This is a genomic window from Enterobacter sp. UPMP2061, assembly GCF_053709615.1.
The window spans coordinates 1-229,884 of sequence record NZ_JBSKJP010000004.1 but is presented as its reverse complement, the minus strand read 5'-3'; the positions used below and the strand labels follow the sequence as shown (position 1 = coordinate 229,884).

General features: G+C 55.7%; 217 protein-coding genes, 4 tRNA genes, 1 rRNA gene, 1 other RNA gene and 4 pseudogenes. 116 read left to right on the top strand and 111 right to left on the bottom strand.

All coding sequences use genetic code 11. The annotated features are described in order from the left end of the window. Positions 1–4 precede the first annotated feature (4 nt). Genes ACWKXX_RS11715 through ureG form a run of 8 tightly spaced genes read left to right on the top strand, consistent with a single transcriptional unit; the run spans position 5 to position 5,490 of the window. Positions 5–832 carry an urease accessory protein UreD gene (locus tag ACWKXX_RS11715; RefSeq protein WP_032619000.1) on the top strand — a complete coding sequence of 276 codons (828 nt, stop codon included), beginning with the start codon at positions 5–7 and terminating at the stop codon, positions 830–832. A gap of 10 nt (positions 833–842) precedes the next feature. After that, on the top strand, positions 843–1,145 hold the full coding sequence (locus ACWKXX_RS11710) for an urease subunit gamma (protein ID WP_003862556.1): 303 nt from the start codon (positions 843–845) through the stop codon (positions 1,143–1,145). Between the two features lie 10 nt (positions 1,146–1,155). Beyond that, positions 1,156–1,470 (top strand): urease subunit beta, encoded by a 315-nt coding sequence (locus ACWKXX_RS11705; RefSeq protein ID WP_015571906.1) that lies wholly within the window; start codon positions 1,156–1,158, stop codon positions 1,468–1,470. Next, complete coding sequence (gene ureC / locus ACWKXX_RS11700) at positions 1,463–3,166, top strand: urease subunit alpha (protein ID WP_261665984.1); 1,704 nt, start codon at positions 1,463–1,465, stop codon at positions 3,164–3,166. The genes ACWKXX_RS11705 and ureC overlap by 8 nt, the downstream gene beginning before the upstream one ends. A gap of 9 nt (positions 3,167–3,175) precedes the next feature. Next, positions 3,176–3,640, top strand: a complete 465-nt coding sequence (gene ureE, locus ACWKXX_RS11695; protein ID WP_017384028.1) for an urease accessory protein UreE — start codon at positions 3,176–3,178, stop codon at positions 3,638–3,640. 9 nt (positions 3,641–3,649) lie between these two features. Then, entirely contained in the window at positions 3,650–4,189 is a 540-nt protein-coding gene (locus tag ACWKXX_RS11690) for a HupE/UreJ family protein (RefSeq protein ID WP_015571909.1), read from the top strand. Continuing rightward, positions 4,189–4,863 carry an urease accessory protein UreF gene (locus ACWKXX_RS11685; protein WP_063150860.1) on the top strand — a complete coding sequence of 225 codons (675 nt, stop codon included), beginning with the start codon at positions 4,189–4,191 and terminating at the stop codon, positions 4,861–4,863. The genes ACWKXX_RS11690 and ACWKXX_RS11685 overlap by 1 nt, the downstream gene beginning before the upstream one ends. A gap of 9 nt (positions 4,864–4,872) precedes the next feature. Next, on the top strand, positions 4,873–5,490 hold the full coding sequence (ureG, locus tag ACWKXX_RS11680) for an urease accessory protein UreG (RefSeq protein WP_014071813.1): 618 nt from the start codon (positions 4,873–4,875) through the stop codon (positions 5,488–5,490). A 43-nt stretch (positions 5,491–5,533) separates the two neighbouring features. Here ureG and tsaD read toward each other — a convergent pair whose 3' ends face one another. Continuing rightward, a complete protein-coding gene (gene tsaD, locus ACWKXX_RS11675; protein WP_015571911.1) occupies positions 5,534–6,547 on the bottom strand; it encodes a tRNA (adenosine(37)-N6)-threonylcarbamoyltransferase complex transferase subunit TsaD in 1,014 nt (337 codons plus the stop codon). 236 nt (positions 6,548–6,783) lie between these two features. On the opposite strand from tsaD, the gene rpsU reads away from it, so the two are divergent. The 3 genes from rpsU (at position 6,784) to rpoD (ending at position 10,857) form a co-directional block, all read left to right on the top strand. Beyond that, on the top strand, positions 6,784–6,999 hold the full coding sequence (rpsU, locus tag ACWKXX_RS11670; RefSeq protein WP_001144069.1) for a 30S ribosomal protein S21: 216 nt from the start codon (positions 6,784–6,786) through the stop codon (positions 6,997–6,999). A 115-nt stretch (positions 7,000–7,114) separates the two neighbouring features. Then, positions 7,115–8,860, top strand: a complete 1,746-nt coding sequence (dnaG, locus tag ACWKXX_RS11665) for a DNA primase (RefSeq protein WP_003862574.1) — start codon at positions 7,115–7,117, stop codon at positions 8,858–8,860. 152 nt (positions 8,861–9,012) lie between these two features. Further along, positions 9,013–10,857: an RNA polymerase sigma factor RpoD gene (gene rpoD / locus ACWKXX_RS11660; RefSeq protein ID WP_015571912.1), complete on the top strand. Its 1,845-nt coding sequence runs from the start codon at positions 9,013–9,015 to the stop codon at positions 10,855–10,857. A 102-nt stretch (positions 10,858–10,959) separates the two neighbouring features. On the opposite strand, the gene mug is transcribed toward rpoD, so the two are convergent. Beyond that, positions 10,960–11,466, bottom strand: a complete 507-nt coding sequence (gene mug, locus ACWKXX_RS11655) for a G/U mismatch-specific DNA glycosylase (protein ID WP_017384024.1) — start codon at positions 11,464–11,466, stop codon at positions 10,960–10,962. 124 nt (positions 11,467–11,590) lie between these two features. On the opposite strand from mug, the gene ACWKXX_RS11650 reads away from it, so the two are divergent. Then, positions 11,591–11,666 (top strand) — tRNA-Ile (locus tag ACWKXX_RS11650). Positions 11,667–11,878: 212 nt separating this feature from the next. On the opposite strand, the pseudogene ACWKXX_RS11645 reads toward ACWKXX_RS11650, so the two are convergent. The 10 genes and pseudogenes from ACWKXX_RS11645 to ACWKXX_RS11600 form a co-directional block, all read right to left on the bottom strand. After that, positions 11,879–12,235: pseudogene (locus ACWKXX_RS11645) on the bottom strand (baseplate assembly protein); the annotation flags it as partial. A 5-nt stretch (positions 12,236–12,240) separates the two neighbouring features. Then, a complete protein-coding gene (locus ACWKXX_RS11640) occupies positions 12,241–12,591 on the bottom strand; it encodes a GPW/gp25 family protein (RefSeq protein ID WP_048246862.1) in 351 nt (116 codons plus the stop codon). Beyond that, a complete protein-coding gene (locus tag ACWKXX_RS11635; protein WP_261666497.1) occupies positions 12,588–13,196 on the bottom strand; it encodes a phage baseplate assembly protein V in 609 nt (202 codons plus the stop codon). Before ACWKXX_RS11635 ends, ACWKXX_RS11640 begins: the two co-directional genes overlap by 4 nt. A 96-nt stretch (positions 13,197–13,292) precedes the next feature. Next, complete coding sequence (locus tag ACWKXX_RS11630; protein WP_039269721.1) at positions 13,293–14,063, bottom strand: hypothetical protein; 771 nt, start codon at positions 14,061–14,063, stop codon at positions 13,293–13,295. A 148-nt stretch (positions 14,064–14,211) separates the two neighbouring features. After that, complete coding sequence (locus ACWKXX_RS11625; RefSeq protein WP_261665983.1) at positions 14,212–14,661, bottom strand: phage virion morphogenesis protein; 450 nt, start codon at positions 14,659–14,661, stop codon at positions 14,212–14,214. Beyond that, positions 14,654–15,121 carry a phage tail protein gene (locus ACWKXX_RS11620; RefSeq protein WP_032673296.1) on the bottom strand — a complete coding sequence of 156 codons (468 nt, stop codon included), beginning with the start codon at positions 15,119–15,121 and terminating at the stop codon, positions 14,654–14,656. Before ACWKXX_RS11620 ends, ACWKXX_RS11625 begins: the two co-directional genes overlap by 8 nt. After that, positions 15,084–15,329: an Rz1-like lysis system protein LysC gene (gene lysC, locus ACWKXX_RS11615; protein ID WP_261665982.1), complete on the bottom strand. Its 246-nt coding sequence runs from the start codon at positions 15,327–15,329 to the stop codon at positions 15,084–15,086. Before lysC ends, ACWKXX_RS11620 begins: the two co-directional genes overlap by 38 nt. A 14-nt stretch (positions 15,330–15,343) precedes the next feature. After that, a pseudogene (locus tag ACWKXX_RS11610) lies at positions 15,344–15,637 on the bottom strand (hypothetical protein); the annotation flags it as partial. A gap of 176 nt (positions 15,638–15,813) precedes the next feature. After that, the gene (locus ACWKXX_RS11605; protein ID WP_048246854.1) at positions 15,814–16,278 is read right to left on the bottom strand and encodes a hypothetical protein; all 465 of its coding nucleotides are present in this window, start codon (positions 16,276–16,278) and stop codon (positions 15,814–15,816) included. Beyond that, positions 16,256–16,648 (bottom strand): polymorphic toxin type 44 domain-containing protein, encoded by a 393-nt coding sequence (locus ACWKXX_RS11600; protein ID WP_017692645.1) that lies wholly within the window; start codon positions 16,646–16,648, stop codon positions 16,256–16,258. The genes ACWKXX_RS11605 and ACWKXX_RS11600 overlap by 23 nt, the downstream gene beginning before the upstream one ends. A 206-nt stretch (positions 16,649–16,854) precedes the next feature. Between ACWKXX_RS11600 and ACWKXX_RS11595 the strand changes: the two are divergent. After that, positions 16,855–17,034, top strand: a pseudogene (locus ACWKXX_RS11595) (type VI secretion system tube protein Hcp); the annotation flags it as partial. A 321-nt stretch (positions 17,035–17,355) separates the two neighbouring features. Next, positions 17,356–18,525: a DNA repair protein gene (locus tag ACWKXX_RS11590; RefSeq protein WP_284329638.1), complete on the top strand. Its 1,170-nt coding sequence runs from the start codon at positions 17,356–17,358 to the stop codon at positions 18,523–18,525. On the opposite strand, the gene ACWKXX_RS11585 is transcribed toward ACWKXX_RS11590, so the two are convergent. Then, on the bottom strand, positions 18,526–19,290 hold the full coding sequence (locus tag ACWKXX_RS11585; protein ID WP_261665981.1) for a siderophore-interacting protein: 765 nt from the start codon (positions 19,288–19,290) through the stop codon (positions 18,526–18,528). It abuts the gene before it with no gap. A 145-nt stretch (positions 19,291–19,435) separates the two neighbouring features. On the opposite strand from ACWKXX_RS11585, the gene ACWKXX_RS11580 reads away from it, so the two are divergent. Next, on the top strand, positions 19,436–19,930 hold the full coding sequence (locus ACWKXX_RS11580; protein WP_015571917.1) for a PadR family transcriptional regulator: 495 nt from the start codon (positions 19,436–19,438) through the stop codon (positions 19,928–19,930). On the opposite strand, the gene ACWKXX_RS11575 is transcribed toward ACWKXX_RS11580, so the two are convergent. After that, a complete protein-coding gene (locus ACWKXX_RS11575; protein ID WP_261665980.1) occupies positions 19,927–21,486 on the bottom strand; it encodes a methyl-accepting chemotaxis protein in 1,560 nt (519 codons plus the stop codon). The genes ACWKXX_RS11580 and ACWKXX_RS11575 overlap by 4 nt on opposite strands. Positions 21,487–21,725: 239 nt before the next feature. After that, the gene (locus tag ACWKXX_RS11570) at positions 21,726–23,246 is read right to left on the bottom strand and encodes a methyl-accepting chemotaxis protein (protein ID WP_047365709.1); all 1,521 of its coding nucleotides are present in this window, start codon (positions 23,244–23,246) and stop codon (positions 21,726–21,728) included. A gap of 422 nt (positions 23,247–23,668) precedes the next feature. Between ACWKXX_RS11570 and ygjG the strand changes: the two genes are divergently transcribed. The 9 genes from ygjG to ACWKXX_RS11525 all read left to right on the top strand — a co-directional run bounded on the left by ygjG (position 23,669) and on the right by ACWKXX_RS11525 (position 33,043). Continuing rightward, the gene (ygjG, locus tag ACWKXX_RS11565) at positions 23,669–25,048 is read left to right on the top strand and encodes a putrescine aminotransferase (protein WP_045327446.1); all 1,380 of its coding nucleotides are present in this window, start codon (positions 23,669–23,671) and stop codon (positions 25,046–25,048) included. A gap of 602 nt (positions 25,049–25,650) precedes the next feature. Beyond that, positions 25,651–26,193, top strand: coding sequence for a fimbrial protein BcfA (locus tag ACWKXX_RS11560; RefSeq protein WP_045327444.1), 543 nt, complete (start codon positions 25,651–25,653; stop codon positions 26,191–26,193). Positions 26,194–26,264: 71 nt separating this feature from the next. Then, the gene (locus ACWKXX_RS11555) at positions 26,265–26,798 is read left to right on the top strand and encodes a fimbrial protein (RefSeq protein ID WP_017382406.1); all 534 of its coding nucleotides are present in this window, start codon (positions 26,265–26,267) and stop codon (positions 26,796–26,798) included. A gap of 46 nt (positions 26,799–26,844) precedes the next feature. Continuing rightward, entirely contained in the window at positions 26,845–27,555 is a 711-nt protein-coding gene (locus tag ACWKXX_RS11550) for a fimbria/pilus periplasmic chaperone (RefSeq protein WP_045336403.1), read from the top strand. A 60-nt stretch (positions 27,556–27,615) separates the two neighbouring features. After that, positions 27,616–30,240, top strand: coding sequence for a fimbrial biogenesis usher protein (locus tag ACWKXX_RS11545; protein ID WP_096205553.1), 2,625 nt, complete (start codon positions 27,616–27,618; stop codon positions 30,238–30,240). After that, entirely contained in the window at positions 30,241–31,248 is a 1,008-nt protein-coding gene (locus tag ACWKXX_RS11540; RefSeq protein WP_023295472.1) for a fimbrial protein, read from the top strand. A gap of 9 nt (positions 31,249–31,257) precedes the next feature. After that, a complete protein-coding gene (locus ACWKXX_RS11535; RefSeq protein WP_032649605.1) occupies positions 31,258–31,803 on the top strand; it encodes a fimbrial protein in 546 nt (181 codons plus the stop codon). Between the two features lie 9 nt (positions 31,804–31,812). Then, positions 31,813–32,334: a fimbrial protein gene (locus tag ACWKXX_RS11530; RefSeq protein ID WP_017692635.1), complete on the top strand. Its 522-nt coding sequence runs from the start codon at positions 31,813–31,815 to the stop codon at positions 32,332–32,334. Then, the gene (locus tag ACWKXX_RS11525) at positions 32,327–33,043 is read left to right on the top strand and encodes a fimbria/pilus periplasmic chaperone (protein WP_261665978.1); all 717 of its coding nucleotides are present in this window, start codon (positions 32,327–32,329) and stop codon (positions 33,041–33,043) included. The genes ACWKXX_RS11530 and ACWKXX_RS11525 overlap by 8 nt, the downstream gene beginning before the upstream one ends. 34 nt (positions 33,044–33,077) lie before the next feature. Here the strand turns inward: ACWKXX_RS11525 and ACWKXX_RS11520 are convergent, their stop codons facing one another. Further along, a complete protein-coding gene (locus tag ACWKXX_RS11520) occupies positions 33,078–33,680 on the bottom strand; it encodes a helix-turn-helix domain-containing protein (protein ID WP_023295474.1) in 603 nt (200 codons plus the stop codon). Positions 33,681–33,722: 42 nt separating this feature from the next. Here ACWKXX_RS11520 and ACWKXX_RS11515 point away from each other — a divergent pair, with 42 nt between their 5' ends. Next, positions 33,723–34,412: a B3/B4 domain-containing protein gene (locus ACWKXX_RS11515; protein WP_032649612.1), complete on the top strand. Its 690-nt coding sequence runs from the start codon at positions 33,723–33,725 to the stop codon at positions 34,410–34,412. Between the two features lie 138 nt (positions 34,413–34,550). Here the strand turns inward: ACWKXX_RS11515 and lsrG are convergent, their stop codons facing one another. From lsrG to lsrA, 6 genes are read right to left on the bottom strand one after another with little or no spacing between them, the layout of a single operon-like run. Next, a complete protein-coding gene (lsrG, locus tag ACWKXX_RS11510; protein ID WP_023295476.1) occupies positions 34,551–34,844 on the bottom strand; it encodes a (4S)-4-hydroxy-5-phosphonooxypentane-2,3-dione isomerase in 294 nt (97 codons plus the stop codon). Next, positions 34,841–35,728 carry a 3-hydroxy-5-phosphonooxypentane-2,4-dione thiolase gene (gene lsrF, locus ACWKXX_RS11505; protein WP_022649459.1) on the bottom strand — a complete coding sequence of 296 codons (888 nt, stop codon included), beginning with the start codon at positions 35,726–35,728 and terminating at the stop codon, positions 34,841–34,843. The genes lsrG and lsrF overlap by 4 nt, the downstream gene beginning before the upstream one ends. 11 nt (positions 35,729–35,739) lie before the next feature. Beyond that, entirely contained in the window at positions 35,740–36,741 is a 1,002-nt protein-coding gene (lsrB, locus tag ACWKXX_RS11500) for an autoinducer 2 ABC transporter substrate-binding protein LsrB (protein WP_015571929.1), read from the bottom strand. A 1-nt stretch (position 36,742) separates the two neighbouring features. Beyond that, positions 36,743–37,720: an autoinducer 2 ABC transporter permease LsrD gene (gene lsrD, locus ACWKXX_RS11495; protein ID WP_032655179.1), complete on the bottom strand. Its 978-nt coding sequence runs from the start codon at positions 37,718–37,720 to the stop codon at positions 36,743–36,745. Continuing rightward, positions 37,721–38,752: an autoinducer 2 ABC transporter permease LsrC gene (lsrC, locus tag ACWKXX_RS11490; RefSeq protein ID WP_032655182.1), complete on the bottom strand. Its 1,032-nt coding sequence runs from the start codon at positions 38,750–38,752 to the stop codon at positions 37,721–37,723. Next, entirely contained in the window at positions 38,749–40,236 is a 1,488-nt protein-coding gene (lsrA, locus tag ACWKXX_RS11485) for an autoinducer 2 ABC transporter ATP-binding protein LsrA (protein WP_032655185.1), read from the bottom strand. Before lsrA ends, lsrC begins: the two co-directional genes overlap by 4 nt. Positions 40,237–40,451: 215 nt before the next feature. Between lsrA and lsrR the strand changes: the two genes are divergently transcribed. The 3 genes from lsrR (at position 40,452) to ACWKXX_RS11470 (ending at position 45,242) form a co-directional block, all read left to right on the top strand. Then, positions 40,452–41,423 (top strand): transcriptional regulator LsrR, encoded by a 972-nt coding sequence (gene lsrR, locus ACWKXX_RS11480; RefSeq protein ID WP_015571933.1) that lies wholly within the window; start codon positions 40,452–40,454, stop codon positions 41,421–41,423. A 32-nt stretch (positions 41,424–41,455) separates the two neighbouring features. Beyond that, complete coding sequence (lsrK, locus tag ACWKXX_RS11475) at positions 41,456–43,036, top strand: autoinducer-2 kinase (RefSeq protein WP_261665977.1); 1,581 nt, start codon at positions 41,456–41,458, stop codon at positions 43,034–43,036. A gap of 184 nt (positions 43,037–43,220) precedes the next feature. Next, entirely contained in the window at positions 43,221–45,242 is a 2,022-nt protein-coding gene (locus ACWKXX_RS11470; RefSeq protein ID WP_015571935.1) for an NADPH-dependent 2,4-dienoyl-CoA reductase, read from the top strand. 103 nt (positions 45,243–45,345) lie between these two features. Here the strand turns inward: ACWKXX_RS11470 and rlmG are convergent, their stop codons facing one another. Beyond that, the gene (gene rlmG / locus ACWKXX_RS11465) at positions 45,346–46,482 is read right to left on the bottom strand and encodes a 23S rRNA (guanine(1835)-N(2))-methyltransferase RlmG (RefSeq protein ID WP_015571936.1); all 1,137 of its coding nucleotides are present in this window, start codon (positions 46,480–46,482) and stop codon (positions 45,346–45,348) included. An 83-nt stretch (positions 46,483–46,565) separates the two neighbouring features. Here rlmG and ACWKXX_RS11460 point away from each other — a divergent pair, with 83 nt between their 5' ends. From ACWKXX_RS11460 to sstT, 4 genes are all read left to right on the top strand, one after another. Beyond that, on the top strand, positions 46,566–47,069 hold the full coding sequence (locus ACWKXX_RS11460) for a M48 metallopeptidase family protein (RefSeq protein WP_150390893.1): 504 nt from the start codon (positions 46,566–46,568) through the stop codon (positions 47,067–47,069). A gap of 70 nt (positions 47,070–47,139) precedes the next feature. Continuing rightward, positions 47,140–48,138, top strand: coding sequence for a Gfo/Idh/MocA family protein (locus ACWKXX_RS11455; RefSeq protein WP_003862623.1), 999 nt, complete (start codon positions 47,140–47,142; stop codon positions 48,136–48,138). 251 nt (positions 48,139–48,389) lie between these two features. Then, on the top strand, positions 48,390–49,355 hold the full coding sequence (locus ACWKXX_RS11450; protein ID WP_017382424.1) for a TerC family protein: 966 nt from the start codon (positions 48,390–48,392) through the stop codon (positions 49,353–49,355). A 256-nt stretch (positions 49,356–49,611) separates the two neighbouring features. Next, complete coding sequence (sstT, locus tag ACWKXX_RS11445; RefSeq protein ID WP_017382425.1) at positions 49,612–50,853, top strand: serine/threonine transporter SstT; 1,242 nt, start codon at positions 49,612–49,614, stop codon at positions 50,851–50,853. An 86-nt stretch (positions 50,854–50,939) separates the two neighbouring features. On the opposite strand, the gene ACWKXX_RS11440 is transcribed toward sstT, so the two are convergent. Together ACWKXX_RS11440 and uxaC are read right to left on the bottom strand one after the other, a co-directional pair. Continuing rightward, positions 50,940–52,427, bottom strand: coding sequence for a UxaA family hydrolase (locus ACWKXX_RS11440; protein WP_261665975.1), 1,488 nt, complete (start codon positions 52,425–52,427; stop codon positions 50,940–50,942). 17 nt (positions 52,428–52,444) lie between these two features. Further along, the gene (gene uxaC / locus ACWKXX_RS11435) at positions 52,445–53,857 is read right to left on the bottom strand and encodes a glucuronate isomerase (RefSeq protein ID WP_017694288.1); all 1,413 of its coding nucleotides are present in this window, start codon (positions 53,855–53,857) and stop codon (positions 52,445–52,447) included. 475 nt (positions 53,858–54,332) lie between these two features. On the opposite strand from uxaC, the gene ACWKXX_RS11430 reads away from it, so the two are divergent. The 11 genes from ACWKXX_RS11430 to ACWKXX_RS11380 all read left to right on the top strand — a co-directional run bounded on the left by ACWKXX_RS11430 (position 54,333) and on the right by ACWKXX_RS11380 (position 61,707). Continuing rightward, positions 54,333–55,631, top strand: a complete 1,299-nt coding sequence (locus ACWKXX_RS11430) for an MFS transporter (protein ID WP_261665974.1) — start codon at positions 54,333–54,335, stop codon at positions 55,629–55,631. Between the two features lie 197 nt (positions 55,632–55,828). After that, positions 55,829–56,605, top strand: coding sequence for a transcriptional regulator ExuR (exuR, locus tag ACWKXX_RS11425; RefSeq protein ID WP_003862635.1), 777 nt, complete (start codon positions 55,829–55,831; stop codon positions 56,603–56,605). A 341-nt stretch (positions 56,606–56,946) separates the two neighbouring features. Next, positions 56,947–57,609 (top strand): DedA family general envelope maintenance protein YqjA, encoded by a 663-nt coding sequence (gene yqjA, locus ACWKXX_RS11420; protein WP_003862638.1) that lies wholly within the window; start codon positions 56,947–56,949, stop codon positions 57,607–57,609. 2 nt (positions 57,610–57,611) lie between these two features. Next, positions 57,612–57,995, top strand: coding sequence for an EnvZ/OmpR regulon moderator MzrA (gene mzrA / locus ACWKXX_RS11415; protein WP_003862640.1), 384 nt, complete (start codon positions 57,612–57,614; stop codon positions 57,993–57,995). A gap of 143 nt (positions 57,996–58,138) precedes the next feature. Continuing rightward, positions 58,139–58,507 (top strand): DUF1090 domain-containing protein, encoded by a 369-nt coding sequence (locus ACWKXX_RS11410; RefSeq protein WP_284329639.1) that lies wholly within the window; start codon positions 58,139–58,141, stop codon positions 58,505–58,507. Between the two features lie 29 nt (positions 58,508–58,536). Next, positions 58,537–58,842 carry a DUF883 family protein gene (locus ACWKXX_RS11405; RefSeq protein WP_003862645.1) on the top strand — a complete coding sequence of 102 codons (306 nt, stop codon included), beginning with the start codon at positions 58,537–58,539 and terminating at the stop codon, positions 58,840–58,842. Between the two features lie 2 nt (positions 58,843–58,844). Continuing rightward, on the top strand, positions 58,845–59,243 hold the full coding sequence (locus ACWKXX_RS11400; RefSeq protein WP_003862647.1) for a phage holin family protein: 399 nt from the start codon (positions 58,845–58,847) through the stop codon (positions 59,241–59,243). Then, positions 59,240–59,536, top strand: coding sequence for a YqjK-like family protein (locus ACWKXX_RS11395; protein ID WP_261665973.1), 297 nt, complete (start codon positions 59,240–59,242; stop codon positions 59,534–59,536). The genes ACWKXX_RS11400 and ACWKXX_RS11395 overlap by 4 nt, the downstream gene beginning before the upstream one ends. Positions 59,537–59,783: 247 nt before the next feature. Further along, positions 59,784–60,176: a DoxX family protein gene (locus ACWKXX_RS11390; protein ID WP_454540824.1), complete on the top strand. Its 393-nt coding sequence runs from the start codon at positions 59,784–59,786 to the stop codon at positions 60,174–60,176. 72 nt (positions 60,177–60,248) lie between these two features. After that, positions 60,249–61,235, top strand: a complete 987-nt coding sequence (locus tag ACWKXX_RS11385; protein ID WP_261665972.1) for a glutathione S-transferase family protein — start codon at positions 60,249–60,251, stop codon at positions 61,233–61,235. 106 nt (positions 61,236–61,341) lie between these two features. Continuing rightward, positions 61,342–61,707: a DUF805 domain-containing protein gene (locus tag ACWKXX_RS11380; protein WP_015571946.1), complete on the top strand. Its 366-nt coding sequence runs from the start codon at positions 61,342–61,344 to the stop codon at positions 61,705–61,707. A 38-nt stretch (positions 61,708–61,745) separates the two neighbouring features. On the opposite strand, the gene yhaJ is transcribed toward ACWKXX_RS11380, so the two are convergent. Beyond that, a complete protein-coding gene (gene yhaJ / locus ACWKXX_RS11375; RefSeq protein ID WP_045911536.1) occupies positions 61,746–62,648 on the bottom strand; it encodes a DNA-binding transcriptional regulator YhaJ in 903 nt (300 codons plus the stop codon). 104 nt (positions 62,649–62,752) lie between these two features. Here yhaJ and ACWKXX_RS11370 point away from each other — a divergent pair, with 104 nt between their 5' ends. Continuing rightward, positions 62,753–63,454, top strand: coding sequence for a pirin family protein (locus tag ACWKXX_RS11370; RefSeq protein ID WP_017382430.1), 702 nt, complete (start codon positions 62,753–62,755; stop codon positions 63,452–63,454). A gap of 80 nt (positions 63,455–63,534) precedes the next feature. On the opposite strand, the gene ACWKXX_RS11365 is transcribed toward ACWKXX_RS11370, so the two are convergent. The 11 genes from ACWKXX_RS11365 to garL form a co-directional block, all read right to left on the bottom strand. After that, complete coding sequence (locus tag ACWKXX_RS11365) at positions 63,535–64,839, bottom strand: L-cysteine desulfidase family protein (protein ID WP_163358953.1); 1,305 nt, start codon at positions 64,837–64,839, stop codon at positions 63,535–63,537. A gap of 20 nt (positions 64,840–64,859) precedes the next feature. Next, positions 64,860–66,191 carry an SLC5/6 family protein gene (locus ACWKXX_RS11360; RefSeq protein WP_163358954.1) on the bottom strand — a complete coding sequence of 444 codons (1,332 nt, stop codon included), beginning with the start codon at positions 66,189–66,191 and terminating at the stop codon, positions 64,860–64,862. Between the two features lie 274 nt (positions 66,192–66,465). Next, positions 66,466–68,760: a formate C-acetyltransferase gene (pflB, locus tag ACWKXX_RS11355; RefSeq protein ID WP_033487675.1), complete on the bottom strand. Its 2,295-nt coding sequence runs from the start codon at positions 68,758–68,760 to the stop codon at positions 66,466–66,468. Between the two features lie 15 nt (positions 68,761–68,775). Further along, the gene (tdcD, locus tag ACWKXX_RS11350; RefSeq protein ID WP_045344033.1) at positions 68,776–69,984 is read right to left on the bottom strand and encodes a propionate kinase; all 1,209 of its coding nucleotides are present in this window, start codon (positions 69,982–69,984) and stop codon (positions 68,776–68,778) included. Between the two features lie 30 nt (positions 69,985–70,014). After that, a complete protein-coding gene (gene tdcC, locus ACWKXX_RS11345; protein WP_006812083.1) occupies positions 70,015–71,346 on the bottom strand; it encodes a threonine/serine transporter TdcC in 1,332 nt (443 codons plus the stop codon). Positions 71,347–71,356: 10 nt separating this feature from the next. Continuing rightward, positions 71,357–72,346: a bifunctional threonine ammonia-lyase/L-serine ammonia-lyase TdcB gene (gene tdcB, locus ACWKXX_RS11340; RefSeq protein ID WP_023304478.1), complete on the bottom strand. Its 990-nt coding sequence runs from the start codon at positions 72,344–72,346 to the stop codon at positions 71,357–71,359. A gap of 96 nt (positions 72,347–72,442) precedes the next feature. Continuing rightward, positions 72,443–73,363 carry a transcriptional regulator TdcA gene (gene tdcA / locus ACWKXX_RS11335; protein WP_006812085.1) on the bottom strand — a complete coding sequence of 307 codons (921 nt, stop codon included), beginning with the start codon at positions 73,361–73,363 and terminating at the stop codon, positions 72,443–72,445. A 672-nt stretch (positions 73,364–74,035) separates the two neighbouring features. Further along, positions 74,036–74,412, bottom strand: an RNA gene (gene rnpB / locus ACWKXX_RS11330) — RNase P RNA component class A. A gap of 32 nt (positions 74,413–74,444) precedes the next feature. After that, entirely contained in the window at positions 74,445–75,590 is a 1,146-nt protein-coding gene (garK, locus tag ACWKXX_RS11325; RefSeq protein ID WP_032672038.1) for a glycerate 2-kinase, read from the bottom strand. 56 nt (positions 75,591–75,646) lie between these two features. Further along, positions 75,647–76,537 carry a 2-hydroxy-3-oxopropionate reductase gene (gene garR / locus ACWKXX_RS11320; RefSeq protein ID WP_015571956.1) on the bottom strand — a complete coding sequence of 297 codons (891 nt, stop codon included), beginning with the start codon at positions 76,535–76,537 and terminating at the stop codon, positions 75,647–75,649. A gap of 21 nt (positions 76,538–76,558) precedes the next feature. After that, positions 76,559–77,329: a 2-dehydro-3-deoxyglucarate aldolase gene (garL, locus tag ACWKXX_RS11315; protein ID WP_003862676.1), complete on the bottom strand. Its 771-nt coding sequence runs from the start codon at positions 77,327–77,329 to the stop codon at positions 76,559–76,561. Between the two features lie 367 nt (positions 77,330–77,696). Here garL and garD point away from each other — a divergent pair, with 367 nt between their 5' ends. After that, positions 77,697–79,268, top strand: coding sequence for a galactarate dehydratase (garD, locus tag ACWKXX_RS11310; protein WP_015571957.1), 1,572 nt, complete (start codon positions 77,697–77,699; stop codon positions 79,266–79,268). Positions 79,269–79,808: 540 nt separating this feature from the next. Here the strand turns inward: garD and ACWKXX_RS11305 are convergent. Further along, entirely contained in the window at positions 79,809–80,612 is an 804-nt protein-coding gene (locus tag ACWKXX_RS11305; protein WP_017693937.1) for a DeoR family transcriptional regulator, read from the bottom strand. A gap of 239 nt (positions 80,613–80,851) precedes the next feature. On the opposite strand from ACWKXX_RS11305, the gene kbaZ reads away from it, so the two are divergent. The 11 genes from kbaZ to ACWKXX_RS11250 all read left to right on the top strand — a co-directional run bounded on the left by kbaZ (position 80,852) and on the right by ACWKXX_RS11250 (position 92,949). After that, positions 80,852–82,159, top strand: coding sequence for a tagatose-bisphosphate aldolase subunit KbaZ (gene kbaZ / locus ACWKXX_RS11300; protein ID WP_261665971.1), 1,308 nt, complete (start codon positions 80,852–80,854; stop codon positions 82,157–82,159). 19 nt (positions 82,160–82,178) lie between these two features. Then, positions 82,179–82,652 carry a PTS N-acetylgalactosamine transporter subunit IIB gene (agaV, locus tag ACWKXX_RS11295; protein WP_003861728.1) on the top strand — a complete coding sequence of 158 codons (474 nt, stop codon included), beginning with the start codon at positions 82,179–82,181 and terminating at the stop codon, positions 82,650–82,652. Between the two features lie 10 nt (positions 82,653–82,662). After that, positions 82,663–83,442 carry a PTS N-acetylgalactosamine transporter subunit IIC gene (agaW, locus tag ACWKXX_RS11290; protein ID WP_003861730.1) on the top strand — a complete coding sequence of 260 codons (780 nt, stop codon included), beginning with the start codon at positions 82,663–82,665 and terminating at the stop codon, positions 83,440–83,442. Further along, positions 83,432–84,310, top strand: coding sequence for a PTS N-acetylgalactosamine transporter subunit IID (gene agaE, locus ACWKXX_RS11285; RefSeq protein ID WP_017382440.1), 879 nt, complete (start codon positions 83,432–83,434; stop codon positions 84,308–84,310). Before agaW ends, agaE begins: the two co-directional genes overlap by 11 nt. 17 nt (positions 84,311–84,327) lie before the next feature. Next, positions 84,328–84,762 (top strand): PTS galactosamine/N-acetylgalactosamine transporter subunit IIA, encoded by a 435-nt coding sequence (gene agaF, locus ACWKXX_RS11280; RefSeq protein WP_017382441.1) that lies wholly within the window; start codon positions 84,328–84,330, stop codon positions 84,760–84,762. Continuing rightward, on the top strand, positions 84,759–85,892 hold the full coding sequence (gene nagA / locus ACWKXX_RS11275; RefSeq protein ID WP_017382442.1) for an N-acetylglucosamine-6-phosphate deacetylase: 1,134 nt from the start codon (positions 84,759–84,761) through the stop codon (positions 85,890–85,892). The genes agaF and nagA overlap by 4 nt, the downstream gene beginning before the upstream one ends. Positions 85,893–86,138: 246 nt before the next feature. Continuing rightward, the gene (locus ACWKXX_RS11270) at positions 86,139–87,284 is read left to right on the top strand and encodes an SIS domain-containing protein (protein ID WP_015571960.1); all 1,146 of its coding nucleotides are present in this window, start codon (positions 86,139–86,141) and stop codon (positions 87,282–87,284) included. A 12-nt stretch (positions 87,285–87,296) separates the two neighbouring features. Beyond that, entirely contained in the window at positions 87,297–88,169 is an 873-nt protein-coding gene (gene kbaY, locus ACWKXX_RS11265) for a tagatose-bisphosphate aldolase subunit KbaY (RefSeq protein WP_261665970.1), read from the top strand. Positions 88,170–88,286: 117 nt separating this feature from the next. Further along, a complete protein-coding gene (malX, locus tag ACWKXX_RS11260; RefSeq protein ID WP_017693930.1) occupies positions 88,287–89,858 on the top strand; it encodes a maltose/glucose-specific PTS transporter subunit IIBC in 1,572 nt (523 codons plus the stop codon). A 12-nt stretch (positions 89,859–89,870) separates the two neighbouring features. Beyond that, complete coding sequence (locus tag ACWKXX_RS11255; RefSeq protein WP_032104417.1) at positions 89,871–91,043, top strand: MalY/PatB family protein; 1,173 nt, start codon at positions 89,871–89,873, stop codon at positions 91,041–91,043. Between the two features lie 16 nt (positions 91,044–91,059). Next, positions 91,060–92,949, top strand: coding sequence for an alpha-galactosidase (locus ACWKXX_RS11250; RefSeq protein ID WP_023304487.1), 1,890 nt, complete (start codon positions 91,060–91,062; stop codon positions 92,947–92,949). A gap of 19 nt (positions 92,950–92,968) precedes the next feature. On the opposite strand, the gene ACWKXX_RS11245 is transcribed toward ACWKXX_RS11250, so the two are convergent. Beyond that, positions 92,969–93,949 carry a Fic family protein gene (locus ACWKXX_RS11245; RefSeq protein ID WP_017693927.1) on the bottom strand — a complete coding sequence of 327 codons (981 nt, stop codon included), beginning with the start codon at positions 93,947–93,949 and terminating at the stop codon, positions 92,969–92,971. Positions 93,950–93,954: 5 nt separating this feature from the next. Continuing rightward, positions 93,955–94,818 carry a 16S rRNA (cytidine(1402)-2'-O)-methyltransferase gene (gene rsmI / locus ACWKXX_RS11240; RefSeq protein ID WP_029739643.1) on the bottom strand — a complete coding sequence of 288 codons (864 nt, stop codon included), beginning with the start codon at positions 94,816–94,818 and terminating at the stop codon, positions 93,955–93,957. Between the two features lie 61 nt (positions 94,819–94,879). On the opposite strand from rsmI, the gene ACWKXX_RS11235 reads away from it, so the two are divergent. Genes ACWKXX_RS11235 through dolP form a run of 4 tightly spaced genes read left to right on the top strand, consistent with a single transcriptional unit; the run spans position 94,880 to position 98,568 of the window. After that, a complete protein-coding gene (locus ACWKXX_RS11235; protein ID WP_023295491.1) occupies positions 94,880–97,018 on the top strand; it encodes a penicillin-binding protein activator in 2,139 nt (712 codons plus the stop codon). Further along, positions 96,976–97,371 carry a YraN family protein gene (locus ACWKXX_RS11230; RefSeq protein WP_003861751.1) on the top strand — a complete coding sequence of 132 codons (396 nt, stop codon included), beginning with the start codon at positions 96,976–96,978 and terminating at the stop codon, positions 97,369–97,371. The genes ACWKXX_RS11235 and ACWKXX_RS11230 overlap by 43 nt, the downstream gene beginning before the upstream one ends. A 21-nt stretch (positions 97,372–97,392) precedes the next feature. Continuing rightward, positions 97,393–97,983: a DnaA initiator-associating protein DiaA gene (gene diaA / locus ACWKXX_RS11225; RefSeq protein WP_003861754.1), complete on the top strand. Its 591-nt coding sequence runs from the start codon at positions 97,393–97,395 to the stop codon at positions 97,981–97,983. Positions 97,984–97,992: 9 nt separating this feature from the next. After that, positions 97,993–98,568, top strand: a complete 576-nt coding sequence (dolP, locus tag ACWKXX_RS11220) for a division/outer membrane stress-associated lipid-binding lipoprotein (protein ID WP_006812102.1) — start codon at positions 97,993–97,995, stop codon at positions 98,566–98,568. Between the two features lie 49 nt (positions 98,569–98,617). Here dolP and ACWKXX_RS11215 read toward each other — a convergent pair whose 3' ends face one another. After that, positions 98,618–99,655, bottom strand: coding sequence for a permease (locus tag ACWKXX_RS11215; protein WP_017693924.1), 1,038 nt, complete (start codon positions 99,653–99,655; stop codon positions 98,618–98,620). A gap of 40 nt (positions 99,656–99,695) precedes the next feature. Then, positions 99,696–100,340 (bottom strand): NAD(P)H-binding protein, encoded by a 645-nt coding sequence (locus tag ACWKXX_RS11210; protein ID WP_023304489.1) that lies wholly within the window; start codon positions 100,338–100,340, stop codon positions 99,696–99,698. A gap of 128 nt (positions 100,341–100,468) precedes the next feature. On the opposite strand from ACWKXX_RS11210, the gene ACWKXX_RS11205 reads away from it, so the two are divergent. Then, positions 100,469–100,987, top strand: coding sequence for a type 1 glutamine amidotransferase domain-containing protein (locus tag ACWKXX_RS11205; protein ID WP_015571965.1), 519 nt, complete (start codon positions 100,469–100,471; stop codon positions 100,985–100,987). Here ACWKXX_RS11205 and ACWKXX_RS11200 read toward each other — a convergent pair. After that, on the bottom strand, positions 100,967–101,401 hold the full coding sequence (locus ACWKXX_RS11200) for a YhbP family protein (protein ID WP_015571966.1): 435 nt from the start codon (positions 101,399–101,401) through the stop codon (positions 100,967–100,969). The genes ACWKXX_RS11205 and ACWKXX_RS11200 overlap by 21 nt on opposite strands. Before the next feature lie 14 nt (positions 101,402–101,415). Here ACWKXX_RS11200 and ACWKXX_RS11195 point away from each other — a divergent pair, with 14 nt between their 5' ends. Next, positions 101,416–101,745, top strand: coding sequence for a GIY-YIG nuclease family protein (locus ACWKXX_RS11195; protein WP_003861768.1), 330 nt, complete (start codon positions 101,416–101,418; stop codon positions 101,743–101,745). Here ACWKXX_RS11195 and ACWKXX_RS11190 read toward each other — a convergent pair. Then, positions 101,732–102,235 carry a GNAT family N-acetyltransferase gene (locus ACWKXX_RS11190; protein WP_015571968.1) on the bottom strand — a complete coding sequence of 168 codons (504 nt, stop codon included), beginning with the start codon at positions 102,233–102,235 and terminating at the stop codon, positions 101,732–101,734. The two genes, ACWKXX_RS11195 and ACWKXX_RS11190, sit on opposite strands and share 14 nt — an antisense overlap. Beyond that, positions 102,229–102,753, bottom strand: a complete 525-nt coding sequence (gene ubiT / locus ACWKXX_RS11185; RefSeq protein WP_063405147.1) for a ubiquinone anaerobic biosynthesis accessory factor UbiT — start codon at positions 102,751–102,753, stop codon at positions 102,229–102,231. The genes ACWKXX_RS11190 and ubiT overlap by 7 nt, the downstream gene beginning before the upstream one ends. A gap of 221 nt (positions 102,754–102,974) precedes the next feature. Here ubiT and ubiU point away from each other — a divergent pair, with 221 nt between their 5' ends. The 3 genes from ubiU (at position 102,975) to ACWKXX_RS11170 (ending at position 105,942) form a co-directional block, all read left to right on the top strand. Beyond that, positions 102,975–103,970, top strand: coding sequence for a ubiquinone anaerobic biosynthesis protein UbiU (gene ubiU, locus ACWKXX_RS11180; protein WP_003861773.1), 996 nt, complete (start codon positions 102,975–102,977; stop codon positions 103,968–103,970). A 7-nt stretch (positions 103,971–103,977) separates the two neighbouring features. Further along, positions 103,978–104,856, top strand: a complete 879-nt coding sequence (locus tag ACWKXX_RS11175; RefSeq protein ID WP_023295495.1) for a U32 family peptidase — start codon at positions 103,978–103,980, stop codon at positions 104,854–104,856. A gap of 78 nt (positions 104,857–104,934) precedes the next feature. Continuing rightward, positions 104,935–105,942, top strand: a complete 1,008-nt coding sequence (locus ACWKXX_RS11170) for a luciferase-like monooxygenase (protein WP_006812112.1) — start codon at positions 104,935–104,937, stop codon at positions 105,940–105,942. Positions 105,943–106,042: 100 nt separating this feature from the next. Here ACWKXX_RS11170 and mtr read toward each other — a convergent pair whose 3' ends face one another. The 12 genes from mtr to ACWKXX_RS11110 form a co-directional block, all read right to left on the bottom strand. Continuing rightward, on the bottom strand, positions 106,043–107,287 hold the full coding sequence (gene mtr, locus ACWKXX_RS11165; RefSeq protein WP_006812114.1) for a tryptophan permease: 1,245 nt from the start codon (positions 107,285–107,287) through the stop codon (positions 106,043–106,045). A gap of 142 nt (positions 107,288–107,429) precedes the next feature. After that, positions 107,430–109,325: a DEAD/DEAH family ATP-dependent RNA helicase gene (locus ACWKXX_RS11160; protein WP_003861780.1), complete on the bottom strand. Its 1,896-nt coding sequence runs from the start codon at positions 109,323–109,325 to the stop codon at positions 107,430–107,432. Beyond that, the gene (yrbN, locus tag ACWKXX_RS11155) at positions 109,318–109,398 is read right to left on the bottom strand and encodes a protein YrbN (RefSeq protein WP_097397692.1); all 81 of its coding nucleotides are present in this window, start codon (positions 109,396–109,398) and stop codon (positions 109,318–109,320) included. Before yrbN ends, ACWKXX_RS11160 begins: the two co-directional genes overlap by 8 nt. A gap of 107 nt (positions 109,399–109,505) precedes the next feature. Further along, the gene (nlpI, locus tag ACWKXX_RS11150; protein ID WP_003861782.1) at positions 109,506–110,390 is read right to left on the bottom strand and encodes a lipoprotein NlpI; all 885 of its coding nucleotides are present in this window, start codon (positions 110,388–110,390) and stop codon (positions 109,506–109,508) included. 109 nt (positions 110,391–110,499) lie between these two features. After that, positions 110,500–112,638, bottom strand: coding sequence for a polyribonucleotide nucleotidyltransferase (gene pnp, locus ACWKXX_RS11145; RefSeq protein WP_261665969.1), 2,139 nt, complete (start codon positions 112,636–112,638; stop codon positions 110,500–110,502). 242 nt (positions 112,639–112,880) lie between these two features. Then, the gene (gene rpsO, locus ACWKXX_RS11140) at positions 112,881–113,150 is read right to left on the bottom strand and encodes a 30S ribosomal protein S15 (RefSeq protein WP_003861789.1); all 270 of its coding nucleotides are present in this window, start codon (positions 113,148–113,150) and stop codon (positions 112,881–112,883) included. 154 nt (positions 113,151–113,304) lie between these two features. Beyond that, positions 113,305–114,255 (bottom strand): tRNA pseudouridine(55) synthase TruB, encoded by a 951-nt coding sequence (gene truB / locus ACWKXX_RS11135; protein ID WP_047726737.1) that lies wholly within the window; start codon positions 114,253–114,255, stop codon positions 113,305–113,307. Then, entirely contained in the window at positions 114,255–114,659 is a 405-nt protein-coding gene (gene rbfA / locus ACWKXX_RS11130) for a 30S ribosome-binding factor RbfA (protein ID WP_003861793.1), read from the bottom strand. Before rbfA ends, truB begins: the two co-directional genes overlap by 1 nt. Positions 114,660–114,765: 106 nt before the next feature. Then, positions 114,766–117,453, bottom strand: a complete 2,688-nt coding sequence (gene infB, locus ACWKXX_RS11125; protein ID WP_032649657.1) for a translation initiation factor IF-2 — start codon at positions 117,451–117,453, stop codon at positions 114,766–114,768. Between the two features lie 24 nt (positions 117,454–117,477). After that, entirely contained in the window at positions 117,478–118,980 is a 1,503-nt protein-coding gene (gene nusA, locus ACWKXX_RS11120; protein ID WP_003861798.1) for a transcription termination factor NusA, read from the bottom strand. Between the two features lie 28 nt (positions 118,981–119,008). Then, positions 119,009–119,461 carry a ribosome maturation factor RimP gene (gene rimP, locus ACWKXX_RS11115; protein WP_014833432.1) on the bottom strand — a complete coding sequence of 151 codons (453 nt, stop codon included), beginning with the start codon at positions 119,459–119,461 and terminating at the stop codon, positions 119,009–119,011. 207 nt (positions 119,462–119,668) lie between these two features. After that, positions 119,669–119,745 (bottom strand) — tRNA-Met (locus tag ACWKXX_RS11110). 286 nt (positions 119,746–120,031) lie between these two features. On the opposite strand from ACWKXX_RS11110, the gene argG reads away from it, so the two are divergent. After that, positions 120,032–121,378, top strand: coding sequence for an argininosuccinate synthase (argG, locus tag ACWKXX_RS11105; protein WP_015571974.1), 1,347 nt, complete (start codon positions 120,032–120,034; stop codon positions 121,376–121,378). 187 nt (positions 121,379–121,565) lie between these two features. Here argG and ACWKXX_RS11100 read toward each other — a convergent pair. The 6 genes from ACWKXX_RS11100 to rlmE all read right to left on the bottom strand — a co-directional run bounded on the left by ACWKXX_RS11100 (position 121,566) and on the right by rlmE (position 127,157). Further along, positions 121,566–121,652 (bottom strand) — tRNA-Leu (locus ACWKXX_RS11100). 9 nt (positions 121,653–121,661) lie between these two features. Beyond that, complete coding sequence (gene secG / locus ACWKXX_RS11095; protein WP_003861803.1) at positions 121,662–121,994, bottom strand: preprotein translocase subunit SecG; 333 nt, start codon at positions 121,992–121,994, stop codon at positions 121,662–121,664. Positions 121,995–122,216: 222 nt separating this feature from the next. Further along, positions 122,217–123,554, bottom strand: coding sequence for a phosphoglucosamine mutase (gene glmM / locus ACWKXX_RS11090; protein ID WP_017693917.1), 1,338 nt, complete (start codon positions 123,552–123,554; stop codon positions 122,217–122,219). After that, positions 123,547–124,395 carry a dihydropteroate synthase gene (folP, locus tag ACWKXX_RS11085; protein ID WP_261665968.1) on the bottom strand — a complete coding sequence of 283 codons (849 nt, stop codon included), beginning with the start codon at positions 124,393–124,395 and terminating at the stop codon, positions 123,547–123,549. The genes glmM and folP overlap by 8 nt, the downstream gene beginning before the upstream one ends. A gap of 98 nt (positions 124,396–124,493) precedes the next feature. After that, on the bottom strand, positions 124,494–126,428 hold the full coding sequence (gene ftsH / locus ACWKXX_RS11080) for an ATP-dependent zinc metalloprotease FtsH (RefSeq protein WP_003861810.1): 1,935 nt from the start codon (positions 126,426–126,428) through the stop codon (positions 124,494–124,496). A gap of 102 nt (positions 126,429–126,530) precedes the next feature. After that, positions 126,531–127,157, bottom strand: coding sequence for a 23S rRNA (uridine(2552)-2'-O)-methyltransferase RlmE (rlmE, locus tag ACWKXX_RS11075; RefSeq protein ID WP_003861812.1), 627 nt, complete (start codon positions 127,155–127,157; stop codon positions 126,531–126,533). A 127-nt stretch (positions 127,158–127,284) separates the two neighbouring features. Between rlmE and yhbY the strand changes: the two genes are divergently transcribed. After that, positions 127,285–127,578 (top strand): ribosome assembly RNA-binding protein YhbY, encoded by a 294-nt coding sequence (yhbY, locus tag ACWKXX_RS11070; protein ID WP_003861814.1) that lies wholly within the window; start codon positions 127,285–127,287, stop codon positions 127,576–127,578. Between the two features lie 151 nt (positions 127,579–127,729). On the opposite strand, the gene greA is transcribed toward yhbY, so the two are convergent. Further along, a complete protein-coding gene (gene greA, locus ACWKXX_RS11065) occupies positions 127,730–128,206 on the bottom strand; it encodes a transcription elongation factor GreA (RefSeq protein WP_006812122.1) in 477 nt (158 codons plus the stop codon). Positions 128,207–128,434: 228 nt separating this feature from the next. On the opposite strand from greA, the gene dacB reads away from it, so the two are divergent. The 3 genes from dacB to pmrB are packed head-to-tail and all read left to right on the top strand — an operon-like array spanning position 128,435 to position 131,573. Beyond that, complete coding sequence (dacB, locus tag ACWKXX_RS11060; protein ID WP_015571976.1) at positions 128,435–129,868, top strand: serine-type D-Ala-D-Ala carboxypeptidase; 1,434 nt, start codon at positions 128,435–128,437, stop codon at positions 129,866–129,868. Positions 129,869–129,870: 2 nt separating this feature from the next. Next, on the top strand, positions 129,871–130,533 hold the full coding sequence (pmrA, locus tag ACWKXX_RS11055; RefSeq protein WP_015571977.1) for a two-component system response regulator PmrA: 663 nt from the start codon (positions 129,871–129,873) through the stop codon (positions 130,531–130,533). Further along, a complete protein-coding gene (gene pmrB, locus ACWKXX_RS11050) occupies positions 130,530–131,573 on the top strand; it encodes a two-component system sensor histidine kinase PmrB (protein WP_017382733.1) in 1,044 nt (347 codons plus the stop codon). The genes pmrA and pmrB overlap by 4 nt, the downstream gene beginning before the upstream one ends. Before the next feature lie 33 nt (positions 131,574–131,606). Here pmrB and cgtA read toward each other — a convergent pair whose 3' ends face one another. The 4 genes from cgtA to rplU all read right to left on the bottom strand — a co-directional run bounded on the left by cgtA (position 131,607) and on the right by rplU (position 134,447). Beyond that, entirely contained in the window at positions 131,607–132,782 is a 1,176-nt protein-coding gene (cgtA, locus tag ACWKXX_RS11045; RefSeq protein ID WP_006812124.1) for an Obg family GTPase CgtA, read from the bottom strand. A 15-nt stretch (positions 132,783–132,797) separates the two neighbouring features. Beyond that, positions 132,798–133,763, bottom strand: coding sequence for a DMT family transporter (locus tag ACWKXX_RS11040; protein ID WP_015571979.1), 966 nt, complete (start codon positions 133,761–133,763; stop codon positions 132,798–132,800). Between the two features lie 95 nt (positions 133,764–133,858). Then, positions 133,859–134,116 carry a 50S ribosomal protein L27 gene (rpmA, locus tag ACWKXX_RS11035; RefSeq protein ID WP_003861831.1) on the bottom strand — a complete coding sequence of 86 codons (258 nt, stop codon included), beginning with the start codon at positions 134,114–134,116 and terminating at the stop codon, positions 133,859–133,861. A 19-nt stretch (positions 134,117–134,135) separates the two neighbouring features. Further along, positions 134,136–134,447 carry a 50S ribosomal protein L21 gene (rplU, locus tag ACWKXX_RS11030; RefSeq protein ID WP_003025032.1) on the bottom strand — a complete coding sequence of 104 codons (312 nt, stop codon included), beginning with the start codon at positions 134,445–134,447 and terminating at the stop codon, positions 134,136–134,138. Between the two features lie 257 nt (positions 134,448–134,704). Here rplU and ispB point away from each other — a divergent pair, with 257 nt between their 5' ends. Next, positions 134,705–135,676 (top strand): octaprenyl diphosphate synthase, encoded by a 972-nt coding sequence (gene ispB, locus ACWKXX_RS11025; RefSeq protein WP_006812126.1) that lies wholly within the window; start codon positions 134,705–134,707, stop codon positions 135,674–135,676. A gap of 229 nt (positions 135,677–135,905) precedes the next feature. Then, positions 135,906–136,193 (top strand): DNA-binding transcriptional regulator SfsB, encoded by a 288-nt coding sequence (gene sfsB, locus ACWKXX_RS11020; protein ID WP_020480545.1) that lies wholly within the window; start codon positions 135,906–135,908, stop codon positions 136,191–136,193. Between the two features lie 63 nt (positions 136,194–136,256). Here sfsB and murA read toward each other — a convergent pair whose 3' ends face one another. From murA to mlaF, 7 genes are all read right to left on the bottom strand, one after another. Beyond that, positions 136,257–137,516 carry a UDP-N-acetylglucosamine 1-carboxyvinyltransferase gene (gene murA / locus ACWKXX_RS11015; RefSeq protein ID WP_006812128.1) on the bottom strand — a complete coding sequence of 420 codons (1,260 nt, stop codon included), beginning with the start codon at positions 137,514–137,516 and terminating at the stop codon, positions 136,257–136,259. Positions 137,517–137,566: 50 nt separating this feature from the next. Beyond that, a complete protein-coding gene (gene ibaG / locus ACWKXX_RS11010; protein WP_003861840.1) occupies positions 137,567–137,821 on the bottom strand; it encodes a BolA family iron metabolism protein IbaG in 255 nt (84 codons plus the stop codon). Between the two features lie 126 nt (positions 137,822–137,947). Further along, a complete protein-coding gene (mlaB, locus tag ACWKXX_RS11005) occupies positions 137,948–138,241 on the bottom strand; it encodes a lipid asymmetry maintenance protein MlaB (RefSeq protein WP_032649664.1) in 294 nt (97 codons plus the stop codon). Continuing rightward, the gene (gene mlaC / locus ACWKXX_RS11000; RefSeq protein WP_006812130.1) at positions 138,241–138,876 is read right to left on the bottom strand and encodes a phospholipid-binding protein MlaC; all 636 of its coding nucleotides are present in this window, start codon (positions 138,874–138,876) and stop codon (positions 138,241–138,243) included. Before mlaC ends, mlaB begins: the two co-directional genes overlap by 1 nt. An 18-nt stretch (positions 138,877–138,894) precedes the next feature. Beyond that, positions 138,895–139,443 carry an outer membrane lipid asymmetry maintenance protein MlaD gene (mlaD, locus tag ACWKXX_RS10995; protein ID WP_006812131.1) on the bottom strand — a complete coding sequence of 183 codons (549 nt, stop codon included), beginning with the start codon at positions 139,441–139,443 and terminating at the stop codon, positions 138,895–138,897. A gap of 4 nt (positions 139,444–139,447) precedes the next feature. After that, entirely contained in the window at positions 139,448–140,230 is a 783-nt protein-coding gene (gene mlaE / locus ACWKXX_RS10990; RefSeq protein ID WP_261665967.1) for a lipid asymmetry maintenance ABC transporter permease subunit MlaE, read from the bottom strand. A gap of 7 nt (positions 140,231–140,237) precedes the next feature. Further along, a complete protein-coding gene (gene mlaF, locus ACWKXX_RS10985) occupies positions 140,238–141,050 on the bottom strand; it encodes a phospholipid ABC transporter ATP-binding protein MlaF (protein ID WP_017382730.1) in 813 nt (270 codons plus the stop codon). Positions 141,051–141,277: 227 nt separating this feature from the next. Here mlaF and ACWKXX_RS10980 point away from each other — a divergent pair, with 227 nt between their 5' ends. The 11 genes from ACWKXX_RS10980 (at position 141,278) to npr (ending at position 149,197) form a co-directional block, all read left to right on the top strand. Further along, on the top strand, positions 141,278–142,255 hold the full coding sequence (locus ACWKXX_RS10980) for a calcium/sodium antiporter (protein WP_003861852.1): 978 nt from the start codon (positions 141,278–141,280) through the stop codon (positions 142,253–142,255). 13 nt (positions 142,256–142,268) lie between these two features. After that, positions 142,269–143,255: an arabinose-5-phosphate isomerase KdsD gene (gene kdsD / locus ACWKXX_RS10975; RefSeq protein WP_003861853.1), complete on the top strand. Its 987-nt coding sequence runs from the start codon at positions 142,269–142,271 to the stop codon at positions 143,253–143,255. 14 nt (positions 143,256–143,269) lie between these two features. Next, positions 143,270–143,836, top strand: coding sequence for a 3-deoxy-manno-octulosonate-8-phosphatase KdsC (kdsC, locus tag ACWKXX_RS10970; protein ID WP_017693909.1), 567 nt, complete (start codon positions 143,270–143,272; stop codon positions 143,834–143,836). Continuing rightward, positions 143,833–144,408 carry an LPS export ABC transporter periplasmic protein LptC gene (gene lptC, locus ACWKXX_RS10965; protein ID WP_015571983.1) on the top strand — a complete coding sequence of 192 codons (576 nt, stop codon included), beginning with the start codon at positions 143,833–143,835 and terminating at the stop codon, positions 144,406–144,408. The genes kdsC and lptC overlap by 4 nt, the downstream gene beginning before the upstream one ends. Further along, complete coding sequence (gene lptA, locus ACWKXX_RS10960; protein WP_006812136.1) at positions 144,377–144,931, top strand: lipopolysaccharide ABC transporter substrate-binding protein LptA; 555 nt, start codon at positions 144,377–144,379, stop codon at positions 144,929–144,931. The genes lptC and lptA overlap by 32 nt, the downstream gene beginning before the upstream one ends. Before the next feature lie 6 nt (positions 144,932–144,937). Next, entirely contained in the window at positions 144,938–145,663 is a 726-nt protein-coding gene (gene lptB / locus ACWKXX_RS10955; protein ID WP_023304493.1) for an LPS export ABC transporter ATP-binding protein, read from the top strand. 47 nt (positions 145,664–145,710) lie between these two features. After that, positions 145,711–147,144, top strand: coding sequence for an RNA polymerase factor sigma-54 (gene rpoN, locus ACWKXX_RS10950; RefSeq protein ID WP_003861864.1), 1,434 nt, complete (start codon positions 145,711–145,713; stop codon positions 147,142–147,144). Positions 147,145–147,166: 22 nt separating this feature from the next. Further along, on the top strand, positions 147,167–147,454 hold the full coding sequence (gene hpf / locus ACWKXX_RS10945; protein ID WP_003861866.1) for a ribosome hibernation promoting factor: 288 nt from the start codon (positions 147,167–147,169) through the stop codon (positions 147,452–147,454). A gap of 82 nt (positions 147,455–147,536) precedes the next feature. Next, positions 147,537–148,028 carry a PTS IIA-like nitrogen regulatory protein PtsN gene (gene ptsN / locus ACWKXX_RS10940; RefSeq protein WP_003861869.1) on the top strand — a complete coding sequence of 164 codons (492 nt, stop codon included), beginning with the start codon at positions 147,537–147,539 and terminating at the stop codon, positions 148,026–148,028. A gap of 45 nt (positions 148,029–148,073) precedes the next feature. Next, entirely contained in the window at positions 148,074–148,928 is an 855-nt protein-coding gene (gene rapZ / locus ACWKXX_RS10935) for an RNase adapter RapZ (RefSeq protein ID WP_003861870.1), read from the top strand. Then, positions 148,925–149,197: a PTS phosphocarrier protein NPr gene (gene npr, locus ACWKXX_RS10930; protein WP_003861872.1), complete on the top strand. Its 273-nt coding sequence runs from the start codon at positions 148,925–148,927 to the stop codon at positions 149,195–149,197. Before rapZ ends, npr begins: the two co-directional genes overlap by 4 nt. A 39-nt stretch (positions 149,198–149,236) precedes the next feature. On the opposite strand, the gene mtgA is transcribed toward npr, so the two are convergent. The 5 genes from mtgA to lptF all read right to left on the bottom strand — a co-directional run bounded on the left by mtgA (position 149,237) and on the right by lptF (position 155,498). Further along, positions 149,237–149,962, bottom strand: a complete 726-nt coding sequence (gene mtgA / locus ACWKXX_RS10925) for a monofunctional biosynthetic peptidoglycan transglycosylase (RefSeq protein WP_261665964.1) — start codon at positions 149,960–149,962, stop codon at positions 149,237–149,239. Beyond that, complete coding sequence (gene elbB, locus ACWKXX_RS10920; RefSeq protein WP_047365700.1) at positions 149,959–150,612, bottom strand: isoprenoid biosynthesis glyoxalase ElbB; 654 nt, start codon at positions 150,610–150,612, stop codon at positions 149,959–149,961. The genes mtgA and elbB overlap by 4 nt, the downstream gene beginning before the upstream one ends. Before the next feature lie 232 nt (positions 150,613–150,844). After that, positions 150,845–153,178, bottom strand: coding sequence for an aerobic respiration two-component sensor histidine kinase ArcB (gene arcB, locus ACWKXX_RS10915; protein ID WP_047726735.1), 2,334 nt, complete (start codon positions 153,176–153,178; stop codon positions 150,845–150,847). A gap of 137 nt (positions 153,179–153,315) precedes the next feature. Further along, positions 153,316–154,398 (bottom strand): LPS export ABC transporter permease LptG, encoded by a 1,083-nt coding sequence (gene lptG, locus ACWKXX_RS10910; protein ID WP_001147540.1) that lies wholly within the window; start codon positions 154,396–154,398, stop codon positions 153,316–153,318. Beyond that, positions 154,398–155,498 carry an LPS export ABC transporter permease LptF gene (gene lptF / locus ACWKXX_RS10905; RefSeq protein WP_003861881.1) on the bottom strand — a complete coding sequence of 367 codons (1,101 nt, stop codon included), beginning with the start codon at positions 155,496–155,498 and terminating at the stop codon, positions 154,398–154,400. The genes lptG and lptF overlap by 1 nt, the downstream gene beginning before the upstream one ends. A gap of 265 nt (positions 155,499–155,763) precedes the next feature. On the opposite strand from lptF, the gene pepA reads away from it, so the two are divergent. From pepA to ACWKXX_RS10890, 3 genes are all read left to right on the top strand, one after another. Then, positions 155,764–157,275 (top strand): leucyl aminopeptidase, encoded by a 1,512-nt coding sequence (gene pepA, locus ACWKXX_RS10900; RefSeq protein WP_003861882.1) that lies wholly within the window; start codon positions 155,764–155,766, stop codon positions 157,273–157,275. Between the two features lie 117 nt (positions 157,276–157,392). Then, complete coding sequence (gene holC, locus ACWKXX_RS10895) at positions 157,393–157,836, top strand: DNA polymerase III subunit chi (RefSeq protein WP_003861884.1); 444 nt, start codon at positions 157,393–157,395, stop codon at positions 157,834–157,836. Continuing rightward, positions 157,836–160,691, top strand: a complete 2,856-nt coding sequence (locus tag ACWKXX_RS10890; protein WP_454540823.1) for a valine--tRNA ligase — start codon at positions 157,836–157,838, stop codon at positions 160,689–160,691. The genes holC and ACWKXX_RS10890 overlap by 1 nt, the downstream gene beginning before the upstream one ends. Positions 160,692–160,730: 39 nt before the next feature. Here the strand turns inward: ACWKXX_RS10890 and ACWKXX_RS10885 are convergent, their stop codons facing one another. Continuing rightward, entirely contained in the window at positions 160,731–161,255 is a 525-nt protein-coding gene (locus ACWKXX_RS10885; protein WP_045141583.1) for a DUF943 family protein, read from the bottom strand. Continuing rightward, a complete protein-coding gene (locus tag ACWKXX_RS10880) occupies positions 161,255–162,109 on the bottom strand; it encodes a DUF3289 family protein (protein ID WP_193547439.1) in 855 nt (284 codons plus the stop codon). The genes ACWKXX_RS10885 and ACWKXX_RS10880 overlap by 1 nt, the downstream gene beginning before the upstream one ends. A gap of 204 nt (positions 162,110–162,313) precedes the next feature. Between ACWKXX_RS10880 and ACWKXX_RS10875 the strand changes: the two genes are divergently transcribed. Continuing rightward, entirely contained in the window at positions 162,314–162,814 is a 501-nt protein-coding gene (locus tag ACWKXX_RS10875; protein WP_045141585.1) for a GNAT family N-acetyltransferase, read from the top strand. A gap of 83 nt (positions 162,815–162,897) precedes the next feature. Beyond that, a complete protein-coding gene (gene ahr, locus ACWKXX_RS10870; protein WP_015571992.1) occupies positions 162,898–163,917 on the top strand; it encodes an NADPH-dependent aldehyde reductase Ahr in 1,020 nt (339 codons plus the stop codon). Positions 163,918–164,009: 92 nt separating this feature from the next. On the opposite strand, the gene ACWKXX_RS10865 is transcribed toward ahr, so the two are convergent. Next, positions 164,010–165,656, bottom strand: coding sequence for a dihydroxyacetone kinase subunit DhaK (locus tag ACWKXX_RS10865; RefSeq protein ID WP_232960669.1), 1,647 nt, complete (start codon positions 165,654–165,656; stop codon positions 164,010–164,012). 137 nt (positions 165,657–165,793) lie between these two features. Between ACWKXX_RS10865 and ACWKXX_RS10860 the strand changes: the two genes are divergently transcribed. Further along, the gene (locus tag ACWKXX_RS10860) at positions 165,794–167,296 is read left to right on the top strand and encodes a helicase HerA-like C-terminal domain-containing protein (protein ID WP_063624330.1); all 1,503 of its coding nucleotides are present in this window, start codon (positions 165,794–165,796) and stop codon (positions 167,294–167,296) included. Here the strand turns inward: ACWKXX_RS10860 and ACWKXX_RS10855 are convergent. Continuing rightward, positions 167,276–168,217, bottom strand: a complete 942-nt coding sequence (locus ACWKXX_RS10855; protein WP_096152317.1) for a TIGR01212 family radical SAM protein — start codon at positions 168,215–168,217, stop codon at positions 167,276–167,278. The two genes, ACWKXX_RS10860 and ACWKXX_RS10855, sit on opposite strands and share 21 nt — an antisense overlap. 687 nt (positions 168,218–168,904) lie before the next feature. On the opposite strand from ACWKXX_RS10855, the gene gltB reads away from it, so the two are divergent. From gltB to ACWKXX_RS10835, 4 genes are all read left to right on the top strand, one after another. After that, positions 168,905–173,365 (top strand): glutamate synthase large subunit, encoded by a 4,461-nt coding sequence (gltB, locus tag ACWKXX_RS10850; RefSeq protein WP_261665962.1) that lies wholly within the window; start codon positions 168,905–168,907, stop codon positions 173,363–173,365. A 9-nt stretch (positions 173,366–173,374) separates the two neighbouring features. Beyond that, complete coding sequence (gene gltD, locus ACWKXX_RS10845; RefSeq protein ID WP_154123137.1) at positions 173,375–174,793, top strand: glutamate synthase subunit GltD; 1,419 nt, start codon at positions 173,375–173,377, stop codon at positions 174,791–174,793. A gap of 187 nt (positions 174,794–174,980) precedes the next feature. After that, on the top strand, positions 174,981–176,231 hold the full coding sequence (codB, locus tag ACWKXX_RS10840) for a cytosine permease (RefSeq protein WP_017693905.1): 1,251 nt from the start codon (positions 174,981–174,983) through the stop codon (positions 176,229–176,231). Then, a complete protein-coding gene (locus ACWKXX_RS10835; RefSeq protein ID WP_454540822.1) occupies positions 176,221–177,513 on the top strand; it encodes a cytosine deaminase in 1,293 nt (430 codons plus the stop codon). Before codB ends, ACWKXX_RS10835 begins: the two co-directional genes overlap by 11 nt. Before the next feature lie 89 nt (positions 177,514–177,602). Here the strand turns inward: ACWKXX_RS10835 and nanQ are convergent, their stop codons facing one another. From nanQ to zapE, 10 genes are all read right to left on the bottom strand, one after another. Further along, positions 177,603–178,070: an N-acetylneuraminate anomerase gene (nanQ, locus tag ACWKXX_RS10830; protein ID WP_023295505.1), complete on the bottom strand. Its 468-nt coding sequence runs from the start codon at positions 178,068–178,070 to the stop codon at positions 177,603–177,605. Further along, complete coding sequence (gene nanK / locus ACWKXX_RS10825) at positions 178,070–178,942, bottom strand: N-acetylmannosamine kinase (protein WP_015571999.1); 873 nt, start codon at positions 178,940–178,942, stop codon at positions 178,070–178,072. The genes nanQ and nanK overlap by 1 nt, the downstream gene beginning before the upstream one ends. Positions 178,943–179,030: 88 nt before the next feature. After that, positions 179,031–180,521: an MFS transporter gene (locus ACWKXX_RS10820; protein WP_015572000.1), complete on the bottom strand. Its 1,491-nt coding sequence runs from the start codon at positions 180,519–180,521 to the stop codon at positions 179,031–179,033. A 62-nt stretch (positions 180,522–180,583) separates the two neighbouring features. After that, the gene (gene nanA / locus ACWKXX_RS10815; protein ID WP_045338301.1) at positions 180,584–181,477 is read right to left on the bottom strand and encodes an N-acetylneuraminate lyase; all 894 of its coding nucleotides are present in this window, start codon (positions 181,475–181,477) and stop codon (positions 180,584–180,586) included. Positions 181,478–181,599: 122 nt separating this feature from the next. Then, positions 181,600–182,382: a transcriptional regulator NanR gene (gene nanR / locus ACWKXX_RS10810; RefSeq protein WP_261665961.1), complete on the bottom strand. Its 783-nt coding sequence runs from the start codon at positions 182,380–182,382 to the stop codon at positions 181,600–181,602. A 102-nt stretch (positions 182,383–182,484) separates the two neighbouring features. Then, complete coding sequence (gene sspB / locus ACWKXX_RS10805; protein ID WP_026080566.1) at positions 182,485–182,982, bottom strand: ClpXP protease specificity-enhancing factor; 498 nt, start codon at positions 182,980–182,982, stop codon at positions 182,485–182,487. A gap of 5 nt (positions 182,983–182,987) precedes the next feature. Beyond that, positions 182,988–183,626 carry a stringent starvation protein SspA gene (gene sspA / locus ACWKXX_RS10800; protein WP_003860438.1) on the bottom strand — a complete coding sequence of 213 codons (639 nt, stop codon included), beginning with the start codon at positions 183,624–183,626 and terminating at the stop codon, positions 182,988–182,990. A gap of 307 nt (positions 183,627–183,933) precedes the next feature. Further along, positions 183,934–184,326: a 30S ribosomal protein S9 gene (rpsI, locus tag ACWKXX_RS10795; RefSeq protein ID WP_003860436.1), complete on the bottom strand. Its 393-nt coding sequence runs from the start codon at positions 184,324–184,326 to the stop codon at positions 183,934–183,936. Positions 184,327–184,341: 15 nt separating this feature from the next. Continuing rightward, positions 184,342–184,770 carry a 50S ribosomal protein L13 gene (gene rplM, locus ACWKXX_RS10790; protein ID WP_003860434.1) on the bottom strand — a complete coding sequence of 143 codons (429 nt, stop codon included), beginning with the start codon at positions 184,768–184,770 and terminating at the stop codon, positions 184,342–184,344. Positions 184,771–185,062: 292 nt separating this feature from the next. Next, the gene (gene zapE / locus ACWKXX_RS10785; protein ID WP_017693899.1) at positions 185,063–186,187 is read right to left on the bottom strand and encodes a cell division protein ZapE; all 1,125 of its coding nucleotides are present in this window, start codon (positions 186,185–186,187) and stop codon (positions 185,063–185,065) included. Positions 186,188–186,376: 189 nt separating this feature from the next. Between zapE and zapG the strand changes: the two genes are divergently transcribed. The 3 genes from zapG (at position 186,377) to degS (ending at position 189,473) form a co-directional block, all read left to right on the top strand. Beyond that, positions 186,377–186,775, top strand: a complete 399-nt coding sequence (gene zapG, locus ACWKXX_RS10780; protein WP_003860432.1) for a Z-ring associated protein ZapG — start codon at positions 186,377–186,379, stop codon at positions 186,773–186,775. Positions 186,776–186,945: 170 nt separating this feature from the next. After that, on the top strand, positions 186,946–188,313 hold the full coding sequence (gene degQ, locus ACWKXX_RS10775; protein WP_015572006.1) for a serine endoprotease DegQ: 1,368 nt from the start codon (positions 186,946–186,948) through the stop codon (positions 188,311–188,313). A 92-nt stretch (positions 188,314–188,405) separates the two neighbouring features. Next, positions 188,406–189,473 carry an outer membrane-stress sensor serine endopeptidase DegS gene (gene degS, locus ACWKXX_RS10770; RefSeq protein ID WP_003860430.1) on the top strand — a complete coding sequence of 356 codons (1,068 nt, stop codon included), beginning with the start codon at positions 188,406–188,408 and terminating at the stop codon, positions 189,471–189,473. Positions 189,474–189,524: 51 nt separating this feature from the next. On the opposite strand, the gene mdh is transcribed toward degS, so the two are convergent. After that, positions 189,525–190,463 carry a malate dehydrogenase gene (gene mdh, locus ACWKXX_RS10765; protein WP_003860429.1) on the bottom strand — a complete coding sequence of 313 codons (939 nt, stop codon included), beginning with the start codon at positions 190,461–190,463 and terminating at the stop codon, positions 189,525–189,527. Positions 190,464–190,860: 397 nt separating this feature from the next. Here mdh and argR point away from each other — a divergent pair, with 397 nt between their 5' ends. Continuing rightward, positions 190,861–191,331: a transcriptional regulator ArgR gene (argR, locus tag ACWKXX_RS10760; RefSeq protein ID WP_003860428.1), complete on the top strand. Its 471-nt coding sequence runs from the start codon at positions 190,861–190,863 to the stop codon at positions 191,329–191,331. Between the two features lie 378 nt (positions 191,332–191,709). Further along, positions 191,710–191,973, top strand: a complete 264-nt coding sequence (gene yhcN, locus ACWKXX_RS10755) for a peroxide/acid stress response protein YhcN (RefSeq protein ID WP_006812160.1) — start codon at positions 191,710–191,712, stop codon at positions 191,971–191,973. Positions 191,974–192,032: 59 nt separating this feature from the next. Here the strand turns inward: yhcN and ACWKXX_RS10750 are convergent, their stop codons facing one another. The 5 genes from ACWKXX_RS10750 to aaeX form a co-directional block, all read right to left on the bottom strand. Further along, positions 192,033–192,305: a barstar family protein gene (locus ACWKXX_RS10750; RefSeq protein WP_003860424.1), complete on the bottom strand. Its 273-nt coding sequence runs from the start codon at positions 192,303–192,305 to the stop codon at positions 192,033–192,035. Positions 192,306–192,350: 45 nt separating this feature from the next. Further along, on the bottom strand, positions 192,351–193,805 hold the full coding sequence (locus ACWKXX_RS10745; RefSeq protein WP_017382714.1) for an NAD-dependent succinate-semialdehyde dehydrogenase: 1,455 nt from the start codon (positions 193,803–193,805) through the stop codon (positions 192,351–192,353). Between the two features lie 86 nt (positions 193,806–193,891). After that, positions 193,892–195,859, bottom strand: a complete 1,968-nt coding sequence (aaeB, locus tag ACWKXX_RS10740; RefSeq protein WP_015572008.1) for a p-hydroxybenzoic acid efflux pump subunit AaeB — start codon at positions 195,857–195,859, stop codon at positions 193,892–193,894. Positions 195,860–195,864: 5 nt separating this feature from the next. Beyond that, a complete protein-coding gene (gene aaeA / locus ACWKXX_RS10735; protein ID WP_017382713.1) occupies positions 195,865–196,797 on the bottom strand; it encodes a p-hydroxybenzoic acid efflux pump subunit AaeA in 933 nt (310 codons plus the stop codon). Between the two features lie 7 nt (positions 196,798–196,804). Beyond that, the gene (gene aaeX / locus ACWKXX_RS10730; protein WP_003860416.1) at positions 196,805–197,008 is read right to left on the bottom strand and encodes a p-hydroxybenzoic acid efflux pump operon protein AaeX; all 204 of its coding nucleotides are present in this window, start codon (positions 197,006–197,008) and stop codon (positions 196,805–196,807) included. Positions 197,009–197,187: 179 nt separating this feature from the next. Here aaeX and aaeR point away from each other — a divergent pair, with 179 nt between their 5' ends. Next, the gene (gene aaeR, locus ACWKXX_RS10725; RefSeq protein ID WP_003860415.1) at positions 197,188–198,114 is read left to right on the top strand and encodes an HTH-type transcriptional activator AaeR; all 927 of its coding nucleotides are present in this window, start codon (positions 197,188–197,190) and stop codon (positions 198,112–198,114) included. 49 nt (positions 198,115–198,163) lie between these two features. Here aaeR and tldD read toward each other — a convergent pair whose 3' ends face one another. The 8 genes from tldD to csrD form a co-directional block, all read right to left on the bottom strand. After that, complete coding sequence (gene tldD, locus ACWKXX_RS10720) at positions 198,164–199,609, bottom strand: metalloprotease TldD (protein WP_045340029.1); 1,446 nt, start codon at positions 199,607–199,609, stop codon at positions 198,164–198,166. 83 nt (positions 199,610–199,692) lie between these two features. Next, entirely contained in the window at positions 199,693–203,499 is a 3,807-nt protein-coding gene (gene yhdP, locus ACWKXX_RS10715; protein ID WP_261665959.1) for an AsmA2 domain-containing protein YhdP, read from the bottom strand. 42 nt (positions 203,500–203,541) lie between these two features. Next, on the bottom strand, positions 203,542–205,011 hold the full coding sequence (gene rng, locus ACWKXX_RS10710; RefSeq protein ID WP_003860405.1) for a ribonuclease G: 1,470 nt from the start codon (positions 205,009–205,011) through the stop codon (positions 203,542–203,544). Beyond that, a complete protein-coding gene (locus ACWKXX_RS10705; protein WP_003860403.1) occupies positions 205,001–205,594 on the bottom strand; it encodes a Maf family protein in 594 nt (197 codons plus the stop codon). Before ACWKXX_RS10705 ends, rng begins: the two co-directional genes overlap by 11 nt. A gap of 9 nt (positions 205,595–205,603) precedes the next feature. After that, positions 205,604–206,092, bottom strand: coding sequence for a rod shape-determining protein MreD (gene mreD, locus ACWKXX_RS10700; protein ID WP_003860402.1), 489 nt, complete (start codon positions 206,090–206,092; stop codon positions 205,604–205,606). Continuing rightward, a complete protein-coding gene (mreC, locus tag ACWKXX_RS10695; RefSeq protein WP_003860400.1) occupies positions 206,092–207,108 on the bottom strand; it encodes a rod shape-determining protein MreC in 1,017 nt (338 codons plus the stop codon). Before mreC ends, mreD begins: the two co-directional genes overlap by 1 nt. A gap of 62 nt (positions 207,109–207,170) precedes the next feature. Further along, entirely contained in the window at positions 207,171–208,214 is a 1,044-nt protein-coding gene (mreB, locus tag ACWKXX_RS10690) for a rod shape-determining protein MreB (protein WP_000913396.1), read from the bottom strand. Between the two features lie 282 nt (positions 208,215–208,496). Beyond that, entirely contained in the window at positions 208,497–210,437 is a 1,941-nt protein-coding gene (gene csrD / locus ACWKXX_RS10685; protein WP_032669091.1) for an RNase E specificity factor CsrD, read from the bottom strand. 184 nt (positions 210,438–210,621) lie between these two features. Here csrD and acuI point away from each other — a divergent pair, with 184 nt between their 5' ends. The 14 genes from acuI (at position 210,622) to ACWKXX_RS10615 (ending at position 223,554) form a co-directional block, all read left to right on the top strand. Beyond that, positions 210,622–211,596, top strand: coding sequence for an acrylyl-CoA reductase (NADPH) (acuI, locus tag ACWKXX_RS10680; protein WP_015572015.1), 975 nt, complete (start codon positions 210,622–210,624; stop codon positions 211,594–211,596). Between the two features lie 77 nt (positions 211,597–211,673). Further along, positions 211,674–212,675 carry a protein-methionine-sulfoxide reductase catalytic subunit MsrP gene (gene msrP / locus ACWKXX_RS10675; protein ID WP_015572016.1) on the top strand — a complete coding sequence of 334 codons (1,002 nt, stop codon included), beginning with the start codon at positions 211,674–211,676 and terminating at the stop codon, positions 212,673–212,675. After that, positions 212,676–213,275, top strand: a complete 600-nt coding sequence (gene msrQ / locus ACWKXX_RS10670; RefSeq protein ID WP_003860393.1) for a protein-methionine-sulfoxide reductase heme-binding subunit MsrQ — start codon at positions 212,676–212,678, stop codon at positions 213,273–213,275. A gap of 234 nt (positions 213,276–213,509) precedes the next feature. Further along, positions 213,510–213,962: a type II 3-dehydroquinate dehydratase gene (gene aroQ / locus ACWKXX_RS10665; protein WP_003860391.1), complete on the top strand. Its 453-nt coding sequence runs from the start codon at positions 213,510–213,512 to the stop codon at positions 213,960–213,962. A gap of 21 nt (positions 213,963–213,983) precedes the next feature. Beyond that, complete coding sequence (gene accB / locus ACWKXX_RS10660) at positions 213,984–214,448, top strand: acetyl-CoA carboxylase biotin carboxyl carrier protein (RefSeq protein WP_015572018.1); 465 nt, start codon at positions 213,984–213,986, stop codon at positions 214,446–214,448. Between the two features lie 10 nt (positions 214,449–214,458). Further along, a complete protein-coding gene (gene accC / locus ACWKXX_RS10655; protein ID WP_003860388.1) occupies positions 214,459–215,808 on the top strand; it encodes an acetyl-CoA carboxylase biotin carboxylase subunit in 1,350 nt (449 codons plus the stop codon). A gap of 108 nt (positions 215,809–215,916) precedes the next feature. Then, positions 215,917–216,159, top strand: coding sequence for a YhdT family protein (locus tag ACWKXX_RS10650; RefSeq protein WP_003860385.1), 243 nt, complete (start codon positions 215,917–215,919; stop codon positions 216,157–216,159). Beyond that, complete coding sequence (gene panF / locus ACWKXX_RS10645) at positions 216,149–217,600, top strand: sodium/pantothenate symporter (protein WP_045348089.1); 1,452 nt, start codon at positions 216,149–216,151, stop codon at positions 217,598–217,600. The genes ACWKXX_RS10650 and panF overlap by 11 nt, the downstream gene beginning before the upstream one ends. An 11-nt stretch (positions 217,601–217,611) precedes the next feature. Then, the gene (gene prmA, locus ACWKXX_RS10640) at positions 217,612–218,493 is read left to right on the top strand and encodes a 50S ribosomal protein L11 methyltransferase (RefSeq protein ID WP_015572021.1); all 882 of its coding nucleotides are present in this window, start codon (positions 217,612–217,614) and stop codon (positions 218,491–218,493) included. Between the two features lie 137 nt (positions 218,494–218,630). Next, a complete protein-coding gene (locus ACWKXX_RS10635; protein ID WP_017382702.1) occupies positions 218,631–219,371 on the top strand; it encodes a carbonic anhydrase in 741 nt (246 codons plus the stop codon). Positions 219,372–219,701: 330 nt separating this feature from the next. Continuing rightward, positions 219,702–220,667 carry a tRNA dihydrouridine synthase DusB gene (gene dusB, locus ACWKXX_RS10630; protein ID WP_015572023.1) on the top strand — a complete coding sequence of 322 codons (966 nt, stop codon included), beginning with the start codon at positions 219,702–219,704 and terminating at the stop codon, positions 220,665–220,667. A gap of 23 nt (positions 220,668–220,690) precedes the next feature. Further along, positions 220,691–220,987, top strand: a complete 297-nt coding sequence (fis, locus tag ACWKXX_RS10625) for a DNA-binding transcriptional regulator Fis (RefSeq protein WP_000462905.1) — start codon at positions 220,691–220,693, stop codon at positions 220,985–220,987. 178 nt (positions 220,988–221,165) lie between these two features. Next, positions 221,166–221,330 (top strand): DUF2556 family protein, encoded by a 165-nt coding sequence (locus tag ACWKXX_RS10620; RefSeq protein ID WP_261665958.1) that lies wholly within the window; start codon positions 221,166–221,168, stop codon positions 221,328–221,330. Between the two features lie 139 nt (positions 221,331–221,469). Continuing rightward, positions 221,470–223,554 (top strand): putative bifunctional diguanylate cyclase/phosphodiesterase, encoded by a 2,085-nt coding sequence (locus tag ACWKXX_RS10615; RefSeq protein WP_047726729.1) that lies wholly within the window; start codon positions 221,470–221,472, stop codon positions 223,552–223,554. Here ACWKXX_RS10615 and envR read toward each other — a convergent pair. Beyond that, positions 223,549–224,197: pseudogene (envR, locus tag ACWKXX_RS10610) on the bottom strand (acrEF/envCD operon transcriptional regulator). The gene ACWKXX_RS10615 and the pseudogene envR overlap by 6 nt on opposite strands. Positions 224,198–224,593: 396 nt before the next feature. On the opposite strand from envR, the gene ACWKXX_RS10605 reads away from it, so the two are divergent. The 3 genes from ACWKXX_RS10605 to ACWKXX_RS10595 all read left to right on the top strand — a co-directional run bounded on the left by ACWKXX_RS10605 (position 224,594) and on the right by ACWKXX_RS10595 (position 229,328). Further along, positions 224,594–225,733 carry an efflux RND transporter periplasmic adaptor subunit gene (locus ACWKXX_RS10605; RefSeq protein WP_015572026.1) on the top strand — a complete coding sequence of 380 codons (1,140 nt, stop codon included), beginning with the start codon at positions 224,594–224,596 and terminating at the stop codon, positions 225,731–225,733. 11 nt (positions 225,734–225,744) lie between these two features. After that, entirely contained in the window at positions 225,745–228,858 is a 3,114-nt protein-coding gene (locus tag ACWKXX_RS10600) for an efflux RND transporter permease subunit (protein WP_032649687.1), read from the top strand. Between the two features lie 248 nt (positions 228,859–229,106). Then, the gene (locus tag ACWKXX_RS10595; RefSeq protein WP_003860364.1) at positions 229,107–229,328 is read left to right on the top strand and encodes a lipoprotein; all 222 of its coding nucleotides are present in this window, start codon (positions 229,107–229,109) and stop codon (positions 229,326–229,328) included. A gap of 316 nt (positions 229,329–229,644) precedes the next feature. Here ACWKXX_RS10595 and rrf read toward each other — a convergent pair. Both rrf and ACWKXX_RS10585 read right to left on the bottom strand, forming a co-directional pair. Next, positions 229,645–229,760 (bottom strand): 5S ribosomal RNA (gene rrf / locus ACWKXX_RS10590). Positions 229,761–229,803: 43 nt separating this feature from the next. Further along, positions 229,804–229,879, bottom strand: a tRNA-Thr gene (locus tag ACWKXX_RS10585). Between the last annotated feature and the right edge of the window lie 5 nt (positions 229,880–229,884).

The following is a 229,884-nucleotide window of genomic DNA, read 5'->3' as shown; positions in this document are numbered from 1 at the left end:
CACCATGTTAGCAACTCAGGTCACTGATAATTCATACAAAGGCTGGCAGGCCTCGCTTGCCCTCCAGTTTTGTCATACCCCTGAGAAAACCCTCCTCCATTCCGCGCGTCACAGCGGGCCGCTCACCGTTCAGCGTCCGTTTTATCCCGAAGGGGAAACCTGCCACCTTTACCTGCTGCACCCGCCAGGCGGAATTGTGGGCGGAGATACGCTGGATATTTCCGTGCGGCTCGACGCCAAAAGCCATGCCCTCATCACCATGCCCGGCGCCAGTAAGTTCTATCGCAGCAACGGCCCGCTGGCCTGCCTCAGTCAGCATTTTTACCTCGACGAAGAGGCCACGCTGGAGTGGCTGCCGCAGGACACCATTATTTTCCCCGGCGCTAACGCCGCGCTGCGTTCCGTCTTTCACCTGCACGCCACCAGCACGCTGCTGGCGTGGGAGCTGTACTGTCTGGGCCGTCCGGTGATAAACGAAACCTTCAGCCACGGCACGCTGGAGAACCGCCTTGAGGTGTGGGTGGATGGCGAGCCGCGTCTGATTGAGCGACTGCATCTCAGCGGTGGCGATCTGACGCCCGTCGCGGACCATCCGTGGGTCGGCACGCTGCTGTTCTATCCGGCCCGGGAAGCACTTCTCGACGCGGTGCGTGCGCTTCTCGCCCCGCTGGAAAACGTTGGCGGGGCGACGCTCACCGACGATCTGCTGTCGGTGCGTTTTCTCTCCCACGACAACCTGATTTGTCAGCGGGTGATGCGCGATATCTGGCAGTCGCTTCGCCCGCTTTTAACTCCCAAAACCGCCTGTTCGCCGCGCATCTGGCAGACATAAGAGAAACGCTATGGAACTGACTCCCAGAGAAAAAGACAAGCTGTTGCTGTTCACCGCCGCGCTGGTTGCCGAACGCCGCCTCGCGCGCGGGGTAAAGCTCAACTACCCGGAATCGGTCGCGCTGATCAGCGCCTTTATTATGGAAGGCGCGCGCGATGGCGAAACCGTCGCCTCGCTGATGGAAGCCGGCCGCCACGTCCTGACGCGCGATCAGGTGATGGAAGGCGTGCCGGAGATGATCCCGGATATCCAGGTGGAAGCCACCTTTCCGGACGGATCCAAGCTCGTCACCGTCCACAACCCGATCGTGTAAGGAGCGCGTGATGATCCCAGGCGAATACCGGATCCAGTCCGGAAACATTGCTCTCAACGTCGGGCGCGAAACCCGAAGTGTGATCGTGGAAAACCACGGCGACAGGCCGATCCAGGTCGGATCGCACTACCACTTTTACGAGGTCAACCCGGCGCTGAAGTTCGATCGCGAAGCCACCCGAGGTTACCGGCTGAACATCCCGGCCGGCACTGCCGTGCGCTTCGAGCCCGGCCAGAAGCGGGAAGTGACGCTGGTGCAGGTGACGGGCGCACAGCGCATTTTCGGCTTTCGCGGCGAGGTCATGGGCGAGGTGAAACATGGCTGAGATTTCACGCCAGGCGTATGCCGATATGTTCGGCCCCACTACCGGGGATAAAGTGCGGCTGGCCGACAGCGAGCTGTGGATCGAAGTGGAAGACGATCTCACGATCTACGGCGAAGAGGTTAAATTCGGCGGCGGAAAAGTGATCCGCGACGGTATGGGACAGGGGCAGATGACCGCCGACGACTGCGTGGATCTGGTGCTCACCAACGCGCTAATCGTCGATCACTGGGGGATCGTGAAAGCGGATATCGGCGTAAAAGATGGGCGGATCTTCGCCATCGGCAAAGCCGGAAACCCGGACATTCAGCCCGGCGTGACGATCCCGATTGGCGCGGCAACGGAGGTGATCGCCGCCGAAGGGAGGATTGTCACCGCCGGCGGGATCGACACCCACATCCACTGGATCTGTCCGCAGCAGGCGGAAGAGGCGCTGGTGTCTGGCGTCACCACCATGATCGGCGGCGGCACCGGGCCTGCGGCAGGCACAAACGCCACCACCTGCACATCGGGGCCGTGGTATATCGCCCGCATGTTGCAGGCAGCCGATACGCTACCGGTGAATATTGGCCTGCTGGGTAAAGGGAACGGCTCCAACCCGGACGCGCTGCGCGAGCAGATCGCGGCAGGTGCCATCGGGCTTAAGATCCACGAAGACTGGGGCGCGACGCCTGCGGCCATCAACTGTTCGCTGGAGGTCGCTGAAGAGATGGATATTCAGGTGGCGCTGCACAGCGACACGCTGAACGAGTCCGGTTTTGTCGAAGACACGCTGGCCGCCATCGCCGGGCGCACCATCCACACCTTCCACACCGAAGGGGCGGGCGGCGGCCATGCGCCGGATATCATCACCGCCTGCGCGCACCCGAATATTCTGCCCTCCTCCACCAACCCGACGCTGCCCTACACGGTCAACACCATCGACGAGCACCTGGACATGCTGATGGTTTGCCATCACCTCGACCCGGATATCGCCGAGGACGTGGCGTTTGCCGAATCCCGCATTCGCCGGGAGACCATCGCCGCCGAAGACGTGCTGCACGATATCGGCGCGTTCTCGCTCACCTCGTCAGATTCACAGGCAATGGGCCGCGTGGGGGAAGTGATTATCCGCACCTGGCAGGTGGCGCACCGCATGAAGGTGCAGCGCGGCGCACTGCCGGAAGAGACCGGCGATAACGATAACTTCCGCGTGAAGCGCTATGTCGCCAAATACACCATCAACCCGGCGCTGACCCACGGCATCGCCCATGAGGTCGGTTCTATTGAGGCGGGCAAGCTGGCGGATCTGGTGGTCTGGTCCCCCGCCTTCTTTGGCGTCAAACCCGCCACCATCGTCAAAGGCGGGATGATCGCCTGCGCGCCGATGGGCGACATCAACGCCTCGATCCCCACGCCGCAGCCGGTACATTACCGCCCGATGTTTGGTGCCCTTGGTGCCGCACGCCACGCCACGCGGCTGACGTTTGTCTCTCAGGCTGCTGATGCCAGCGGCATTCCGCAACGGCTCGGACTGCAAAGCGCCACCGCGGTGGTGAGAGGCTGCCGGTCGGTGAAAAAGGCCGACATGATCCACAACGATTTACAGCCGAATATCACCGTTGACGCGCAAACCTATGAGGTACGCGTCGACGGCGAATTGATCACCAGCGAACCGGCAGAGGTTTTGCCGATGGCGCAACGCTATTTTCTGTTTTGAGGAGTCATGATGATCTATTTAACCCAACGCCTGGACCATGCGCATCCGATTACCGCCAGCGTCACGCTACCGATTGATGTGCGGGTAAAAAGCCGCGCCCGCGTGGCGCTGAACGACGGCCGCGAAGCCGGGCTAATGCTGCCGCGCGGCCTGCTGCTGCGCGGGGGCGACCTGCTGACTACCGACGATGGCAGCGAGGTGATCGAAGTGATCGCCGCCCCGGAGTCGGTTTCCGTGGTGCGCTGCGCCGACCCGTTCCTGCTCGCCCGCGCCTGTTATCACCTGGGCAATCGTCACGTACCGCTGCAAATAATGCCTGGCGAACTGCGCTACCACCACGACCACGTCCTCGACGATATGCTGCGTCAGTTCGGGCTGGAGGTGACCTTCGCCAGCCTGCCATTTGAACCGGAAGCGGGCGCTTACACCAGCGATGCCCACAGCCATAGCCACTCTCACGCTCATTCACATTAAGGACTCATCATGCGCAAGTACTTACCGCTGTTACTGCTGGCTTTTTCCGTTCCCGCGCTCGCCCATCCCGGCCACGGGACCGACAGCTTCCAGGCCGGATTTCTCCATCCGCTGACCGGGCTGGATCACCTGCTGATGCTGACGGGGGCTGGCGTGCTCTCCGCCCTGAGCGGCCGCAAGCTGCTGTTGCCGTTAGCGACGCTCGGCATGATGCTTGCTGGTGCCGTTGCGGGCAGCCTGCTCGGCGGCTTTAGCGGCATGGAGATGCTGATTATCGCCTCGCTGGCGGTCTGCGGCGTGATGATGTTTAAGACTGAAAATCGCCTGCTGCTGGCGGTGCCAGCCCTGGCGATGTTCCACGGCTGGGCGCACGGCGTGGAGATGTCCGGCCACAGCTTCTGGCTCTTCACCAGCGGGTTTATGTTAGCCAGCGCCACGGTGCTGTGTGCCAGCTTCGCGGCAGGGCTGCTGCTGCGCCGTCACGACGGCCTGCGTAAAACCTTCGGTGGCGGGCTGATCGTCTCCGCCCTGCTGGCGCTGATGAGCTGATGGAGCACGCCCGCCAGCGGCTGCGCCTGATGCAGCTCTCCAGCAGTAGCCTGCCGGTCGGATCGTTTACCTGGTCGCAGGGGCTGGAGTGGGCTGTCGAGGCCGGGTGGGTCACGGACGCTGAGGCCTTCAGGCGCTGGCAGATCCAGCAGATGGAGCAGAGCTTTTTCTGCGTCGACCTGCCGCTGTTTATCCGCCTGTATTGTGCCTGCGAGAAGCAGGACGTCGCGGCAGTAAAACGCTGGACGGCATACCTGCTCGCCTGTCGGGAAACGCGCGAGCTGCGCGATGAAGAACGCAACCGTGGGGCGGCCTTTACGCGCCTGATTAAAAGCTGGGAACCCGCCTGCCCGCCAGAATGGCTGCCGCTGTTGATGCGAAGCCAGCTCGGCGGCATGGCGTGGCTCGGCGTGCGCTGGGGCATTAGCGCGCGCGAGCTGGCGCTGAGCCTCGGCTACAGCTGGATTGAGAGCGCGGTGATGGCGGGCGTCAAGCTGGTACCGTTTGGGCAGCAGGCCGCACAACAGCTGATTATCGACCTGAGCGACCATTTTGCCGCCGGGTTTGAACAGGCATTTTTACGTGGCGACGACGCGCTGGGGGCCGCTACGCCGCTGTCGGCCATCGCCTCCGCGCGCCATGAAACCCAATATTCACGACTATTCCGTTCCTGAGGAGTCAACATGGCTGATTACAAACATCCCCTGCGCGTTGGCGTGGGCGGCCCGGTAGGGTCGGGCAAAACCGCCCTGCTGGAAGCGCTCTGCAAGGCGATGCGCGACACCTATCACCTGGCGGTGGTGACCAACGATATCTACACCAAAGAGGATCAGCGCATCCTGACCGAGGCGGGTGCGCTGGAGCCAGAGCGCATCGTGGGGGTGGAAACGGGCGGCTGCCCGCATACCGCCATCCGCGAAGATGCCTCAATGAACCTGGCGGCGGTGGAAGCGTTGAGCGAGAAGTTCGGCAATCTGGATCTGATCTTCGTGGAAAGCGGCGGGGATAACCTGAGCGCGACCTTCAGCCCGGAGCTGGCGGACCTCACCATCTACGTCATCGACGTGGCCGAAGGGGAAAAAATCCCGCGCAAGGGCGGGCCGGGGATCACTAAATCCGATTTTCTGGTGATCAACAAAACCGACCTCGCGCCGTACGTGGGAGCGTCGCTGGAGGTCATGGAACGCGACACTAACCGCATGCGCGGCGAGCGTCCGTGGACCTTTACCAACCTGAAAGCGGGTGACGGTTTAGCGACGATTATTGCGTTTCTGGAAGAGAAAGGAATGTTGCGGGTGTAGAGCCATGATCCCCTCTCCCTGTGGGAGAGGGTTAGGGTGAGGGTTACGCCTCCGGCAGCTCCGCCAGCGGCCAGCGCGGACGCACAGACACGCTCAGGTCAGCCGTTGCGCCGGCGTTCAGACGCACCATCCCGGCGTAGGCGATCATCGCCCCGTTATCGGTACAGAACTCCGGACGCGCATAGAACACTTCCCCGCGACGCTTTTGCATCATCTCAGCAAGCTTCGCGCGCAGCGTGCGGTTAGCGCTGACGCCACCGGCCATCACCAGGCGCTTAAAGCCGGTCTGATCCAGCGCGCGCTTGCACTTGATCATCAGCGTATCCACCACCGCGTCTTCGAACGCACGGGCGATATCGGCACGGGTCTGCTCACTGTCGTCATTATTGCGGATAGTATTGGCCGCAAAAGTTTTCAGGCCAGAGAAGCTGAAATCCAGCCCCGGACGGTCGGTCATCGGCCGCGGGAAGACAAAGCGCCCTTCCGTTCCCTGCGACGCCATTTTCGACAGCATCGGGCCACCCGGGTAATCCAGCCCCAGCAGCTTGGCGGTTTTATCGAAGGCTTCACCGGCAGCATCGTCGATCGACTCGCCCAGCAGCGCGTACTTGCCAATGCCCGTTACGCTAATCAGCTGGGTATGCCCACCGGAAACCAGCAGCGCCACAAACGGGAACTCTGGCGGATTGTCTTCCAGCATCGGCGCCAGAAGGTGCCCTTCCATATGGTGAACCGGAATGGCCGGAACATCCCACGCGAAGGCCAGCGAACGCCCTACCGTTGCGCCGACCAGCAGCGCGCCGACCAGGCCCGGCCCTGCGGTATAGGCCACGGCATCAATATCTTTTGCACTCAACCCGGCCTCTTTAAGCGCCGCCTGAATCAGGGGAACCGTTTTACGCACGTGGTCACGAGAGGCCAGTTCAGGCACGACGCCGCCGTAGTCAGCGTGCAATTTCACCTGACTATACAGCTGGTTGGCCAGAAGCCCTTTTTCGTCGTCGTAAATCGCGATGCCGGTTTCATCGCAGGATGTTTCAATACCCAGTACACGCATGACTTGTTTTACCTCGTTTCAATACCGCGCAGTGTAGAGCCTGGGCGGATTGTTGTAAAACTTTGTTCGCCCCAGGAAGAAGCCTCGTGTATACTCCTCACCCTTATTAAAGTCCCTTTCAAAATCGCATCGGTGCTTTACAAAGCAGCAGCATTTGCAGTAAAATTCCGCACCATTTTGAAATAAGCTGGCGTTGATGCCAGCGGCAAACCGAATTTATTAAAGGTGAGAGTTACATGCCGGTAATTAAAGTACGTGAAAACGAGCCGTTCGACGTAGCACTGCGTCGCTTCAAACGTTCATGCGAGAAAGCAGGTGTTCTGGCTGAAGTTCGTCGTCGTGAGTTTTATGAAAAACCAACGACCGAACGTAAGCGCGCTAAAGCTTCCGCTGTGAAACGTCACGCGAAGAAACTGGCTCGCGAAAACGCACGCCGTACTCGTCTGTACTAATCTGTTGAGGGCCACAGCCCTCAATTGACAGACAGAGTTGTAGTCGTAAGGCCGTGCTTCCGGAAGGAATGCGCGGCTTGTTTTCGTTTATAAGTCGCTTAAATTTTTGGGGCATATGGCCGGAAGAATCCCACGCGTTTTCATCAATGACCTGCTTGCCAGAACCGACATCGTCGATCTCATCGACGCGCGGGTGAAGCTAAAAAAGCAGGGCAAGAACTACCATGCGTGCTGTCCGTTCCATAACGAAAAAACCCCCTCTTTCACCGTAAACGGTGAAAAACAGTTCTACCATTGCTTCGGCTGTGGCGCACACGGTAATGCCGTCGATTTTTTGATGAACTACGACAAGCTCGAGTTCGTTGAAACCGTCGAAGAGCTGGCGGCGATGCATAACCTTGAAGTGCCGTATGAAGCAGGCAGTGGGCCAAGTCAGATCGAGCGCCATCAGCGGCAAACGCTGTACCAACTGATGGATGGCCTGAATTCGTTTTACCAACAGTCTCTTAAGCACTCTGCGGCTGAGCCTGCGCGTCAGTATCTGAACAAGCGCGGACTGAGTGACGATGTGATTGCGCGTTTCGCTATTGGTTACGCCCCGCCCGGCTGGGACAACGTGTTAAAGCGTTTTGGCGGCAATAGCGAAGATCGTAAATCCCTCATCGACGCAGGCATGCTGGTCACCAACGACCAGGGACGAAGCTACGACCGCTTCCGTGAACGGGTGATGTTCCCGATCCGCGACAAGCGTGGCCGGGTGATAGGTTTTGGTGGTCGCGTGCTGGGTGATGCCCTGCCGAAATACCTTAACTCCCCGGAAACCGATATTTTCCATAAGGGCCGCCAGCTTTACGGTCTTTATGAGGCACAGCAGGATAATGCGGAACCTCCGCGTCTTCTGGTCGTCGAAGGCTATATGGATGTTGTTGCGCTGGCGCAGTACGACATTAACTATGCCGTTGCGTCGCTGGGAACGTCCACCACGGCGGACCATATCCAGCTGCTGTTCCGCGTCACCAACAACGTGATTTGCTGTTACGACGGTGACCGCGCAGGACGCGACGCCGCCTGGCGAGCGCTGGAAACCGCGTTGCCGTATATGACCGACGGGCGTCAGCTACGCTTTATGTTCCTGCCCGACGGTGAAGACCCGGATACGCTGGTGCGTAAAGAGGGCAAAGCGGCGTTTGAAGCGCGGATGGAGCAGGCTCAGCCGCTCTCCACGTTTCTGTTTAACAGCCTGATGCCGCAGGTTGATTTGAGTACCCCTGACGGGCGCGCGCAGCTCAGCACGCTGGCGCTGCCGTTAATCAGCCAGGTGCCCGGCGAAACGCTGCGCATCTATCTGCGTCAGGAGTTAGGCAACAAGCTCGGCATTCTGGATGACAGCCAGCTTGAACGTTTAATGCCGAAACAGGCTGAAAACGGCACGGTACGCCCCGCGCCTCAGCTAAAACGCACAACCATGCGTATACTGATAGGGTTGCTGGTGCAAAACCCCGAACTTGCTCCGCAAGTGCCGTCGCTGGCGGGTTTGAACCACGAAAAATTGCCCGGGCTTGGCTTATTTTCAGAATTGGTCAACACTTGTTTGTCTCAGCCAGGTCTGACCACCGGACAACTTTTAGAGCATTATCGCGGCACAAAAGAGGCCGCTACCCTTGAAAAACTGTCGATGTGGGACGATATAGCAGATAAGGATATCGCAGAAAAAACGTTCACCGACTCGCTCAACCATATGTTTGATTCGATGCTTGAGTTGCGCCAGGAAGAGTTGATAGCTCGCGAGCGCACCCATGGCCTGAGCAGCGAAGAACGCCGGGAGCTCTGGATGATTAACCAGGAACTGGCGAAGAAATAAAAAATTTAACGGCTTAAGTGCCGAATATCGATCGGGAAGCCCCCGGCAGCCGCACTGAGAGGCAGCGGCAAAAATATAAGTACGCCCTCGCTTTAAAGGTTGGCAGCCCATCGCCGACACCAATCAAACGAATTAAGTGTGGATACCGTCTTATGGAGCAAAACCCGCAGTCACAGCTGAAACTTCTTGTCCAACGCGGTAAGGAGCAAGGCTATCTGACCTATGCCGAGGTCAATGACCATCTGCCGGAAGATATCGTCGATTCAGATCAGATCGAAGATATCATCCAAATGATCAATGACATGGGCATTCAGGTGATGGAAGAAGCACCGGATGCCGATGATCTGTTGCTGGCTGAAACCTCCAACAACACTGACGAAGATGCGGAAGAAGCTGCTGCACAGGTCCTGTCCAGCGTGGAATCTGAAATCGGGCGTACCACTGACCCGGTCCGTATGTACATGCGCGAAATGGGTACCGTTGAACTGTTGACCCGCGAAGGCGAAATTGACATCGCAAAACGCATCGAAGACGGGATCAACCAGGTTCAGTGCTCTGTTGCCGAATACCCGGAAGCGATTACCTATCTGCTGGAGCAGTACGATCGCGTTGAAGCGGAAGAAGCGCGTCTGTCCGATCTGATCACTGGCTTTGTCGACCCGAACGCTGAAGAAGATATGGCGCCAACCGCCACTCACGTCGGTTCTGAGCTGTCTCAGGAAGAGATGGATGACGACGAAGACGAAGATGAAGAAGAAGAGGACGACAGCAGCGACGATGACAACAGCATCGACCCTGAACTGGCGCGTGAGAAGTTTGCCGAGCTGCGTACCCAGTACGAAGTGACGCGTGACACCATCAAAGCGAAAGGCCGCAGCCATGCCGCCGCTCAGGAAGAGATCCTGAAGCTGTCTGAAGTGTTCAAACAGTTCCGCCTGGTGCCAAAACAGTTCGACTACCTGGTGAACAGCATGCGCGTGATGATGGATCGCGTACGTACCCAGGAACGTATCATCATGAAGCTGTGCGTTGAACAGTGCAAAATGCCGAAGAAGAACTTCATTACCCTCTTCACCGGCAATGAAACCAGCGAAACCTGGTTCAACGCCGCTATCGCGATGAACAAGCCGTGGTCTGAAAAGCTGCACGACGTGAAAGAAGACGTACAGCGCGGCCTGCAAAAACTGCATCAGATTGAAGAAGAGACCGGCCTGACCATCGAGCAGGTGAAAGACATCAACCGTCGTATGTCCATCGGTGAAGCGAAAGCCCGCCGTGCGAAGAAAGAGATGGTTGAAGCGAACTTACGTCTGGTTATCTCTATCGCCAAGAAATACACCAACCGTGGCCTGCAATTCCTGGATCTGATTCAGGAAGGCAACATCGGTCTGATGAAAGCGGTAGATAAGTTTGAATACCGTCGTGGTTACAAGTTCTCCACCTATGCTACCTGGTGGATCCGTCAGGCGATCACCCGCTCTATCGCAGACCAGGCGCGCACCATCCGTATTCCGGTGCATATGATTGAGACCATCAACAAACTCAACCGTATCTCTCGCCAGATGTTGCAGGAGATGGGCCGCGAGCCGACGCCGGAAGAGCTGGCTGAACGCATGCTGATGCCGGAAGACAAGATCCGTAAAGTGCTGAAAATCGCTAAAGAGCCAATCTCCATGGAAACGCCAATCGGTGATGATGAAGATTCGCATCTGGGTGATTTCATCGAGGATACCACCCTCGAGCTGCCGCTGGACTCTGCCACCACCGAGAGCCTGCGTGCCGCTACGCACGACGTGCTGGCTGGCCTGACCGCCCGTGAAGCCAAAGTGCTGCGTATGCGTTTCGGTATCGACATGAACACCGACCACACGCTGGAAGAAGTGGGTAAACAGTTTGACGTTACCCGCGAACGTATCCGTCAGATCGAAGCGAAGGCGCTGCGTAAGCTGCGCCATCCGAGCCGCTCTGAAGTGCTGCGTAGCTTCCTGGACGATTAATCGGTCCTGAAATGAAAAAGCTCCCAATCGGGAGCTTTTTTTTTGTTTATTCCCTCTCCCTGTGGGAGAGGGTCAGGATGAGGGCATCAAGCCGCAGAGGAGCTAAAGCCCCCTCACCACCAGCGCCTCATCCAGTTCCCGATACGCCTCCACCAGCTTGTCCAGCGTCGCCCTGTTCAGCCCGCTCGGGTTTGGCAGCACCCACACCTGCGTTACGCCAATGGTAATGTTCTGCTTACCCCAGCTGGCGCCGCGCTGGCTGAACGCCTGCTCGTAGGCCTGCTTGCCGAGGATCGCCAGCGCCGCGGGCTGATAGTCTTCAATTTTCGCGATCAGCTCACGCCCGCCAGCGCGCAGCTCATGCAGATTCACTTCGCTTGCCTGTACCGTGGGTCGCTCGACCAGCATGGTGATGCCACAGCGCGTATCCAGCAGCTGCTGCTCTTCTTCCGGCTTAAGCTGTTTGTCGGTAAAACCGGCCTGGTGGATCACCTTCCAGAAGCGATTTCCCGGATGAGCAAAGTGAAAACCGGTGTGCGCCGATGACTTACCCGGATTGATACCGCAGAACACCACCCGCAGGCCAGGGGCCAGAATATCGTTGATCATCTCTACTCCTGTCTATGCATCTTAAGGTAAGTATAAAGGATTGATTATGCGTTGTTTATAAAAACAGCAGGCAGGTGTGAATGGCTGGATTGCTGAGGGGAGTTACTTTATAATTCACCGCCACGGCCCCTTAGCTCAGTGGTTAGAGCAGGCGACTCATAATCGCTTGGTCGCTGGTTCAAGTCCAGCAGGGGCCACCAAATTTTAGCTTTAGAATCATCCAGTTAAGCCACTCGATTGAGTGGCTTTTTTGTTGTCTGAATTTTAAGTGGCGATGAAATGGCGGTAAATTTTTAACACGACTTTCCTCGGCGCATAAAAAAACCCGCACAGGGCGGGCACTTAGCAGGAATTTATCACAGCCATAATGGCCGCTGACCACCCACAGTCGGGTGAGGTGGAGCGGGAGTTAGTCAGTGTCAGACTCCATCACCGCTGGCGTGGGCGGAAATGTCGTGTCGTCTGACGGGGTGATGACGAGTCGCGGGACATTGTAATTCGCCCCAATCTGGTCGAGATCGCTTCCGGCAGCGTAAGCCAGCATGACCGCACGCGCGGCCTCGTTGACGCGCTGTCGCCAGATAACTCCCCGGTAGGCGTTTTCCTCCAGCAGCTTAACAATCGGCTCTGATTCGAGGATCAGCGTGCGCGCGACTGCCCCCTGTTGTTCCTCCGGGTATAACGAGACGAGGGTCGCCTTTCGCTCTGCGAGGATGGTCTCATAGTCCAGCACTTCCACGACATCAGGCGTAAGGTCAACAATTGCCATAGCGTTTAACTCAGTGGAATGGTGAGGGAAAAGGGCTGGCCGTTAGCCGATCGCGTGCCGGTGATATCGACATACAGCCCGCCGTCGGTCTCCGACCGCTCAAAGGTGATGGTTGTCAGACTGACACGCGGCTCCCACTTCAGGATCGCGGAATAGCACGCGGCCATAATCTGCAATCGCAGTGCCGGTGTCTGCGGCTGGTCAATCAGTGCCGACAGAAGCGAGCCGTATTCACGGCGCATGACGCGCGAGCCAACCGGTGTGACGAGAATGTCGCGCACGCTCTGCCTGATATGCTCAACCTCAGAGATACTGAGGCCGGTCTGGCTGTTCATTCCGAGATAACGCAATGTCATATCGGTGCCCCCGTTGTTCCGCCACTATCGCCCGGGTGTTTATGAAGGTGCAGCACTTTGCCATTAGACGACAGTGACCCGCCAGTGTGCTCGATATTCCCGGACATCGTCCCGCCTTTCCGCACTTCGAGCGTGCCGGTCGTCAGTTTGTTGGTACACACCACCTCGGGTGTATTGAGAGTGATACGGGTCGAGGCTCTAACCAGCACCACCGGCACGGTGGCTGTAATGGAATCCGACACGGTGACATTGGCGGTTTTGATACCTGACACGGTGAGCGCGCCGCTTTCGGGTTCGAACTCAATGACAGCGCCATCGGGAAATGCCACATGTAACGCATCAGGTGAGGCTGATGGCGCAGGATGGTCGTCTGAGAAAATGCCTGGTAGCACAAAGGCCGTATCGAGTTCACCGCCGATGGCCAGCAATAACACCTGCTCGCCGATGGACGAAGCCCACCACACGCGAGAGCGACCGGCACGACAGGTGAGCCAGTTAAGCCAGGTGGTTTGCATGCCGCCGGTCTGGACACGACACAGCCCCTCGTCGTGGTCGACGTTGGTCACGATGCCGGTGCGGATGAGGTTGCGGATCGCGCGTGCGATTTATTGTAGAGAATTTAAATTATTCATACGGGAAGGATGCCGCTGGGAAAGGCCAGCGGCAATTAGGGCTGGATGTATGACTTACAGCACAACGATTTAAAAAGTAAAAAGGTCTCTGAGAGTAAATACGGGGTAAAGCAGGACATTCACAAAATTATCGACATTACCCTGAGAAGCAGAAAACATCACACCCGATAAGAAAACATAAGCAAGATACCCTCCACCTATCGACCTGACACAATATCTGAATATATCGTTGCCATCCCTTGCAACTGTGCAACCAAAGGCCAGATAAAAACCAAGGACAATTAAAGCAGGGCATGCAATGCTCGACACAATAATCAGCAGAAAACTCCACTGTTGTGTCGATGAGGTAGATATCAACCTAAAACCACTACCAAAGACAGACTCAAAAATCGAGTACAACTGAGGATAAAGGTGACTGTAATGAGCTATAGCTATTGATGAGCAATAAAAAATCACACTTAAAATGATGGATGCCAGAAGGTACATGACATCCCATCCCCTGTAAAAGCCATTAGCCCTAATCGTATAAAACACGCCAACAAGGCTTAGCAATGGAAGAATGAATACCAGTGAGCTGAGGAGGTTGACGTAAAACGGAGGAAACATATGAAATGTAATCGCCATTAAGAACGCGCTCAACTTCACAGAGAATGCCATCTCCTTTCTGACGCCTGTCATTGCTTGAGTGAAGATAACAGTATTGTTATCTCCATGGATGTCAGGGCTTTGGTTCCTGACATCGTTGCGCAGATTCAGATTAACCCTGGCAATTTTAAAACTGAATATTGCACCAACTGAAAGTGCAACCAGCGATCCAACACTAAACAAACTTTCAAACATTCCCTTTGCCTCTGCGTAATTATTAACGCATCAAGAATAATAAGCTCCGTATTTACCAGTCAAGATGAGGCTGACCACATAAATAACAGCTCCTCATGGCTTTGAGATATTTAACTTGACCTTAAAAACCAGTAATCATCAGGCTTTGCTAACTTTTTAAATATTCGACAATAAGACTCTCAATACGTTGTTTATCCGTCTGACTAAATCCGAGTAACTGGCGCTCTGCATACTGAACATCCTGAGCGTGCGCGTTTGGCCGGTCTTTGAGGCCGTACTGATGGACACGCGCGATACGCTGCACTTTTCCGGTAAATTCCACCACAGCACCGTTTTCGCGGCCACTGGCTTTCATGTACCGGTTAGTGCGCAGTTTTTGAAACATCGCCCGTTTAATTCGACCTTGTTTGGCTCTCAGTGGCTGGCGCTTTCGCGCCTGATACGGTGAGCCATCCGGGGCTTTTTGCTGTTTAATACGTTGCTGTTGCGCCGTTCTGAGTTGCTTCGCAATCTCACCGGCAAGCTTCCGGCGCCCTGCGGGTGACAGGGCGGCAAGCAGCCCGGCGAGCTTGTTATCAAAGGGTTTAAAGTCACTCATCCCACTTGCTCACCAGTTCGCCGTTGATATAGAGCTCTTTTGGACGCGTGACGGGTTCAGGCGGTGGCGGCTCCGGGGCATAGCTCACATGCAGCGCGCCGTTTTCCTCCCTGATGATGGTGCGCTCGGTGAGCTGGAGGCTAATGCTGATATCAACCGTATCACCGTCGTTTAAATCCATCTGGAAGCGGTAGCCCTTTTTATGCCCCTCATCGAGCGTGCAGATATCCGGCTGGTTTTCCCTGAGCCACGCGGCTACCGGCACGAAAATCAAATCAGGGTCGCCTACGAAATCGCACACGATCACATTCAGGGTGTAAATTTTCTCGTGGGACAGGGAGGCCGCGAGCCGTGCATCGATATTCCCCTCGTCGGCAAAAATGCGCATCATCTCGGGATTGGTTTTAAGCTGCGGGACGGCGTCAGTTAGCGCTTTTCGCAGGCTGATTGCTTTCTTCATCGAGTTTATCCTGACAGTCTTTGACGGTTTCAATCTGTAACGCGCAGGCGGCGAGCGCGTGCTCAAGCCTGCGAATATCTGCACTCAGGTCGCCATTAGTGGCCGGGTCGTTTCCCGGCATCGGGCAATAGCTCACTTTCGGGCAGGCGCTGTAAACAATGACCGGCGGAGGCGCAACCGGCGCGGGTGTGCAGCCTGCGCACAACATCAGGCAGCTCAGCGCTGTATGCCGAAGGTCTTTCCGAGATTATCCAGTAGCTGATACCCCGTTCCGCTGTGGGTGAAATGTGGGATCGGACGGTCTAAATAATCTGCATCCGGCACGCTGAAGGTCAGGCCGCTGTGCTCTGTCAGCCAGCTGGCCACTTCGCGCAGCGTGGGGGGCTGGAAGGAACATGGCCAGAGGCGTTCGAATACGCCGACCAGTTTACGAACAAACAGACGCTGAAAGCCGTTTTCAGCAGGTTGCGAGCGTTCCACGTACCCGGTAAACCAGCGCAACACCAGATCGGTGTATCGCCGCCGCTGTCTGGCTGGATATCCGCTGCTGAATCGCCTGGCTGATATGGGGCAGACCTTTGCCCGGTGGATGCAGCTGTTTCCCAAAAATCGCACGGGTACGCCGTGAAAACTTACACGCGGCTCATCGGATCATTGACCCGACCGCAAGGGATTTTTAAATAAATATTTATCTATCGACTAAATTTCCCCTTGTCCCAGCTCTCGCCACGGGCCGTTAAGTCAATTGACGGCGCGGCCGCTATTCCCTCAGCATCATAAAAAAATGCGGACGTTGTAAAGCTGTACACAGTGCCGTGAACAGTAAATGAGATATTGTTGCCTATGCCTTCAACTTTTGCGCGGGCGGTATTCGCTGTAAGCGTGGGCGCGATATGTTGTTTTTCGAGAGCCACCAGCGGATCACCGTCAATCTTACTCGCTAAAAAATAACGATACACTTCCCCGGTGGTCATGTTCGAGCCGTCATGCTCAGTAATGTATAACCAGGTCCGGGGCGTGAGCTGGCGAACTTGATATAGCCGATCACTAACAGTTAAACGCTGTATATGTTGGAAATAACAGTACCCCGCGACCGCCAGGGCCATAAGAATAGTGGCGATCCAGTGCAGCGTCCTAAAAGTGATGCTGTTTAACATAGTCGATGCCTTGCTTTATCCAAAATTGGTCAATCGGATCATCACCAAACGGCGGGGTCCCCGTGAAATTACCCCATTCGGGTCTTGATGTGCCGGCTTTCCACTGCGCCGCGCCGGCAGCAATAAGCAAAATCTTTGCAGGGATGCACGCTGCATAACCCACAGCGCCGTAATGGAAATTCCCGAAGTCAGCATAAGCCCGTTTATGTTGTTTGTAATCCCACGGCCCGCCGTTTCTTACTCGCTCATAAAACCACGTATACGTAAGCGGGGCGGCCATATTCTGGACTTCGTGACGCGCCCGCGCGAGCCTTATGTGTTCGCGCAATATCTCCAGCCCGCGGGGTGGATAAATCGGTATACATGCCATCGTTCTTCCTTTCTGCCAGGCAAAAAGGGCAACATAAGAGCAATAACGGTAATGCGTACTGCTGAAGATCAATTTATTAATTTTATTTGCAACATCAATAAGTAACGAAATTAAATAACACGAACCTATAACACAATTTGTATCACCTGCGATCCGTATTTAGTCATTAATGAGGGTTTACCCTCAATGGAAATGGAGTTTTAAAAATGGCTATTCCTGCTTATCTATGGCTTAAGGATGATGGCGGCAACCCGATTAAGGGTTCTGTGGATGTTCAAAATAGAGAAGGTAGTATAGAGATCCTCTCTTTTAGTCACGGCTTGTTAGTTCCGACCGATAACAACACCGGCAAGATAACCCGGTTCCAGCTCTCCGCACTTCTTATACATTTGGGGTATTTTAATCATGCTTAATGCTGTTAAGCATTCTCTGGCAGTTATTGCGGCGTACCGCTGCCGCTGCACGCCTCCAGAACGCCAAATTTTCGAGTTTCTCGGCTCCCGCATTCAAAAGTGAACTCTAAGGTCACATTTAACCTCGCGCACCCCGTTCCAGAAGGAAGATTCAATAACTCTCACTCTTTCACAAACCCTAAAAACTAAAGAAATCCCCCATCGCGCCGATCATCATCCGTGTGTATTATTTCCTGTAGCTTTTACAACAACTAACCTTAACTCAAATACTTAAGCGCCAGAGCGAAAGGCATCATGAGCACACCGATCAAACGGCTAGAAATCATTAAAAATGCCATTGAGCTGGAAGATGACGACATCATCCGGAGCCAGCTGAAACGTCTCAAAGAGGAAGCCTTTGACGATGATCTCCTGTCCATCGTCGCGGCGCTTGAGCAGAAAAACTACACCGCAGCCCTTCGCGCTATCACCGCCTGGCTGCAAAGCCAGCGCGCCGTTACCCCGTGGCGTGACCCACAGCTGGCGGCCAGCAAGCTGGAGCTGAAAGCCCTGGAAGAGCGTCTGCGCGATCTGATTGATCGCCGTAACGCCCGGGTACAGCAGCTTGATGAGTTCAACGATCTCTATTTCTCCCGCCTCGGGCCGTTGATGCAGCAGATCCTCGCCCTGCGTAAAACGCTGGCGGAGCTTAACCTGCGTCGTCAGCAGGCGGAGACGCGTCGTCGGGAAGAGGATTACCGCCGCTGCCAGGACTATATGGCGCAGGCCGTAGAGGTTCTGACAACGCTCACCCGGCGCTGGCGAGATCTGCCTGCGGATTCCGTTCAGGCGGCAGAGGTGCGCAAGCATCTTCAGCAGCAAAGCAATCTGATTGCCAACCTGCTGGCCGAAGCGATGGAGCTGGAGACCGGTTTAACGCGTGAAGAAGAGCCGGCACGTCAGGCGCGCGATGAGGCCAATGAAGAGTACAGGAAGTATCGCGAACAGCATCATGATGCCGAAGTTCGCCTGCGTAAAGGCAAGGATCTCTCTGAAGAGGATCGGAACGAGCTGAAGCGGCTCTGGCGTCAGGCGAGCAAGCTATGCCACCCGGATCTGGTTGCCGATGATTTAAAAGAGGAAGCCAACAGGATGATGGTGCAACTCAACCAGGCCAAACAGCGCGGCGACGTGAAGGCCATTCGCTCGCTGGTCGCCCGTCTGCAACAAGGATTCGAACCGATGATGGCGAGCGACAGGCTGAACGACCTGGAACGTATTCGTAAAAAGATGGCGCAGGTGCGTGAGCAAATCGATACCCTGGTGAACGAGCTGGCAGAGCTGGAGAAAGAAGAGTCCTGGCTGCTCGTCTCGTCGCTCAGCAATATGGAAGCCTACTTTGCCCAGCAGGAGAAAGCGCTGAAAGAGGTATGCGCCTCGCTCGAACATCAGGTGAGCGAAGCGCAGCTGGATCCCGCTGCCTGATTATTTGGCGTGCCAGTACGCGCTGGCACGCACCAGCTGTGGGTCAATTGCGTCGCTTTCAAACTGACGGCTCAGGCGTTTCACCACCTTCCCCTCCCCGGTCAGCCAGATAAAGTAATCCTCTTCCGGCACGTCCAGCGCTGCAAGATGGTCGGCCACCGCCTGCTCGTTGTGGCCGATAACCCAGGTGATGTTGAACCCGCTCAGGTGCGCCAGATAGTCCTGATACGCCGCATCGCCCACGGTGACAATGGCGTGGATCGCCGGGCGAACAGGCAGTTTTGCGATGCCTTCTAAGCGCCGGCGCAGCGCGGGCATCCCCGACTCGTCGCACACGTACAGCTGCCAGGCGTAATCTTCCGGCACCACCAGCGAACCGCGCGGCCCGCCGATGGTCAGCTTGTCGCCCACCTTAGCCTCTACCGCCCAGTTGCTGGCAATGCCGCCATCATGAACGAAGAAATCGAGCGCCAGCTCATGTTTTTCGTCATCGTACAGCGGGGTATAGTCACGTGCCTGCGGACGCGCGCCGTCGCCCCAGTCGATGCCTTCATCGGTCACCACAGGCGGCACGAAAGTGGTGCCCGGTGCCGGGAAAAAGACTTTGGTATGGTCGTCAAAGCCGCGAGAGCTAAAGCCCTCCAGCGCCTCGCCGCCTAGCACAATGCGCTGAAATCCTGCGCTGACTCGCTCAGTGCGCAGCACGTTCAGCTCACGAAAACGCAGGTCATTGCGGACACGTTGAGGGTAACGGGTAGATGCCATGTTGATGCCCTTCTCAGGTGAATACGATATATCGGAATGAATTTTTAATGATAATGATTGCTATTAACTAAGAAATCAAGATTTTTTAGATTACATCTGAATATATCTTAGATATAGTTTAGATATATCAAATTGAGGGAAAAACATGCGACACGAACACGACGGCGGCGGACGCCGGCCACGATTTTTTGGTCATGGCGATTTGCGGCTGGTGATCCTGGATATCCTGACCCGCAACGCGAGCCATGGTTACGAGCTGATCAAAGAGATCGAAAACCTGACGCAGGGACATTACACGCCTAGCCCTGGCGTGATCTATCCGACGCTGGATTACTTGCAGGATCAGGCGCTTATCACCATTACCGAAGAAGAGAACGGCCGTAAGCGGATTGCGATTAACGCCGCCGGAGAACAGTGGCTGGATGACAACCGGGAACAGCTGGAGCAGATCCAGACGCGTATCAAGGCGCGCTCCGTCGGTTTCCAGCTGCGCAAAAACCCGCAGATGAAGCGGGCGCTGGATAACTTCAAAGCGGTTCTGGATCTGAAGGTTAATCAGGGAGAGCTCAGCGACGCGCAGTTGAAACAGATTATCGGCGTGATTGACCGCGCGGCGCTGGAGATCTCCCAGCTGGATTAAGCCAGCACGCCGTCGCTCACGCGGAACACGCGAACCAGCTCTTTCAGGTGCATCGCCTGTTCGTTAAGGGATGCCGCCGCCGCAACGGACTCCTCCACCAGCGCGGAGTTCTGCTGGGTGGTGGCGTCTATCAGGCCAATCGCGCTGTTGATCTGCGAGATGCCTTCCGTCTGTTCGTGGCTGGCCTGGCGAATCTCACGCAGGATTACGTCCATCTCCTCTACGTTGCCGACCATGCCGTTGATAAGCCCGCTGGCCTTCTCCACAAGGTTCATGCCGTCCTGCGTCTGGCTTGTGGAGCTTTCAATCAGCTGGCGGATCTCACTCGCAGATGTTGCACTTTTCTGCGCGAGCTGGCGTACCTCGCCCGCCACCACCGCAAAGCCACGACCATGCTCACCCGCGCGCGCTGCTTCGACCGCCGCATTCAGCGCCAGAATATTAGTCTGGAAGGCAATGGCGTCGATCAGGTCGATAATGTCGGACATCCTGTTCGATGTTTCGTTAATCAGGCGCATCTTGCTGGTGACCTGCTTCATCATCTCGCCGTTGTTTTTGACCACAGCAGCCGCATCGGCAGACAGGTTCGTCGCTTCTCCGGTGTGGGACGCGGTGTTCTTCACCGTAGCGGTGATCTGCTCCATCGACGCGGCCGTTTGTTCAACGGAACTGGCCTGCTCCTCCGTGCGGGCAGCCAGATCCTGGTTTCCCGCGACAATCTGCGCGGCGGCACTGGAGATGTTTTCCGATCCGGTTTGCACCTGCTGCACAATCTCCAGCAGGCGCGTTTTCATCTCCATCAGTGCGGTGAGTAGCAGTCCGGTTTCATCTTTACCGTGCGAGGTAATGCTGCCGGTGAGATCGCCATCGGCAATGGCCTCCGCAAAATTCACCGCGTCGTTCAGCGGTCGGGTAATGGATCGCACAATGAACCAGCCAGTCAGGCTGGCTGCCGCGACGCTGAAAAGCGTAATCAGGACCAGCAGGAGACGATTGGTGCGGAAATCGCCTTCCACCTGCTCGCCCGCACTCTGCATTTCATGGTCCTGGATCGCAATCAGCGCCTGCACTTTCGCTTTATAGGACTGTTGCAGATTCAGGGTGTTGGTCATCATTTCGTTTATCGCGCCCGCATGGTCGTTATTCTGCACGGCCTGCAAAATGCGGTAGCGCGAGTCAAGATATTGCTGGCGTACGCCGTGGATATCGGCCAGCACCTGTTGGGATTTTTTATCCTTGAGAGCGTTGTCCAGCTCGCTCAGGATTGCGGAGATGCGGTCGCTGATCGCCTTCAGACGCTGCTCTGATTGCGCCGTGTACGTCCCCTGTTCGTCCAGCAGCATGAGCTGCTGCGTGCTTATAAATTCCTGGAAGTTGTCGATTAACTGGTTCGCTTTTACCGTCGTTGGATAGTCGCTGGTAAGGATGGTTTGCATTCCATTGTTTGCCCGATTCAGGCTCATCAGAGACAAGCTTGCGCTGACGACCATCAGGACAATAAATAATCCAAACGCCAGAAATAATTTCGTGCCGATCTTTACGTCATGTATGAACATATTTACCCCATCGATGTGATTATTTCTCAGACGATCGCTGTTATCGACAGGAAACACGCTAACTTTATGACTTTGATCGTTTTTTTATTTTTCACTCTCAATGAATCTGGATTGTAACAATTAAAAACCGGGCGCTTTTTTTAGTTACTTAATATTTCATTAACAACATAACTTATTCTGAAAAACAAAAAAGCCGTTTACCCAGGAGGAATAAACGGCTTTATCGAAGCATGTATTTCTTAATGCAGCACGGTAACCGCATCTTCAAGGCGTCCGGCCCGGTGCTTAACCATCGCGGAAATCTGCGCGCTCTCTTCGACCAGGTCAGCATTTTTCTGCGTAATGCTGTCCAGCTCTGCCACGGCACGGGTCAGCTCTGTCAGGCCTGTCGCCTGCTCTGAGGTGGCGTGACTGATCTGCGCGATAAGCTGCGTGACGTTTTTCACCTGCTCGACAATATCATCCATGGTACGTCCCGCGGCGTGGACCTGATCGGCGCCCGACTGCACTTTGCTGGCGCTGGCGTCGATCAGCTTGCGAATATCGTTAGCCGCGTTCGCGCTGCGGCTGGCAAGATGACGCACTTCGCCCGCCACCACCGCAAAACCTTTCCCCTGCTCGCCTGCGCGTGCCGCCTCAACCGCGGCGTTCAGCGCCAGAATATTGGTCTGGAAGGCGATGTCATTGATAAGCGAGGTAATAGAGCCAATGCGCTGGGTACTGTCGGCAATGTCATCCATGGTTTTCACCACGGTCTGCATCACGGTGCCCCCCTGCGTGGCCGCGCTGCTGGCGGCCATCGATAGCTTGTCGACTTCGGCTGCGGTCTCAGAGTTACTCTGCACCGACGCCGCCATCTGGTTCATTGTTGCCACGGTCTGCTGCACGTTAGCCACGGTCTGGCGCGTGCGGTCGTTGAGATCTTCATTGCCCTGCGCCAGCCTGTCGCTGCCGTCGCGCACGCTCACCACCTGGCTGGAGACGTCGTTGATCAGCCAGCGGCACATCAGCCCCAGCTGTCCGACGGCCCGCAGCGTCAGCCCCAGTTCATCGCTGCGGTTAAGATGCTGCACGCTGTTACGCTCTCCGGTAGCGACCCTGAGCGCCTGCCGTGCGACGTTTTCCACCGGGCGGACAATCTGTTGCTCAAACACCAGGGTGCCAAGCAGCATCACCACGGCTGCCGCCGCCAGCGAAGCCCAGCCCGCGGCACTGGCAACCAGCGTTGCGGCCATCACCGCGAAAAGTACCGCCATTACGCTACGCACGCGCCAGCGCAGCGGCATCGCCGGTAGTTTGCCGAGCCAGCCTTTGCGCACCACCAGCCCTTTATGAATGCGTTTTTTGCAGCGTCCTTCGTTGAGCGCCTTATAAAGCGGCTCCACCGCGGCGACCTCGTCCTCGGTGGCGCGGGTACGAATGGACATATAGCCCGTCATCTGGCCGTTACGCACCATTGGTACCGCATTGGCGCGTACCCAATAGTGATCGCCATTTTTACGTCGGTTTTTGACAATCCCGCTCCAGGGTTCGCCCTTTTGCAGCGTGTACCACATGTCGGCAAAAGCCGCTTTCGGCATATCCGGATGACGCACAATGTTGTGCGGTTGCCCGAGCAGCTCCTGGAGCGTAAAGCCGCTCACTTGCACAAAGGTGTCGTTAGTGTGGGTCATGTAGCTGTGGAGGTCGGTGGTCGACATAAGCGTGGTGTCATCGTCCAGCGGATATTCATTCTGGGTGACATAGTCAGGAGAGGACATAGTGAGCATCCCTTGCAGGTTATTTGAATGTTAATTTTGTGGCTTATGTTTTTTCGGCGATAAAAAATTTATCTTTAGTTGTTAAATATGATTGAGATCGCAAATCTCGGTTAAACCGCACTTTTCGTACGTTTTTCTAATTAATTGATTTAAAATACTTTCGGCATGAAACTACCTACAAAGCATGATACCCCGGTGCACACTTAAGGCGCATTCCCTGCCCTGGAGCAGTGCAATTGACGACACCCCATCCCCGGCTCGTTATCCCTTATCCCGTGCGGCGCGCGATGGCATGATTAAATATTGTGCAACTTTGATTTCACCTGGCGTTTATCCCGATTTTTGTTAAGGCATCTGAGGTGGCGTAATCCCTGCAATACTTAACTCAGTATCATGTGATACGCGATCCCCGGGAGCATATTTTGAACAGGTTACCTTCCAGCGCCTCGGCTCTTGCCTGTACCGCGCACGCACTGAATCTCATTGAGAAGCGAACGCTTGATCATGAGGAGATGAAACAACTTAACCGTGAGGTCATTGATTACTTTAAGGAGCATGTGAATCCAGGTTTTCTGGAGTATCGCAAATCTGTTACCGCCGGCGGGGATTACGGAGCCGTAGAGTGGCAAGCGGGCAGTCTGAATACGCTTGTCGACACCCAGGGACAGGAGTTTATCGATTGCCTGGGGGGTTTTGGTATTTTCAACGTGGGGCACCGTAATCCAGTTGTGGTTTCCGCCGTACAGAATCAACTTGCGAAACAACCTCTCCATAGCCAGGAACTGCTCGATCCGCTTCGCGCCATGCTCGCGAAAACGCTGGCAGCCTTAACGCCCGGTAAGCTGAAATACAGCTTCTTCAGCAACAGCGGCACCGAATCGGTCGAAGCGGCGATTAAACTCGCCAAAGCGTACCAGTCGCCGCGCGGGAAATTTACCTTTATCGCCACCAGCGGCGCGTTCCACGGGAAATCCCTGGGCGCTCTGTCGGCGACCGCTAAATCTACCTTCCGCAAGCCGTTTATGCCGCTGCTGCCGGGCTTCCGCCACGTGCCGTTTGGCGACATCAACGCCATGCGCATCGTGCTGAGTGAATGCCGTAAAACCGGCGACGACGTGGCGGCGGTGATCCTGGAGCCGATTCAGGGTGAAGGCGGCGTGATCCTCCCGCCGCAGGGCTATCTGCCCGCCGTGCGTCAGCTGTGCGATGAGTTTGGCGCGCTGCTGATCTTCGACGAAGTGCAGACCGGGATGGGGCGCACCGGCAAGATGTTCGCCTGCGAGCACGAGAACGTTCAGCCGGACATTCTGTGCCTGGCGAAAGCGCTCGGTGGCGGCGTGATGCCGATTGGCGCAACGGTCGCCACTGAGGAGGTCTTCTCGGTGCTGTTCGATAACCCGTTCTTACATACCACCACCTTTGGCGGTAACCCGCTGGCCTGTGCGGCGGCGCTGGCCACCATCAACGTGCTGCTGGAGCAAAACCTGCCCGCGCAAGCGGAGCAGAAAGGCGACATGCTGCTGGACGGCTTCCGTCAGCTGGGCCGGGAATATCCGGATCTGGTACAGGATGCGCGCGGGAAAGGGATGCTGATGGCGATTGAGTTCGTTGATAACGAAACCGGTTATAGCTTCGCAAGCGAGATGTTCCGCCAGCGGGTACTGGTGGCGGGAACGCTTAACAACTCGAAAACCATCCGCATTGAGCCACCGTTGACGCTTACCATTGAGCAGTGTGAGCAGGTGCTGAAGGCGGCGCGTAAGGCGCTGGCGGCATTACATATTGCCGTAACATCCGCCTGAGCATTTATTTTTCCTGCCCTTTTAGCAGTATCAGGGCGATATGCAAAGAAATCCCTGGGATACGCCAGGGATTTCTTTATGCAGTCAGACTGAGGAATAATGTGCATAAGTGCAAACACGGTTCATCATATAAATTTAAAATATTTCTTTATGTAATATCAGATTGTAAAAGCAGCCGGATAATAACACCACCGCATTCCCAACGCATGTCCGAATAATGACAGCCGTAACGTCTTGCATTATTAACAAAACCACGATGACATTCATCGCAGACATTAATAAAACCGACCAGCGAATAGAAATGCGGTTCTGACGGCGTGCAATATCATTCAAACAAATAAATTATGAGTTAATTTTATATTTAGTAAAACTAATAAAACATCAACCCATTATCACATTGATATAATATTATTTAATCCGTAGAATCCCCTCATTCATCAGCGCAGTGGCGGATGATATAAAACCAGTAACAACGCCCTGGGTAAAAATAATATATTAATCTAAAAACATATCCTATACCACTGCCTCGAAAAAAGATTCACATGACATTGTGAATATATTATTTCAATTGACAGCATGATGTTTATCTAAAAAGGATTTGTATGAAAAAGCAAGTTATAGCAATGGCTGTTGCCGGCGCGCTGGCTGGTGGCATGGCAATTAATGCGCAGGCCGATACCGTTACCGTTTCCGGCGGGACCGTCAACTTTGTCGGCCAGGTGGTAAACGCCGCCTGTTCCGTCGCGGCTGACTCCGTAGACCAGACCGTTACCCTGAGCCAGGTGCGTACCGTCAAGCTGACAACGGTCGGCATGCAGGCCAACCAGAAAGAAGATTTTAAAATCGTTCTGGAAGATTGCGACGCCACCGTTAGCCAGAATGCCGCCGTGATCTTTAACGGCCAGCAGGACCCTGCTGTAAAAGGCAGCCTGGCGAACACCGCTGGCGCTGGCTCGGCCAAAAACGTTGCGCTGCAACTGTTCGGGCCGGACGGCCAGGCGCTGAACATTGGCGATACCTCCTCCAACGTTAAGCTGATCAACGGCGAAAACATCATCCCGCTGAGCGTGGATTACGTGGCCACAGGCGCGGCCGAGCCGGGCAACGTCTCCTCCGTCGCAACGTTCCAGATGGTTTATTCCTGATTCGTTAGCCGATCTCGCTTCTTCGCCTGCGGGCGGAGAAGCGTTGTCCGGCAAGCGTTAGAGAGTTCGCAATGCAGCAATCCATAAATCGGGCGCTGCTGATAGCCGGCACTGCGCTTTTTGCCGTATTGCCAGCCGCAGCAAAGGACGATGGAAGCGTGACCTTTCAGGGTCAGGTCGTCAATGCGGCCTGTTCCGTCAGCATGGATTCCCAGGATCAAATCGTGCATATGGGACAGGTACGCAATAGCCAGTTCATCGCCGCCGGTGACTGGGCCAAACCGGTACCCTTCTTCATCACGCTGGAAGCATGCGACACCAGCGTAAGCCAGCGCGCCGGGGTGCTGTTTAGCGGCGAGTCTGACGGCAACGATCCCCAGGTTTTTCGCGCGGGCTATGGGCCTGGCGCCGCCACCGGGATTGGTATCGGTCTATTCGATGCGATGGGGAACCTGGTAAAGCCAGACACCGCGCCCCCCTGGTACAGACCTTTGCAGGACGGTGAAAACCGGCTGAGCTATATCGCCAGGTATCGCGCTACCGAAGATAGCGTCAACGCTGGTACCGCGAACGCGCAGGTCTGGTTCATCGTTTTTTACCAATAACTGACTCACAGGCAAGAAGCCTGACACATGAGAAACTGAGGGAACAATGCGTATCATTACATCACGCTGTAAACTGACTCGTCTGATAGCTGGCGCGCTAACGGCTCTGTTCGCGATGGGGATGGCCGGTTCTGCCAGCGCAGGCGGTATCGCGCTCGGGGGAACCCGGGTGATTTATCCCCAGGGTGATAAGCAGGCTTCATTAGCCATTATTAACTCTTCAACGAATACCACTTTTTTAATTCAGAGCTGGGTGTCCAACGCCGAAGGGGCAAAATCAGCGGATTTTGTCATTACGCCGCCGCTGTTTGTTATCCATCCTAAAAAAGAGAATACCCTGCGTATTATGTACGTGGGCCCCGATCTGCCTGTCGATCGTGAAAGCGTTTTCTATCTGAACAGCAAAGCCATTCCTTCCGTCGAGAAAAATAAGCTTTCCGGTAATACGCTACAAATTGCCACCCAGAGCGTTATTAAACTTTTTATCCGGCCGAAAAAATTGCCGTCGCTCTCTATTGATGCGCCCAAAACATTAACCTGCTCAGTCACCAATGGAAAAGTCACTATTACCAATCCATCGCCTTATTACGTTTCGTTGGTTCAGTTTTTCGTCGGCAGCACGCATCTGGCAAATAACATGGTAGCGCCCAAAAATAACCTGGTGGTGGAGATCCCCGGTGGCGGCACTGGCAGCGTGAGGTTTCAGACCGTTAATGACTTTGGTGCCAACACGCCCGTTCAGTCATGCGCGAAATAAGTCGTATACGGCGTTACGTATGACGTTTTGTCATTAAAAGCCTCGCAGGTAAGGGAAGACATGAAGCGTGTTCAGCCACGAAGATTTAACGCGCTCGTCAGAGCGTCGCTAACGCCGCTGGCGTTGACGATTGCGGGACTCCTTTCGTCCATCACCGTGCGCGCGGAGTATTTTTTTAACCCGGCATTTTTGTCGAGCGATCCTTCCGCCGTGGCGGATCTCTCCCGTTTTTCAACAAATGGCCAGGCGCCGGGCGTCTATCGCGTGGATCTCTGGCTGAATGGGACATTTGTCACCACCCGCGATATCAACTTTATCGCCAGAACCGTAACGGACGGAGCCGTACAGGGCGACGACACGGGGCTAATGGCCTGCCTGACGCCCAAAGCGTATGAAAACCTGGGCGTCAACGTTCAGGCATTCCCGGCGCTGGCCGCCGCGAAAGCCGACAGCTGCGTGGACATTGCCGCCATTATTCCGGCCGCTGCCACTCTCTTTAATTTCGAACAGCAGCGTCTGGAAATCAGCATTCCGCAGGCCGCATTACGCAACAACGCGCGCGGCTATATCCCGCCAGAGCAGTGGGATGAAGGTATTAACGCTCTGCTGCTGAACTATAACTTTAGCGGCTCATACAGCCGCGATCGCAGCGAAAACGGCACAACCCACAAAAGCTATTTCCTCGGCCTGAACAGCGGGGTGAATCTTGGTGCGTGGCGTCTGCGGGACTACTCGACGTGGAACTACTATAACAGCGACGAGAACCGCCATAGCGAATGGGAACATATCAACACCTATCTTGAGCGGACGGTGATTCCGCTAAAGGGCAGACTGACGGTGGGCGATAGCTATACCTCGTCGGAAATTTTCGACAGCCTTCCCTTTCGCGGCGCGCAGATCGCCTCGGACGACAACATGCTGCCAGACAGCATGAAAGGCTTTGCGCCCACCATTCGCGGAATTGCCAAAAGCAACGCGCAGGTCACCATCAAGCAGAACGGCTATAGTCTTTACCAGAGCTACGTTCCGCCCGGCGCCTTCGCCATTAACGATCTCTTCCCAACCTCCTCCAGCGGCGACCTCACGGTAGAAGTGAAGGAGACGGACGGCAGTATCTCCCGCTATTCCGTTCCTTACTCCGCCGTACCGCTCCTCCAGCGCGAAGGGCGGGTGAAGTATGCCCTGACGGCGGCACAGTACCGCAGCAATAACGGTCAGCAGGACGAGGTGAATTTTGCCCAGGGCACGCTGATTTGGGGGCTACCGCAGGGCGTAACCGTCTATGGCGGCTCACAGCTTTCCGGCGATTATCACGCGCTGGCTCTTGGCGCTGGCCTCAATATGGGCAACTTTGGCGCCGTCTCTTTCGACGTTACCCACGCGCGCAGTACGCTGGCCGACGACACCAGCCATACGGGGCAGTCTCTTCGTTTCCTGTATGCCAAATCCCTCAACAAGATGGGTACGAACTTCCAGCTGCTGGGCTACCGCTACTCCACGTCCGGGTTCTATAACCTGGATGAGACAACCTACACCCATATGCAGGGCTATACGGGCGATGCGGAGCAGGATGACGCGAATGAGGCCACGAACTGGCTGGACTACTACAACCTCAACTGGACTAAACGCGGCAAGCTTCAATTCAATATTTCGCAGCAGCTAGGCGGGCTCGGCTCGCTGTTCGTGACCGGAAGCCAGCAGAGCTACTGGCACACGGACGACAAAAACACGCTCGTCCAGGTGGGATACAGCGGTACCTGGGCCGGGATCTCATACAGCCTGACCTACAACTACAACAAATCGCCGGGCATGTCGGATAGCGATGAGATTTATGCGATTAACCTTTCCTTCCCGCTTAGCCAGTGGCTTTCACCTGCCAATGACGTCAGCCAGAAGCGGAACTACGCCTATGCCACCTACGGCATGAGCGCCAATAAACATGGAGAAACATCTCAGAACGCGGGGATTAACGGCACGCTGCTGGCGGAGAACAACCTTAACTACAGCGTGCAGGAAGGTTATGCCAGCCAGGGGGCTGGCTCGCAAGGTTCCGCCAGTCTGGAATACGATGCCGCCTACGGCAACGCCAGCCTGGGCTACAACTACAGCGATAACGGCGATTATCGGGAAGTGACCTACGGCCTGAGCGGAGGCGTGGTAGCCCACCGCAACGGCATCACCTTAAGCCAGCCACTGGGTGATACCAACGTGCTGATTGCCGTACCGGGCGCAGCGGACGTCAGCGTCGAGAATGAACCCGGTATCCATACCGACGGACGCGGCTATGCGGTGGTGCCTTACGCCTCGGCCTACCATCTGAACAGGATGGCGCTGGACATTAACTCCCTCTCAGACGCCATGGATATCGATGATGCCGTCACCAGCGTGGTGCCGACCCACGGCGCCATCGTGCGCGCCACGTTTAACGCCCGTCTGGGCGCACGCGCGCTGGTAACGCTGCGCTACCACGGCAAGCCGGTGCCGTTTGGCGCCATGGTTTCCCGCGACGATAACGGCAGCGACACCATCGTAGGCGAAGAAGGCGAAACCTACCTCTCCGGCCTGAGCCAAAAGGGAGTGTTGAAGGCGCAATGGGGAGAAGGGGCGGATAAGCGCTGTACGGCCAACTACCACTTACCTGAAAGCAAACAGCCGCTGCTGCGGATCATCATGGAGTGTTCATAAATGAAATTAAGGATGATGCTTCTCTCTGCCGCTGGGCTACTTTTTTCGCTGAGCAGCCTGGCCGCAACGTGCAAAAACGCTAACGGCGGAATTTCCATGGTGAATTACGATCTGACCACCACGCTCACCACGGATCAAAACATCAAGGGCAACGGTACAGAGCTGAACCGAACCCAGGATATCCACGTCAACGCCACCTGTCCCCCAGGCAACTGGGAGAAGCGCACCTATCGTACCTATATCTCACCTTTCCCCGTGGTCAAAACGGAAGGCGAGTGGAAATATTTACAGCTTGATCCGGATTATATTATCGGTGCGATGAAAATCCATGATGCCACCATCGGCGATTTTTATCCGCCGGTGGAGTATGTCCACATGGGGGGGCACGAAGAGGTGGATACGGGCGGCGTCTTCCCGGTGAACGACAGCAATCTGACCTTCAAAATACAGATTGTCAGGCCGTTCATCGGCTCGGTCGTGATCCCGCCGAAACTGATGTTTAACGTCTATGTCACCACGACGGAAAATGACCGGCCCACCGTAATCGTTTATCAGATCACCTACAGCGGCGTAATAACCGTCCCGCAAAACTGCGTGATTAACGCCGGGCAAACCGTCACCGTCGATTTTGGGGCACTCTACCACGGCGATTTCACCCAGGCCGGACAGCGACCCGACAGCGTAGCGCCAAAAACCTTTACCGTGCCGATCGAATGCAACGCTGATGTCAACTCACCGGCGCAGCTCACCCTACGGGTACAGGGGACGGCAGACGCTCGTTTCGCCAACGCGCTGGCGACGGATAACCCGGACGTGGCCGTCGTCGTGACCAGCCCGCAGGGCGAGATCCTGCGGCCAAACGTGTTCTCAAGCAGCGTCCCCTTTACCACGGATATGTCAGGACGCGCGGACGTGACGCTGCAAGCCTACCCCATCAGCACCACCGGGCAGTCGCCAGAGCTGGGCGTCTTCAGGGCGCTGGCGCTGTTACGCATTGATTTCGCCTGAGGAAGCGTAATGACCATTTCATGGAAAAACACCGTATGGCTGAGCGTGGCCCTGTTAAACCCGCCGCTGGTGAAGGCTGACGACACAAGCTTTAACGTGCAGTTTATCGGCACCATCGTTGGGGAATCCTGTAACGTCGATACTAACAGCGCAGAGCAAACGATCGACCTGGGTGAATTTACGACAGAGGAATTTCCGCGCGTGGGCGCCACGACACCGGAAAAGCAGTTTGCCATCACGCTCAAAAACTGCACCCGCGCAATCGGCGGCACGACCGTCTGGTTTACCGGCGACGCGGACGCCAACGATCCCAAGCTGCTTGCCTTATCAGATACGGGAAAAGGGACGCAGCACATGATGGCGACCGGACTGGCAGTCGAGCTGCTCGACAGCGCGCGGGCGTCTGTCCCGATCAATAATACCGAGTCGCCGCTATATCCCCTGCTGCCGGGCGATAACACGCTGACCTTCTTCCTGCGCTATAAATCTACGCTGCCGACGGTCACCACCGGCAACGCCACCGCCGTGATGTATTTCGATCTGCTTTACCAGTAAGGAGACAGAATGACGATCCTGAACAGGTTATTTATCTGTTGCGCGCTGCTGTTGTCAGGCAAGACGCTCGCCCATGACGGCACGGTCTATATTACCGGCGTGGTGAAAGGCAAAACCTGTATTGTCTCCCCCGGCTCGGAACAGCTGGTAGTGGAGATGCATGATGTGGCGGCCCGCCAGCTGGCCGGGCAAAAAAACGAAACGCCCTATGAGCCGTTCACTATTAACCTTGAAGCCTGCGGCGCCGGGTTATCCGCCGTCAGCACCCATTTTGAAGGCACGCCGGACGGTAACAATAGCGATCTGCTGGCCCTGACCGGCGGGCCGGACTATGCAACCGGCGTGGCTATCGGCCTCTATAATCCTGATAAATCGCTGATCGCCATGGGGGATGAAAGCCTGCCGTTCGCGCTAAGCAATGACCAGACCACCCTGGCGCTGCATTTTTACGCCCGCTACCTCGCCGTGACGAACGCCGTTACGCCGGGGGTGGCTAACGCTGCCGCCACCTTTGTGCTGACCTATGCGTGAGGCCAGCCTGCTGAAAAAAGCGGAGATAGCCCTGCTGACCGCCGCGTCTTTCTGGCTCTTGCCCACTCAGGCCGGGGTGGTGATTGGCGGCACGCGGTTTGTTTATCCTCAGGATCAGCGCGCTATCAGCGTCACCGTGCGCAATAAGTCCTCGCTGCCGTATCTGATTGGCACAAAAATTTATCGCGGCGGCCGATGGCCGGGGGCGCAGCAGCCCCCCGAAGCGGCCACCGCGTGGTTTACCGCGACGCCGCCACTTTTTGCACTCCAGCCCGGACGTGAGAATAAGATCCGTCTGTTTCGCGCCGATGCGCCGCTTCCTGCCGATCGCGAAACGCTTTTCACGCTAAGCATTGCCTCCATTCCGGCCAGCCAGCGTCACAGCGATAACGTTCAGATGGCGGTACGTTCCAGCATGAAGTTTATCTATCGCCCGGAGGGGCTTCAGGGCGAACCGGCGCTGGCCTATCGTCAGCTACGCTGGCAGCTGACCGCCGACGGGCTGACGGTTGAAAACCCGTCGCCTTATTACGTCACGCTGTATCAGCTTTCCGTTAACGGAACGCGGGTGGATAACGCCGGCGTTATCGCCCCTCTGAGCCAGCGACAAACGGACTGGTGTAAAGGGACTGCCAGGTGCCAGCTCACCTGGCAGTCGCTGAGCGACGAGGGGCGGATATTGCCCTCGATCGCCCGCACGGTGAAATAATTGCTCGCGGGGGTATCCTGGCAGCGGACCGACACTAGCGGTGAAACTCCGCTACCGTCATGGTAAAGCGCAGCACTTTTTCTCCCTCATTGGCATAGCCGTGCGCCGCTTCCGTTTTCGCTACCGCCGACGCGCCAGCATTAACCTGTACCACCGTCTCGTCCACCGTCAGGGTTAATACGCCTTCGTTCACGTGCAGCAGCTCAAACGTTCCCGCCGGATGTCCCGGAGAGGTGAAAGTCTCTCCCGGATGCATCTCCCACTGCCACAGCTCAATCATGTCGGGGCCTGCGGTGCCTGCCAGCAATCTGGCATAACCGCCCTGTGCGCCCTGCCACAGAACCGGGATCGCCTCTTCCTGAATAATGTGTATCTGCGGCTCGCTGGAGACGTTAACGATGTCTGCCACCGAGACGCCAAGCGCGGCGGCCAGTTTGCACAGAATGGCAATGCTGGGGTTGGCAGCCCCTTTTTCGATCTCCACCAGCATGCCTTTGCTGACGCTGGCGCGGCGGGAAAGCTCGTCCAGCGACAGCTTTTTCTCTTTCCGCCAGCTGCGGATACGGTTCGCCACGGCCAGGCTTACCTGGGCAACATCGGCGCCCGCATCGGTCATTATATTGACTTTATCAGTCATTGGTCACTACCATGGTATAAAACAGTCAATACAGGATTATTTATGTCTCTTCTAACACCGTCAATAGATTCGCGACTTGTCGGGATCGCGCCCGGCTTTCGGGCGCTGAGCATTCTGGTTGAAGCTGCCCCGATTACCCAACCGGAGGTTGCGCCCGCTGCGCTGGCGCAGGCCTGCCAGCAGATGCTCAATGATGATGTGCCCTGGGCAGAAAATCATCTCGCCGCCTGGGATGAGGTGTTTAAAGCCTTTGGTGCAAAACCCAAACGTACGCCCTGCTCGGCCTCGGCCCTGCGCAAGCGCGTGATGAGAGACGGTTCGCTGCCGCCGCTCGACCCGGTGGTGGATATCTATAATGCCATCAGTATCCGCTACGCTATTCCGGTAGGGGGAGAAAATCTGGCGGCTTACTCGGGAGCGCCGCGCCTGACGCTGGCCGACGGCAGCGAGCCGTTTGATACCTTTAAAGAAGGTGAGCCGGTTGTAGAAAATCCGGAGCCAGGCGAAGTTATCTGGCGTGACGATCTCGGCGTCACCTGCCGCCGCTGGAACTGGCGACAGGGGGTACGCACGCGTCTGGACAGCCAGGCGCAATCCATGTGGTTTATTCTCGAAAGCCTGCCGTCGATGCCGCTGGCGGCATTACAGGAAGCTGGCGATGAGCTGGTGAGCAATCTGCAAAAGCTGATGCCGGGCGCGACGGCGCGTATTCAGTTGCTGGAGCTGGCGTGAACAACGCCGGGTGGCGCTTCGCTTACCCGGCCTACAAATACTGCATATGTAGGCCCGGTAAGCGCAGCGCCACCGGGCAAATACCGCACCATCTCGCCCCCGTAGGCCCGGTAAGCGCAGCGCCACCGGGCAAAGCCGCTACTCCGGCAACAACCCCACAAAACAGCGTTTTTTGCGCGGCTCTGACATCAGCTCTTCAAGCTTATCCACGCACGCCAGATAGTGTGGCGTTTGCTTATGCGCCAGCACCGCCGCTTCGTCTTTATAGGCTTCGTAGATAAAGAAGCGGGTTTTCACCCGCGGGTCCTGCAAGACATCAAAGCGCAGGTTGCCCGGCTCCTTGATCGCCCCCTCGTGGTTGGCGCGAAATACCTCCAGAAACTCGTCCACCCGCTCGGGCTTGATGTTGATCTCCACTAACGTCACGTTCATTTTGCTTCTCCCTGTTTCTCTTCCTGCCAGAACTGAAACGCCTCCCGGGCGCTCATGTTCTCGTGAACCACTTTCTTCACCGCTTTCAGCATGGCGAGTGGCGCGCTGGACTGGAAGATATTCCGCCCCATGTCCACGCCGGACGCCCCCTGGTCAATCGCCCGCCAGCACATCTCCAGCGCCTCGTGCTCGGGCAGCTTTTTGCCCCCGGCGATCACAATCGGCACCGGGCAGCTGGCGGTCACTTTTTCAAAGCCCTCGTCCACGTAGTAGGTTTTGACGAACTGCGCCCCCATTTCGGCCGCGATGCGGCTGGCCAGCGAGAAATAGCGCGCGTCGCGCGCCATCTCCTTGCCGACGCCCGTCACCGCCAGCGTCGGCATGCCGTAGCGCGCCCCCGCGTCCACCAGCTTGATGATGTTGTTGATCGACTGATGTTCAAACGGGCTTCCGATATACACCTGCGCCGCCACCGCGCAGACGTTCAGGCGCAGGGCGTCCTCCATCGCCACCGCCACGCACTCGTTGGACAGCTCGCCCAGAATCGAGTTACCGCCGGAGGCGCGCAGCACCACCGGTTTGTTCGTCGCGGCAGGTACCTGGCTCCTGAGGATGCCGCGGGTACACATCAGCACGTCGGTCTCACCAAACAGCGGCGCGATGGAGAGGTCGATACGCTCAAGACCGGTGGTCGGCCCCTGAAAGTAGCCGTGGTCAAAGGCCAGCATCACCGTGCGGTTGCTCTGCGGATTGAAGATGCGCGAAAGCCTCGACTGCATTCCCCAGTCCAGCGAGCCGCAGCCCTTCAGGGTGTACGGCACATTTTGCTGCGGCGTGCCGATGCCAAAATCCTTGCCGTCTTTGATGTCGTCTAAATCAGCCATTTGCTCCCCCGTCAGAAATCGTATTTGTTGATGTTCTCTTTGGTGAACACCACCCGCTCCGGCAGCAGCACAATGCCATTGCCCTTCGCCTCATACTGGTAGCCCTGCACGCTGTTCGGCTCGACCTTCAGCGTTCCGATATCTTTCACGTCGACGCTGTCGCCAGGGTTAAGATCGCCTTTTTTCAGTAAACGATCGGCGACATTGACCGCAATTTTGCCCTGTTGCACCACGTCCCACAGGCCGAAGGCTTTCACCGTGCCGCGCTCAACATATGGACGCATCACGTTCGGCGTGCTGAAGCCGACAATCGCCACCCCTTCCCGCTTCAGGTTTTCCGCCGCCTGTGCCGCGGCTGGCAGGGCGTTGGCGTCCGGGGCGATAATCGCATCCAGATCCGGATACGCTTTTAAGATCCCCTCGGCGGTTTGCAGGGATTTGGTGGCGTCGTTATAACCAAACTGGGTGGTGACGATCTGCCATTGGGGATGATCTTTCTCGATTTTTGCCTTCGCCTCTTTCACCCACTGGTTCTGGTCGGTAACGGTCGGGCTGGAGTAGAAGAACGCCACTTTCGCGTTCGGTTTGGTGACCTGCTTGCCTGCCATCTCCACCAGCAGGCCGCCGAGCTGTTCCGGCGTGCCCTGGTTGATATAGATGCTGCGGCATTCCGGTTTGGTGTCGGAGTCCCAGGTCAGGACCTTCACGCCACGCTGCATCGCGCGCTTCAGCGCCGGGCAGAGACCGTCCGGCGACACGGCAGAGACGATGATGGCGTTATAACCCTGGTTGACGAAGTTATTGATGAGCTGCACCTGGCCGGAGACGCTCGGCTCGGTCGGGCCGTCGTAGGTGACGTCCACGCCAAGATCTTTCCCCGCCTCTTTCGCGCCGTTGCCGCCGCTGGTGAAGAATCCCACGCCTACCAGTTTCGGGATAAAGGCAATGCGGTCCGCCGCCTGCGCCGAAGCGAAGCTGAGGGCCATTGCCAGGACGAATAGTTTTGTTTTCATCTTACGCTCCGGATAGTTTTCTGAAGAGAGAACGCACCCATTCGCGGTGCAGACTCAGCGAACGTCCCATCACCACCACAACCAGCAGCGCCCCTGACAGCGCGCTCGACACCTGGTTGGGGATGCCGACCATCTGTAAACCCTGTTGCAGGTACCCCACCAGCAACGCCGCCAGCGCCGTACCGACAACCGAACCTGACCCGCCGTAGATATTGGCCCCGCCGAGTACGGCGGCGGTGAGCGCGGGCATGAGTAAATCGCGCCCCAGATCCGAGCGCGCGGAACCGAAATAGGAAACCATCACCAGGGCGGCAACCGCCGAGGCTACCCCCACCAGGCCGTACAGCGCATACGGCATGCCGTTCACCGACAGCGCCGCATAGCGCGCCGCGCGCGGGTTCTGCCCAATCAAAAACAGATGCCGACCAAAGCGCCCGCGGTGGGTAATCAGCCAGAAGAAAGCGGTAATCACCGCGAACAGCACCAGCGGGATCGGCAGGCCCACCACCGTGAGGTTAGCGAACGCCGTGAAGCCATCCGGGAAGCCGCCGATCCCCTCGTAGCCCGTCGCCCCCGCCATGCCGGAGAGCAGCAGCGCCCCGCCGCCGTAGAGGTAGAGCGTGCCGAGGGTAATGACCAACGGGCTGATGCCGGTGTAGTGGATCAGCGCCGCATTCACCAGCCCGCACAGCAGGCCGAGCAGCAGCGTCAGAGGGATGGCAACCGCCATCGGCCACCCTGCCTGCATCATCACCCCCAGCGCGATGGCGCACAGGCCGATGGTTGAGCCGAGGGAAATATCGATCCCGCCGCTGATAATCACAAGCGTAAGCGGCAGCGCCACGATGCCAATGCAGATAAAGTCGCTGGTGCTGAACAGCAGCATGTTGATATCAAGCATGCGCGGGTTGATGGCGCCGAAGAGCAGGATCTCCAGCACCAGTAAAATCAGCAGCGCGCTTTCCCAGTTAAGCCTCATTTACGCCACCTCTTTTTTGCGTTTCGGAAACGGGGTAACGTGCTTTCCCCCTTTGTTACCCGGCTGGAAACGGCTGTATTTCAGCGCCCGCTGATGCCGTGAGAGCGCCTGACGCAGCCGCCCGTCGAGCACCAGCACACCCAGCAGCACCAGCCCGGCGATAAAGTCGTTCCACCACGCCGGGAGCCTGAACAGCACCAGCACGGTATCGATTTGGGTGAGGAAGAACGCGCCGAGTAAGGCGCCGACCAGCGTGCCGGTGCCGCCCAGCAGCGAGATGCCACCGAGCACGCAGGCGGCGATGGCCTTCATCTCCAGCCCGCTGCCGGTCTGGTTGGGCACAAAGCCAATCTGTGAGGCAAACACAATCCCGGCGCAGGCCGCCAGCATGCCGTTGAGGGTAAAGGCGATCATGCGGGTGCGGTTCACCGCCACGCCCAGCTGGCGCGCGGCGGCGAGGTTATCCCCCACGGCGTAAAAATCACGTCCAAAGGCGGTGCGCGACAGCGTCCACGCGCCGATGGCCGCGATAATCAACACCAGTATGCCGAGCGGCGAAATGCCGACGGCGGCGGGCTCAGAGAGAGATTTCAGCCCCGGCGGCAGCCCTTCTATCCACTTCCCGCCGGTCCACAGCAGCATCGCCCCACGATACAGCCCCAGCGTGCCGAGGGTGGCGACAATCGCCGGAATGCGCAGGCCCACCACCAGAAAACCGTTGAACGCCCCCGCCAGCGCGCCGAGCGACAGCGCGAAGAGAATGGAAACGGGCAGGCTGTAGCCGCCGTTCAGCGCCACGCCGACGGCAATAGCGGAAAGCCCGACGGTGGAGCCGACGGAGACGTCAATATTGCGGGTCAGCATCACCAGCGCCGCGCCGATAGCCAGCAGGATCAAGATCTGCGAGCTGGCGAATATCATCCCCAGCGTCTGTAAGCTCAGGTAGGACGGGTTCAGCGCCACCAGCACGGCAAAGAGCGCCAGAATGGCGAGAAATGCGCTCAGCTCGCGGTTTTTCAGTAAGATCTTCATGATTGCCCTCCAAACGCCAGCGCCATCATCCGGTCGAGGCTGACGGCCTGGCGCGGCAGCTCGCCGCTGAGTACGCCCTGGTGCATTACCAGCACCCGATCCGCGAGGCCGGGAAACTCATCGAGATCGCTTGAGATCATCAGCACCGCCACGTTCTGCGCCGCCACGCTTTTCAGCAGCTGATAAATATCAGCGCGCGCCGATACGTCCACGCCGCGCGTCGGTTCATCGACGATCAGCAGCAGCGGATTGGCCTCAAGACAGCGCGCCAGCAGCACCTTCTGCTGATTACCACCGGAGAGCGTGCGCACGGTTTGATCCGCATGGTTGAGCTTGATCCCCAGCGCCCGGTGATAGCGTTCCACTACCGCAGACTCCCGCTTTCGCTGCTGCCAGAGCGACGGCTCGTTTAGCGCCACGGTGTTCCAGCGGATCGGCGCGTCGAGAAACAGGCCGGACACCTGCCTGTCTTCCGGCAGATAGACCAGCCCTTTTTGCAGGCGTGAACTGACCGGATCGGCGGTGATCTCCTGGCTCTCCAGCCACACCCGCCCGCCGCGAACCGGACGCAGGCCGTAGAGCGTTTCGGCAAACTCGGTGCGCCCGGACCCCACCAGCCCGGCCAGACCGACAATCTCCCCGGCGTAAATCTCAAGGCTGAGATCGATAAAGCCCTCCCCGGTGAGCGCTTCCACGCGCAGCACGGGAAAATCCTGCGCCTGGGTGCGGCGGTTGCCCGGCAGCGCCAGCCACAGCTTTTGCGTATCGCTCAGGGATGCTTCCCGGCTTACAGGCGTCATGGCGGCGATCAGGGCGTTATCGTCAAAATGCGCAGTTTCGCCGCTGAGCACCACCGCGCCGTCGCGCATCACTGAGACGTGACTCGCCAGCTGTCGAATCTCCGGCAGCTTATGCGAGATAAAAACAATCCCGACGCCAAGATCCTGCAAGGCGCGGATCTGGCGAAACAGCCGTTCGGTTTCACCGGGCGTCAGCGAGGCCGTGGGTTCATCAAGGATCAGAATTCTGGCGTTGCGCATCAGCCCGCGCAGGATCTCCACCATCTGCTGGTCCGCCACCTCGAGGGTGCTGGCGGTAGCGTCGAGGTTAAGCTGGCATTGCAGCTGCCGGAGTTTTTCCGCCAGGCGTTTTTCCCGATCGCGCTCTCGCGGCAGACGAAACAGGATGTTTTCCCGCACCGTCAGGTTGGGAAATAGCAGCGGCTCCTGCGGCACCAGATAAATGCCTAACCTGTGCGCCTGCGCCGGGGTAAGCCGTGCAAAAGACTCACCCGCCACCGAAAGTTCACCGCTATCCGGGGTTTCTACCCCGGCGATGATCTTCATCAGCGTCGATTTTCCCGCGCCGTTACCGCCCATCAGCGCATGCACCTGCCCCGCAAGCAGCGTGAAATCAATGCCTTTTAAGACCGGTACGCCTGAAAACTGCTTGCTGATATCACGCGCGTCGAGAAGTGGTGTCATCATCGCTCCGCTATTGAACAAATGATTTTTAGATTTAATAATGTTCAAAAGCGTAGACGGTGAACTATATTTACAACCGTGCAGGGATCACAGTTTTATCGATTGAGATTCAGATAAAGCGGAAACGATCGAAAAGATCCGTTTTGTCGCGTGGCTCACATTTTCACGTCGCACCATCACGAACATATGATCTAAATTTTTATAAGAGTTCAATTATGAGCGATAAACGCACTGCGGAAGAAGGACGGTTTGCCGGGCTGGCACTGGCGGAAGAGGAGCTGGTGGCGCGCGTGGCCTGGTGCTACTACCACGACGGGCTGACCCAGAACGACATCGGCGAACGGCTCGGGCTGCCGCGCCTGAAGATCTCCCGCCTGCTGGAGAAAGGCCGTCAGTCCGGGGTGATCCGCGTGCAGATCAACTCCCGCTACGAGGGCTGTCTGGCGCTGGAAACCGAGCTGCAACAACGATTTGGCCTGAAGCTGGTGCGCGTGATGCCCGCCCTGAATACGCCGCCGATGAACGTGCGGCTGGGCATTGGCGCGGCACAGTCGCTGATGGGCGTACTGCAACCCGGCCAGCTGTTAGCGGTGGGCTTCGGTGAAACCACCATGAGCAGTCTGCAACACTTAAGCGGCTTTATCAGCTCGCAGCAGATCCGCCTGGTGACGCTCTCCGGCGGCGTCGGGCCGTATATGACCGGTATCGGCCAGCTGGATGCAGCCTGTAGCGTCAGCATGATCCCCGCCCCGCTTCGCGTGTCATCCGCTGAAGTCGCCGGGATCTTAAAGCGCGAAACCAGCGTGCGGGACGTGATCCTCGCCGCCACCGCGGCTGACGTGGCGGTGGTCGGGATTGGCTCGGTAAACCAGCGCCGTGACGCGACGATACTGCGCTCCGGCTATATCAGCGAAGGTGAACAGCTGATGTACGCCCGTAAAGGCGCGGTGGGCGATATCCTTGGCTATTTCCTTAATGCCGAAGGGGAATGCGTTGAGGAGCTGGAGATCCACAAAGAATTACTGGGCGTCACGCTCGATGAACTGGCGCAGCTGCCCACCATCGTAGGCGTGGCCGGAGGGGAAGAGAAAGCCGATGCGATTTATGCCGCACTGAAAGGTCGCCGTATTAATGGCCTGGTGACGGAAGAGACGACAGCCCGCGCGGTGCTGGCTCTGGCCGGATAAGAGCAGCCCTGCGCCTGACACGAGGCAAGCTCATGAGTTACCTTTTAGCGTTAGATGCAGGGACAGGCAGCGTTCGCGCCGTGATTTTTGATTTACGGGGCAACCAGATTGCCGTTGGCCAGGCCGAGTGGAAGCACCTGAGCGTGGAGAACGTGCCGGGCTCGATGGAGTTCGACCTCGACACCAACTGGCGGCTGGCCTGCCGGTGTATTCATCAGGCGCTGGAGCGCGCACGCCTGAGCGCGGCGGATATTCAGTCCGTCGCCTGCTGCTCGATGCGCGAAGGGATTGTGCTGTACGACCGCAACGGCGAGGCTATCTGGGCCTGCGCCAACGTCGACGCCCGCGCCAGCCGCGAGGTGGCTGAACTCAAAGAGATCCACAACTACCGGTTTGAATCCGAAGTGTATGATGTTTCCGGCCAGACGCTTGCCCTCAGCGCCATGCCGCGCCTGCTGTGGCTGGCGCACCATCGTCCGGATATTTATCGTAAAGCCGCCACCATCACCATGATCAGCGACTGGCTGGCGGCGAAGCTCTCCGGTGAGCTGGCGGTCGATCCGTCCAATGCGGGCACCACCGGCATGCTGGATCTCTTCTCCCGCGACTGGCGTCCGGCGCTGCTCGACATGGCCGGGCTGCGCGCCGATATCCTCTCCCCGGTGAAAGAGACCGGCACCGTGCTGGGCGCTGTCACCAAAGAGGCCGCGCAGCAGAGCGGCCTGCGCGAAGGCACACCGGTGGTGATGGGCGGCGGCGACGTGCAGCTGGGCTGTCTGGGGCTGGGCGTGGTCCGCGCCGGACAAACGGCGGTTCTCGGCGGCACCTTCTGGCAGCAGGTGGTGAATCTGCCGCAGGTGCGCACCGACCCTGAGATGAACATCCGCGTAAACCCGCACGTCATCCCCGGCATGGCGCAGGCGGAGTCGATCAGCTTCTTTACCGGGCTAACCATGCGCTGGTTCCGCGACGCCTTCTGCGCCGAAGAGAAGCTGATTGCCGAACGAATGGGAATGGACACCTACTCCCTGCTCGAAGAGATGGCGAGCCGCGTCCCGGCGGGCTCCCACGGCGTAATGCCGATCTTCTCCGACGCGATGCATTTTAAGCAGTGGTATCACGCAGCGCCGTCGTTTATTAACCTCTCCATCGACCCGGAAAAGTGCAACAAAGCGACGCTGTTCCGCGCGCTGGAAGAGAACGCGGCCATCGTCTCGGCCTGCAACCTGGCGCAGATTTCGCGCTTCTCCGGCGTGACGTTTGAGAGCCTGGTGTTTGCGGGCGGCGGGGCCAAAGGCGCCCTGTGGAGCCAGATTTTAAGCGACGTTACCGGGCTGCCGGTGCGCGTGCCGGAAGTGAAGGAAGCGACGGCGCTGGGTTGCGCGATTGCGGCAGGTGCTGGCGCGGGGTTGTTTGCGGATATGGCTTCGACGGGCGAGCGGCTGGTGAAGTGGAGCCGCGAGTTCACGCCGAACCCGCAGCACCGCAAGCTGTACGACGGCATGATGCAGAAATGGCAGGCGGTGTATGCCGACCAGCTTGGGCTGGTGGACAGCGGGCTGACGACGTCGATGTGGCAGGCGCCGGGGCTGGTGCGGGCAGCGGCGCCGTAAAATACGCCGGATGGCGCTGCGCTTATCCGGCCTACGGTTTGTAGCCCCGGTAAGCGCAGCGCAACCGGGGAAGTTCTTTGAGATCTATCACAATCATTCGATCCCGCTTTTACCTTTCCGCTGCCGCTGGCTAAATTAGTAACTCATCCGACCACATAACAATAATTTTACACTGGAAGAGACTATGAGCCGCTACCCGTCGTTATTCGCCCCTCTCGATCTGGGGTTCACCACCCTCAAAAACCGCGTGCTGATGGGCTCGATGCACACCGGGCTGGAGGAGCGTCCGGACGGGGCTGAACGTCTGGCAGCCTTCTATGCCGAGCGCGCGCGCCACGGGGTGGCGCTGATTGTCACCGGCGGCGTAGCCCCTGCCCCTTCCGGGGTGACGATGGAGGGCGGCGCAGTGTTGAACGATGCGTCACAGCTGCCGCATCACCGCATTGTGACCGACGCGGTCCACCGCGAGGGCGGCAAAATCGCCCTGCAAATTCTGCATACTGGACGCTACAGCTATCAGCCGAACCTGGTTGCCCCCTCGGCTATTCAGGCGCCGATTAACCGCTTTACTCCCCATGCCCTCAGCCACGACGAGATCCTGGCGCTGATAGACGATTTTGCCCGCTGCGCGGCGCTGGCGCGGGAAGCGGGCTACGACGGCGTTGAGGTGATGGGCTCGGAAGGCTATCTGATCAACGAATTCCTCGCCGCACGCACCAACCAGCGCGACGACGAATGGGGTGGCGACTATGCCCGCCGGATGCGTTTTGCCGTGGAGGTGGTGCGCGCGGTGCGTGAACGTGCGGGTGCGGATTTTATTATCATCTTCCGCCTGTCGATGCTTGACCTGGTGGAAGGCGGCGGCACATTCGACGAAACCGTACAGCTGGCGCAGGCGATCGAAGCCGCAGGCGCCACGATTATCAACACCGGAATTGGCTGGCACGAAGCGCGCATCCCGACCATCGCCACGCCGGTGCCGCGCGCGGCGTTCAGCTGGGTAACGCGCAAGCTGAAAGGCATAGTCTCCGTTCCACTGGTCACCACCAACCGCATTAACGATCCGCAGGTGGCGGAGGATGTGATCTCACGCGGCGATGCCGATATGGTATCGATGGCGCGCCCGTTCCTCGCGGATGCCGAACTGCTCTCCAAAGCGCAAAGCGGCCGTGCGGACGAGATTAATACCTGCATTGGCTGCAACCAGGCGTGTCTGGATCAGATCTTCGTCGGCAAGGTCACCTCCTGCCTCGTTAACCCCCGCGCCTGCCATGAAACCAAAATGCCGATCGTTCCTGCGGTCAACAAGAAGCGTCTGGCCGTGGTGGGTGCAGGGCCGGCGGGCCTGGCGTTTGCAGTCAATGCCGCCTCGCGCGGGCACAGCGTGACGCTGTTTGATGCGCTGGCGGAAATCGGCGGGCAGTTTACTATCGCCAGACAGATCCCCGGCAAAGAGGAGTTCTACGAAACGCTGCGCTATTACCGCCGGATGATCGAGGTGACGGGCGTCGATCTGCGGCTTAAACAGTTTGTCAGCGCGGCGGATCTGATCGGTTTCGACGAGGTGATCCTCGCGAGTGGGATCGCCCCGCGCACGCCTGCGATCGAAGGCATCGATCATCCGAAGGTATTGAGCTATCTGGATGTATTAAGGGACAAAGCGCCGGTTGGCGAGAAGGTGGCGATCATCGGCTGCGGCGGGATCGGTTTTGATACCGCGATGTATTTAAGCCAGCCGGGCGAAGCCACCAGCCAGAACATCGCTGAGTTCTGCGTGGAATGGGGCATTGATACCAGCCTCAGTCAGTCCGGTGGTTTACGCCCGGAAGGTCCGCAGCTGCCGAAAAGCCCGCGTCAGATTGTGATGCTCCAGCGTAAAGCCAGCAAGCCGGGTGAAGGTCTGGGAAAAACCACGGGCTGGATCCACCGCGCCACCCTGCTCTCACGCGGGGTGAAGATGATCCCGGGGGTGAGCTACCAGAAGATCGACGACGACGGGCTGCACGTGCTGATCGGCGGCGAACCGCAACTGCTGCGCGTGGATCATGTGATTTTGTGCGCCGGGCAGGAGCCGAAGCGGGATCTGGCGGATCCGCTGCGTGAGGCGGGAAAAACGGTGCATTTGATCGGCGGGTGCGATGTGGCGATGGAGCTGGATGCGCGGCGGGCAATTGCGCAGGGGACGAAGTTAGCTCTGGCGATCTAGGGCATTGCCGGGCGGCGCTTCGCTTGCCCGGCCTACGGGTTCGAGGCCATTGTAGGCCCGGTAAGCGAAGCGCCACCGGGCATCAGGCCGCACATACCCAATCTTACCGACGACGCCCCAGCTTCACCGATTTCAGCACCACGAATTTGTTATTGGTGGCAATGGTGACGCAGTTGCCGAAAATCTTCTTCAGCTTGTGGAAGTAGTCCAGGTGGCGGTTGGCCACGATATACAGCTCGCCGTTGATTTTCAGGCAGCGGCGCGCGTGGTGGAACATCTCCCACGCGACGTTATCCGTCAGGGCGTGCTTCTGGTGGAACGGCGGGTTACAGAATACCGCGTTGAAGCGGAAAGGCTCTACGCCCGACAGCGCGTTATTGATCATAAACTCGCAGCGATCCAGTGCCTCCGGCAGGTTGGTTTCCACGTTCAGACGGCTGGACGCCACCGCCATTGGCGATTCGTCGCTGAACACCACGCTGGCCTCCGGGTTCTTCGCCAGCAGCGTCAGGCCAATCACGCCATTACCGCAGCCGAGATCAACGATTTCCCCTTCCAGGTTTTCCGGCAGATGTTCCATAAAGAAGCGTGCGCCGATATCCAGACCGGTACGGGAGAAAACGTTCGCGTGGTTGTGGATGGTCCAGTCGGTGCCTTCCAGCTTCCAGCTCAGCGTCTCCGGCGCGTCGGCCAGCGCCGGTGCGCTGAAGGTACAGTTGATCAGGCGCGCTTTTTTCCAGGCAAGCGTCGTGGTGGTCGGGCCGAGCACTTTCTCGAACAATTCCAGCGTCGAGGTGTGAATATCGCGCGCTTTGGCACCCGCGATAATACGCGTATCCGGCGTCACGACCTTACGCAGCGCGCGAAGCTGCTGCTCCAGCAGCGCCATGGTTTTGGGCACTTTAATCAGCACCACGCCCGGCGCCTGCGGGTAGTCCGCGGTGCTGTCGAGGAACTTCACGCTGGATTCTTCGATATCGTTGTGACGCAGGTTTTCACGCGTCGCCAGCTCGCTTAAGTAAGAATCGCCGATACTGTAAGGCGCATGTTCCGCCAGCGCGCAGGCCAGCGCGCCAAACGCGTCATTCAGGATCAGAACCGGGCCGCTGATTTCAGTCCCATCCAACTGTTGCAGCAGATATTCATCCGCCGCTTCCCACGCCTGAAGCGGGTTAACGTCGTCCGTTTCCGGGAAACGTTTAAGGTTGAGTGAACGGAAACCGTTGTCTAAGTGGCTCATCGGCCCTCCTGAATGGTAAAATTTGGCGTATCCCTGAAAAGGGTGCGTGAGTATACCCGTTTTCACACTATTTTGGGGTTTTGATGAACCAGCTGACTTATCTCCAGGGCTATCCGGAGCATTTACTTTCCCAGGTTCGTGACCTGATTGCCGCGGGAAAGCTCGGCGCGGTGCTGGAAAAACGCTACCCGGGCACGCATGATTTCGCGACTGACAAAGCCCTCTGGCAGTATACGCAGGATCTGAAAAACCAGTATCTTAAGAGCGCCCCGCCGATCAACAAGGTGATGTACGACAATAAGATCCACGTGCTGAAAAACGCGCTCGGCCTGCATACCGCCATCTCCCGCGTACAGGGCGGCAAGCTGAAGGCCAAAGCGGAGATCCGCGTCGCGACCGTCTTTCGCAATGCGCCGGAAGCCTTTCTGCGGATGATCGTGGTGCACGAGCTGGCGCACCTGAAAGAGAAAGAGCACGACAAAGCGTTCTACTCCCTGTGCCGCCATATGGAGCCGCAGTACCACCAGCTGGAGTTTGATACCCGTTTGTGGCTGACGCATTTATCGTTAAAGAGTAATGCGCAGTAGCGCACGCGAAATGTCATGATGACGTGCTACAGTGGCTTTAGGTTCCCTGCTACGGAGTACGTAAACGTTTATGATACGTTTCGCAGTCATCGGTACGAACTGGATCACGCGCCAGTTCGTCGACGCCGCCCACGAAACCGGCAAATATAAGCTCACCGCAGTCTATTCCCGCAGCCTTGAGCAGGCGCAGAGTTTTGCGAATGACTACCTGGTTGAACATCTGTTCACCTCGCTTGATGAGATGGCGCAAAGCGACGCCATTGACGCGGTCTATATCGCCAGCCCGAATTCTCTGCACTTCCCGCAAACTAAGCTGTTCCTCAGCCACAAAAAGCATGTGATCTGCGAGAAGCCGCTCGCCTCGAATATTGAGGAAGTGGAAGCCGCCATTGCGCTTGCCCGCGAAAACCAGGTGGTACTGTTTGAAGCGTTCAAAACCGCCAGCCTGCCGAACTTCCTGCTGTTGCAGCAATCGCTGCCGAAAATTGGCAAAGTGCGTAAAGCCTTTATCAACTACTGCCAGTATTCCTCGCGCTACCAGCGCTACCTGGACGGCGAAAACCCGAACACCTTTAACCCGGCCTTCTCGAATGGCTCGATTATGGATATCGGTTTTTACTGCCTGGCCTCTGCGGTCGCCCTGTGGGGTGAACCGCACGGCGTAACCGCCACCGCCAGCCTGCTGGAGAGCGGCGTGGATGCACACGGCGTTGTGGTGCTGGACTACGGTGATTTTAGCGTGACGTTGCAGCACTCGAAGGTCAGTGACTCCGTACTGCCAAGCGAAATTCAGGGCGAAGACGGCTCGCTGGTGATCGAAAAAATCTCCGAATGCCAGAAGCTAAGCATCGTTCCCCGCGGCGGCAAAGCGCAGGAGCTGACGCAGCCTCAGCATATTAACACTATGCTCTATGAGGCAGAGGTCTTCGCCCGTCTGGTAGAAGACAACGAAGTGAACCACCCGGGGCTGGCGATCAGCCGCACCACGGCGAAGCTGCAAACGGAGATCCGCCGACAGACTGGCGTGATCTTCCCCGCAGACGGCGTGAATGTGGAAGCCGTCGCGTAAAACTGTGTAATGAAATCGTGCAGACCATTGACGAAACCGATGGTCTGACATAATTTGTTACCTGCAAAGGGGAGTAACTTCTTCGCCGGTGGATCGTCATTACGATGCGTGCAAAACCGCATCCGGTCGCCGGGCAACCTTCGTGGTTGTAAGTGAGACCTTGCCGGAAGGCGAGGTCTATGCATAAAAAGCTAACGGCTATCGTCTTCTGACCATGGCCGTTTTTGTTTTTTATGTGTAAGGAAAATAGTATGCATTCTGTCGGCACTCCAATGCTGTGGGGCGGATTCGCGGTTGTCGTGCTCATCATGCTGGCAATCGACCTCTTTTTGCAGGGTCGTCGCGGCGAGCACGGCATGAGCGTCAAGCAAGCCGCCGTCTGGTCGCTGGTATGGGTTACCCTCTCACTCCTCTTCTGCGCCGCCTTCTGGTGGTATCTGGCCTCAACCGAAGGCCGCGCGGTGGCCGATCCTCAGGCACTCGCCTTCCTCACCGGCTATCTGATTGAAAAAGCGCTGGCGGTTGATAACGTCTTCGTCTGGCTGATGCTGTTCAGCTACTTCGCCGTACCTGCGGCTCTGCAACGTCGCGTGCTGGTGTACGGCGTGCTGGGCGCTATTGTCCTGCGTACCATCATGATCTTCGCCGGTAGCTGGCTGATTACCCAGTTCGAATGGCTGCTGTATGTGTTTGGCGCGTTCCTGCTGTTCACCGGGGTAAAAATGGCGCTGGCGAAAGAAGACGATACCGGTATCGGTGATAAGCCGCTGGTGAAGTGGATCCGGGGTCATCTGCGCATGACGGACAAGATCGAGAGCGAGCATTTCTTCGTGCGTAAGAACGGCCTGCTGTTCGCCACCCCGCTGCTGCTGGTGCTGATTCTGGTCGAACTGAGCGACGTGATTTTCGCGGTGGACAGTATCCCGGCTATCTTCGCGGTCACTACCGACCCGTTCATCGTGCTGACCTCTAACCTGTTCGCCATCCTCGGCCTGCGTGCGATGTACTTCCTGCTGGCGGGTGCGGCAGAGCGCTTCTCAATGCTGAAGTACGGTCTGTCGGTGATTCTGGTGTTTATCGGTATCAAGATGCTGATCGTCGATTTCTACCATATTCCGATCGCCATTTCGCTCGGCGTGGTGTTTGGCATTCTGCTGGTGACGCTGATTATCAATACCTGGGTTAACCGCCAGCACGATAAGAAGCAGCAGGCTTAGTGCGTTTTGCCCGGTGGCGCTACGCTTACCGGGCCTACAACGTCACCCCGTAGGCCGGGTAAGCGCAGCGCCACCCGGCACTTTCGTTAAGCAATAGTTAAAAAACATGACGCAACACGTAAAATCCAGCATTTTACGCTTCCGCCTTTCGCTGCTTTCCCTGATACTCAACCAGGCAAACAAATACTTACATCCGGACACAAATGTGACTTAGAGCACATCCAGGATGGAACGCAATTTCACTCAGGAATAACGTATGAGCACACAATCACGCGGTCTGTTCGCGCGCCTGGCGCAGGGCAGTCTTGTAAAACAAATTCTGGTCGGGTTGGTACTGGGTATTCTGCTGGCGATGGTGTCAAAACCTGCCGCGGAAGCGACGGGGCTGCTCGGCACCCTTTTCGTTGGCGCACTGAAGGCCGTCGCCCCGGTACTGGTGCTGATGCTGGTGATGGCGTCGATTGCCAACCACCAGCACGGACAAAAAACCAACATTCGCCCTATTCTGTTCCTGTATCTGCTGGGAACCTTCTCTGCTGCCTTAACGGCCGTGGTGTTTAGCTTCCTGTTCCCGTCCACGCTGCACCTGACCAGCGCGGCCGGTGATATCACCCCGCCGTCCGGGATTGTGGAAGTGCTTCGCGGTCTGCTGATGAGCATGGTCTCTAACCCCGTCACCGCGCTGATGAACGCGAACTACATCGGCATCCTGGTCTGGGCGATCGGTCTGGGCTTCGCGCTGCGTCATGGTAACGAGACCACGAAAAACCTGGTGAACGATATGTCCAACGCTGTCACCTTTATGGTGAAGCTGGTGATTCGCTTTGCGCCAGTCGGGATCTTTGGTCTGGTTTCTTCGACGCTGGCCACCACCGGTTTCGATGCACTGTGGGGCTACGCGCAGCTGCTGGTCGTCCTGGTCGGCTGTATGCTGCTGGTGGCGCTGGTGATCAACCCGCTGCTGGTGTTCTGGCAGATCCGCCGCAACCCGTATCCGCTGGTGCTGACCTGCCTGCGTGAAAGCGGCGTGTATGCCTTCTTCACCCGCAGCTCGGCGGCAAACATTCCGGTCAACATGGCGCTGGCGGAGAAGCTGAATCTGGATCGCGATACCTATTCGGTGTCGATTCCTCTGGGTGCAACCGTGAACATGGCAGGTGCGGCGATCACCATCACCGTGCTGACGCTGGCGGCGGTGCATACGCTGGGCATTCCGGTGGATCTGCCAACCGCGCTGCTGCTGAGCGTCGTTGCATCACTGTGTGCCTGTGGCGCATCCGGCGTGGCGGGCGGCTCGCTGCTGCTGATCCCGCTGGCCTGTAACATGTTCGGTATTCCGAACGAGATTGCCATGCAGGTTGTCGCGGTCGGCTTCATTATCGGCGTATTGCAGGATTCCTGCGAAACCGCGCTGAACTCCTCTACCGACGTGCTGTTTACCGCGGCGGCCTGTCAGGCGGAAGATGCGCGTTTAGCGAAGAACGCCCTGCGCAGTTAAAAAGAAAAGCCCGGTGGCGGCTACGCCTTACCGGGCCTACAGGGTTCAGTAGGTCGGGTAAGCGCTAGCGCCACCCGACAAAGCACTTATAGCGTCACACCACTCTTAAAGATCGCCAGCTCGCGGAAGTCGTTCTTCTCGTTGCAGGTCTGCCTGCCGCTGGCAAATTCCACAATCGTGTCCACGAATTCGCTCAGCAGCTGCGGCATCGCTTTGCCGTGAATCAGCTGGCCGGCATCAAAGTCGATCCAGTGTTTTTTCTTCGCCGCCAGCTCGCTGTTAGTGGCGATTTTCACCGTTGGCACAAATCCGCCGTACGGCGTGCCGCGCCCGGTACTGAACAGCACCATGTGACAGCCCGCTCCCGCCAGCGCACTGGTGGCGACCGCATCGTTGCCCGGTGCGCTCAGCAGGTTCAGACCGTGCGTTTTCAGCCGTTCACCGTAACGCAGCACGTCCACTACCTGGCTGGCGCCCGCTTTCTGGGTGCAGCCCAGGGATTTCTCTTCCAGCGTGGTGATCCCACCCGCCTTGTTACCCGGCGACGGGTTCTCATAAATCGGCTGGTTATGGGCGATGAAGTACTGTTTGAAATCGTTGACCATGGTGACGGTCTTCTCAAAGGTCTCTTCGTCGCGGCAGTGGCTCATCAGAATGCGCTCTGCGCCGAACATCTCCGGCACTTCGGTCAGCACCGTGGTGCCGCCGTTGGCAATCACGTAATCTGAGAAGCGGCCCAGCATCGGGTTAGCGGTAATGCCGGAAAGCCCGTCAGATCCGCCGCACTCCAGGCCAAACTTCAGTTCACTCAGCTTGCCCGGCTCGCGCTTGTCGTGACGCATCACCTCATACAGCTGGTGCAGCTGTTCAACGCCCGCTTCCACTTCGTCGTCCTGGTGCTGACACACCATAAAGTGCACGCGCTCAGGATCGAACTCGCCCAGCGTGTCGCGGAAGGCGTCGACCTGATTGTTTTCACAGCCGAGGCCAATCACCAGCACCGCCCCCGCGTTCGGGTGGCGCACCATATTTTGCAGCATGGTGCGGGTATTGATGTGGTCGTCGCCCAGCTGGGAACAACCGTAGGTATGGCTGAACAGATGCACGCCGTCGGTGCCTTCAGCATTGTTGGTCTCTTTCAGGAAACGCGTCTGAATTTGACGCGCGATCCCGTTCACGCAGCCGACGGTCGGGAGGATCCACAGTTCATTGCGGATCCCCACCTCCCCGCTGGCGCGGCGGTAGATCTGCACCTCACGATCGGCCGCCTGTCCTTCTTCTGCCTGGAAGTCAGGTTGATAGCTGTACTCGTCCAGATCGCTGAGATTGGTGCGGGTATTGTGGGAATGAATGTATTCACCCGGCGCAATATCCGCCAGCGCATGACCGATGGGCAAACCGTACTTCACCACGTTCTCCCCTTTCGCGATGGGGATCAGGGCAAACTTATGTCCACATCCAATGGCCTGGCGTAACGTCACCGACTGGTTGTCGAAGGTCACTTCCGTCCCTTCGGCTAAATCGGCCAGCGCGACGGCAACGTTATCCAGCGAATGGATTTTGATGTATTGCATATCAACCTCAAACGGCCTTAGTTCAGTTCAATGGCGAAGTAGTCACGCGCATTGTTAAAGCAGATGTTTCTCACCATTTCGCCCAGCAGCTGGATATCCGCTGGCGCTTCGCCCGCGTGCACCCAGCGGCCAATCATCTGGCACAGAATGCGGCGGAAATATTCATGGCGGGTATAGGAGAGGAAACTGCGGCTATCGGTCAGCATGCCAACGAAGCGGCTCAGCAGGCCGAGCTGCGCCAGCTGCGTCATCTGACGCTCCATGCCGTCTTTCTGATCGTTAAACCACCAGCCGGAACCGAACTGCATCTTGCCCGGCATCCCTTCGCCCTGGAAGTTGCCGATCATAGTGCCCAGCACTTCGTTATCGCGCGGGTTCAGGCAGTACAGAATGGTTTTTGGCAGCAGGTTTTGCTCGTTCTGTTTGCTCAGCAGTTTTGACAGCTCTTCCGCCATCGGACGGTCGTTGATGGAGTCAAAGCCTACGTCCGCGCCCAGCAGTTTGAACTGACGCTGGTTGTTATTACGCAGCGCGCCGATGTGATACTGCTGAACCCAGCCGCGGCGGGCATATTCCGCACCGAGGAACACCAGCACCGCGGTTTTAAACTGCGCCACTTCGTGCTCGCTCAGGGCTTCGCCGGAGAGACGACGCGCCAGAATACTGTCCAGCTCAGCTTCACTGGATTCCGCGAACAGCACTACGTCCAGCGCGTGGTCAGACACTTTACAGCCGTGTGCGGCAAAGTGATCCAGACGTTTGGTCAGCGCGGTTTGCAGATCGTCAAAGCGACGAATGTCGGTATCCGAAACTTCCGCCAGCTTCGCCATGTAGTCGTTAAAGGTCGGCAGCTCGATGTTGAAGGCTTTATCCGGGCGCCAGCTTGGCAGCACTTTGATGTCAAACGTGCTGTCCTTGGCGACAACAGCGTGGTGCTCCAGAGAGTCGACCGGATCGTCGGTGGTGCCCACCATCTTCACGTTCATCTGCTGCATGATGCCGCGCGCCGAGAAGCTATCCTGCGCCAGCAGTTCGTTGCACTGATCCCAGATTTCATCCGCCGTGGCGGGAGAGAGCAGCTTGCCGGTGATACCAAACGGACGACGCAGTTCGAGGTGCGTCCAGTGGTATAACGGGTTACCGATGGTGTGAGGAACGGTAGCGGCCCAGGCGTCAAACTTCTCGCGATCGGTCGCGTCGCCGGTACACAGGCGCTCGGCCACGCCGTTGGTGCGCATTGCGCGCCACTTATAGTGGTCACCCTTCAGCCAGATATCATACAGGTTTTTGAAACGGTAATTTTCGGCAACCTGCTGCGGCGGTAAATGGCAGTGGTAGTCGAAAATTGGCTGGTCTTTTGCGTAGTCGTGGTACAGGCGGCGAGCAAATTCGGTATCTAGCAGAAAATCGTCGGTCATAAACGGTGTCATTATCGTCTTCCTCATTACGGGAGCGTCAGAAAGCTTATGTTCAGATGCTGCAAAGTTATCACACCAATTTCCAGAGTCCGACGTTTTTTTCGTGAGTTAGATCAATAAACGTCGACAAATAAATTACCCTCAAAGGGGTAAACCCTCTCGCAGGCCGCGCCATTTCTGGCTTTACGCGCGCCGCATAATGTCCCTACAAAGATTCACACTTTTGTGATGTCACTCACCTTTTAAAGTTGTATGACAAGTTATCTTTTCGCCGTCGCAAACTATAAGCCGACGGAATGCATTACCGGTGTTTGATACATCGGATTTAACGGTACGGAAGCCGACTTAGCACGATTACTTATGGCAAGGTTCGGGCCGTTCCGGGACAGGTTCCCGGTTACGCCCCTCCCGTTACAGAACAGCTCCCGGCAACGGTTGAGTTGTTGCCGTGTCCCGACACGGAAATAACATAACGATGAGGTTTTACATGCGTAAAATTAAAGGGTTACGTTGGTACATGATCGCACTGGTGACGCTCGGCACCGTGCTGGGCTACCTGACACGTAACACCGTGGCAGCAGCGGCGCCAACGTTGATGGAAGAGTTACATATCTCCACGCAGCAATACTCTTACATCATTGCGGCTTACTCTGCCGCTTACACCGTAATGCAGCCTGTTGCAGGTTATGTTCTTGATATTCTGGGTACAAAAATTGGTTATGCCTTCTTCGCTGTAGCCTGGGCCGTCTTCTGTGGGACGACCGCGCTGGCCGGCAGCTGGGGCGGACTGGCGCTGGCGCGTGGTGCGGTAGGTGCTGCCGAAGCAGCGATGATCCCCGCGGGTCTGAAAGCCAGCTCTGAATGGTTCCCGGCAAAAGAGCGTTCAATCGCTGTCGGTTACTTCAACGTGGGCTCCTCCATCGGGGCGATGATTGCTCCGCCACTGGTGGTGTGGGCGATTGTGATGCACAGCTGGCAGATGGCGTTCATCATCTCCGGTGTGCTGAGCTTTGCCTGGGCCATGGCGTGGCTGATCTTCTATAAACACCCGCGCGATCAGAAAAAGCTGTCTGACGAAGAACGTGACTACATTATTAATGGTCAGGAATCTCAGCATCAGACCGACAACGGCAAAAAGATGTCCGTCTGGCAGATCCTGGGCACCCGTCAGTTCTGGGGTATCGCCCTGCCACGCTTCCTGGCAGAACCGGCCTGGGGGACATTTAACGCCTGGATCCCGCTGTTCATGTTTAAAGTTTACGGCTTTAACCTGAAAGAGATCGCGATGTTCGCCTGGATGCCAATGCTGTTTGCAGACCTGGGCTGTATCGTCGGCGGCTACCTGCCACCGCTGTTCCAGCGCTGGTTTGGCGTGAACCTGATTGTGTCCCGTAAGATGGTGGTCACCATGGGTGCCCTGCTGATGATCGGCCCGGGCATGATCGGCCTGTTCACCAGCCCTTACGTGGCTATCGCCCTGCTGTGTATCGGGGGCTTTGCTCACCAGTCTCTTTCCGGTGCGCTTATTACGCTCTCGTCCGACGTGTTTGGTCGTAACGAAGTCGCTACCGCCAACGGCCTGACCGGGATGGCCGCCTGGACCGCAAGTACCCTGTTTGCGCTGGTGGTCGGCGCGCTGGCAGATACCATTGGCTTTAGCCCGCTGTTCGCGGTACTGGCTATCTTCGATCTGATGGGTGCGGTGGTTATCTGGACGGTGCTGAAGAGCAAATCCGCCGATGAACTGGCGAAAGAGTCCCTTGGGGGACCGGCGACGCAGAGTTAGCGTTGTTGTGCCGGGTGGCGCTGCGCTTACCCGGCCTACGATTTTATTGGGTTTTGTAGGCCGGGTAAGGCGGAGCCGCCACCCGGCAAAATCTTCTCAAAAGCCGCCTACGGGCGGCTTTTTTCATGGTGAAATCTGGAGAGTGGCACGCAAAAGTGGTATAACAAATCATTCGCCGTACCCTGCCTGGAGCGCATATGGAAATCACCGAATCACGTCGTTTATATCAACAACTTGCCGCCGAGCTGAAAGATCGCATCGAGCAAGGGGTCTATCTTGTCGGTGATAAACTTCCCGCTGAGCGTTTCATTGCGGATGAAAAAAGCGTCAGCCGTACGGTGGTCCGCGAAGCCATCATCATGCTGGAAGTGGAAGGGTATGTTGAGGTACGCAAAGGTTCCGGCATTCATGTGATTTCCAGCCAGGCGAAACACTCCCCCACCCCGGACGAAAGTCTGGAGTTTGCCAGCTACGGTCCGTTTGAGCTTCTCCAGGCTCGCCAGCTGATTGAAAGCAACATTGCGGAATTTGCTGCGACGCAGGTGACCAAGCAGGACATCATGAAGCTGATGGAAATCCAGGATCATGCGCGTAAAGAAAAATGTTTCCGCGATTCCGAATGGGACCTGCAATTCCACGTCCAGGTCGCCCTTGCGACTCAGAACACGGCGCTGGCGGCAATCGTTGAAAAAATGTGGACTCAGCGCGTTCACAACCCGTACTGGAAGAAATTGCACGATCACATTGATTCCCGTACGGTAGATAACTGGTGTGACGACCACGACCAGATTCTTAAGGCTCTGATTCGTAAAGATCCGCATGCGGCGAAACTGGCAATGTGGCAGCACCTGGAGAACACCAAACAGATGCTGTTTAATGAAACAAGTGATGACTTTGAATTTAACGCTGACCGCTATCTTTTTGCCGATAATCCGGTCGTTCACCTCGATACCGCGACCAATCTCGCAAAATAACTCCCCGAACTGCTGGCAGGCGCACCGCCGCGCCTTCCGGCCAGACAGGGTAAGAAAACCTCTATAGTGTCAGCCTTTGTAAAATTTCTCGCTCCCCTCCGTGGCTTACGCCAAAATCGTGTTTCCCCTCAAATTCTGTGACGCAGAACGTCGGGCTTTGTTACAATTGGATTCACTTCGTTATTTTGTAAGTTAGTGCTTGCTAACCAGCCAATTAACAGGGAACAGTGTTGGCCACACATCAATGTGTCCGCGAGCGACCATAATGAAATCATAACAATGTCGCCGTGCTGTTTTCCCGAATGACAGGCGTGACGTTAACCGATTTCCAGGAACACTGAATGGAACTTTTGACCCAACTACTGAACGCCCTCTGGGCTCAGGATTTCGAAACGCTGGCCAACCCGTCCATGATTGGCATGCTCTACTTTGTGTTATTTATGATCCTGTTCCTTGAGAACGGTCTGCTGCCTGCTGCCTTTTTACCCGGCGACAGCCTGCTGGTGCTGGTCGGGGTGCTCTGTGCAAAAGGGGCGATGGCTTTCCCGCAAACGGTCCTGCTTTTGACCATTGCCGCCAGCCTGGGCTGCTGGGTGAGTTACATTCAGGGGCGATGGCTGGGTAACACGCGAATCGTTCAGAACTGGCTTTCGCACCTTCCGGCCCATTACCACCAGCGAGCGCACCACCTTTTCCATAAGCATGGGCTTTCCGCCTTACTGATCGGCCGCTTTATTGCATTCGTACGCACCCTGCTGCCCACCATTGCGGGCTTGTCCGGCCTGAGCAGTACGCGCTTCCAATTCTTTAACTGGATGAGCGGCTTGCTGTGGGTGCTGATCCTGACCACGCTCGGCTACGCGCTGGGTAAAACGCCGGTCTTTATGAAATATGAAGATCAGCTGATGTCTTGCCTGATGCTGCTGCCCGTCGTTCTGCTGGTGTTTGGCCTGGTCGGGTCCCTGGTCGTACTGTGGAAGAAGAAATACGGAGCCAGGGGTTAACGATGGTTATCTCCCCGCTCGCGCTGCGCCGCTTCTCTTACGCTATCGTCGCGCTGATGATGTTCAGCGCTCTTATCCTGCTGTGGTCTGCGCTACAGCATCAGGAGTCGACGCTGGCTATCCGTCCTGTGAGCCAGGGAACCAGCGTGCCGGATGGTTTTTCCATCTGGCATCATCTGGACGCAAACGGGATCCGCTTTAAGAGCATCACGCCGCAAGACGATGTGCTGCTGATAAAATTTGACTCCAGTGCGCAAAGCGCCGCGGCGAAAGCCGTGCTGGACCGCACGCTGCCGCAGGGTTACATCATTGCGCAACAGGATGATGACAGCCACGTAGCCTCCTGGATGTCACGGTTACGCGACACGTCGCATCGATTTGGTTAACGACTAAGATTCCGAATATTTTCACCTACTTTGGTGAAACTCCCGTTTACTTACTATGCTTAAGTACGCGGAGCACCCATCAGATGTTCTCCGCATAGTTCTGGAACACGGCTTACGCCGTAACACAATGGAAGGTTTCTATAATGAAATACCGCATCACTCTGGCTCTGGCCCTTTTTCCTTTAAGCACAGCTTCCTTCGCTATGTCTCTTTGTCAGGAGAAAGAACAGGATATCCAACGCGAAATCAGTTATGCCGAAAAGCATAACAATCAGCACCGGATCGACGGGCTGAAAAAAGCGTTGAGCGAAGTGAAAGACAACTGTACGGACAGCAAGCTGCGTGCCGATCATCAGAAAAAAATCGCTGAACAGAAGGACGAGATAGCCGAGCGCCGTCAAGACCTACAGGAAGCGAAAGAGAAAGGTGATGCGGAAAAAATTGCCAAGCGCGAGAGGAAGTTGCAAGAGGCGCAGGACGAACTGAAAGCGCTGGAAGCTCGCGATTATTGAGTTAACGGAAATCTCAACAGGAGAGAATCATGTCAAAAGATACAACTTCAGAAAATCTGCGCGCTGAACTGAAATCCCTGGCGGACACCCTGGAAGAGGTGCTGAACTCTTCTGCGGATAAATCGAAAGAAGAAGTAAGTAAACTGCGCAGCAAAGCGGAGCAGGCACTGAAAGAGAGCCGTTACCGTCTGGGCGAAACCGGTGATGCGCTGGCGAAACAAACCCGCGAAGCGGCAGCGCGCGCAGACGAATATGTACGTGATAATCCATGGACGGGTGTAGGTATTGGCGCCGCAGTGGGTGTGGTGCTGGGTGTCCTGCTGACGCGTCGTTGATTATGGAAGATCCACGTCACGCACAAGGGCCTGCTAAAAACGTCCTCGGCATCGGCCAGCGTATTCTTACGACGCTGGTCGGGATTGCCGAAACGCGCGTCCGGCTTGCGGTAGTGGAGCTGGAAGAGGAGAAAGCCAACCTCTTCCAGATGCTGCTCATGCTTGGGCTTACGATGCTCTTTGCCGCGTTTGGTCTGATGAGCCTGATGGTGTTAATCATCTGGGCTATCGATCCACAGTATCGTCTGAACGCGATGATTGCGACTACCGTGGTTCTGCTGGTGGCGGCGCTGATAGGCGGTATCTGGACCCTGCATAAAGCGCGCACGTCGACCTTCCTGCGCCATACGCGCCAGGAGCTGGCCAACGACCGCGCCCTGCTGGAGGATGATAAGTCGTGAGCGACAAAGCCGAACGTCAAAAGCGGAAAGCGTATCTGTTGAGCCAAATCCAGCAGCAGCGGCTGGATTTGTCTGCCAGCCGTCGAGATTGGGTTGAAGCCACGCATCGGTTTGACCGCGGCTGGAACACGGTCCTGAGCCTGCGCTCATGGGCGCTGGTCGGCAGCAGCGTGATGGCGATCTGGTCGGTTCGGCATCCTAACGTGCTGATCCGCTGGGCACGCCGCGGCTTTGGCGCCTGGAGCGCCTGGCGTCTGGTGAAAACCACGCTGCGACAACAGCAGTTGCGCTAGCCTTCTTGCCGGGTGACGCTGCGCTTACCCGGCCTACGATTGCGTGTAGGCCGGGTAAGGCGTAGCCGCCACCCGGCAAAACCCCCTCCCTTACTCAATATCTTTGAAGAAGATTAACAGTTTTCCTTGCTAACATTTGCCATCCGCCCCGTTTACACTCCTCTCCATCGACAGCAAAGACGCGGTATCTACCCGAATTTGCACGCAAATAACGTTTAGCCGCTGATGTGGTTTCCTGGAGAGTAAAATGAAAAAATTAGAAGATGTTGGTGTACTGGTAGCGCGTATTCTGATGCCTGTTCTGTTCATCACCGCAGGCTGGGGCAAAATTACCGGCTATGCGGGTACTCAGCAGTATATGGAAGCGATGGGCGTGCCGGGGTTCCTGCTGCCACTGACCATTCTGCTTGAGTTCGGCGGCGGCCTGGCAGTGCTGTTCGGTTTCCTGACCCGCACTACGGCGCTGTTCACCGCAGGCTTTACCCTGCTGACCGCGTTCATCTTCCACAGCAACTTTGCGGAAGGCGTGAACTCCCTGATGTTCATGAAAAACCTGATCATCGCGGGCGGCTTCCTGCTGCTGGCTATCACGGGTCCGGGCGCCTACAGCATCGACCGTCTTCTGAATAAGAAGTGGTAAGCAGGCTATACTGATTACATTCAAAGCGAGGAGACATCTCCTCGCTTTTGCTATCTGACGGAGGAGTAAAAAATGGGACAACTCGTAGACGGCGTCTGGCAGGATGTCTGGTATGACACCAAATCCACCGGTGGACGCTTTAAGCGCTCTGTTTCGGCCTTCCGTAACTGGCTGACCGCCGACGGCGCACCCGGCCCGAGTGGCGAAGGGGGCTTTGCGGCGGAAAAAGATCGTTATCATCTGTATGTTTCTCTCGCCTGTCCGTGGGCGCACCGCACGCTGATTGTGCGCAAACTTAAAGGTCTCGAATCGTTAATTCCGGTTTCGGTGGTCAACCCGCTGATGCTGGAAAACGGCTGGACGTTCGACAGTGGCTTCCCGGCCGCGACGGGTGATGAGCTTTATCATCACGATTTCCTGTATCAGCTCTATCTGCGCGCCGATCCGCACTACACCGGACGCGTAACGGTGCCTGTGCTGTGGGACAAGAAAAACCAGACGATCGTCAGCAATGAATCCGCTGAAATCATTCGCATGTTCAATACCGCGTTTGACGCGCACGGTGCCCGCGCCGGGGATTACTACCCGGTTGAGCTGCGCGATAAAATTGACGAGCTGAACGGCTGGATCTACGACAACGTCAACAACGGCGTCTACAAAGCGGGCTTTGCCACCAGTCAGGAAGCGTACGACGAAGCGGTCGGCAACGTGTTTGGATCCCTGGAGCGCCTGGAGCAGATCCTCGGCCAGCATCGTTATTTAACGGGAGATCGCCTCACCGAAGCAGACATCCGCCTGTGGACGACGCTGATCCGCTTTGATCCGGTATATGTCACCCACTTCAAGTGCGACAAGCATCGCATCAGTGATTACCTGAACCTGCACGGTTTCCTGCGCGACATCTATCAGATGCCGGGGATTGCGGAGACGGTCAATTTTGACCATATTCGCACCCACTATTTCCGCAGTCATAAGACCATCAACCCAACGGGCATTATCTCCATTGGCCCGTGGCAGGACCTGGATGAACCGCACGGGCGCGACGTGCGTTTCGGATAATTATTTAGGGAATCAATTGATTCCCTTTTTTAATTCACAGCATACATCTATCCTTACCTCGATCGCTTAGAAAACAAGTGATTGACTGATTAAGAGGCAAGGAAAAATGGACTGGTATTTAAAAGTACTGCGCAACTACGTTGGATTTGGTGGCCGTGCCCGCCGTAAAGAGTACTGGATGTTCGTTCTGGTGAACTTCGTCCTGATTATGGTGCTGGGCATTGTGGACAAGATCCTCGGCTGGGAACGCGAGGGGGGTGAAGGCATTCTCACCACCATTTATGGTGTGTTAGTTCTGCTGCCATCATGGGCCGTACTGTTTCGTCGTCTTCACGACACCGATCGTTCGGCGTGGTGGCTGCTGTTGCTGTTGATCCCGCTTATCGGCTGGATCGTGATTTTGATTTTCAACTGTCAGAGCGGAACGCCGGGCGAAAACCGCTTTGGTCCGGATCCTAAGGCAAGCGCGTAAATTCTGCCCGGTGGCGCATACGCTTACCGGGCCTACGCTTATTTGTTGTGGTGGGCAAAGAGCCTGGGAATTTCACGCAAACACCACGATTTGGCTTCGCCCATGCTGTCGCGACGCCACGCCATAATGATATCCACTTCGCTGGTGTATTCCGGGCTGACGACGCGCAGCCGCCCTTCTGCAATGTCCTTTTCGACAAACGGATACGGCATAGTCGCCACGCCCAGCCCCGCCAGGAGTGCCTGTCGCTTATCTTCCAGCGACGTTACCGTCAGTCGCGGCTGTTTATCCAGCAACTGTACCGTTAACACCGGGCGCTCTCGGGCGGTATCCGCGACCGCCACGCCGCGGTATTTCACGCGCGTGACCTCAGAGAGCGGCTCCGGCTCCTGATGGATCGGGTGATCCGGGGCGGCGACGTAGACGTTCATCACGCTGTACAGTTTGCGCGAATTGATTTCTGACGATGAGCGGAAATGCATGTCCGGCGCAATCACGATATCCGCCCTGCCCGTCTCAAGACGCTCCCACGCCCCGGCCAGCACCTCAGTGATGATCGACAGCTGGGTATTGGCTTTCGCGGCCAGTCTGTCCACCAGCGGGAACAGCGCCTCGGTGGGCACCAGCGCTTCGGTCACCAGCGTCAGATGGGTTTCCCAGCCGCGGGCCAGCGCTTCGGCATCCGTCGTCAGCTTATCCGCCGCTTCCAGCAATACGCGGCCGCGCTCCAGCAGCATCCGCCCAACGTTGGTGAATTTTGTTCGATGACCGGAACGGTCAAAGAGCACAACATCCAGCTCCTCTTCCAGCTTTTGCATGGTATAGCTCAGGGCAGACGGAACGCGCCCCAGTTCATCTGCCGCCGCGGCAAAACTGCCGCGCCTGTCAATCGCGTCCATGACGCGAAGCGCCTCAAGCGTCAATGCTCTCTCTTTAGCCATCTCGTTCTCATTCAGGAAATTTGAACATACCAGGCAGAATATCTGGCTAACAATGCAGCGTCCATACCTTTACCATTGATTTAGTGTAAAGAGAGGTCAAGTTTATGATTACGACAAGAACAGCGAAACAGTGCGGACAAGCCGATTTCGGTTGGTTGCAGGCCCGCTACACCTTTTCCTTTGGACACTACTTTGACCCTAAACTCCTCGGTTACGCTTCACTGCGCGTATTGAATCAGGAAGTGCTCGCCCCGGGCGCGTCCTTCCAGCCGCGCACGTACCCTAAAGTCGATATCCTGAACCTGATCCTGGAAGGCGAGGCAGAATACCGCGATAGCGAGGGCAATCATGTCCAGGCGAAGGCTGGCGAGGCGCTGTTAATTTCCACGCAGCCAGGTATTAGCTACAGCGAGCATAACCTCAGCAAAGATAAAACGCTGACCCGCATGCAGCTGTGGCTGGATGCCTGTCCGGAGCGGGAAAATCCGCTGGTGCAAAAAATCGATCTGAAGGGCGGTAAACAGCAGCTGATTGCCTCGCCAGACGGCAGCAAAGGCAGCTTGCAGTTGCGCCAGCAGGTGTGGTTGCACCATATCGAACTGAAAAAAGGTGAACAGGCGAGCTTCCAGCTTCATGGCCCGCGTGCCTATTTGCAGTCCATTCACGGAACGGTGCATGCGGTCACGCATACTGAAGAGAAAGAAGCGCTCACCTGCGGTGACGGGGCGTTTATTCGTGACGAAGCGAATATCACCCTGGTTGCCGATACGCCGCTGCGCGCGCTGCTGATTGATTTGCCGGTTTAAGATCAACACGCCCCCTCGCTCGATCGGTTCCCTCTCCCTATGGGAGAGGGTTAGGGTGAGGGGTAACGGGTTGGATTAAATCACAACACCTTACTCGCCATAATTTCAATGATCTGCCGGTCCGTCGCCTGCATTGAGCGGCACGCCAGGGCGCACAGGTTAGAGATAGACTGTTCCACGTCGTGCGCCACAATCCCCTCGTTACCCGTCACGGCAGTATCATCCAGCGCCATCATCACGGCTTTCCAGGCGCTGGTGACGCTGGTCGAGACCTTCATTGCGCAGCTGTTAGAGGCCCCATCGCAGATCATCCCGCTCACGTCGCCGATCATACTGCCGATCGCCATGGCAATGGTCTGGTAAGATCCGCCCATCAGCCACGCCATCCCCGCCGCTGCCCCCATTCCGGCCGTTGTCGCCGCGCATAACGCGGACAAGCGCGGAAGCTGGTAGTGTATATAGATAGCCGACAGATGCGAGAGCATCAGCGCCCGCGCCAGCCGTTCGTCATCGGCCTGAACGTGCTCAGCCACCACCACTACCGGCATGGTGGCGGTGATGCCCTGATTCCCGGAACCCGAGTTGCTCATCGCCGGCAGCGTCGCGCCTCCCATGCGGGCATCCGAGGCTGCGCTGGTGCGGATAATAATGTCTGAACCCAGATCCTGCGCCATCCAGCCGCGTGCGCGCTGTTTATTGAGCGTCGCGCCAATATGCAGCCCCCAGTTGCCACGCAAACCTTCGCTGGAGAGCGCATCGTTCAGCCGCCCCGCATCGAGGATAAAGCGGATCGCGTCGAACGGCACCTGCTCTACAAACTCAAGGATCTGCGACAGCGTGGTGGTCGAGAGTACCGCCAGCGGATCGTCGTTGTTCTGGCTCTGACGATCGTCAAGCCTGAAGCGCGTTTCGCCCTGACAAACTACCTCCACCACGCGAGTGTGCCCGCCAGCGATGGTCACCGTCGCCGAGGATTCACCGACGTAAACGCAGGCGCGTGAATAAAGGATCTCCTCGCACGGCTCCTGCAATTTCACCTGCACCAGACCCGCGTTCAGCAGTGCTTTGGCGCGCGTTAGCGCCTCGGCCGACGCGTCTTTCAACACCTCCAGCCCGGCGTGTGCATTACCGCCTGTCGCCCCCAGCGCGGCCGCGATGGGTAAACCGACCATACCGGTGCCGGGCACCGTTACGCCAAGCCCGTTTTTCATCAGGTTCGGCGATACCCACGCCTCGATACGCGTCACCTCACCGTCAAGCTGTCCGGCAGCCATCGCGCACGCCAGCGCCAGCGAGACGGGTTCGGTACAGCCCAGCGCAGGCTTTACCTCTTCCTGCACAGCGCGAATAAAATGGTTCCATAAAGGATTAATTTGCTCAGACATCGTTACGACCTTATTTAACCTCATGAGAAGGCGAGGAAAGGAGAAACACAAAGCAGCAGCCCGGTAATCACAATAATCACCAGCGATACGCCTTTATATTTATGAAGTGCGGGCACTTTGTAGACCAGCCACGCCGGAATTAAGCAGCCCACCATCCCGAAAATAGGGCTACAGATGGAGGTGAAGCTCAGCACCGGCGCGTTTAACACAATCGCGCTCCAGGCCAGCAGGATAGCGAACAGCATAATCCCGCGCTGGACGGTGCTTTCATTGATTTTCTCCGCCGGCATTTTGCGGCGCAGGATGTTCATCACGATGCCCTGCGTCGCCTCACGAAAGCCGAGATAGACGCCAAAGAACGCGGTCATCACGGCAAAAATGTTGAGGATCACGCTGACGATTTTGACCCAGCCCGCACCGTCACCGCTGATGAACTGTGCTGCGATTGCCAGGGCGGAAATATTCTGCTCGTAGGCTTTTACCGCCTCGTCGTGCCCCATCGCCAGCGTAAAGGAGACCGCGTAGAAAAAGACCGTCACAAACAGCACGCCAAAAGCGATATTCATTGCCCGCAGCGCCTTATGACGCGCCACCTCTACGGATTTTTCCCGTGAACGATAGGAAATCACCATCGGGCTTAATGTCTGAATAAACAGAATGGAGGTTAAGGTGAAAGGCAGCGTAATAATGGCGTTTTTAATCAGCAGGCCCATCGACGGCAGCATACCGACGTTGGCTAAATGCCAGAGGCCAATCATCGAAAGCCCCAGCGCCGCCACCACAAATAATTTGGTCAGCACCATCAGGCTGGAGACTTTAAACAGCAATTTTTCACCGCGCGACGAAATGGCGACCAGAATGCAGATCAGGAATAAGCCGTAGAACGGATTTTCCGACAGCAAACCGTCGGTTACGCCGAAGGTGTGTAGGTAGGATGCGCTGTCGTTGGTGATAGCCGTGGAATAGACAAACATCCAGATCACCAGCATCACGAAATAAAGCGCACCCAATAAGATGCCCCAGTTTTTACCTAAATAACCGCTAATGACGCTCGGGTAATCTTTGCATTCCGGTGATTCCGCCAGCGTATTAATAAACAGGCGCTGGAACAGGTACATAGCCGGATAACCAATTATCGACGAGAGTAAAAACACCCACAGCCCCATTAACCCGACCTGCACAGGAAGAAAAACGATGCCCGCGCCGATAGCCATCCCGATACTCATGATGACCCAGCCCGTATCGGTGCTGTCGAATTTGATCGCCTCTCGCCATTCGCTTTCGCTCATTCCCGCCCGCCTTGCCGCAGGGGAATCACTCACAATCACACTGCTGTTTGTTGCCATATTCATTGGGCACTCGCTTATTTTGTAGGGTAACTGGTTGTTTTTATAAGGTTCCGATCGCCAGCGATTGCGAGTCAGAGGGTGCAGGTGTGAGTTATTGATATGGGAAGATCATATCCGGAGCGCGGGAGAAAAAAGTCACAACTTTTATAGGGATTTTCTAAAGCGAGAGAATAATATTACTTCGGGATAGCAGAAAGGAGAGTAAGTTTTCTAAAATTGACGACGTTCACAAAATTAAAAGCCTCCCCATTTGAGGAGGCTGAAGATGAAGCCTGTATTACATCGCCTGCGTAAACGTCCTCGAAATCACGTCCTGCTGCTGCTCGCGCGTCAGGGCGTTAAACCGCACCGCATAACCAGAAACGCGGATCGTCAGGTTCGGATAGTTCTCCGGATGGGCGACGGCATCCAGCAGCATCTCCCGGTTCATCACGTTGACGTTCAGGTGTTGCCCGCCCTCAATGGTCGCTTCGTGGTGGAAGTATCCGTCCAGCAGCCCGACAAGGTTGGTTTTGCGCACCGGCTCGTCCTTGCCCAGTGCCTGCGGCACGATGGAGAAGGTGTAGGAGATCCCGTCTTTGGCATAGGTGAACGGCAGCTTGGCGACCGAGGTTAACGACGCCACCGCCCCTTTTCTGTCGCGCCCGTGCATCGGGTTGGCGCCAGGCGCAAACGGCGTGCCGCCGCGACGTCCGTCCGGCGTGTTGCCGGTCTTCTGCCCGTAAACCACGTTGGAGGTGATGGTCAGGATCGACTGCGTCGGTACCGCGTTGCGGTACGTCGGCAGCGCCTGGATTTTCTTCATAAAGCGCTCAACCAGATCGCAGGCGATACTGTCCACGCGATCGTCGTTGTTGCCGTACTGCGGATAGTCGCCTTCGATGACGAAATCGACCGCCAGGCCAGTGTGGTCGCGCACCGGTTTTACCGTGGCGTACTTGATGGCCGACAGGGAATCCGCCGCCACCGACAGCCCGGCAATGCCGCAGGCCATGGTGCGGTAGACGTCCCGATCGTGCAGCGCCATCAGCGAGGCTTCGTAGCTGTATTTATCATGCATGTAGTGAATGAGATTCAGCGCGCTGATGTACTGCACCGCCAGCCAGTCCATGAAGTGATCGAGGCTCGCCATCACGGTGTCGTAATCCAGTACCTCATTCAGCAGCGGCTCGGTTTTAGGCCCCACCTGGATCTTGAGCTTCTCATCCACCCCGCCGTTGATTGCGTACAGCAGCGTTTTGGCGAGGTTGGCGCGTGCGCCGAAGAACTGCATCTGCTTGCCGATCACCATCGGGCTGACGCAGCAGGCAATGGCGTAGTCGTCGCTGTTGAAGTCGGCGCGCATCAGATCGTCGTTCTCGTATTGCAGCGAGGAGGTGACGATCGACACCTGCGCGGCGTATTTCTTGAACGCGATCGGCAGTTGTTCGGACCAGAGGATCGTCAGGTTTGGCTCCGGCGCAGGCCCCATGGTGTGCAGGGTATGCAGGTAGCGGAAGCTGTTTTTGGTCACCAGCGTACGGCCATCCAGCCCCATGCCGCCAATCACTTCCGTGGCCCAGATCGGATCGCCGGAGAAGAGCGTGTCGAACTCCGGCGTGCGCAGGAAGCGTACCATGCGGATCTTCATGATGAAGTGGTCGATCAGCTCCTGGGCCTGCACCTCATTCAGCCTTCCTGCCTGCATGTCGCGTTCAATGTAGATATCGAGGAACGAGGCCGTGCGCCCCAGCGACATCGCCCCGCCGTTCTGGGATTTCACTGCGGCAAGGTAGGCAAAGTAGACCCACTGCACCGCTTCCTGCGCATTCATCGCCGGACGTGAAATATCAAAGCCATAGTTCGCCGCCATCTGCTGGATCTGGAGCAACGCACGTTTATGCTCCGCCAGCTCCTCGCGCAGGCGGATCGTGGCCTCCAGATCTTCTCCGCGCTCCAGTTTCCCCTGGAGATCGGCGAACTGAAGTTCACGCTCGCGCACCAGATAGCTGATGCCGTACAGCGCCACGCGACGGTAGTCGCCGATGATGCGTCCGCGCCCGTAGCCGTCCGGCAGACCGGTCAGCACCCCCGATTTGCGGCAGCGCATCATCTCCGGGGAGTAAACGTCAAACACGCCCTGGTTGTGGGTTTTGCGCAGGTCTGTGAAGAGATATTCAAACTGCGGATCCATCTCGCGACCGTAGGCTTCGAACGAGCTGCGGATCATGTTGATCCCGCCGTACGGATGCAGGGCGCGCTTGAGCGGCTTGTCGGTTTGCAGGCCAACGATCGTCTCCAGCTCCTGATCAATATAGCCCGGCCCGTGCGCGGTAATAGTAGTGGCGATGTTGGTGTCAAAATCCACCGGAGCGTGAGTAGCATTCTCCTGACGAATGCCGACCATCACCTTCTGCCACAGCGCCGTCGTTGCTGGCGTCGCCTGCGCGAGGAAAGCTTCATCGCCTTCATAAGGGGTGTAGTTATGCTGAATAAAATCGCGCACGTTAATGGCGTTTTTCCATTCTTCACCGCGAAACCCGGCCCATGCGTCGCTGTAAGGCGCGACGCCCGTATCGATTGTTACTTTCATCAGATTCTCGCTTTATCAGGCGTAAGCCGCAGCCGGAGTAACCTTCCCAAGACGGAGGGCGTCCAGTGCGATCATTTTTTCTTCATTGGTAGGGATCACCGCGCAGGCCGCGCGGGACGACTCGGTGGAGATCACGCGCTCGCCCGCGCTGCCCGGCAGGGCATTTTTGGACTCGTCGAGGATGATGCCAAACACCTTAAGATGCTCCACCACCAGCGCGCGGATAAGCACGGAGTTCTCACCGATCCCGCCGGTAAACACCACGCCATCCAGACGGTGCAGGGACGCGGCATGACCGGCGATATGTCGCGCAATCCGGTGGACAAAGGTCTTTATTGCCAGCCGCGCCCGCTCGTTGCCGTCATGCCAGGCTTTCTCCAGCGCGCGCAAATCGGAGGAGATGCCAGAGATCCCCAGCAGCCCGGACTCTTTGTTGACCACGCGCTCCAGATCCTCGAACGACTGGCCGGTCTGCCGGGCAATCCACGCCATCGCGCCAAAATCCACGTCGCCGCAGCGCGTGCCCATCACCAGTCCTTCAAGCGGCGTCATCCCCATGGACGTGTCCACGCTTACGCCGTTACGCACCGCGCAGATGGACGCCCCGTTGCCGAGATGGGCAATCACCAGGCCGCTGTCATCGGGAGAGAGCCCGAGCAGCGCGTGCGCCTGCGCCGACACGTAGCGGTGAGAGGTGCCGTGGAAACCGTAGCGGCGCACGCCCAGCTCTTCAAAATAGCGGTACGGCAAGCCGTACAAATACGCCTGCGGCGCCATGGTCTGGTGGAAGCTGGTATCAAATACCGCCACCTGCTGCACGCCGGGGAACAGGCGCCCGGCGGCTTCCACGCCGCTCAGGTTGGCGTAGTTATGCAGCGGCGCCAGCGGGGAGACCTCGCGGATCTGCGCCATCACCTCTTCCGTGATCAGGGTCGACTCGCTGAAGAGGTCGCCGCCGTGGGCAATGCGATGACCAATCAAGGCCACGCTGCCCATCAGGTTGCGTTTCTCCAGCTCAAGGGCGATGGCGGCCAGCGCCCCTTCGTAGTCCTGGTGAGCCAGTCTGACCGGCTCACCCCCATTCACGGAAATAAAGGCTTTTTCTGTGTTGATGCCGTCCGCAATGCCCGTCATCAGGGCATCGCAGCCTGCGGCGTCCAGCACCGAGAACTTAACAGAGGACGATCCGCAGTTAATGACCAGTACTACCGGAAACTCAATCATGGTATGGCTCCGCTCTTCCTGAGCTTTGGTTTAAAACAGTTTGTACACGATGTTCAGAATGGTCAGCAGGCCGACCACGGTTACGAAGATGTTCTCGGTCCGGCCTTTGTATTTCGCCAGCGCAGGCGCCTTGCGGATGGCGTACATCGGCAGCAGGCACAGCAGAGAGGCGATAATTGGCGCACCCATGGCTTCAATAAGGTCCAGGATGTTCGGGTTGGCGTAGGCCACAATCCAGGTGGAGCCCATGATGAAGACCATGCTGATGGTGTTCAGCTTGCCCACGGAGACTTTCTTCTTGTCGCCCTTGTAACCGAACTTGAGGATCAGACCGTTCAGCCCCTCCAGCGTGCCCAGATAGTGGCCGAAGAAGGATTTAAAGATAGCGACCAGCGCGATGATGGAGGCGCCGTATTCCAGCACCGTGGCGAACGTGGATTTACTGCCTGACATCGACGCGAAGTGGTTCGCCAGGTAAGAGAGCACCGGAATGTTCTGCGCTTTGGCGTCCGCCATGTTCTGCGGAGAGAGCGTAAACAGGCAGCTAAAGGCGAAGAACATCACCACCGCCACCATCAGCAGGCTGGCGCGACCAATGATTTTGGAACATTTCTGCTCGGTAAACTCTTTCCCGAACTCTGGTTCGTACTCTTCGCGTTTGGAGACCACAAACGAGGAGACGATAGGCGAGAAGTTGAAGGAGAAGACCATGATGGAGATCCCCAGCCATACCGTGACCAGAATGCCGTCATGACCGGTGAAGGCGATATCGCTCAGGTTAACCTGGTCGATCACCGCCGAGTTCCAGTACGGGATCAGCGAGAGAGAAATTAACACCAGGCTGGCGATGAACGGGAACACCAGGTAGCTCATCACTTTCACCATCAGGTCTTTACCGAACCAGATAACAAAGGCCATCAGCAGCAGCAGGAACAGCGCCACCACGCCGCGGTTCAGGGCGGGCATCTGGAGCTGGTTTTCCCAGAAGGTCATAAAGGTGTTGGTAATGGTGACGCCGTAAATCCACAGCAGCGGGCAAATGGCAAAGAAGTAGAGGAAGGTGATCACCACCCCGCCGGTCTTACCAAAATGCTCCTCCACCGTTTCGGTGATGTTGCCGGAGACGTTACTGCCGGACAAACACAGACGCGCCAGTGCGCGGTGGCAGTAAAACGCAATCGGAAACGCGAGTACCAGCATCAGCAGGATAGGGATCAGGCCGCCAAAGCCTGCACGGATAGGGAAGAACAGCACGCCTGCGCCAATGGCGGTACCAAACAGGCCGAGCGTCCAGGTGGTATCCGATTTACGCCAGGTGGACGTTTTTGTCTGGCCAACGATAATGCTTTCTGTGTTGCTCATAAGTCATCCTTTATGCGTCAACGAAGCCGGTAATTTGGGAAACACGGGAGAGATCGATATTGCCGCCGGAAATAATGCAGACGGTTTTTCGGCCCTGAATATAGTGGTCCAGCTTGCCGCTTAATAACGCCGCGCACGCCAGCGCACCGGCACCTTCCGTGACCACCTTATTTCGCTGAATAAGCGCGATCATGCTGTTGCGAATCTCGTCTTCGCTGACCAGCACAATGTCATCGACTAATTCACGAACAATTTCGAAGGTTAAATTACCTGGGCGAGACACGTCGCAGCCGTCAGCTAATGTGCCGGTAACACGATGACTGGTTATTTCTCCGGCCTGATACGATGCCGCCATTCCGTGCACATTTTCAGACTGCACGCCGATAATATTGATAGTTGGGTTGATGGATTTAATTGCTGTCGCAATACCGGCAATTAAACCGCCGCCGCCGATGGGGACAATCACGTTATCCACGTCATATAAATCTTCGAGGATTTCCAGGCCGATGGTGCCCTGCCCGGCAATGACTTTCGGATCGTCGTAAGGCGGGATAAAAATGCGCCCTTCCATCTCGACGATTTCGCTCACTTTGGCGATGGTGTCGTTAAAGTTTTCGCCGTGCAGCACCACTTCGGCGGAGTAGTCGCGCGTGGCGGCAACCTTGGATTTCGGCGCGCCCATCGGCATGACCACTTTGCCGTCGATGCCGAGCATGGCGCAGGAGAGAGAGACCCCCTGCGCGTGGTTCCCTGCGGAACAGGCCACCACGCCCTTGCGTTTTTCCGCATCGGTCAGCGAGCTTAATTTATTAAACGCCCCACGTATTTTAAACGAACCGGTACGCTGCATATTTTCAAATTTCAGGAATATCTCACCCTTACACCGTTCGCTCAGATAATTCGAGCGCGGCATACCGGTTTTATAGATCTTTCCCGCCAGTCTTTTTCTGGCGTCCTGAATATCTTCAATGGTCACCGGGAGATCGTAAGTAATGTGCATAATATCCTCGTTATAATAATTCATTGTTTTCAGGCAAAGTCAGGGTATCAGAGCGTTAAAAAGCGTCGCTCCGGGTGTTTTAAATCATCATTATTTCTATCGTCGTTTTTCGATATTCATCGAAGAATATTGTTTTGCCAGTTCAACTAATACTGACGCCGATTTTTTAATACTGTAATTTTTTGACCACACGGCGGCATAACGCGCCACGGGTAATTCATCTTCCACCGGCAGAACAATAAACTGGTCCGAGCCGAATGGCGCAATCATGTCACGGGGGATCACCGTAAGGTAATCGGCATTGAGGACAAGGTTATAGATGGTGACGACGGAATCGGTCTGGACGATGTTTTCAATGCTGATGTGGTTGTCTTGCAGGGTGGTCAGGAGTTCGTTGTAGTAGCCCATATCGGTTTGCGGCATCACCCACTGCTCGTGCGTGAGCGATGCCAGTCTGGTCGGGCCGGTGCACGTTCGTGATTTACTCGCCACCAGCACAAACTCGGATTCAAACAGTGGCTCAACGTGAAGATCCTGAAGCTGCATCCCGTCGCTCAGCGTGCCGATGGCGAAATCCAGCCGGCCATCGCGAATGGCGGGCAGGAATGAAGAGAGCTGCGCTTCATACATTGAGACGCGCGCTTTCGGGAACACTTCCTTGAATTTTTTGATCATCCCGGACAGGAAGGTGAAGCCAATCAGCGACGGATAGCCAAAAGAGACGTCCATGACGGTACTGAAACTGAGGCTGTTAATCTCGCTCACCATGTTTTTCATTTCGCGGGTGATCGACTCAGCGTAGGACAGCAGCACCTGACCGGCGGCAGTGAGTTTTACGCCGGTGTTCTTACGCACCATCACTTCCACCCCAAAGTAGGATTCGATGTCGCTGATGATTTTGCTGACGGCAGGTTGCGTCAGCCCCAGTTGTCTTGCAGCAGAACCTATGGAGCCACTTTTGATGACTTCCTGAAATACCACGAGGTGCTGTGTTTTCGGTAGAATAATAGTATTCATAATATTCTGCGCTTATTTCCCTATGACGCAGCGGATTCTACCCAATATTGTTTCAGGGGGTATGTGCTGTTACTCACAATTTGCCAGGACGCTCTGTTTTCAACCGCACCCGAAATCTATTTATGTCTTTATAAATCAAATACTTATTACAATAAAAATACGCATTTACGCTGATATTGATCAATAAAAAACGCGGTAATAAATTTATTTTATGGCAATAACCAGCGTGAATTTTTTTGCCTTAAAAATATTAATAAAGGCTATCTTTCAGGCAATTAAAGGTTAATAAAACACCATTGTTCCTTTAAAACATTTTTGTGGTTTATCAACTTTACCAGGAATATTTATTCAATTTCCGGTTAAAGAGTGGGATATATCACACATTCACCAGAAGAATGTTTTTAGATTCAATATTAAATTATCAAATGAATAACATTCGGCATCACTGACTAAACATTTACAACATCTGCTCAACACTAAAATTTTCTAATTTTATAGCGTTAAATTTTGTGATTACGATCATGCGCAGCAGATGAGAGGAACACACAGTCAGGCAAATAGTGAAATGTGCTTAGCATCGCAAAATTGAGAATTAATGTCGTTTGGCGCTTCGCTTACCCGGCCTGCAACCTTTAGAAAACAAAAACCCCGCCGAAGCGGGGTTTCGTAAGAAGTTGAAGCTGACCGATAAGCCGGGTTCTGTCGTGGACAGTCATTCATCTAGGCCAGCAATCGCTCACTGGCTCAAGCAGCCTACCCGGGTTCAGTACGGGCCGTACCATGTGAACCCCTATTTGGCCTTGCTCCGGGTGGAGTTTACCGTGCCACGGACTGTTACCAGCCGCGCGGTGCGCTCTTACCGCACCCTTTCACCCTTACCTGATCCCGCTTGCGCGGGCCATCGGCGGTTTGCTCTCTGTTGCACTGGTCGTGGGTTTCCCCCCCAGGCGTTACCTGGCACCCTGCCCTGTGGAGCCCGGACTTTCCTCCCCTCCGCCCGTCTCCCCCGAAAGGGACGACGACGAAGCGGCGACTGTCTGGTCAGCTTCGGCGCGCAGTATAGAGGGTTTGCGCGCCGCTGTCACCCCTGGCTACGCATGCCTACCTGCAATGTGGCCGCGATATTCCGCGAGGCGCGGTAAATGTTGTCATATGCTCCCTGGAACGCCTCTTCCAGTGAACCGATACTGGTCAGTACGCTGAACACCGCGTCGATGCCGTACTGATGCACCACACCCACATCCTGCGTCAGACTTCCGGCAATCCCGATCACCGGCTTATGGTATTTTTTGGCGACGCTCGCCACGCCGACGGGCACTTTGCCATTAATGCTCTGGCTGTCGATGCGCCCTTCCCCGGTCAGCACCCACGTGCAATCGTGAATATGTTCTTCAAGATTGAGCGCCTGAGTGACAATCTCGATGCCGCTTTTCAGCTCAGCGCCCAGGAAGGCCATCAGCGCCGCGCCCATGCCGCCCGCGGCGCCAGCCCCCGGAACCCGGTTGACGTCAATGCGCAGCGATTTTTTGATCACCCCGGCGTAGTGGCTAAGATTGGCGTCGAGTTCGAGGATCATCTCCTCCGTGGCGCCTTTTTGCGGGCCAAAGATACGCGACGCGCCGCTTTCACCGACCAGCGGATTCGTCACGTCACAGGCGACGCGGATTGCGCATCCCTGAAGACGCGGATCGAGATCGGAAATATCAATCCGGTTAAGCGCCATCAGGCTGCCGCCGCCGTAGCCGATCTCCGTCCCGTTCGCATCCGTAAACTTCGCGCCCAGCGCCTGCATCATACCCGCGCCCCCATCGTTGGTTGCGCTCCCGCCGATACCGATAATGATGTTGCGCGCGCCTTTATCCAGCGCGCTGAGGATCAGCTCCCCCGTCCCGCGCGACGTCGTGACCAGCGGGTTACGCTGCGCGGGAGGAACAAGCACCAGGCCGCTGGCGGCGGCCATCTCGATAAACGCGGTGGTACCGTCGCCCGAGATCCCCCAACTGGCCTTCACCTTTTCCCCTAACGGGCCGGTGACGACAGCCTGCTGCCAGGTGCCCTGCGTCGCAGCGATCATCGCTTCAACCGTACCTTCTCCGCCGTCAGCAACGGGAACAGACACGTAATGAGCGTCGGGGAAAATTTCCCGAAATCCTTTTTCTATCGCCTGCGCCACCTCGGTGGCAGACAGGCTTTCTTTATAAGAGTCTGGCGCGATTACGATTTTCATAGTTGTATGCCTGAGCCGTAGGCCCGGTAAGCGTAACGCCACCGGGCAGGACGTCATTAGCGAGCAATTTCAACCTTCGCCAGTTTTTCGTAATAGCACGCTAACGCGCTGTGATCGGCGGTGCCCAGACCGTCCGCACGCAGCGCCTGCATCATCTCCATGACGGCGGCAGTCAGCGGCAGCTGCGCGCCCACGCCGTGGGAGGTATCCAGCGCATTCGCCAGATCCTTAATGTGCAGATCGATGCGGAAGCCCGGCCTGAAGTTACGATCCATCACCATCGGCGCCTTGGCATCCAGCACGGTGCTGCCCGCCAGACCACCGCGAATGGCCTGATAGACCAGATCCGGATTAACGCCCGCTTTGGTGGCCAGCGTCAGCGCTTCGGACATGGCCGCGATGTTCAACGCCACAATCACCTGGTTTGCCAGCTTGGTGACGTTGCCTGCACCAATTTCACCGGTGTGCACCACGGAGCCAGCCATGGCTTTCATCAGGTCGTAGTATTTGTCGAACACAGCTTTATCGCCCCCCACCATCACCGACAGGGTGCCGTCGATGGCTTTCGGTTCGCCGCCGCTGACCGGCGCATCCAGCATTTCCACGCCTTTCACTTTCAGCGCCTCGCTGATTTCGCGGCTTGCCAGCGGTGCGATAGAACTCATGTCGATCACCACCAGACCCGGCTTCGCGCCGTCGATAATGCCGTTCTCACCCAGCGCCACCTCTTTCACGTGCGGGGAGTTTGGCAGCATGGTGATAATCACGTCGCACTGCTCAGCAATCGCTTTTGCGGTTGTCGCCGTTTCTGCGCCAGCCGCAATCACCTCTGCCACCGCGTCTGAATTACGATCTAAAACCACCAGTGAGTAACCTGCTTTGATGAGGTTTTTGCTCATTGGTTTGCCCATGATACCCAGGCCAATAAAACCCACTTTCAGCGTCATAATCTGTTTCCTCAATGATGGTTATTTTTTAAAAGCGTCCGCTAATTTCTGCGTGGCGGCGCGGAATACGCCGAGATCGCTGCCCACGGCGACAAACGTTGCGCCCCACTCCAGGTAGCGGCGGGCATCGGCTTCCACTGGCGCCAGAATGCCGCACGGTTTACCGTGCGCTTTGGCACGGGCAAAAATGTGCTGAATTGCGCGCTGCACGTCCGGATGGCTGGCGTTGCCCAGATGACCAAAGGCGGCCGCCAGATCGCTCGGGCCGACGAAAATGCCGTCTACCCCCTCCGTCGCGGCAATAGCGTCGACGTTATCGACCCCCTGCTGGCTCTCGATCTGAACCAGAATGGTGATGTTCTTGTTGGACTGAGCGAAATAGTCCGGCACGGTGCCAAACATGTTGGCGCGGTGCGAGACGGACACGCCGCGGATCCCTTCCGGTGGATAGCGGGTCGCCGCCACGGCCAGCACCGCTTCTTCTTCCGTTTCAACAAACGGGATCAGGAAGTTGTAGAAGCCGATATCCAGCAGACGCTTGATGATCACCGGCTCGTTGGTGGGCACACGCACCACCGGCGCGCTGTGGCTGCCTTTCAGCGCCATCAGCTGCGGAATAAACGTGTTGATATCGTTTGGCGCATGTTCGCCGTCCAGCACCAGCCAGTCGAACCCGGCCAGGCCCAGCACTTCGGTGCTGATGGGGTTGGCCAGCGCAGACCAGCAGCCAATCTGAATCTGGTGCGCCGCGAGGGCCGCTTTAAATTTATTCGGGAAGATGTCGTTACTCATTACTTATACCTTTTTTAATTCCGCAGTTTTAGCCAGTAGCTTTTCTTATTTATTCCGACTCAGCGTCAGCGTTATATTTATTTTCCTGACTGAATTTTGGCGTTATAAAATCGTCATTCAGTATAATCGTCACCACCCGGCAGCACATTGTCTCAATGCTCAATTATCCAACGGGAGTGGCACGCTATTTTGAGCATATGCCCAACACAGTGGGCGCTGATGCACAGAATCAACGATTAGTGGTTCGGGAGCGATCGCGATCACATTCTCACCTTTCCTCTCCTGGCATTCTTTATTTCCTCAATAAGAAACAATTAACCATCTGGCTATATTTAGTATCAGATATTTTGCTGGAGAAGAGTGAACAATGGCCGATATTGAAATTCGACAGGCGTCGCCGACGGCGTTCTATATAAAAGTGCACGATACCGATAACGTGGCGATTATTGTCAACGACAATGGCTTAAAAGCTGGCACCCGCTTTCCGGATGGCCTGGAGCTGATTGAGCACATTCCGCAGGGGCATAAAGTCGCACTGGTCGATATCCCGGCGCAGGGCGAAATCGTGCGCTACGGCGAAGTCATCGGCTATGCGGTGCGCGCTATCCCGCAGGGTAGCTGGATTGAGGAGTCGCTGGTTGAGCTGCCCACCGCCCCGCCGCTGGAGTCGTTGCCGCTGGCTACCCGCGTCCCTGAGCCGTTGCCTCCGCTGGAGGGTTATACCTTCGAGGGTTACCGCAACGCGGATGGCAGCGTGGGAACCAAAAACCTGCTTGGCATCACCACCAGCGTGCATTGCGTGGCGGGCGTAGTGGATTATGTGGTGAAAATTATTGAGCGCGATCTGTTGCCGAAATACCCCAACGTTGACGGCGTGGTGGGTCTTAACCACCTGTACGGCTGCGGCGTGGCGATCAACGCGCCCGCAGCGGTCGTGCCGATCCGCACGATTCACAATATCGCCCTTAACCCAAACTTTGGCGGTGAGGTCATGGTGATTGGTCTCGGCTGTGAAAAATTGCAGCCAGAACGCCTGTTGCAGGGTACTGAGGATGTGAAAGCCATTCCGGTTGACGATGCCAGTGTTGTGCGACTTCAGGATGAACACCATGTCGGCTTCAGATCGATGGTCGACGACATTTTACAGGTGGCAGAGCACCATCTGGAGAAGCTGAACAAACGCCAGCGTGAAACCTGCCCGGCCTCTGAACTGGTCGTTGGGACACAGTGTGGCGGCAGCGATGCGTTTTCCGGCGTCACCGCCAACCCGGCAGTCGGTTATGCCTCCGATCTGTTCGTGCGCTGCGGCGCCACGGTGATGTTCTCCGAAGTCACCGAAGTACGTGATGCTATCCACCTGCTCACGCCGCGCGCCGTCAACGAAGAGGTGGGCAAACGCCTGCTGGAGGAGATGGCCTGGTACGATAACTATCTCGACATGGGCAAAACCGACCGCAGCGCCAACCCGTCTCCGGGTAACAAGAAAGGCGGTCTGGCCAACGTGGTGGAAAAGGCCCTCGGGTCGATTGCCAAATCCGGCCAGAGCGCGATTGTGGAAGTGCTCTCCCCTGGCCAGCGACCAACCAAACGCGGTCTGATCTACGCGGCAACGCCTGCCAGTGATTTCGTGTGCGGTACCCAGCAGGTAGCATCCGGCATTACGGTACAGGTCTTTACCACCGGGCGCGGCACGCCGTACGGCCTGATGGCGGTACCGGTGATCAAAATGGCGACCCGCACCGAGCTGGCAAACCGCTGGTATGACTTAATGGATATCAACGCGGGCACCATCGCCACCGGGGAAGAGAGTATTGAAGAGGTGGGCTGGAAGCTGTTCCACTTCATTCTGGATGTGGCAAGCGGGCGGAAGAAAACCTTCTCCGATCAATGGGGATTGCATAACTCGCTGGCGGTGTTTAACCCGGCGCCGGTGACGTGATGGCCCCTCACCCTGTCCTCTCCCCACCAGGGAGAGGGTAAAAAACCGCACCGGGCAGTCCCCTCTCCCCTATGGAGCTGAGGGTTCCCCACAAAATAATGCCTGCACAGACGGCCCCCTCTCCCTTGAGGGAGAGGGCTGGGGTGAGGGGGAACATACGGCTCTGGTGGTCATTCCGTTCACTTTATGTTCCTTGCTACTCTGTCACGACATGACCGGTGAACGTGCCAGGGTGGCTCAGTCGCCACCACCCTGGCGACCCGGGCTTCCGGCGGTAAATCGCCGCTTCGCGGTGCCTTCGGCTTATTCCTTCCGGCTTATCGGGGACGGGCGGAGGTAACATCCCTGTAAAGCCCGCCCTCTCGGCGCATCCCTGCGCCTCGCCCCGGCCTACAGGAAACGCCTCAGCGATTTACAGCCGGACCGAGGCATCGCTGAAAGCCCTCAGTTATTCTGAGGCAACGTTATCGCTTTTGCTTTCAAATTACTGGGGAACCCTCTCCCTATGGGGAGAGGGTTAGGGAGAGGGGAAAAGCCTCTTTAGACCAGCACCACATCGATCCCGCTTTTGCGTAAACCTTCCAGGCTTTCCGCCGGAATGCCTTCATCAACGATAATCATGTCGATCCGCTGGGTATCAATAATTTTATGCAGGCTTGAACGATTAAACTTGCTGGAGTCCGTGACAACGATAATACGCTCCGCCACCTCGCACATTTTGCGGTTCAGACGGGCTTCATCCTCGTTGTGCGTACTCACCCCCCGGTCGAGATCGATGGCATCGACGCCCAGGAACAGCAGGTCAAAATGGTAATTCTGTAAGGACTGCTCCGCCTGGTCGCCGTAGAAGGACTGCGACTGACGGCGCAAGTGCCCGCCGGTCATCAGCAGCTCTACGCCCTCCGCTTCCAGTAGTGCATTTGCCACGTTCATCCCGTTGGTCATGGCAATGACATCGGTGTGCTGGCGCAGCATGCGGGCAATTTCAAAGGTTGTGGTGCCGGAGTCCAGAATAATGCGGTGACCCGGCTTCACCAGTTCAGCCGCCGCCTGCGCGATGCTGCGCTTCACTGCCGTATTAAGGGAACTTTTGTCCTCAACGGACGGCTCCACGCCGGGGGCATTGCCTTCGCAAATCAGCGCGCCGCCGTAAGCGCGAACGGCAATCCCCTGCTTTTCCAGAAAGGCCAGATCGTTACGGATCGTCACCGTCGACACGCCGAATAAAAGAGAAAGATCGTTAACCTGCACGCTTCCCTGCGCCCGCAACCGCTGAATGATCTGCTCTCGCCTTTCACTGGTGCCGGTGATGCGCTTCTCTGCGGATGAATCGGTGCTGCTCATACGAGCTCCTTAGTAAATACACTTTCGTTTCATTTCGTTTTGCTTATTAACGCCTTTCTTTTGAGGGAATGCAAGCCCTGTATGGTGGGCGGACGCAAGCTTAACCGCCGCTGAAACCTTTCATTATGTTTCTTTTGTGAAACAGATCGGAAAACTATTATCTTTCGTTTTATTTTTACCTCACCATAATGCAGTATCAAATGAAACAAAACGAAAGATGAATACCAACACCATCCGAAATGGAGAGGAAAGTGAAACATCTGACAGAAATGGTGGAACAACATAAACGGGGGAATACAAACGGGATTTATGCCGTCTGTTCCGCACATCCACTGGTACTTGAAGCTGCACTACGTTACGCCCATTCACAACAGACGCCCCTGCTGATAGAAGCCACCTCAAACCAGGTGGATCAGTTTGGCGGTTATACCGGTATGACGCCCGCCGATTTTTATGGGTTTGTCTGCAAGCTGGCGGGATCTCTTGGTTTCCCCACCTCGCAGCTGATCCTTGGCGGCGATCATTTAGGTCCAAACCGCTGGCAAAACCTGCCGGCTTCGCAGGCGATGGCGAACGCCGACGATCTGATCAGAAGCTACGTGGCGGCCGGATTTAAAAAAATTCACCTCGATTGCAGCATGTCCTGCGAAGACGACCCGGTTCCGTTAACCGATGCAATCGTTGCCGGGCGTGCCGCTCGGCTGGCTAAAATTGCCGAAACCACCTGTCTCGAGCAATTTGGCGTAGCCGATCTGGTCTACGTTATCGGCACGGAAGTTCCGGTTCCCGGTGGGGCACACGAGACGCTGACCGAGCTTGAGGTCACCACGCCAGAGGCGGCACGCGCCACGCTTGAGGCACACCGCCACGCATTCGAGAAGGAAGGGTTAAGCGACATCTGGCCGCGCATTATTGGCCTGGTGGTTCAGCCTGGCGTTGAGTTCGACCATGCGCAGGTTTGTGACTATCAACCGCATAAAGCCGTCGCGCTGAGCGAGATGGTTGAAGCCTACGACACGCTTGTATTTGAAGCACACTCTACCGATTACCAGACGCCGCAGGCGCTGCGCCAGTTGGTGAAAGATCACTTCGCCATTCTGAAAGTCGGCCCTGCGCTAACCTTCGCGCTGCGCGAAGCGCTGTTCTCACTGGCAGCACTTGAAGAAGAGCTGCTGCCGGCAAAAGCCTGCTCAGGGCTGCGTCACGTCCTGGAAAACGTGATGCTCGATCGCCCGGAATACTGGCAAAGCCACTATCACGGCGACGGCAATGCCCGTCGCCTGGCGCGCGGTTACAGCTATTCCGACCGCGTGCGCTATTACTGGCCAGACAGCCAGATTGACGACGCCTTTGAGCGGCTGGTACGCAACCTGGCGGATGAACCGATCCCGCTGCCGCTGATCAGCCAGTATCTGCCGTTGCAGTACAGCAAAGTTCGCGATGGCGCTCTCAGGTCCACACCACGGGAACTCATCCTCGACCACATTCAGGACATACTCCAGCAGTACCATGCCGCCTGCGAAGGCGTAACGACTCAACACGCATAATTAAAAAGAGGAAAACGCTATGCCAAACATTGTCTTATGCCGCATTGATGAACGCCTGATCCACGGTCAGGTGGGCGTACAGTGGGTGGGGTTTGCGGGGGCGAACCTGGTGCTGGTGGCAAATGACGAGGTTGCAGACGATCCGGTTCAGCAAAACCTGATGGAGATGGTGCTGGCGGAAGGCATCGCCGTGCGTTTCTGGTCCCTGCAAAAAGTGATCGACAACATTCATCGCGCCGCCGACCGGCAGAAAATTCTGCTGGTCTGTAAAACACCGGCTGATTTTTTAACGCTGGTCGAGGGCGGCGTGCCCATCACCCGTATTAACGTCGGAAATATGCATTACGCCAGTGGCAAACAGCAAATTGCCAAAACGGTATCTGTAGACGCGAACGATATCGCCGCGTTTAACGGCCTGAAGGCGGCCGGAGTGGAATGCTTCGTTCAGGGCGTTCCAACAGAGACTGCTTTGGATCTCTTTAAACTGCTCTGAGGGATTCACAATGGAAATCAGTCTGTTGCAGGCTTTCGCGCTGGGGCTTCTCGCCTTTATAGCGGGCCTGGATATGTTTAACGGCTTAACACACATGCACCGTCCGGTGGTGCTCGGGCCACTGGTTGGCCTGATTCTGGGCGATTTGCACACCGGAATTCTGACCGGCGGTACGTTAGAACTGGTCTGGATGGGACTCGCGCCGCTGGCGGGCGCGCAGCCGCCAAACGTGATTATCGGCACCATCGTTGGCACCACATTTGCCATTACTACAGGCGTGAAGCCGGATGTCGCCGTTGGGGTCGCCGTGCCGTTTGCCGTGGCGGTTCAGATGGGGATCACTTTCCTCTTCTCGGTGATGTCCGGCGTGATGTCCCGCTGCGATCGCATGGCGGCTAACGCAGACACCCGTGGTATTGAACGGGTCAACTATCTGGCACTGCTGGCGCTCGGCGTCTTCTACTTCCTGTGCGCGTTTCTGCCCATCTACTTCGGGGCTGAACATGCGAAAACCGCCATTGACGTGCTGCCGGAACGTCTGATCGACGGTCTCGGCGTCGCGGGCGGCATTATGCCAGCGATCGGCTTCGCCGTGCTGCTGAAGATCATGATGAAAAACGTTTACATCCCTTACTTCATTATCGGCTTTGTCGCCGCGGCCTGGCTGAAACTCCCGGTGCTGGCGATTGCCGCGGCTGCGCTGGCGATGGCGCTGATCGACCTGCTGCGCAAATCGCCTGAACCCACGGCGCCTGCGGCCCAGAAAGAGGAATTTGAAGATGGCATCTAATCACACCACCCTGCCGGGCGTGTCTGAAAGTGAAGAGACACTGCTGACCGGCGTGAATGAAAACGTCTACGAAGACCAGCGTATTGGCGCTGAACTAACGAAAAAGGATATTAACCGTGTCGCCTGGCGTTCCATGCTGCTACAGGCCTCGTTTAACTACGAGCGTATGCAGGCCTCCGGCTGGCTGTATGGGCTACTGCCCGCGCTGAAAAAGATCCACACCAATAAGCGGGACCTGGCGCGCGCCATGAAAGGTCATATGGGTTTCTTTAACACCCACCCGTTCCTGGTGACCTTCGTCATCGGCATTATTCTGGCAATGGAGCGTTCCAAACAGGATGTGAACAGCATCCAGAGCACTAAAATTGCCGTCGGCGCACCGCTCGGTGGCATTGGTGACGCCATGTTCTGGCTGACCCTGCTGCCCATCTGCGGGGGGATTGGCGCCAGCCTTGCGCTACAGGGCTCCATTCTTGGCGCGGTGGTCTTTATCGTGCTGTTTAACGTGGTGCATCTCGGCCTGCGTTTTGGTCTGGCGCACTATGCGTACCGAATGGGTGTCGCCGCGATCCCTCTGATCAAGGCCAACACCAAAAAGGTTGGTCATGCTGCGTCCATTGTCGGGATGACAGTGATCGGCGCGCTGGTCGCTACCTACGTGCGCCTGAATACCACACTCGAGATTAAAGCCGGGGATGCAGTCGTCAAACTGCAAACCGATGTGATCGACAAACTGATGCCCGCCTTTCTGCCGCTGGTCTATACCCTGACCATGTTCTGGCTGGTACGCCGTGGCTGGAGCCCGCTGCGCCTGATTGGTATCACCGTGGTGCTGGGCGTTGTCGGTAAATTCTGTCACTTCCTGTAATAAGCAAAGAGGTTGCGATGTTAGGCATTATTTTGACGGGTCACGGCGGTTTTGCCAGCGGGCTGGAACAGGCGATGAAGCAAATCCTCGGCGAACAGCCGCAGTTTATCGCCATCGATTTTCCGGAAAGCTCCACCACTGCGCGGCTGACCGCGCAGCTTGAGCAGGCAGTGAATGAACTGGATGCAGAGCACGATATCGTGTTTCTCACCGATCTTCTCGGCGGTACGCCGTTTCGTGTGGCCTCTACCCTCGCGATGCAGCGCCCCGGCAGCGAAGTGATCACCGGCACCAATCTCCAGCTTTTGCTGGAGATGGTTCTGGAGCGCGACGGATTAAGCAGTGAAGCCTTTCGTTTGCAGGCGCTGGAGTGCGGCCATCGCGGCCTGACCAGCCTGGTGGATGAACTTGCACGCTGTCGCGAGGAAGCGCCCGCCGAGGAAGGGATATGAGCCAGCTGCTGCGCGCGCGTCGTCTGCTTACCGGGCAGGGCTGGCTGGATGACCATCAGCTGCGTATGGATAGAGGCGTCATCACCGCCATCGAGCCGATTCCGGCAGGGGTTAATACCCGCGAGGCAGACCTGCTTTGCCCGGCATACATTGATATCCACGTCCACGGCGGCGCGGGTGTGGATGTGATGGATGATGCGCCCGACGTGCTGGACCGGTTAGCCATGCACAAAGCGCGTGAAGGCGTGGGGGCGTTTCTGCCTACCACCGTCACCGCTCCGCTGGAGGCGATCCATGGCGCGTTACGGCGCATTGCCCGGCGCTGTCATGCCGGTGGCCCCGGTGCGCAGATCCTGGGCAGCTATCTGGAAGGCCCGTACTTTACACCGCAGAACAAAGGGGCGCACCCGCCAGAACTGTTTCGCGAACTGGATCTCGCGGAACTTGATGAGCTGATTGCGGTTTCGCAGAACACGCTGCGGGTGGTGGCGCTTGCTCCGGAAAAAGTGGATGCCCTGAAGGCGATCCATCACCTCAAGCAAAAAGGGATACGCGTCATGCTGGGCCACAGTGCCGCTACATACGCGCAAACCCTCGCCGCATTTGATGCAGGCGCAGCCGGGCTGGTGCACTGCTACAACGGCATGACGGGGTTACACCACCGGGAGCCCGGCATGGTTGGCGCCGGGCTTACGGACCCACGCGCGTGGCTGGAGCTTATTGCCGACGGGCATCACGTTCATCCTGGAGCCATGCGGTTATGTTGTTGCTGCGCGAAGGATCGTACGGTGCTGATTACCGATGCCATGCAGGCGGCGGGTATGCCTGATGGGCGCTATACGTTGTGTGGTGAAAATGTCGAGATGCAGGGCGGCGTTGTCCGCACGGCCTCAGGCGGGCTGGCGGGCAGCACGCTCGCGCTGGATGCCGCCGTGCGAAATATGGTGGAGCATACGGGGATCGCCCCAGAAAACGCAATCCATATGGCCTCGCTGCATCCTGCTCGTCTGCTCGGTATGGATCACCTGCTGGGAACGTTAGCGCCAGGCAAACGCGCCAATGTTCTTGCGCTGGATGCGGGTTTACACCTCCGGCAGATCTGGATCCAGGGTCAGGCTCTTTCCCTGTAGCCCCTTCACAGTGTGCCCTGTTGGCCTTACGGAAGACGATCGTAAGGCCTTTCTTTTCCTTTCCTTGATTTTCGCCTTTCCTTTCGCGATCACACTTTTCGTTTTATTTCTTTTTCGCCATTGAACTTTCGATTTCTTTTCTATAAATTTTATTTAACTGCTAAAGTGAACAAGTGAAACGAAACGAAAGATAGCGACACATTTGCCAGCGTCTGATGTGGAATTCACACGACTAAGGACTGAGTTATGCCACAAACCACTATCGCCACCACCGGCACCTGGACCGAAAAAGAGATCCGCCAGCAGCCAGCCAGCTGGCTTCGCTCGCTCAACAATATTGATAATCTGCGCGCGTCGATCGACAGTTTTCTGACGCCACTGTTGCGCAAGCCCGATCTGCGGATCGTTCTGACCGGCGCGGGCACGTCCGCTTTTATTGGCGACATCATTGCGCCATGGCTTGCCAGCCACACGGGGAAAAACATCACCGCGATACCTACGACCGATCTGGTCACCAACCCGATGGATTATTTCAGCCCTTCGCACCCGCTGCTGCTGGTCTCTTTCGCCCGTTCTGGCAATAGCCCGGAGAGCGTCGCCGCCGTTGAGCTGGCGAATCAGTTTGTACCGGAGTGCTACCACCTGTCGATCACCTGTAATGAAGCAGGCAGCCTGTACCAGAATGCCGTCGACAGCGATAACGCCTGCGCTCTGCTCATGCCAGCCGAAACGCACGATCGCGGGTTCGCGATGACAAGCAGCATCACCACCATGATGGCGAGCTGCCTGGCGGTATTCGCACCGGAAACGATCAACAGCAAAACGTTCCGCGACGTGTCCGATCGCTGTCAGGCGATCCTCACATCGCTTGGCGATTTCAGTCCCGGCGTCTTTGGTAACGAACCGTGGAAACGCATTGTTTATCTGGGCAGCGGTGGATTACAGGGCGCCGCACGGGAGTCTGCGCTGAAGGTGCTGGAGCTGACCGCCGGCAAGCTGGCGGCATTCTACGATTCGCCCACGGGTTTCCGTCACGGGCCTAAGTCGCTGGTGGACAACGAAACGCTGGTCGTCGTGTTTGTCTCCAGCCATCCGTATACGCGTCAGTACGATCGGGATCTGCTCGCCGAGCTGCGACGCGATCGTCAGGCTATGCGCGTGGTAGCCATTGCAGCCGAAACGGATCCGGTCATTGAAGCTGGCCCGCATATCCTGCTGCCGCCTTCCCGTTCATTTAACGATATGGAGCAGGCGTTCTGCTTCCTGATGTACGCCCAGGTCTTCGCACTGACCCAGTCTCTGCACGTTGGCAATACGCCGGATACGCCATCCGCTAGCGGTACGGTTAACCGTGTGGTCCAGGGCGTCGTTATTCATCCGTGGCAGGCTTAAGAGGACAGGCTCATGAGTATTATTTCTACCAAATATCTTTTGCAGGACGCACAGGCGAAGGGCTATGCCGTTCCGGCCTTTAACATCCATAACGCCGAGACGATCCAGGCGATCCTCGAAGTCTGTAGCGAAATGCGATCGCCGGTGATCCTCGCGGGTACGCCGGGGACGTTTAAACATATTGCGCTGGAAGAGATCTACGCCTTGTGCAACGCGTATTCCCTTACTTATGACATGCCGCTGGCGCTACACCTCGATCACCACGAATCGCTGGACGACATTCGCCGCAAAGTCCATGCCGGCGTACGTAGCGCAATGATCGACGGTAGCCATTACCCCTTCGAACAAAACGTCAAGCTGGTGAAATCGGTCGTCGATTTCTGCCACCTCAACGACTGTAGCGTCGAGGCCGAACTGGGCCGACTGGGCGGAGTGGAAGATGACATGAGCGTCGACGCCGAAAGCGCATTCCTGACCGACCCGCAGGAAGCAAAACGCTTTGTCGAACTGACAGGCGTGGACAGCCTCGCCGTTGCCATCGGTACCGCGCACGGTCTTTATACCAAACGCCCAAAAATCGACTTCCAGCGGCTGGCCGAGATCCGTGAGGTAGTGACAGTGCCGCTGGTGCTGCACGGTGCGAGTGATGTGCCGGATGAGGATGTGCGCCGCACCATTGAGCTGGGCGTCTGCAAAGTTAACGTCGCAACAGAGCTGAAAATCGCCTTCTCTCACGCTGTCAAAGCCTGGTTTGCCGAGAACCCACAGGGCAACGATCCGCGCTTCTACATGCGCGTCGGCATGGATGCCATGAAAGAGGTGGTCAGAAGCAAAATCACCGTTTGCGGCTCGGCGAACCGGCTGCTGCTTGCGACTGAAGCCTGAACCCATCGCGCATAACGTTAGTACCTAAAAAAATAACTATAAGCCTCGCAAATATGAAGGCGCGTCCTTAAGCCGGACAGCGCCTTCCATTATCCTAAAAAACCGAGGAGTCCCTACATGACACAGGAAAAGTCGTTTAAATCGAAAGCGTGGGAGTTTTTCCAGAGCCTGGGAAAGACGTTTATGTTCCCGGTCTCACTGTTGGCCTTTATGGGGTTGTTGTTAGGTATCGGTAGTTCTGTCACCAGCCCTTCCACCATCAAAAGTTTTCCCTTTCTGGGCGGCGAGTTAACGCAGCTCACCTTTGGTTTTATCGCCATGGTCGGCGGCTTTGCTTTTACCTATCTGCCGCTGATGTTTGCCATGGCGATCCCGATGGGCCTTGCCAGACGTAATAAAGCGGTGGGCGCTTTTGCCGGATTCGTTGGCTACATGCTGATGAACATGAGCATCAACTACTACCTGACCGCCACCCACCAGCTTGCGGATGCCGCCACCATGAGACAGGTGGGACAATCCATTGTGCTTGGCATTCAAACGCTGGAGATGGGCGTGCTCGGCGGCATTGTGGTAGGGGTGATCACCTACTTCCTGCACGAGCGTTTCCAGGACACGGTGCTGCACGACGCGTTTGCCTTCTTTAGCGGCATTCGTTTTGTACCGATTGTTACTGCCCTCACCCTGTCGCTGGTCGGCTTGTTCATCCCCCTGCTGTGGGAATATGTGGCAATGGGCATTGCCGGGATTGGTCATATCATCCAGAGCACCAGCGTCTTTGGGCCATTCCTGTATGGCGTGGGCGTACTGCTGCTCAAACCTTTTGGCCTGCACCACATCCTGCTGGCGATGGTGCGCTTCACCCCGGCGGGCGGCATTGAGATGGTTAACGGCCAGGAAGTGGCCGGTGCGCTGAACATTTTCTACGCCGAGCTGAAAGCTGGCCTGCCGTTTAGCCCGCACGTTACGGCATTTTTATCGCAAGGGTTTATGCCGACCTTTATCTTCGGCCTGCCTGCCGTGGCTTACGCTATCTACCGCACCGCGCGCCCGGAAAACCGTCCGGTGATCAAAGGGCTGCTGCTTTCAGGCGTGCTGGTTTCAGTTGTCACGGGTATTTCAGAGCCGATTGAGTTCCTGTTCCTGTTTATTGCCCCTGTACTTTACGCGTTTCATATCGTTATGTCTGGCCTGGCGCTGATGGTGATGGCGCTGCTCGGCGTCACCATCGGCAACACCGACGGCGGCATTCTGGATCTGCTGATCTTCGGCGTCATGCAGGGGATGTCGACCAAATGGTATCTGCTGTTCCCGGTGGGTATTGCCTGGTTTGCTATCTACTTCTTCGTCTTCCGCTGGTACATCCTCAGGCACGATATTAAAACGCCGGGCCGTGAGGTTGACGCGCAGGGTGCGCTCCAGGCGGTGGAGGCCAATACCCGGGCACGTGGAAAATCGAAATACGATCATGGGCTTATTCTTCGCGCGCTTGGCGGTAAAGAGAATATTGAGTCGCTCGACAACTGCATCACCCGCTTACGTCTGGTGGTAAAAGATATGGGGCTTATCGACCAGCAGGCGCTGAAGGCCGCGGGCGCCTTGTCAGTAGTGGTGCTTGATGCCCACAGCGTTCAGGTGATCATCGGCCCGCAGGTGCAGAGCGTCAAATCCGGCATTGAAGCCTTAATTTAACAGGGGGTCGTTGTGTTTGATTTCGACAGAATCATTGAGCGTAAAAGCGATAAATGCCGTAAATGGGATCATACGTTTGTGTGCTCGCGTTTCGGTGATGTCCCGGAGGGATTTATCCCGCTGTGGATAGCAGATATGGATTTCACCTCGCCACCCGCCGTGATTGAAGGCTTCCAGCGCATCGTGGAGCATGGCACCTTCGGTTACACCTGGTGCTTCGACGAATTCTACGATGCGGTCATCGCCTTCCAGCGTAGCCGTCATCAGGTTGAGGTGCATAAGTCATGGATCACCCTGACCTACGGCACCGTTTCCACGCTGCACTATACGGTTCAGGCGTTCTGCAAACCCGGCGACTGCGTGATGATGAATACCCCGGTGTATGACCCGTTTGCGATGGCGACACAGCGACAGGGCGTGCGGGTGCTTGCAAATCCGCTGAGCGTGAAGGAAAACCGCTATCAGCTGGATTTTAATCTGATTGAAGTTCAGCTCAAAACTCACCGTCCAAAACTGTGGTTCTTCTGCTCGCCGCATAACCCCTCGGGCCGAATCTGGCGCGCGGATGAGATACGTCAGGTGTCCGATCTCTGTAAGCGCTACGGCACGATTCTGGTGGTTGATGAGGTTCACGCCGAGCACATTCTGGACGGTACATTCGTCAGTTGTCTGACTTCGGGCTGTGCCGCCCAGGACAACCTGATTGTGCTGACCTCCCCCAATAAAGCCTTCAACCTTGGCGGGCTAAAAACATCCTACTCAATGATTCCAGACGATTCGCTGCGCCAGCGTTTCCGCCAGCAGTTGGAGAAGAACTCCATTACCTCGCCCAATATCTTCGGCGTGTGGGGAATTATTCTGGCTTATCAGCAAGGTCTGCCATGGCTCGACGCGCTGAATGGTTATCTGCGCGGCAATGCCCGCTACCTTGCGGATGCCATCCAGACCCATTTCCCTGCATGGAAGATGATGAACCCGGAGTCGTCGTATCTCGCCTGGATAGACGTCAGTGCGGACGATCGCAGTGCGACGGCGCTAACTCAACATTTCGCAAAACAGGCTGGCGTGGTCATTGAAGATGGCAGCCACTACGTACAAAACGGCGAAAACTACCTGCGTATTAACTTCGGCACCCAGCGCTACTGGCTGGAACAGTCCATCAACCGAATGCTGAAGCATTACTGATAAGGATCTTACCCCGATGAAAAAAATGCTCACTCTCTCGCTGCTGACTCTCTGTGTTTCTCATGGTGCGGCAGCAGCAAACTACGCGCTCAGTAACGACAATATTGCCCTTTCGTTTGATGATGCAAACGCAACGGTAGTGGTAACGGACAGCAAAGCTAACCATCCGCTCACGCCCCAGGAGTTGTTCTTTCTGACGCTACCGGATGAAACAAAAATCCACACCGCTGATTTCAAAATCAAGCACGTCGAAAAGCAGGACAATGCGATAGTCATCGACTTTACGCATCCGGATTTTATCGTAACGGTGAAACTGAACCTGGTGAAGGGAAAATACGCCAGCATTGGCTACACCATCGCCGCCGTCGGGCAGCCGCGGGACGTAGCGAAAATTACCTTCTTCCCGACGAAGAAGCAGTCTCAGGCACCTTACGTTGACGGGGCGATTAACAGCTCGCCAATCGTGGCCGACTCGTTCTTCATCCTGCCAGACAAACCGATTGTGAATACTTACGCTTATGAAGCCACCACGAACCTCAACGTGGAGCTGAAAACGCCAATTCTGCCTGAGACACCGGTTAGTTTTACCACCTGGTTCGGCACTTTCCCGGAAACTAATCAGCTGCGCCGCAGCGTAAACCAGTTTATCGATGCCGTGCGTCCGCGGCCTTATAAGCCTTACCTGCACTACAACAGCTGGATGGACATCGGCTTCTTTACCCCTTACTCCGAGCAGGATGTCATTGGGCGGATGGACGAATGGAATAAAGAATTTATTGCCGGACGCGGGGTGGCGCTGGACGCGTTCCTGCTGGACGATGGCTGGGACGATCGCACCGGACGCTGGCTGTTTGGCCCGGCATTCAGCAACGGTTTTGGCAAAGTCAGGGAAAAAGCCGACAGCCTGCATAGCTCGGTTGGGCTGTGGCTTTCACCGTGGGGCGGTTACAACAAGCCGCGCGATATTCGCGTCTCGCATGCAAAAGAGTATGGTTTCGAAACCGTAGACGGCAAGCTGGCGCTGTCGGGGCCGAACTATTTTAAAAACTTTAACGATCAGATCATCAAGCTGATCAAAAACGAGCATATTACCTCGTTCAAGCTCGACGGAATGGGTAACGCCAATTCGCATATCAAGGGCAGCCCATTTGCATCGGATTTTGACGCGTCCATTGCCCTGCTGCACAACATGCGCAGCGCAAATCCGAACCTGTTTATCAACCTGACCACCGGCACCGACGCCAGCCCGTCCTGGCTGTTCTATGCTGATTCAATCTGGCGTCAGGGCGATGATATCAACCTGTACGGCCCCGGCACGCCAGTGCAGCAGTGGATGACCTACCGCGATGCCGAAACCTGGCGATCCATCGTGCGTAAAGGTCCGCTGTTCCCGCTGAACTCACTGATGTACCACGGGATCGTCAGCGCAGAGAACGCTTACTATGGACTCGAGAAAGTGCAAACAGACAGCGATTTTGCCGATCAGGTCTGGAGCTACTTTGCAACCGGAACTCAGCTTCAGGAGCTGTACATTACGCCGTCCATGCTGAATAAGGCGAAGTGGGATACCCTGGCGCAGGCCGCGAAATGGTCGCGTGAGAATGCCAGCGTGCTGGTGGATACTCACTGGATTGGCGGTGACCCAACTTCGCTTGAGGTTTACGGCTGGGCCTCATGGAGTAAAGACAAAGCGATTTTTGGCTTACGAAACCCGTCGGATAAACCGCAACGTTACTTCCTGGATTTAACCAAAGATTTTGAGATCCCGGCAGGAGAGCGTTCCCAGTTTACCCTGAAAGCCGTGTACGGCAGTAATTCGACCGTACCAGAGGAGTATAAAAACGCTGTGGTGATTACGCTGCAACCGCTGGAAACGCTGGTGTTTGAGGCGATGCCGGGGAAATAAAAAGTGTTCAGCTGGCAGGTTAAGCCATGACCTGCCAGCTTCCCCCTTTCCTTGCCCCAAGGCGTTTTAATTTACCTTTTGTTTGCAAAGAACGAAGATAACGTTCCGCGGTGCGGGAAGTCACGCCCAATACAGAGGCCAACATCACCGCAGTCATTTGCGGTTGAACGGTAAGCAATTCAAGGATAGTGTGTTCCTTTTCCGACAATTCTTCCGACATTTTTTCCGACATGGCGGATGTCATATCGATGCCTTCCCGCAAAGCTTCGGCCAAATTTTGCAACATAAACGCCACGAATGCCGTGCAGTCACTGGCCCGATCGCATTGTCCTAAAATCTGATAATAGCGCGCTTGCTGGAAGTGAATGAGTGTTTCAACGGGCAGCCATGCAAGTTCTGCACGCCACTGGCTTAAGATCAACGTTTGCCACAGCCGCCCCATGCGGCCATTTCCATCCGAAAAGGGATGAATAAATTCAAACTCGTAGTGAAATACCGAACTGGCAATCAGCGGGTGAAGATCGGTTTGCTTAAGCCAGGAAAGAAGATCGTCGATAAGGCGGTTCATCTGTGAGGCTGGCGGAGCCATGTGGACTAACTGGTTTCCACGGTACACCCCTACGTCCCCATTTCTGAGCTTTCCGGGATGATCGACCAGACCCATCATTAATAATCGGTGTGCACTGAGTAAGTCGTTGAGCTTCCAGGGCTTCCATTCGGGCAGTTTCTCATATGCCAGGATAGCATTGCGTACTTCCTGAATATCTTTTTCAGGTGCAAGCACGCGTTTGCCATCCATGATTGCCGTCACCTGCCCTGTCGTCAGCGAGTTGTGCTCAATGGCTAGCGATGCCTGAATAGTTCGAATACGGTTCTCTTTACGCAGGAGTGGCGAAGTTCTGCCTGAATGTGCCGCCCAATGCCCCAATAGTTCACCAATCTCAACCACCTGATTGAGGATAAAGGGTGTGATGGTGAAGGGAGGCTGATAGCGGCTCATTTGGCTTACTCCCCCTGCTGCTCCAGCGCATATTTATACAGCGCATTTTTCTTCACGCCGTGGATCTCCGCCGCCAGCGCCGCTGCTTTTTTCAGGGGGAGTTCAGCCTGTAGCAAAGCCAGCGTACGCAGCGCATCGGCAGGCAGAGCGTCTTCCTGCGCTTTGTGGCCTTCAACAATCAGCACCATTTCGCCCTTGCGGCGGTTTTCATCCTCTTTCACCCACGCCAGCAGTTCGCCAACCGGCGCACCGTGAATGGTTTCCCACGTTTTGGTCAGCTCGCGCGCCAGCACCACATAGCGGGCTTCGCCCCAGACGGTCACCATATCTTCCAGGCTTTCCAGCAGACGGTGGGTTGATTCGTAGAAGATCAACGTACGCGGTTCAGCTTCCAGATCCTTTAACACATCGCGACGGCCTTTGGATTTAGCAGGCAGGAAACCTTCGTAGCAGAAACGATCGGACGGCAGACCCGCAGCGCTTAACGCCGCAATCGCCGCGCACGGCCCCGGCAGCGGCACAACGCGGATGCCAGCTTCCCGGCAGGTGCGTACCAGATGGTAGCCCGGATCGTTGATCAGCGGCGTTCCCGCATCGGAGACCAGCGCGATGTTCTGCCCTTCTTTAAGCTTCGCCACCAGCGTTTCGGCTTTTTGTTGCTCATTGTGATCGTGCAGGGCAAACAAACGGGCGTTGATGGCAAAGTGTTGTAGCAGTAAACCGGTATGACGGGTGTCTTCAGCCGCAATTAAATCAACAGCTTGCAATACGGTGAGCGCACGTTGGGTAATATCAGACAAATTCCCGATAGGAGTAGGTACAATATAAAGCTGGCCTTGAGAATTATCTGCCGTTTCGTGTTGTTTCATTGTTTCGTCCGTATTGCCGATTTAATATTGAGCATTGCGTAAAAAAATCACTGGATACAGTATGGTACCGTTAACGTTTCTTCGAAAAAAAGCCGCGCACAGCGTGCCCCTCCTGCTGGCAGCCCTGATCTTTACCGGCTGCGGCACCCAGGCACCTGACCAGAGCACTGCTCATATGCAGGGATCCGCTCAGGCTGATTCTGGCTTTTATCTGCAACAAATGTCGCAGAGTACAAATGATACCAGGATCAACTGGCAATTACTCGCCATTCGTGCACTGCTGAAAGAAGGGAAAACCCAGCAGGCCGCCGAGCTGTTCAGCCAGCTGCCGCAGGATCTTAACGACACTCAGCGCCATGAGCAGACGCTGCTGTCGGCAGAACTGAAGGTCGCGCAAAAAGATTACGACGGCGCGAAGAAGATCCTCGGCACCATCGATCTCAGCACGCTGGATAAAAACCAGCAGGCCCGTTTCTGGCAGGCCGGTATCACCGCTGAGCAGGGTCGCCCTTCCCTGACGCTACTCCGCGCGCTGATTGCCCAGGAGCCTCTGCTCGCGGGTGCAGACAAGCAAAAAAATATTGACGCAACCTGGCAGGCGCTCGCCTCCATGACCCAGGATCAGGCCAAGGCGCTGGTAATCAACGCCGATGAAAATGTCCTGCAAGGCTGGCTGGATCTGCAACAGATGTGGTTCAACAACCGAAGCGATCCGAACATGCTGAAAGCCGGCATTACCGACTGGCAAAAGCGTTACCCGCAAAACCCGGGAGCGAAAATGCTGCCAACGCAGCTGGTGAACGTGCAAAACTTTAAGCCCGCCTCCACCAGCAAAATCGCCCTGCTGCTGCCGTTAAACGGTCAGGCTGCGGTGTTTGGTCGCGCCATTCAGCAAGGTTTTGAAGCCGCGAAAAACGGCACCACCGCCGTCAGCGGCAGCGCGGTTCCGGCGCAGGCTGCACAGGCGGCGAATGTGAATGACGTTGTCAGCCCGTCCGCCGCCGAAACCAGCGACCTGACCACCGCGCAAACCCCTGCGCAGGGCACCATGCAGAATCCGGTTACCGCCCCAACGACGCAGCCTGCTACCCCAGCGCCTGCGGCAACACAGGCCCCGGCTGAAACACCGGCGCCCGCGACGGCAGAACAACCTCAGCCGCAAACCGCGCAGCCGGAACAGCAGCCAGCAACCCAGCCGCAGGCTGTGGCCACCACCAGCGCTAATCCTGGTGCAGAGTTGAAAATCTACGACACCAGCGCCCAGCCGCTTGACCAGGTGCTGGCGCAGGTTCAGCAGGACGGGGCCAGCATCGTTGTCGGCCCGCTGTTGAAAAACAACGTGGAAGCGCTGATGAAGAGCAACACCACGCTGAACGTGCTGGCGCTTAACCAGCCTGAGCAGGTTCAGAACCGCGCCAATATCTGTTACTTCGCCCTCTCTCCGGAGGATGAAGCCCGCGATGCGGCCCGCCATATTCACGAGCAGGGCAAGCAGGCGCCGCTGCTGCTGATCCCACGCAGCACGCTGGGCGATCGCGTTGCCAACGCGTTTGCGCAAGAGTGGCAGACCCTTGGCGGTGGCGTGGTGTTGCAGCAGAAATTTGGCTCAGCTTCCGAACTGAGAGCGGGCGTGAACGGCGGGGCAGGTATTGCCCTCAACGGTAGCCCGGTATCCGCCAGCCTGCCGCAGCAGCAGAGCGTCACCATCGGCGGTCTGACGATCCCGGCACCACCTACCGACGCGCAAATCAGCGGCGGCGGTAAAGTGGATTCGGCGTACATCGTCGCTACGCCGGAAGAGATCGCCTTTATCAAACCGATGATCGCCATGCGTAACGGCAGCCAGAGCGGTGCAACGCTCTACGCCAGCTCACGCAGCGCACAGGGTACCGCAGGCCCGGATTTCCGTCTGGAAATGGAAGGACTGCAATACAGCGAGATCCCCATGCTGGCAGGCAGCAACCCGCAGTTGATGCAGCAGGCGCTGGGCGCGGTGCGCAATGACTATTCCCTGGCGCGTCTGTACGCGATGGGCGTCGATGCCTGGGCGCTGGCAAACCACTTCACCCAGATGCGTCAGGTACCGGGCTTCGAGCTTAACGGGAATACCGGCGATCTGACCGCCGATCAGGATTGTGTGATTAACAGGAAGTTATCATGGCTCAAATACCAGCAGGGGCAGATTGTCCCGGCCAGTTAAGCCGTAAACAGACCGGCGACGCGTGGGAGTTAAAGGCGCGTCGCTGGCTTGAAGGCAAAGGACTGCGCTTTGTCGCCGCCAACGTTCGCGGGCGCGGCGGCGAGATTGACCTGATCATGAAAGACGGTCAGACCATCGTGTTTGTTGAAGTTCGCTACCGACAGTCGTCCCGTTTTGGCGGTGCTGCCGCCAGCGTGACGCTCGCCAAACAACAAAAATTATTACAGACTGCCCACTTGTGGCTTGCCCGCCATAATGGGAGTTTTGATACTGTGGATTGCCGTTTCGATGTGGTAGCCTTCACCGGAAATGCGATCGACTGGCTTAAAAACGCGTTTGGCGAAGACGCATAAATAAGATTTTAAAGGGATACCGTGCTCGAACGAATTAAAGTGTGCTTCACAGAAAGCATTCAAACGCAGATTGCCGCGGCGGAAGCCCTTCCGGACGCGATCTCGCGTGCAGCGATGACGCTGGTTCAGTCGCTGCTCAACGGCAACAAAATCCTCTGTTGTGGCAATGGCACGTCCGCCGCCAACGCACAGCATTTTGCTGCCAGCATGATCAATCGCTTCGAAACCGAGCGCCCGAGTTTACCTGCCATTGCACTAAACACCGATAACGTGGTCTTAACTGCGATTGCCAACGATCGTCTGCATGACGAAATCTACGCCAAGCAGGTGCGCGCCTTAGGCCATGCCGGAGACGTGCTGCTGGCGATCTCCACGCGCGGTAACAGCCGGGATATCGTTAAAGCGGTTGAAGCGGCAGTGACCCGGGATATGACGATTGTCGCCCTGACCGGTTACGACGGCGGAGAGCTGGCTGGCCTGCTGGGGCCGCAGGATGTGGAGATCCGCATTCCTTCGCACCGTAGCGCCCGCATCCAGGAGATGCATATGCTCACGGTGAACTGCTTATGCGATCTGATCGATAACACGCTTTTCCCTCACCAGGATGATTAAGGAGTTCTCATGAAGGTTTTATCGGCCCTTGCAGTCGTGATGTCTGCATTACTGCTTCAGGGATGCATCGCTGCCGCTGTAGTCGGCACCGCAGCGGTCGGCACCAAAGCAGCGACCGATCCGCGCACCGTTGGGACGCAGGTGGATGACGGTACGCTTGAGCTGCGCGTAAACAGTGCGCTGTCGAAAGACGAGCAGATCAAGAAGGAAGCACGCATCAACGTGACGGCTTATCAGGGCAAAGTGCTGCTGGCAGGCCAGGCGCCAAATCCTGAACTCGCCTCGCGCGCCAAACAGATCGCGATGGGTGTGGAAGGCACGGCGGAAGTGTTTAACGAGATCCGCCAGGGCCAGCCGATTGGTCTCGGCACCGCGTCATCTGATACCTGGATCACCACCAAAGTGCGTTCCCAGCTGCTGGGTACCGACCAGGTGAAATCCTCAAACGTGAAAGTGACCACGGAGAACGGCGAAGTGTTCCTGCTGGGTCTGGTGACGGAACGTGAAGGGAAAGCGGCGGCGGATATCGCCAGCCGGGTGAGCGGCGTGAAACACGTCACCACCGCCTTTACTTACATTAAGTAATTACCACCTGACTACAGGCCCGGTAAGCGCTAGCGCCACCGGGCTTTTTTCACACAAGCGCCATACTCCCCACAATCACTCCGCTCAACGCCACCAGCCCCGCAGTCAGCCACAGCGCTTTCGCCGGGAATGACTTACGCAGCATGATAAGCGACGGCAGGCTCACCGCCGGCAGCGTGATGAGCAGCGCCAGCGCCGGTGCGGTCCCCATACCAGCCATCATCATGGTCTGAATAATCGGGATCTCCGCCGCGGTTGGGATCACAAACAGGCACCCGGCCACCGCCATCGCAATCACCCACATCAGCGTGTTGTCGATAGCGCCATCCGCATGCGGGAACAGCCAGACGCGCGCCGCCCCCAGCACCAGTACGGCCAGGATATAGACCGGAATGGTGCTCCAGAAAAGCTGCCACAGCGCTTTGCCCCAGCGAGCAAAGAAATTGCCCTGCGGCTCGCTGACGTCCAGCTCAACGGAGGCAGGCCCGGCCTCGTTGTCTTTCACCAGGTGCTGCACCAGCGTAGCGACAAGCACCACCGTCAGCAGGCCAGCCGCCAGACGGATAAACGCGAAATGCCAGCCGAGAACGAAGCCCATAAATACCAGCGTTGCCGGGTTCAGCAGGGGGTTACCCATCCAGAAGGCAAGCGCGCCGCCCATCGACACGCGCTGTCGGCGCATACCCGCCGCCACCGGTGCGGCGCAGCAGGAGCACATCATGCCCGGCAGGGAGAAAATCGTCCCCAGCAGCGTGCCCTGCAAGCGCGGCTGTCCCAGGGTTTTCACCAGCCAGTTACGCGGGATAAGTACCTGAATCAGCGAGCCCAGCAATACGCCCAATACCGCCGCTTTCCAGACGGCAAGAAAATAGACCATGGCGTAATCCCACGCCGCGCGTAGCGGGCTGGAATCGGCCTGCGCGAGAATCGATTTACCGATGCTGTGGGTGTCGGCGGCGGTGAAGGCTTTACCGTAGTAAGGCTGCCATTTCACATACCAGAGGCCAATGATGACCACGAGAAAGAAGAGTGCGGGCTTCCACCACTGAACAGGTGTTGCCGCCTGAGATGAAGACTGACCAGTCATACCATTCCCCGGAAGGTGTTATTTAATAAGCCGGGGAAGTTTACGCCTCGCCCTGCGCGATTTCACGCAGTTTTGCCGAAGGGATAATATTAACCCCCTCCTGCGACGGAGCCAGCGCCTCTTTTAGCATCGCCAGCGCGACATCCCGCGCCTCGATGGACTTCCAGTTACCCGGCAGGATGCGAAACAGCGGAGCGAAAAAAGACTCGTTAAAACGACGTTCGTCACGGTGCCCCATCAGCATGGAAGGCCGCGCGATGGTCAGGCGCTCCCATTTCTGCGCGATTAACGCCTCTTCCATTTTGCCCTTCACCTGGTTGTAAAAAAACGGCGAGCCTGCGTTCGCGCCGTGCGCGCTGACCACCAGGAAATGTTTTGCGCCCAGCTTTTTCGCCGTCAGGGCGGTATCCACCACCAGTGTGTAATCCGCATGGACAAAAGCTTCTTTACTGCCCGCTTCCCGTCGGGTGGTGCCAAGGCAGCAAAAGGCGATATCAATGGGATCCTGCACCTGCGCCAGCGCGTCGGTGAGCTGTGGATCGTGCGGGTTATAGACGCCGGTGATATCCAACAGCGGGCGACGCGTCGGGGCGGCGATATAATTGATATGCCGATCCTGGATCAGCAGCCGCAGCAGATGTCCACCCACCAGCCCGGTTGCGCCGGTAATCAGTACCTGACTCATCTTATCCCCTTTACAGAATTGTCCGTTTGCGTTCTGGGCCTGCTCTACCACACTTAAAAGTCTGTTACCGGTAAGTATTTACCACAAACGGGAAAAAAACAGTCTGAAGCGAAAACAACGGAGGAAGCATGGGTAAAAAAATCGCAGTCTTGATTACCGACGAGTTTGAAGATTCAGAATTTACGTCGCCAGCAGAGGCATTCCGCAAGGCGGGCCACGAGGTGGTCACCATCGAGAAAGAAGCGGGTAAAACCGTGAAGGGCCATAAGGGCGAAGCCAGCGTGACCATTGACGAATCCATTGATAACGTCAGCCCGTCGGATTTCGACGCCCTGCTGTTACCGGGCGGTCATTCACCGGATTCCCTGCGCGGAGACGAGCGTTTCGTCACCTTTACCCGTGACTTCGTCGGCACCGGTAAACCGGTATTTGCCATTTGCCACGGTCCGCAGCTGCTGATCAGCGCCGAGGTGGTACGCGGGCGTAAGCTCACCGCGGTGAAGCCGATCGTTATCGATCTGAAAAACGCGGGAGCCGAGTTCTACGATCAGGAAGTGGTGAACGATAACGATCAGCTGATCACCAGCCGTACACCGGACGATCTGCCAGCGTTTAACCGTGAAGCGCTACGCCTGCTCGGCGCGTAACCAGTGCAGCTTCTTGCCAAAGCCCAGGGTGTTGTCGGTAAATTTCAGCTCATCAAGGCGGATTTCCCACACCGGGGCTTTTAGCGCCGCGGCCACCGGGAAGCGGCGCGTATAGCGTTTACGTTGCGCGTCGCTCTCCTCACCTTCCAGGCGACGAATTTCGCCTTTAAACTGGACCCCGCGGATCAGCGCAACGGTTTTAGGCTGACCGTTTACCGTGCCCGCCACTTTTGCCCGCTGGCCCGTCATCTGCGCATGCCGCGTTTTATCTTCGCTCATCACGTAAAAGGCCACGCGCTCGGGATCGTAGTAATAAAAGGCATTTGCGCACCACATCTCCTCGTCTTTACAGACGCACCAGGTCACGACATGCTGCTTTGCCAGCCAGCGGTTAATGGCGGCCAGTGTTTCCATTTTCGCTCTCTCTCATGCTATGGTGCGTTCACCTTAACATACTGAATCTGTTTACCGTGTGCTGGTTTCTCTATCTTGTCCGAACCGCTGATAACGCACTCTACACCGGGATCACTACCGATGTGGCACGGCGTTTTTTACAACATCAAACGGGGAAAGGGGCGAAGGCGCTGCGGGGGAAAGGTGAACTTCAGTTAGCGTTTTCAGCCGCCGTGGGCGACAGATCCCTGGCGCTCAGGCTGGAATACCGCATCAAGCAGCTGACGAAGCGCCAGAAAGAGCGTCTCGTCAACGGGGACGGCTCTTTCGAGGCGCTACGCGAAAGCCTGCTTAAAAACGATTGAAATGATCGTGGTACTCCACCAGACCGGTAACGCCGTCGAGCGCATCATCCGCCAGAGGATGCACCAGGAAAGATGTTTCCGTGCCCGGCCAGTGGCAGCGCAGATCGTATCTGGACGCTGGCTTAAAACCTAAACGTTCGTAGAACGCCGGATCGCCCAGAACGACGACAGCGGCATAGCCAAATTCATTCAGTGAATCCAGCCCTTCATAGACCAGCTGGCGAGCCAGGCCCTGGCCACGGTAGTTTTCATCCACAGCCAGCGGCGCCATGCCGACCCACTGTAACTCTTCACCCTGCACAATCACCGGGCTGAAGGCCACGTAGCCGACCACCTGCCCTTCATCGTCGGTGGCAACCAGGCCCAGCGTAATCAGGCCATCTTCGCGAAGATCGTGAACCAGTTGGGCTTCGGCGTCGCCTGCAAAAGAGCGGCGTAACAACGCATCGATACCCGGCGCATCAATCCCAATTTCGACTCGAATCAGCATGGCTCACCTACTGAAGTGTGTTTACTGTCCGGCGGGGTTTTTAGCCCGGCCTCAACGAAATCTGCCATTTGCATCAACATCATACGCAGCGCTTTCGGCATCTGCTCCAGCTCAATGGCATCCATTAAATTTTTGACGTACAGACCGAGCTCCGTGTCGCCTTCAATCACCAGACGACGCTGGAAGAAGAGCGTGTCCGGATCCTGTTTGCGCGCGGCAATCATCAGCAGATCGCTGGCATCCGCGCTAAAGCTGACATCCACCTCGGCGGTTTCACGGACGATCAGCCGATCGTTCTCAACGGAAGTAAACCAGCGCAACCCGATATCGCGCACTTCAATCTTTAACCAGCGGCCTTCCAGAAACTCCAGCTCACCGTCCTGTAGCGCCTGGCGGAACTGCCAGCTCAGTACCTGTTCCAGCACCTGGCGTTTAAGCGCGAACGGCGCCAGTTTTACCGGCACGCTCAGCATTGATGGACCAAATTGTACGAGACGTGAACGCAGTTTATCCAGCACGAGCTTTACTCCCTGATAGCTATAGTCCTGCTATTTTGCCATATCCCGACAAGAAGATAGCGGCGTAAATCAACAAACCGTTGTCCGGTATACCTCATTATTGGTGCCATCAATACGCCATTAGCTGCCTTAAATCAAAAATTGTCGCGTATGGGTTAATTAAAATCCCAGCTCGTTAACATTTTTTACGATCCCTGCGATCGACAACATCGGGATAAATTATGGAGCTGCTCTGCCCTGCCGGAAACCTTCCGGCGCTTAAGGCGGCCATCGAAAATGGGGCCGATGCGGTCTATATCGGGCTGAAAGATGATACCAACGCCCGCCATTTTGCGGGTCTTAACTTTACGGAGAAAAAGCTTCAGGAAGCCGTTAACTTCGTTCACCAGCACCGGCGCAAACTGCACATCGCCATCAATACCTTTGCCCATCCTGATGGCTATGCCCGCTGGCAGCGCGCCGTGGATATGGCGGCCCAGCTGGGCGCAGATGCGCTGATCCTGGCTGACCTCGCCATGCTTGAGTATGCGGCAGAACGTTATCCGCATATTGAGCGCCACGTCTCTGTTCAGGCATCGGCCACCAATGAAGAGGCCGTGCGTTTTTATCATCGACACTTTGACGTAGCCCGCGTGGTGCTGCCGCGCGTGCTCTCTATTCATCAGGTTAAGCAACTGGCGCGCGTCACGCCAGTGCCGCTGGAGGTTTTTGCCTTCGGCAGCCTGTGCATCATGGCCGAAGGCCGCTGCTATCTTTCTTCCTATCTCACCGGGGAATCGCCAAATACCGTCGGCGCCTGCTCGCCTGCCCGCTTCGTTCGCTGGCAGCAAACGCCGCAGGGACTAGAGTCACGCCTGAATGACGTGTTAATTGACCGCTATCAGGACGGTGAAAACGCGGGGTATCCGACACTGTGTAAGGGCCGCTATCTGGTGGACGGCGAGCGCTACCACGCGCTGGAGGAGCCCACAAGCCTCAACACGCTGGAATTGCTGCCGGAACTGCTGGCCGCCAATATTGCCTCGGTGAAAATCGAAGGCCGCCAGCGCAGCCCGGCCTACGTGAGCCAGGTGGCGAAGGTGTGGCGTCAGGCCATCGACCGCTGCATGGCGGACCCGCAAAACTATGCTCCACAAGCGGCCTGGATGGAGACGCTCGGCGCGATGTCTGAAGGCACCCAAACTACGCTCGGCGCGTACCACCGTAAATGGCAGTGAGATAATCATGAAATATTCATTAGGGCCGGTGCTTTACTACTGGCCAAAAGAGACGCTGGAAGATTTTTACCAGCAGGCGGCTAACAGCAGCGCCGATGTGATTTACCTCGGCGAAGCGGTGTGCAGCAAGCGCCGCGCCACCAAAGTGGGCGACTGGCTGGATATGGCGAAAAACCTGGCCGGCAGCGGCAAGCAGGTGGTGCTCTCGACGCTGGCGCTGGTGCAGGCGTCCTCTGAACTGGGCGAGCTGAAGCGCTACGTCGAAAACGGTGAGTTCCTGCTGGAGGCGAGCGACCTGGGCGTGGTAAACCTGTGTGCCGAGCGTAAGCTGCCGTTTGTCGCCGGACATGCGCTGAACTGCTATAACGCGGTGACCCTGCGCCTGTTGCTCAAACAGGGGATGACCCGCTGGTGCATGCCAGTAGAGCTCTCCCGCGACTGGCTGGCCAACCTGCTCACACAGTGCGAAGAGCTGGGCATTCGCAACAAGTTTGAAGTGGAAGTCCTGAGCTATGGGCATCTGCCGCTGGCCTACTCTGCCCGCTGCTTCACCGCACGTTCCGAAGATCGCCCGAAAGACGAGTGCGAAACCTGCTGCATTAAGTACCCGAACGGCCGCAGTATGCTGTCGCAGGAGAACCAGCAGGTGTTTGTCCTCAACGGCATTCAGACCATGAGCGGTTACGTCTATAACCTCGGCAACGAACTGGCGTCAATGCACGGGCTGGTGGATATGGTGCGTCTTTCGCCGCTTGATACCGGTGTTTTCGCGATGCTGGACGCCTTCCGCGCCAACGAAAACGGCGCCTCGCCGCTACCGTTGACCGCAAACAGCGACTGCAACGGTTACTGGCGACGTCTCGCCGGGCTGGAATTGCAGGCGTAAAAAAGGCTCACTTTGTTAACAACGGTTATCATTTTTTAATGCAGTATTAAAGATTGACCGTCGACAAAGTGAGCTGTTATGACTGACAAAACCATTCCGTTTTCGGTGCTGGATCTGGCGCCGATCCCACAAGGCTCCTCGGCCAGAGAAGCCTTCACGCACTCTCTCGATCTTGCTCAGCTTGCCGAAAAGCGCGGCTATCACCGCTACTGGCTGGCGGAGCACCACAATATGGTGGGCATCGCCAGCGCCGCCACCTCGGTGCTGATTGGCTATCTGGCGGCGAATACCACCACTCTGCACCTGGGCTCCGGCGGTGTGATGCTGCCGAACCACGCCCCGCTGGTGATTGCCGAGCAGTTCGGGACGCTGAATACCCTTTATCCGGGCCGTATTGATCTAGGGCTTGGCCGCGCGCCGGGCAGCGACCAGCCGACCATGCGCGCCCTGCGTCGCCATATGAGCGGCGATATCGATAACTTCCCGCGCGATGTGGCCGAGCTGGTGGACTGGTTTGACGCGCGGGATCCGAACCCGCACGTGCGTCCTGTGCCGGGGTACGGGGAAAAGATCCCGGTATGGCTGTTAGGCTCAAGCCTGTACAGCGCGCAGCTCGCCGCTCAGCTGGGGCTGCCGTTCGCGTTCGCTTCCCACTTCGCACCGGATATGCTGCATCAGGCACTGCATCTTTATCGTACGCACTTCAAACCGTCTGAACGTCTGGAGAAGCCGTATGCGATGGTGTGTATCAATATCATTGCTGCCGACAGCAACCGCGACGCGGAATTCCTGTTTACCTCTATGCAGCAGGCGTTTGTGAAGCTGCGTCGCGGTGAGACGGGCCAGCTTCCACCGCCGGTAGAGAATATGCATCAGCTGTGGTCGGCCTCCGAGCAGTATGGCGTGCAGCAGGCTCTGAGTATGTCGCTGGTGGGTGATAAGGCGAAAGTGCGTCACGGGCTGGAGGCGGTGCTGCGTGAAACCCAGGCGGATGAGATTATGGTTAACGGCCAGATTTTCGATCACCAGGCGCGTCTGCATTCGTTTGATTTGGCGATGCAGGTGAAAGAGGAGTTGGTGGGGTAGTTTTTTGCTTTGCCCGGTGGCGCTTCGCTTACCGGGCCTACATTCTTTTCTCCCTCTCCCATGGGGAGAGGGCCGGGGTGAGGGGTTCAGACCGCACGTTTTACTGATATACCGGCAACAGATTAAAACTCGACAGCACGTGCACCACCGCGTTGCCGATACCAAATACCAGAATCAGCGCAATCATCGGTTTTCCGCCCCAGACGCGGAATTTCGGGCTGCCGAAGCGCTTACGTGATTTGCGCGCCAGCAGCGCCGGTACAATCGCCGCCCAGATGGTGGCCGCCAGTCCCGCATAGCCGATGGCGTACAGGAAACCGTTCGGCCACAGCAGGCCGCCCACAATCGGCGGCAGGAAGGTCAACAGCGCTGTTTTGAAGCGCCCCATAGCAGAGTCATCAAAACCAAACAGATCCGCCAGGTAGTCAAACAGGCCCAGCGTCACGCCGAGGAATGAGCTCGCCACCGCAAAGTTCGAGAAGACCACCAGAAGCAGATCCAGGCTGCGGCTGTTCAGCACGCCGCTCAGCGCCTGTACCAGCACATCAATGTTACCGCCCTTCTGCGCAATGCCGATAAATTCCGGACGCGGGATGTTACCCATCGTCCCCAGCAGCCAGATCACATACAGCCCTAGTGCCAGCAGCGTGCCGTAAACCAGGCATTTCACGATGGTGCGCGGATCCTTGCCGTAGTATTTCATCAGGCTCGGTACGTTGCCGTGGTAGCCGAACGACGCCAGACAGAATGGCAGCGTCATCAGCAGGTACGGCGTGTAGGAGGTGTTCACTTCCGCAACGTTAAACAGCGTGGCCGGCGTGACGTGCCCCAGCAGGCTGCCGAAGGTCAGAAAGAAGGTGATGACCTTTGCGCCCAGCACGATCGCCGTCATGCGGCTGACCGCTTTGGTGCTCATCCAGACGATAAACGCCACGCCCAGCGCGAAGCAGAGACCCGCCAGACGCGCCGGAACGTTCAGCGACATCTCTGAGAAGGTGTGATGCAGAATCGACCCGCTCGCTGAAATGTACGCGTAGGTCAGGATATAGAGTACAAACGCGATGGACAGCCCGTTCACCAGGTTCCAGCCTTTGCCCAACAGATCCCGGGTGATGGTGTCGAAGCTGGAGCCAATGCGGTAGTTCAGGTTTGCTTCAAGGATCATCAGCCCGGAATGGAGCATGCAGAACCAGGTGAAAACCAGCGCCGCCAGCGACCAGAAGAACCACGCACCGGACATGACCACAGGCAGGGAAAACATCCCGGCACCAATGATGGTTCCGCCGATGATCACCACGCCGCCAAGCAGCGAAGGTGACGTTTGGGTGGTGGTTAGTGTTGCCATGCGGCCTTATCTCCAGTGAAAAATGTGGTTCTGCATTTTAGTGTGTTGCACTGTACCAGTACAAGAGTACAAAAGGAATAAAAAAAGCCCCGATAGCAACTATCGGGGCTGTATATTTTACTTTACGTCAGAAGCGAAAGGCTTACGCGTCACCGAAACGACGACGGCTGGCGCCTTCTTCACGGCGTGGACCACGGTTTTCGCGGCGCTCACCGGAGAAACGACGGCCTTCACCACCGCGACCTTCGCTGCGACCGCCTTCACGACGCTCGCCACCGAAACCGCGACCACCGCCACGACGTTCGCCGCCACGGTCAGGACGTGGCTGTGCATCGCCCAGCAGCTGCATGTTCATCGGCTTGTTCAGGATACGGGTGCGAGTAAAGTGTTGCAGTACTTCGCCCGGCATGCCTTTTGGCAGCTCGATGGTGGAGTGGGAACCGAACAGCTTGATGTTACCGATGTAACGGCTGCTGATGTCGCCTTCGTTAGCGATCGCGCCAACGATGTGACGAACTTCAACACCATCATCACGGCCCACTTCAATGCGATACAGTTCCATTTCGCCAGCGTCACGACGCTCGCGACGTGGACGGTCTTCACCACCACGCTCTGGACGGTCACCGCGTGGACCACGGTCGTTACGGTCGCCACGACGTTCGAAACGATCGTCACGGTCACGGAACTCACGCTTAGGACGCATCGGCGCATCAGGTGGCACGATCAGGCTACGTTCGCCCTGCGCCATTTTCAGCAGTGCTGCGGCCAGGGTTTCCATGTCCAGCTCTTCGCCTTCAGCGACAGGCTGGATCTGGGACAGCAGCGCACGGTACTGATCCAGATCGCTGCTTTCCAGCTGCTGCTGTACTTTCGCGGCGAATTTTTCCAGACGGCGTTTGCCCAGCAGTTCTGCGTTTGGCAGCTCGGCTTCTGGAATGGTCAGCTTCATGGTGCGTTCAATGTTACGCAGCAGACGACGCTCGCGGTTCTCAACGAACAGCAGCGCACGGCCTGCACGACCCGCACGACCGGTACGGCCGATACGGTGAACGTAAGACTCGGAGTCCATTGGGATATCGTAGTTTACAACCAGGCTGATACGCTCAACGTCCAGGCCACGTGCTGCCACGTCGGTTGCAATCAGGATATCCAGACGACCGTCTTTCAGACGCTCCAGAGTCTGCTCACGCAGGGCCTGGTTCATGTCGCCGTTCAGCGCTGCGCTGTTGTAGCCGCTACGCTCCAGGGCTTCAGCCACTTCCAGGGTCGCGTTTTTGGTACGAACGAAGATAATCGCCGCATCAAAATCTTCTGCTTCCAGGAAACGCACCAGCGCTTCGTTTTTGCGCATGCCGTATACAGACCAGTAGCTCTGGCTGATGTCCGGGCGAGTGGTCACGCTGGACTGAATGCGCACTTCCTGCGGCTCTTTCATGAAGCGGCGGGTAATGCGACGGATCGCTTCTGGCATAGTTGCAGAGAACAGAGCGGTCTGATGACCTTCCGGGATCTGCGCCATGATGGTTTCTACGTCTTCGATGAAGCCCATACGCAGCATTTCATCGGCTTCGTCCAGTACCAGACCGCTCAGTTTAGAGAGGTCCAGGGTACCGCGCTTCAGGTGATCCAGCAGACGGCCCGGCGTACCGACAACAATCTGTGGACCCTGGCGCAGGGCGCGTAACTGCACGTCATAACGCTGGCCGCCGTACAGGGCTACCACGTTTACGCCGCGCATATGTTTAGAGAATTCCGTCATAGCTTCAGCAACCTGAACAGCCAGTTCACGGGTTGGAGCCAGGACGAGGATCTGCGGCGCGCGCAGGTCCGGATCAATGTTGTTCAGCAGCGGCAGCGAGAATGCTGCGGTTTTACCGCTACCAGTCTGGGCCATGCCCAGCACGTCACGACCAGAAAGCAGGTGTGGGATACACTCAGCCTGGATCGGAGATGGTTTTTCGTAACCCAGATCGTTAAGGGCTTCAAGGATAGGAGCCTTCAGGCCCAGATCTGCAAAAGTGGTTTCGAATTCAGCCATGTAGTACAAGTGCCTCGATATTAATGGCGGCCAGTCTACTTAGCTCATCGTGAAAATGATTAGCAATTTTCATTGAAAAGTGTGAACCGGCTCAAATTAGGTGTATTGACGAACAACAACGCCCTCACCAGTGAAGGTGATGGCAATCAAAAGATTACGGGCTGATGTTTATGTCGTCAGCTATTGCTGGTCCGATTCTGCCAGGTCGTCTTGCTCCTGGCCCAAGAGCGATAATTCCAACAATGCATAACGGTGCTCAACGAAGTTATGTACGTTGTTAGCAACCGCTAATTTGAACAGTGCCGTAGCGCTGTCCATATCCCCCAGACTTAGGTAGTACTTACCTAAATAGAAGTTGGTTTCACTGAGATGCTCAGCGAGCGAGGTGTTATCCGTTGCGTCCGCCTTGAGGCGTTCCATCAGCGTTGCTTCGCTAATGTTGCCCAGGTAGAACTCGACAATGTTCCATCCCCACTGTTCCTTGTCCGATTTCTCGAAGCGCTGTTTCAGTGCTTCTTTGGCCTGCTTCTCATCGAGCTTCTGCTCAACGATGTAAAGCCACAGGCTGCGGAAAGGATCATTAGGATCGTCTTGATAAAACGCCAGCAGATCATCTTGCGCTAACTTATCACGACCGCCGTAATACAATGCGATACCGCGATTCAAGTGCGCGTAGTTGTAAGTTGGATCAAGCTCAAGTACAGAATCAAACGCTTCATAGGCAGCATCAAAATTGCCTGCCTGCGTTAAATAAATGCCTAAGTAATTGAATACTTCAGGCATATCAGGTCGAATCGCCAGCGCTTGTGAAAAATCATTTCGCGCCAGTGCCCTCAGACCGAGACTATCATACAACACTCCGCGCTCATATAAAAGCTGTGCGCGTTCGTCATCGGTTAAAGCCCGACTGGCAAGTATTTGTTCCATGCGTGCCAGAATGACTTCCTGCTGCAAAGTCGGTTGCAATGGCACTGCGAGGACTTCGCTCTTACGCCAGGCAGAGTTGCTGCATCCTGCCAGCGTTAAAGCTGTCGCAACGAAACACCAGCGCAAAAAAGGCTTCATTTCCCACTCCCGAAGACAACTATTGATGAACGTCCTGTCCCCCGGCGGCTTAACAAGGCGTCCTGCCTGATAATAAGCCCTCCGCCTGCGCGGAGGGCAAATGGCAACCTTACTCGCCTTGCTGTTCAGCAGCCGGGGCTTCCGGTGCCGCAGCAGGCTGAGACTGCTCGGTTGCTTCTTTAATGCTCAGACGGATACGGCCCTGACGGTCAACTTCCAGAACTTTCACCGGTACTTCCTGACCCATTTGCAGGTAATCGGTCACTTTCTCAACGCGCTTGTCAGCGATCTGAGAGATGTGTACCAGACCTTCTTTACCGCCACCGATGGCAACGAATGCGCCAAAGTCAACGATACGGGTCACTTTACCATTGTAGATACGGCCCACTTCGATTTCTGCCGTGATCTCTTCGATACGACGGATAGCGTATTTCGCTTTCTCGCCGTCGGTTGCTGCGATTTTCACAGTACCGTCATCTTCGATTTCGATGGTGGTGCCCGTTTCTTCGGTCAGTGCACGGATAACAGAACCGCCCTTACCGATAACATCTTTGATCTTGTCTGGATTGATCTTGATGGTGTGGATACGTGGAGCGAACTGAGAAATATCACCACGCGGCGCATTAATCGCCTGTTCCATCACGCCCAGGATGTGCAGACGCGCACCTTTAGCCTGGTTCAGAGCAACCTGCATGATCTCTTTGGTGATACCTTCAATTTTGATATCCATCTGCAAGGCAGAGATACCGTCACGGGAACCCGCTACTTTGAAGTCCATATCGCCCAGGTGGTCTTCGTCGCCCAGAATGTCAGACAGAACAACGTAGTTGTCGCCCTCTTTCACCAGACCCATTGCGATACCTGCAACGGCGGCTTTAATTGGCACGCCTGCATCCATCAGCGCCAGAGAGGCACCACACACGGAAGCCATAGAAGAGGAACCGTTGGATTCGGTGATTTCAGACACCACACGTACGGTGTACGGGAATTTGTCTGCTTCTGGCATCACTGCCAGCACGCCGCGCTTCGCCAGACGGCCGTGACCAATTTCACGACGCTTCGGTGAGCCAACCATACCGGTTTCGCCCACAGAGTACGGAGGGAAGTTGTAGTGGAACAGGAAGCTGTCAGTACGCTCGCCCATCAGTTCGTCGATGATCTGTGCGTCACGTGCGGTACCCAGGGTCGCGGTTACCAGCGCCTGCGTTTCACCACGGGTGAACAGCGCAGAACCGTGAGTACGTGGCAGTACGCCAGTACGCACGTCCAGACCACGGATCATGTCTTTTTCACGGCCATCGATACGCGGCTCGCCTGCCAGGACGCGGCTACGAACAACGTTTTTCTCGATGGCGTGCAGGATTTCGCCAATCTCGTTAGCGTCCAGCGTTTCGTCTTCGGCAACCAGGGTCGCGGTCACTTCAGATTTGATCACATCAACCTGAGCATAGCGCTCCTGTTTGTCGGTGATGCGGTATGCGTCGCTCAGACGAGATTCTGCCAGTGCAGCAACGCGTGCGTTCAGCGCCTCGTTCACCACTTCTGGCTGCCAGTCCCAACGTGGTTTACCGGCTTCTTTCACCAGGTCGTTGATGTTCTGAATAACGATCTGCTGCTGCTCGTGGCCAAATACCACAGCGCCCAGCATCTGATCTTCGCTCAGCAGTTCAGCTTCGGATTCAACCATCAGAACCGCTGCTTCAGTACCGGCAACAACCAGGTCCAGCTTACTCTCTTTCAGCTCTTCCTGAGTTGGGTTCAGTACGTACTGGTCGTTGATGTAGCCAACGCGCGCGGAACCGATTGGGCCATTGAATGGAATACCAGACAGTGACAGGGCCGCAGATGCGCCGATCATAGCAACGATGTCCGGGTTAACCTGTGGGTTAACGGAAACAACGGTCGCAATAACCTGAACTTCGTTTACGAAGCCTTCCGGGAACAGCGGACGAACCGGGCGGTCAATCAGACGCGCGATCAGGGTTTCGCCTTCGCTTGGACGGCCTTCACGACGGAAGAAGCCACCCGGGATTTTACCGGCAGCGTAGGTACGCTCCTGGTAGTTAACGGTCAGTGGGAAGAAGTCCTGACCTGGTTTAGCTTTTTTCTGGCCAACTACGGTAACGAATACAGCAGTGTCATCCATGCTTACCATAACGGCAGCAGTAGCCTGACGCGCCATCATGCCGGTTTCCAGCGTGACGGTATGCTGACCATACTGGAATTTACGAACGATCGGATTCAGCAAAATTCTGTCCTTTCTTAAATGTTTGAAAGCACACCTCAGGTGTGCTGACGATTTAACCCGACCTTCTTCGCATCCTCGCGACTAATGACAACCGACACCCCCATGGGTGAAGCCTCTCATTAGCCGCGCGAACCTCTGCAATGAAGATCATTTATAGCAACAATACAATAGTTTCCATTGAATTGCTGCCGTCTGGTTGAAAAAAGGGGCCATCAGGCCCCCTTTTCTGAAACTCGCAAGAATTAGCGACGCAGGCCCAGACGCTCGATCAGCGCGGTGTAGCGTGCAACATCTTTACGCTTCAGGTAGTCGAGCAGTTTACGACGCTGAGAAACCATACGCAGCAGACCACGACGGCTGTGGTGATCTTTTTTGTGCTCTGCAAAGTGACCTTGCAGGTGGTTAATCTGTGCAGTCAGCAGTGCAACCTGAACTTCGGTAGAACCGCTGTCGTTAGTACCACGACCAAACTCAGAAACGATTTTAGCTTTAGCTTCAACGCTTAGAGACATTTTCAAACTCCAAAGTATAAAGAATGTAAGGATGCCGATCTCTAATTCAGCTATCCCATGTACGCCCCGCAGATTGTTAAACAATTTACCAGGCGTTAAGCGGCGATATTCTACTCGTCTCCCCTGCTTATCGCAAGGTGAGGCGTTATCACCGTCACGCTTCGACCGGATATTCGACGACCAGACGACGCGGCGCCACACGCCCTTCGCCGTCCATTTCGCCCATACCGATGAATTTCCCTTCGTCACCTTCCGTCACGCGTACCAGGCCCTCAAGCGGCGCCACCGATGTGCGAACCGGGTTTCCGTTCTTAAAGTAAACGGACGATGTTAAAGGAAGATTAACAACCGGGAAGTCCACTGCCGGACTGTCCATTGGCATCAGCAGCGGGTCCAGCAGATCGGCTGGCGCAACGCCCTGCGCTTGCGCCTGCTCAACCAGGGCGTGCAGATGCTCAAGCGTCACCATGCGTTCGACCGGATATTTGCTGACCGCCAGACGACGCAGATAAATCACATGCGCGCCGCAGCCCAGCTTTTCACCGAGGTCATCAATGATGGTGCGGATATAGGTCCCTTTCGAACAGTGTACTTCCAGCTCGAGTTCATCACCTTCGTGGCGAATGAACAGCAGCTCATACACGGTAATCGGACGAGCTTCACGCGGAACCTCAATGCCCTGACGCGCATATTCGTAGAGCTTTTTGCCCTGATATTTCAGCGCCGAATACATCGACGGCACCTGTAGCGTATCACCACGGAAGCTGTCCAGCGCCGCATCAAGTTGCTCCGCGCTGAAGGTCACCGGGCGCTCTTCCACCACCAGGCCATCTGCATCGGAGGTATCCGTGCGCTGGCCCAGTTTGGCAATCACGCGGTAGCGCTTATCCGAATCCAGCAGGTACTGGGAAAACTTTGTCGCTTCCCCCAGGCAGATCGGCAGCATGCCAGTTGCCAGCGGATCCAGCGCGCCAGTGTGCCCTGCACGGTTGGCGTTATAAATACGCTTCACTTTTTGCAGCACGTCGTTGCTGGATGCGCCCTGTGGTTTATCCAGCAACAGCACGCCATGCACGTCACGACCGCGACGACGAGGACGACTCATCAGTCCTCCTTGCTGTCGTCCGCCGGGTTAACACGACGCTCATCGTCATGTTTCACCACGCTGGTCACCAGGTTGGACATACGCATACCTTCAACCAGCGAGTTGTCGTAGAAGAAGGTCAGCTCTGGCACGATACGCAGGCGCATTGCTTTGCCAAGCAGAGAGCGGATGAAACCAGAGGCTTCCTGCAACGCTTTAATGCCGTTCTTCACGGCGTCTTCATCCTGGTCATTCAGGAAAGTAACAAACACTTTGGCGTACGCCAGGTCGCGGGACATTTCCACGCCAGACACGGTGGTCATCATACCCACGCGTGGATCTTTGATTTCACGTTGCAGAATGAGAGCGATCTCTTTCTGCATCTCCTGCGCGACGCGCTGTGGGCGACCAAATTCTTTCGCCATAATAAATTCTCCAGACAAAAAAGGGGCTTAAGCCCCTTTTTAAAATTACTGCCGGGTGGCGCTTCGCTTACCCGGCCTACGCTAATTAATCTTCAGTTGACGAAGATTACGCGATGGTACGCTGAATTTCGATGATCTCGAACACTTCGATCATATCGCCAACGCGAACGTCGTTGTAGTTCTTCACGCCGATACCACATTCCATGCCGTTACGGACTTCGTTAACGTCATCTTTGAAGCGGCGCAGGGATTCCAGCTCACCTTCGTAGATAACCACGTTGTCACGCAGTACGCGGATTGGGTTGTGACGCTTGATGATCCCTTCGGTAACCATACAGCCCGCGATCGCACCGAATTTCGGTGATTTGAACACGTCACGTACTTCAGCCAGACCGATGATCTGCTGTTTCAGCTCAGGAGACAGCATGCCGCTCATCGCTGCTTTCACTTCGTCAATCAGGTTATAGATGACGGAGTAGTAACGCAGATCCAGGCTTTCAGCATCAATCACTTTACGCGCAGATGCGTCAGCACGAACGTTGAAGCCAACCAGGATCGCGTTGGACGCTGCTGCCAGGGTTGCGTCAGTTTCGGTGATACCACCTACGCCAGAACCGATGATCTTCACTTTCACTTCGTCGGTAGACAGTTTCAGCAAGGAGTCGGAGATCGCTTCCACAGAACCCTGAACGTCCGCTTTCAGAACGATGTTCACTTCGTGAACTTCGCCTTCGGTCATGTTGGCAAACATGTTCTCGAGTTTAGATTTCTGCTGACGAGCCAGCTTCACTTCACGGAATTTACCCTGACGATACAGAGCGACTTCACGCGCTTTCTTCTCGTCACGTACCACGGTGACTTCGTCACCGGCAGCCGGAACACCGGACAGGCCGAGAATTTCCACTGGAATGGACGGACCCGCTTCCAGCACTTCCTGACCCAGTTCGTTACGCATCGCACGAACGCGACCGTATTCGAAACCACACAGAACGATGTCGCCCTTGTGCAGAGTACCTTCGCGAACCAGAACGGTTGCAACCGGACCACGACCTTTATCCAGGAAGGATTCGATTACCGCGCCGCTCGCCATACCTTTACGAACCGCTTTCAGCTCCAGAACTTCAGCCTGAAGCAGGATAGCGTTCAGCAGGTCGTCGATACCGGTACCTGCTTTTGCAGATACAGGGATGAACTGCGCTTCACCGCCCCACTCTTCCGGCATAACGCCGTACTGGGACAGTTCGTTCTTCACGCGATCCATATCGGCTTCTGGCTTATCGATTTTGTTAACTGCGACAACCAGAGGCACCTGCGCCGCTTTCGCGTGCTGGATAGCTTCAATGGTCTGTGGCATCACGCCATCGTCGGCAGCAACGACCAGAACAACGATATCCGTTGCCTGAGCACCACGAGCACGCATTGAGGTAAACGCTGCGTGGCCTGGGGTATCCAGGAAGGTGATCATGCCGTTTTCGGTTTCTACGTGGTAAGCACCGATGTGCTGGGTAATACCACCCGCTTCGCCGGAGGCAACCTTAGTAGAACGAATGTAGTCAAGCAGAGAGGTTTTACCGTGGTCAACGTGACCCATGATGGTCACGACCGGTGCGCGCGGTTCAGCCGCTGCGCCCGTATCACGGTCGCTCATTACTGCTTCTTCCAGCTCGTTTTCACGACGCAGGATAACTTTGTGGCCCATCTCTTCGGCAACCAGCTGTGCGGTTTCCTGGTCGATGACCTGGTTAATGGTGGCCATTGCGCCCAGTTTCATCATCGCTTTGATGACCTGAGAGCCTTTCACCGCCATCTTGTTAGCCAGTTCGCCAACGGTGATGGTTTCGCCGATCACAACGTCACGGTTAACGGCCTGAGCAGGCTTCTGGAAGCCCTGCTGGAGAGCGGAACCTTTACGCTTGCCGCCTTTACCGCCGCGAACCGCTGCACGCGCTTCTTCACGGTCAGCTTTTGATTCGGCGTGTTTGTTACCTTTTTTCGCAGGACGCGCAGCTTTTGCACTGCGAGTACGGCCACGACCACCTTCAACTTCGCGGTCGTTGTCGTCTTCTGCCTGACGCGCATGCTGAGACGTGGTGACGTGATAATCGCTGGTATCTTCAGTTGGTTCAGCGGTATTCACACCGTTCTTCTCGTTTTCTTCTGCCATGCGACGCGCTTCTTCGGCGACGCGGCGAGCTTCTTCTTCAAGCTTGCGGCGGGCTTCTTCTTCCGCTTTACGCTTCAGCTCGGCAGCTTCATTTTCACGGCGGGCTTTTTCAGCCTGGGCAGTTTTGGTCATTTCGTCGGTCTGTTGATTGCTCACTTTGTCTTTTTCCGCAGCGTCACGCTTCGCTTTTTCACCGGCGTCGCGTTTCGCTTTTTCTGCGGCCTCACGTTCAGCTTTTAATTCTGCTTCACGTTTGGCAGTGGCTTCTGCCTCACGCTGAGCTTGTTCTTCCGCTTCACGCTGTGCCTGCTCTTCCGCGGCAAGGCGTTCTGCCTCTTGCGGATCACGTTTTACAAAGGTGCGCGTCTTGCGGACTTCAATTTGTACCGACTTGCTTTTGCCACCGGTACCAGGGATGTTCAACGTGCTACGCGTTTTACGCTGTAGCGTTAACTTGTCAGGCGTAGAGCCGTGTTCACGGTTCAGGTGCGCTAACAAGGTTTGTTTTTCTTGCGCGGTCACCGAGTCATCAGCGGACTTCGGGATCCCTGCATCAGCAAATTGCTGTACCAGGCGGTCCACGGAGGTCTGAATCTCAGCAGCCAGCGATTTTACAGTTACATCAGTCATGCTGTTCCTTCCTGCTACAGTTTATTACGCTTCGTCGCCGAACCAGCAAATATTACGTGCGGCCATGATGAGTTCGCCGGCTTTCTCGTCGGTTAAACCTTCGATATCGGCCAGGTCATCAACGCCTTGCTCAGCGAGATCTTCCAGCGTACAAACACCACGGGCAGCCAGCTTGAACGCAATCGCACGATCAAGACCTTCCAGATTCAGCAGGTCATCAGCCGGCTTCTTATCGCCAAGGCTTTCTTCCTGAGCCAGCGCCAGGGTGGTCAGTGCGTTTTTAGCGCGTTCACGCAGGGCTTCAACGGTTGGTTCATCCAGACCGTCAATTTCCAGCAGCTCTTTCATTGGCACGTAGGCCAGTTCTTCCAGCGTAGAGAAACCTTCTTCAACCAGCACAGTGGCGAAGTCTTCGTCAATGTCCAGGTATTTGGTGAAGGTATCGATCGCCGCGTGGGCTTCAGCCTGATGCTTGGCCTGAAGGTCATCAACGGTCATCACGTTGAGTTCCCAGCCGCTCAGCTGTGACGCCAGACGTACGTTCTGACCGTTACGGCCAATCGCCTGCGCCAGGTTGCCCGCTTCTACAGCGATATCCATGGTGTGTTTGTCTTCGTCAACAACGATAGACGCCACATCAGCCGGTGCCATTGCGTTGATCACGAACTGCGCCGGGTTATCGTCCCACAGAACGATATCAATGCGCTCGCCGCCCAGTTCGGTAGAAACCGCCTGAACACGTGCGCCACGCATACCGACGCAAGCACCGACCGGGTCGATACGCTTGTCGTTGGTTTTCACCGCAATTTTCGCACGGGAACCCGGATCGCGGGCCGCCGCTTTGATCTCGATAACTTCTTCGCCGATTTCCGGCACTTCGATACGGAACAGTTCAACCAGCATTTCTGGTTTAGAACGCGTCACGAACAGCTGTGCACCACGCGCTTCAGGACGTACGGCATACAGCACACCACGAATACGGTCGCCTGGGCGGAAGTTTTCACGCGGCAGCATGTCTTCACGCAGGATCACGGCTTCAGCGTTACCCGGCAGCCCTTCGGATTTGATCTCCAGAGAGATGTTGTCGCGGTTCACTTTCTTCACCACGCCAGTGATAATTTCGCCTTCCTGATCGCGGAACTGATCGACAACCAGCGCGCGCTCGGCTTCGCGAACTTTCTGCACGATAACCTGCTTCGCGGTCTGGGTGGTGATACGGTCGAAGGTAACAGATTCAATCTGATCTTCAACGTAGTCACCCACGTTCAGACTTTCGTCTTCAAAACGTGCCGCTTCCAGGGTGATCTCTTTGGTCGGTTGGGTCACTTCTTCAACGATTACCCAACGACGGAATGTATCGAAGTCACCGCTTTTACGATCGATTTCTACGCGAACATCGATCTCTTGTTCGTATTTTTTCTTGGTTGCTGTAGCCAGTGCACTTTCCAGCGCTTCGAAAATCTTCTCACGCGGCAGTGATTTCTCGTTGGAGACGGCTTCAACAACAGCCAAAATTTCTTTGTTCATCGCGGGCTTTTCACCTCAATCCAGACTGTTAAAAGTGGGGAACCAGGTTCGCCTTCTGGATATTACTCAGCGCGAACACTTCATCTTTGCCTTCGACTGTCACCGTGATCATTTCACCATCAACGGCTTTGATAATTCCCTGCCATTTACGGCGGTTCTGTACGGCCATACGCAGAACGAGAGCCACTTCTTCACCGGTAAAGCGCACGTAGTGCTCGGCCGTGAACATCGGACGATCGAGGCCAGGTGAGGAAACTTCCAGGTTGTACGCAACGGTAATCGGATCTTCAACATCAAGAACCGCACTCACCTGGTGGCTGACATCAGCACAATCATCAACATTGATGCCATCTTCACTATCAATATAGATGCGCAGTGTGGATGTACGGCCGCGAACGAATTCGATGCCGACCAGTTCGTAGCCCAGTGCTTCGACCGGCGCAGTAATCATCTCTGTTAATTTTTGCTCTAATGTGGACAAGCCCACCCCCAAGACATAAAAAAAGGGCGTAAAGCCCAGTTATTCTGTAGTCAGATAACAAAAAACCCCGATAAATCGGGGCTTTAGATAACTGAACCCTATAGCCACAACTGTGGCCTGGAGCACTCTCCGAAAGCATTTTTTCAAATCCAGCTACGAAGGCTCTAAGTCTTCACAGTATATTTGAAAAAGAACTTTATAGGAAAGTGGTTGCGGGGGCCGGATTTGAACCGACGACCTTCGGGTTATGAGCCCGACGAGCTACCAGGCTGCTCCACCCCGCGCCTGAAACGTGGCAAATTCTACGCGTTTTGGACAGAATTTGCAAATAATGCTGGGATTTGGTACCGAAGACGGGACGTAAAATCGGCGTTCAGTATATTGATAGTTGACCCCACCTGTCAACCCAACTTCAGCCAGGGCAATAAAAGGGAAATTTTTACAAAAAACGCACACGTCTCTTTCGGTCGTCGATAAAAGATGATTAAATGAATACTCACTTATTTTGCATAAACATGCATCGAGAGCGAAAACGGTCTCTAATCAGTCAATCAAGCAGGGTTTTATTATATGACGACGATTCTCAAGCATCTCCCGGTAGGACAACGTATTGGCATCGCTTTTTCTGGCGGCCTGGATACCAGCGCTGCGCTGCTGTGGATGCGCCAGAAGGGAGCGGTTCCTTATGCATATACTGCGAACCTGGGTCAGCCGGACGAGGAAGATTATGACGCGATCCCTCGTCGTGCCATGGAATATGGCGCAGAGAACGCACGTCTGATCGACTGCCGTAAGCAGCTGGTTGCCGAAGGGATTGCCGCAATCCAGTGCGGTGCTTTCCATAATACGACCGGCGGCCTGACCTATTTCAATACCACCCCGCTGGGTCGTGCCGTCACCGGCACTATGCTGGTTGCCGCCATGAAAGAAGATGGCGTGAACATCTGGGGGGACGGTAGCACCTATAAAGGCAACGATATTGAACGTTTCTATCGTTATGGCCTGCTGACCAACGCCGAGTTGCAGATCTACAAACCGTGGCTGGATACCGACTTCATCGACGAGCTGGGTGGCCGTCATGAAATGTCTGAGTTTATGATTGCCTGCGGCTTTGACTACAAGATGTCCGTTGAGAAAGCCTACTCAACCGACTCCAACATGCTGGGTGCGACGCATGAAGCGAAAGACCTGGAATTCCTGAACTCCAGCGTAAAAATTGTTAACCCGATCATGGGTGTGAAGTTCTGGGATGAGAACGTGAAGATCCCGGCGGAAGAAGTGACCGTGCGTTTCGAACGTGGTCATCCGGTTGCCCTGAACGGTAAAACCTTCTCCGACGATGTTGAACTGATGCTGGAAGCAAACCGCATCGGCGGTCGTCACGGGCTGGGTATGAGCGATCAGATCGAAAACCGTATCATCGAAGCGAAAAGCCGCGGCATTTACGAAGCTCCGGGGATGGCGCTGCTGCACATCGCTTACGAGCGTCTGCTGACCGGTATTCACAACGAAGACACCATTGAGCAGTATCACTCTCATGGCCGTCAGCTGGGCAAACTGCTGTATCAGGGTCGCTGGTTTGATCCACAGGCGCTGATGCTGCGTGACGCCCTGCAACGTTGGGTGGCAAGCGCAATCACTGGCGAAGTGACCCTGGAACTGCGTCGCGGCAATGATTACTCCATCCTCAATACCGTGTCTGACAACCTGACCTATAAAGCAGAGCGTCTGACCATGGAGAAAGGTGAGTCAGTGTTCTCTCCGGACGATCGTATTGGCCAGCTGACCATGCGTAACCTGGACATCACCGATACCCGTGAGAAGCTGTTCAACTATGTTGAGAATGGCCTGCTCTCCGCCAGTTCCGGTAATGGCCTCCCTCAGGTTGAGAACCTGGAACACAGCGATAAGAAATAATCGACAGCAAGTCATGCAAAAGGCGCCCATTGGGCGCCTTTTTTATGCTCTTCGTAGGCCCGGTAAGCGCAGCGCCACCGGGCAAAACGGCGGGTGGCGCTGCGCTTACCCGCCCTACAAAAGATCGGATAGACAGAATGTACAGACGAAAAAAAAGACGTCTTGCGACGTCTTTCTTCTGGAATATTGGTACCGAGGATGGGACTCGAACCCACAAGCCCGTTAGGGCACTACCACCTCAAGGTAGCGTGTCTACCAATTCCACCACCTCGGTACGGAATACTTACTGCGGGATATCGCTGGTTGGCTTAGCCGGTGCAGCTGGCTGAGTTTGCTCAGTTTTTGCTGGCGCGCTCAGATTTTCCCACTCGCTTCCTTTACTGGTCTTGTTGCTGTTGATATTGCCCAGCACCAGACTGATGATGAAGAACAGCGTAGCCAGAATCGCCGTCGTACGGGTCATGAAGTTCGCAGAACCACTTGAACCGAACAGCGTACCGGAAGCGCCTGCTCCGAAGGAGGCTCCCATATCAGCGCCTTTACCTTGCTGTAGCATAATCAGCGCTACGAGAGCGATGGCTACAATAAGGAAAATAACTAAAAGAGCTTCGTACATAATCAACCTGTTCCTTGCGGATTTGCCGCATACCAATGCTTCGACCAATTAGCAGGATTTTGTTTCCCACTGAAGCGGGTGTGAATACTAACCAAAGCGAATCACCTTCGCAAGGGCATTTTCGAGGCATTGTATCAACTGCGGAAAAAAACAGCAAAAAGCCATTCATTGCTTAAAACAAAGGCGGCAAACGCCGCCTTTTTAAACACTTATTCTGAAAGATTATGCAGCTTTGACTGCATCCGCAATGCGGTGCGCAAATTCGGTTACCTGCGCTTCGTCTTCGCCTTCCACCATCACGCGGATCAGCGGCTCGGTACCCGACTTACGCAGCAGGACGCGCCCACGGCTGCCAAGAGTCGCTTCCACGTCTGCCATCACCGCTTTCACGTTATCATTTTCCAGCGGGTCGCCTTTACCCGCGGTGAAACGCACATTGACCAGAATCTGCGGGAACATTTTCATGCCGCTGCACAGATCGTGCAGGCTCATATGGTTACGCGCCATCGCGGCAACAACCTGAAGCGCCGCCACAATACCGTCACCGGTGGTGGTTTTATCGAGCAGGATCACGTGGCCGGAGTTTTCCGCGCCAATACGCCAGCCTTTCTCCTGGAGTTTTTCCAGCACGTAGCGGTCACCCACTTTCGCACGAACAAACGGGATGCCCAGCTGTTTCAACGCCAGTTCCAGGCCCATATTGCTCATCAGCGTACCCACCGCGCCACCGCGCAATTGCCCCTGACGCAGGCCTTCACGGGCAATGATGTAGAGGATCTGATCGCCATCGACCTTGTTACCTTCGTGGTCAACCATGATCACACGGTCACCATCGCCATCCAGGGCAATACCCAGATCGGCCTTTTCAGCCAGCACACGCGCCTGCAAGGCACGCACGTCTGTCGCGCCGACTTCTTCGTTGATGTTCAGACCATCCGGCTCGCAGCCGATAGTGATCACTTTGGCACCCAGCTCGCGGAACACATTCGGCGCAATGTGGTAAGTCGCACCGTTGGCACAGTCCACCACAATTTTGAGGTGTGCCAGGCTCAGCTCATTCGGGAAAGTGCCTTTGCAGAATTCAATGTAGCGGCCTGCGGCATCGACAATACGGTTTGCTTTACCCAGCTCAGCGGAGTCAACACAGGTGATCTCTTTTTCCATTTCCGCTTCAATCGCCTCTTCCACGTCATCCGGCAGTTTGGTGCCGTCGATGGAGAAGAATTTGATACCGTTGTCATAGAACGGATTATGGGAAGCTGAAATGACGATGCCCGCTTCCGCACGGAAGGTGCGGGTCAGATAGGCAACAGCAGGGGTCGGCATTGGCCCCGTAAAGGAAGCTGAAAGCCCCGCCGCCGCCAGCCCGGCTTCCAGCGCGGACTCCAGCATATAACCCGAAATACGGGTATCTTTCCCAATAATGATCTTACGGGAGCCATGACGCGCCAGCACTTTCCCCGCTGCCCAGCCCAGCTTCAGGACAAAGTCAGGGGTAATTGGCGCATCGCCTACGCGCCCACGGATGCCATCGGTACCAAAATATTTACGATTACTCATAGCGTTTGTTTTCCTTCGCTGCCAGTGTGGCTTCCACCACACGCATGGCTTCTACTGTTTCTTTTACGTCATGGACGCGAATGATGTGTGCACCTTGCATCGCGGCAATCACCGCGCAGGCCAGACTGCCGCTCAGACGTTCGCTCGGCCCGACATTTAACAACTGACCAATCATCGATTTTCTCGACATTCCCACCAGCAGTGGCAGGCCGAACTGATGAAACTCTGATAAGCGCGCAAGCAACGCGTAATTGTGTGAGAGATTTTTACCGAAACCGAAGCCCGGGTCGAGCAGCAATTTCTCTTTTGCGATACCCGCACGTTCACAGCGTTCGATATGCTCAATAAAGAAGCGGGTGACGTCGGCAAACACATCTTCATATTTTGGCGCCTCCTGCATTGTCTTAGGCTGACCCTGCATATGCATCAGACACACCGGTAGCCCGGTTTCTGCGGCGGCTTCAATCGCGCCCGGCTCGGTCAGCGAGCGGATATCATTGATAATGTGAGCGCCCACTCTCGCCACTTCATGGATCACTTCGGGTTTGGAGGTATCAACGGAGATCCACACTTCAAAGCGCCGGGCGATAGCCTCCACCACCGGCACCACGCGCGCCAGCTCTTCATCCACTGAAACCTCCGCCGCGCCAGGCCGCGTTGACTCCCCTCCAACGTCAATGATAGTGGCACCCGCGTTAATCATTAAATTCGCGTGTTTAACCGCGTCGATAAGCGAATTATGCGTGCCGCCGTCAGAGAAGGAATCAGGCGTGACATTCAGGATCCCCATCACATGGGGATGTGAAAGGTCGAGATGCGAGTCCTGGGCGAATAGTTTCATGGTGAAGTCCCTGGGATTAATGTGGTTAAACAGATAAGAAAAACCCCGGAGCAAGCTCCAGGGTTTGAGATACAGACAAACGCTTCAACAGCAGTGACTTACTTGTCGCCCAACTGCTCTGACATGGTGTTGCCCGGGTTTGGCGTACGCGGTTCATCGACCGGACGCGGCGCACGCGGGGTGCCATTGTTGTCAGAATTGTTAGACGCGCCTGGGTCTTCCCAGCCTGCCGGCGGACGCACTTCGCGGCGCGCCATCAGGTCGTCAATCTGCGGTGCATCGATGGTCTCATATTTCATGAGCGCATCTTTCATCGAATGCAGGATGTCCATATTGTCGTTCAGGATCTGACGGGCGCGAGCGTAGTTACGTTCAATCAGCGCTTTCACTTCCTGGTCGATGATACGTGCCGTTTCATCGGACATATGTTTCGCTTTTGCCACAGAGCGGCCCAGGAATACTTCGCCCTCTTCCTCTGCATACAGCAGCGGACCGAGTTTGTCGGAGAAGCCCCACTGAGTCACCATGTTACGCGCCAGGTTTGTCGCCACTTTAATATCGTTCGACGCACCGGTGGAAACATGTTCCGCACCGTAGATAATCTCTTCAGCCAGACGACCGCCGTACAGGGTTGAAATCTGGCTTTCCAGCTTCTGACGGCTGGCGCTGATCGCGTCGCCTTCAGGCAGGAAGAAGGTCACACCCAGCGCACGACCGCGCGGAATAATCGTCACCTTGTGTACGGGATCGTGTTCCGGCACCAGACGACCGATAATCGCGTGACCCGCTTCGTGATATGCCGTGGACTCTTTCTGCGCTTCCGTCATCACCATGGAGCGACGTTCCGCACCCATCATGATTTTGTCTTTCGCTTTCTCGAATTCCACCATGGACACCACGCGCTTGTTACCGCGAGCGGCAAACAGTGCTGCTTCGTTGACCAGGTTAGCCAGATCCGCACCGGAGAAGCCTGGAGTACCACGAGCAATGATTGCCGCGTCGATATCTGGCGCCAGCGGTACGCGTCGCATATGCACTTTCAGAATCTGTTCACGACCGCGAACATCCGGCAGACCGACCACAACCTGACGGTCAAAACGGCCTGGACGCAGCAGCGCAGGGTCGAGTACGTCCGGACGGTTAGTTGCCGCGATAACGATGATACCTTCGTTACCTTCGAAGCCGTCCATCTCAACCAGCATCTGGTTCAGGGTCTGCTCACGTTCATCGTGACCACCACCCAGGCCTGCGCCACGCTGGCGGCCTACGGCGTCGATTTCATCGATGAAGATGATGCACGGTGCTGCCTTCTTAGCCTGCTCGAACATGTCACGCACACGAGATGCACCGACACCCACGAACATTTCAACGAAGTCAGAACCTGAAATAGTAAAGAACGGCACCTTCGCTTCACCCGCGATGGCTTTTGCCAGCAGGGTTTTACCGGTACCCGGAGGGCCGACCATCAGGACGCCTTTCGGGATCTTACCGCCCAGTTTCTGGAAACGGCTCGGCTCGCGCAGGTATTCAACCAGTTCACCCACCTCTTCTTTTGCTTCGTCACAACCTGCTACGTCAGCAAACGTGGTCTTGATCTGGTCTTCCGTCAGCATACGCGCCTTGCTCTTACCGAACGACATGGCACCTTTGCCACCACCGCCCTGCATCTGGCGCATAAAGAAGATCCAGACGCCGATAAGAAGCAGCATCGGGAACCAGGAAATGAAGATAGAAGCCAGCAGGCTTGGTTCTTCCGGCGGCTCGCCTACCACTTTGACGTTTTTGGTCAGAAGGTTATCAAGCAGCTTAGGATCGTTCACCGGGATGTAAGTCGTGTAACGGTTACTATCTTTCTTGGTAACGTTGATCTCACGTCCGTTGATACGCGCTTCGCGAACCTGGTCCTGATTGACCTCTTGCAGGAAGGTAGAATAATCCACCTTGCGGCCATTCGACTCGCTGGGCCCAAAGCTCTGGAATACTGACATCAGCACAACGGCAATGACCAGCCAGAGTATTAGGTTTTTCGCCATGTCACTCAAGGGATTAACCTCATATTACAACTGTGTTAAAAACAGCGTCAGGATACTCTATATCCAGTTTCATTCAAACTTTCGCCTGAAATCTACCGGTTATCATTTTCGCCCGGTCGCTACAATATACACTTCACGGGAACGGGCCCGGGAAGAGTCCGGCTTACGAACTTTGACCTTCGCAAACAGGGAGCGAATTTCCTTAAGATACTCCTCGAAACCTTCGCCCTGAAACACCTTCACAACAAAACTACCACCAGGCGCTAGTACATCACGACACATTTCTAACGCTAGTTCCACCAGATACATGGCGCGGGGGATATCCACCGCCGGTGTTCCACACATATTTGGCGCCATATCCGACATGACAACCTGGACCTTACTGTCACCTACACGATCAAGTAGTGCTTTAAGCACTAATTCATCACGAAAGTCGCCCTGAAGGAAGTCGACACCGACGATGGGATCCATTGGTAAAAGATCGCATGCGATGATTCGGCCCGTTCCGCCGATCTGCGTAACCGCATACTGGGACCATCCGCCAGGTGCCGCACCGAGGTCGACCACCGTCATTCCCGGTTTAAAAAGTTTGTCACTTTGCTGTATTTCATCAAGTTTAAACCAGGCGCGGGAACGCAACCCCTTTTTCTGCGCCTGTTGAACATATTTATCGCTAAAGTGTTCCTGAAGCCAGCGGCTGGAGCTGGCAGAACGCTTTTTACCTGTCATTTAACATTTCCGTCCTGGTTCATCGTTGCTTGCCTGTGACGTAAATTTCTACGCAGCTATTTGGCGATATTAGGGAGATGGCGGTAGAATGAACCGTTTTCAATCCCAACGTAAGCAAAAATATACGATGAATCTGAGTACTAAACAAAAACAGCACCTTAAAGGTCTGGCACATCCGCTCAAGCCTGTAGTGATGCTTGGCAACAATGGTTTGACCGAAGGGGTGCTTGCCGAGATTGAACAAGCGCTGGAACACCACGAGCTGATCAAGGTGAAAATCGCCTCTGAAGACAGAGACACTAAAAACCTGATCGTGGAAGCCATCGTGCGCGAAACCGGCGCCTGTAATGTACAGGTCATCGGTAAAACGCTGGTGCTCTATCGCCCATCAAAAGAGCGCAAAATCTCGCTGCCACGTTAAGGATATCCTGAATCGAACACATTTTGTGTGTGAAACGAGGGATTTCTTTCAGCAGGCGAGCAAAATGCCATGCTCCTTGAGTTGATAAAAGGCCGCTATGCGGCCTTTTTCTTTTCTTTACAATGTATCAACATCTTAGTAGAGAAGCGAATTACAGGTATTCAACCTTAATAATTTCGTATTCCACTTCACCACCAGGGGTGCGGATGGTGACCACATCGTCCTGCTCTTTGCCAATCAGGCCACGAGCAATCGGCGAGTTCACCGAAATAAGGTTCTGTTTGAAGTCCGCTTCATCATCACCCACGATGCGATAGGTCTGCTCTTCGTCGTTGTCCAGATTCAGGACGCTGACGGTAGAGCCGAAGATCACACGGCCATTATTTGGCATTTTGGTGATATCGATAACCTGCGCGTTAGACAGTTTCGCCTCGATATCTTTAATGCGCCCCTCACAGAAACCCTGCTGCTCACGCGCCGCGTGGTATTCAGCATTCTCTTTCAGGTCGCCATGCTCACGCGCTTCCGCGATAGCGGCGATGATTTCAGGGCGACGCACGGATTTGAGAAAATCCAGCTCTTCGCGCAGTTTTTCGGCACCACGTAAGGTCATCGGAATAGCTTGCATTTGTTATACCTCTTAAACATTCCTGTTGGGAGCAGTGTTCCCTGCTCCAGCCCACCTGAACAGGCCAGAAGCAAAAAGAAAACCGACCCGGGAGCAACGCCCCAGGTCAGCAGCAATTTTTCAATTTGATACGCATTTTACCGCGAAGTTCACTATGGGTCATCGTTTACTTTACAGTGCCATGCACCGTAGTATGACGGTTTGTTTTCGGGTTGTTAGCGCGAGATTATGCGATTTTCCAGTTTTATCATCGGATTGACTACCAGTATAACGTTCACCGTTCAGGCCGCGAATGTTGATGAGTACATTAATCAACTGCCCGCCGGCGCGAACCTTGCCCTGATGGTGCAGAAGGTTGGCGCGCAGGCTCCCGAGATTGACTATCACAGTCAACAGATGGCGCTGCCTGCCAGTACCCAGAAGGTGATCACTGCCCTCGCCGCCCTGCTCCAGCTCGGGCCTGACTTCCGTTTTACTACCACCCTTGAAACCAGAGGTAACGTTGAGGGTGGCGAATTGAAAGGCGATCTTATCGCCCGTTTTGGTGGCGATCCCACCTTTAAGCGCCAGGATGTCCGCAATATGGTGGCGGTACTGAAAAAATCCGGCGTAACAAAAATTGATGGCAACGTGCTGATCGACACCTCCATTTTCGCCAGCCACGATAAAGCGCCTGGCTGGCCGTGGAACGACATGACGCAGTGCTTTAGCGCCCCGCCAGCCGCCGCCATCGTTGACCGTAACTGCTTCTCCGTATCGCTTTACAGCGCGCCAAAACCAAATGACTTAGCTTTTATCCGCGTGGCCTCATACTACCCGGTCACGATGTTCAGCCAGGTGCGGACGCTGGCGAAAGGCTCCCCGGAGGCGCAGTATTGCGAGCTGGACGTGGTACCGGGCGATCTCAATCGCTATACGCTCACCGGCTGCCTGACCCAGCGGTCCGATCCCCTCCCGCTGGCCTTCGCCATTCAGGATGGCGCGGGCTATGCCGGTGCCATTTTTAAAGATGAACTGAAGCAGGCGGGCATAACCTACACCGGAACGCTGCTGCGCCAGACGCAGGTGAATGAGCCAGGCACGGTGATCGCCAGCAAACAGTCCGCGCCACTGCATGATTTGCTTAAGATTATGCTGAAAAAGTCGGATAACATGATTGCCGACACGGTGTTCCGCATGATTGGGCACGCGCGATTTGGTGTGCCGGGCACCTGGCGGGCCGGTTCTGATGCCGTACGTCAGATCCTGCGCCAGCAGGCGGGTATCGATCTGGGCAATACGATCGCCGTTGATGGTTCCGGTTTATCGCGTCATAACCTGATCTCGCCGGCCACCATGATGCAGGTGTTGCAGTACATTGCTCAGCATGACGCTGAGCTAAACTTTATTACGATGCTGCCGCTTGCCGGACACGACGGCTCTCTTCAGTACCGCGCGGGCCTTCACGCTGCGGGCGTGGATGGCAAAGTGTCAGCCAAAACGGGTTCCCTGCAAGGCGTTTACAACCTTGCCGGTTTTATCACTACCGCCAGCGGACAACGCATGGCATTTGTGCAATATCTTTCCGGCTATGCCGTCGAACCGGCTGACCAGCGCAATCGCCGTATTCCACTGGTGCGTTTCGAAAGCAGGCTCTATAAGGACATCTACCAGAATAACTAGCGATGAAACTACTGATAGTTGAAGACGATCTGTTATTGCAGGAAGGGTTAGCGCTGGCGCTGGGGAATGAAGGCTACGCCCTGGATTGTGCCACCACGGCCGCTGAAGCAGATGCCCTGATCCAGAGCGGTGAATACAGCCTCGTGATCCTGGATTTAGGGCTGCCGGATAAAGACGGCGCGACGCTGCTCTGCCAGTGGCGTCGTCGCGGGGTTGAGAATCCCGTCTTGATTCTCACCGCCCGCGATGCCATTGAAGACAGAATTAACGGGCTGGATTCTGGCGCTGACGATTATCTGGTAAAACCCTTCGCCCTTGCCGAGCTACAGGCTCGCGTACGGGCGTTGATCCGCCGCTATCAGGGCCACAGCGACAACCTGCTGACGGACGGAGATATCACCCTCAATCTGCAAACTCAGCAGGTGCTGCGCCAGTCTCAGCCTGTGGAAGTGACGCCAAAAGAGTTCGCTCTGCTGACGCGCCTGATCATGCGCAGCGGGCAGACCGTGCACCGTGAAACGCTGCAACAGGACATCTACTCCTGGCAGGACGATCCAGGATCAAACACGCTTGAAGTTCACATTCATAATCTGCGGCGCAAGCTCGGTAAAGATCGCATCAAAACCGTACGCGGCGTGGGTTACCGTCTGGAGAGCCAGAAATGAACAGTATGCGCCGGCGATTAATGGTGTTGCTGGCGGTTATTCTGCTATTTTTTCAACTCATTAGCGTTGTCTGGCTGTGGCATGAGAGCCGCGAGCAGATCGGTTTTCTGGTGAACGAAACGTTGTCCGCCAAAGCGCGCAACAACCATGTCGAAAAAGAGATCCGCGAAGCCATTGCCTCCCTGCTGGTCCCTTCTCTGGTGATGGTCGGTTTTACCTTGCTCTTCTCATTCTGGGCAGTCACCTGGATCACCCGACCACTCAACAAACTTCGCGCCAGCCTTGCGAACCGTTCGGCGGATAATCTGACTCCCCTGCCGATGTATTCCGATATGGAAGAGATAGGCGCTGTGACCACCTCGCTCAATCAACTCCTCGCCCGGCTGGACCACACTATTCAACAGGAACGCCTGTTTACCGCCGATGCGGCACACGAGTTACGTACGCCGCTTGCGGGGATCAGGCTCCATCTGGAACTGATGGCTCAGTCCGGTTCCCCGCAGGCCACGCCACTGATAAGCCGTATCGATCAGTTGATGCACACGGTGGAACAGCTGCTGATGCTGGCGCGTGCCGGACAGGCGATGGCCAGCGGCCATTACGATACCGTGAACTGGACAGAGACGATCATTGCTCCGCTCAGCCTGGAGCATGAAGCCAAAGAGCATACGGTAATATGGCCGGCCCACAGCGCGCTGACGGTACAGGGGGACGCCGTCCTGTTACGTCTGATGCTAAGGAACCTTCTGGAGAATGCCGCCCGCTACAGCCCGGCAGGCACAACCATTGAAGTGGCATTAACAGCGACGGAGGGCGGTACCCGGGTGAGCGTTACCGATCAGGGGCCGGGTATTGATGAGGCGCACCGCCAGTCGATCACCGAACCTTTCCGACGTCTCGACCAGCGCTACGGCGGCAGCGGCCTTGGGCTGAGCATCGTACAGCGTATCGTACAGCTCCATCATGGCCATTTAACGCTGGAGAACGGCGCTGAGGGCGGCCTCATCGCCAGCTGTTGGTTACCGGCGAAAATAGGATAAAAAAAAGCCCCGTTAAGGGGCTTTATACAGGGGTTAGTGCTTGTAGATGAACTCGACGCCTTCTTCGTCGTCTTCATCCCAGTCATCGTCCCAGTCTTCATCATCTTCTTCCGCTTCCAGCTCTTCGAGCTGCTGGCGGTGGTAGTCATCCCACATGAATTCGACTTTTTCAGGCTGTTTCGCCTCTTCTGCCTGAACAACCGGATTCTCGATGATAAAGGTCATCACATCCCAGCAGAGATCTTTCACGCCAACCTGGCTGGCGGCAGAGATCAGATAGTACTTATCTTCCCAACCCATCGCGTCGGCAATCGCTTTAGCTTTCGCTTCAGCTTCCGCTTTATCCATCAGGTCGATCTTGTTAAATACCAGCCAGCGCGGTTTTTGCGCCAGTTTTTCACTGTATTTCTCCAGCTCGCCGATAATAATACGGGCGTTTTCAACCGGATCGGAACCGTCGATTGGATCGATGTCGATGAGGTGCAACAGTACGCGACAACGCTCAAGGTGCTTCAGGAAGCGAATCCCCAGACCGGCGCCTTCTGCTGCCCCTTCAATCAGACCCGGGATGTCAGCGACCACAAAGCTCTTCTCGTTATCCATACGGACAACGCCCAGGCTCGGCACCAGCGTCGTAAACGGATAATCCGCTACTTTGGGTTTCGCCGCAGAGACCGCACGGATAAACGTCGATTTACCGGCGTTTGGCATACCCAGCATCCCCACATCCGCCAGCAGCATCAGTTCCAGTTGCAGGTCGCGCTTATCACCCGGGGTACCCATGGTTTTCTGACGCGGGGTACGGTTAACGGAAGATTTGAAACGGCTGTTACCCAGACCATGCCAGCCGCCTTTCGCCACCATCAGGCGCTGACCGTGTTTGGTCATATCACCCATGGTTTCGCCCGTGCCCTGATCGATGACACGCGTACCCACCGGCACTTTGATCGTCACGTCTTTACCGCGTTTACCGGTACAGTCGCGGCTCTGGCCGTTCTGGCCACGCTCGGCGCGGAAAGATTTTTCGAAACGGTAGTCGATCAGCGTGTTGAGGTTTTCATCCGCCTCCAGCCACACGTCGCCACCGTCCCCACCGTCACCGCCGTCAGGACCGCCACGAGGAATATATTTTTCACGGCGGAAGCTTACACAACCGTTACCGCCATCACCTGCCACGACCAGAATCGTCGCTTCATCAACAAACTTCATTTTACTCTCCGTAACTCATTCGCCTGAGCGGGGGACTATTACAACCGCTTCATTTTTGCGCCAACGCCCCCAGAGACGATGACCAATGGCGGAATACATCGCGCCCGCAACCACGACAAACGCACCGAGATAACCCAACAGGTTGAGCATCGGCTTGACGAAGACATCGGGCCAGGCCATTGATAACAAATCTGAAAATAACAGCGTAAACAGCGGGGTAAGCGTGATTAAGGCGCTCACCTGTGCTGCCTGCCAGCGCGCCATGGCTTCAGCCAGAGCGCCATAACCGACCAGCGTATTCAGCCCACAAAAAATGAGGCACGCCAGTTGCCAGTCGCTGAGCTGGGTAATTACACCCGGCTTCGCTAAAGGCAATAATGCCAGTGTACACAAAGTGTACAGCAAAAAGAGGATCTGCTGTGAGGCAAGACGGCGCAATAACACCTTTTGCGCGACGCCATAACTCACCCAGACCGTTGCTGCGCCCACCCCAAAAATGACACCCCAGGTGTAATCCGTCAGGCGGGTAAAAATCTCAATCAGGCTGGTGTTAAAGAACATCACCAGCCCGCAAAGCAGCATGCTTGCCCCGATGATCTGCGTGCCGCGCATCTTCTCCTTGAGGATGAATACGCTGGCGACCATCATGCCGACCGGTGAAAGCTGACCAATCACCTGCGACGCTGTAGGGCTAAGATATTGCAGGGAAGAGCTGAACAGAATGAAGTTACCGAACAGACCGCCCGTCGCGATAGCCAGTAACACCAGCCAACGCGGTTTTCGGAAGATGCGCAGCGGTGGCAGCTTACCTTTGACGGCCAGAATGGCGCCCAGGCCTATGCTTGCCATCAGGAAGCGATAAAACACCACCGTCGGTGGCTCCATGACTTCCAGTACCTGCTTCATTGCAATTGGCAGCGCACCCCAGCACATTGCGGTAGTGAGCGCCAAAAGAATACCCATGCCGGCCTGCTGCTTCATGCCCGTTTTCCCTACAGAAAATTTTCCGGGTTTCCAATGTAAAAAGCCCCGCAACACGTTGCGGGGCTTTAATCCGTTACCGGACCGAGAAAACCTTACTCAGCAACGATGCTGATGTATTTACGGTTGTTCGGGCCTTTAACTTCAAATTTCACTTTACCGTCTGCTTTAGCAAACAGAGTGTGGTCACGACCGCAACCTACGTTGGTACCCGCGTGGAACTTGGTGCCACGCTGACGAACGATGATGCTACCCGCCAGAACGGATTCGCCACCGAAACGCTTAACGCCCAGGCGTTTAGCTTCTGAATCGCGACCGTTACGTGTGGAGCCGCCAGCCTTTTTATGTGCCATTTAAATCTCTCCTCAGGTCTTAGGCGCTGATGCCAGTAATTTTCACATCAGTGAACCACTGACGGTGGCCCTGCTGCTTACGATAGTGTTTACGACGACGAAACTTAACGATTTTAACTTTCTCGCCACGACCGTGAGCAACAACTTCAGCTTTGATAACGCCGCCATCAACGAAAGGAACGCCGATTTTGACTTCTTCACCGTTTGCGATCATCAGAACTTCAGCGAACTCAACAGATTCGCCAGTTGCGATGTCCAGCTTTTCCAGGCGAACGGTCTGACCTTCGCTTACTCGGTGTTGTTTACCACCACTTTGGAAAACCGCGTACATATAAACTCCGCTTCCGCGCACATCCTCGTATGATTCAGAGTGCGCTATAAATATTCACAATAGGGCGCGAATATTACGCAAAACGCGAGCCTTTGACAAGTGCTACCATCAATACATGAAGAAAAAAAACACAACACGTACGGTAACGTTTATCTGAGCCGTTTTTTCAGTACAATCAGCAATACTATTTATAAACCGAAACCCTTTGTGTACCCATCTCGTGTGGGATAAACAGGATAAAAAGCCCGGCTTTTGCGATGAATTTAGAAAAAATCAATGAGTTAACCGCGCAAGATATGGCGGGTGTGAATGCAGCAATCCTGGAGCAACTCAACTCTGACGTTCAGCTGATCAATCAGTTGGGCTATTACATCGTCAGCGGCGGCGGTAAACGTATTCGTCCGATGATTGCCATTCTGGCCGCACGCGCGGTTGGCTATCAGGGAAATGCCCACGTCACGATCGCGGCGCTGATCGAATTTATCCACACCGCCACCCTGCTTCACGACGATGTTGTGGATGAATCAGACATGCGTCGTGGTAAAGCCACCGCCAACGCCGCGTTTGGTAATGCGGCAAGCGTTCTGGTAGGCGATTTTATCTATACCCGAGCCTTCCAGATGATGACCAGCCTTGGCTCGCTGAAGGTGCTGGAAGTGATGTCAGAAGCCGTGAACGTTATCGCTGAAGGTGAAGTCCTACAGCTGATGAACGTCAACGACCCGGACATCACCGAAGAAAACTATATGCGGGTGATTTATAGCAAGACCGCACGTCTGTTCGAAGCCGCCGCGCAATGCTCCGGCATTCTGGCAGGCTGTAGCGAAGCTCAGGAAAAGGGCCTTCAGGACTATGGCCGTTACCTCGGCACCGCGTTCCAGCTGATTGATGATTTGCTGGACTACAGCGCGGATGGCGAAACGCTCGGTAAAAACGTCGGCGATGACCTGAACGAAGGCAAGCCAACGCTGCCGCTGCTCCACGCGATGCGCAATGGCACACCAGAGCAGGCGAAAATGATCCGGGAGGCTATCGAGCAGGGAAATGGACGCCATCTTCTGGAACCGGTACTGGAAACAATGGCTATCTGCGGCTCCCTGGAATGGACGCGTCAGCGCGCTGAAGAAGAAGCGGACAAAGCCATCGCCGCCATTCAGGTCATTCCCGACAGCCCATGGCGTGATGCGCTAATCGGCCTCGCGCACATCGCCGTCCAGCGCGACCGATAATCCCCTCCTCATCTCCCTGCGCCCACGCAGGGAGATTCCAGTACACACCAATAAATTACATTTCCGCGTAAGCCCATCGGGTTACAGGCCGCATGTATAAAGCCGTGCCTTATTCTGAATATTGCTTCTCGTAACATGAACTTTTTAGAACACATGTTCGAAGTGAGTATAGTAATGCTGTCTTTTCACACGAAACGACGTGGACGATAACGAACACAAGGACAGCATTATGGATACAAAATTCATCGACTGGCATTCTGCTGACATTATTGCGGCACTGCGTAAAAAAGGAACATCGCTGGCTGCCGAATCACGTCGTCATGGGCTAAGCTCGTCGACGCTGGCAAACGCCCTGACCCGCCCATGGCCGAAGGGGGAACTGATTATCGCGACGGCGCTGGATACGCATCCGTGGGTGATATGGCCGTCACGCTACCACGATCCTATTACCCATGAATTTATCGACAGAACGCGCATGATGCGCCAGGGCAAAACGAAGAAAGCACATCAGGACTGATGCACCAGGATTGACAGGAACAGCAATCCCCCGGCCTGTTATGGCAGGGGGGTGCCGGAACGATTACTCGCCCTTCACACGCTCGATATTTGCACCCAGCGCGCGCAGTTTGTCCTCAATACGCTCGTAACCACGATCGATGTGGTAGATACGATCGACAACGGTAGTCCCTTCCGCAATACAACCTGCCAATACGAGGCTCGCAGACGCGCGCAGATCGGTCGCCATCACCTGCGCACCGGACAGTTTTTCAACGCCGTGGCAAATTACCGTGTTGCTTTCAATCTCAGCATGCGCACCCATACGGATCAGTTCCGGTACGTGCATGAAACGGTTTTCGAAGATAGTTTCCGTGATGAAGCCCGTGCCTTCGGCCACCAGGTTCAACAGCGTGAACTGTGCCTGCATATCCGTCGGGAATGCCGGATGTGGCGCAGTACGCACGTTAACGGCTTTAGGACGCTGCCCGTGCATATCGAGGCTGATCCAGTCTTCACCGATTTCGATATCCGCACCCGCATCGCGCAGTTTCGCCAGCACCGCATCCAGGGTATCCGGCTGGGCGTTACGGCAGACAATCTTACCGCCAGAAATGGCCGCGGCCACCAGGAAAGTACCGGTTTCGATACGGTCCGGCAGAACGCGGTACACACCGCCACCCAGACGTTCAACGCCTTCGATGGTGATACGGTCTGTGCCCTGCCCGCTGATCTTCGCCCCCAGCGCGACTAGGAAGTTCGCGGTATCCACGATCTCCGGCTCACGGGCGGCGTTTTCGATGATGGTAGTGCCTTCTGCCAGCGTAGCAGCCGACATGATGGTGACCGTTGCGCCCACGCTCACTTTGTCCATGACAATGTGCGCGCCTTTCAGACGACCATTGACGGACGCTTTAACGTAACCCTCTTCCAGCTTGATCTCTGCGCCGAGTTTTTCCAGGCCGAAGATATGCAGGTCAACGGGACGCGCGCCGATAGCGCATCCGCCCGGCAGTGAAACCTGTCCCTGACCGAAACGCGCCACCAGCGGACCAAGCGCCCAGATGGAAGCACGCATGGTTTTCACCAGCTCATACGGCGCTGAGAAGTTGTTCACGTTGCTGGCATCGATCCAGACGGAACCGTTACGCTCCACTTTGGTGCCCAACTGGCCGAGCAACTTCATGGTCGTGTCGATATCTTTCAGCTTCGGTACGTTCTGGATCTCTACCGGCTCTTCTGCGAGCAGCGCAGCGAAAAGAATGGGCAGCGCGGCGTTTTTAGCGCCAGAAATTGTGACTTCGCCCTGGAGACGCGTGGGTCCCTGTACACGAAATTTATCCATCGTTTGCTCTCTTATAAATTCAACCGTGCTGCGGGCGTTTCGCCCTCAGCTCAAAAACCGTTTAGTTTGCGATCGCGTGCCCACTCCTGTGGGGTGAACGCTTTAATCGACAGGGCGTGGATGCGGTTATCCGCAATGTATTCCATCAGCGGCGCGTACACAGCCTGCTGTTTCTTCACGCGACTCATTCCGTCGAACATCTCACCCACAGCAATAACCTGGAAGTGACTGCCATCGCCAGAGACGTGGGCTTCCTGAAGGGAGAGTGCATTCATCAGCACAGTCTGGATTTCATTATTTTCCATGGGGTCTACATCATCTGATAGTGAAAACAAGCTCAACATCTTAGAGCAAAGTGGCGCGGTCTTAAACAAGCAAAAAGCCCCGACGCGTAAACTGTCGGGGCTTTCAGAAGTAACGTACTGAAAAAATTAGCGAGGTAATACGTCTTCGGGCAAATTGTAAAGCTGTGCAAGGGTAATCACGTTATCGCTTACCCCCGTCAGGGTAACGCCACTCCCCTGCTTTTTGCCCGTGGCCACCAGGTGCGCCAGCAGGGCGATACCGGCGGTATCTACCCGCGTAACGCCATGGAGATCAATCAGCGTCACGCCCTGCATCGCGTTATGGCGAGCGTCCCACAGCGGGTTAAGCAGATCCTGATCCAGCTCTCCCGTCAGCGTCAACGTCTCGCCGTCACGCGCCCAGCTAAGCTGCTGTGACATTACTTCTTCTCGTCCAGGGTAATTTTCTGACGAGAGATGGACTGAAGCTGAGCCGTCAGGCCATCGATGCCTTTAGTGCGCAGCAGATCGCTCCACTCGTTCTGTTTAGTGGTGATCATGCTGACGCCTTCAGCGATCATGTCGTACGCCTGCCAGTTTCCGGTCTGGCTGTTTTTACGCCACTGGAAGTCCAGACGAACCGGTGGACGACCGTTTGGATCGATAATCGTCACGCGAATAGGAATGATAGTGGCATCGCCCAGCGGCTGTTCAGGGGCAATCTGATAGGTCTGCCCGTGGTACATCGCCAGCGCCTGGCCGTAAGCCTGTTTCAGGTATTCACGGAACGCCGCAAAGTAAGCCTCGCGCTGTGCAGGGGTCGCGTCTTTGTAGTAACGGCCCAGCACCAGTGCGCCCGCATACTTGATCTGCACATACGGCAGCAGTTCCTGATCCACCACATCACGCAGATAATCAGGGTTAGAACGGATTTTTGGCTGTTCGTTTTTAAGACGGTCGAAGGTTTTCTTCGCGGCCTCATCCATCAGTTTGTACGGGTTACTCTGATCCGCAGCGTGCGCCGCGGTAAGAGGGGCAATGACCAGCATGGCAACCATTAACAGTCGTTTAAACATGAATGACTTCTCCTGAAATTAATTCGTCGCGCCTGGCGTCGGTTCGACGTTGGTGTGGTCTTCACTCTGCGCAGGGGCATCGTCAGACTTTTTATCATCCCCTTTACTGTTGTAAAGGAACTGACCAATCATATCTTCCAGCACCATCGCTGACTTGGTATCCTGGATTACGCTACCGTCTTTAAGGATAGTCGTTCCCAGCTCAGGATCTTCAAAACCAACGTTAAGGGCCAGATATTGCTCCCCCAGCAGGCCAGAGGTGCGGATAGAAAGCGAGCTGGTGTCCGGAATGTGGTTATAGCGCTCTTCGATATCCATCGCGACGCGCGGCAGATAGGTTTTCTCATCAAGCGTAATGTCAGCGACACGTCCGATAACGACGCCACCAATACGCACCGGTGAGCGCGCTTTCAGGCCGCCGATGTTATCGAAAGTCGCGTAGACACGATACGTCGGCTCGGCGCGAACAGAGGTGATGTCCGCCGCTCGCAGGCAGATGAACAGCGCGGCCAGCAGCGCCAGAAGCAGAAACACGCCAACCCAAATTTCATTTTTTCTCGTTTGCATGAACTCAATTCCCAAACATCAGTGCGGTGAGCACAAAATCCAGACCTAAAACGGCCAGCGACGAATGTACGACAGTACGCGTCGTTGCACGGCTAATGCCCGCCGACGTCGGAATGGCATCGTAACCATTAAACAACGCAATCCAGGTAACCGTCACAGCGAAAACCACGCTCTTGATCAGACAGTTCACCAGATCCATCCGCAGATCGATGGCGTCCTGCATGGCAGACCAGAAGAATCCGGCATCAATGCCTTTCCAGTTAACGCCAACCAGCGCGCCTCCCCAGATACCTACCGCCACAAAAAGGATAGTCAGTAACGGCAAGGAGATAGCCCCGGCCCAGAAGCGCGGCGAGATTACCCGGCGCAGCGGATCGACTGCCATCATCTCCATACTGGAGAGCTGCTCGGTGGCGCGCATCAGGCCAATTTCCGCCGTCAACGCTGACCCGGCACGCCCGGCGAACAGCAGCGCGGCAACCACCGGCCCGAGTTCACGCAGCAGCGAGAGCGCCACCAGCATGCCAAGGCTGGTTTCCGCGCTGTAGGTTGTCAGCACCAGATACCCCTGCAACCCCAGCACCATGCCAATAAACAGACCCGACACGATGATGATAAGCATCGACAGCACGCCGACGTTATAAAGCTGCCGTACCAGTAACGGCGCATGCTTGCGGAACTCCGGTTTGCCGACCAGCGCGTTGAACAACATTAATCCGGCACGCCCGAACGTACTGATGGTTTTTAGGCCACGGTGTCCAAGACCCGCCAACGCATTTAACAGCATGAGTGGCTTAACTCCCTATTCCGAGTAAATCGTCATGATAGTCGCCCGCCGGATAGCGGAAAGGCACCGGCCCATCTGCGATACCGTCCAGGAACTGCCGCACGCGTGGATCGCCATTCTCCTGCAACGCCTGCGCGCTGCCGTGGGCGACGATCTTTTTGTCAGCCACAATATAGGCGTAATCAGCGATACTCAGCACTTCCGGCACGTCGTGGGAAACCACCACGCAGGTGACGCCAAGGGCGCTGTTCAGCTCCGAAATTAACTTCACCAGCACGCCCATGGTGATGGGGTCCTGCCCGACGAACGGTTCATCGAACATGATTAAATCGGGTTCCAGGGCAATAGCACGCGCCAGCGCGGCGCGGCGCGCCATCCCACCCGAGAGTTCGGACGGCATGAGTTTCGCAGCCCCCCGCAGCCCCACGGCTTCAAGCTTCATCATCACCGTACTGTGCAACAGCTCAGGAGGAAGATGGGTGTGCTCACGCAACGGATAGGCCACGTTGTCAAAAACGTTCATATCCGTGAACAGCGCGCCCGACTGAAAGAGCATGCTCATCCGTTTGCGAACCGTGTAGAGGCGCGAGCGAGACATCGCCGGGACATTTTCGCCGTCGAAGAGAATTTCGCCGCTGTCAGGGGGGATTTGCCCGCCGATAAGACGCAGCAACGTGGTTTTACCGATCCCTGACGGCCCCATGATGGCGGTGATTTTACCGCGCGGCACGGTCAGCGAAATATCATCAAATATTAACCGGTTGCCGCGAGAAAAACTGACGCCCCGGACATCGACTATATTCGCCATCGTTTGGCTCATTTATGGTTCCTTACTTACCTTGCTTCACGGCTGGCATGAAGCGTAAATCAGCCCTAAACCCCGCATTTTTACAGAATATTCACTATTGGGGTTAGCGAAAGCTGGCATTTGTTTTACTTTTCCGGCGCATAAAGTCAAAATTAGGAATTCGTTACGTCTCAGACTTCATCTGGCGCCAACATTCGTGCGCAGTGGACCAGCGAGTATACCTGAAGAAAGGACTTTTGATGCTTTTAGCAACAGCACTGTTAATAATTGGTTTACTGTTGGTGGTCTACAGTGCTGACCGTTTGGTCTTTGCCGCATCCATTCTCTGTCGACTCATTGGCATGCCGCCCATCATTATCGGCATGACGGTGGTCAGTGTAGGCACATCGCTTCCTGAAATCATCGTTTCTGTTTCAGCCTCGCTGCATGGGCAGGTCGACCTCGCTATCGGCACCGCGATTGGCTCTAACATCGTCAATATCTTACTGATTTTAGGCTTAGCCGCATTACTGCATCCATTTCGCGTGCATTCTGATGTTTTGCGCCGGGAATTGCCGTTAATGTTAGTCGTCAGTCTGCTGGCAGGCTACGTACTTTATGACGGGGTGCTGAGCGTCGGTGACGGTATATTCCTGCTCGCCCTGGCCGTGATCTGGTTGCTTTACAGCGTGAAGATCGCACGTCTGGCGGAAAAACAGGGTAACGATAGCCTTACGCGTGAGCATCTCGCCGAGCTGCCCCGGGAAGGGACCTTACCCGTCGCCCTGCTGTGGCTGGGCGTCGCGCTGATCATCATGCCAATGGCCACGCGGATGGTGGTCGATAACGCGACGGTGCTGGCGAACGCGTTTGCGATGAGCGAACTGACAATCGGTCTGACGGTAATCGCCATCGGCACCAGCCTGCCAGAGCTGGCCACCGCCATCGCCGGGGCGCGTAAAGGGGAAGATGATATCGCCATCGGCAATATCATTGGCTCGAATATTTTCAATATCGCGATCGTGACGGGGCTGCCGGCGCTAATCTCGCCGGGGCCGTTTAACCCTATGGTTTTCACGCGCGATTACGGTGTGATGCTGCTGGTCAGCGTGATTTTCGCCCTGCTCTGCTGGCGGCGAAAAGAGCAGATCGGCAAAGGCGCAGGCGCGCTGCTGACGGGTGGATTTATCGTATGGCTGGCGATGCTGTACTGGCTTTCGCCTCTTCTCTCTGGGTAAACGGAAACGCATTATGTCGCAAATAGAATTGCAGCCGGGTTTTGACTTTCAGAAAGCAGGCAAAGACGTTCTGGAGATTGAACGTGAAGGTCTGGCGCAGTTAGATCAGTACATTAATCAGGATTTTAGTCTGGCCTGTGAGAAGATGTTCTACTGTGCCGGCAAAGTCGTGGTGATGGGGATGGGCAAATCCGGCCATATCGGACGCAAAATGGCGGCGACCTTTGCCAGTACCGGCACGTCGTCATTCTTCGTTCATCCCGGTGAAGCCGCGCACGGTGACCTCGGCATGGTTACGCCGCAGGACGTGGTTATTGCGCTGTCCAACTCCGGGGAATCGAATGAAATCCTGGCGTTGATCCCGGTACTGAAGCGTCTGCACGTACCGCTGATTTGCATGACCAGCCGACCGGAAAGCAGCATGGCGCGTGCGGCGGATATTCACCTGTGCGTGAAAGTGCCTAAAGAAGCCTGTCCGCTGGGGCTGGCGCCGACCTCCAGCACAACCGCCGCGCTGGTGATGGGCGATGCCCTTGCCGTTGCGCTGCTGGAAGCCCGCGGTTTTACGCCTGAAGATTTTGCCCTGTCTCATCCCGGCGGCGCGCTCGGGCGCAAACTGCTGCTGCGGGTTAACGATATTATGCACACCGGAGATGAGATCCCGCACGTGAGCAAAGAGGCCTCTTTGCGCGACGCGTTACTGGAGATCACCCGTAAAAACCTGGGCATGACGGTTATCTGCGACGATCTGATGAAGATTCAGGGCATTTTCACCGACGGCGACCTGCGCCGGGTATTCGATATGGGTGTGGATGTCCGAACGCTGGGCATTGCTGATGTGATGACGCCAGGCGGGATCCGCGTCCGTCCGGGCACGCTGGCGGTAGATGTGCTGAACCTGATGCAGTCCCGTCATATTACCTCAGTGATGGTTGCCGATGGCGACCAACTGCTGGGTGTGGTACATATGCATGATCTGCTGCGCGCTGGCGTAGTGTAATGAAGGATAAGACAATGAGTAATGCGGGTGCATCCCTTGCAACCTGTTATGGCCCGGTGAGCGCCCACATGATGGCAAAGGCGGAAAATATCCGCCTGTTGATCCTCGATGTGGATGGTGTGCTCTCCGACGGTCTGATTTATATGGGCAATAACGGCGAAGAGCTGAAAGCCTTTAACGTTCGCGACGGTTACGGTATCCGCTGTGCGCTCACGTCCGGAATTGAAGTTGCAATCATCACCGGGCGGAAAGCTAAACTGGTAGAAGATCGGTGTGAAACGCTGGGCATTACCCATCTCTATCAGGGGCAGTCTGATAAGATGGTAGCTTTCCGGGATCTGCTGGGAAAACTGGCCATTGCACCAGAGAATGTGGCATACGTCGGGGATGATTTGATCGACTGGCCAGTGATGGCGGAGGTGGGTCTGAGCATCGCCGTGGCTGACGCGCACCCGCTGCTGATCCCGCGTGCTGATTACGTTACCCATATTCACGGTGGCCGCGGCGCCGTCCGTGAAGTCTGCGATCTGCTTCTGCTGTCGCAGGGCAAGCTTGATGAGGCGAAAGGGCAATCGATATGAGTAAAACCAGACGTTGGGTTATCATTCTGCTTGCGCTTGTCGCCCTGGTACTGATTGGCGTCAACCTCGCTGACCGCGATGATACGCAAGCGGAAGTGGTTAACACGAGCGACCCGACCTATAAAAGCGATCACAGCGACACCGTGGTCTATAGCCCGGAAGGCGCGCTGAACTATCGCCTCGTTGCTCAGCATGTAGAATATTTTTCAGATGACGGTACCTCGTGGTTTACCCAACCGGTCATGACCACCTTTGATACGGACAAAGTGCCGACGTGGTCTATCAAGTCTGACCGGGCAAAACTGACAAATGACCGTATGCTTTACCTGTATGGTCACGTTGAAGTCAACGCCCTGACCGCTGACGCGCAACTGCGAAAAATTACGACGGATAACGCCCAGATCAACCTGGTCACCCAGGATGTCACGTCGCAGGATCTCGTCACCCTGTATGGCACAACATTTAATTCCAGCGGTTTAAGAATGCGCGGGAACTTACGCAGCAAAAACGCCGAGCTGATTGAAAAGGTTAGAACCTCCTATGAAATTCAAAACAAACAAACTCAGCCTTAAAGTTGTTATCGCCAGCGCGCTGCTGGCGGCCAGTCTTCCCGCGCTTGCTGTGACTGGCGACACCGAACAGCCGATTCATATTGAATCCGATACCCAGTCTCTGGATATGCAGGGTAACGTCGTCACCTTTACCGGCAACGTCGTCATGACCCAGGGCACCATTAAAATCAACGCCGACAAAGTGGTCGTTACTCGTCCGGGCGGCGAGCAGGGCAAAGAGATTATCGATGGTTATGGCAACCCGGCCACCTTCTACCAGATGCAGGACAACGGCAAGCCGGTGAAAGGCCATGCCTCGCATATGCATTATGAACTGGCGAAGGATCTGGTCATCCTGACCGGTAATGCTTACCTGGAACAGCTGGACAGCAATATCAAAGGCGACAAGATCACCTATCTGGTGAAAGAGCAGAAAATGCAGGCCTCCAGCGAAAAAGGCAAACGCGTCACGACCGTGCTTGTGCCTTCGCAGTTGCAGGACAAGAACAACGGTCAGGCTCCGGCACAGAAAAAGAGTAACTAATTCGTTATGGCAACTTTAACTGCAAAAAACCTCGCGAAAGCGTATAAGGGCCGCCGCGTCGTCGAAGATGTCAGTCTGACCGTCAACTCCGGCGAAATCGTGGGTTTGCTTGGCCCTAACGGGGCGGGTAAAACCACGACCTTCTACATGGTGGTGGGCATCGTCCCGCGTGACGCCGGCAACATCATCATCGATGATGAAGATATCAGCCTGCTGCCGCTGCATGCCCGCGCGCGTCGTGGCATCGGCTATTTGCCGCAGGAAGCGTCTATTTTCCGCCGCTTAAGCGTGTTCGACAACCTGATGGCCGTGCTCCAGATCCGTGACGATCTGACCAGCGAGCAGCGCTCTGACCGTGCGAACGAGCTGATGGAAGAGTTTCATATCGAGCATCTGCGTGACAGCCTCGGCCAGGCGCTGTCCGGTGGTGAACGCCGCCGCGTTGAGATTGCGCGCGCGCTGGCAGCAAACCCAAAATTCATCCTGCTGGATGAACCGTTTGCGGGCGTTGACCCCATCTCCGTTATCGATATCAAACGTATCATTGAGCACCTGCGCGACAGCGGGCTTGGCGTACTGATCACGGACCACAACGTTCGTGAAACGCTGGCCGTGTGTGAGCGCGCCTACATAGTGAGCCAGGGCCATCTGATTGCCCACGGTACGCCGCAGCAAATCCTCGAAGATGAGCATGTTAAGCGCGTGTACCTTGGGGAAGACTTCAGACTCTGATAGGGTAGAGGTTAAGTCACGCCGAACCGGAGAAAAACGCTCTGAACATGAAGCAAGGTTTGCAATTACGGCTCAGCCAGCAACTGGCCATGACGCCGCAGCTACAGCAGGCAATCCGTCTGTTGCAGCTGTCCACGTTAGAACTCCAGCAGGAGCTCCAGCAGGCGCTGGACAGCAATCCGCTGCTGGAGCAAACCGATCTTCATGACGAGGTAGACGCCCAGCAGACGCAGGACACAGAAACGCTCGACTCCGTAGATGCGCTCGAACAGAAAGAGATGCCGGACGAACTGCCGCTGGATGCCAGCTGGGACGAAATCTACACCGCGGGTACCCCTTCCGGGACGCGTGCAGACTACCAGGACGATGAACTCCCGGTCTACCAGGGCGAAACCACCCAGTCGCTTCAGGACTACCTGATGTGGCAGGTAGAGCTGACCCCTTTCTCCGATACCGATCGCGCCATTGCCACCTCGATTGTCGATGCCGTTGACGACACGGGCTATTTGACCGTGACGCTGGACGAGATTCTGGAAAGCATCGGCGATGACGAGATTGAACTGGAAGAGATTGAAGCCGTCCTGAAACGCGTTCAGCGTTTCGACCCGATTGGCGTCGCCGCGAAAGATCTGCGCGACTGCCTTCTGATCCAGCTTTCGCAGTTTGCCAAAGAGACACCGTGGATTGACGAAGCCCGGCTCATCATCAGCGATCATCTGGATCTGCTGGCGAATCACGACTTCCGCACCCTGATGCGCGTCACACGCCTGAAAGAAGAGGTGCTGAAGGAAGCGGTGAATCTGATCCAGTCGCTCGATCCGCGTCCGGGGCAGTCGATCCAGACCAGCGAACCGGAATATGTCATTCCTGATGTGCTGGTGAGAAAGCACAATGGCCGCTGGGTCGTTGAACTGAACGCCGACAGCATTCCTCGCCTGCAAATCAACCAGCAATACGCCTCCATGTGCACCAGCGCCCGTAACGATGCTGATAATCAATACATTCGCAGCAACCTTCAGGAAGCACGCTGGTTGATCAAGAGTCTGGAGAGCCGTAATGACACGCTGCTGCGCGTCAGCCGCTGTATTGTCGAACAGCAGCAGGCGTTCTTTGAGCAGGGCGAAGAGTTTATGAAACCGATGGTGCTGGCGGACATCGCCCAGGCCGTCGAGATGCATGAATCAACCATTTCCCGCGTGACCACGCAGAAGTATCTGCACAGCCCACGCGGTATTTTTGAGCTTAAGTATTTCTTCTCCAGCCACGTGAACACCGAAGGCGGCGGCGAAGCCTCGTCAACGGCTATTCGCGCCCTGGTGAAGAAGTTGATCGCCGCGGAGAACCCCGCGAAGCCACTCAGTGACAGTAAGTTAACCACCATGCTGTCCGATCAGGGTATTATGGTGGCACGTCGTACTGTCGCGAAGTATCGAGAGTCTTTATCCATTCCGCCGTCTAACCAGCGTAAACAACTGGTTTGACACAACCGATAAGGAAGACACTATGCAGCTCAATATCACCGGACATAACGTCGAGATTACTGAGGCTTTACGCGATTTTGTAAACACTAAGTTTGCGAAACTCGAGCAGTATTTCGAGAGGATCAACCAGGTCTATGTTGTGTTGAAAGTGGAGAAAGTGACGCATATCTCGGATGCGACCCTGCACGTCAACGGAGGGGAACTCCATGCCAGTGCGGAAGGGCAAGACATGTACGCGGCTATCGACGGCTTGATTGATAAGCTTGCGAGACAGCTCAATAAACATAAAGATAAACTGAAACAACACTAATTGTCCGGGCAGTTAACGGGTGCAGGACGGCCTGTTGTGAAACACAACAGGCCATTTGTACAGTTAGCGCTTAGGTGAAATTATGATAAACAACGATTCCGCTCTTCAACTGAGCAATGTCCTTAACCAGGATTGTACCCGCAGTGGCGTTCACTGCCAGAGCAAAAAACGTGCGCTGGAAATCATCAGTGAGCTGGCCGCAAAACAGCTGGGTCTGCCGCCGCAGATCGTGTTTGAAGCCATTCTGACCCGTGAAAAAATGGGCAGTACCGGCATCGGCAATGGCATTGCGATCCCGCATGGCAAGCTGGAAGAAGATACGCTGCGTGCCGTGGGGGTGTTTGTGCAACTGGAAACGCCTATCGCTTTTGACGCCATCGATAACCAGCCTGTGGATCTGCTTTTCGCGCTGCTGGTTCCTGCCGATCAGACCAAAACCCACCTGCACACGCTGTCGCTGGTTGCCAAACGTCTGGCGGATAAAACCATTTGTCGTCGACTGCGCTCAGCCCAAAGTGATGAAGAGCTTTATCAAATTATCACTGAAGCAGAAGGCAATCAGGATGAGGCATAATCGGGAAAGGGCCTTCAGTACGGCTGCCCTGAGGAGAAACGGAACATGGTGCTGATGATCGTCAGCGGTCGTTCGGGGTCCGGGAAGTCTGTGGCCCTGCGCGCGCTGGAAGACATGGGATTTTACTGTGTAGATAACCTGCCGGTAGTGTTGTTACCCGATCTGGCGCGGACGCTGGCGGACAGGCAAATCTCTGCCGCCGTCAGTATCGACGTGCGTAACATGCCGGAATCGCCGGAAATCTTCGAGCAGGCAATGAACAGCCTGCCGGAATGCTTCTCGCCTCAGCTCTTGTTCCTGGACGCTGACCGCAACACGCTGATCCGTCGCTACAGCGATACACGTCGTTTGCATCCGCTCTCCAGTAAAAATCTTTCGCTGGAAAGCGCCATCGATAAAGAGAGCGATCTGCTTGAGCCACTGCGTTCCCGGGCCGACCTGATTGTCGACACCTCCGAAATGTCCGTCCACGAGCTGGCGGAAATGCTGCGTACGCGCTTACTCGGCAAGCGCGAGCGCGAACTGACGATGGTGTTTGAATCCTTCGGCTTTAAGCACGGCATACCTATCGATGCGGATTACGTTTTTGATGTGCGTTTCCTGCCGAACCCACACTGGGATCCGAAACTGCGTCCGATGACCGGTCTGGATAAGCCGGTGGCAGCGTTCCTCGATCGACACACAGAAGTACACAATTTTATCTACCAGACGCGAAGCTACCTTGAGCTATGGTTACCTATGCTGGAAACAAACAATCGCAGCTACCTGACGGTGGCAATTGGCTGTACCGGCGGTAAACATCGTTCGGTCTACATTGCCGAACAGCTGGCCGATTACTTCCGCTCACGCGGGAAGAACGTTCAGTCCCGTCATCGCACGCTGGAAAAACGCAAAACATGACCGTAAAACAGACCGTCGAAATCACCAACAAGCTGGGCATGCATGCGCGCCCGGCGATGAAGCTGTTTGAACTGATGCAGGGTTTTGATGCTGAGGTGCTGCTGCGCAACGACGAGGGAACCGAGGCAGAAGCCAACAGCGTGATTGCGCTACTGATGCTGGATTCTGCCAAAGGCCGTCAGATTGAAGTTGAAGCCACCGGCCCGCAGGAAGAAGAAGCGCTGGCGGCAGTGATTGCCCTGTTCAACGCCGGGTTTGACGAAGACTAACGTTCGCCATGTCGGCGGGTAGCGCTGCGCTTACCCGCCCTACCTAAGATTATTTCGCTCCATAAACCCTTCCCCACCCAGCTGACGCATCTGGCGCATAATCCACGCCTGGCGGCTTCGCACATAGCCTGACGGGGCGCTGGCCTTAAAACGCAGCGGGTTCGGCAGCACGGCGGCAAGCAGTGCCGCTTCGGACATAGTCAGCCTGCTGGCGGGCTTGCCAAAATAGCGCTGCGATGCCGCTTCGACACCAAATACGCCGTCACCAAATTCCGCGATATTCAGGTAGACGGTTAAAATGCGTTTTTTGCTCCACACCGTCTCGACGCCCAGCGTCAGCCCGGCCTCCAGCCCTTTTCTCACCCAGCTGCGACCGTCCCATAAGAACAGGTTTTTTACCGTCTGCTGAGAAAGCGTCGATGCGCCGCGGACGCGGTTTTCATGACGTTCATTATGATCCAGCGCCTTCTCGATAGCCGCCACGTCAAAACCCCAGTGCTCCGGGAATTGCTGATCTTCTGCCGCAATGACCGCCAGCCCCATCCACGGCGAGATTGCATCCATGCTGACCCAGTCAGAATGGGCAACATAGCCAAAATCCCCAGAGAGCCAGGCGCTAATCTGCCGCTCTGCCATCACGGCCGAGAACGGGACGGGCAGGATGCAGAACAGCGCAATACCGCCGCCCCAGAACACGGCCAGGACCAGCACAATACGCAGCAGGATCCGTTTTAACCACCCGCCGGGGGAGAATTTACGACTCATTCGGTCAGGACCAGCACTCTGTCCACCAGCTTTTCAATGCCTGCGGCAGCCTCGGCGATGTTCTGCGCCAGCATATACGCTGGCGTGGTGATGATCTTGTTGTCCTCGTCCACCACAATGTCGTCTACCGGACATGGCACGTGTTCGCCGCCCATATCCTCGACAATCTCAGCGGTATCAATGTCGGTTCCGATCGTGAGCCGCAGCGGGAAATCAAAAATTTTCGGCAGCATGGCCGGCGCAATGCAGATAAAGCCCTGCGGCTTACCTGCCGCATGCATCGCCAGCGATAGCGCTTTCAAATCGGGATCGACATGACACGCCGCGCCTTCCGTTGCAAACGTGCTCAGGTTTTTCGCCGCGCCAAAACCGCCCGGCACGATGAGCGCATCAAGCTCAGCGGCATCGGCCTGTGCCAGCGGGTGAATATCGCCGCGCACAATACGCGCCGCTTCAATCAGCACGTTACGGCTTTCCGCCATTGGCTCGCCGGTAAGATGATTAATCACGTCTGCCTGGGTTTTATCCGGGGCGAAGCAGATAACGTCTGCCCCCTGGCGCGATAATGCCAGCAGCGTTAATACGGTTTCATGTATCTCTGAACCATCGTAAACACCACATCCGCTCAGCACGACACCAATCTTTTTCATTCTGACGATCCTTCTATGCAACTCGCTGAAGCACATTAAAAATTCTGATTAAAACGCTATGCTTCACACATTTCACTGATTCATGTAACAAACTGTTTAAGATTTGCTATCTTATCTGCGTGCGGCCTCAATTTTCAGGCGGCGTCCATGCGAAAACAACCCACAAAAATCAGGCGCAGCCACGATTTCCCTGGTGTTGGCGCAGTATTCGCGCACCCCGGTATAGCCGGGGTCATTTTTTTCTGGCGTCCACCCAGGCTTTCAGCACTGCCACATCGTTTTGCCACTCTTGTTTCATCTCTTCGACCCAATCACCTACGTTATCTTCCCAGGCAGGTAAATCAGGCGACTGAATCTGTTGGCCCAGCTGCTGGAGATGGCGTAACCCGACAGATCCTGCCGCGCCTTTGATTTTATGTCCCTCTTCGACGATGCCCTTCTGGTCACGCGCCGTCAGGTTGGATTCGAGCACGTTCAGATAGCCCGGCATCATTTTTTCGAACACGGCGAGGCCATCGGTGATCAGTTTTGGTCCCACCAGATCGATATACTGCTCCAGCATGGCGGTATCCAGTATCGTTTGGGCTTTAGCGCTATCAACAGACGTCATGGTGCTCTCCTCTTCATCACAGGTATCCCAGAACTTCTTGATCATCGCCGTCAGGGCGGGTACCGCCAGCGGCTTGCTGAGCACATCGTCCATACCGGCCTCGAGATACTCTTTTTTATCTTTCAACACGTTTGCGGTCAACGCCACCAGCGGCGGCAGCTCGTCAGGAGCATATTTGCGCGTCAGCTCGCGGGAGATATCCAGCCCGGTCATGTCCGGTAGCTGAATATCGAGCAGCACCAGGTCATACTCGCCCGGCGTGAACATCTCCAGCGCGGCTTTCCCGGTCATCGCCACATCCACGCTGTTACCGAGTTTTTCCAGTACCGACCGGGCGACAATGACGTTCAGCTCAATATCTTCCACCAGCAGAACGTGCAGGGCTGGCAGCGGCATATCGTTGTTCTCAAACGTATCTTCCACCTCTTCCGCCACGGCAGGCGCGTGGACGGTAAGCGTAAAGGTGGAGCCTTTACCCGGCTGGCTGGCAACGGTGATATCCCCGCCCATACTTTTCGCCAGACGTTTCGACACCGCCAGTCCAATGCCCGTACCGGTCGCCGGTTTACCGCCGTGGCTGTCTTTAACCTGATAATACATGGCGAAGATCTTATCCTGCTCCTCCTGAGGAATGCCGATACCCGAGTCCTCAACTTCAAAGTGCAGCATGTCGCCTTCGTCATAGCGAATGCGCACCGCAACCTGCCCCTTCTGGGTAAACTTCACGGCGTTGCTGATGAGGTTCCACAGGATCTGCCGCAGACGTGTGCCGTCCGTCACCACTTTATGCGGCAATGGCAGCGTTGGCTCCATCACAAAGCTCAACCCTTTTTGCTGAGCCTGTAAACCTGACAGGTTTTCCAGGTCCGCGAGGAAACCGGTAAAATCAACCGGCTGGTTGTCGAGCTGAACTTTACGGCGTTCCATCTTATCCATGTCGATAATATCATTGAAGATATTGCCCAGCGTGACCGCCGAGACGTGGATCGTTTTCAGGTATTTTTCCTGCTCGCTGGTCAGCTCGGTATCCAGCAGAATGCGGCTCAGCCCCACAATGCCATTCAGCGGGGTGCGCAGTTCATGGCTGATGGTGGAGATGAAGGTGGTTTTATCCCGGCTGGCGCGCTCCAGCGCATCCTGATAGCGCTTACGCTCGGTGATATCGCGGCCAAAGCCCATCAGACCATGACGTTTCCCCACCCGGTCGTAATAAGGCACTTTGCGGATCTCAAAGCAGGCTTTGCGCCCGTCAGGATAGTCCAGCCACTGCTCATAGGTCAGCGAAACGTTATGGCGGAAGACCTTTTCATCCGTCTCCATCACTTTTGCTGCCGCCTCTTCGGAATAGACATCCTGAGGTTTCAGGTGGATCAGCTGCTTTTCGCTTTTCCCGGTCAACAGTTCCATGGCCCGGTTACAGCCGGAGAACTCTTTATCTTCATTACGGTAGAACACCAGATCCGGCGACGCATCGAGGAACGAGCGCAGGAAAGAGGATTGCTGTTCAAGCTGGATCTGCGTCACTTCACGCTCTTTCATCTCAACTTTTAGCTGCTCAAGCGTGGTCTGACGCTCGGCTTCCGCCTTCTCACGGTCTGAAATTTCCTGATTCAGCTGGGCAATGTTGTCCTTGAGCTGGACGTTGAGTTTGAGATCGCGCTCGCGCATCTCTTCCAGCTTATCCACCAGTTTCGATAAACGCTGTCGGGACTCTTCCAGTTGCTCAACCACCACGGAGAGAAAATAGACCGCCCATGGGGTAATCAGCAGGCCAAAGAAAATAGAGCGGATCACGTCGATGCTCTCGACCTGACCATGCAGAACCATGGTCACTGCCATTTGCACGACGATGGCCAGAACGACCAGCGCCAGCGCCAGCAGCATGGAAAAACGCACCAGCCCGAGCTTCATCATCAGGTCGACGTAGTACTGGGCCAGCATTCGAATTTGCTTCATAGAGGATCCCTTCACGACTTTATCGCTCAATAATACTCAAATTCACGGCGAGGCGTTGAAGGTTGTGAGAAAAAGTGCGGGGTGAAACAGGAGATTAGCCTCGCCCCCGGGCAACCGGGAGCGAGGAAGAAGGTTTATCAGGAGCGTTTTAGCAGCATCCAGAGGCTGATCAGGAAGAAACTGGCGCTCGGCAACAGTGCGCCGATAATTGGCGGAATGCCATACACCAGCGTCAGCGGACCGAAAATCTGATCGAGGACGTAGAACACAAAACCAAAGCTGATACCGGTTACCACGCGAACCCCCATTGGCACGCTACGCAGCGGTCCAAAGATGAACGATAGCGCCATCAGCATCATCACGGCTACGGACAGCGGCTGGAAGATTTTGCTCCACATGTTGAGCTGGTAACGCCCCGCATCCTGTCCGCTCGATTTCAGATACTTCACGTAATTATGCAGACCGCTGATGGAGAGCGCATCGGGATCGAGCGCTACCACCCCAAGCTTGTCCGGCGTCAGGTTGGTTTTCCAGGTACCGCTAACGGTCTGCGAACCGGTGATCTGTTTCGGGTTCGTCAGGTCAGATTCATCAACCTGGGATAACCGCCAAAGCTTGTTGTTCGCATCAAATTTAGCGGAGGCGGCATAACGCACCGACTGTAAACGACGATCGTTATTGAAGGCATAGATACTCACGCCGCCCAGTTCATCGTCCCCTTTCACGCGTTCGATATAGACAAAGTTCTGACCATCTTTCGCCCATAATCCCTGCTGCGTGGAGAGCAGTGAACCGCCGTACATAGCCTGAGCACGGTAGTTACGCGCCATCTGTTCGCCCTGCGGCGCGACCCATTCGCCAATCGCCATGGTCAACAGCACCAGCGGGATCGCGGTTTTCATCACCGACAGCGCAACCTGCATACGGGTAAAACCCGATGCCTGCATAACCACCAGCTCGCTACGCTGAGCCAGCATCCCCAGGCCCAGCAGCGCCCCCAACAGGGCCGCCATCGGGAAGAAGATCTGCACATCTTTTGGTACGCTGAGCAGGGTATACATCCCGGCGCCCAACGCGTCGTAACTCCCCTGCCCGGCTTTTTTCAACTGGTCGACAAATTTGATAATGCCCGAGAGCGACACCAGCATGAACAGGGTCATCATGATGGTGGTGAAAATCGTTTTACCGATATAGCGGTCAAGTACGCCAAACGCCTGCATTAGATGGCTCCTTTACGCGTAAACCGGGCACGAAGACGACGCACAGGCACCGTGTCCCACAAGTTGAGTCCGACTGCCAGCAGCAGATACAAACCATTCACGACCCAGGTCCAGATCATCGGGTCAATTTTTCCTTTCCCGCCGTTAGACTTGATTGAGGTTTGCAGCAGGAAGAACACCAGATACAGCAGCATCGCTGGCAGCATCGACAGCACGCGGCCCTGGCGCGGGTTTACCACGCTCAGCGGAACCACCATCAGCGCCATCATAAATACGGTGAAGACCAGCGTGATACGCCAGTGCAGTTCAGCACGCGCACGATCGGTATCGGTATTCATTAAGGTGCGCATATCCATCTGCTCAGTATCCGTGGGATCGAGCGCGACGGCCTGATGGCCAATGATGGCCTGGTAGTTCTGAAAATCGGTAATACGGAAGTCGCGCAGCATAGCCGTGCCTTCGAAACGCGTTCCTTTGTTCAGCGTGACAACCTGAGAGCCGTCTTTACGCTGAGACAGCTGACCGGAGTCCGCCACCACCACAGAAGGCCGAGCGTTACCTTTCGGGCGCAGTTGAGCAAGAAACACGTCATTGAAGCGGTTGCCATCGACGCTTTCGATAAACAGCACGGAGTTACCGTCGGTAGCCTGCTGGAACTGCCCCTGCGCCAGCGCCGCCAGCCCTGGGTTAGCTTTTGCTTCCGCCAGCACCTCATCCTGATGACGAGAGGAGGTCGGCCCCGCCCACATGACGTTAACCGCGGCAACAATGCCCGTAAACAGCGCCAGCACCATGGCTGCTTTTACCAGTACGGCTTTACTGAGGCCGCAGGCATGCATCACGGTGATTTCACTTTCGGTATAGAGCTTACCCAGGGTCATCAGCAGACCAAGGAACAGGCTTAACGGCAGGATAAGCTGCGCCATTTCCGGCACGCCAAGCCCGAGCAGGGAAAGCACCAGATTCGTTGGGATTTCGCCATCAACCGCCGCGCCGAGGATCCTGACCAGCTTCTGACAGAAAAAGATCAGAAGGAGGATAAAGAGGATCGCCAGTTGGCTCTTCAGCGTCTCCCGAACCAGATATCTTATGATTATCACTTTAAATACGCCCGTTAAAACTCGTCTTATGCAGGAATTTAGCTTGTTTCATGGCTTAAACGTCATTTATTCTCTTGAGTCGTCGAAATCATCGCTAAGATTAAAAAACCCAGCGGATTCGCGCTTCATGACATTTATTGACGTGTCGAAACCGTAGTAACGTAAGATTAACACGAAGTCACCACAACGGCGGACATGAGTTACGAAAGGTTTCAATTCTATCCGTAGCCGCCGCCGTTGTCTTTAAGATTCAGGAGCGTAGTGCATGGAGTTCAGTGTAAAAAGCGGTAGCCCGGAGAAACAGCGGAGTGCCTGCATCGTTGTGGGCGTCTTTGAACCACGCCGACTCTCCCCGATCGCCGAGCAACTCGATAAAATCAGCGACGGTTATATCAGCGCCCTGCTGCGCCGTGGCGAACTGGAAGGCAAACCAGGGCAGACCTTGTTGCTGCACCATGTTCCGAACGTCCTGTCCGAGCGTATTCTGCTGATTGGCTGTGGTAAAGAACGTGAGCTTGATGAGCGCCAGTACAAGCAGGTTATTCAGAAAACCATTAATACACTGAATGATACTGGTTCGATGGAAGCCGTCTGCTTCCTGACGGAGCTGCACGTTAAGGGCCGCAACACGTACTGGAAAGTGCGCCAGGCCGTCGAAACCGCAAAAGAGAGCCTCTACAGCTTTGATCAGCTGAAAACCACCAAAAGCGAGCCGCGTCGCCCGCTGCGTAAAATGGTCTTTAACGTGCCAACCCGTCGCGAGCTGACCAGCGGCGAGCGCGCCATTCAGCACGGTCTGGCCATTGCCGCCGGTATTAAAGCGGCAAAAGATCTTGGCAATATGCCGCCAAACATCTGTAACGCCGCGTACCTGGCATCTCAGGCGCGCCAGCTGGCTGACGCGTACAGCAAGAACGTCATCACCCGCGTTATCGGCGAACAGCAGATGAAAGAGCTGGGGATGCACTCTTATCTGGCGGTCGGTAACGGCTCCCAGAACGAATCCCTGATGTCGGTCATTGAGTACAAGGGCAATCCGTCAGAAGATGCGCGACCCATCGTGCTCGTCGGTAAAGGGCTGACCTTCGACTCCGGCGGTATCTCCATCAAGCCTTCAGAAGGCATGGATGAGATGAAGTACGACATGTGCGGCGCGGCGGCGGTTTACGGCGTCATGCGCATGGTCGCGGAACTTCAGTTGCCCATCAACGTGATCGGCGTGCTGGCGGGCTGCGAAAACATGCCTGGCGGCCGCGCTTATCGTCCGGGTGATGTGCTGACCACCATGTCCGGCCAGACCGTTGAGGTGCTGAACACCGACGCCGAAGGCCGTCTGGTGCTGTGCGACGTGCTGACCTACGTTGAGCGTTTCGAACCTGAAGCGGTTATCGACGTGGCTACCCTGACCGGCGCCTGCGTGATCGCGCTGGGGCACCACATCACCGGCCTGATGTCGAACCACAACCCGCTGGCGCATGAGCTGATCGGCGCGTCCGAACAGGCCGGCGACCGCGCGTGGCGTCTGCCGCTGGGGGACGAGTTCCAGGAACAGCTGGAGTCTAATTTCGCAGACATGGCGAACATCGGCGGTCGTCCTGGCGGAGCAATCACCGCAGGCTGCTTCCTGGCGCGTTTCACCCGCAAGTACAACTGGGCGCACCTGGACATCGCGGGGACCGCATGGCGCTCCGGTAAAGCCAAAGGCGCGACCGGACGTCCGGTGGCACTGCTGTCGCAGTTCCTGCTCAATCGTGCGGGTTTTAACGGCGACGAGTGATGTAAAACGCCGGGTGGCGGCTACGCCTTACCCGGCCTACACGCCACTCAACCGTAGGCCGGGTAAGCGAAGCGCCACCCGGCTTTGCATTTAAATCCACGACAAGAAGCCCCATATATGAAGAATGCAACGTTCTACCTTCTGGACAATGACACCCATCAGGATGGCCTCAGCGCCGTTGAACAGCTGGTGTGTGAAATTGCCGCAGAACGTTGGCGCGCAGGTAAACGCGTCCTGATTGCCTGTGAAGATGAGCAGCAGGCGATTCGCCTGGATGAAGCGCTATGGGCGCGCCCGCCGGAGAGTTTTGTTCCGCATAACCTGTCGGGCGAAGGTCCACGCGGCGGGGCACCGGTGGAGATTGCCTGGCCGCAAAAACGCAACAGCAGCGCGCGCGACATTCTCATTAGCCTGCGGACAGACTTTGCAGATTTTGCCACCGCTTTCACAGAAGTGGTAGACTTTGTCCCTTACGAAGAATCCTTGAAACAACTGGCGCGCGAACGCTACAAAGCGTACCGCCTGGCCGGTTTTAACCTGAATACGGCAACCTGGAAATAATGGAAAAGACATATAACCCACGCGATATCGAACAGCCGCTTTACGAGCACTGGGAACAGCAGGGCTATTTCAAGCCTAACGGCGACGAAAGCAAAGAGTCCTTCTGCATCATGATCCCGCCGCCGAACGTCACCGGCAGTTTGCATATGGGGCATGCTTTCCAGCAGACCATCATGGATACCATGATCCGCTACCAGCGCATGCAGGGCAAAAATACCCTGTGGCAGGCGGGGACTGACCACGCGGGTATCGCGACCCAGATGGTGGTTGAGCGTAAAATTGCCGCTGAAGAGGGTAAAACCCGCCACGACTACGGTCGCGACGCGTTCATCGACAAAATCTGGCAGTGGAAGGCAGAATCCGGCGGCACCATTACCCGTCAGATGCGCCGTCTCGGCAACTCCGTAGACTGGGAGCGCGAGCGCTTCACCATGGATGAAGGCCTGTCCAACGCCGTGAAAGAAGTCTTTGTGCGCCTGTACAAAGAAGACCTGATTTATCGTGGCAAGCGCCTGGTCAACTGGGACCCGAAACTGCGCACCGCCATCTCTGACCTGGAAGTGGAAAACCGCGAGTCTAAAGGCTCCATGTGGCACATCCGCTATCCGCTGGCTGACGGCGCAAAAACCGCCGACGGTAAAGATTACCTGGTGGTGGCGACCACCCGTCCGGAAACCCTGCTGGGCGATACCGGCGTGGCCGTTAACCCGGAAGATCCGCGTTATAAAGATCTGATCGGCAAATTCGTGGTGCTGCCGCTGGTGAACCGCCGTATTCCGATTGTGGGCGACGAACACGCCGACATGGAAAAAGGCACCGGCTGCGTGAAAATCACCCCGGCGCATGACTTCAACGACTATGAAGTCGGTCGTCGTCATCAACTTCCGATGATCAACATTCTGACCTTCGACGGCGATATCCGCGAAAGCGCAGAAGTGTATGACACCAAAGGCAACGAATCCGACGTTTATTCCAGCGACATCCCGGCTGAGTTCCAGAAGCTGGAGCGCTTTGCCGCGCGTAAAGCCATCGTAGCCGCCGTTGACGCACTCGGCCTGCTGGAAGAGATTAAACCTCACGATCTGACCGTGCCGTACGGCGACCGTGGCGGCGTGGTTATCGAGCCAATGCTGACCGACCAGTGGTACGTGCGTGCCGACGTGCTGGCGAAACCGGCTGTTGAAGCGGTTGAGAACGGCAGCATCCAGTTCGTGCCGAAGCAGTACGAAAACATGTACTTCTCCTGGATGCGCGATATTCAGGACTGGTGTATTTCCCGTCAGCTGTGGTGGGGTCACCGTATCCCGGCGTGGTACGACAACGAAGGCAATGTCTACGTTGGCCGCACCGAAGAGGAAGTGCGTCAGGAAAACAACCTGGGCGCTGACGTTGCCCTGCGCCAGGACGAAGACGTGCTGGATACCTGGTTCTCCTCCGCACTGTGGACCTTCTCTACCCTCGGCTGGCCGGAAAACACCGACGCGCTGCGTCAGTTCCATCCAACCAGCGTGATGGTATCCGGCTTCGACATCATCTTCTTCTGGATCGCCCGCATGATCATGATGACCATGCACTTCATCAAAGACGAAGACGGCAAGCCGCAGGTTCCGTTCCATACCGTCTACATGACCGGCCTGATCCGCGACGACGAAGGCCAGAAGATGTCCAAATCCAAGGGTAACGTTATCGACCCGCTGGATATGGTGGACGGTATCTCTCTGGAAGAGCTGCTGGAAAAACGTACCGGCAACATGATGCAGCCGCAGCTGGCGGAGAAAATCCGCAAGCGTACCGAGAAGCAGTTCCCGAACGGGATCGAATCTCACGGTACCGACGCCCTGCGCTTCACCCTGGCGGCGCTGGCCTCCACCGGTCGTGACATCAACTGGGATATGAAGCGTCTGGAAGGTTACCGTAACTTCTGTAACAAGCTGTGGAACGCCAGCCGCTTCGTGCTGATGAACACCGAAGATCAGGATTGCGGCTTTAACGGCGGCGAAATGACCCTGTCTCTGGCAGACCGCTGGATCCTGGCGGAATTTAACCAGACGGTGAAAGCGTTCCGCGACGCGCTGGACAGCTACCGCTTCGACATCGCGGCAGGCATCCTGTACGAATTCACCTGGAACCAGTTCTGTGACTGGTATCTGGAGCTGGCGAAGCCGGTCATGAACGGCGGTTCTGAAGCGGAACTGCGCGGCACGCGTAATACGCTGATTACCGTTCTGGAAGGTCTGCTGCGCCTTGCGCACCCGATCATTCCATTCATCACCGAAACCATCTGGCAGCGCGTGAAGGTGATTGCCGGTATTAATGCCGATACCATCATGCTCCAGCCGTTCCCGGCATTCGACGCCGCGAAAGTGGATGAAGCCGCATCTGCGGATACCGAGTGGCTGAAACAGGCGATCGTTGCGGTACGTAACATCCGCGCGGAAATGAACATCGCTCCGGGTAAACCACTGGAGCTGCTGCTGCGCGGTTGCAGCGAAGCTGCCGTTCGTCGCGTCACCGAGAACAACACCTTCCTGAAAACCATGGCGCGTCTGGAAAGCATCACCGTGCAGCCTGCCGATGACAAAGGTCCGGTTTCCGTGACCAAAATCATCGACGGCGCGGAGCTGCTGATCCCGATGGCGGGCCTGATCGACAAAGATGCGGAGCTGGCGCGTCTGGCGAAAGAAGTGGCGAAAGTCGACGTGGAAATTGGCAAAATCGAAAGCAAACTGGCGAACGAGGGCTTTGTGGCCCGCGCGCCGGAAGCGGTCATCGCCAAAGAGCGTGAGCGTCTGGTTGCCTTCGCCGATGCGAAGACCAAACTGATCGAGCAGCAGGCGGTTATCGCGGCGCTGTAATATCATGAAAACACCGGAGACTCTCTCCGGTGTTTTCTTTTATAACGCATTTTTTATTCGCACCAACTTCCCGTCCGGCATGGTTATCCAGTAATACTCACTCTTGCTGAAGGAGAATTTTTCATAGTAACCTTGCTCATAATCCACGCTCATAAGCATATTTTTCTCAACACAATGTTTTTCTGTTTCCTTTATCGGAGGCAGGCAATACATATCGCCATCCCCTGAGCTTGCAAAATCAGTAAAGCCATCACCGATATCCCAAAAGGTAATGTTATAGCCATCGGATGATGGTATGTGATAAAGGTTTTTCAGTTCTTCTTTATGATCCAGATACCAATGAATACGTCCCCACTCCGTTAAAGCCAGATGGTCTACCAGGATTCCATAGGCCTCAAATTTTCTGTCTTTGCTGGCAAACTCCTTGAGGACAAATCCGGGATCATACTCAGCATGGCTACCGGCGCGGATGATAGTCACTGGTCGTTGAGTCCAGAGTAAATAGCAGGTTATCAACAGCACCAGGCTAAGAAAAGCCGCTTTACGTTTCCGATGATTCAGCATCAAACGCCACCGTTTATATGAATATAAGCTCTAAAATTTGTCATGAAGGGTTTAAATGCATAATCGCGATGTCGTTGCAAAAAAAACCAAATGCGGAAGAAGCGAAAGTTCTTATAGAAGTCATTTGTAATATCTTCCGTCCCAAGACCAAAATGATCCTGTCCGGTAAATAACAGCCCCCCCTCCCAGGATACAGCATTGCGATGGAAACTTTCCAGGCTGACCTTCTGGGCATAAATATCATGTACGCTTATTCCCAACCCATTAAACCTATCGATGAAACGGTTAAATTTTGGCAGCCTGACGTTTCTAGTGATGTGTCCGCTTAAAGCCGTAAGAAAATTAAAATCAATCCCTATCTGCTGTTTCAGATAGAAACGTTCATTTATCTCCGTCTGAATGCAATGCAACAAATGATTTGTTTCTGTACCTCTAATCACTTCTGCATATGCTCTACTCAGACGCTCACTGTGCCATGATCCTCCATTACCGTAATGAAAATGATTAATCAACTCACCTATAAGCGGGGCGTATGGCCCGTGAGCAAATTGTGTCGAGAGTTCTATCATCTCATCAAACATAATCTCAGCGCAGCGCTGACGGCTAAGTGACACACCCTGCGGTTTCCGTAGGCCGAAGTCCGCCACCCGAGGACTATAGAAATTATTCGCATTGAATTGCAAACACCTGAACGGGTCTACCCGCGCAGAAATATCCTCAAGTCCTAATAACTGGAAATCCCTATCGACTAAATCTCCACACTGCATATCATCTACATAATAGTTTTCAAAACGGTGGAACGTGGAAAAAACTTCACACGGCAAAGACATTGATAAAAGCGTATCTATATTCATAATTCATCATCCTGATAAATAATAACAGCGCACTTCACAACAACAGAAAATAATATAACTTTGAAAAAGAGAACATGAGCGAAATGGTATAAACACCATGTGGATGATGAAAATTCTTCCCTGTCATTATCTCTGCCTTGCATGATTGTAAAGAGGGTGGTATCAAATATCACTATGATGAATTTTTATTGATTGAGTAACAAAATGAGCTCCACGCAGTCCCTCCCTACACTCCGCCGGATATCCGCCAGCGACAACCCGGCTATCGCCGCCGTTATCCGCACGGTTTCTGCCGAATATGGCCTGACCGCCGACAAAGGCTACACCGTGGCCGACCCAAATCTGGACGAACTTTTTCAGCTGTACAGCCAGCCGGGCCATGCCTACTGGGTCATTGAACAGGACGGCCAGGTCGTGGGCGGCGGCGGCATTGCCCCACTGCTTTGCAGCGAGCCGGATATCTGTGAACTTCAGAAAATGTATTTCCTGCCAACGATACGCGGACAAGGCCTGGCGAAAAAGCTGGCGCTGGTCGCCCTTGAACATGCACGCTCACAGGGCTTTAAACGTTGCTACCTTGAAACCACCGCTTTCCTTAAAGAGGCCATTGGCCTGTATGAACATCTCGGCTTTGAGCATATCGATGCGCCACTGGGCTGCACGGGCCACGTGGACTGCGAAGTCAGGATGCTGAAAAATCTGTAAGTTTTGTTCCTGCCGTCTTCTGTTAAGCGTCTGTAAACTGAATGCTCTACACTCACAATTCACACCAAAACAGGGGAAATGCGATGTCGAAGATAAAAAGCTACGCCGCACCGCAGGCGGGTGCAGAACTTGAGCTGTACGAGTACGATGCGGGCGAACTAAAAGCGGAAGACGTCGAAGTACAGGTTGATTACTGCGGGATCTGCCACTCAGATCTCTCGATGATTGACAATGAATGGGGCTTCTCCAGCTATCCGCTGGTGGCCGGGCACGAAGTCATTGGCCGCGTCGTGGCGCTCGGCAGCGCCGCGCAGGACAAAGGGCTGAAAGTGGGCCAGCGCGTGGGTATCGGCTGGACGGCACGCAGCTGCGGCCACTGCGACGCCTGTATCAGCGGCAACCAGATCAACTGCCTTGAGGGCGCAACGCCGACCATCCTTAACAAGGGCGGTTTCGCCGATAAGCTGCGCGCCGACTGGCAATGGGTTATCCCGCTGCCGGACAGCATTGATATTGAATCCGCAGGTCCGCTGCTGTGTGGCGGTATCACCGTCTTTAAACCGCTGCTGATGCATCACGTCACCGCCACCAGCCGCGTGGGCGTGATCGGGATTGGCGGTCTGGGCCATATCGCCATCAAGCTGCTGCACGCGATGGGCTGTGAAGTGACGGCGTTCAGCTCTAACCCGGCGAAAGAGCAGGAAGTGCTGGCGATGGGTGCGGATAAAGTGGTAAACAGTCGCGATCCCCAGGCGCTCACCGCTCTGGCAGGCCAGTTTGACCTGATCATCAACACCGTGAACGTCGATCTCGACTGGCAGCCGTACTTTGAAGCCCTGGCCTACGGCGGTAACTTCCACACCGTGGGTGCGGTGATGAAGCCGCTGCCGGTTCCGGCGTTTACCCTGATCGGCGGCGATCGCAGCATATCCGGCTCTGCTACCGGCACACCATATGAGTTACGCAAGCTGATGAAGTTTGCCGGACGCACAAAAGTGGCACCCACCACCGAGCTGTACCCGATGTCAAAAATCAACGAAGCGATCCAGCACGTGCGCGACGGCAAAGCCCGCTACCGCGTGGTGTTGAAAGCGGATTTCTGATGTGAGATTGCCGGGGAATGTGCGGCCTGATGCCCTCACCCCAACCCTCTCCCACAGGGAGAGGGCGCAAACACTAAAAACGGTAACGGTTGTTACCGTTTTGCATCTACCATGGTCTTAAACACTTCCGCTACCGCGACCGCTCCCGGATCCATCACCCCGTCCAGATTCTCTTTATTCACGTACGACGAGCGCCCCGCTCCCGCTTTCGCCATTTTCGCCGTTGCTTCGGCGCCCTGCTGCGCAGCCTGCGCTGCCGCCTGAATATTGCCTTTCTGTAACGCCTCCAGCGCCGGTTGCAGAGCATCGATCAGCGTACGATCGCCGAGATCTGCACCGCCATACTGCTTCATCTGCGCCAGTCCGCTCAGCAATGCTTCAGGTAGCGGCTGTCCATCGTGAAGCTTTTGTCCTGCCGCCGTGAAGAAGATCGACATCAATACGCCACTCGATCCGCCCATCACCGTTGCCAGCCGCTCCCCCACCAGCAGGAGTAATGTCGGCACGTCGTTAAGGGGCAGGTTGTTCTCCTCAAGTCGCTGCGCAATATCCCGCGCCCCTTGCGCAAAGGTGGAGCCCGTATCGCCATCGCCTACTTTGGCATCCAGCGCGTTAAGGCGATTTTCCAGCTGGATCAATGTTTTCGTTACCGAGGCGACGGCCTCGCTCACCTGCGGATTGTCCGACGGGGTATATTCCACGCGATCATGAAGGGCGCTATGGGGGACGGTACGCAGGGGCGCGAACGCGACGGGCTTCTGCCAGCCCAGCGTCTCGACCTCGGCGTGAATCGCCTTCTCGAAGAAATCGTTGAGCTTTAACAGCGTTAGCGAAAAGCCTTTCATATCCAGAGCACTCACCAGCGGCGCCGGGCCAATCAGATACGCAATGTTCTCTTTCAACGCCGAATGCGCCAGCTCTTTGGTGAGCAGAGCCATCTCCAGCGCTGACACGCCGCCGAGGTTGTTGATCAGCACCGCAAAGCGCCCGTCACCCGCCTGGGCTTTTAGCGGCGTCACCAGCGTGTCGATAATGGCTTTGCTGTTTTGCGTATCCACGACGGATGCTCCCGGCTCGCCGTGAATACCCAGCCCCAGCTCGACATGGCCTTGTTTAATGCGCCCCTCTTCATCGTCGCTACCCGGCAGGTTACAGGTTTGCATCGCAACCCCCAGGCTCCAGAGGTTATCGCAGGCCTGTTGCGCAATATCCCGCACGTCGTTTAGCGATTTCCCCTGCTCTGCCGCATATCCCGCAACCTTATGCACCAGCGCCGTTCCCGCGATACCACGCGGCTGCTTGTTATCCGGCAGGGCGATATCATCCGCCACGATAACCATCTCGACCTTCAGGCCGTAGCGTTTGGCTTTTTCCGCCGCCAGGCCAAAGTTAAGCCGGTCGCCGGTGTAGTTTTTCACAATCAGCAGGCAGCCACGATCGCCCGTCACCGCCACTATGGCATTGAGGACCGCATCCACGCTTGGGGAAGCGAACAGATCGCCACACACCGCTGCGGTAAGCATGCCTTTACCGACGAACCCGGCATGTGCCGGTTCATGGCCGGAGCCGCCACCGGAGATCACCGCCACGCGGCTTTTATCCCAGTCGCCGCGAGCCACCACGCGGATGGCCGGATCGATATCCAGTTTGACGAGATTACCGTGCGGCGCGGAGAGAAGTATGCCTTCAATGGCATCGTTGACAAGCTGTTTGCGGTCGTTAAAAAAGAATCTGGACATAGTTTCCCAAAATTTTGTTTACCGTATGCAAAAGCATAGTCCGCACTGGATAATGCGCCGCAAAGTGAGGAATTTACGCAGACATTTTGCCGTCAGGTTGCCTATACTCCACCCAGGACTACGAGAGGACGTGCATCATGAGTACACCATTGTTAATCGCCAGGACGCTGGAAAAAGAGCTGTTTTTACTGCCCGCGATGGCGAACCGTCATGGCCTGATCACCGGCGCGACCGGGACGGGAAAAACCGTCACCCTGCAAAAGCTGGCTGAGTCGTTGTCAGAGACTGGCGTGCCGGTATTTATGGCTGACGTGAAGGGCGATTTAACCGGGGTGGCTCAGGAAGGTGCAGCGTCAGAAAAACTCCTCGAGCGCCTGAAAAATATCGGCATCACCGACTGGACGCCGCACGGTAATCCGGTGGTGGCCTGGGATATCTTCGGCGAAAAAGGCCATCCGGTGCGCGCCACCGTCTCCGACCTCGGCCCGCTGCTGCTGGCCCGTCTGCTTAACCTCAACGACGTGCAGTCCGGGGTACTGAACATTATCTTCCGTATCGCCGACGATCAGGGGCTACTGCTGCTCGACTTCAAAGATCTGCGCGCCATCACCCAGTACATTGGCGATAACGCCAAATCCTTCCAGAACCAGTACGGCAATATCAGCAGCGCCTCGGTGGGCGCCATTCAGCGCGGGCTCCTGACGCTGGAGCAACAGGGTGCCGAACACTTCTTCGGCGAGCCAATGCTGGATATCAAAGACTGGATGCGTACCGACAGCAGCGGCAAAGGCATCATCAACATTCTGAGCGCAGAGAAGCTCTACCAGATGCCGAAGCTTTACGCCGCCAGCCTGCTGTGGATGCTCTCTGAACTGTACGAACAACTGCCGGAAGCAGGCGATCTGGAAAAACCCAAACTGGTGTTCTTCTTTGACGAAGCGCACCTGTTGTTTAACGACGCGCCGCAGGTGCTGCTGGATAAAATTGAACAGGTTATCCGCCTGATCCGCTCCAAGGGTGTCGGGGTCTGGTTTGTGTCGCAAAACCCGTCGGATATTCCGGACAACGTACTGGGGCAGCTGGGTAACCGCGTGCAGCACGCCCTGCGCGCCTTTACGCCGAGAGATCAGAAAGCGGTGAAAGCCGCGGCGCAAACCATGCGTGCCAATCCGGCCTTTGATACCGAAACCGCCATTCAGGCGCTGGGTACCGGTGAAGCGCTGATTTCGTTCCTCGATGCAAAAGGCAGCCCGACAGTTGTCGAGCGTGCGATGGTGATTGCGCCCTGTTCGCGCATGGGGCCGGTAACGGACGATGAACGCAACGGCCTGATTAATCACTCCCCGGTGTACGGGAAGTATGAAGACGAGGTGGATCGCGAATCCGCGTTCGAGATGCTGCAAAAAGGGGTGCAGGCGACTGCCGAATCGCAGGATGCCCCTGCCGCAAAAGGGCAATCTTTTGCCGTGGACGACGGCATTCTCGGCGGGCTGAAAGATATTCTGTTCGGCAGCACCGGGCCACGCGGCGGCAAACGCGATGGCGTGGTTCAGACCATGGCAAAAAGCGCGACGCGTCAGATTACCAACCAGATAATACGCGGCATGCTGGGAAGTCTGCTAGGCGGCCGTCGCCGGTAGCGGGGGAACCCACGGGCGGCCAAGCGCCGACCCCTGTACGCCGTTCTCCTGTAGATAGCGGTCGATTTCCAGCATCCCTGTCCAGCGGTTCTCACACCAGAGCGGTGCCAGAAGCGTTGGGCGGCGGGCGCTGGCCGAGATGCGGTGGTAAACAATCTCCGGAGGCGTGTGGCGAATCATCTCCCCCGCCGTCACCGTATAGTCGTCGAGTTCGATACCACTTAACCGCCCCGCTTCCCAGGCTTTCGCCATTATGCTGCCCTTCACGATATGCAGCGGATGCAGCTTAATGCCATCCACGCCGGTCTCGACGACTTTTTCCAGCGTTTCCAGCCCGTGCTGCTGCCCTTCTCCTGGCAAGCCGACAATCAGATGCGAGCAGACTTTTAATCCACGCTCACGGGCGAGACGCGTGGTGCGCTGGTAGCAGGCGAAATCATGCCCGCGATTGATACGGTGCAGGGTTTTGTCATGCGCGGTCTGCAAGCCCAGCTCCAGCCAGATCTCGTAGCCCTTCTCTTTGTACTCACTAAGTAAATCCAGCACGGCCTCCGGCACGCAGTCCGGACGCGTCCCCACGCACAGCCCGACAATGTTCGCTTGAGCAACCGCCTGCTGATACATCGAGCGCAGTACCTGCACCTCAGCCCACGTGCTGGTGTAGGCCTGGAAATAGGCCAGATACTGCTTCGCGCGATTCACCAGACTCGCCTGATGGGCGAGCTGTTCAGCGATAGATTTATGCTGCTGGGCCTCGTCAGCAAACGAGGCCACGTTACAGAAAGTGCAGCCACCACGCCCGATGGTGCCATCGCGATTCGGGCAGCTAAAGCCGCCGTGCAGCGTCAGTTTGTGAACCTTTTGCCCATAGCGCTGCAAAAGATCCCCACCAAACATATTGACTAATTTCTGTAACTGCATAATCTGATAGACCGTCCCGAAGAAAGGGGACAAGCCTGCCATTTTTAGCCTCTGTCGGCGATGACCTGGATCAATCGCCCTGGACGGCCTTTATCTTTTTGAATAAATAATCACGATTACCGAGATTTCATTCACCCTGTACGTAATTACTTTTCCTTATGTTCTGATGGTTTTTTTCATTTATAGCGCCAGGACTGAAAAACAGTGATTTTATGCGGGTTTGAATGCAACACCAGATTAATATTCTGCTATAAATCTGCATTTCAGCACGCTGCATCGATAATACCGCTTTCATATAGTGAGTCAGATCACACTCCCCTGCACCTCCCCGGTGCTTTAAGTGGTTGTAAAAATAGTTAAATACATATTAAAAACAAAAAGATAACTACGCTTTAGCACATTTTTGTATAAATAAGATTGCCATTTGACCTGTGTACCAATTCCCGATAAGTTGGAAATCCGCTGGAAGCTTTCTGGATGAGCGGCCTGCTCATCATATTTATGCAGTAATTGAGATTCCCTCTGAAGCAAGTCCTCAAACTTGTTTACCTGCGCGAAAGGATGAAAAAGAGGGCGAATGCGAGGTCCGCGTATGAAACGCTAACCCCGTCGCCATGCTCTTTCTGCGCCTGTGCGCCACGGTAAAGTTCAGTGGGAAGCCCGACGAGCCTGGGGAGGTTCACTGATATGTTGTACGATAAATCCCTTGAGAAGGATAACTGTGGTTTCGGCCTGATCGCCCACATAGAAGGCGAACCTAGCCACAAGGTAGTGCGTACTGCTATTCACGCACTGGCCCGTATGCAGCACCGTGGCGCCATCCTTGCCGATGGTAAAACCGGCGACGGTTGCGGCCTGCTGCTGCAAAAACCGGATCGTTTCTTCCGTATCGTAGCGGAAGAGCGCGGCTGGCGTTTAGCCAAAAACTACGCTGTCGGTATGCTGTTCCTGAATCAGGATCCTGAAAAAGCTGCCGCCTCACGCCGCATCGTTGAAGAAGAACTTCAGCGTGAAACCCTGTCGATCGTCGGCTGGCGCGATGTGCCAACCAACGAAGGGGTGCTCGGTGAAATCGCCCTCTCCTCGCTGCCTCGTATTGAACAGATTTTCGTCAACGCGCCTGCGGGCTGGCGTCCGCGTGATATGGAACGCCGTCTGTTTATCGCCCGCCGCCGCATTGAAAAACGTCTTCAGGACGATAAAGAGTTCTACGTCTGTAGCCTCTCTAACCTGGTGAACATCTATAAAGGTCTGTGTATGCCGGCTGACCTGCCGCGCTTCTACCTGGACCTGGCGGACCTGCGTCTGGAATCGGCCATTTGCCTGTTCCACCAGCGCTTCTCCACCAACACCGTTCCACGCTGGCCGCTGGCGCAGCCGTTCCGCTACCTGGCGCATAACGGCGAGATCAACACCATCACCGGTAACCGCCAGTGGGCCCGCGCCCGTACCTATAAATTCCAGACGCCGCTGATCCCGGATCTGCACGATGCCGCGCCGTTCGTGAACGAAACCGGCTCGGACTCCAGTTCCATGGATAACATGCTGGAACTGCTGCTGGCAGGCGGGATGGATATTGTGCGCGCCATGCGTCTGCTCGTGCCACCGGCCTGGCAGAACAACCCGGATATGGACCCTGAGCTGCGCGCGTTCTTCGACTTTAACTCCATGCACATGGAGCCGTGGGACGGCCCGGCGGGCATCGTTATGTCCGACGGTCGTTTTGCCGCCTGTAACCTGGACCGTAACGGTCTGCGTCCGGCGCGCTACGTTATTACCAAAGACAAGCTCATCACCTGCGCCTCTGAAGTCGGGATCTGGGATTACCAGCCAGACGAAGTGGTCGAGAAAGGCCGCGTCGGACCGGGCGAGCTGATGGTGATCGACACCCGCGGTGGGCGTATTCTGCATTCCGCCGAAACCGACAACGATCTGAAGAGCCGCCATCCGTACAAAGAGTGGATGGAGAAAAACGTGCGTCGTCTGGTGCCGTTTGAAGATCTGTCGGACGAAGAAGTGGGCAGCCGCGAGCTGGACGATGACACTCTCGCGAGCTTCCAGAAGCAGTTTAACTACAGTGCGGAAGAGCTGGACTCGGTTATTCGCGTGCTCGGCGAAAACGGCCAGGAAGCGGTCGGCTCAATGGGTGACGATACCCCGTTCGCCGTGCTCTCCAGCCAGCCACGCATTATTTATGACTACTTCCGTCAGCAGTTTGCGCAGGTCACTAACCCGCCAATCGATCCGCTGCGCGAAGCCCACGTCATGTCGCTGGCCACCAGCATCGGCCGTGAGATGAACGTCTTCTGTGAAGCTGAAGGCCAGGCGCACCGTCTGACCTTTAAATCACCGATCCTGCTGTACTCCGATTTCAAACAGCTCACCACCATGACCGAGGAGCACTATCGCGCCGACACGCTCGATATCACCTTCGACGTGACCGAAACGAGCCTCGAAGAGACGGTGAACGCGCTGTGCGACAAAGCCGAGCAGATGGTGCGTAACGGCACCGTTCTGCTGGTGCTGTCTGACCGCAACATCGCGAAAAACCGTCTGCCGGTGCCTGCACCCATGGCGGTGGGGGCTATCCAGACGCGTCTGGTGGACAAGAGCCTGCGCTGCGATGCCAACATCATCGTTGAAACCGCGAGCGCGCGCGACCCGCACCACTTTGCGGTGCTGTTAGGCTTTGGCGCGACGGCGATCTACCCGTACCTGGCCTACGAAACGCTGGCCCGCCTGGTGGATACCCGCGCAATCGACAAAGACTACCGTGCTGTGATGCTGAACTACCGTAACGGCATCAACAAAGGTCTGTACAAGATCATGTCCAAAATGGGCATCTCGACCATCGCCTCTTACCGTTGCTCGAAGCTGTTTGAAGCGGTCGGCCTGCATGACGAGGTCGCTAATCTCTGCTTCCAGGGCGTGGTCAGCCGTATCGGCGGCGCCGGTTTTGCTGACTTCCAGCAGGATCTGGTGAACCTCTCGAAGCGCGCCTGGCTGGCACGTAAGCCGCTGGAACAGGGCGGCCTGCTGAAATATGTCCACGGGGGTGAGTATCACGCTTATAACCCGGACGTGGTGCGCACGCTGCAACAGGCGGTGCAGAGTGGCGAGTATAGCGATTATCAGCAGTATGCAGAGCTGGTGAACAACCGTCCGGCAGCGACGCTGCGCGATCTCATTGCCCTCAATCCAGGTGATGAAGCGGTCAGCATTGACGAGGTTGAACCCGCGTCTGAGCTGTTCAAACGTTTCGACACCGCGGCGATGTCTATCGGCGCGCTGAGCCCGGAAGCCCATGAAGCGCTGGCGGAAGCCATGAACAGCATCGGCGGCAACTCCAACTCCGGCGAAGGCGGTGAAGATCCGGCCCGCTACAGCACCAACAAAGTGTCCCGTATCAAGCAGGTGGCGTCCGGTCGCTTTGGCGTAACGCCAGCGTACCTGGTCAACGCCGATGTGATTCAGATTAAAGTCGCGCAGGGGGCGAAACCGGGTGAAGGCGGTCAGCTGCCGGGTGATAAAGTCACCCCATACATCGCTAAGCTTCGCTATTCAGTGCCGGGCGTGACGCTGATCTCCCCGCCGCCGCACCACGATATCTACTCTATCGAGGATCTGGCGCAGCTGATTTTCGACCTGAAACAGGTCAACCCGAAAGCGATGATCTCCGTGAAGCTGGTTTCCGAACCGGGCGTTGGCACCATTGCCACCGGCGTGGCGAAAGCCTATGCGGATCTGATCACTATCGCCGGTTACGACGGCGGCACCGGCGCAAGCCCGCTCTCCTCCGTGAAATACGCGGGTTGTCCGTGGGAGCTTGGCCTGGTGGAAACCCAGCAGGCGCTGGTCGCTAACGGCCTGCGTCACAAGATCCGTTTGCAGGTGGACGGCGGGCTGAAAACCGGCCTCGACATCATCAAAGCGGCGATTCTGGGAGCGGAAAGCTTCGGCTTTGGTACCGGCCCGATGGTTGCGCTCGGCTGTAAATACCTGCGCATTTGCCACCTGAACAACTGTGCAACGGGCGTTGCGACCCAGGACGAAAAGCTGCGTAAGAATCATTATCACGGCCTGCCGTTCAAAGTGACCAACTACTTTGACTTCATCGCCCGTGAAACCCGCGAGCTGATGGCGCAGCTGGGCGTGAAGCGTCTGGTAGACCTGATTGGCCGTACCGACCTGCTGAAAGAGCTTGAGGGCTTCACGGCTAAACAGCAGAAGCTGGAGCTGTCTAAGCTGCTGGAAACCGCTCAGCCGCATCCTGGCAAAGCGGTTTACTGTACCGAGAACAACCCGCCGTTCGACAACGGCGTGCTGAACGCACAGCTGCTGCAACAGGCGAAGCCGTATGTGGATGAGAAGCAGAGCAAAACGTTCTGGTTTGATATCCGCAACACCGACCGTTCCGTGGGTGCGTCCCTCTCCGGTTACATCGCGCAAACGCACGGCGATCAGGGCCTGGCGTCGGATCCGATTACCGCGCACTTCAGCGGTACCGCGGGTCAGAGCTTCGGCGTGTGGAACGCAGGCGGGGTTGAGTTATACCTGACCGGCGATGCCAACGACTACGTCGGAAAAGGCATGGCGGGCGGTCTGCTGGCGGTGCGTCCTCCGGTTGGTTCAGCCTTCCGCAGCCATGAAGCGAGCATCATCGGCAATACCTGTCTGTACGGCGCAACCGGCGGTCGTCTGTTTGCCGCGGGCCGTGCGGGCGAACGTTTTGCGGTGCGTAACTCCGGCGCCATCACCGTGGTGGAAGGCATCGGCGATAACGGCTGTGAATACATGACGGGCGGAATTGTGTGCGTCCTGGGTAAAACCGGCGTGAACTTTGGCGCGGGCATGACGGGCGGTTTTGCCTACGTCCTGGATGAAGACGGTGAGTTCCGCAAACGCGTGAACCCGGAACTGGTGGAAGTGCTGGACGTTGATACGCTGGCCATCCACGAAGAACACCTGCGCGGCTTAATTACCGAACACGTGCAGCATACCGGTTCTTCGCGCGGCGAAGAGATCCTGGCGAACTGGCCGGCGTTCTCTGCGAAATTCGCGCTGGTGAAGCCGAAGTCCAGCGATGTTAAAGCCCTGTTGGGTCACCGTAGTCGTAGCGCAGCAGAGCTGCGCGTGCAGGCGCAGTAAGGAATTCAGATGAGCCAGAACGTTTACCAGTTTATCGACCTTCAGCGTGTTGATCCGCCAAAGAAACCGCTGAAGATCCGTAAAATTGAATTTGTTGAAATCTATGAGCCGTTTTCAGAAGGCCAGGCCAAAGCACAGGCAGACCGCTGCCTGTCCTGCGGTAACCCTTACTGCGAATGGAAGTGTCCGGTCCATAACTACATCCCGAACTGGCTGAAGCTGGCCAACGAAGGGCGTATTTTTGAAGCCGCCGAGCTGTCTCATCAGACCAACACCCTGCCGGAAGTGTGCGGCCGCGTGTGCCCTCAGGATCGTCTGTGTGAAGGCTCCTGTACGCTGAACGACGAGTTTGGCGCGGTAACCATCGGCAACATCGAACGCTATATCAACGATAAAGCGTTCGAGATGGGCTGGCGCCCGGATATGACCGGTGTGCGTCAAACCGACAAGCGCGTAGCGATTATCGGCGCGGGCCCGGCAGGCCTGGCCTGTGCGGACGTGCTGACCCGTAACGGCGTGAAGGCGGTGGTCTTTGATCGCCACCCGGAGATTGGCGGCCTGCTGACCTTCGGTATCCCGGCCTTCAAGCTGGAGAAAGAGGTGATGACCCGCCGCCGCGAAATCTTCACCGGCATGGGCATTGAGTTCATACTCAACACCGAAGTGGGCCGCGACGTGCAGCTCGACGACCTGCTGAAAGATTACGACGCCGTGTTCCTTGGCGTAGGCACTTATCAGTCCATGCGCGGTGGTCTGGAGAACGAAGATGCGCCAGGCGTGTACGACGCGCTGCCGTTCCTGATTGCGAATACCAAACAGCTAATGGGCTACGGCGAGACCGCCGATGAGCCGTTCGTCAGCATGGAAGGCAAACGCGTGGTGGTGCTGGGCGGCGGTGATACCGCGATGGACTGCGTGCGTACCTCCATTCGCCAGAATGCGGCGCATGTCATCTGTGCCTACCGCCGTGACGAAGAGAACATGCCGGGCTCTAAGCGCGAAGTGAAAAACGCACGTGAAGAGGGCGTCGAGTTCCAGTTCAACATCCAGCCTCTGGGTATTGAAGTGAATGCCAACGGTAAAGTGAGCGGCGTGAAGATGGCGCGCACGGAGATGGGTGCGCCAGATGCGAAAGGCCGTCGTCGCGCGGAGATCGTGGCCGGTTCTGAACACGTGATCCCGGCTGACGCCGTGGTGATGGCGTTTGGTTTCCGTCCTCACAGCATGGAGTGGCTGGCGAAGCACAGCGTAGAGCTGGACTCTCAGGGCCGCATCATTGCGCCAGAAGGCAGCGATAACGCGTTCCAGACCAGCAACCCGAAAATCTTCGCCGGTGGCGACATCGTTCGCGGCTCTGACCTGGTGGTCACGGCGATTGCCGAAGGCCGTAAAGCGGCTGACGGGATCATGAACTTCCTGGAAGTGTAAGCCCCTCTGACTCCCCGGCAGAAGCATAAAGCGGAACGCTGGGGAGCCTGTTTTCAGTAGCCTACCCTTAAGTTAATGGTGCCTTTTTAAGCAAAAAAGCAGCGTAAATCCCGACGTAAACGTTTGCTTTCGTGAAAAAAATGTATATTATGCGGCGGATTTTTTGGCCAAAATTCAAGGAGGCGTTGTGTCGCAAGATAACAATTATAGCCAGGGCCCCGTCCCTCTGGCGGCGCGGAAAGGCGTGGTTCCACTCACTTTTGTGATGTTAGGGTTAACGTTTTTTTCCGCCAGTATGTGGACCGGAGGCACGCTCGGTACCGGTCTTTCCTATAATGATTTCTTCCTCGCAGTTCTCTTCGGCAATCTCCTCCTCGGTATTTACACTGCTTTTCTTGGCTACATTGGCGCAAAAACCGGCCTCTCAACCCATCTTCTTGCGCGTTACTCGTTCGGTATAAAAGGTTCCTGGCTTCCCTCCATGCTTTTAGGCGGTACGCAGGTAGGGTGGTTTGGCGTCGGCGTAGCGATGTTTGCCATCCCGGTGAGTAAAGCCACGGGCATCGACGTGAACATCCTGATTGCAGTTTCCGGCCTGTTGATGACGTTAACCATTTTTTTTGGCATCTCGGCACTGACGATTTTATCCATCATCGCCGTACCCGCTATCGTCATCCTGGGTAGCTACTCCGTCTGGCTGGCGGTGGACGGCGTGGGAGGATTGGACCACCTCAAATCCATTGTGCCGCAGACGCCGCTCAACTTTTCCAGCGCGCTGGCGCTGGTCGTAGGCTCGTTTATCAGCGCAGGCACGCTGACCGCCGACTTCGTCCGCTTTGGCCGCAATGCCAAAGGTGCCGTTCTGGTGGCGATGGTGGCATTTTTCCTTGGCAACTCGCTGATGTTTATCTTCGGTGCGGCAGGCGCTGCCGCCGTAGGACAGGCCGATATTTCTGACGTGATGATCGCCCAGGGACTGCTGCTGCCGGCCATTGTCGTTCTTGGCCTGAATATCTGGACCACCAATGACAACGCGTTGTACGCCTCTGGTCTGGGTTTCGCCAATATTACTGGTCTTTCCAGCCGTACGCTGTCGGTGGTTAATGGCATTATCGGTACGCTGTGCGCGCTGTGGCTATACAACAACTTCGTTGGCTGGCTGACCTTTTTGTCGGCAGCGATTCCGCCGGTTGGCGGGGTGATTATCGCCGACTACCTGATTAATCGCCGCCGCTATGCCAGCTTCGACCACGCAAAATTTGTGTCCGTTAACTGGATTGCCATTTTCTCGGTCGCCCTGGGTGTTGCTGCCGGGCACTACATTCCGGGAATTGTCCCCGTTAACGCAGTATTGGGTGGCGTCTTCAGCTATTTGGTGTTAAACCCATTCGCCAAACGTACCCTTGCTAATCCTTCGGAGGTTTCCCATGCAGAATAATTCCCTCACTATCCGTCAGGCCCGTTTGCAGGGGCAAGAGGGTTTATGGCAAATCACGATTGAGGACGGACGCTTCAGCCGTATCGATCCTCAGGAAACCGCCTCTGCGCCAGTCGGTCAGGTGCTGGACGCCGAATGCGGGCTGGTTATCCCTCCTTTCATCGAGCCGCATATCCATCTGGATACAACGCAAACGGCGGGTGAACCGAACTGGAACCAGTCCGGCACGCTTTTCGAGGGAATCGAGCGCTGGGCCGAACGCAAGGCGATGCTTACCCACGAAGACGTTAAAACTCGCGCGATGCAGACCCTGAAGTGGCAAATCGCCAACGGCATTCAGTACGTACGTACACACGTTGACGTCTCGGACTCCACCCTTACGGCACTGAAAGCCATGCTGGAGGTGAAGCAGGAAGTCGCCCCGTGGGTCGATATGCAAATTGTGGCATTCCCGCAGGAAGGCATTCTTTCTTATCCGAACGGTGAAGAGCTGCTTGAGGAAGCCGTGCGTTTAGGGGCGGATGTCATCGGCGCAATCCCCCACTTTGAATTTACGCGTGAATATGGCGTTGAGTCGCTGCATAAAACGTTTTCCCTGGCCAGAAAGTACGACCGACTGATCGATGTCCACTGTGATGAAATTGATGATGAACAATCGCGCTTCGTTGAAACCGTTGCCGCACTGGCACATCGTGACGGAATGGGTTCACGCGTGACCGCCAGCCATACCACGGCGATGCACTCCTATAATGGCGCGTATACGTCCCGACTGTTCCGCCTGTTAAAAATGTCAGGCATTAACTTCGTGGCAAACCCGCTGGTTAACACGCATTTGCAGGGCCGTTTCGATACCTATCCCAAACGCCGAGGCATCACACGCGTCAAAGAAATGCTGGAAGCGGAGATCAACGTCTGCTTTGGTCATGACGACGTTTTCGATCCGTGGTATCCGCTGGGAACCGCGAATATGCTTCAGGTTCTGCATATGGGGCTGCACGTTTGCCAACTGATGGGTTACGGGCAAATAAATGATGGGCTTAACCTGATCACTACCCACAGCGCGAAAACGCTCGATTTGCAGGACTATGGCGTGCGCGTTGGGAATACAGCAAACCTGGTGATTCTCCCGGCAGAGAATGGGTTTGATGCAGTTCGTCGCCAGACGCCGGCACGATACTCTGTTCGCCACGGCAAGGTGATTGCCGAGACGGTGCCCAGCCAGACAACCTTGCACCTGACGCAGCCGGAAGCGGTGACGTTTAAGCGCCAGAATATCGAATAACATTGCCGGATGGCGGCTGCGCCTTATCCGGCCTGCAAATTACGTTATGCCCGCAGGCCTGATAAGCGAAGCGCCATCAGGCCTATAAACTACGTATCCAGCAAGCGGGCGCGTACCTTCACCACGACTTTCTTTATCTCGCCTGGCTCAAGGATTGCGCATCCTGGCTTATGTGGCTCTCCCGGCATAAATACGGCGCACATCCCCGGCCGGAGGGTGACACACTGTTCACCTGCAATCTCACTGCACAACTGATAATCTTCTTCAGGATGAAAATCTTCACGCTGGCGTGCCGAGCCCGTCACGCCAAAGAGGATGCGCTCTTCTCCCGTCAATAACACCTGGATATCAATATATTGCTCATGCAGTTCCGCTTTCTTCTGGTCTGGAAACTGCGTGGCAAACGTCATCACGTTCATGAAGATATCCTCACCGCGAAGCTCATAACGTCCTGCCGCTTTTTCCAGCGGACGGGCAGCCAGCGCGAGGGTTAGCGCCTCCAGAAGAACGGGATGCAACCCCGTGGAGGGAAGCGTCCGAATCTCACCAAAAAACATCATCTTTCTCCCTGAGCTAACAGCGCCGCGCCCAGTAAGCCCGCATCGTGTCGATAGTGCGCGGCGGTTAATTCAACGTGATAAACAGAAGGATGCTCCTCAAGATACGCGCGGACCCGCGCCAGATACCCTCCTGCCAGCCCGATGCTGCCGCCAATCACCACGCGCTGGCAGTCCATCACCGCTTTCGTGTCGGCAATAAGCCGCGCCAGTACCTGTGCAGAACGTTGGACCAGTTCCGCCGCCTGTTTATTTCCCTCTGCCGCGCGCGCAAAAATCGTTTTTGCATCGCATCCTGCAAGCTCTCCCCTGGCTGCGGCGGCAATACCGCGACCAGACGCGATGGCTTCCACGCACCCCACGCGACCACAGCCGCATTGCGGGCCGTTTGGATCGGCGAGCGTATGCCCAAGATGCCCTGCCAGTCCGCCGCTTCCGGTCACGAGTTTCCCGTTACTGACTACGCCGCCCCCCACGCCCGTTGAAACAGTCAGGAATACCATGTCTTTAATTTCCTTCGCACTAACGTGATATTCCGCCCATGCCGCAGCCTGAGCATCATTGATCGCCAGGGTCGGCAAACCAGCAATGTCTTCGAGCGTCTGCACCAGCGGAAAATGGTGCAATCCTCCGAGATTTTGCGGGTTAATCGCCAGCAGATTGCCGTCCTGAATGATTCCGGTTGAGGCAATGGCCGCACGCGTTGCCTGGGTCTGTAACGGCTTGACCAGCTCAGCCAGCGCCTCACGCAGTGCGTCAGGCGTCTTACTGGCGGGCGTAGGGCATTCGCGTCGCGCGTGGATCTGTAAACCGTCATCCACCAGGGCGGCGGCAAGTTTAGTTCCACCTATGTCTATCGCCAGTGTCGTCATAGCACCGCCCCGCTCGGAAATGTTTTTATCCCGTTGTGACATACTTCATCCCTTACGAATGTGCCCGGTATAGGTCCGGGCAAGCGGATTAACTTTTGCTTTTCGCTAAAGCGCTTTTATCGCCGCCAAACGGGACGGCTCCGCTGAAAGGTTTACCGTCAATAGCGTCATGCGTACGCAGGGCTTCTGGCCTGATCCAGCGCTGAACGCGGGAGGGCATATCCAGACCAATAAGCAAGATCACCACAAACGTCAGGCCAAAAGAGAGCGATCCCAGGGCCGTGCCCAGCGCCATATCCTGCGACAGCAGCGCGCCAATCACCGGGGCAATCGCGCCGCCCAACGCGCCAACGTTGTAGGTAAAGCCCAGACCCGCCGCACGCTGGTCGGTATCGAAATAGCCACCGATGAGTTTGGGTAAGATCCCGGAGATCCCCTGCCCCAGCATCTGCTGGAAAAAGAGTAACAAGCCCAACACCCAGACATTGGCGCCGCCGATCGCAAAGACGGGGACAATCAGGAGCTGTGAGGCCAACAGGCTACAGACATAGGCCTTGCGGGTGCCAAGCCAGTCACCGAGAAAACCGCCCACGCAGCAGCCTACTGCCGCGCCGAAGCCGCTAAAGAACAGCACCTTCGCCACCGTTGAGGGATCATAGGCCAGGTCGGTTTTCAGATAAGTGGGTAATAGCGCCTGAATCGGCCAGGAGTAGAGAAAGGCGAAGAGCACGACAACCATCAACGTGACGCCCGTCGGCCAGCGTTTACCGCTGCTTTGCACCATAAAGCTGATAAAGACGATGGCGCACAGCAGGCCGAGAATAACGACCAGCCCCGCGTTGTTGAGTTCGCCTGCAAAACAGAACCACAGCGCCGTACCGGCAAACAGCGTCATCGCCATATTGATGACGCGGTATTTGCCGCGATACAGAATATCAACCATGGTGCGCACCGGGGCTTTGCCTTCGTGCTTCGCTTTCCAGTCCTCAGCTTCCGGAATATTTTTCCGCAGCCACAGGGCAAAGACGATGGGCAGAATGCCGATAAAGAACAGCGCACGCCAGCCCCAGACGGGCACGACAAGGCTGTAGACCTGGGCCGCAACCACGGCGCCGACGGAGAAACCGGAAATCAGAAAACCACTCGCCTTGTTGCGCAGGTGCTTTGGCCAGCTTTCAATCACATAGGTTGCGCTGGAGCCATATTCCCCCGCCATCCCCATGCCTATCACCATGCGGGCGATAAACAGGGTGACGTAACCCGGCGCAAAACCGCAGGCCAGCGTACCGCAGGAAAAGAGCACGATGCTGGTGATCATCGCCAGCTTGCGGCCATAGCGGTCCCCCATGGCGCCCAGCAGCAGGCCGCCGAACCAGCGCGATATAAAGGCCGCCGAAATCAGACTCGCCGCTTCCACTGTCGTCAGGGCAAACTCGCTTTTTATTTCTGTCAGGACTAAGGCTATCAATACAAAATCGAAGCCATCAAGCAGATATCCCAGCCAGGCGGCGGAGAAGGCGCGCCACTGAGGACGGGTAAGATGGCGGTACCACGGGATGCTTTGGGTAGACTTACTCATTTCACTCTCCCGACGATTTCTCTGTCGTTTTGCCGGATGGCGGCTGCGCCCCCGGCGCTGTGTTAGCGTTTTTCCGCCATTAGCTGCTCCGCCAGCGCTTTCAGCGCTGGCACGAATTTTTCATCCACAGGGGCAAACGGCTTACGGCACAGCGGCACGGATACCACGTCCATATAGTGCAGAACCGTTTTCAGACCACGGAACACCCCGGCTTTAATCAGCAGATCGATCACCGTGTTGCATTCGCTTTGCAGGCGCTGTGCGGTGGCGTTATCCCCTTCACGAACCGCTTTAGCGATCGCCTGGTAGCGCCAGCCCATAATGTTGTAGGTGCTGCCGATCCCCCCGTCCGCGCCGGCCAGCAGGCCGGAGGCGAAGATCTCGTCATAACCGTTGTAGAGCACCAGATCCGGATGTTCACGACGGATCTGCTCCATCTGGAAGAGATCGCCGGAGGTTTGCTTCAGCGCGCCGACGCCAGGCAGCGTTACCAGCGTGTTGATCTGATCCAGGCTTAACTTCACGCCGCTTAGCGCAGGGATGTTATAAACCACCATCGGCAACCCCTCCGCGGAGTCAATAATTGCACGGTAATGATCGCAATGTTCTTCAAAGCTAAAGGGATAGTAAAACGGTGTGACGGCGGACACAGCGTCAAAACCGACGCGGGCGGCGGCCATGGCTAACTGCTGGCTTTCCGCCGTGCTGACGCAGCCAACATGGGCGATGAGCGTGATTTTCCCCTTCGCCTCTTCCGCCACAATCTCCATCACCTGCTCTCGTTCCGAAAGGCTCTGTACAAAGGCCTCTCCCGTTGAACCGCCGACGTACAGCCCATCGATACCCTGTTCAATATTGAACCGCACCAGACGGCGCAGGCTTTCTTTATCCAGCATCTGCTCAGAGTTAAACGGGGTCAGGAGTGCGGCCATTACGCCGCGTAATTGCGTTGCCATAGTTACCTCAATCGATCGTGTGTTTGTTATAACGACATACCTTTATACCTGTTATACCAGATCAATTAAGCAGCAGTAGAATACAGAACGCTTATATTGCGATCTGCTTCACTAAAGGATCGTTATTTTTTGGTTTTTGAATGCTGGCCGAAAGCGTGCCAGGTGGCGGAGACGCTGTTAAGGTGAGTTTGCAACGCCCGATCCGCTTCATCGGGATCGCGGCGGCGGATCGCATCCACAATTGCGATATGCTGGCGATAGCTGACTTCATTATGCTGATAAAGCTCTGCGTCCGGCACTTTAGGACGCGCCGCAATTAACCAGTCAAGCAGCGCAACGTGGATCGCATTGAAGATCGGATTGCCGGGGATCTCCGCCAGCACGCGGTGAAAATCGACATCGGAACGAATAAATAGCGTGTTGTCATCCAGGGACTGGCTGTTGATCTCCAGGGCTTTTGTGAGCTGAGCAATCTGATCGTCAGTGGCATATTCTGCGGCATAACGAACAAGGCTGGATTCAAAGAACAGGCGAAGCTGCTCGAAATGGGCAATACCGCCGGGCTGGGTCAGAAAGTCTTTCGCCATTCCCGACAATTCACTGATGATGGTATCGGCAGACGGCATGGTTATGCGGGCACGTTCACCGTTGTTAATCTGCACCAGCCCTTTACGCTTTAGCGCCGCCAGCGCTTCGCGCACCGAGGGGCGACCCACGTTGAAGAACTCCATCAGTTCGCGCTCGGAGGGTAACTGCTCTCCCTGGGCAAATTCCTTCCGACGGATCATCTGCTCCAGCTCTTCTTCCACCATATCAGACAGTTTTTTGCGCGCCAGCGGCCGACGGCGCAGGCTGCGACCAATGGTTTCATCAGAGTTTTCAGCTTTAAGATCAGTCGGTTTCATTGCAGTCCGGTGCCATTGAAGGAAAACAGTTCATCATAACACAGGAAATTAGAGGGGACGAAAAGGGACCGAAAGCAAAACAGGCCCGTCGGGCCTGTTTGTTTATTTCACAACGCGCAGTGCGGGACGACCACCACGTGGTGGTGGCTCGTCATCCGGATCGGTGTCGTCATTATGATCGGGTTTATCGCCATCGATGACAGACATTACCGTGTCGCTTTCGCGTTCATCGGATGCCTCATCATCATTCAGGCTGGCAACCTCTTCATCATAAGCCGCTTCCGGCTCAAACATGGTGCCCGCACCGTTTTCACGGGCGTAGATAGCCAGCACAGCTGCCAGCGGCACGGAAACCTGACGCGGCACGCCGCCGAAGCGCGCATTAAAGCGCACTTCGTCGTTCGCCAGCTCCAGGTTACCCACTGCGCGTGGCGCAATATTCAGTACAATCTGTCCGTCGCGCGCGTATTCCATTGGAACCAGCACGCCCGGCAACGTCACATCCACAACCAGGTGCGGCGTGAGCTGGTTATCCAGCAGCCATTCATAGAAGGCGCGCAGCAGATACGGACGGCGTGGTGAAAGTTGTGACATTTCCACAGTCATTAGCCTCGGCCGAGACGCATTTCACGTTCCGGTTCAGTTAAAGATGCCAGGAAAGAGTCGCGTTCAAAGACGCGAGTCATATAGCCTTTCAGCTCTTTCGCGCCTGGGCCGCTGAACTCTACGCCCAGGGTTGGCAGACGCCACAGCAACGGAGCCAGGTAGCAATCCACCAGGCTGAACTCGTCGCTCAGGAAGAAAGGCTTTTGACCAAATACCGGCGCAATCGCCAGCAGCTCTTCACGCAGCTGTTTACGTGCAGCATCCGCTTCAGAAGAGGAACCGTTGACGATAACGTTCATCAGCGAGTACCAGTCTTTCTCGATACGCTGCATGTACAGGCGGCTTTCACCACGCGCAACAGGATAAACAGGCATCAGCGGCGGATGCGGGAAACGCTCATCCAGGTATTCCATAATGATACGGGATTCCCACAGGGTCAGCTCGCGATCCACCAGCGTCGGTACGCTTTGGCTCGGGTTGAGATCGATCAGATCCTGAGGCGGGTTATCCTTTTCCACATGCTCGATCTCAAAACTGACACCCTTCTCGGCCAGCACGATACGAACCTGATGGCTATAAATGTCAGTAGGACCAGAAAACAGCGTCATTACCGAACGTTTGTTGGCAGCGACAGCCATGAAAACCTCCAGGTATATTCAGAATTTTTACTGCTACCAGCCCAACGGGGCCAGCCAGATGATGTATCGCCCATCCCAGAGAAGACACATTGTTCAAGAATCGAACAAAAATCGAGTATTCACCGATATTTGGGCAGAAAATTGGATGATAGTTTACCAGATTTTGATGGCTTTGTGGTGAGGGGATTCCGGAAATGTGGAAAAAGAGAAGATATATGAAATGTTACTGTGGATAACCTGCGCATTATCCATAAAAAAACCCGCCGAAGCGGGTTTTTCGCCAATCGTTCTGCGTAAGCAGAATGGATTAACGTTTGGAGAACTGTGGACGACGACGTGCTTTACGCAGACCCACTTTCTTACGTTCAACCTGACGAGCGTCACGAGTAACGAAGCCAGCTTTACGCAGTTCAGAACGCAGGGATTCGTCGTACTCCATCAGCGCGCGGGTGATACCGTGACGGATCGCACCTGCCTGACCGGAGATACCACCACCTTTAACGGTGATGTACAGATCCAGTTTTTCTACCATATCAACCAGTTCCAGCGGCTGGCGAACTACCATGCGGGCAGTTTCGCGACCGAAGTATTGTTCCAGAGAACGCTGGTTGATTACGATTTTACCACTGCCCGGTTTGATGAAAACGCGAGCTGCGGAACTTTTGCGGCGACCAGTGCCGTAGTATTGATTTTCAGCCATTGCCTATAATCCCGATTAGATGTCAAGAACTTGCGGTTGCTGTGCCGCGTGGTTGTGCTCGTTGCCTGCGTAAACTTTCAGTTTACGGAACATAGCACGACCCAGCGGGCCTTTTGGCAGCATGCCTTTAACCGCGATTTCAATCACACGCTCAGGACGGCGGGCAATCATCTCTTCAAAGGTCGCTTCTTTGATACCACCGATGTGGCCGGTGTGGTGGTAGTACATTTTGTCAGTACGCTTGTTGCCGGTAACAGCAACTTTGTCAGCGTTCAGAACGATGATGTAATCACCGGTATCAACGTGCGGAGTGTATTCCGCTTTATGCTTACCGCGCAGGCGACGAGCCAGTTCAGTAGCCAGACGGCCCAGAGTTTTACCGGTCGCGTCAACAACATACCAGTCGCGCTGTACGGTTTCTGGTTTAGCTGTAAAAGTTTTCATTAAAAGCTTACCCAAATAATAAGTTACACGTTGGTGAACACCCAAACGTTTAGTCAGTTGAGGTTCACACGACAAAGTCCGGCAAACCTACCCCTTCGAATAGCACATGCCGACACATAGAAAGTTTCGGGAAAAAAACCTTCTCGTAACGTGGGGTCGCAAGATTATAGAGAAGTTGAGGTCAAAGATCGACCCTTAAATGTGATTTGGAATGGGTTTTTCGGGGTCAGGTATTGTGCGGTCTGGTGCCCTCACCCCCAGCCCCTCTCCCACGGGGAGAGGGGAGCATTTATTACGGCATATGCTCACGCTTGAGGTACTCTTCGCTCTGCATCTCTTGCAGGCGCGACAGGCAGCGCTGGAACTCAAACTTCAGGCGCTCGCCCTGATAAACCTCATATAAAGGCACTTCGGCGCTGACCACCAGCTTAACGTGGCGCTCGTAAAACTCATCTACCAGCGCGATGAAGCGGCGCGCTTCGCTCTCCATGAGTGGGGTCATAACGGGCACATCCCACAACATAACGGTATGGAACAGACGCGAAAGTGCAATGTAGTCATGCTGGCTGCGGGCGTCCACGCAGAGCGTTGCAAACGAGACGGCCAGCGTCTGGTTTTCTACGCCAAGCGTCGGCAACGGACGATGATTAATCTCCAGCGCTGGCGCGTTATCCCGCGGCGCTCCCGCCAGCGCCAGCCACAGTTTATCCATCTCGCGGGCTGTGTCGGCATTCAATGGCGAAAGCCACAGGTGTGCCTGCGTTAATGTGCGCAGACGATAATCGACGCCGGCATCGACGTTCATGATGTCGCAGTGCTGTTTGATAGCATCAATGGCCGGCAGGAAACGCGCCCGCTGGAGACCATTGCGATAAAGCTCATCCGGCGGGATATTGGAGGTCGCCACCAGAGTGATCCCACGCGCAAACAGCGCTTTCATGAGGCCCCCCAACAGCATGGCATCCGTAATATCGGAAACGAAGAACTCGTCGAAGCAGAGCACGTCCGTTTCCGCCTTAAAGCGATCGGCCACAATGTCCAGCGGGTCGGTTTCGCCCTGGAGCGCCGTCAGTTCTTCATGGACCCGCAGCATAAAACGGTGAAAGTGCAGGCGCTGCTTACGCGTGCCGGGCAGGCTCTGGTAGAACATGTCCATCAGCCAGGTCTTACCCCGCCCAACGCCGCCCCACATATATAAGCCACGAACCGGTGCGTTTACCGTGGGCTCTTTTTTGCCCAGTAAACGGCCGAATGCCGCCTTCAGCCCACTGCTCTGCACCGCATCGGCGGGTTTCGCCAGAAGTTCCTGATAAATCGTGTCCAGGCGGTTAACCGCTTCACGCTGGACATCATCCGGCTGGTGTGTGCCCTCGCTCAGGGCCAGTTGGTAACGCGATGAAGGGGACAGGTTTTGCATGATGTTGTTGTTATTCCTTTAGTTAAACCTCACCAGCGCGCGTGGCTGATGAAAAAAAGGCCGTTCTACACTACGCGATGATACGTCAGGATTCCACTTCTGCGGAAATAGCGGTTATAGTGGCATAATCAGGCACAGGCAGGAGCCGAGCCAACACCCTACGGAACAACAAGACAACGGGAGAAGTTCATGACCTGGGAATATGCGCTAATCGGTTTAGTCGTCGGCATCATCATTGGTGCTGTGGCCATGCGTTTCGGTAACCGCAAATTGCGTCAGCAGCAGTCACTGCAATACGAACTGGAAAAGAACAAAGCCGAACTGGAAGAATATCGCGAAGAGCTGGTCAGCCACTTTGCCCGTAGCGCTGAGCTGCTGGACAACATGGCGACAGATTATCGCCAGCTCTACCAGCACATGGCGAAAAGCTCCAGCAGCCTGCTGCCGGAAATGACCGCGGAGACCAACCCCTTCCGCAATCGTCTGGCTGATTCTGAAGCCGGTAACGATCAGGCTCCGGTTCAGATGCCACGCGACTATTCAGACGGCGCGTCCGGCCTGCTGCGCGGTGGCGTAAAACGCGATTAATCGCACAACCTTAATAAATTTTACGGGCGCACCTTATGCGCCCGTCCTTTCTTCCCGTCCCCAGCTATTATTTAGTCAAACACCTCATTGTTCAGCGGTTGAAAATTCAATAACATCAAGATGTTTTTGGGGCCGTTCTTTTTCATTCCAGGATACGAGAGTCAGCATCAATGAAGAAAAAAAACCAGCTGTTGAGCGCCTTAGCGTTAAGTGTCGGGTTATCTCTCTCGGCGTCCTTCCCCGCCAGTGCGGCACTGCCTTCGCAGGTGCCTGGACAAGAAGCCATTCCCAGCCTTGCGCCGATGCTTGAAAAAGTCCTGCCTGCGGTAGTCAGCGTTCAGGTGGAAGGGACGGCACGCCAAAGCCAGCGTATTCCTGAAGAGCTGAAGAAATATTTTGGCGAAGACGCGCCGGATCAGCAGGCTCAGCCGTTTGAAGGCCTGGGCTCAGGGGTGATTATCGACGCGGCTAAGGGCTATATCCTGACCAATAACCACGTGATCAGCCAGGCCGATAAAATCAGCGTTCAGCTGAACGATGGTCGGGAGTTTGACGCCAAACTGATCGGCGGTGACGATCAGAGTGATATCGCCCTGCTACAGGTGCAAAACCCCAGCAACCTGACCCAGATCGCCATTGCAGATTCCGATAAGCTGCGCGTCGGTGATTTTGCCGTCGCGGTCGGTAACCCGTTCGGTTTAGGCCAGACCGCCACCTCCGGGATTGTCTCCGCCCTGGGGCGCAGCGGCCTGAATCTCGAAGGGCTGGAAAACTTCATCCAGACCGATGCCTCCATCAACCGGGGCAACTCCGGCGGTGCGCTGCTTAATCTGAACGGTGAGCTGATCGGCATCAACACCGCTATCCTCGCGCCAGGCGGCGGCAGCATCGGGATTGGTTTTGCCATTCCGAGTAACATGGCGAAAACCCTGTCTCAACAGCTGATTCAGTTTGGCGAGGTTAAGCGCGGTCTGCTGGGCATCAAAGGCATGGAGATGAGCGCCGATATCGCCAAAGCCTTTAAGCTCAACGTCCAGCGCGGGGCGTTCGTCAGCGAAGTGCTGCCCAACTCAGGCTCTGCGAAAGCGGGCGTGAAATCCGGCGACATTATTGTCAGCCTGAACGATAAACCGCTGAGCAGCTTCGCTGAATTACGGTCACGTATTGCCACCACGGAGCCGGGCGCTAAAGTGAAGCTGGGCCTGATCCGTGAGGGCAAACCGCTGACCGTGGAAGTGACGCTGGACAAGAGCACCTCCTCTTCCGCCAGCGCAGAACAGATCTCCCCTGCTCTACAGGGCGCTACGCTGAGCGACGGTCAGCTTAAAAACGGCACGAAAGGCATTACCGTCACTACCGTTGAGAAGAGCAGCCCGGCCGCGCAGGCAGGTTTACATCAGGACGACGTGATCGTGGGCGTGAACCGCACTCGCGTGCAGTCTATTGCCGAAATGCGTAAGGTGCTGGAGAGTAAACCGGCGGTCATTGCCCTGCAAATTATCCGTGGCAACGACACCCTCTACATTTTACTGCGTTAACCATTTGCGACTCCGGACATCGCCGCTGCGTGTGATGTCCGGATAACTCATGTTATGCTGCAAACCGTTCCTTTTTTAACGACACACGCATCATGCTTTTAAAGCTCTTTCGTTCAATTGTCATTGGTTTGATCGTTGCCGGTCTGCTGCTGGTGGCTATGCCATCTTTACGCCAGTTCAACAAACTGTCGGCTCCTCAGTTCGACAGCACGGATGAAACGCCTGCGACGTACAATCAGGCGGTACGCCGTGCTGCCCCCGCCGTGGTTAACGTCTATAACCGCGGGCTTAACAGTTCCGCTCATAACCAGCTGGAGATCCGCACGCTCGGTTCCGGTGTGATCATGGATGACCGGGGCTACATCATCACCAATAAACACGTCATTAACGATGCCGACCAGATTATCGTCGCCTTGCAGGATGGCCGCGTGTTTGAAGCCCTGCTGGTGGGGTCGGACAGCCTGACCGATCTGGCGGTGCTGAAGATCAACGCCACGGGCGGTCTGCCGACTATCCCGATTAATCGCAAACGCACGCCGCACATCGGCGATGTGGTGCTGGCGATCGGTAACCCGTACAACCTGGGCCAGACCATCACTCAGGGGATCATCAGCGCGACCGGTCGTATCGGCCTGAACCCGTCAGGGCGGCAGAACTTCCTGCAAACCGATGCCTCGATCAACCACGGTAACTCCGGCGGTGCGCTGGTGAACTCTCTGGGCGAACTGATGGGCATTAACACCCTCTCCTTCGACAAGAGCAACGACGGCGAAACGCCGGAAGGGATTGGCTTTGCCATTCCGTTCCAGCTGGCGACCAAGATCATGGACAAGCTGATCCGTGATGGCCGCGTGATCCGTGGCTACATCGGTATTGGCGGGCGTGAAATCGCGCCGATGCATACGCAGGGCGGTGGTATCGATCAGATCCAGGGGATTGTGGTCAACGAAGTGGCGCCTGGCGGCCCGGCGGCCAACGCAGGTATCCAGGTGAACGACGTTATCCTTTCCGTCAACGGTACGCCAGCGGTCTCTGCGCTGGAAACCATGGACCAGGTGGCTGAGATTCGCCCGGGCTCCATCATCCCTGTTGAAGTCATGCGTAATGACAAGAAGCTGACGATTCAGGTCACCATCCAGGAATACCCGGCCACTAACTGACGGGCATAAAAAAACGGAGCTTAACGCTCCGTTTTTTTTACCGGGATAAGATCACTTGTTAACGAACTCTTCGCCCAGCGTAATGTCTTTCTTCAGCGTATCCAGCATGCCTTCCATCGCGTTTTGCTCAAACGCGCTCAGCGTGCCGATAGACTTACGCTCTTCAACACCGTTTTTACCCAGCAGCAGCGGCTGAGAGAAGAAGCGCGCGTGTTCACCGTCGCCTTCAACATAGGCGCATTCAACAACGCCTTTTTCGCCCTGCAACGCGCGAACCAGAGACAGGCCGAAACGTGCCGCCGCCTGGCCCATAGACAGGGTTGCAGAACCGCCACCCGCCTTCGCTTCCACCACTTCGGTGCCTGCGTTCTGAATACGTTTGGTCAGGTCAGCCACTTCCTGCTCGGTGAAGCTCACGCCCGGGATCTGCGACAGCAGAGGCAGGATGGTCACGCCAGAATGACCGCCGATAACCGGCACTTCCACTTCCGTTGGCTGCTTGCCTTTCAGCTCAGCCACGAAGGTATTGGAGCGGATGATATCCAGCGTAGTTACGCCGAACAGTTTGTTCTTGTCGTAAACGCCCGCTTTCTTCAGCACTTCTGCTGCGATAGCAACGGTGGTGTTCACCGGGTTGGTGATGATCCCGATGCACGCTTTCGGGCAGGTTTCAGCAATCTGCTGAACCAGGTTTTTCACGATGCCCGCGTTGACGTTGAACAGGTCTGAACGATCCATACCCGGTTTACGCGCAACACCCGCGGAGATCAGCACCACGTCGGCACCCTGCAACGCAGGACGCGCATCTTCACCGGAGAAGCCTTTGATTTTCACAGCTGTCGGGATGTGGCTCAGGTCAACCGCCACACCTGGGGTTACCGGAGCAATATCGTACAGGGAGAGTTCTGAGCCTGAAGGCAGTTGGGTTTTCAGTAGTAGGGCAAGCGCCTGGCCGATACCACCAGCAGCGCCGAGGACTGCGACTTTCATCCTAAACTCCTTATTATGGTTAACTTAAGTATCTGTAACTCCGTTGCGGCGACCATAATTCAGCACGTCATTAATTACAATTTTCATCGCTAAAGAATTTGAGGTCGCACGTCTTTCGCCTTCACCTGAATACTATCGGGATGCAGGCAACAACGAATTAAGAGGGGGTTACAATACACCCTGCCACGCCACCAAAACAACATCATTTTGATAACATTTAATTTACTTTTAAGCTTATTTGCGCGGCGTGACCCAGGCATGTTTTCCGATAACGAAATCTGATAAAATCTCTCCCTTTCATAACATTATTTCAGCCTGGTGCCAGGTAGATAATTTGCATAAAAATTCATCCACATGCATAATAATGTTGTTTCTATCGTCATATTCCGGGTGACTTATGCGAAGCTCGTCTAAGCAAGAAGAATTAGTGAAGGCGTTTAAAGCGCTACTCAAAGAAGAGAAATTCAGTTCTCAGGGAGAAATTGTTCAGGCGTTGCAGGAACAAGGCTTCGACAACATCAACCAGTCGAAGGTCTCTCGCATGTTAACCAAGTTTGGTGCGGTGCGTACGCGCAACGCCAAAATGGAAATGGTTTATTGCCTGCCTGCTGAACTTGGCGTGCCAACGACCTCCAGCCCGCTGAAAAACCTGGTTCTGGACATCGACTATAACGATGCCGTGGTCGTGATCCACACCAGCCCGGGCGCAGCCCAGCTGATTGCCCGCCTGCTGGACTCGCTGGGTAAAGCAGAGGGGATCCTCGGAACTATCGCTGGTGATGACACCATTTTTACCACCCCGGCAAATGGTTTCTCGGTGAAAGACCTCTACGAAGCGATTCTGGTCCTGTTCGAACAGGAGCTGTAATTGTCTGCCCCGTAGCGCCTGGCTGCGGGGATCATTCTGCTCTTTCCGCGTTTTACCCTGCTTTTCTCTGCCTGCTACTTTTGCAAATAGTGCTTTTTACCGCCTGTTAACATTCATTCAGTGAATGATCTGCCGCAAAATCGCACAAAAAATCAAATTACCATACCCCTTTGATTTACATAAGAAAAAACCACAAACCTCGCATTGTGACGCCCTTTTTTATGCATTCTCGTTATAAAAAATGAATTTTTTAACGCGTAATAACAGACGAAACCATTAGTCTGGTATTAATTTTTTGCGTGATTAGTGTATACTTGATTTTGTGATGAGGGTCACAGAACAAAGACCCCAGTAAAATAATTGACGAGGTAAATAATCATGAAAATTAAAACCACTGTAGCTGCCCTGAGCGTACTGTCAGTCCTGTCATTCGGTGCGTTTGCAGCCGACACCATCAATGCTGAACAGGCACAATCCCGTCAGGCTATCGGGACTGTTTCTGTTGGCGCCATCGGTACGTCTCCGATGGACATGCACGAAATGCTGAACAAAAAAGCGGAAGAACAGGGTGCGTCATCCTATCGCATCATCGAAGCGCGCAGTGGCGACCACTGGCACGCTACCGCAGAACTGTACAAATAAACCCTCGTCGTATCTCATCATACGACTTGCCCCTGACCTCCCGGTCAGGGGCTTTTTTATCACTGGCGCACGTTGAAACGCAGTTGCCCTTCCAGCTCCTCCTCCGCTTCATCAAACAATAAAATCAATGCACCAAAGCGTCTGCGTAGTTTTTCAGGCAGATGGGTAAATTCGATTTCCAGCGGTAACGGCAGACGATCGCCGGTAACCACATCCCACAGCATATCAAGATTGCTTACGCTGCCCCGCTCCAGGTCGAACGCCCGAATAAACTCGCGATAGAAGTCTTCCTGACTCTCAATTTCGTCAAAATCAAAGGTATAAATTTTCATTGCCAGCCACCCGGTACAGGCGGGCGGCAAATGCCGCCCTGTCTATTATAATCCCCCGATATGCAGGGTTTTGACTTCCAGAAACTCCTCCAGCCCCAGCACGGACCCTTCGCGGCCCAGCCCGGACTCTTTTACGCCCCCAAACGGACCCAGCTCGGTCGAGACCGCACATTCATTAATTCCGATCATGCCGCTCTCAATGGCCTGCGAGACGCGGAACACGCGCGAGAGATTCTGGGTATAAAAGTAGGCTGCCAGCCCGTAAGGCGTATTGTTAGCGCGCATAACCACTTCGTCTTCCGACGTGAAGCGGAAGCAGGCGGCAACGGGACCAAAGGTCTCCTCTTCTGCCAGCTTCATGCCTTCATGGCAGTCACCGAGTACGGTTGGCATCCAGAAGTTGCCGCCAAGTTCGTGCGGTTTACCCCCAGCCAGCACCGTGGCGCCCTTCGCTACCGCATCTTCGACGTGCTCACGGACTTTTTCGACAGCCGAAGGCTCAATCAGCGGGCCGACAACGACGCCCTCGTCCAGACCGTTACCCACCTTCAGCGCCTTCACCGCATCGGCAAGTTGATTGACAAACTTGTCATAGACCGTCTCCTGAATATAGAAACGGTTTACGCTGACGCAGACCTGCCCGGCGTTACGGAACTTATTGGCAATCGCGCCTTTGACGGCGGCCTCAATATCCGCGTCCTCGAAAACGATATATGGCGCATTACCGCCCAGCTCCATCGATACCTTTTTCATGGTCTCTGCGGAATTGCGAACCAGCGTTTTCCCGACGGCGGTTGATCCGGTAAACGAGATTTTGCGCACGTCATGGCTGGCCATAATGGCGTCACTAATTTCTGAGGTGCTCCCCGCGACCGCATTCAGCACACCATCCGGCACACCGGCCTGCTTCGCCAGCGTCAGCAGCGCAAAGGCGCTCAGCGGCGTGTTGTTTGCAGGCTTGATGACGCCGGTACATCCTGCTGCCAGCGCCGGGCCGAGCTTACGGGTGAGCATGGCCATCGGGAAATTCCATGGCGTGATAGCAGCAACCACCCCGACAGGTTCACGAGTGGCCAGAATACGGGAGCCGGGTTTAACCGGAGGAATGATTTCACCGTTGGCGCGCTTAGCCTGCTCGGCAAACCACTGAATGAAGCTGGCAGCGTAGTCCACCTCACCTTCAGCCTCTTTCAGCGGCTTGCCCTGCTCGGTAGTCATCAGCCGCCCGAGCCAGCTTTTGTTCTCGATAATCAGTTCATACCAGCGATAGAGGATCGTGGAGCGCTCTTTTGCCGTTTTTGCGCGCCATGCGGGAAAGGCCTTCGTCGCGGCCGCAATGGCCTCTTCGGTTTCGGCTTTCCCTGCTTTCGCCACTTTCGCGACCACCTCACCCGTGGCCGGGTTTAGCACATCAAACGTGGTGTCGAGTGTTTTCCAGATACCGTTAACCAGATACCCGGTCTGAAAAAGGATACTGTCCTGAAGAGCCTGGGTTGTCATGTGTCCTCCCTTCCTGAATGTTTGAACCTGCAAGAATAAGTATAGCCACAAAAAAACCGACGCTTTTGGCGTCGGTTTTCTCTTCGTTAGCTGTCTGTCAGCGCATTCTGGTAGCGGTGCAGCATAAACACCAGCCGCTCTACCGGCTCGGTAACCTGCGGCGGCGCTTCCCAGATCCGCAGTTTCTCCTGGTAGATATCCAGTTCCTCCAGCAGTTGCTTAAAGTAGCGGCGACGTTTGTCATCACTGGATGCCGATATCACATGGTCCGCCGTTCGCCGTAGCTGGCGGTGGTAGGCGGACAAATCGTCGTTGATCGGCACTGGCGCGTTCCGCAGACGCTGGTGCGCGATAATCATGGTTAACGCCAGGCGGAAGCGGGCGACATCGCCCGGGAATTTATTCAGCAACAGGAACAGCTGTTGATAGAGCGCCGGCAGGTGGTTCTCCTTACGCCGCGCGGTGTTGGTAGTCAATGACGATACGGCGGCCGACACAAACTGATTCAGCAGCACACGCCCTGTCCGCGCCTGAGAGTTATCCCGCACCAGCAGGATCACCATCATCGCCAGGAAACAGCCCACCAGCTGACCTAATGCGCTATCCAGGAACTGGCTGAAATGGAAGGTCATCGGGTTATCCAGCACGATGATGTTAATCGTGCTCGCCAGCGCACCCAACGATCCCAGACGGCGTTTTTGTACCTCAATCCCGATAAAGAACGCCATCACCGCCAGGCTGATGCAGAGCAAAAGCATGCTTTGCTGCGTCGAGGGAATAATCACCAGGAAGTAGAGCGCACCAATGGGTAACGCCGCAATGGTGCCGTACAGAAAATCGATCGCGACCATGCGCGGGTTGGGCAGACGCATCGCCAGCGCGGTGACGACGGCAATCATCACCATCGCGCCGCTGCCGGACGTCCAGCCGGTCCACAGCCAGAACAGCGTGCCGAGTATACAGGCCAGGGTGGTACGCCAGAAGTTAACCATCGCATGGTGGCGCTCGGCGGACTCCGGTTTGATCACCACTTCGCCCTGTAACACCTCTTCTTCCGCCGCACTGATTTTGGTGTTGCTAATCACGCCGCGTTTCAGGAGCAGGTAGCGCGTTGCGGCGCCAACCCAGGTATAAATGGTGACTGGCGTATCCCGTTCTCCTGTCCAGGCAATCACACGACGCATGCGTTTGAGCTGTCGATGCACGTCCTGCACCGTCTCCACGGGCTCATCAAACAGTTCGCGGAAAGTATCCGTTACCACTTCGGGGCGGGTGTTCTGAATCAGGTAGGTTTCACACGCCTGGGTGATCAGCGTTAGCGAGACGGTATTGATCGCTTTCAGACGACGATTGGCCCGCTCCCAGCGGGAAGACTCCATGTTGAGATTACTGCGCATCCCTTCCAGCGCCTGCGTGCGGCGCACCAGCGCGCTCCAGGCCTTGTCGACCTCTTCGCTGTCGCCGTGCTTAATGCACAGCTGCATAAGCTGGTACTGAGCAACAATCAGCGCGTCCAGCTCACGATCGACTTCCTGCTTGATGGATCGCGGAGAGAAGAGCAGATCTGCGACAATCGCGCAGACGATACCAATGACAATCTCGCTACAACGTTCGACGGCGAACTGCGGAGCAAGCAGCGGTTCACTCTGAATGGTGATGATAATAATCAGCGCGGTATATCCCGCCAGACCCCAGGCGTACGAGTTCTCCACCTTCACCAGCGAAGAGACCCAGGTGCAAAAACCCGCCCAGATACAGCACACAATCAGCATCAGCAGCGGCGTGCGGATCATCAGGATGATAATGGTCAGGGCGGCGATACAGCCGATAAAGGTGCCGATAATACGCAGCATCCCGCGATAGCGAATTGCCCCGGAGTAAGGTTCGCCACCCGCCGCGAAGGCTGGACCGGCGGCGACGATCGCGGCGGTCAGAACGGCCCAGCGCGGCGTTTCAAGCTGGAAATGGAAGCCAACAAACAGCGCCAGCACAATGGCGCATGCCAGCTTCACGGCGAAGCGGATGTGCTGGCTGGCGATGGAAAAAATGCCCATAGCGATCAACCAAACTCGCGCAGGCGATGGGCGATTTGACGGAAGATAGAATCCTGGCTGGCATCACGGTCTTTTTCACCCGTGATCACCACCGTCGCGGTGGTGCCTGCGGGCCAGAGGTTGCTCTGCTGCTCATCCAGACGAATGCGTACCGGTACGCGCTGCGCCAGGCGAACCCACTCGAGGTTAGAATCGACGGTCGCCATCCCTTTTGTATCATTGGTACTGCTGGAGTTGGTCACCCCCGCGGCCACGCTGTCCACGGTTCCCTTCAGGACCCGGTTGCTGCCGAGCGGCGTGATTTCGGCGCGATAGCCCGGACGCACGCCTTCCAGCTTGGTCTCTTCCATATAGGCGAGGACGTAGAAGGAGTTCTGTTTCACCAGCGCCACGGCAGTTGAGCCGCGCGTGATAAACTCACCCGCATAGACGTTGAGGTTGGTCACCCAGCCATCGGACGGGGCGCGGATAACGGTACGTTCCAGATCGAGCTTCGCCAGATCGCGCGTCGCCTGCGCTTTTGCCAGCTGATGCAGCACGGTTTGCAGCACGTTATTAGACTGGTCAATCTCTTCCCGGGACATAGCCTGGATGCCCAGCTTGTTACGGCGTCCTGCTTCACGGCGTTTTTCAGCGGCCAGCGCGTTGTAATACGCCACGTCGGCTTCCGCTTCTTCCAACGCTTTTTGATAGCGCGGCTGGTCGATAGTGAACAGCACCTGATCTTTTTTCACCAGTTGGTTATCGTGGACGTTGACCGCCGTAATGAGACCGGCGACATCGGGCGCTATCGCGACCACCTCCGCGCTGAAACGCGCATCGCGCGTCCACGGGGATTCGGTGTAATAAACCCAGGCGCGAAAAATAGCGATGAACGCCAGGATGACCAGCGCCATAGTGATGGCAGTGCGGGAGATTTTTCTTGTTAGCGTTTTCACATCAACCTCAGACAAACATGCGCGATATTAAATAGAACAGGCAGCAATACAGCGCGGTATTGAACAATGCAGGATGCCAGACGAAATCATAAATCCCGGTAGGGACCAGCACCTTGCGCACCAGCCAGAAGATCGCCAGTGATAAAAGAAGCTCAAAAAATATCGGTGGGAACGACAAACCGAACACCACGATAACGGGAAACAGACTCATGTTGACCTTGATTAAAGAGAGTGCAGGTTACTGGATTTTTAAGCTCGCGCCGCCGCAGGAGAGCAAGAATTGCCGGGCGAGAGTGGCGCAGCCGTTATGTAATTAATAATATATTAACGTAACTGTTATGCTGTTATCTATCATATGTGATCTAAATCACTTTTAAGCCAGAGTGAATAATGGAACGTCTAAAACGCATGTCCGTCTTTGCGAAAGTGGTTGAGCAAGGCTCTTTTACCGCCGCAGCACGTCAGCTACAAATGAGCGTCTCATCCATTAGCCAGACAGTGTCAAAACTGGAAGATGAGCTCCAGGTGAAGCTGCTCAACCGCAGCACCCGCAGCATCGGGCTGACGGAAGCGGGTAAAATTTACTATCAGGGCTGCCGTCGAATGCTGCATGAGGTGCAGGACGTTCACGAGCAGCTCTATGCCTTTAACAACACGCCTATCGGCACGCTGCGTATCGGGTGTTCTTCAACTATGGCACAAAATGTTCTCGCTGCCATGACGGCGGAAATGCTGAAAGAGTACCCCGGTTTAACCGTTAATCTGGTTACGGGCATTCCGGCCCCGGATCTGATTGCCGATGGGTTAGACGTGGTGATCCGCGTTGGCGCGTTGCAGGACTCAAGCCTGTTCTCGCGTCGACTGGGCAGCATGCCGATGGTGGTCTGCGCGTCGAAAAGCTATCTGGCACAGTATGGCGTGCCGGAAAAACCTGCCGACCTGAGCAACCACTCGTGGCTGGAATACAGCGTTCGGCCAGATAACGAATTTGAACTGATCGCCCCGGAAGGGCTTTCCACTAAACTGCTGCCTGAAGGCCGCTTCGTGACCAACGATCCGATGACCATCTCACGCTGGCTGGTGGCCGGGGCCGGGATCGCCTACGTACCGCTGATGTGGGTGATCAACGAGATCAACAGCGGTGTGCTGGAGATCCTCTTCCCGCGCTACCAGTCCGATCCGCGTCCGGTGTACGCGCTCTATACCGAAAAGGACAAGCTGCCGCTGAAGGTGCAGGTCTGTATTAACTATCTGACGGACTATTTTGTGGAAGTGGCGGAGCTGTTTCAGGGCATGCGAGGCAGAAGGAAAGAGTAGGCTTTTCCCCTCTCCCCGTTGGGGAGAGGGTTAGGGTGCGGGGGAAAATTTACGCCGTGCCGCCCACCGTCAGATTATCCACTTTCAGCGTAGGCTGACCGACGCCCACAGGCAGGCTCTGGCCCTCTTTGCCGCAAACGCCCACGCCGTTATCCAGCTTAAGGTCGTTACCGACCATGGAGATCTGCTGCATGGCCTCAATGCCGGAGCCAATCAGGGTTGCGCCCTTCACCGCTTTGGTCACTTTGCCCTTCTCAATCAGATACGCCTCTGAGGTAGAGAAGACAAATTTGCCGGAGGTGATATCCACCTGACCGCCGCCAAAGTTTGGCGCGAAGATCCCGTAATCAACGGATTCGATAATCTCCTGCGGCGTGGATTTACCCGGCAGCATGTAGGTGTTGGTCATGCGCGGCATCGGCAGGTGCGCGTAGGATTCGCGACGGCCGTTACCCGTCGGCGCAACGCCCATCAGCCGCGCGTTAAGCTTGTCCTGCATGTAGCCTTTCAGTACGCCGTTTTCGATCAGCACGTTGTACTGACCCGGCGTACCTTCATCGTCGACAGAAATCGAGCCGCGACGGTCGAGCATGGTGCCATCATCCACCACGGTACACAGTTCGGAGGAGACAAGCTGCCCCATCTGACCGCTGAATACGGACGTCCCGCGACGGTTGAAATCACCTTCCAGGCCGTGACCGACCGCTTCGTGCAGCAGCACGCCCGGCCAGCCTGCGCCCAGTACCACCGGCAACGTACCGGCGGGTGCAGCCACGGCAGACAGGTTGACCAGCGCCATGCGCACGGCTTCTTTTGCCCATGCATCCGCGCGGGCTTCGCCGTCGACATCACCCAGGAACCAGTCATAACCAAAACGACCGCCGCCACCGCTGGAGCCGCGCTCGCGCTTGCCGTCGTCTTCAACCTGCACGCTGATAGAGAGACGCACCAGCGGGCGAACATCCGCCGCCAGGGTACCGTCCGTCGCCGCCACCAGGATCAGTTCATAAACACCGGTCAGGCTGGCAGAGACTTCCTGCACGCGTTTATCCGCCGCGCGAGCCACTTTGTCCACGCGACGAAGGATGTCCAGCTTCTCTTCGCGGCTCATGCTTTGCAGCGGGTCGATGCTGGTATAGAGCGCAGCGTGCTGCACTTCACCCAGCGTTTTCACCCGTCCGTCGCCCGTATCGCGCACGATGGTTCGCGCCGCCTGCGCGCTCTGCTCCAGCGCGGCCAGGCTTATCTGGTCTGCATAGGCAAAACCGGTTTTTTCGCCGCTGACGGCGCGCACGCCGACGCCCTGGTCAATGTTATAAGAGCCATCTTTAATGATGCTGTCTTCTAAAACCCAGGATTCGTGATAGCTCGACTGGAAATAGAGATCGCCGTAGTCGAGGCGGCGTTCGGTCAGTTGACCAAGAATGGAGAACAGGTCCTGATGGCTCAGGCCGTTCGCTGCGAGCAAATGTTCACTTACCAGGTTCAGACTCATCTATTGCTACTCGTTCGTTGCCGCCCGTGGCGGTGTAAAGATCGTATTTATTGAGAGTGAGGCAATTACCTGCCCACGTCAAATCATTGCTGTGCTTCTTTGCGCGGCTGGCGCAGCACCTCATTAATCTGTGGTTTATCAACCGGCCCGGTAATGCGATAGCGCAGAATCGAGACTTTGCTCCAGAGCGGTCCCAGCACTTTACTGGCCGCAAACACCGCCGCCCCGACGATCGGATTGACCACAAAGGCTGCCGCAACGCCCACGCTTGCGGAAATCTCCGGCGCCACCACGGCTTCCATATCCAGCTCGCGGCGCACGAGATCCACTGACCCTTTCATCGCGATATCCGCTTCCAGGCCGTCCACCAGCGTGTCGTCGGTGTGCAGAACGCCGTCTTTGATCCACGCCGTGCTGCGAATGGAATCGTAGTAGAAACCTTCGCTGAAGGTGTCGCTAAAGTCGAAGCGCAGCTTGCGCAGCAGCGCGTCAAAACTCAGCAGACGCAGGATCTGCCCGGCGCGCCCCGTGCTCACATCGGCAATCTCACCCTTACCGAAGTTGGTTTTCAGGATGCCGTTAAGCGAAGCTTCATCGGGTGTCCATGGCGCTGCGCGCCAGTGCAGATCGTAATTCACATCGAAGGACGATCCGCGAAGCGGCGTGCTAATGCCGAAGAAGTTAGCTGCGGCGTCCAGCTTGTTGCCTTTAATATCGCCTTTCAGCGAGGTGCGCTGTTCACCCGGTTTGTTCACCCATTCGCCAGCGGCAGTCATGCGGCCAAAGCCGGTATCCACCAGCCCACCAGAGAGGCTCAGCGTATTGCCCTGAATAGCAAAATCACCGTCGATACGGCCATATTTTTGCCCCCACAGCCAGCACTCCGCACAGCGCAACTGGAGATCGGGCCAGCCGCTGAAATCCACGCGCGACGTCCCACTGCCACTGACAGGAGAAGTGCTTGTCGACTCTGCTTTAGACGCCGTAAAGGTCGGATTGTAATAGAGATAACGGATAGCCGCCTGCCATGGCGCGTGATCGCGCATGGTCAACGAACCGTTAATCTCACGCCCCTGCGCCTCGACCTTTGAGCCGTTTATCGTCGGCCGGGAGACAATACTCAGGTTGTTCCACTGCTGCCCGCCCAGCGTCAGCGCAGGCGTGCGCAAGGTAATGGACTGTGGGAACTGCGCCGTTTGGTCGACGTTTTGCCCGACACCTTTCTGGAACAGTGCCAGCCACTCTGCGCCATCCATCGGCGGGAGATTCAGTTCAACGCCCGCCTGCTCCGGCAGCGGCGGCGTGGTACGGCTGTCCGTCGTCCAGATCGCTCTGTCCAGCGTCAGCTTGCGGTTAAGCAGCCAGCGGCTGTTGAAGTGGTTTGTTCCACCAGCGTTTCCGGTTAAATCGAAGCTGTTAAGGTTGCCCGCAACCTTAACATTGACGGGCAATGCTTCACCGCTTTTCTTATTCAGCGGCGCGGGAAGTTGGCTGCTGAGGTTTTTCAGATCGCCCGTAATGTCGACGTTATAGCGCGCACCGGCATGATAAGGCAGGTCGATGACGACCTTGCCATTCCATGACACCGCGCCGTCCACCGCATTCTCAATCGGCTTCGGCAGAACATCCATGCGTGACGGCTGCCAGTTCGCGTCCATATTGACCGCCACCTGGTAGGCTTTATCGCCCTCGGTGGTGGAGAAATCGATATTGACGGGTTGATTGAACCAGGTCGCTTTCAGCGGCTCACTTTTCAACGTGCCGTTAACAAAGCTGAACTGACCGCTGAGGTTGTTCAGCGTGCTGTCCAGCGGCTTGATATAGAGGCTGTTGTTATTAAGGCGAACGTCGCCTTTGGCGGTGGTCATTTCACCGTCCAGCGGGATATCCAGATGTAAGCGAGCATTCACATCGCCATCTAACTGCAACTGCTGAAGGGTGGCTGCCAGGGAGTCATTCAGCGGCGTATCTTCAAAGTACGGGCCAACCGCTTTACCCGGCCCCTTAATATCCGCATCAATCAGCAGTTTCTCTTTGGAGTAATCCGGGATGTTTGCCGTCAGGTTGCTTGCCGTTACGCCGCCCAGCGCAACGCTGTCCGTCTTCATCCACAGGCCGTCATTCAGGAAGTTGAGTTCGATATCCAGATTCTTCAGCGCCGGCCAGTCCGGCTGGAAGGCATAGGTGGCGTTGCGTAGCGGCACCAGAACCTGGAACTGGCCTTCGTTGTGCTTATACGGGAACAGGTGCGGGTTGCCGCCGTAGACCAGCGTGGCGTTATCCGCCTGGCCGCCCTGAATGGCGCCGCTGAGATAGTCCACCAGCGCTTTCCCCATCAGGTTTTCCGGGAAATAGCGCCACGCCTGTGAACCGTCATCCGTGCTGATGCCCGCCAGAATACCCAGCCACGGCTCATCGCCTTCAGGCTGTAGATAACGAAAATTACCGCGCGCATGGACCGCTTTGGCTTTCACATCGATATCGCGGCCATCGAGCTGAAAACCTTTGTCATTCTTCAGCCAGTTGAGGGTGGCATTTCCCTTTTCGATCTCCAGTGGCGCACGGAAGACCGTTTCGTACGGCATTTTTGCTTGCTGCATTTCTGCCGTCAGCCTGCCGTTTTCCACGCTTCCTTCCAGTTTACCGCTGAAGTGTTCAGCACCCGGCAGCAGTTTCCACTGTTTCCAGGCGAGATTTTTCCATGCCGCCTGAAAACGCGTCTTTTCCGTGGCCTGGAGCGGAATATCCAGCGCCAGCCGGTTTATCTGCCCGCTCGGCTGCGTCGCCAGCCAGATTTCGCCCAGCTCCGGGGAGAGTTTTGCGGCCATTGAACGCAGCCCTTCGATCGCCGTCAGATCCAGGTTACTGGCGCGGATACGCAGCTCGTCGCTGCGTTTACCGTTTATCCCGCCGACGTCCTGCTCCGGCATCCACGCCAGCGTCAGCGCGCCGCGCGGCCAGGGTTTGTTATCCATGGAGATGCGCGTATCCGGTATAGCGAACTGCCAGCCGCCTTTATCCTGCGTCACGTGTGCGGTGAGGTTATCGACGGAAAGTTGATGCTGATGGTTTTCCCCTTTCCAGCTCGCGCCCCCCTGCTTAAGCCAGATATCGCCGCTGGCGAACGTCCCGTTCGTCAGGGTCATCCAGCCTTCCAGGCTGAAGCGCGCGGTCTCCAGCTGCATGTTCTGCTGTAACCACTCACCGAGCCACGGCTTCACGTCCACGTCGTCCGCCTGTAGCCACACCCTGCCGTTGTTCAGCAGGCCATTGTCGTCACGCAGATCCATCCGCACCTGCATAACGCCGTGCTGCCCGTTCAGGCTGGAGAGATTCACCTGCCCCTCGGCGCGGTGGCGATCTTCTCCGTTTAACCAGGTCAGCTGTGGGATCGCCAGCTCAGCGCGCTGGCCGGAAAGAGTAATAAAGCTCACTTCGCTGTCGCGCAGATCGAAATGATCGAACTGCCGCAGGAACAGATCGCTGATACGGCTGGTTTCCAGCCCCCGATCGCTGTCGCCGCTTCGCAGCGGCGTGTTAGTCATCAGCTGTAGTTGCCAGAAGGTGAGATCGCGAAACTGCCAGCGCAGATGCAGCAGGCTTTGCCAGACATCCAGCGCCAGGGTGACGCGTTTGATTTTGAGGTGGCCGCCATCTTTCAGGCTGGCGCTGATATCCCGCGCATCAAGCGTCGGGCCAAAGTTCTGCCAGCTTGCCTCGATATGACTCACGTCCACCGGCAGGCCGGTGGCGGATTCGATTTTTGCCAGGATCTGCGGCCGCCAGCTGTCCAGATGCGGCAAGGCGAGACGCAGCCCGCTCACGAGCAACGCGACAATCACGACCAGCGTTGCCCCTGTAAGCAGTAAAATCCCCGGCAATCGCCTCACGCGTCTCTCCTTGTCAGCCTTAAATCTCGCAGCGAACTGCGTTTACATCATGACGACGTCAAACTGCTCCTGGTTATAGAGCGGCTCAATTTGCACTTTTACCTGTTTGCCGACAAAGATTTCCACTTCTGCCAGCGCGTGCGACTCTTCCCCTTTCAGGGCCTCCGCCACCGCAGGGGAAGCATAGACCAGAAAACGGTCTGAGTCGTAGGCATGATGGACACGGACAATCTCACGCATGATCTCGTAGCAGACCGTCTCCACCGTCTTTACCGTTCCGCGTCCATGGCAGGTTGGACACTCATTACACAGGACATGTTCCACGCTTTCGCGGGTCCGTTTCCGGGTCATTTCCACCAGACCGAGCTGCGAGAAGCCGTTGATGCTGGTTTTCACGCGATCTTTACTCAGCGCCTGCTCCAGCGAGTGCAGCACGCGACGGCGGTGATCTTCATTATTCATATCGATAAAGTCGATGATGATAATGCCGCCCAGATTGCGCAGGCGAAGCTGGCGCGCAATGGCCTGCGTCGCTTCGATGTTGGTGTTGAAGATGGTGTCATCAAGGTTGCGATGGCCGACAAACGCGCCGGTGTTGATATCAACGGTGGTCATCGCTTCGGTCTGGTCGATGATCAGGTAACCGCCCGATTTCAGCTCCACCTTACGCTCCAGCGCGCGCTGAATTTCGTTTTCAACATCATACAGGTCGAATATCGGCTGGCGGCCCGTGTAATGCTCCAGCAGACCCGGCATTTCCGGGATGTATTCGGCGGTGAACTCCAGTAAGGCTTCGTACGTCAGACGGGAGTCCACGCGGATGCGGTCAAGCTGGGCGTCGGCGAAATCACGTAATACGCGCTGAGCGAGCGCCAGCTCACCGTACAGCCTGTAGCGGGTCTGGTTGCGTTTTTTACGCTCCATCACTTTGGTCCAGACGCGCTTCAGGTAGGCCGCATCCGAGGCCAGATCTTCTTCGCTGATCCCTTCCGCCGCTGTACGGATAATAAACCCGCCCTGCTCGTCGCAGTAGGCGCTGACCACCTTTTTCAGGCGCTCACGCTCGCTTTCGCTCTCAATACGCTGTGACACGCCGACGTGCGACGCCCCCGGCATAAAGACCAGATAGCGTGAAGGCAGGGTGATGTCGGTGGTCAGACGCGCGCCTTTGGTGCCAAGCGGATCTTTTACCACCTGTACCATCAGATCCTGGCCCTGACGCACCAGCTCAGAGATGTCGCGCACGGCAAATTGCTTTTGCTCTTCGCCTGCCACACATTCGGTGTGCGGCATGATATCGGAGGCATGTAAAAACGCCGCCTTATCGAGCCCAATATCTACAAAAGCCGCCTGCATACCCGGCAGGACACGACTGACACGACCTTTGTAGATATTGCCTACGATTCCGCGTCGCGCTTCACGCTCAATATGAATTTCCTGGAGAATGCCACCATCAATGTAGGCCACACGGGTTTCCGATGGCGTTACGTTTACCAACAATTCAGCCGTCATAATTATCCCTTCCCTCACGCAGTGAGTTAAAATTGCTCAGCAACTCATACGTTTCCACCAGCGGTAAGCCGACTACGGCGTGATAGCTGCCATTTATCTTCCTGACAAAACAGCCACCCAACCCTTGAATACCGTATGCACCTGCTTTATCCATAGGTTCACCGCTGGCGATATAGCCGGCGATCTCCTCGTCGGTGAGGACTCTGAACGTCACTTCCGTTACCACAAGGCAATCCAGAACGTACTGGCTATCTGCCAGCGCTACCGCCGTCATCACCTGATGGGTTTGTCCGGACATATTACGCAGCATCCGCGCCGCATGGTCTGCGTCGCGGGGTTTCTCAAGCACCTCACCATTGAGAATAACGATGGTATCCGCACCCAGCACCGGTAAGTCACGCGGCACGCATGCCACGCCCGCCTGCGCTTTTTCACGCGCCAGACGAGAGACATACTGCTGAGCGCTTTCACCCTCAGCACGTTTTTCTTCGATACCGGTAACGATGCGTTCGAAGGAGACACCCAACTGCGCGAGCAGTTCCTGGCGACGCGGAGAACCGGAGGCAAGATACAAAGACGTCATAGAAACCTTTTATTGCACGGCAAACTGCTGGCGAATTTTACGCATCAGCAGGAACAGCCACGGCCAGAGCACACCGTTTACTACACTACTCCAGAACACTTCCGGTCGGAAAGAGACGTTGATCACTAAAAACTCTGCCCAGAAAACAACGATATCCGCAGCGAGCGACAACAACATCACTACCAGCGCCTGTTGCCAGAGCGCAAGGTTACGAAAGAGCTGGAATTTGAGTGCGACGAGATACGCAATAATGCTCATGGATAAGGCGCGGACGCCAAGCGTAGAGCCACTGATAAGATCCAGTATGGCACCCATCACAAAACCTGTGCCGACATTTACTCGGTGCGGCAGGGCAAGGATCCAGTAGAGCAAAATGAGCAATACCCAGTTTGGCCGGAAAACAAGAATGTCGTCCGGCCAGGGCATAATTTGCAGCAACAGTGCAACGAGGAATGAGAGCCAGATTACCCAGCGCCCCTGGCTACGATAACTGGCCACTACTGCCCTCCACCCGAGACTTGCGGCGGTGGGGGCGCATCCGGCAGCGGCTGCGTTAACCCCGTCGCCGGAGCCGGTACGGGTGCAGGTGGTCCCATCGCATCCGGCGCAGGCAGCACCTGCGGCATCATCTGCATCAGGCGTTCGTTGGCCACGCGATGCACATCTTCCGGGGTCATCGGGTTAGCGCCGTTACGATCGGCGCCCCACAGCAGCAACAGGTAGCGCAAACGCTGCAAGCCGGCCGTTGGACGCGCCTGAATCACGGTGTAGGCACGCTGAGTGTCGAGCTTCACGGAAGAGACAACCGCAACCGGGTAGCCCTCAGGGAAACGACCGCCCAGACCGGACGTCACCAGCACGTCGCCCACGCGGATATCCGTGTTGGCAGGCAGGTGTTCCAGTTGCAGATCGTCCGTGCAGCCATTACCGGCGGCAATCACGCGAATATCGTTACGCAGCACCTGAATCGGCAGTGCATGGGTGGCATCGCAAATCAGCAACACGCGGCTGGTCAGTTTGGCAACCGCCACAACCTGGCCCACGACGCCCTTATCGCTGATGACAGGCTGACCTTCGTATACGCCGTTCACGCTGCCTTTATCAATCACCACCTGATCGCTGTACGGATCGTTTACGGTGGAGATCACCTGGGTGACCATTTTCTGTTCATCCTGGCGCAGCGGCGAGCCAAGCAGTTCGCGCAGACGGGCGTTTTCCTGCTTATATTGCCCCAGCATCAGCAGCTCGCTATTTTTCAGCAGCAGTTCCTGGCGTAACGCACGGTTTTCGAGTTCGAGCTGGTCACGCGATGAGAGCGTTTGCGACACGGAGTCGAGCAGTTCACGGGGACCATTTGAAATAAAGTAGAAAGGACTGACGGCGGTATCCATGTACGTTCGGATCTGGCTGAACGTACCGAGGCGGCTATCGGCAATAATGACCCCGAGCGCAACCAGAACCGCCAGGATCAGGCGAAACTGTAGCGACGGGCCACGGCTAAAAATTGGCTTCATAGGCTATGCGTATTCTCGCGTCAGAGAGAAAGGGTAGCGAATTGCTACCCTCTCACACCCGACTACTCTTCGCTAAACAAGTCGCCGCCGTGCATGTCGATCATTTCCAGCGCCTTGCCACCACCACGGGCGACGCAAGTCAGTGGATCTTCTGCAACTACGACAGGAATACCTGTCTCTTCCATTAACAGGCGGTCGAGGTTACGCAGCAGCGCACCACCACCGGTCAGAACCATACCGCGCTCGGAGATATCGGAAGCCAGCTCTGGCGGGCACTGTTCCAGCGCAACCATCACCGCGCTCACGATGCCGGTCAGCGGCTCCTGCAACGCTTCCAGGATTTCGTTGGAGTTCAGGGTGAATCCGCGTGGCACGCCTTCAGCCAGGTTACGACCGCGAACTTCGATCTCGCGTACTTCATCACCCGGATAGGCAGAACCGATTTCATGCTTGATGCGCTCTGCGGTTGCTTCACCGATCAGAGAGCCGTAGTTACGACGAACGTAGTTGATGATGGCTTCGTCGAAACGGTCGCCGCCGATACGCACGGAAGAGGAGTAGACCACACCGTTCAGGGAGATAACGGCCACTTCAGTGGTACCGCCACCGATATCCACCACCATAGAACCGGTAGCCTCAGAAACCGGCAGACCCGCACCAATTGCCGCAGCCATCGGTTCTTCAATCAGGAACACTTCACGCGCACCGGCACCCTGAGCGGATTCACGGATCGCACGGCGTTCAACCTGGGTTGCGCCAACCGGCACACACACCAGCACGCGCGGGCTTGGGCGCATGAAGCTGTTGCTGTGAACCTGCTTGATGAAGTGCTGAAGCATTTTTTCGGTCACGAAGAAGTCAGCAATAACGCCGTCTTTCATAGGGCGGATCGCGGCGATGTTGCCCGGCGTACGGCCCAGCATCTGCTTCGCATCATGACCTACTGCGGCCACGCTTTTTGGCGAGCCGGCACGATCCTGACGAATGGCCACAACGGAAGGCTCATTCAATACGATGCCTTGTCCTTTTACATAAATAAGGGTATTCGCGGTACCCAGGTCAATGGACAGGTCATTGGAAAACATGCCACGAAATTTTTTCAACATACTAAGGGATAATCCTGAAAGCTGGGGCGGAAAACAAAATCCGCTTACTTTACCAACCACACGCAGCAGCGACAAGGCGCAAAAATCGTCTGCTACGGTGAAAATTAGTGCAGCACGTTTCCTTTGTTACAAATTCATCCCCTGAATCCCTCAGGGCTGAGTAAACAGCAGCGTCCCTCACTTTCACTTGTAACCCACTAAAGGTCGTTCACTGGCTTTTATGCTCGTCTTACTCAAAGCTACAGGCGCGATATTCTACGTGAAAACAAAGTAAACGGCAGGTCAAACAGAGTATCTTTGCAAATATTTTTTCACATTGGTGTCAAGCGGCTGAGAGGCGGCAAAAAAATCCCCCTGACCGCCCGTCACGCCGCGCTCTGTCAACATCTGCCATTCACTACGTGAACGTACGCCTGTGGCAAATACTTGCGTTTGCGTTCCTTTGCACGCTTCCACCAGGCTTTGTACCAGCAGCTGGTTTTCCGTGCGTTTTTCAATATTCCTTACCAGACCCGGATGCAGCTTCAATAATTCAACATCCAGCTCTTTGATCCAGCGGGTGCTCACCAGCGTCAAACCCGCCTGGGTTACCGCCACGCGAGCCCCAAGCGCATTGATTAAACGCACTACCGGGCGCAACCGGCTGATGTGTTGACCTACATCTGCCTCTGCAAGTTCAAAAATAATGCGTTTGCGTTGCGATTTTTCGCATTGCATTAACGTGTCACGTAACCAGCGCTGGAAACGCGGACGGATCAGCGATTCGACGGTCACCTGTAAAGCCAGATTTTCTTCAGGCCAGTACGATAAAAACGGAATGAGACGGGTGATTTGCTGACGGTCATACTCTTCGGACAATCCGAATTGCAACACCATGGGCAGATATTCCGCGGAGATAACCTCTTCAGTGCCATCAAAAATACGGCACATCAGCTCACGATGATGAACATGACCATTCTTCATGACCGCCGGTTTTTGATAGATGCGCGGTCCGCCCCGGCTCAGCATCTGTTCAATCAGGGTTCGCCAGCGCACGTTGCCGCGCCCTTTCTCCGGCAGCGTATCATCATAGACTGCCCAGCCGTTCGCCCCCTGCAATACGGCGTTACGCGTGGCCGCTTCCGCATGTTCCATCACCTGCTCCGTCGACTGACCGCCGCGCCAGGCACAGATGCCCATATGCACCATATCGTCTCTGTCGAGCATTTTGCTCTGGGGCAGCGCATCGACGGCTTTCAGCAGCTGGCTGGCGATACTCTCGGACTCCTTTAAGGTGCGATGCGGCAGCAAGACGGCAAAATCGCTGCGGTGGTAGCGTGCCAGTAACGCGCCGGGGTAGCGCATAATAAAGGTGGACAGCAGGTTAATCAGCGTAAAGAGGTTCTCTTCCGCCACGCGCTGACCCCAGGTATCACGGAGCAGATCGAAGTCGGGCAGGCGAATCATCATTACCACGCCATGCGTACCCACCTTTTCGGGGTCATCAAGAAGCGTAGCCAGCTGATTATCAAAGAAGAGACGGTTGTTGAGGCCCGTTTTGTTATCCTGCGCGGCGTAAGAGCGAATCAACGTGTCCATACGGCTACGCTGATCGCTGGCAAACTGGATTTCGGAGAGCAACACGTCCAGGGCGCTACTGGTGCGTGATGGCCATTCATAAACCGATCCCCGCACCTGTGGACCCCGTTCGCCATTCAGTATCCGCACGGAGCGTGTTTCCAGCAGCTCCTGGCCGGAAAGTTGACGACGCTGCCAGCGAACGGCGAGGAAAATCAGCAGTACGATAAAGGCAACGGCGATGGTTAAGGGCGCGGTGGTCATAAGCGAGCGTAAATAGTTGCTCATCGGATCCTGGTACATCAGATGAATTGTCATACCCGGATGTTTAAGTGAATTAACCGTGACGTCCCGATACTGATCTACCGTGCCGGCAGGACGATAGCTGCCCTGGCGGGTATGGCTGAAAACGGTCTGCTTCCCCTGTTTAATGTCGATCTGCACGATATCCACAGGCACCATTAACTCATCCAGCTCACGCGAAAGCGCCGGGAAGGAGGTTGCAATCAGGCGAGTGTCGATAACCGATGCAACCGATTCAACCCGGTTAACCAGCTTATCCTGGATGGCATTGTAAAAGCTCAGCGAGCAGCCGATTAGCGTGACAAATATGGTCAGCCCCGTCAGCAAGGTGATAAAAGCTGAGAACTTCGTCGTTAATCGCATCCTTGAGATTACTCCGTGGGTTGAAGGGGGGTGCAAGTGAGCACTAACTTGCATTTCAAATGCGGCATACTACCAAACCTGGCGTATCTGGCAATTTATTGCGTTAAATCGGCACTGCGTTTCATTGAGCGAGTATAGTCATCAGAACATATTTTCCCATCATCAAACCTAGTGAGGACCCAGTATGCAGGCTTTGATCTTAGAACAGCAGGACGGCAAAACCGTTGCCTCAGTGCAAGCCATCGAGGAGAGCCGCCTGCCGGAGGGCGACGTGACCGTAGATATCGACTGGTCCAGCCTGAACTATAAGGATGCGCTGGCCATTACGGGAAAAGGTAAAATCATCCGAAATTTCCCGATGGTGCCAGGAATCGACTTTGCAGGCCGCGTACATACCAGTGAAGATCCACGTTTTCACGCCGGACAGCAGGTGCTGCTCACCGGCTGGGGCGTAGGTGAAAACCACTGGGGCGGACTGGCAGCGCAGGCGCGCGTAAAAGGTGACTGGCTGGTCCCGATGCCGAAAGGCCTGGACGGTCGTAAGGCGATGATCATCGGCACGGCAGGTTTCACCGCCATGCTGTGCGTGATGGCGCTGGAAGAGGCCGGGATCCGCCCTGACTCTGGCGAAATTGTCGTCACCGGCGCCAGCGGCGGCGTGGGCAGCACGGCCGTCACGCTGCTGCACAAGCTGGGGTATCAGGTTGCTGCCGTCTCAGGCCGCGAAAGTACGCATGATTATCTACGTCAGCTGGGCGCAAGCCGCATTCTGAGCCGCGACGAATTCGCCGAGACCCGCCCGCTGGAAAAACAGGTCTGGGCTGGCGCAGTAGATACCGTCGGCGACAAAGTGCTGGCGAAGGTGCTGGCGCAAATGAATTACGGCGGCTGCGTGGCGGCCTGTGGTCTGGCGGGCGGTTTTGCCCTGCCGACGACGGTGATGCCATTTATTCTGCGTAACGTGCGTCTTCAGGGTGTCGATTCGGTCATGACCCCAGCCGAGCGGCGAGCTGAGGCCTGGGAACGTCTGGTGCAGGATCTGCCAGCCTCATTCTTTGACCAGAGCGCCACTGAGATTACCCTGAGCCAGGCGCCAGAGTTCGCCAATAAAATCATGGACAACCAGTTCCACGGTCGTGCGCTGGTTAAAATCGCCTAATCTTCAAATTTTCGTGACATATTCGCGCTAACCCTCCTCCTCCGTCATGCTTAGAAAAACGCCTGACGGAGGATGCCATGAAAACCCGAAAACTGACGGAAGCCGACGTAACGTCTGAATCTGTCTTTATGCTACAGCGCCGCCAGATCCTGAAAATGCTTGGCATCAGCGCCACCGCCCTGACGCTCACCCCTGCGGCCCATGCCGATCTGCTCGACTGGTTTAAGGGCAACGATCGCCCGAAAGCCCCCTCCGGCGCACCGCTTAACTTCACCAAACCGGCGCAGTGGCAGAATAAACTGGCGCTGACGCCGGAAGATAAAGTCACCGGCTATAACAACTTCTATGAGTTTGGTCTCGATAAGGCCGATCCTGCCGCCAACGCCGGGAGCATGAAAACCGATCCCTGGACGCTGAAGATAGATGGCGAGGTGGCAAAACCGCTGACGCTGGATCATCATGATCTCACCACCCGCTTCCCACTTGAAGAACGCATTTACCGTATGCGCTGTGTGGAAGCCTGGTCGATGGTGGTGCCGTGGGTAGGTTTCCCTTTGCATAAACTGCTGGCGCTGGTTGAGCCCACCAGCAACGCGAAGTATGTTTCCTTCCAGACGCGCTACGCCCCGGACGAGATGCCAGGCCAGAAGGATCGGTTTATCGGCGGCGGGCTGGAGTATCCCTACGTTGAAGGTTTACGTCTCGACGAAGCCATGCATCCGCTTACGCTGCTTACCGTTGGGGTTTACGGCAAAGCGCTGCCGCCGCAAAACGGGGCGCCCATTCGCCTGACCGTACCGTGGAAATACGGTTTCAAGGGCATCAAATCGATCGTCAGCATTAAGCTCACCCGTGAACGCCCCCCCACCACCTGGAACCTGGCAGCGCCTGACGAGTATGGTTTTTTTGCCAACGTTAACCCGCACGTTGACCATCCGCGCTGGTCGCAGGCGACGGAACGTTTTATCGGCTCCGGCGGCGCGCTGGATGTTAAACGCCAGCCAACGCTGCTGTTTAACGGCTATGCGGATGAGGTGGCATCCCTCTACCGTGGGCTGAATTTACGGGAGAACTTCTAAGTGCGTTTAACGGCAAAGCAGATAACCTGGCTGAAGGTACTCCTGCATTTAGCAGGATTGCTCCCCTTTATCTGGCTCTTCTGGGCAGCCAGCCAGGGACAGTTCAGTGCCGATCCGGCGAAAGATATTCAGCATTTTACGGGTCGGATGGCTCTGAAATTTTTGCTGGCGACCTTGCTCGTCTCACCGCTGGCGCGCTACGCTAAACAGCCATTATTGATACGCACCCGTCGGCTTTTAGGGCTATGGTGTTTTGCCTGGGCGACGCTGCATCTCACCAGCTACGCCCTGCTGGAACTGGGCATTAACAACCTGGCACTCCTTGGCAGCGAACTGGTGACGCGTCCCTATCTGACGCTGGGTATCGTAAGCTGGCTGGTTTTACTGGCGCTGACGCTGACATCCACGCAGTATGCACAGCGAAAACTGGGTCGACGCTGGCAACTGCTGCACAACTTCGTCTATCTTGTCGCGATCCTCGCCCCGATTCATTACCTGTGGTCGGTGAAGATTTTATCCCCTCAGCCGGTCATCTACGCCCTGCTGGCCCTGGCCCTTTTAGCGTGGCGTTACAAGAAGTTCCGCCAGTGGTTGCGATAGTTCACGAAACTGTGCGTTTTCCCGCAGATTATTTATCAACCGCGAATCTTTTTCGGATAGCGGTTGATAATCTTCCCTGATAAGACCAGTATTTAGCTGCCAAATGCTACGAAATCGTTATAATGTGCGACTTCGGTTTTCCGGACAGGGGTTTTAGGCCTCTGAAAGGGTGACAATTGCGCTTTGAGGGTATATGTTGTTTTTTACCCGAAAATCGCAGGAGATAGCGGCACAATGGCTGACAAATTCCAAATTTTAGTATTGAACGGTCCGAACCTGAACATGCTCGGCACCCGTGAGCCAGAGAAGTACGGCACGCTGACATTGAGCGAAATTGTTAACCGTCTGAGTACGGAAGCAGCCTCGCTGAATGTGGATTTGGACCATTTTCAGTCAAACGCGGAGTACGCAATCATCGACCGTATTCATCAGGCTAAAGACACTGTGGACTATATCCTGATCAATCCGGCCGCGTTTACGCACACCAGTGTTGCTATACGCGACGCACTGCTCGCGGTGAGTATCCCGTTTATCGAGATCCACCTGAGTAACGTGCACGCCCGAGAGCCGTTCCGCCACCATTCCTACCTGTCAGATATCGCCGCTGGCGTGATTTGTGGGCTGGGTGCAGACGGCTATTCATACGCTTTACAGACAGCGGTAAAACGCTTGTCACAATCACACTAAACAAGAGTACGGAACCCACTCATGGATATTCGTAAGATTAAAAAACTGATCGAGCTGGTTGAAGAATCAGGCATCTCCGAACTGGAAATTTCTGAAGGCGAAGAGTCTGTACGCATCAGCCGTGCAGCCCCGGCCGCTAGCTTCCCGGTAATGCAGCAAGCTTACGCTGCGCCAGTGCAGCAGCCTGCGCTCTCCGCAGCCGTTGCGCCAGTGGCAGCAGAAGCGGCACCTGCGGCTGCAACAGAAATCAGTGGTCACATCGTACGTTCCCCAATGGTTGGTACTTTCTACCGCACCCCGAGCCCGGACGCGAAGGCGTTCATCGAAGTGGGTCAGAAAGTCAACGTAGGCGATACCCTGTGCATCGTTGAAGCCATGAAAATGATGAACCAGATCGAAGCAGACAAATCAGGTACTGTGAAAGCGATCCTGGTCGAAAGTGGTCAGCCGGTAGAATTTGACGAGCCGCTGGTCGTCATCGAGTAACGAGGCGAACATGCTGGATAAAATTGTTATCGCCAACCGTGGCGAGATTGCACTGCGTATTCTTCGTGCCTGTAAAGAACTGGGCATCAAGACCGTGGCCGTGCACTCAAGCGCGGATCGCGATTTAAAACACGTATTGCTGGCGGATGAGACGGTCTGTATCGGTCCGGCTCCGTCCGTAAAAAGCTATCTGAACATCCCGGCGATCATCAGCGCCGCCGAAATCACTGGCGCGGTCGCGATTCACCCGGGTTATGGTTTCCTCTCTGAGAACGCCAACTTTGCTGAGCAGGTTGAACGCTCTGGCTTTATCTTCATTGGCCCGAAAGCCGACACCATTCGCCTGATGGGTGACAAAGTGTCTGCCATCACCGCGATGAAAAAAGCCGGCGTGCCAACCGTACCGGGCTCTGACGGCCCGCTGACCGACGATATGGATGCTAACCGCGCCCATGCTAAACGCATTGGCTATCCGGTGATCATCAAAGCGTCCGGCGGCGGCGGCGGTCGCGGTATGCGCGTTGTACGCAGCGATGCTGAACTGGCGCAGTCCATCTCCATGACCAAAGCGGAAGCGAAAGCGGCTTTCAGCAATGACATGGTGTACATGGAAAAATACCTGGAAAACCCACGCCACATCGAAATTCAGGTGCTGGCTGACGGTCAGGGTAACGCAATCTATCTGGCAGAACGTGACTGCTCCATGCAGCGTCGTCACCAGAAAGTGGTCGAAGAAGCGCCAGCGCCGGGCATTACGCCTGAACTGCGTCGCTACATCGGCGAGCGTTGCGCTAAAGCGTGTGTCGATATCGGCTATCGCGGAGCGGGTACCTTTGAGTTCCTGTTCGAAAACGGCGAGTTCTACTTCATCGAGATGAACACCCGTATTCAGGTTGAACACCCGGTTACCGAAATGATCACCGGCGTTGACCTGATCAAAGAACAGCTGCGTATCGCAGCCGGTCAGCCGCTGTCCATCAAACAGGAAGAAGTTGTGGTTAAAGGCCATGCGGTAGAGTGCCGTATCAACGCCGAAGACCCGAACACCTTCCTGCCAAGCCCGGGTAAAATCACGCGTTTCCACGCGCCGGGTGGCTTTGGTGTGCGCTGGGAGTCCCATATCTACGCCGGTTACACCGTACCGCCGTATTATGACTCAATGATTGGTAAGCTGATCTGCTACGGCGAAAACCGTGACGTGGCCATTGCCCGCATGAAGAACGCCCTTCAGGAGCTGATCATCGACGGGATCAAAACCAACGTTGATCTCCAGATGCGCATTATGAGCGACGAGCACTTCCAGAATGGTGGGACTAACATCCACTACCTGGAGAAAAAACTCGGTCTGAACGAGAAGTAAGAGACCAGTGTTGCTAAAAGGCCGGATTATCCGGCCTTTTTTATTTCTGGGGATCGCTAAGCCCCATCATGTACAATCCCCGCTTTCTTCATCCACAAGGGACAAAAAATGGACAAACGTTTTGTTCAGGCCCATAAAGAAGCGCGCTGGGCGCTGTGGCTGACCCTTCTCTATCTCGCCGCGTGGTTAGTAACTGCTTACTTACCTGATTCGGCGATTGGCATTACCGGCCTCCCGCACTGGTTTGAAATGGCCTGCCTGCTGCTGCCGCTGGTGTTTATCCTGCTGTGCTGGGCGATGGTGAAATTCATCTATCGCGATATTTCACTGGAGGACGATGATGCAGCTTGAAGTCATTCTGCCCCTTATCGCTTATCTGTTCCTGGTGTTTGGCCTGTCGGTTTATGCGATGCGTAAACGTTCGACCGGCACCTTTCTGAACGAGTATTTCCTCGGGAGCCGCTCAATGGGTGGCGTCGTGCTGGCCATGACGCTGACCGCCACGTACATCAGCGCCAGCTCGTTTATCGGTGGCCCCGGCGCCGCTTATAAGTACGGGCTGGGCTGGGTACTGCTGGCCATGATCCAGCTGCCTGCCATCTGGCTCTCTCTGGGCATACTGGGTAAAAAGTTTGCCATTCTGGCCCGTCGCTACAATGCCGTAACGCTGAACGATATGCTGTTTGCCCGCTATCAGAGTCGCTTGCTGGTATGGCTGGCAAGCCTGAGTCTGCTGGTGGCGTTTATTGGCGCAATGACGGTGCAGTTTATCGGCGGGGCGCGACTGCTGGAGACGGCAGCCGGGATCCCCTATGAGACGGGCCTGGTCATTTTCGGTGTGAGTATCGCGCTGTATACCGCATTTGGCGGGTTCCGCGCCAGCGTACTCAACGACACGATGCAGGGGATGGTGATGCTCATTGGCACCCTCGTTCTGCTGGTGGGTATCGTGCATGCCGCAGGGGGCCTGAGCCATGCGGTTGAAACCCTGGAAGCGATCGATCCGAAACTGGTCTCACCGCAGGGGGCGGATGACATCCTCTCTCCAGCCTTTATGACCTCGTTCTGGGTACTGGTGTGCTTTGGCGTGATTGGCCTGCCGCATACCGCCGTGCGCTGCATCTCATATAAAGACAGCAAAGCGGTGCACCGCGGGATCATTATCGGGACAATTGTGGTGGCGATCCTGATGTTCGGTATGCACCTGGCGGGTGCGCTGGGACGCGCGGTGATCCCTGACCTTACCGTACCGGATCTGGTCATTCCAACCCTGATGGTGAAAGTGCTTCCGCCGTTTGCCGCCGGGATTTTCCTCGCCGCACCCATGGCGGCCATTATGTCGACCATCAACGCTCAGTTGCTGCAAAGTTCCGCTACGATCATTAAAGATCTCTATCTGAATTTGCGTCCTGAACAGGTCGAAAATGAGCGACGCCTCAAGCGCATGTCGGCGGTGATTACCCTGGTGCTGGGGGCGTTGCTGCTGCTGGCCGCGTGGCGTCCACCGGAGATGATCATCTGGTTGAACCTGCTCGCCTTTGGTGGGCTGGAGGCCGTTTTCCTGTGGCCGCTGGTGCTGGGGCTCTACTGGGAACGCGCGAATGCCGCGGGTGCATTAAGCGGCATGATTGTCGGGGGCGTCCTGTATGCTGTTCTCGCCACGTTTAAAATTCAGTATCTGGGCTTCCATCCGATCGTGCCTTCGTTACTGATAAGTTTACTGGCGTTTGTGGTGGGAAACCGTTTTGGTCGACCGGTGCCACAAACTGCCCTGATTTCTACTGATAAATAAAGAGTTTTGCCATGCCGTGGATCCAATTAAAACTGAACACAACCGGCGCGAACGCCGAAGAACTGAGTGATGCGCTGATGGAGGCCGGTTCGGTCTCTATCACCTTCCAGGACACGCATGACACGCCGGTCTTTGAGCCGCTGCCAGGCGAAACGCGCCTGTGGGGTGATACGGACGTTATCGGCCTGTTCGATGCAGAAACCGACATGAAAGAGGTCGTGGCGATTCTGGAAAACCATCCGCTGCTGGGCGTGGGTTTCGCGCATAAAATTGAACAGCTGGAAGACAAAGACTGGGAACGCGAGTGGATGGACAACTTCCATCCGATGCAGTTTGGTCAGCGTCTGTGGATCTGCCCAAGCTGGCGTGAAGTTCCCGATAAAAACGCCGTCAACGTGATGCTGGATCCGGGTCTGGCGTTCGGCACCGGCACCCACCCGACAACCTCCCTGTGCCTGCAATGGCTGGATGGCCTGGATCTGGAAGGCAAAACCGTGATCGACTTCGGTTGCGGATCCGGGATCCTTGCTATCGCGGCGCTGAAACTGGGCGCGGCAAAAGCCATCGGGATCGACATCGATCCGCAGGCGATTCAGGCCAGCCGTGATAACGCCGAGCGTAATGGCGTTTCCGATCGCCTTGAACTGTATTTGCCCGATGCACAGCCAGAGGCGATGAAAGCCGATGTTGTGGTCGCGAATATCCTGGCTGGCCCGTTACGCGAGCTGGCGCCGTTAATCAGCGTGCTGCCGGTTGAAGGCGGTCTGCTGGGCCTGTCCGGTATCCTTGCCAGCCAGGCAGACAGCGTCTGTGAAGCCTACGCCGATCTCTTCGCGCTCGACCCGGTGGTCGAGAAAGAAGAGTGGTGTCGCATCACCGGCCGTAAAAAATAAGCGTTTGGCGTGGTCGTCTGACCACGCCTTTTCCCTTCGGTTTTTTCTCCCGCCTTCTTCCTTTCTTCGATAAAATAACCGCACAAATCATAATGTTACTCATTGATTTGGATAATAAAATTCACAGGAAGAATATGATGAAACACATTTCAGGCAAGGCAGCGCTGCTGGCGCTGAGCATGATTTCGGCTACGGCTTACGCATCACACTGGAGTTATCAGGGAGAAGGCGCACCGGAACATTGGGGCGAACTGGACGAGGCGTACAAGACGTGTAAAAGCGGAATGTATCAGTCGCCGGTCAACATAGATAACACGGTCAAAGCCCACATCTCTCCGCTGGAAACGCACTATATCGACGGCCCGGTCATTCTGACAAACAACGGCCATACTATCCAGGCAAGTGAAAATGCCGATACACGCGACAGCATCACGCTTGATAAACAGCGCTGGACGTTACAGCAGTTCCATTTCCATGCGCCATCCGAAAACACGGTGCACGGTAAAAAATACGCAATGGAAATGCATCTGGTCCATAAAAACGCTGACGGCGAACTGACGGTCGTTGCCGTTATGTTCGATCAGGGCGCGGCAAACACTGAACTGGATAAACTCTGGGGCGTGATGCCTGGACAGGTTGACCAGAACGTAACGATTAAGCCAACCCTCGATATGAATAAATTACTGCCCACGGATAAAACCTACTGGCGTTTTAGCGGCTCTCTGACCACGCCACCATGTTCAGAAGGGGTGACATGGCTGGTGCTCAAGCACCCGCTGACCGTCTCTGCTGAACAGCTGCAAAAATTCACTCACACCATGCACCATGAAAACAGCCGCCCGGTTCAACCGCTTCATGGCCGTCTGGTTGTTGAATAAGTCGATTTTTTTACGCTGATATCCTGTGCTGAAATGCGACGCAGATCGCAAAGAAGCGCCATAATCTGCTGCTTATAGCAGCAGATTATCCCGGACAATTGATTCATTTATTCAGAAATGATGAGAAGTTACGGGAAATTGTAAGCGCCCACAAAATGTTCATTTATTCATAACACAATGATTTAAATAGCGAATAATCTTATCCAAAAAGAATGACTGGCGATTCCTTGATCTACAACAGAGGATTGTTCAAAGTTTGGCCTTTCATCTCGTGCAAAAAATGCGTAATATACGCCGCCTTGCAGTCACAGTATGGTCATTTCTTAACTCATGCGCATCGGACACCACCAGCTCAGAAATCGCCTGATCGCAGCCCCAATGGCAGGTATTACCGACCGGCCGTTCAGGACGCTGTGTTACGAGATGGGAGCAGGCCTGACCGTTTCCGAGATGATGTCGTCTAACCCGCAGGTTTGGGAAAGCGATAAGTCCCGCCTACGGATGGTGCACATTGATGAACCAGGTATCCGCACCGTGCAAATTGCCGGAAGCGTGCCTGAAGAGATGGCAGATGCCGCGCGTATTAACGTGGAAAGTGGCGCCCAGATTATTGATATCAATATGGGTTGCCCGGCCAAAAAGGTGAATCGCAAGCTTGCAGGTTCAGCCCTTCTGCAATACCCCGACCAGGTGAAGTCAATCCTGACGGCGGTTGTCAGCGCAGTGGACGTTCCTGTTACGTTGAAGATTCGCACGGGTTGGTCGCCGGAACACCGTAACTGCGTAGAGATTGCCCAACTGGCCGAAGACTGTGGCATTCAGGCCCTGACCATTCATGGACGCACTCGCGCCTGTTTGTTCAACGGTGAAGCTGAATACGACAGCATTCGGGCAGTTAAGCAGAAAGTTTCCATTCCGGTTATCGCGAATGGCGACATTACTGACCCGCTTAAAGCCAGAGCTGTGCTCGACTATACGGGAGCTGATGCTCTGATGATAGGACGTGCCGCTCAGGGAAGACCCTGGATCTTTCGGGAAATCCAGCATTATCTGGACACTGGGGAGCTGCTTGCCCCACTGCCTCTGGCAGAGGTTAAGCGCTTGCTTTGTTCGCATGTTCGGGAACTGCATGACCACTACGGCCAGGCAAAAGGGTACCGAATTGCGCGTAAACACGTCTCCTGGTATCTCCAGGAGCACGCTCCAAATGACCAGTTTCGGCGCACATTCAACGCCATTGAGGATGCCAGCGAACAGCTGGAGGCGTTGGAGGCATACTTCGAAAATCTTGCGTAATGAAATAAAGAGCTGACAGAACTATGTTCGAACAACGCGTAAATTCTGACGTACTGACCGTTTCTACCGTTAACTCTCAGGATCAGGTGACTCAAAAGCCCCTGCGTGACTCGGTTAAACAGGCACTGAAGAACTATTTTGCTCAACTGAACGGTCAGGATGTTAATGACCTGTATGAGCTGGTACTGGCTGAAGTTGAACAGCCACTGTTGGACATGGTGATGCAATACACCCGTGGTAATCAAACCCGCGCTGCCCTGATGATGGGCATCAACCGTGGTACCCTGCGTAAGAAACTGAAAAAATACGGCATGAACTAATTTCGATTAGCTAACTGCTTGTTTAAAAAGGCGCTCTTCGGCATGGGGAAGCGCCTTTTTTATCGTCCGGACGGGCAACCGTCAATGCTTTGTAAACCTTCTCTTTCCCCACTTTTCAACGCCCGCTTTTCGTGTATATTTCCAGCAACTTACAGGCTCTCTTTTCACGGAATGACACATGATTCGTAAATACTGGTGGCTGGTCGTTTTTGCTGTCTCTGTTTTCATTTTTGATGCGCTGCTGATGCAGTGGATTGAACTGATGAGCACCGAAACCGATAAATGTCGCAATATGAATTCCGTGAACCCGCTTAAACTGGTCAACTGCTCAGAGCCGGACTAACCGCTTCCATCCTGCCCCCCCCTGTTATCACCCAATAAAAACAGGGATTTAAATCACTTTTCGTCATTTCCTGACGATGATAATGTCTGTGCCCTTTCCAACCGCTCTTGCTTAACGTCTCACAACGAGTGAACAGACCATGCTGGTTAGCCAATACAACCAAATCCTCGTAGTCATCTCCTTTGTTGTTGCCATTCTTGCCGCCTATACCGCGCTGAATATGGCTGCGCGCGTTGCCGGAAGCCAGGGCATCGCTGCACGCGTCTGGCTGGCAGGTGGCGGTGTTTCGATGGGGATTGGCGTGTGGGCGATGCATTTCATCGGTATGCTGGCGATGGATCTTTCCATGAGCATGAGTTACAACGCGGTCCTGACCGTGCTTTCGATGGTTATCGCCATCAGCTCGTCAATGTTTGCCCTGTGGCTCGTTAGCGGCGAGCAGCTACGTTTGCGCCGGCTGCTGCCTGGCGCCGTCGTGATGGGAACGGGCATTGTTGCCATGCACTACACTGGTATGGCAGCCCTGGAGGTCACACCGGGTATTGTCTGGGATAAAAAGTGGGTGGCTATCTCCGTGGTCATTGCCCTTGCCGCTTCACTGGCCGCTCTTTGGCTGACGTTCCGTTTACGTCAGGAAGCCGCACGAATGGCGTTGATGCGGCTGGGGGCGGCGATCACCATGGGCATCGCTATCGCTGGCATGCATTACGCCGGCATGGAAGCAGCACAATTTCCAATGTCGACGATGGTCCACCATCATGGCATTAACGGGAGCTGGCTGGCGATACTGGTTAGCGTGGTCGCGCTCGCTATTCTGGGGATTACGCTGCTGGTGTCGATGTTCGATGCCCGCCTTCAGGCTCGTACCTCGCTGCTGGCCTCATCACTGGCAGAAGCTAACCGTGAACTCGCACAGCTGGCGTTACATGATACGCTGACGCGATTACCCAATCGTATTCTGCTTGAGGATCGCCTCGATCAGGCCATCAGCAAGGCCGATCGCGAAGGAAGCCCTTTCGCGCTGATGTTTATGGATCTCGACGGCTTTAAAACCGTCAACGATGCCTATGGTCATGATGTCGGTGACAAGCTTCTGGTTGCGGTGACTCAGCGTTTGCTGTTGCAGCTGAAAGGTCAGTATACGCTGGCGCGTATCGGTGGGGATGAATTCGTCCTGCTGGCCGAAACCGCCACTCCGGATGATGCTGCCTCACTGGCAAATTCACTGGTGCGCGTCATTGATAGCCCGTTCCATCTCGATCCTTACGAACTGATGGTCACCCTGAGCATTGGCATTGCGCTCTATCCACACGATGGCAAAACCGATCGTGAACTGATGTTTAACGCTGATGCTGCGATGTACCACACAAAACATATGGGTCGTAACGGCTATCACTTCTTCCAGCCGTCAATGAATACGCTGGCGCAGACGCATCTACAGCTGATGAATGATCTGTGGCAGGCCATCGACCGTAATGAGTTACGCCTGCTTTATCAACCTAAATTTCACGCCCCTGCCGGGCCAGTCCTCGGATTCGAAGCGCTGTTACGCTGGCAGCATCCCACACAGGGGTTACTCCCACCCGATCTTTTTCTACCGCTGGCAGAGAAAACGGGGCTGATTATTCCGATTGGAAACTGGGTAATCGACGAGGCCTGCCGCCAGCTGCGTGAATGGCATCTTCAGGGCCACACGGACTGGTCAATGGCGGTGAATCTTTCTACATTGCAGTTCGAACAGCCGTCGCTGGTTAAAACAGTTCTCGATTGTCTGACGCGCCATAGCGTACCGCCCGGCATGTTGATCCTGGAGGTGACCGAAACCACGGCAATGAACAATCCGGACGAAAGCGTGCGTGTCCTGACAGCGCTGACGGATGCGGGAGTAAAAGCCTCGATAGACGATTTTGGCACCGGTTACTCAAGCCTTCTGTATCTTAAGCGACTCCCCGCCTGCGAGTTGAAAATCGATCGTGCTTTTGTGAAAGAGTTAAGTGGTGAGAGCGAAGATGCGACGATTGTCTCGGCGATTGTCGCCCTGGCAAAAACGCTGAATCTGAAGGTCGTGGCGGAAGGGGTCGAAACCGCAGCGCAGCAAACCTTTCTGACAGAACTGGGATGCAATACGCTACAGGGTTACCTGCTGGGCAAACCGATTACCGCGCAAGCTATTATGGAACAGTGCCAGCACGGGGAGATGTCGCTACCCCGGACGCGGTCATGAGGCTGTATCGTAAACCACTGGCGCCACTCGGGTGATATTTAGTGTCGCCAGAATATTATCCACCAGCGCCGGTGCTTGTTTGTACAGATTAAAATTGTTGCTATCCATTAACCAGTTTTTAATGACACCGCTAAAAAAGGCGTGGAAAACAATCAGCGCCAGTTCAATATTGGTTTGCGAAGAGATAACGTTACGAGCAATGCATCGCTTTAGCGTCTTGCGAAGATAATCATCGTTTAAACCGATCCGCTTGCGTATTTCACATTCTGAAATCACATCGTCATGAAATTCACACTTATGATACAAAATTTGTAAAAGCGCATATTGCCGCGGCTCGCACTGCAATATATTGCAGTGCGACAATAAATTGTTCACGAAGCATTAACAAAGGGTCGTCATTTTCGGAAAGTATTAACCTGTCACGAATCATCTCACGCATCGGCAATTGCTGATCCCATATTGCATTAAATATTTCCGCTTTACTCGAGAAATGCCAGTAAACCGCCCCGCGAGTGAGTTGAGCAGCATCGGCGATGTCGGTAAGCGTGGTGCTGGACACGCCACGCGTCGCGAATAGCCCGATAGCGGCTTCAATCAGCTGCTGGCGGGTCTTTTGAGCCTCTTCTTTCTTTTTGCGCGCCATAACCTGCTACTCATTACTCATAAGATTGATACGTTATCAAAGGATATTGCCGTGGTCGTGTAGTCAAAGTATTAACCAAAACCCGTGTTAATTTTGCACAAAAAAAGTCAATTCATTTAATTTATAATTCACGTGAATAAATCGAATACATAAAATTCATAAAATATATGAATAGCATTCACCGAAAACATTTCGTTGATTATCCTGACAGAAAAAGAATACCGAATGCACTGTGTCAGATTCCGATTTTTACTTTTAAAAGCTCCATCAGCACTTATAAATTAAAAAACATTAAACACCCTCATTATTATACGCGGCTACATTTCTATTTTTTGCCTCACACCCTTTCACCGATTCATGGCATATATCGGCTCAAGGGTAGTTTAAGGAACAGTAATGACGAATCACTTCAGATGCTTACCCTTATCCGGTTTCATTGTCTGTGCCGCGCTGCTCACCGGGTGCGATGGGCAAGAAAACCCACAGCAGCATGCGCAAGCTCCTCAGGTCAGTGTTCATATTGTTAAAAGCGCGCCACTGGCCGTAACGACAGAATTGCCCGGCAGAACTGACGCGTATCGTGTTGCGGAGGTTCGTCCTCAGGTAAGTGGTATCATTCTGCACCGTAATTTTACCGAAGGCAGCGACGTTAAAGCGGGTGAATCCCTTTATCAAATCGATCCGGCCACCTATCAGGCAGCCTACGACAATGCGAAAGGTGAACTGGTAAAAGCACAGGCGGCGGCGAATATCGCCCATCTGACGGTGAAACGTTACGTTCCGCTGGTTGGTACGCAATATGTGAGCAAGCAGGAGTACGATCAGGCGGTGGCAACTGCCCAGCAGGCGGATGCGAGCGTGGTTGCCGCGAAGGCTGGCGTTGAAAGCGCGCGGATCAACCTGGCCTATACGAAAGTCACATCCCCAATCAACGGGCGTATAGGTAAATCCAGCGTCACCGAAGGGGCGTTAGTCACTAATGGCCAGGCAACTGCACTGGCGACGGTTCAGCAACTCGATCCCATTTATGTCGATGTGACGCAATCCAGCAGCGATTTTATGCGCCTGAAGCAGCAGACGAGCCTGCAAAAGGGAGACACCAGCAGCGTCGAGTTGCTGATGGAAAATGGCCAGCCTTATCCGCTGAAAGGGACGCTCCAGTTCTCTGATGTCACGGTAGATGAAAGTACCGGCTCAATCACCCTTCGCGCCCTCTTCCCTAACCCACAGCATATGCTGTTACCGGGTATGTTTGTCCGTGCGCGCATCGATGAAGGTACGCAACCTGATGCCATTCTGGTTCCTCAGCAGGGGGTAACCCGTACACCACGCGGAGATGCCACCGTGCTTGTGGTAAATGAGAAAAACCAGGTGGAATCACGCACTGTCGTTGCACCGCAGGCGATTGGCGATCGCTGGCTGATCACGGAAGGCCTCAAAAACGGCGACCGCGTCATTATCAGCGGCCTGCAAAAAGTTCGCCCTGGCGTCACCGTCGTGGCTATTCCTGATACCGCAGCGACTCCAGCCAGTTAAGGAATAACGACATGGCTAATTTCTTTATTCAACGGCCTGTTTTCGCCTGGGTACTCGCCATCATTCTGATGATTGCGGGCGGGCTGGCCATTTTAAAACTACCGGTCGCGCAATATCCGACCATTGCGCCGCCGGCGGTTGCGGTGACAGCAACCTACCCGGGCGCTGATGCCCAGACGGTACAGGACACCGTCACTCAGGTTATCGAACAGAACATGAACGGTATCGATAATTTGATGTACATGTCGTCCACCAGTGATTCCGCTGGTAACGTCACCATTACGCTGACGTTCGAGTCGGGTACAGATCCTGATATTGCGCAGGTGCAGGTTCAGAACAAACTCCAGCTCGCCATGCCGCTGCTGCCACAAGAAGTGCAGCAGCAGGGGATCGGCGTGGAGAAATCCAGCAGCAGCTTCCTGCTGGTTGCAGGCTTTGTGTCGGACAATAAAAACCTCACGCAGGATGATATCTCCGACTATGTCGCTTCTAATGTAAAAGATGCGATCAGCCGTACTTCCGGCGTCGGTGACGTGCAGCTGTTCGGTGCCCAGTATGCAATGCGCATCTGGCTGGACAGCAACGCGATGAACAAATATCAGCTCACGCCGCTGGATATCATTAACCAGCTAAAAACGCAGAACGACCAGATTGCTGCGGGCCAGTTGGGCGGAACACCGTCCGTACCTGGGCAGCAACTGAACGCCTCAATTATTGCTCAAACGCGTCTGAAATCGCCGGAGGAGTTTGGTCGTGTGACTCTGAAGGTGAACCAGGACGGTTCAATGGTCCACCTGAAAGATGTGGCCCGCATTGAGCTGGGTGGCGAAAACTACAACATGGTCACCAAAATCAATGGCCAGGCAGCAACGGGGCTGGGGATCAAGCTGGCGACTGGCGCAAACGCGCTGGATACCGCTGCCGCCATCAAGAGTAAACTGGCGCAGTTGCAGCCCTTCTTCCCTCAGGGCCTGAAAGTCGTGTATCCGTACGACACCACACCTTTCGTGAAGATCTCAATCCATGAGGTGGTGAAGACACTGTTTGAAGCGATTGTTCTCGTGTTCCTGGTGATGTACTTGTTCCTGCAAAACCTGCGGGCAACGCTTATTCCGACGATCGCCGTGCCCGTGGTGTTACTGGGCACCTTTGCGGTACTGGCTGCGTTCGGGTTCTCCATTAACACCCTGACGATGTTCGGGATGGTATTGGCGATAGGTCTGCTCGTCGATGACGCCATCGTGGTGGTCGAGAACGTAGAACGCGTCATGGTTGAGGACAAGCTGCCGCCAAAAGAGGCGACGCAGAAGTCGATGGAGCAAATCCAGGGCGCCCTGGTGGGCATTGCCATGGTGCTTTCGGCGGTATTTATCCCGATGGCATTCTTTGGTGGTTCAACCGGGGCTATCTATCGCCAGTTCTCGCTGACCATTGTCTCCGCGATGGCCTTGTCGGTACTGGTGGCGTTGATATTAACGCCTGCTCTTTGTGCAACGCTGCTCAAACCGGTTGCCAGCGAACATCATGAAAAGAAAGGTGGTTTCTTCGGCTGGTTTAACGCGCTCTTTGATAAAAGTGTGGAGCATTACAGCAACAGCGTGAGCGGCATTTTACGTAAGACCGGCCGCTATCTGCTGGTTTACGTCATCATCGTCGGCGGCATGGCAGTTCTGTTCCTGCGCCTGCCTTCCTCCTTCCTGCCGGAAGAGGATCAGGGGGTGTTTATGACGATGGTTCAGTTGCCGGCAGGGGCGACGCAGATGCGTACCCAGCAGGTACTCGATCAGGTTCAGGATTATTACCTGACGAAAGAGAAAGCGAACGTTGAATCGGTCTTTACCGTAAACGGTTTTAGCTTTAGCGGACAGGGGCAGAACTCCGGTATCGCTTTCGTCAGCCTGAAGCCATGGGAAGAACGTCCGGGCAAGGAAAACGGCGTTGAGGCGATTGTCAGCCGCGCGACGAAAGCGTTCAGCCAGATCAAAGACGGTCTTGTATTTCCGTTTAACCTGCCTGCCATTATTGAACTGGGTACCGCAACAGGCTTTGACTTTGAATTGATTGACCAGGCAAACCTGGGGCATACGCAGTTAACCCAGGCGCGTAACCAGCTGCTGGGCATGGTGAGAGAACATCCTGACTTACTGGTTCGCGTGCGTCCTAATGGACTGGAAGATACGCCACAGTTCAAGCTGGACGTCGATCAGGAGAAGGCACAGGCGCTGGGTGTGAGCGTGTCTGACGTCAATCAGACGATTTCAACAGCGCTGGGTGGCACCTATGTGAACGACTTTATCGATCACGGACGGGTGAAAAAAGTTTATGTCCAGGCTGATGCTCGCTTCCGTATGCTACCAGGAGACATTAACGGCCTGTATGTGCGTAGCGCTAACGGCGAAATGGTGCCTTTCTCTGCCTTTAGCAGCTCTCACTGGGTGTACGGTTCACCGCGTCTGGAACGTTACAATGGGATGCCGTCAATGGAGATCCTCGGTGAGTCTGCCCCTGGCAAAAGTACCGGTGAGGCAATGGCGTTGATGGAAAGCCTTGCGTCAAAACTGCCTTCCGGCATCGGCTACGACTGGACGGGGATGTCTTATCAGGAACGACTTTCCGGGAATCAGGCTCCGGCGCTGTACGCCATCTCACTGATTGTGGTGTTCCTGTGTCTGGCGGCCCTCTATGAAAGTTGGTCAATTCCCTTCTCGGTCATGCTGGTTGTGCCGCTGGGGGTGATCGGCGCGCTTCTGGCTGCATCAATGCGAGGGCTGAACAATGACGTTTACTTCCAGGTTGGTCTGCTTACGACAATTGGTTTATCAGCCAAGAACGCCATACTGATCGTTGAGTTCGCCAAGGATCTCATGGATAAAGAAGGCAAAGGGATTATCGAAGCCACGCTTGAAGCCTCGCGTATGCGTCTGCGTCCTATCCTGATGACTTCCCTGGCATTCATCCTTGGTGTTATGCCTCTGGTCATCAGCAGCGGTGCAGGTAGTGGGGCACAAAATGCGGTCGGGACGGGCGTGATGGGCGGGATGCTGTCAGCCACCCTGTTGGCCATTTTCTTTGTTCCTGTTTTCTTTGTGGTTGTCCGGAGACGGTTTACAAAGCACAAGGATTAATGAAAATCATAAAGGCACCTCTGGTGCCTTTTTTATTTCCTGAAAACAATGTAAAAACACATCCCCTCTTCACATTTCCTCCATTAATAATCAGTGCCCGCGCTTTTTTCTTCATAATTTTTACAATCCACACAAATTGAGATTATTCCCCGTGCTGCATGGTATTAGTGCGGTGGTAAAATAATCATCAGTTCGTTAATTGCTGTATCGGCTCTTTAGCGAATAGGCGATCATATTGAGGTAACATCATGAAAAGATTCCTTTCCGTTGCACTTCTCGCTGCGCTGCTTGCTGGTTGCGCGCACGACTCTCCATGTGTACCGGTATACGACGATCAGGGCCGACTGGTTCACACCAATACCTGTATGAAGGGCACTACCCAGGATAACTGGGAAACAGCAGGTGCGATTGCTGGTGGCGCCGCGGCAATCGCAGGCCTGACACTCGGTATTGTTGCCCTGACTAAATAAGGCTTCTAAAAGCGCGGCGATGGCCGCGCTTTTATTTTTGCCTGATATAAGAAATGCATACTCCCCATCACGAATAGCATCAGATATTAATTAAATTCAATACGCTACCTTACTCCTCGCTATACCCCTTATCTGTATTATTTAACGCTACTGCGAGCCAGCAGAATGCATTTCACCACTTCATTTTCAGTAGGGTAAAGCGCTACGTCCGTAAGATATTAACGGCGCCAGTGAAATATCGAATGAGGGAATTGGTTTAGCTGGAGAGATAACGCAAAAAGGCCATCCTTTCGGATGGCCTTTCTACTTGTTTGATGTCTGGCAGTTCCCTACTCTCACATGGGGAGACCCCACACTACCATCGGCGCTACGGCGTTTCACTTCTGAGTTCGGCATGGGGTCAGGTGGGACCACCGCGCTAAAGCCGCCAGACAAATTCTTTTACTTCTTGCCGAACTTTAACCTAAGTATAAAGTGGTGCTGATACCCAGAGTCGAACTGGGGACCTCACCCTTACCAAGGGTGCGCTCTACCAACTGAGCCATATCAGCACGCT

Excerpts from the sequence above, each read along its gene's own strand:
- ACWKXX_RS11715 (WP_032619000.1), top strand. The coding sequence starts at position 5 with ATGTTAGCAACTCAGGTCACTGATAATTCATACAAAGGCTGGCAGGCC.
- ACWKXX_RS11710 (WP_003862556.1), top strand. The coding sequence starts at position 843 with ATGGAACTGACTCCCAGAGAAAAAGACAAGCTGTTGCTGTTCACCGCC.
- ACWKXX_RS11705 (WP_015571906.1), top strand. The coding sequence starts at position 1,156 with ATGATCCCAGGCGAATACCGGATCCAGTCCGGAAACATTGCTCTCAAC.
- ureC (WP_261665984.1), top strand. The coding sequence starts at position 1,463 with ATGGCTGAGATTTCACGCCAGGCGTATGCCGATATGTTCGGCCCCACT.
- ureE (WP_017384028.1), top strand. The coding sequence starts at position 3,176 with ATGATCTATTTAACCCAACGCCTGGACCATGCGCATCCGATTACCGCC.
- ACWKXX_RS11690 (WP_015571909.1), top strand. The coding sequence starts at position 3,650 with ATGCGCAAGTACTTACCGCTGTTACTGCTGGCTTTTTCCGTTCCCGCG.
- ACWKXX_RS11685 (WP_063150860.1), top strand. The coding sequence starts at position 4,189 with ATGGAGCACGCCCGCCAGCGGCTGCGCCTGATGCAGCTCTCCAGCAGT.
- ureG (WP_014071813.1), top strand. The coding sequence starts at position 4,873 with ATGGCTGATTACAAACATCCCCTGCGCGTTGGCGTGGGCGGCCCGGTA.
- tsaD (WP_015571911.1), bottom strand. The coding sequence starts at position 6,547 with ATGCGTGTACTGGGTATTGAAACATCCTGCGATGAAACCGGCATCGCG.
- rpsU (WP_001144069.1), top strand. The coding sequence starts at position 6,784 with ATGCCGGTAATTAAAGTACGTGAAAACGAGCCGTTCGACGTAGCACTG.
- dnaG (WP_003862574.1), top strand. The coding sequence starts at position 7,115 with ATGGCCGGAAGAATCCCACGCGTTTTCATCAATGACCTGCTTGCCAGA.
- rpoD (WP_015571912.1), top strand. The coding sequence starts at position 9,013 with ATGGAGCAAAACCCGCAGTCACAGCTGAAACTTCTTGTCCAACGCGGT.
- mug (WP_017384024.1), bottom strand. The coding sequence starts at position 11,466 with ATGATCAACGATATTCTGGCCCCTGGCCTGCGGGTGGTGTTCTGCGGT.
- ACWKXX_RS11640 (WP_048246862.1), bottom strand. The coding sequence starts at position 12,591 with ATGACATTGCGTTATCTCGGAATGAACAGCCAGACCGGCCTCAGTATC.
- ACWKXX_RS11630 (WP_039269721.1), bottom strand. The coding sequence starts at position 14,063 with ATGTTTGAAAGTTTGTTTAGTGTTGGATCGCTGGTTGCACTTTCAGTT.
- ACWKXX_RS11625 (WP_261665983.1), bottom strand. The coding sequence starts at position 14,661 with ATGAGTGACTTTAAACCCTTTGATAACAAGCTCGCCGGGCTGCTTGCC.
- ACWKXX_RS11620 (WP_032673296.1), bottom strand. The coding sequence starts at position 15,121 with ATGAAGAAAGCAATCAGCCTGCGAAAAGCGCTAACTGACGCCGTCCCG.
- lysC (WP_261665982.1), bottom strand. The coding sequence starts at position 15,329 with ATGTTGTGCGCAGGCTGCACACCCGCGCCGGTTGCGCCTCCGCCGGTC.
- ACWKXX_RS11605 (WP_048246854.1), bottom strand. The coding sequence starts at position 16,278 with ATGTTAAACAGCATCACTTTTAGGACGCTGCACTGGATCGCCACTATT.
- ACWKXX_RS11600 (WP_017692645.1), bottom strand. The coding sequence starts at position 16,648 with ATGGCATGTATACCGATTTATCCACCCCGCGGGCTGGAGATATTGCGC.
- ACWKXX_RS11590 (WP_284329638.1), top strand. The coding sequence starts at position 17,356 with ATGAGCACACCGATCAAACGGCTAGAAATCATTAAAAATGCCATTGAG.
- ACWKXX_RS11585 (WP_261665981.1), bottom strand. The coding sequence starts at position 19,290 with ATGGCATCTACCCGTTACCCTCAACGTGTCCGCAATGACCTGCGTTTT.
- ACWKXX_RS11580 (WP_015571917.1), top strand. The coding sequence starts at position 19,436 with ATGCGACACGAACACGACGGCGGCGGACGCCGGCCACGATTTTTTGGT.
- ACWKXX_RS11575 (WP_261665980.1), bottom strand. The coding sequence starts at position 21,486 with ATGTTCATACATGACGTAAAGATCGGCACGAAATTATTTCTGGCGTTT.
- ACWKXX_RS11570 (WP_047365709.1), bottom strand. The coding sequence starts at position 23,246 with ATGTCCTCTCCTGACTATGTCACCCAGAATGAATATCCGCTGGACGAT.
- ACWKXX_RS11560 (WP_045327444.1), top strand. The coding sequence starts at position 25,651 with ATGAAAAAGCAAGTTATAGCAATGGCTGTTGCCGGCGCGCTGGCTGGT.
- ACWKXX_RS11555 (WP_017382406.1), top strand. The coding sequence starts at position 26,265 with ATGCAGCAATCCATAAATCGGGCGCTGCTGATAGCCGGCACTGCGCTT.
- ACWKXX_RS11550 (WP_045336403.1), top strand. The coding sequence starts at position 26,845 with ATGCGTATCATTACATCACGCTGTAAACTGACTCGTCTGATAGCTGGC.
- ACWKXX_RS11545 (WP_096205553.1), top strand. The coding sequence starts at position 27,616 with ATGAAGCGTGTTCAGCCACGAAGATTTAACGCGCTCGTCAGAGCGTCG.
- ACWKXX_RS11540 (WP_023295472.1), top strand. The coding sequence starts at position 30,241 with ATGAAATTAAGGATGATGCTTCTCTCTGCCGCTGGGCTACTTTTTTCG.
- ACWKXX_RS11535 (WP_032649605.1), top strand. The coding sequence starts at position 31,258 with ATGACCATTTCATGGAAAAACACCGTATGGCTGAGCGTGGCCCTGTTA.
- ACWKXX_RS11530 (WP_017692635.1), top strand. The coding sequence starts at position 31,813 with ATGACGATCCTGAACAGGTTATTTATCTGTTGCGCGCTGCTGTTGTCA.
- ACWKXX_RS11525 (WP_261665978.1), top strand. The coding sequence starts at position 32,327 with ATGCGTGAGGCCAGCCTGCTGAAAAAAGCGGAGATAGCCCTGCTGACC.
- ACWKXX_RS11520 (WP_023295474.1), bottom strand. The coding sequence starts at position 33,680 with ATGACTGATAAAGTCAATATAATGACCGATGCGGGCGCCGATGTTGCC.
- ACWKXX_RS11515 (WP_032649612.1), top strand. The coding sequence starts at position 33,723 with ATGTCTCTTCTAACACCGTCAATAGATTCGCGACTTGTCGGGATCGCG.
- lsrG (WP_023295476.1), bottom strand. The coding sequence starts at position 34,844 with ATGAACGTGACGTTAGTGGAGATCAACATCAAGCCCGAGCGGGTGGAC.
- lsrF (WP_022649459.1), bottom strand. The coding sequence starts at position 35,728 with ATGGCTGATTTAGACGACATCAAAGACGGCAAGGATTTTGGCATCGGC.
- lsrB (WP_015571929.1), bottom strand. The coding sequence starts at position 36,741 with ATGAAAACAAAACTATTCGTCCTGGCAATGGCCCTCAGCTTCGCTTCG.
- lsrD (WP_032655179.1), bottom strand. The coding sequence starts at position 37,720 with ATGAGGCTTAACTGGGAAAGCGCGCTGCTGATTTTACTGGTGCTGGAG.
- lsrC (WP_032655182.1), bottom strand. The coding sequence starts at position 38,752 with ATGAAGATCTTACTGAAAAACCGCGAGCTGAGCGCATTTCTCGCCATT.
- lsrA (WP_032655185.1), bottom strand. The coding sequence starts at position 40,236 with ATGACACCACTTCTCGACGCGCGTGATATCAGCAAGCAGTTTTCAGGC.
- lsrR (WP_015571933.1), top strand. The coding sequence starts at position 40,452 with ATGAGCGATAAACGCACTGCGGAAGAAGGACGGTTTGCCGGGCTGGCA.
- lsrK (WP_261665977.1), top strand. The coding sequence starts at position 41,456 with ATGAGTTACCTTTTAGCGTTAGATGCAGGGACAGGCAGCGTTCGCGCC.
- ACWKXX_RS11470 (WP_015571935.1), top strand. The coding sequence starts at position 43,221 with ATGAGCCGCTACCCGTCGTTATTCGCCCCTCTCGATCTGGGGTTCACC.
- rlmG (WP_015571936.1), bottom strand. The coding sequence starts at position 46,482 with ATGAGCCACTTAGACAACGGTTTCCGTTCACTCAACCTTAAACGTTTC.
- ACWKXX_RS11460 (WP_150390893.1), top strand. The coding sequence starts at position 46,566 with ATGAACCAGCTGACTTATCTCCAGGGCTATCCGGAGCATTTACTTTCC.
- ACWKXX_RS11455 (WP_003862623.1), top strand. The coding sequence starts at position 47,140 with ATGATACGTTTCGCAGTCATCGGTACGAACTGGATCACGCGCCAGTTC.
- ACWKXX_RS11450 (WP_017382424.1), top strand. The coding sequence starts at position 48,390 with ATGCATTCTGTCGGCACTCCAATGCTGTGGGGCGGATTCGCGGTTGTC.
- sstT (WP_017382425.1), top strand. The coding sequence starts at position 49,612 with ATGAGCACACAATCACGCGGTCTGTTCGCGCGCCTGGCGCAGGGCAGT.
- ACWKXX_RS11440 (WP_261665975.1), bottom strand. The coding sequence starts at position 52,427 with ATGCAATACATCAAAATCCATTCGCTGGATAACGTTGCCGTCGCGCTG.
- uxaC (WP_017694288.1), bottom strand. The coding sequence starts at position 53,857 with ATGACACCGTTTATGACCGACGATTTTCTGCTAGATACCGAATTTGCT.
- ACWKXX_RS11430 (WP_261665974.1), top strand. The coding sequence starts at position 54,333 with ATGCGTAAAATTAAAGGGTTACGTTGGTACATGATCGCACTGGTGACG.
- exuR (WP_003862635.1), top strand. The coding sequence starts at position 55,829 with ATGGAAATCACCGAATCACGTCGTTTATATCAACAACTTGCCGCCGAG.
- yqjA (WP_003862638.1), top strand. The coding sequence starts at position 56,947 with ATGGAACTTTTGACCCAACTACTGAACGCCCTCTGGGCTCAGGATTTC.
- mzrA (WP_003862640.1), top strand. The coding sequence starts at position 57,612 with ATGGTTATCTCCCCGCTCGCGCTGCGCCGCTTCTCTTACGCTATCGTC.
- ACWKXX_RS11410 (WP_284329639.1), top strand. The coding sequence starts at position 58,139 with ATGAAATACCGCATCACTCTGGCTCTGGCCCTTTTTCCTTTAAGCACA.
- ACWKXX_RS11405 (WP_003862645.1), top strand. The coding sequence starts at position 58,537 with ATGTCAAAAGATACAACTTCAGAAAATCTGCGCGCTGAACTGAAATCC.
- ACWKXX_RS11400 (WP_003862647.1), top strand. The coding sequence starts at position 58,845 with ATGGAAGATCCACGTCACGCACAAGGGCCTGCTAAAAACGTCCTCGGC.
- ACWKXX_RS11390 (WP_454540824.1), top strand. The coding sequence starts at position 59,784 with ATGAAAAAATTAGAAGATGTTGGTGTACTGGTAGCGCGTATTCTGATG.
- ACWKXX_RS11385 (WP_261665972.1), top strand. The coding sequence starts at position 60,249 with ATGGGACAACTCGTAGACGGCGTCTGGCAGGATGTCTGGTATGACACC.
- ACWKXX_RS11380 (WP_015571946.1), top strand. The coding sequence starts at position 61,342 with ATGGACTGGTATTTAAAAGTACTGCGCAACTACGTTGGATTTGGTGGC.
- yhaJ (WP_045911536.1), bottom strand. The coding sequence starts at position 62,648 with ATGGCTAAAGAGAGAGCATTGACGCTTGAGGCGCTTCGCGTCATGGAC.
- ACWKXX_RS11370 (WP_017382430.1), top strand. The coding sequence starts at position 62,753 with ATGATTACGACAAGAACAGCGAAACAGTGCGGACAAGCCGATTTCGGT.
- ACWKXX_RS11365 (WP_163358953.1), bottom strand. The coding sequence starts at position 64,839 with ATGTCTGAGCAAATTAATCCTTTATGGAACCATTTTATTCGCGCTGTG.
- ACWKXX_RS11360 (WP_163358954.1), bottom strand. The coding sequence starts at position 66,191 with ATGAATATGGCAACAAACAGCAGTGTGATTGTGAGTGATTCCCCTGCG.
- pflB (WP_033487675.1), bottom strand. The coding sequence starts at position 68,760 with ATGAAAGTAACAATCGATACGGGCGTCGCGCCTTACAGCGACGCATGG.
- tdcD (WP_045344033.1), bottom strand. The coding sequence starts at position 69,984 with ATGATTGAGTTTCCGGTAGTACTGGTCATTAACTGCGGATCGTCCTCT.
- tdcC (WP_006812083.1), bottom strand. The coding sequence starts at position 71,346 with ATGAGCAACACAGAAAGCATTATCGTTGGCCAGACAAAAACGTCCACC.
- tdcB (WP_023304478.1), bottom strand. The coding sequence starts at position 72,346 with ATGCACATTACTTACGATCTCCCGGTGACCATTGAAGATATTCAGGAC.
- tdcA (WP_006812085.1), bottom strand. The coding sequence starts at position 73,363 with ATGAATACTATTATTCTACCGAAAACACAGCACCTCGTGGTATTTCAG.
- garK (WP_032672038.1), bottom strand. The coding sequence starts at position 75,590 with ATGAAAATCGTAATCGCGCCAGACTCTTATAAAGAAAGCCTGTCTGCC.
- garR (WP_015571956.1), bottom strand. The coding sequence starts at position 76,537 with ATGACGCTGAAAGTGGGTTTTATTGGCCTGGGTATCATGGGCAAACCA.
- garL (WP_003862676.1), bottom strand. The coding sequence starts at position 77,329 with ATGAGTAACGACATCTTCCCGAATAAATTTAAAGCGGCCCTCGCGGCG.
- garD (WP_015571957.1), top strand. The coding sequence starts at position 77,697 with ATGGCCGATATTGAAATTCGACAGGCGTCGCCGACGGCGTTCTATATA.
- ACWKXX_RS11305 (WP_017693937.1), bottom strand. The coding sequence starts at position 80,612 with ATGAGCAGCACCGATTCATCCGCAGAGAAGCGCATCACCGGCACCAGT.
- kbaZ (WP_261665971.1), top strand. The coding sequence starts at position 80,852 with ATGGAGAGGAAAGTGAAACATCTGACAGAAATGGTGGAACAACATAAA.
- agaV (WP_003861728.1), top strand. The coding sequence starts at position 82,179 with ATGCCAAACATTGTCTTATGCCGCATTGATGAACGCCTGATCCACGGT.
- agaW (WP_003861730.1), top strand. The coding sequence starts at position 82,663 with ATGGAAATCAGTCTGTTGCAGGCTTTCGCGCTGGGGCTTCTCGCCTTT.
- agaE (WP_017382440.1), top strand. The coding sequence starts at position 83,432 with ATGGCATCTAATCACACCACCCTGCCGGGCGTGTCTGAAAGTGAAGAG.
- agaF (WP_017382441.1), top strand. The coding sequence starts at position 84,328 with ATGTTAGGCATTATTTTGACGGGTCACGGCGGTTTTGCCAGCGGGCTG.
- nagA (WP_017382442.1), top strand. The coding sequence starts at position 84,759 with ATGAGCCAGCTGCTGCGCGCGCGTCGTCTGCTTACCGGGCAGGGCTGG.
- ACWKXX_RS11270 (WP_015571960.1), top strand. The coding sequence starts at position 86,139 with ATGCCACAAACCACTATCGCCACCACCGGCACCTGGACCGAAAAAGAG.
- kbaY (WP_261665970.1), top strand. The coding sequence starts at position 87,297 with ATGAGTATTATTTCTACCAAATATCTTTTGCAGGACGCACAGGCGAAG.
- malX (WP_017693930.1), top strand. The coding sequence starts at position 88,287 with ATGACACAGGAAAAGTCGTTTAAATCGAAAGCGTGGGAGTTTTTCCAG.
- ACWKXX_RS11250 (WP_023304487.1), top strand. The coding sequence starts at position 91,060 with ATGAAAAAAATGCTCACTCTCTCGCTGCTGACTCTCTGTGTTTCTCAT.
- ACWKXX_RS11245 (WP_017693927.1), bottom strand. The coding sequence starts at position 93,949 with ATGAGCCGCTATCAGCCTCCCTTCACCATCACACCCTTTATCCTCAAT.
- rsmI (WP_029739643.1), bottom strand. The coding sequence starts at position 94,818 with ATGAAACAACACGAAACGGCAGATAATTCTCAAGGCCAGCTTTATATT.
- ACWKXX_RS11235 (WP_023295491.1), top strand. The coding sequence starts at position 94,880 with ATGGTACCGTTAACGTTTCTTCGAAAAAAAGCCGCGCACAGCGTGCCC.
- ACWKXX_RS11230 (WP_003861751.1), top strand. The coding sequence starts at position 96,976 with ATGGCTCAAATACCAGCAGGGGCAGATTGTCCCGGCCAGTTAAGCCGT.
- dolP (WP_006812102.1), top strand. The coding sequence starts at position 97,993 with ATGAAGGTTTTATCGGCCCTTGCAGTCGTGATGTCTGCATTACTGCTT.
- ACWKXX_RS11215 (WP_017693924.1), bottom strand. The coding sequence starts at position 99,655 with ATGACTGGTCAGTCTTCATCTCAGGCGGCAACACCTGTTCAGTGGTGG.
- ACWKXX_RS11210 (WP_023304489.1), bottom strand. The coding sequence starts at position 100,340 with ATGAGTCAGGTACTGATTACCGGCGCAACCGGGCTGGTGGGTGGACAT.
- ACWKXX_RS11205 (WP_015571965.1), top strand. The coding sequence starts at position 100,469 with ATGGGTAAAAAAATCGCAGTCTTGATTACCGACGAGTTTGAAGATTCA.
- ACWKXX_RS11200 (WP_015571966.1), bottom strand. The coding sequence starts at position 101,401 with ATGGAAACACTGGCCGCCATTAACCGCTGGCTGGCAAAGCAGCATGTC.
- ACWKXX_RS11195 (WP_003861768.1), top strand. The coding sequence starts at position 101,416 with ATGCTATGGTGCGTTCACCTTAACATACTGAATCTGTTTACCGTGTGC.
- ACWKXX_RS11190 (WP_015571968.1), bottom strand. The coding sequence starts at position 102,235 with ATGCTGATTCGAGTCGAAATTGGGATTGATGCGCCGGGTATCGATGCG.
- ubiU (WP_003861773.1), top strand. The coding sequence starts at position 102,975 with ATGGAGCTGCTCTGCCCTGCCGGAAACCTTCCGGCGCTTAAGGCGGCC.
- ACWKXX_RS11175 (WP_023295495.1), top strand. The coding sequence starts at position 103,978 with ATGAAATATTCATTAGGGCCGGTGCTTTACTACTGGCCAAAAGAGACG.
- ACWKXX_RS11170 (WP_006812112.1), top strand. The coding sequence starts at position 104,935 with ATGACTGACAAAACCATTCCGTTTTCGGTGCTGGATCTGGCGCCGATC.
- mtr (WP_006812114.1), bottom strand. The coding sequence starts at position 107,287 with ATGGCAACACTAACCACCACCCAAACGTCACCTTCGCTGCTTGGCGGC.
- ACWKXX_RS11160 (WP_003861780.1), bottom strand. The coding sequence starts at position 109,325 with ATGGCTGAATTCGAAACCACTTTTGCAGATCTGGGCCTGAAGGCTCCT.
- yrbN (WP_097397692.1), bottom strand. The coding sequence starts at position 109,398 with ATGAAAATTGCTAATCATTTTCACGATGAGCTAAGTAGACTGGCCGCC.
- nlpI (WP_003861782.1), bottom strand. The coding sequence starts at position 110,390 with ATGAAGCCTTTTTTGCGCTGGTGTTTCGTTGCGACAGCTTTAACGCTG.
- rpsO (WP_003861789.1), bottom strand. The coding sequence starts at position 113,150 with ATGTCTCTAAGCGTTGAAGCTAAAGCTAAAATCGTTTCTGAGTTTGGT.
- truB (WP_047726737.1), bottom strand. The coding sequence starts at position 114,255 with ATGAGTCGTCCTCGTCGTCGCGGTCGTGACGTGCATGGCGTGCTGTTG.
- rbfA (WP_003861793.1), bottom strand. The coding sequence starts at position 114,659 with ATGGCGAAAGAATTTGGTCGCCCACAGCGCGTCGCGCAGGAGATGCAG.
- infB (WP_032649657.1), bottom strand. The coding sequence starts at position 117,453 with ATGACTGATGTAACTGTAAAATCGCTGGCTGCTGAGATTCAGACCTCC.
- nusA (WP_003861798.1), bottom strand. The coding sequence starts at position 118,980 with ATGAACAAAGAAATTTTGGCTGTTGTTGAAGCCGTCTCCAACGAGAAA.
- argG (WP_015571974.1), top strand. The coding sequence starts at position 120,032 with ATGACGACGATTCTCAAGCATCTCCCGGTAGGACAACGTATTGGCATC.
- secG (WP_003861803.1), bottom strand. The coding sequence starts at position 121,994 with ATGTACGAAGCTCTTTTAGTTATTTTCCTTATTGTAGCCATCGCTCTC.
- glmM (WP_017693917.1), bottom strand. The coding sequence starts at position 123,554 with ATGAGTAATCGTAAATATTTTGGTACCGATGGCATCCGTGGGCGCGTA.
- folP (WP_261665968.1), bottom strand. The coding sequence starts at position 124,395 with ATGAAACTATTCGCCCAGGACTCGCATCTCGACCTTTCACATCCCCAT.
- ftsH (WP_003861810.1), bottom strand. The coding sequence starts at position 126,428 with ATGGCGAAAAACCTAATACTCTGGCTGGTCATTGCCGTTGTGCTGATG.
- rlmE (WP_003861812.1), bottom strand. The coding sequence starts at position 127,157 with ATGACAGGTAAAAAGCGTTCTGCCAGCTCCAGCCGCTGGCTTCAGGAA.
- yhbY (WP_003861814.1), top strand. The coding sequence starts at position 127,285 with ATGAATCTGAGTACTAAACAAAAACAGCACCTTAAAGGTCTGGCACAT.
- greA (WP_006812122.1), bottom strand. The coding sequence starts at position 128,206 with ATGCAAGCTATTCCGATGACCTTACGTGGTGCCGAAAAACTGCGCGAA.
- dacB (WP_015571976.1), top strand. The coding sequence starts at position 128,435 with ATGCGATTTTCCAGTTTTATCATCGGATTGACTACCAGTATAACGTTC.
- pmrA (WP_015571977.1), top strand. The coding sequence starts at position 129,871 with ATGAAACTACTGATAGTTGAAGACGATCTGTTATTGCAGGAAGGGTTA.
- pmrB (WP_017382733.1), top strand. The coding sequence starts at position 130,530 with ATGAACAGTATGCGCCGGCGATTAATGGTGTTGCTGGCGGTTATTCTG.
- cgtA (WP_006812124.1), bottom strand. The coding sequence starts at position 132,782 with ATGAAGTTTGTTGATGAAGCGACGATTCTGGTCGTGGCAGGTGATGGC.
- ACWKXX_RS11040 (WP_015571979.1), bottom strand. The coding sequence starts at position 133,763 with ATGAAGCAGCAGGCCGGCATGGGTATTCTTTTGGCGCTCACTACCGCA.
- rpmA (WP_003861831.1), bottom strand. The coding sequence starts at position 134,116 with ATGGCACATAAAAAGGCTGGCGGCTCCACACGTAACGGTCGCGATTCA.
- rplU (WP_003025032.1), bottom strand. The coding sequence starts at position 134,447 with ATGTACGCGGTTTTCCAAAGTGGTGGTAAACAACACCGAGTAAGCGAA.
- ispB (WP_006812126.1), top strand. The coding sequence starts at position 134,705 with ATGAATTTAGAAAAAATCAATGAGTTAACCGCGCAAGATATGGCGGGT.
- sfsB (WP_020480545.1), top strand. The coding sequence starts at position 135,906 with ATGGATACAAAATTCATCGACTGGCATTCTGCTGACATTATTGCGGCA.
- murA (WP_006812128.1), bottom strand. The coding sequence starts at position 137,516 with ATGGATAAATTTCGTGTACAGGGACCCACGCGTCTCCAGGGCGAAGTC.
- ibaG (WP_003861840.1), bottom strand. The coding sequence starts at position 137,821 with ATGGAAAATAATGAAATCCAGACTGTGCTGATGAATGCACTCTCCCTT.
- mlaB (WP_032649664.1), bottom strand. The coding sequence starts at position 138,241 with ATGTCACAGCAGCTTAGCTGGGCGCGTGACGGCGAGACGTTGACGCTG.
- mlaC (WP_006812130.1), bottom strand. The coding sequence starts at position 138,876 with ATGTTTAAACGACTGTTAATGGTTGCCATGCTGGTCATTGCCCCTCTT.
- mlaD (WP_006812131.1), bottom strand. The coding sequence starts at position 139,443 with ATGCAAACGAGAAAAAATGAAATTTGGGTTGGCGTGTTTCTGCTTCTG.
- mlaE (WP_261665967.1), bottom strand. The coding sequence starts at position 140,230 with ATGCTGTTAAATGCGTTGGCGGGTCTTGGACACCGTGGCCTAAAAACC.
- mlaF (WP_017382730.1), bottom strand. The coding sequence starts at position 141,050 with ATGAGCCAAACGATGGCGAATATAGTCGATGTCCGGGGCGTCAGTTTT.
- ACWKXX_RS10980 (WP_003861852.1), top strand. The coding sequence starts at position 141,278 with ATGCTTTTAGCAACAGCACTGTTAATAATTGGTTTACTGTTGGTGGTC.
- kdsD (WP_003861853.1), top strand. The coding sequence starts at position 142,269 with ATGTCGCAAATAGAATTGCAGCCGGGTTTTGACTTTCAGAAAGCAGGC.
- kdsC (WP_017693909.1), top strand. The coding sequence starts at position 143,270 with ATGAGTAATGCGGGTGCATCCCTTGCAACCTGTTATGGCCCGGTGAGC.
- lptC (WP_015571983.1), top strand. The coding sequence starts at position 143,833 with ATGAGTAAAACCAGACGTTGGGTTATCATTCTGCTTGCGCTTGTCGCC.
- lptA (WP_006812136.1), top strand. The coding sequence starts at position 144,377 with ATGAAATTCAAAACAAACAAACTCAGCCTTAAAGTTGTTATCGCCAGC.
- lptB (WP_023304493.1), top strand. The coding sequence starts at position 144,938 with ATGGCAACTTTAACTGCAAAAAACCTCGCGAAAGCGTATAAGGGCCGC.
- rpoN (WP_003861864.1), top strand. The coding sequence starts at position 145,711 with ATGAAGCAAGGTTTGCAATTACGGCTCAGCCAGCAACTGGCCATGACG.
- hpf (WP_003861866.1), top strand. The coding sequence starts at position 147,167 with ATGCAGCTCAATATCACCGGACATAACGTCGAGATTACTGAGGCTTTA.
- ptsN (WP_003861869.1), top strand. The coding sequence starts at position 147,537 with ATGATAAACAACGATTCCGCTCTTCAACTGAGCAATGTCCTTAACCAG.
- rapZ (WP_003861870.1), top strand. The coding sequence starts at position 148,074 with ATGGTGCTGATGATCGTCAGCGGTCGTTCGGGGTCCGGGAAGTCTGTG.
- npr (WP_003861872.1), top strand. The coding sequence starts at position 148,925 with ATGACCGTAAAACAGACCGTCGAAATCACCAACAAGCTGGGCATGCAT.
- mtgA (WP_261665964.1), bottom strand. The coding sequence starts at position 149,962 with ATGAGTCGTAAATTCTCCCCCGGCGGGTGGTTAAAACGGATCCTGCTG.
- elbB (WP_047365700.1), bottom strand. The coding sequence starts at position 150,612 with ATGAAAAAGATTGGTGTCGTGCTGAGCGGATGTGGTGTTTACGATGGT.
- arcB (WP_047726735.1), bottom strand. The coding sequence starts at position 153,178 with ATGAAGCAAATTCGAATGCTGGCCCAGTACTACGTCGACCTGATGATG.
- lptG (WP_001147540.1), bottom strand. The coding sequence starts at position 154,398 with ATGCAGGCGTTTGGCGTACTTGACCGCTATATCGGTAAAACGATTTTC.
- pepA (WP_003861882.1), top strand. The coding sequence starts at position 155,764 with ATGGAGTTCAGTGTAAAAAGCGGTAGCCCGGAGAAACAGCGGAGTGCC.
- holC (WP_003861884.1), top strand. The coding sequence starts at position 157,393 with ATGAAGAATGCAACGTTCTACCTTCTGGACAATGACACCCATCAGGAT.
- ACWKXX_RS10890 (WP_454540823.1), top strand. The coding sequence starts at position 157,836 with ATGGAAAAGACATATAACCCACGCGATATCGAACAGCCGCTTTACGAG.
- ACWKXX_RS10885 (WP_045141583.1), bottom strand. The coding sequence starts at position 161,255 with ATGCTGAATCATCGGAAACGTAAAGCGGCTTTTCTTAGCCTGGTGCTG.
- ACWKXX_RS10880 (WP_193547439.1), bottom strand. The coding sequence starts at position 162,109 with ATGAATATAGATACGCTTTTATCAATGTCTTTGCCGTGTGAAGTTTTT.
- ACWKXX_RS10875 (WP_045141585.1), top strand. The coding sequence starts at position 162,314 with ATGAGCTCCACGCAGTCCCTCCCTACACTCCGCCGGATATCCGCCAGC.
- ahr (WP_015571992.1), top strand. The coding sequence starts at position 162,898 with ATGTCGAAGATAAAAAGCTACGCCGCACCGCAGGCGGGTGCAGAACTT.
- ACWKXX_RS10865 (WP_232960669.1), bottom strand. The coding sequence starts at position 165,656 with ATGTCCAGATTCTTTTTTAACGACCGCAAACAGCTTGTCAACGATGCC.
- ACWKXX_RS10860 (WP_063624330.1), top strand. The coding sequence starts at position 165,794 with ATGAGTACACCATTGTTAATCGCCAGGACGCTGGAAAAAGAGCTGTTT.
- ACWKXX_RS10855 (WP_096152317.1), bottom strand. The coding sequence starts at position 168,217 with ATGCAGTTACAGAAATTAGTCAATATGTTTGGTGGGGATCTTTTGCAG.
- gltB (WP_261665962.1), top strand. The coding sequence starts at position 168,905 with ATGTTGTACGATAAATCCCTTGAGAAGGATAACTGTGGTTTCGGCCTG.
- gltD (WP_154123137.1), top strand. The coding sequence starts at position 173,375 with ATGAGCCAGAACGTTTACCAGTTTATCGACCTTCAGCGTGTTGATCCG.
- ACWKXX_RS10835 (WP_454540822.1), top strand. The coding sequence starts at position 176,221 with ATGCAGAATAATTCCCTCACTATCCGTCAGGCCCGTTTGCAGGGGCAA.
- nanQ (WP_023295505.1), bottom strand. The coding sequence starts at position 178,070 with ATGTTTTTTGGTGAGATTCGGACGCTTCCCTCCACGGGGTTGCATCCC.
- nanK (WP_015571999.1), bottom strand. The coding sequence starts at position 178,942 with ATGACGACACTGGCGATAGACATAGGTGGAACTAAACTTGCCGCCGCC.
- ACWKXX_RS10820 (WP_015572000.1), bottom strand. The coding sequence starts at position 180,521 with ATGAGTAAGTCTACCCAAAGCATCCCGTGGTACCGCCATCTTACCCGT.
- nanA (WP_045338301.1), bottom strand. The coding sequence starts at position 181,477 with ATGGCAACGCAATTACGCGGCGTAATGGCCGCACTCCTGACCCCGTTT.
- nanR (WP_261665961.1), bottom strand. The coding sequence starts at position 182,382 with ATGAAACCGACTGATCTTAAAGCTGAAAACTCTGATGAAACCATTGGT.
- sspA (WP_003860438.1), bottom strand. The coding sequence starts at position 183,626 with ATGGCTGTCGCTGCCAACAAACGTTCGGTAATGACGCTGTTTTCTGGT.
- rpsI (WP_003860436.1), bottom strand. The coding sequence starts at position 184,326 with ATGGCTGAAAATCAATACTACGGCACTGGTCGCCGCAAAAGTTCCGCA.
- rplM (WP_003860434.1), bottom strand. The coding sequence starts at position 184,770 with ATGAAAACTTTTACAGCTAAACCAGAAACCGTACAGCGCGACTGGTAT.
- zapE (WP_017693899.1), bottom strand. The coding sequence starts at position 186,187 with ATGCAAAACCTGTCCCCTTCATCGCGTTACCAACTGGCCCTGAGCGAG.
- zapG (WP_003860432.1), top strand. The coding sequence starts at position 186,377 with ATGACCTGGGAATATGCGCTAATCGGTTTAGTCGTCGGCATCATCATT.
- degQ (WP_015572006.1), top strand. The coding sequence starts at position 186,946 with ATGAAGAAAAAAAACCAGCTGTTGAGCGCCTTAGCGTTAAGTGTCGGG.
- degS (WP_003860430.1), top strand. The coding sequence starts at position 188,406 with ATGCTTTTAAAGCTCTTTCGTTCAATTGTCATTGGTTTGATCGTTGCC.
- mdh (WP_003860429.1), bottom strand. The coding sequence starts at position 190,463 with ATGAAAGTCGCAGTCCTCGGCGCTGCTGGTGGTATCGGCCAGGCGCTT.
- argR (WP_003860428.1), top strand. The coding sequence starts at position 190,861 with ATGCGAAGCTCGTCTAAGCAAGAAGAATTAGTGAAGGCGTTTAAAGCG.
- yhcN (WP_006812160.1), top strand. The coding sequence starts at position 191,710 with ATGAAAATTAAAACCACTGTAGCTGCCCTGAGCGTACTGTCAGTCCTG.
- ACWKXX_RS10750 (WP_003860424.1), bottom strand. The coding sequence starts at position 192,305 with ATGAAAATTTATACCTTTGATTTTGACGAAATTGAGAGTCAGGAAGAC.
- ACWKXX_RS10745 (WP_017382714.1), bottom strand. The coding sequence starts at position 193,805 with ATGACAACCCAGGCTCTTCAGGACAGTATCCTTTTTCAGACCGGGTAT.
- aaeB (WP_015572008.1), bottom strand. The coding sequence starts at position 195,859 with ATGGGCATTTTTTCCATCGCCAGCCAGCACATCCGCTTCGCCGTGAAG.
- aaeX (WP_003860416.1), bottom strand. The coding sequence starts at position 197,008 with ATGAGTCTGTTTCCCGTTATCGTGGTGTTCGGTTTGTCGTTCCCACCG.
- aaeR (WP_003860415.1), top strand. The coding sequence starts at position 197,188 with ATGGAACGTCTAAAACGCATGTCCGTCTTTGCGAAAGTGGTTGAGCAA.
- tldD (WP_045340029.1), bottom strand. The coding sequence starts at position 199,609 with ATGAGTCTGAACCTGGTAAGTGAACATTTGCTCGCAGCGAACGGCCTG.
- rng (WP_003860405.1), bottom strand. The coding sequence starts at position 205,011 with ATGACGGCTGAATTGTTGGTAAACGTAACGCCATCGGAAACCCGTGTG.
- ACWKXX_RS10705 (WP_003860403.1), bottom strand. The coding sequence starts at position 205,594 with ATGACGTCTTTGTATCTTGCCTCCGGTTCTCCGCGTCGCCAGGAACTG.
- mreC (WP_003860400.1), bottom strand. The coding sequence starts at position 207,108 with ATGAAGCCAATTTTTAGCCGTGGCCCGTCGCTACAGTTTCGCCTGATC.
- mreB (WP_000913396.1), bottom strand. The coding sequence starts at position 208,214 with ATGTTGAAAAAATTTCGTGGCATGTTTTCCAATGACCTGTCCATTGAC.
- csrD (WP_032669091.1), bottom strand. The coding sequence starts at position 210,437 with ATGCGATTAACGACGAAGTTCTCAGCTTTTATCACCTTGCTGACGGGG.
- acuI (WP_015572015.1), top strand. The coding sequence starts at position 210,622 with ATGCAGGCTTTGATCTTAGAACAGCAGGACGGCAAAACCGTTGCCTCA.
- msrP (WP_015572016.1), top strand. The coding sequence starts at position 211,674 with ATGAAAACCCGAAAACTGACGGAAGCCGACGTAACGTCTGAATCTGTC.
- aroQ (WP_003860391.1), top strand. The coding sequence starts at position 213,510 with ATGGCTGACAAATTCCAAATTTTAGTATTGAACGGTCCGAACCTGAAC.
- accB (WP_015572018.1), top strand. The coding sequence starts at position 213,984 with ATGGATATTCGTAAGATTAAAAAACTGATCGAGCTGGTTGAAGAATCA.
- accC (WP_003860388.1), top strand. The coding sequence starts at position 214,459 with ATGCTGGATAAAATTGTTATCGCCAACCGTGGCGAGATTGCACTGCGT.
- ACWKXX_RS10650 (WP_003860385.1), top strand. The coding sequence starts at position 215,917 with ATGGACAAACGTTTTGTTCAGGCCCATAAAGAAGCGCGCTGGGCGCTG.
- panF (WP_045348089.1), top strand. The coding sequence starts at position 216,149 with ATGCAGCTTGAAGTCATTCTGCCCCTTATCGCTTATCTGTTCCTGGTG.
- prmA (WP_015572021.1), top strand. The coding sequence starts at position 217,612 with ATGCCGTGGATCCAATTAAAACTGAACACAACCGGCGCGAACGCCGAA.
- ACWKXX_RS10635 (WP_017382702.1), top strand. The coding sequence starts at position 218,631 with ATGAAACACATTTCAGGCAAGGCAGCGCTGCTGGCGCTGAGCATGATT.
- dusB (WP_015572023.1), top strand. The coding sequence starts at position 219,702 with ATGCGCATCGGACACCACCAGCTCAGAAATCGCCTGATCGCAGCCCCA.
- fis (WP_000462905.1), top strand. The coding sequence starts at position 220,691 with ATGTTCGAACAACGCGTAAATTCTGACGTACTGACCGTTTCTACCGTT.
- ACWKXX_RS10620 (WP_261665958.1), top strand. The coding sequence starts at position 221,166 with ATGATTCGTAAATACTGGTGGCTGGTCGTTTTTGCTGTCTCTGTTTTC.
- ACWKXX_RS10615 (WP_047726729.1), top strand. The coding sequence starts at position 221,470 with ATGCTGGTTAGCCAATACAACCAAATCCTCGTAGTCATCTCCTTTGTT.
- ACWKXX_RS10605 (WP_015572026.1), top strand. The coding sequence starts at position 224,594 with ATGACGAATCACTTCAGATGCTTACCCTTATCCGGTTTCATTGTCTGT.
- ACWKXX_RS10600 (WP_032649687.1), top strand. The coding sequence starts at position 225,745 with ATGGCTAATTTCTTTATTCAACGGCCTGTTTTCGCCTGGGTACTCGCC.
- ACWKXX_RS10595 (WP_003860364.1), top strand. The coding sequence starts at position 229,107 with ATGAAAAGATTCCTTTCCGTTGCACTTCTCGCTGCGCTGCTTGCTGGT.